This is a genomic window from Klebsiella sp. H-Nf2, assembly GCF_002806645.1.
Classification (GTDB): Bacteria; Pseudomonadota; Gammaproteobacteria; order Enterobacterales; family Enterobacteriaceae; genus Klebsiella; species Klebsiella variicola.
In genome coordinates, this window is the sequence record NZ_PIBL01000001.1 from 1,022,791 (window position 1) to 1,250,028 (window position 227,238).

Sequence of the window (227,238 nt, forward strand, 5' to 3'; positions counted from 1 at the left end):
AGCCTTTATCGTTGTAAGGCTTTTCACTGCGTGCGGCAAATGTTAACATTCTCAATACAATAACAGCCCGTGACGCGACAGCGTCGGGTGGCCAGAACACGATTCAGGCGAAAGCCTCATCTTGTCAATGTGAGCTAAAACAAAAAGTTATAAGGAGAGTAGCAATGTCGTTTGAATTACCTGCATTACCATATGCAAAAGACGCCCTGGCGCCGCACATTTCCGCAGAAACCCTGGAATATCACTACGGTAAACACCACCAGGCGTATGTCACTAACCTCAACAACCTGATCAAAGGCACTGCGTTCGAAGGCAAATCCCTCGAAGAGATCGTCCGCACTTCTGAAGGCGGCATATTCAACAACGCAGCGCAGGTCTGGAACCACACCTTCTACTGGAACTGCCTGGCGCCTAACGCCGGCGGCGAACCGGAAGGCGAGTTAGCGGCCGCGATTGCCAAATCCTTCGGCAGCTTTGCGGATTTTAAAGCCAAATTTACCGATGCCGCAGCGAAAAACTTCGGCGCGGGCTGGACCTGGCTGGTCAAAAATGCCGACGGCAGCCTGGCTATCGTCTCCACCAGCAACGCAGGAACCCCGCTGACCACCGACGCGAAGCCGCTGCTGACCGTTGACGTCTGGGAACACGCCTACTACATCGACTACCGCAACGCCCGTCCAAGCTATCTGGACCACTTCTGGGCGCTGGTTAACTGGAAGTTTGTTGCGGCTAACCTGGCGGCATAAACGACAAACCGCAGCAGGGTCTCCCCGGCTGCGGTTTTTTTTAGCCCTTCCCTACACTCGCGTTACTGGCTGGCAAAGGCCTCTTCCGGCTGTGCTCGTCCGCTAAACCAGACCAGCAGCAGCGCCAGACCGGCGATAATCGCCCCCATCACCGGCACAAACGCATAGCCCAGTCCGCCAGAGATCACCGCCCCGCCGGCGGCGGCGCCCAGCGCGTTGCCCAGGTTGAACGCCCCGATATTCACCGAAGAAGAGAGCCCCGGCGCTTCATGCGCCACGCGCATGACCCGCATCTGCAGCGGCGGAACCACCGCAAAGGTTGCTGCGCCCCAGACAATCATGCTGATGGCCGCCCCGGCCTGAGATTGCGCCAGCAGCGGGATCGCCAGCATGATTACCATCAGCAGTAACAGAAAGCCTTTCAGCGTGCCAGAGACCGACCGGTCTGCGAATTTGCCGCCCAGATAGTTGCCCAGCGAAAAGCCAACGCCAATCAGCACCAGCATCGCGGTAATAAATAGCGATGAAGCGTGGGTCAGCGTATTGAGCACTGGCGAAATATAGGTATACAGCGTAAACATTGCCCCAGCACCCAGCACGGTAGTCAGCAAGGCGGAGAGTACCTGCGGGCGTAGCAGGACTGAAAGCTCTTTTTTGACATCAGGGCGTTCACCCGCGCTGCCCTTCGGCAGAGAGAACCACAGGCTGACCATCGCCAGCAGGCCTAACCCCGCGGTGGCCAGGAAGGACATCCGCCAGCCGATGGTTTCGCCAAGCCAGGTGGCTGCCGGTACACCGCCGATGTTGGCGATGGTGAGCCCCATAAACATCGTGGCTACCGCGCTGGCCTGCTTATGCTTTGGCACGACGCTGGCCGCGACCACCGACCCCAGGCCAAAGAAAGCACCGTGGTTGAGGCTGGTAATAATGCGCGACAGCAGCAGCGTGGTGTAATCCGGCGCAATGGATGACAACAGGTTGCCAACAGTGAAGATCCCCATCAGAAAAATCAGCGCATTGCGCCGCGCGCGATGTGACAACAGCAGGGTCATCAACGGCGCGCCGACCATGACGCCGATGGCATACGCACTGATCAGCATTCCCGCCACTGGGATTGAGACGTCCACACCTTTCGCAATCACCGGCAGCAATCCCATCGGGGAAAACTCCGTGGTCCCGATGCCAAAGGCGCCGATCGCCAGCGCAAGTAAAGGAAAGTTGATTTTCATTCAATGACTCCATCAGACCGTCAGGAAGGACGGCGTAACATCAGAAGCCAAAAGCATGACATCAATCACAAAAAAACAAAAGTGAACGAAATGACAAAAGATTTTTGCAGAATTGATAATAATGGCGGGATACGGGGAGGAGGCCGCGCTCCTCCCTCACTGGAACATTAGTGCAGTATGGCGGTCAGGCTGAAAGCGACGATCACGCCGAGGGCAATAACCGTGGTGATCAGCGAAAACTTTAAATTGGTATCCATCATTTTTCCCTCTTGTTATCCCCACACCAAAAGTGAGCTTGCTCATTTTTGCACAAAAAATCGCAAAAATCTTCCGGGATTTAGGGCGATGCACATTTTTGCTCTTCCACTTTGCCCCAAGATCGGACAAAATCCCACGCTAATTTAAAAGCGTATCGGCCATTGACCCCTTCCTGTCGTTCTGTGTCGTTTTCCCGACGTGATGCAATGTTGAAAATTGTATTCAGGGTGTGTGTAGGCAAACGTTTACGTATCGATGATCAGGCGATCAGGTCAAGGCATGGAGTGAGATGTAATGGCAACTATTAAAGATGTAGCGAAGCGCGCAAACGTTTCCACTACAACTGTATCACATGTAATTAACAAAACCCGTTTCGTTGCCGAAGAGACGCGCAATGCGGTGTGGGCGGCGATCAAAGAGCTGCACTACTCGCCGAGCGCCGTGGCCCGCAGCCTGAAAGTCAATCATACAAAATCGATTGGTCTGCTGGCGACCAGTAGCGAAGCCGCCTATTTCGCTGAAATTATTGAGTCCGTTGAAAAGAGCTGCTTCCAGAAGGGCTACACCCTGATCCTCGGCAACGCATGGAATGATCCGGAAAAACAGCGCGCCTATCTGTCGATGATGGCGCAAAAACGCGTCGATGGACTGCTGGTGATGTGTTCCGAGTATCCGGACTCGGTATTGAGCATGCTGGAAGAGTATCGCCATATCCCGATGGTGGTAATGGACTGGGGCGAAGCAAAAGCCGACTTTACCGATGCGGTGATCGATAACGCCTTCCAGGGCGGCTATATCGCCGGACGCTACCTGATTGAACGCGGCCACCGCGAAATCGGCGTGATCCCGGGTCCGCTGGAGCGCAACACCGGCGCAGGCCGCCTGGCCGGCTTTATGCAGGCGATGAAAGAGGCGCATATCGCCATTCCGGAAAACTGGATTGTGCAGGGCGACTTCGAGCCTGAATCCGGCTACCGCGCTATGCAGCAGATCTTAAGCCAGCAGCACCGTCCAACCGCGGTCTTCTGCGGCGGCGATATCATGGCGATGGGCGCTATCTGCGCGGCAGATGAAATGGGGCTGCGGGTGCCGCAGGACATTTCGCTGATCGGTTATGATAATGTGCGCAACGCCCGCTATTTCAGCCCGGCGTTAACCACCATTCATCAGCCGAAAGATTCCCTGGGCGAAGCCGCATTTAACATGCTGTTGGATCGTATTGTTAATAAGCGCGAAGAGTCGCAGTCTATCGAAGTGCATCCTCGTCTGGTCGAACGCCGCTCCGTCGCGGATGGCCCGTTTGTCGATTATCGCCGCTAAGACGTTTGCGGGCGCAGATTATTCCGGCGCCCGCAGCCATTCCCGATTCAGCGTCTCGCTGTCCCCCAGATAGTCCAGCATCCAGTTCAGCGCCGGTGAGGCATCACTCTGCTGCCACGTCAGACAGCAGGCGGCATCCGGGAATGGATTCTCCAGCGCCAGCGCGGTCCACTCACCGCTATCTATCCATGGCCGGGCAAAATGGCTCGGCACCATGCCGACGCAGAGGCCCGCCGACAGACAGGTGGCCGATGATTCCCAGTCGGGAACCACCACCCTCTTCTGGTTATCCAGCAGCCAGGTTGTTCGTTTGGGCAGTGAACGCGACGTATCCTCCCGCACAAGCGACGGCCAGTTACGCAGGACATCGTCACTCAAGGGACCCTCCATCTTCGCCAGCGGGTGATCGCTCGCCACCACGCAGTCCCAGCTCAGCATCCCCATATCGCGGAACGCATAGCGGCCACCGACCGGAATAGCGCGCGTTGCGCCAATCGCCAACTCTACGCGGCCGTCGGCCAGCGCATCCCATACACCGTTGAACACTTCCTGGAAAACGATAAGCTCGACGTCGGGAAAATGGCGATAGAAATCCACGATCATCTGGCGCATGCGCGCAGGTTTCACAATATCATCCACCGCGATCGACAGCTGTCCGCGCCAGCCGTTGGCGATTTGCTGGCACTGCTGGCGGGTGATCTGCATTTTTTTGATAACAGAGCGCCCTTCCTGTAAGAACCAGACCCCGGCGGGCGTCAGCTCCACATCACGATGGCGACGCTCAAACAAGGGAACGGCCAGCCACTCTTCAAGCTGACGCACGGTATAGCTGACGGCGGAGGGCACCCGGTGCAGCTCCTGCGCGGCCGCGCTGAAGCTGCCGTTGCGGGCCACGGCATCAACCACTTCCAGAGAGTATTCAGACCACATTTTCTGACTGCAAAATTTTTGAATGCATGTGACAAATATTAGCGTTTCACAAGCCACAATGCACTCCCTACACTCTGCGGCATCGTACCTGTACTCCAAAAATGAGAACGTTATGTCACAACCTGGGAAAGGATTTTTAGTCTGGCTGGCCGGCCTGAGCGTGCTGGGCTTTCTGGCCACCGATATGTACCTGCCGGCGTTTGCCGCCATGCAGCAGGATCTCAATACCTCCGCCGCCTCCATCAGCGCCAGCCTGAGCCTGTTCCTCGCCGGCTTCGCGCTGGGGCAGTTGTTCTGGGGGCCGCTGTCGGACCGCTATGGGCGCAAACCGGTGCTGTTGAGCGGCCTGGCAATTTTCGCGGCCGGCTGTCTGGGGATGCTGTGGGTGCACAATGCCACCCTGATGCTGGCGCTGCGCTTTTTGCAGGCGATTGGCGTCTGTGCCGCGGCCGTTACCTGGCAGGCGATGGTCACCGATTACTATCCTGCCCAGCGCACGAACCGCATCTTCGCCACCATTATGCCGCTGGTGGGATTATCGCCGGCGCTGGCCCCGCTGCTGGGCAGCTGGCTGCTGGTACACTTCGAGTGGCAAGCCATCTTCGCCACCCTGTTTGCCATTACTCTGCTGCTGATGCTGCCTGCCCTGCGCCTGAAGGCAGCCGGGAAGCCGGTGGCCGTGGCACAGCAGAAGATCACCTTTCTCTCGCTGCTGCGTTCACGGGAATACAGCGGTAACGTCCTGATCTACGCCGCCTGCTCCGCCAGCTTCTTCGCCTGGCTCACCGGTTCACCTTTTATCCTGCACGAAATGGGCTATGGCCCAACCGCTATCGGCCTGAGTTATATCCCGCAGACTATCGCCTTTCTGGTGGGCGGCTATGGTTGTCGCGCGCTGCTGCAAAAATGGTCCAGACAACAGATGCTGCCGTGGCTGCTGGTGGTCTTTGCCGTCAGCGTCGCCACCACCTGGCTGGTCGGCCTGCAGACGCAGGCCTCGCTGGTGGCGGTAATGATCCCGTTCTGCATGATGGCGGTAGTCAACGGCGGGATCTACCCCATCGTGGTCGCCCAGGCGCTGAAGCCCTTCCCGCAGGCAACGGGCCGCGCGGCGGCGCTGCAGAACACACTGCAGCTGGGATTGTGCTTCCTGACCAGTCTGCTGGTGTCGGCGCTGATCGCCACGCCGCTGCTGACCACCACCAGCGTGATGCTGGTCTCGATTGGCTTAGCCGCAATAGGTTATCGCCTGCAGCAAACGCCGGAGCTGACTCCCCACTCTTCCCACGCGTAACGCTTATCGCCAGAGCCCGGACCAGTCATTAGCATGCTAAGAAATTTTTATTGAAAGCCAGTACTTAGCGTCCTATACTGGATCCGGGTTCACATAAATAGAAAATAGTTACAGATTAACGGATGCAGGATGCCTCCGTTTCACCATGGAAGGCCTTTCGGCAAGGGTTATCTCCCTTCCTCTGTTCTACGTCGGATAGCGACTTCACGGATTATCCGTGAGATTTCTCACAAAGCCAAAAAAGCGTCTACGCTGTTTTAAGGTTCTGATCACTTGGGCGTGATGGAGAAGCTATGAGTTCATCGTGTATAGAAGAAGTAAGTGTACCAAATGATGACTGGTACCGGATTGCAGCTGAATTATTGGGCCGTGCGGGAATTAACATCAATGGTTCCGCGCCGTCAGACCTGCGAATTAAAAATCCTCTTTTCTTTAAACGTGTCTTGCAGGAGGGGTCGCTGGGGTTAGGCGAAAGCTATATGGACGGCTGGTGGGACTGCGAGCGTCTGGATATTTTCTTCCATAAAGTGCTTCGCGCCGGGCTGGAAAAACAGCTCCCTCACCATTTCAAAGACACACTCCGCATCGCAGGCGCTCGCCTGTTCAATCTGCAAAGTAAAAAACGCGCCTGGATTGTTGGCAAAGAGCATTATGACCTCGGCAACGATCTCTTCAGTCGGATGCTTGACCCCTACATGCAATATTCCTGCGGTTACTGGAAAGAGGCGCAAACCCTCGAAGCGGCGCAGCAGGATAAACTGGATCTCATCTGCCGCAAGCTGGAGCTTGAGCCGGGGATGCGGGTACTGGATATCGGCTGCGGATGGGGCGGGCTCGCCGAGTATATGGCGCGACATTACCAGGTCAGCGTTGTCGGCGTGACCATCTCCGCCGAGCAGCAAAAGATGGCCCAGGCGCGCTGCGCTGACCTTGACGTGGAGATTCGGCTCCAGGACTATCGCGATCTGCACGACAGCTTTGACCGCATCGTCTCCGTCGGTATGTTCGAGCACGTGGGACCGAAAAATTACGCCACCTACTTTGAGGTCGCGGATCGTAATTTGAAACCTAATGGTCGTTTCTTACTGCACACCATCGGTTCCAAAGTCACCGACCATAACGTCGATCCGTGGATCGATAAATATATCTTCCCCAACGGCTGTCTGCCGTCGGTACGGCAGATCGCCGATGCCAGCGAGAAGCACTTTGTGATGGAAGACTGGCATAACTTCGGCGCCGATTATGACACCACCCTGATGGCCTGGTATGAGCGCTTTCTCGCCAGCTGGCCAGAAATTGCCGATAACTATTCTGAACGTTTCAAACGGATGTTCAGCTATTACCTGAACGCCTGCGCCGGCGCCTTCCGCGCCCGTGACATTCAGCTCTGGCAGGTGGTGTTCTCGCGCGGTATTGAACATGGACTGCGCATCGCCCGCTAACAAAATCTCCCCCGCACACCGGCGGGGGATTTTTTTCAGGCTTCATTCACCTTAGATGCAGCGTCTTTCGCGGCCAGCACGCGTTCAACCGTATCGACAACCGCCTGAGTCTGCGGGTCAATCTCAATATTGACGCGGTCGCCCAGCTTTTTCGCGCCCAGCGTGGTCCGCTGCAGCGTTTCCGGGATGAGATGCACGCAGAAACGGGTTGCCGTCACCTCACCCACCGTCAGGCTGATACCATCAATACCGATGAATCCTTTATAGAGGATATATTTCATCAGCGTCGGATCCTGCACTTTAAACCAGATCTGACGGTTATTTTCGGAAGTGAGGATCTTCACGATTTCCGCGGTGGTCATAATATGGCCGGACATCAGATGCCCGCCGATTTCATCACTGAATTTCGCCGCCCGCTCGACGTTCACTTCATCCCCGAGCTGAATATCGCCGAGGTTGGTAATACGCAGCGTCTCTTTCATCAAATCGAAGCTAATGTGCGCGCCGTTTATTTCGGTCACCGTCAGGCAACAGCCGTTATTGGCTACCGAGGCGCCGGTTTCCAGCCCCTCCAGCATATGTGCCGGTAGCTCCACCACGTGGGTGCGAAAATTGGGTTTATCATCAATGGAGACCACTTTCGCGGTTCCCTGAACAATACCAGTAAACATGTTAGGCTCCTGTTGAAAATCATGACGGTATCATTACCGTTTTCGCTATCGGGAACAATAACAGGAGGGCAAAGCGGTTGCCAGCGCGCTTCGTGCCTCGACTCTTTTTTCACTGGCTTAATGGCTAATCCTCGCTACAATAGACTGGAAATTCCTCATTTTTATCCCCTTGCTGCCAGTTACGGCGGCTTTTTTAGTCTCAAAATAACAACAAAACAAAGGTGTTCACGTGCAGAAGTATTTCGTTGAAGCGCGTCAGTTATTAGCTCTGGCTATACCCGTCATCCTTGCGCAGGTGGCGCAGACGGCGATGGGTTTTGTCGATACCGTGATGGCGGGTGGCTACAGCGCCACGGATATGGCCGCCGTGGCCATCGGGACCTCCATCTGGCTGCCGGCGATCCTCTTTGGCCATGGGCTGCTGCTGGCGCTGACCCCGGTGGTGGCGCAGCTTAACGGCTCCGGACGGCGGGATCGCATTGCACAGCAGGTACGTCAGGGCTTCTGGCTGGCCGGCTTTGTCTCGGTGCTGATCATGGTCGTGCTGTGGAACGCCGGCTATATCATCAGCTCCATGCATAATATCGACCCGCTGTTGGCAGAGAAGGCGGTTGGCTATCTGCGCGCGCTGCTGTGGGGCGCACCGGGCTATCTGTTCTTCCAGGTTGCCCGTAACCAGTGTGAAGGGCTGGCGAAAACCAAGCCCGGGATGGTCATGGGCTTTATCGGCTTACTGGTCAACATTCCGGTGAACTATATCTTTATCTATGGTCATTTCGGCATGCCCGAGCTGGGCGGCGTCGGCTGCGGCGTAGCGACGGCTTCGGTTTACTGGGTGATGTTCGCCAGCATGCTGTGGTGGGTGCGCCGGGCGCGTTCGATGCGGGATATCCGCTGCGCCGAGCGCTTCAGCCGTCCCGATTTCGCCGTCCTGTTACGACTGGTGCAGCTGGGGCTGCCCATTGCTCTGGCGCTGTTCTTTGAAGTCACGCTGTTTGCCGTCGTCGCGCTGCTGGTCTCCCCGCTCGGGATCATTGACGTCGCCGGTCACCAGATCGCGCTTAACTTCAGCTCATTGATGTTCGTTCTGCCGCTATCGCTGGCGGCGGCGGTCACCATTCGCGTCGGCTTCCGTCTCGGACAAGGTTCAACGATCGATGCCCAGGTTTCGGCCCGCACCGGCGTGGGCGTGGGCGTCTGCCTGGCGGTATTTACTGCTATCTTTACCGTGCTGATGCGTGAACAGATTGCCCTGCTGTATAACGATAATCCCGAGGTGGTGCTGCTGGCCTCGCACCTGATGCTGCTGGCGGCTATCTATCAGATCTCCGACTCCATCCAGGTGATCGGCAGCGGCATTCTGCGCGGCTATAAAGATACGCGGTCTATCTTTTTTATTACCTTTACCGCGTACTGGGTGCTGGGTTTGCCGAGCGGCTATCTGCTGGCGTTGACCGATATGGTTGTACCACGCATGGGGCCCGCCGGTTTCTGGTGTGGATTTATCATCGGCCTGACCTCCGCCGCCATCATGATGATGCTGCGGATGCGTTTTCTCCAGCGCCAGCCCTCCAGCATCATCTTACAGCGCGCCGCGCGCTAGTCCCTTCAAAGCCCGCCACTCCGGCGGGCTTTTTCGTTCTCCGGCATTGCGACCACGTTGTACATTCCGTTACTCCCCGACACCAAAGACTCACTGATGGCACTCCCCGAGATGCATATAGTGTTGCCAACAGCCCCGCAGTGGGGTTACTCAAGAAACCAATTCGAGGATTTCAGAATGAAAAAAGTATTAGCTCTGGTTGTTGCCGCTGCTATGGGTCTGTCATCAGTTGCTTTCGCTGCCGACGCCGCCAGCACCACCCCGGCTGCAGCTGCCAGCCACACCACCGTACACCATAAGAAACATCACAAAGCCGCTGCAAAACCGGCAGCCGAGCAGAAAGCGCAGGCCGCTAAGAAACACCACAAAGCCGCTGCGAAACCGGCTGCTGAGCAAAAAGCGCAGGCTGCGAAGAAGCACCATAAAGCCGCTGCAAAACCGGCTGCTGAGCAAAAAGCCCAGGCTGCGAAGAAACACCATAAAGCCGCTGCGAAACCGGCAGTAGCGCAGAAAGCACAGGCTGCGAAGAAACACCATAAAGCCGCTGCGAAACCGGCAGTCGCGCAGAAAGCACAGGCTGCGAAGAAACACCATAAAGCGGCGCACCACGCTGCTAAACCGGCGGTTAAACCAGCGGCATAATGGTCAGAGCGTTAAGGTGATAAACCGGCGCTGAACAGCGCCGGTTTTTTTTCAGGAGGACATCATGCTGCAACGCTATCGCTTCGAATTGCTGTTGTTACTGCTCATCGTCTGCGCGCTGTTTACCCTTCGCTTGATGTTTAAATAGCGGGCTGCTGAACCCATTTACGGGCCGGCGGCGTATAGTCGCGAAAACCGGCGATAATCTCGTCTGCCGAGGTAGCAAACGGCAGCATCTCCGCGTAGCGCGGGTGCATAAATCCTTCCCGTACCATGTTGTCGACCATCGCCTGAAGCGGATCGTAATAACCCTTGATATTCAGGAACGCGCACGGTTTCTCATGGATCCCCAACTGCGCCCAGGTCCATTGTTCGAAAATCTCTTCAAGCGTCCCCGCCCCGCCCGGCAGGGCAATAAAGCCATCCGCCAGCGCCGCCATTTTGGTTTTCCGCTCGTGCATATCCTCTACCACATGCAGCTCCGTCAAGCCGCGGTGGGCAATTTCCCGCTCCACCAGGCCGCGCGGCATCACGCCGATCACCACGCCACCGGCCTCCAGCGCCGCATCGGCGACCGCCCCCATCAGACCGACTTTGCCGCCGCCATAGACAAGCGCCAGCCCCTGCTGCGCCAGCGTACGTCCGACCAGACGGGCGGTGTCGAGATACAGCGGATGTTCGCCAGCTGAAGAACCGCAAAAAATACCAATCGATTTCATCTTCGTTATGACTCCTTCTCTTCTGGTGGCCGATAATTTAACACAACGGCAACCCTACCGCGCAGAGTTAGACGGGCAGAAAAAAGCGAGTCGTGACGCTCGCTGGCGAAGAAATATCCTTGTGGTTCAGTAAAATATATCCGGAATGGGTAAAAGTTCCGCAATCGCATGCAATGTGCAAGAAAAGTGACGTTTACCTCTTGCCACATCCTCTCCCTGCCGCTAATATGCGTCCCCGTTGTCACCACAACATTGCGTTCGTAGCTCAGTTGGTTAGAGCACCACCTTGACATGGTGGGGGTCGTTGGTTCGAGTCCAATCGAACGCACCATAATGCGTTTATAGCTCAGTTGGTTAGAGCACCACCTTGACATGGTGGGGGTCGTTGGTTCGAGTCCAATTAAACGCACCATAATGCGTCTGTAGCTCAGTTGGTTAGAGCACCACCTTGACATGGTGGGGGTCGATGGTTCGAGTCCATTCAGACGCACCAAATCGTTATTTCTCTGTAACTCCTGAATTTTATCACCTAATCCCCGATTGTATTGCTGACTTAACATGTTGTGTATTGGCAAAGATTTTTCCTTGCATATTCCACACTAGCCCAGGGGAAGCCAACCCTTTTAGGGACATTTTTGAGCACCTCGAAATGGCGCTTTAAGCCACAAACGGTGGAGAATGTGTCATTGCAACAAGGCATTTTTTATTCTTCCTGACAGGAAAACATTTCAGGCTTCAAAAATTCAGGCGTTGACGTTACAGAATACAGCAGACAAAACTAAGGTGACGATTATGCCATTAACTGACACGGCCATTCGTAATGGCTGCTACTCCCGCAAATGACTCGCTGACCGATATGGATGGTCACTTCCTGTTTGTCAGCAAATCAGGAGGCAAAAATGGCACTTTCACTACTATCATAACGGAAAACAATGCCGCATGAGTTTCGGCCTCTAACCTGAAATTTCACTCAGTGTGGCCCGAATGTTACGTCATGAAGCCCGTTCACAAATTGCACAGGGTCTCGTTCCTTAGATTCAGACAAAATTAAAGCTGGCAAAACGACACTTCAAGTATTTGAAAGGGTACCCATCAGACTCATATTTTTACTCCACAGTCATGAGCATCAAAAATCGGTCAACAGACCACGCGTTTAATTTTTTAATGATAATTGTTCCATTCATCATAAATATATGCATATGCAAATCGATATATCAGATACCCCACCAGGAATTCCACAACTGAAAGTAAACCCCAGAGAAATTTATATTCATTTACTGAGAAAAAAAAGAACCAGCCAGCCAGCGCGATACCTGAAGCACCTAATCCCATACCTGCCCCCCTGATAACACGGGAAAGTATGATGAGTAATGTTCGTTTTATATTCATAATCCACCAATGAAATATTCACATATTTTGTTAAATTCTGCTGGATTCTTGTCACCGACCATACACGCTGTTTCGAAAGGTTTTACAATATCCTCAACAAGAAAATACAGAAGATCCAGATCTCCCAGACTTTGCAGTTTATCATGCAGTACCGGATTTCTGCGCTTCAGATATCGGGACGTGTATATTGCTCTGGATGTTTCAGCGCCAATAGATAATAATAACCCGGCAAGACTTCCTGCGAAAAAAGCGGACACTCCTCTGGAGGCTATAGCTTCGCCTAATTTTACTCCGGTCATTTCAGTGAATACCATCTTCCCCGCAAATGAGCCTGAAATATTTTTCACAATAGCTGCTGGTTTTTCTATATTAATTCTGGAAATAAAACCCTCAAGTGAAACACTGATGACTTGCTCGATAATACCACGGTTGAATCCCCCCTTTTTAATCAACCGGGCCAGCCTGAATTTATCATCCAGGTTTTCTCTGCGATGTTCAGTGTCAATAAAGTCATATCCCAGGTAACCAAGACTCACCGGGAACGAGATAAATCCTTTCGCCACAGCCCCCCAGAATCCCGAACCATCAACATTAATAGCCTCCAGCATATCTCTGGCGATCTCTTTAGCACTGTCCACAATAGTTATCCTCTATTCATCAAATGCCATGACGATCCCCTCTTCCTCATCCCAGCCCAACGTCAGGTGCTGCGGCTTCTGTCCTCCCGCCATATGGGGTAACAGTTGCTGACTCAGCACCGGCAATATCTGCTGATTCAGCAGGCTGTCGATATTGTGCACCCCGGTGAACGTCCATCTAGTAGCGTGGCTGCCCCGGCAGTTGCTTTACCGAACTGGATGCATCGTTTATCAGCCTATTCCTCATCGCTTCACTCCATCTTTTCTGGCATTAACATCCATCACAAGGTCCTTCATTCGTTACCCTCCGCCGTCCCGCACCGTAGCAACCCTGTCCCCCCGCCGGTTTTACGCACGCTACCGCCCTCGCTGTCCTCCTAAAAGCACCCAAAGCGCACTGAGTAAGGCTGAACGGTGGTCTTTTATTTAACGCCCGGAATAGCAGTCACTCAGCAATAAATGCGCAAGAAAATCCCGTTCGTATCCGCGTACTGCCGGAGTACGTTCAGTTTGAATTCAGCGGCATCTCGGTTCAGATCGGGAGTGACTGCGTAATGCTGAAAAAGACGATAAGCAGAATAAAACAAATAAACTGCCAATATTTTGTCAGACGAGAGAAGGAAACCGTCTGGACGCAGGGCGGAAGCGGTGGCTTCGCAACAACAATATTCCATACTGAAAACTATTCCCTGGCGTAAAAAAACGAGCGCGCGGTACAACAGGGATGAAACCATGCCACAGTAGAATAAAGAAAGTCCAGCCCCGACCGAGACAGACTTACTTTTTAAGATTAGCGCCCGAATTACATTGAGAAATTAAATATAAAAGACCTGAGTTATTTAGCATGTAATAATATGGCGGGCGGAACGCACGCATCCAGAATAATCTGCGAAAAACGCACCATGATATACATTGCTGTCCTGATTGACATCAGTAAGCGCCGCCCGACCGTTATTTCGTATTACCCGCTAATATTATCCAGCCGATACTGACAGAGATAATATTCCCCCGGCCATAAAGCGCAGCGGCAGCTTGCGCACCTACCGCCTGACAGACAAGACCCGCATATTGCCTTCAGACACGGCTAAGACTGGCCTGCGCCATCGCCAGGGCATCTTCCCCTGCCGGCAGCCGCGAAGGGGCATCAGGATCGTGCACCATTCGCCAGACGGCCTGAGCGACATCGGTCGCCTGCGTCACGCTGGCGTTATCCTGCATGCTGTCGAAGATCTGCTGGCCGAGCGCCGCATAGCTCTCCGGGAGCTGCCCCATCGTCCGGCGGGCGTTTTCCCCGAAGCGGGTCTGGGGGGCGCGTCCCGGCAGGATCAGCCCGACACGGATACTGAAGGGCCGAAGCTCCAGCGCCAGCGACTCCGTGAAGGCATTCACCGCCGCCTTACTCGCGGTGTAGACCGCCAGCAGGGGCATCGGTTGCAGGGTGACCGCCGAGGTAATATTAACGATCGTCCCGCTTCGGCGCGCTCTGAACCGGGGGATCACCGCCTGGGTCATGGCAATCGTTCCCAGGGTATTGGTGGCAAACAGGTTGGCTATCGCCTCGCGCGACGCGCCCTCCAGGGCATTAAGCATCCCCACCCCGGCGTTGTTAACCAGCACATCAATCTCTCCGGCTTCGGCAATGGCCTCTGCGATACTCTGCGCCGAAGTGACGTCAAGACGTACCAGCCGCAGGCGGTCGCTGGCGGGCAACACACCTTCCTGCGGAGCGCGCATCGTGGCGATAACCTTCCAGCCTTGCTCGAGAAAATAACGCGCCGTCTCCAGGCCAAAACCCGATGAACAGCCGGTGATCATTATCGTTTGCATATCTCTGTCTCCGAATGGCTTCTTCCTTTTGATCATAGACAGACCATGCCGGACGATATAGGGTCAATAATCCATTATTCTTTAGCAGGAGTCCGGAAATGAGCGATCCGCTGGCGGAGGTCATTGCCATGCTAAACCTCAGAGCGGTACTGACCAAAACCGTTGAGGGGGCGGGAGACTGGCGAGTGATACGCTCGGACCAGGGGTTGTCATTTTATGGCGTCGTGCTGGAAGGAGGCTGTCGGCTGGAAATTGACCAGCATGAGCCGCAGATCCTGCGCGCCGGGGATTTTATTCTGATCCCGGCGGCGTACCGCTTCGCGCTAACCAGCCTGACCCCGCCCCCTTCACTGGCGCTGGAGACCATCCCGGTGCAACTGGCGGAGGGACACTTTCGGCTGGGAGCCCTCGACAAGCCTGCGCAGATGCAGGCGCTGATTGGCCACTGCGCTTCCGGTTCGACGAACGCCAGCCTGCTGGCCTCGCTGTTACCAGCCTTTGTGGTGGTCCGCAATCAACCGCGGCTGGCCACCTTTGTCGGGCTGCTGAAAGAGGAAGCGCAGGCGGATCGCGCGGGCAAATCTTTCGTTCTGGCGCGGATGGTTGAGCTGCTTTTTATCGAGGCCATCCGTTCCTCCGGCACGCTCGCGACCCCCGGTCTGATGCGCGGGCTGAGCGACCCGCGGGTCGCCCAGGCAATCCGCCTGCTGCATCGGGCCCCCGCCAGACGCTGGACGGTCAACGCCCTGGCCGCCGACTGCGCGCTGTCTCGCTCGACGTTATTTGAACGCTTTACCGACCTGACCGGGATGACCCCGATGGGCTATCTGTTAGGCTGGCGAATGACCCTGGCCATGCAGTGGCTGGGCGAGACGGGCATCAGCATTGCGGATATCGCCGAGCGCATCGGCTATGGCTCGGCCAGCGCGTTCAGCGTAGCCTTTACCCGCTATACCGGGATATTGCCGGGGAAATATGCCCGCCAGCGGGCGACGCAGCCTCCCCCCGGGCCAGCCCTGACTTAACAGGCTGCAATCTCCGTCTGCAGCCAGCGCTCAAACACCTGCAGCGCCGGCTCCCCCTCCCCGCCACCGGGTTTGATCAGGCAGAAGCGCTTGGCCAGCGTCGGGGAGCCCGGCCACGGGGCAACCAGCGTCCCGGCGCGCAGCTCGCTTTCCACATACATCTTCGGCACCAGCGCCACCCCCTGCTGGCTCAGTACCGCGGCGATGGCCATCTCATGCAGATCGTAGCGCGGCCCCTGCGCCGGATTATCCAGCGCCAGCCCGCATTCCCGGGCATAGTGCAGCCAGGCGTCAGGGTTTTGCCGCCGGTGAATGCGCGGTAATCGGTTCAGTTGCCCGGGGAGATCATCATTCGTCAGCAGCGCCGCATGACAGACCGGCAGCAGATACTCCTCGAACAAAAATGTCACATCCATGCCAGTCCACGCCCGGTGATCAAAATGGATGGCGGCATCAAAACCGCTGCCCGGGAGGATGAAGGGATCGCTGAGGGCGGCAATATTGACCACAATATGCGGATACTGCGCTGCAAAGCGTCCAAGCCGGGGGATTAACCAGCGGCTGGCAAAGGTAGGAAGCACGGCGATCTCCAGACTATGTCCATCGGAGGGCATCCCGCTGACGTCGTGGGTGTCCCGCTCCAGACGGGCGAGGATCTCGCGGACCTGGCGGGCATAGCGGGCGCCTGCCGGGTTGAGCCGCACCCGGCTCCCCGTCCTGTCGAAGAGTTTGCTGTCGAGGAGCGCTTCCAGACGGGCAATCTGCCGGCTGATGGCCCCTTCCGTTAACGCGAGCTCCGCCGCCGCGCGGGCAAAGTTGCCGTGACGGGCAGCGGCCTCAAAAGCCAGTAGCGCAGCGCTGCTGGGGATTTTACGACGCATAGCCAATGCTCCTTGTGCAGGCTCACCGAAAGTCAGTGACAGAATATCACTGACTATTGAATTAACATCGTTTTTCAGCGCCATTTTTAGCCGATAGGATGATGAAAACTCACTAAAGCGCTTTGCGCGCTCAATCATCTGTCCATCGAGGTCACTATGCTCTATGTCGTCGAATGCGCCTACACCGATCCCCAAAGCGAAACAGCGTGGAATACCTTTTACAATCAGGAAAAACTGCCGGCGCTGGTCTCTGTGCCCGGTTTTTACGCCTCTCAGCGCTTCCGCGCCCTCAGCGAGGGCTGCCCCCGCTACCTGGCGCTGCACGATATCCACGATGCTACCGTCATCGACAGCGACGCCTACCGCCGCAACGGTGGCGGTCATTTTGCCCGCTGGCAATCGGCGATCACCGACTGGCACCGCCACCTCTATGTTGCAGATAGCGGCGTGCGGGAGGTCCGGTCTGATGAGGTGCTACTGCTGAGCGATACGCCTCAGACGCTACCCATCCCCCCGACAATCGTCCTGCTGCCTGGCGGCCTGGCGACGCAACAAACCCGGTATGCCGCCATCGTCCCACATAACGACCTGCATCACCTGGCCACGGCTGCCACCGTCTTTATCTATCAGCCCATCACCGCCCGGTTACGTAACCCGGCGCAACGCGCGTGAGGTCACCATGACACCAGTCCCCTTTTATACGTTGACCGCAGGCGACCTGACGGTGACCGCCGTCAGTGATGGTCAGATGTCGGCGCCACTGTCCTTACTCTCGGGTATCACGCCTGAGGAGGCAGAGCACCTGCAGCGGAACGCCGGGCTCGCCTCACCGGAGGTCATTGCGATTGGCGCCTATCTTATCCGTGGACGCGGGCACACCGTACTGGTGGATACCGGCACCGGTGGAGTCAATGGCGTCGGCGGTGCGCTTATCGCCAATCTGGCGCTGCTCGGCGTACGCCCTGAGGAAATTGATACCATCCTCCTCACCCACGCGCACCCGGACCACATCGGCGGGTTGCTGACGGCAACCGGCGCCCCGGCGTATCCCAACGCCACGGTGTTCCTGCCTTCGCGGGAACGCGCTTACTGGTTGGCGGCATCCACACTGGACAACGCCAGCGATCGCGGCCGGCGCAACGTGCTGCTCGTCCGCCGCGTACTGGCGATCTGCGCGGCGCAAATTCGCGAAGTTGATGGTGAGGAGACGATCGCCGGGATCCGTCCGTGCCCTCTGCCCGGCCATACGCCCGGGCATACCGGGTATCGTCTCGAGGCGGGCGATACCTCGCTGCTCATCTGGGGGGATATTGTCCATTTCCCGACCATTCAGACCACCCGGCCGTCGGTGTCGGTCGCCTTCGACGTCGATCCTGAACAGGCCCGGCGAACCCGGGAAAGCCTGCTGCGCCAGGCCGCCAGCGAACAATGGCTGATCGCCGGCATGCATCTTGGTCTGCCCGGCTTTGCCAGGGTGGTGGAGACGCCCTCTGGTTATCTGTTGCAGTCGGTGTAAAAGTCGCAGAGGTAAGCCCTGCTTGTCCGCAGGAACAAGCAGGGCTTTATGTCAGGGGGTTGGGCAGGCCGCTAACTGCGGCTTTTCCAGGCTTTTTTGCTTTTGCAGCTGGCTTTGGTGGCGACCCACGGGTGGCGTAGCTGAGTCAACTGAAGATCCTGGGAGGCCGGGCTGGCCGACCAGCGTTTGGTACACAGAGGCTTACGAGATGCAATGACCATAAAAACGCTCCTGAAAAGTAATGAACAATTCCCTGGGTAGTTCCATAAGTTCAGAATCAGCTTATCATCGCGTAACGGAAGTTATTTCAATCTTTGTTTTAGTATGTAAATGGTGAAAGTCTCCTGAAATGAGCAAAATTGATCTAGATCAATATAAGTGCATTTAGTTTTTCCTGACACCTATATATTCAACCGCTTACCAGCGCCTGACGTTTGTTTAAGACTTTTCCTATACCATACAATCCTGCAGAGCAATACTCATTTTTCAGATTTTTATTCTACTTATGTATACGAACATGGTTATTTGTTTTGATTATTCTAACAGATAAAATTCACTTGGTCAGTCAGCAGCAGGCAGGTACTCTGCACCGGCAATAACTGGATTTGTCAGGGAGTGGTAGATGACTAAGGGCTATAAACTGCTTGGCTATAAGTTAGCAGATAATATTTTCTACTGCCTGCATCATCGGGAAATTATCGCGCTGCGAGGGACGCGAACGCAAGTTCAGCTACGCAGTACCATGGCCTGTTTACTGGAATATCTGTTGGCGCATGGCAGAGAACGGGTGGTCAGCGATGAAGAGTTGATGATTAACGTCTGGGAAAAAAATAACCTTCGCCCGTCTGCGCAGCGATTATGGCAGGTTATTCAGACGTTAAAAGCTCGCCTTAGCCAGGCTGGTGTTGAAAGCGCATTAATTATTCGGGTTAAGTGCGCAGGGTATTATATTAATAATGCGGTCGTAGCCGAAATTTACTCATTCAAACCACCGGGCATGATGAATTATATTAATACCTCGCCTGCTGATATGAATAAACTTCTGGTACGCAGCTAGTCCCCTCTCCGCGCCGTTTACATCGCTTGTAACAGGGTTATCCGTTGAATATTTTAATTCACAGCAATAATGTTTTTTTTAATATCGGCCTCGCCCAGTGTTTCAGAGATATTCAGGAGACCCTGCCCGGGCTGAACATTATTCATTCGCTGCCACTTAGCCATTTTCCCGATCCGGCTGGGCTGGATGTGATTATTTTATCGCTGGAAAACTTTCACGATTATCAGGCCGCCGCTGAATTAGCCCTGCGTTATCAGAGTCTGGTGATCGGCTTTACCTCGGCCGGCAACGTGAGGCGCGGACGCGCCTTTTTCGCGGATACCCTCCTGTGGGTTAGCCAGCGGGAAAGCGTTCCAGAGGTTGGCCGCCTTTTGCGCAGGCTGGCCGATCGTCGCTGGCCTCTGGTGCCGCGTCATCAGCGTCAGAGTACCTCTTCCCGTCAACGAGCCCCCCTCAACCGCCTGGAAATGCGCATGATCGCCGCCACCATAAAGGGACAGTCGGTGAATCAACTGGCGACCACGCTGGGGATCAATCGCAAGCGAGTCTATAACGGACTGGAACGGATTAAGGTGAATTTTCATCTGGTCAGCCATACCCATTTTCACCATTTTATGACCACCGGGCCAACGTTTAACCCTCTCTCACCCGACCTTGCCAGTTATACGCCAGGGGCAAAACCTGCCCGACAGCGGCAGGCCGCGTTGCACGCGGCGGAAAATCATTCATATTATTTGAACAAGATTCGCAAATTGTTTTGATTTTAACCGGCAGGAGTCAAGCGTATTCTTTATCACATCAGGGCGACAAGCCCTTTATCAGACACCAGATTAAGGAATACGACCATGAAATCCATCAAAACTTTCGTTGCTGTTGCTGCACTGTCTCTGCTCTCTTCTGTCAGCTTCGCCCAGAGCGTCAGCGCTACCGCGTCTACCCTGGACCGTGCTGAAGCAAAAATCGCCGCCCAGGCCGAGGAACAGGGTGCATCCTATAAAATCACCAGCGCCCAGTTTAACAATCGTGTCCATATGACGGCTGAGCTGAGCAAATAATCCTTTTAGCCGTTAGCAATAAATAAAGCGCCGTTTTTAACGGCGCTTTATTTTTTCCCCTTTTCCCTTTCAGTGATGTCCCGACAGACAGGCTGTGGCGCTCTCCCCATTCCGGACCAATACTGACTGTATCCTCCAGAAAAGAGAGCCTGATGATGAAAGCCTGGACAGTCAAAAAACCCGGTTCGCTTGAGAACCTGCAGCTTGTCGATCTTGCTGACCCCGGCGCGCCCGCCGCAGGCGAGATCCGGGTGGCGCTGCACGCCACCTCGCTGAACTACCATGATTTGCTGGTCGCAACGGGGGTAATTCCCACCGCCGATCGGCGGATCCTGATGGCGGATGGCGCCGGCGTGGTGGAAGCGGTTGGCGCCGGGGTGAACGAATTTCAGCCGGGTGACCGGGTGGTCGCTGGCTTTTTCCCGCAGTGGCTGGATGGCCGCCCCGGTCCACAGGTGAGCGACTTCAGTCAGACCCCGGGCGATGGCGCGGAGGGGTTCGCCTGCCAGTATGTCGTCAGGCCGGCCAGCCATTTTACCCATGCACCTGAGGGGTGGAGTTTCAGGGAAGCGGCAACCATCACCACTTCCGGTCTTACCGCCTGGCGCGCGCTGGTCGTCGAAGGACGGTTAAAAGCGGGCGATACGGTGCTGACGCTTGGCACCGGCGGCGTGTCGATAACCGCCCTGCAGCTGGCGAAAAGTATGGGCGCGCAGGTGATCGTCACCTCGTCATCAGATGAAAAGCTCGCTCGTGCTCGCACGCTGGGGGCCGATCATCTCATCAATTACCGAACCACCCCGGAATGGGGCGCCGCGGTGCAGGATATCACCGGCCATCGCGGGGCCGATCTCATTCTGGAGCTGGGGGGGCCGGGCACCCTGGGGCAGTCGTTCGAGGCGGTCAGTGTCGGCGGACACATTGCGTTGATCGGCGTCCTGACCGGCTTCGAAGGTCATGTGCCCACCCATCTGCTGATGAGTAAACAGGCCCGGCTGCAGGGATTGGTGGTGGGTAATAGACGGCAACAGCAGGACTACGTCAATGCCCTGAACCTGCAGGCGTCGCGGCCGGTTATCGATAAAGTGTTTGATTTTACAGCCTTGCCGGATGCCTTCCGCTATCTGCAAAGCGGCGCCCATTTCGGCAAAATTTGCGTGGAGTGGTGAGGAGATGAACAGGGCCTCCGTGCCCTGGGAACGGCTTTATTCGAAAAAGACGTCTGGATTTTCCGACAGGGAAACAAAGGATTTCGTGTTTTTATCCAGCGCCTGAATGTCGCCGCTTTCAATGTCGTAGAACCAGCCGTGCAGGCGTAGGGTATGGTCGCGCAGACCGACCGCCACCGACGGATGGGTTTTGATGTTGTTCAGCTGAGCGATGACGTTTTCCTGCACCATGCCGTTGACCTTATCGGTTTCGCTGGCCCAGGTTTTCTTTTCCACCACCGCTTTCGCGGCATCAGCATAGCGCAGCCAGTGGGACACCGCCGGCATCGGCTCAAGGCACTGGCAGGTGGCGATCGCTTTCATCGCGCCGCAGTTGGAGTGGCCGCAGATCACGATATCCGTCACGCCCAGCGCAACGACGGCATATTCGATGGTAGCAGAAACGCCACCTGGCTCCGGCCCGAAAGATGGCACGATATTCCCGGCGTTACGAATGACAAAGAGCTGTCCCGGCTCCTGCTGGGTTACCAGTTCAGGCACCAGACGGCTGTCTGAACAGGAGATGAAAAGCGCTTTGGGATTCTGGCTGGAGGCCAGGCTACGGAAGAGCTCTTTACGCTGGGGGAAGATCTCTTTCTGGAAGTTGAGGAAGCCCTCAATGATATGTTGCATAGCAGTGTCTCTTCTCTGTAGTTATTACGGTATGACAAAGATCACAGTTATTCAGTTTACCATTGATGACAAGAATGGGAATCGTTATTCAAACAGTTGCGCAGAAAACGCGTGCCGCCACCGCCCGCTCCGCCTCGCCTTACCTACACCTTTTTGACGTGCTTTCCTGAACCAGTTTGCTACTCTGTTTAGCCCAACCGTCCACACGGTACCGACCGCCTGCCGGCGGCGGACATCACAGGAGTCGCTATGTTCTTATCCAGCCTGATGGCCATTGCCGCGGTGCTGATCATGGGCGTGATCAGTCCCGGCCCAAGCTTTATCTTTGTCGCGCGCAATGCCGTCGCTCGCTCGCGCGTGCACGGTCTGGTGACCGCCCTCGGTACTGGCGCCGGCGCCGCCATTTTTTCCATTATGGCAATGCTGGGCCTGCAGAAGGTACTCACCGCGGTGCCGGAGCTGTTTATTGGGCTGAAGGTGGCGGGCGGGATCTATCTGCTGTGGCTTGGTTATAAAATTTTCCGCGGGTCGGCGCAGCCGATGGACTTTTCCGCCAGCGGCATGGCTGGCAACCATTCGCTGCTGAAGACCTTCCGCGATGGGCTGTATACCCAGCTGAGCAATCCCAAAACCGCGCTGGTGTTCGCCTCAATTTTTACCGCCCTGCTGCCAGCGCAGATCCCCACCGCCTTTTACTACATCGTGCCGCTGATGAGCTTTCTGATTGACGTCAGTTGGTATTCGCTGGTGGCGCTGGTGCTGTCTGCCGATCGCCCGCGGCGCGTCTACCTGCGGCTGAAGCGGCGGATCGACATCACCACCGCGACGGTGCTGGGGGCGCTGGGCCTGCGGCTTATCGCCACCTCCCTCACCCGCTAGCGGGCTACACGGTATGGATGCGAATATCGTGCTGCTGAAAGGCAACGCGATATTCGCGACTGATATTCTCCTCTACCACCAGCACATCGATATCGCTGCTCGCGGCGACCACAAACCGCGCCACCGCCGGAATTTTATCCGAGGTCAGGCCGATGATTATTTCGCTGCACTGCTTAATCACCGCTTTCTTGAACTCGCAGTCGGCATAGTCAAAACCGGTCAGGCCCGACTCTGGCGCCATCGCGCAGCCGCCGATAAACCCCTGGTCGAATAACATGCCCTGCACCTGAGCCACCGCCGCGGCGCCGACGCAGCCGCCGCTCGCCCGCTGCACCTGCCCCCCCAGGATCACCACGTCATACAACGGTTTTTTCACCAGTACCGCGGCGATCTCCGGGGAGTTCGTTACTACCGTCAGCGCCAGCTCGGCGGGTAGCGCCTCGGCCATCGCCAGATTGGTGGTCCCGGTATCAATGAAAAGGGTACCGCCGGGCTTCACCAGCCTGGCACACTGTTGCGCGATCCTGAGTTTTGTTGCTCGATTTTTATCTTTCCGTTCACTGTAGTCCCCGGCCTCCGGCAGGCTCAGCACCGCCCCGCCATACACCTTTTTACAGAACCCCTCGCGACTGAGCTCATGCAGATCGCGGCGGATGGTGTGCTCCGACACCTGAAGCCGCGCCGCCAGCTCCGCGCACACCACTCTGCCGTTTTCCTGCAGGATCTGGCAAATCAACGCTTGTCGCTGTTGGGGAAAAGCAGCATAATCGAGCACGATAACTCCTTAAATTATCAAAAACGAGCAACAGCAAGCATGATCGTCTGCGCTGCTTTGATTGTCAATGTTCCTGCCCGGAGGTTTACCATGAAAATTGCCCATTTCGCCCTGTGGACCCAACAGCTCGACGTCCAGGCCCGCTTCTGGGTCGAGTTCTTTGCCGCCAGCATCAATGAAAAATACCTTAGCCAGACCAACCCCGGCTTTGCCTCCTATTTTGTCACCATCGACGACGAGGTGGTGATCGAGCTGATGACCAAGCCTGGCCTGCAGCCGGCCAGCGCGGATAACAACCATACCGGCTGGGTACATCTGGCCCTCTCGGTGGGCGGGGCGGAACAGGTCGATGCCCTCGCCCAACGCGCCGAGACCGCCGGAATTCTGGTTTCACCGCCGCGCACCACCGGCGACGGCTATTATGAGGCAGTGATCGCCGATCCCGATGGCAACCTGATTGAAATCGTCGCATAGTCAGCAGACCGCCAGTATTCAGGAGGCATTCATGGCACATTACCGAATTATCGACACCGCGACCTGGCCCCGCCGGGACCATTTCACCTTTTACCGACAATTTGCCAACCCCAGCTTTAACCTCTGTGTCCCGATAGCGGCGCAGCGCCTGTACGAATGTGCGAAGGACCGTCGGGTCTCGTTTTTTCAGCTTGCGCTCTATGCGCTGCTGCGCGCGGCCAACGGAGTACCGCAGCTACGGCAACGCGTGCGCAATGACGAGGTGATTGAATATGACAGCCTGGCGGTAATGACGCCGGTGATGACCGTCGAGGAAGGATTCCGCCAGGTATGGTGCGACAACGCCCCCGAGTTCACTGCCTTCAGCGATGCGGCAACGCCGAAGATCGTCGCGGCAAGAGAGACAACGCCGGCGCCGCTCATCGTCGATGGCGAGCATTTTATCTGCGCCAGTTGTCTGCCGTGGCTCCACTTCACCTCGATGACCCATGCGGAATATGCCGTAGGCGCGGCGGTGCCCGCGCTTACCTGGGGGAAACTGCAGAACGGCGTGATCCCGGTGGCCGGGCGGTTTAACCATGCCTTCGTCGACGGTCTCCACGCCAGCCGCTTTTTTGCTCTCGTGGAAGAGGGATTTAGCAATCCCGAGCAGCTCTGGTAACCGTTAACCGAGACCGCACCCTCACTGCTCGCCCTTGCGACGACGCACCGCTGACGTCCGCTCTGAACTGACCGCCTTGTTCCTTCCTTCACGCCCGGCGGTCGTTCACCCTCCTGTTGCCTTTGCAACAGCCGGCGCAAAACGGCGCTGCATTTGCAGCAGTCCGCTCCATCAGCTGACATAGCCAACCCGCTTCCTATCACGACTGCGCCTTCCTCTCTCGCTGGCACGTGTTTTGCTTACCCATACATATAACCCACAGGCATTATGAATTATTTATTTATCTAATTTGTGCATAAGCTATTCACTGAATAAGAGAGAAGATGATGTCAGCCAGTTCACCCGCACAGCCTTACACCCAGTCCACGCCGCAGGCGCATATTATTGCCAGCGATGCGGAAGCCCTCGCCATCGCCCATGAGATCGCCGCCGTGCTCAAACCCGGCGCCGCCGAGCGCGACCGCACGGGCATTGTCCCGGCGGAGATCGTCAACACCTATTCCAACAGCGGACTGTGGGGCATCACGGTGCCGCGCCGCTTTGGCGGCGCCGAGGTCTCGGCCGCGACCCTCGCGCAGGTTATCGCCATTCTCTCTGCGGCGGATCCATCGTTAGGCCAGATCCCTCAGAACCACTACTGCCTGCTGGAGGATATTCGTCTGCAGGGCAGCGACGACCAACAGGCGTTCTTTTTCGCCCAGGTATTACAGGGCTATCGCTTCGCCAATGCCCTGTCGGAAACCGGGGGGAAAACGGTCCTTGATATTCGTACCCGCATCGAGGAAGGCGCAGACGGTCTGCGGATCAATGGCCGTAAAGGCTACTGCACTGGCTCGCTGTACGCCCACTGGATTGGCATTCTGGCGCTGGACGCCGACGACCGCGCCCAGCTCGCCTTTGTGCCGCAGAACAGTCCGGGGCTGACGGTAGTTAATGACTGGGCGTGCCTCGGTCAGCGCACCACCGCCAGCGGCACTGTGCTGGCCGATAATCTTCCGGTTAATCCTTTCCACCTTTTTCCAACGTGGAAGTCTTACGCCAGCCCGACCCTTGCCGGCCCGTTCGCCCAGCTGACCACCGCGGCGATAGATGTCGGGATCGCCCGCGCGGCGCTGGACGATACCGTGGCGTTCGTGCGCCACAGCGCCCGGCCGTGGATCGACGCCGGTGTGGAGCGGGCGAGCGACGATCCGCTGACTATCTACCATATCGGTCAACTGGACAGCCGCCTTGCCGCAGCCGACGCGCTGCTGGAGCGGGCGGGACGGGTGCTCGACCGCTATAAAAATGACCTCAGCGAAGAGCATGTCGCCGAGGCGTCGCTGGCCGTCGCCCGCGCCAAAATATGGACCACTGAAGTAGCGCTGGAGGCCGCCAGCCGCCTGTTCGAGCTGGGAGGTACTCGCGCCACCGGTGAGTCGCTCAACCTCGACCGCCACTGGCGCAATGCCCGGGTGCACACCCTGCACGACCCGGTTCGCTGGAAGTATCAGCTGCTTGGCAACTGGGTGCTGAACGGCATTCGCCCGCAACGACATGACTGGAACTGATATGACGAGTCTGCTGGCGTTTTTCGCGGAAATCGACTGGAACGATGTGGCCCAGGCCGCCCTCGATACCCTTACCATGCTGGCCTGGTCGCTGGGATGGACGGTACTGCTGGGGCTTCCGCTGGGGATCGTGCTCTATCTTACCGGCGAGCCGCGTTTGCTGTACGCCCCGCGCCTTTACCGCCTGCTGTCATTGTGCGTCAACGTGCTGCGATCCCTGCCGTTCATCATTTTACTCATCGTGATGATCCCGGTGACCACGTTGCTGACCGGCACCTCGCTGGGGGTGGAAGGAACCATTCCGCCACTGGTCGCCGGCTGCGCCCCGTTCTTCGCCCGGCTGGTGGAAACCGCCCTGCGCGAAGTGGAGCACGGCCTGGTGGAGGCCAGCTGGTCGATGGGCGGCAGCACCTGGCAGCTTATCTGGCACACGCTGCTGCCGGAGTCGCGGGCCGGGCTGATCGCCGCCGTGACCGTGACGGCCATTTTGCTGGTCGACTACACCTCGATGGCAGGGGTGATCGGCGGCGGCGGGCTGGGCGATCTGGCCATTCGTTTTGGTTATCAGCGCTTTCAGACCGACGTGATGGTGGTCACCGTCCTGATGCTGATCGCGCTGGTACAGCTTCTGCAAATGAGCGGCGACCGCCTGGTGCGCTACGTCAGCCGCAAATAACTTACCCTTCTCTGCTCAGGAAACCCTTATCATGAAAAAATCCATTATTGCCGCCGGACTGCTGGCTCTCTTCTCCACCGCAGCGCTGGCTAACGAGACGCTGATCGTCGGCGCCACGCCGGTGCCGCATGCGGAAATCCTTGAATTTGTGAAGCCGGTGCTGGCAAAGGAGGGCGTCGATTTACAGGTCAAAGTGTTTAACGATTTTATTCAGCCTAACCAGCAGCTGGCGGAGAAACACCTCGACGCCAACTACTACCAGTACCGGCCATTTCTCGATAACTACAACCAGACCCGCCACACTAACCTTGTACCGGTGGTCGGGGTGCATATCGAGCCCTTCGGCGCCTACTCCAGCAAATACAAGACCCTCGCCGCGGTGCCTGACGGCGCCACGATCGCCATCCCTAACGATCCGGTGAACACCGGCCGCGCGCTGGTGATGTTAAGCAACGCCGGGCTGATTACCCTCAAGGATCCGCACAATCCGCAATCGGCAACGAAGGACATTACCAGCAACCCGCATCACTTTAAGATCCGCGAACTGGAGGGCGCCATGCTGGCGCGCGCGGTGAAGCAGGTCGACCTGGCCTTTATCTTTGCCAACTATGCGCTGGAGGCCGGTATCGACACCGATAAAGCGTTGCTGGTGGAAAAAGGCAGCGATCTGTACGTCGAATATCTGGTGGCGCGCCCGGACAACATTCAGGACCCGGGCATTCAGAAGCTGGCGCAAGCGCTGCATTCGGACGCAGTTCGTCAGTTCATTCTGACGCGTTATCAGGGCAAAATTTTACCTGGATTCTAATCACCGCGGGCAGCGGCGTCAGCCGCTGCCCGGGCTAACGGAGCGCATCATCGTGACGCATATCCCTGCCCCACCGACCCATATTGAGTTTGCTGGTATCAGCAAAGCCTATCCTAACGGCGTGCAGGCGCTACAGGACATTAACCTGACCATCCGTCAGAGCGAAATTTTCGGCATCATCGGCCGCAGCGGCGCCGGAAAATCCACCCTGCTGCGCCTGTTTAATCGTCTGGAAAATGCCGACAGCGGCGAGATGTTCATCCACGGCGAGTCAACCGTGCGCTACTCCACGCGCCAGCTGCGCGATCTGCGTCGGCGGGTGGCGATGATTTTTCAGCACTTTAACCTGATGGCCACCAAAACCGTGGCGCAGAACATCGCCTTGCCGCTGAAGATGGCTGGCGTCCCGGCCGGCGAACGCCAGCGTCGGGTCAGCGAGATGCTTGAGCTGGTGGGCCTCAGCGCGCTGCGCGACAGCTACCCGGCCCGCCTCTCCGGTGGCCAGAAACAGCGGACCGGCATCGCCCGGGCGCTGGTCACTCAGCCGGAAATTCTGCTGTGCGATGAGGCAACCTCGGCGCTGGATCCGGAAAACACCCTGTCGGTGCTAACCCTGCTCAAGGAGATTAACCAGCGCCTGGGCCTGACAATCGTGCTGATCACCCACGAAATGGAGGTCATTCGCACCCTCTGCGATCGGGTCAGCGTGCTCGAGGGCGGGCGCATTGTCGAGCAGGGCGATGTCTGGCGCGTGTTTGGCAACCCGCAGCACCCGGTGACGCGCGCCATGCTCGGCCTGCAGCACCCCGATCGCCCGGAGGCCGGGCCAGCGCTGCGCGACGGCGAGCAGATCGTGACCTTACGTTTTGACGGTAGCAGTGGTCGCGAACCCAATCTGCAGCATATCGCCAGTCTGCTGGGAGGCGACGCCCGACTGCTGTACAGCAACTGCGAGCGCATTCAGGGCCGGGTGATCGGCCAACTGCTGGTCCGGCTGAGCGGGCCGCTGGCCGCCAGCGCGTTGGCGCAGGATGGCTGGGTCGCAGACAGCATTCTGACCCACCATCATCAGACAGCGGAAACCACTGCTTCTTAGCCATCGAATGGGATTATATTCCCGATCCTTTGCTAAGGATAATTAGTTATAAATCATAGCGTTTCAGTGTTAGACAGGGGGAAGTGCGCCTCTTATCTTTCGTCATGAATTGTAAATAACCACGCAATTATTTGATGAGGTAGCACTTTTGTCCAGATTACAACAAGGATTAAAAACCCGAAAAACCCGCTTCGCCCTGGCGCTAAAAGTGGCCCTGCTCGGCGGCGTAGTAGCATTTTCTTCTGTTGCCCATGCGGAAGGGACCCTGAAAGAAGGTATCACCCCGGCCACCGACGCCAGCCAGATCCCGGCCAGCGCCAAACTGCGGAAAGATACGGTGGTGGCCGGGATCTCCGAGCCGCAGGGGATCTTTAACCCCTACTTTTTCGTCAACGGCTGGGATGAGAACGTGACTAACGTGATTTTTTCACGCCTGATCGACTGGGACAGTCAGGGTAAGCTGGTCCCGGGACTGGCGGAGAGCTGGACGGTCAGCCCGGATAACAAAGTCTACACCATCAAATTGCGCCCTGGCCTGACCTTCAGCGACGGTTCACCGCTGACGGCGGAAGATGTCGCCTTTACCCTGACGGTCCTGCTCGACCCCAAATATGATGGCGATACCGACATCACCCTGGCCAATATCGCCGGCGGCGCGGACTACAAAGCCGGCAAAGCTGACAGCGTCAGCGGCCTGAAGGTCATCGACCCGCTCACCCTGCAGGTGACCACCACGCAGCCAGGCGCCACCACGCTGGCCAAAATTGGCGGGCCGGTGCTGTCGAAAGCCTGGTACGGCAAAGGATATCAGCGGGGAAATCTCGACTATCTGCGTTCACTGCACGGCAAGCCACTGGGCAACGGCCCTTACGTGTACGACAAATACATTCCCGGTCAGGAAATACGCTTCCATGCCAATAGCCATTTTTACCGCGGAACGCCGCCAACACCGCGCTTTATCTACCGCGTGACTAATCCGTCGACCAACTTCCAACTGTTCCAGACCGGGGAGACCGACTATGACGCCTTTACCTCACGCCCCGACGATATTGAGCAACTGAAAATGCTCGGCTTCGCCAACATTAATCTTTACGGCTCCAGCGACTACAGCCAGGTGGAGTTCAACGTGCATCGCCCGGCGCTGCAGGACAAGCGCGTGCGCCAGGCGCTGATTTACGGTCTGGATCGGCAGAAGCTGATCGACGTGGTCTATCAGGGGTACGGCAAAGTCGCCATCGAGCCGATCGCCCCGATCTCCTGGGCCTTTAACGCTGAAGGCGTCAACCCTTACCCTTACGATCCGGCACAGGCCAAAAAGCTGCTGGATGAGGCCGGCTGGAAGCCTGGCGCCGACGGTATCCGCACCAAAGACGGCCAGCGCCTGGAGCTGACCCTGCTGGTGAGCAAGAAGGTGCTCAACGACGCTCTGATCCCCATCGCCAAGGAGAACTGGCGGCAGATTGGCGTGCTGCTGAAGCCGCAGGTGGTGGATTTCAACGCCCTGATGGCGCAGCGCAAAGCCGGAAATTACGATCTGGCCTCCTTTAGCACCAGCACCCTCAACGACCCGCACGACGGGGTATGGGATTTTTACAGCAGCGAAGCTAAAGAGTCCGGCTACCATAACGCGGAAGTCGATAAGCTGATTAACGCCGGCAACGCGGTGCTCGACATTGAACAGCGCAAGCCGATCTACCACCAGCTGTATAAAGTGCTGGCCGACGATCCGCCGGTGATCTTGCTCGGCTATCGCGACATTCTTTCCGCCAGCAGCGCCCGCGTCAGCGGCTTTCAGCCGGATATCTACAACGGCCTGACCGGCAGCCTGCCGGATGTAAAAATCGTCAAGTAAATCCCCCTGGCCGCCGGGTTAACCGGCGGCTGATGTGAGACCGTCATGAAAAATTTCATCCTGAGGCGCTTGCTGCAAACGCTGCCGATGCTGCTGCTGGCCTCCTTCATTATTTTTATGCTGTTTGCCAAAACCCCCGGCGACTTTATCGATGGCAATATCACCCTCACCGCCGCCCGCACCGCGGAGCTGAAGGCGATCTACGGCCTCGACCAGCCGCTGTTCACCCGCTACCTCCACTGGCTGGGACAGCTGCTGCGCGGTGATTTAGGCTTTTCACTGCAGTATCAGATCCCGGTCAGCCAGTTGCTCAACCAGTACATCTGGAACTCTTTTCTGCTGGCCAGCGTCGCGCTGGTCTTTTACTGGGGCATTGGCCTGGCGGTCGGCGTGGTTTCTGCCCTGCGACCCGGCTCCTGGTTTGATCATCTGGTGAGCGTCGCGGTGTTTGCCGCCATGTCGTTCCCCACCTTTTTCCTCTGCCTGCTGCTGATTAAATGGTTTGCCGTCGATCTCCACTGGCTACCGGTAGGCGGGATGACCAATACCGGCAGCGACGAGAGCGGCTGGCAGTATGTGCTGCAAGTGGCCGCCCACCTGGCGCTGCCGGTGCTGGCGCTGGTGATGCTGCAGGCGGGCAGCCTGACGCGCTATGTGCGCGCCAGTATGCTCGACGTGGTGAAAATGGATTTTATCCGTACCGCCCGCGCCAAGGGATTGCAGGAGCGCACGGTGATCCTCAAACATGCCCTGCGCAACGCCCTGCTGCCGATTATCACCCTGCTGGGCTTCGAGCTGCCGGGGTTGTTCTCCGGGGCGATCATTACCGAGAAGGTGTTCAACTGGCCGGGGGCAGGCCACATCCATATCGACTCGCTGGCCGCCCGCGACTATCCGGTGCTGATGGGTTTTACCCTGTTTCTGGCGGTGCTGACGATCGTTGGTAATTTGCTCGCCGACGTGCTGTACGCCTGGGCCGATCCGCGTATTCGGGTGAGGTCATGATGATCCTGTCTTACTTTGCTTCCCGTCGCCGCCAGCGGCAGGCGGCTATCCCGGCGCTGGCGCATATTCCCCCCTCTCCCTGGCGCCAGGGGTGGCGACAGCTGCGCCGTAACCGGCTGGCCATGTTCTGCCTGATCCTGCTGGCGGTGATGGCGGTGTGGTGCGTGCTGGGGCCCGTCTGGTCGCCGTGGAGAGATGATGCCACCGATGCCCTGAGCATCAACCAACCGCCCGGGGCGGAACACTGGCTGGGGACCGATTTCCTCGGTCGCGATGTCTACACCCGCCTGTTGCTGGCCGGGCGCATCTCGCTGATTATCGGCCTGCTGACCATGGTGATGTCGGTGTGCCTCGGCTACCTGCTCGGCGCCCTCTCGGGTTATGTCGGCGGGTTAACCGACAAACTGATCATGCGGGTGGCCGACCTGGTGATGACTATCCCCGGGTTACCGCTGTTGATCGTCGCCGGGGCAATGCTTTCCGAGCTCGATTTTTCACCGGACTCGCGCATTTATATGGTGGTGGTGATGCTCAGCCTGCTGGAGTGGCCCCGACTGGCGCGGCTGGTGCGCGGACAATGTCTCTCCCTGCGCGAACGCGATTTTATGCTGGCCACCCAGGTGCTGGGCCTGTCGGCGCATCGCCGGCTGTTTGGCCACCTGCTGCCGAATACCATTCCGATTCTGGTGGTGATGGCGACCATGGCCGTCGCCAACGCCATTCTCAGTGAATCCGCGCTGAGCTATCTCGGCCTCGGCGTGGTACCGCCGACGCCGTCGTGGGGCAATATGATGGATGCTGCCAATAGCCTGATCGATTTCCAGCGCCGCCCCTGGCTATGGATGCCGCCGGGCATCGCCATCTTTATCACCGTGATCGCCATCAACGTGCTGGGCGATGGCCTGCGCGATGCCATGGATCCTAATATGAAACCGAGGCTGAAATGACCACGCCGTTAGTCGCCTTTAATCATCTCTCCGTCTCTTTCGCCGGCGAACGCACTCGCGTGCGCGCGGTGCAGGAGGTCTCTTTCACCATTCAGGCCGGGCAAACCGTTGGCGTGGTGGGCGAATCCGGCTGCGGCAAAAGCGTCACCGCCATGGCGCTGATGGGTCTCCTGCCACCGCAGGCGGCGCGCATCGACGGCGGCGAGATCCGCTTCGCGGACCGCGATCTGCTGCGGCTGAAAGCCAGACAGATGGCCGACCTGCGCGGCCACCAGCTGGCCATGATCTTTCAGGAACCGATGTCGGCCCTGAACCCGGTGTTGACCATCGGTGAACAGCTGTGCGAACCGCTGATCCGCCACCTCGGCGCCACGCCGAAAGCCGCCTGGCAGCAGGCCATCCAGCTGTTAAGCGAGGTCGGCCTGGCGCGCGGCGACAGCCTGATGACCCGCTATCCTCACCAGCTTTCCGGCGGCATGCTGCAGCGGGTGATGATCGCCATGGCGCTGAGCTGTCAGCCCAAACTGCTGATTGCCGACGAACCCACCACCGCGCTCGATGTAACCGTGCAGGCGCAAATCCTGCGCCTGCTGCGTGACCGGGCGCGGGCCAGCCAGATGGCGATGATGCTGATTACCCACGATCTGGGAGTGATCGCGCAGATGGCCGAGCAGGTAGTGGTGATGTATGCCGGACGGATCGTGGAACAAGGTGCCACCGCAGAGGTGCTACGGCATCCGCAACATCCTTACACGCGTGGGCTGATCGCCTCCCGCCCGGTGCCGGGTGAGCGGCGTCGGCGGCTGTACTCTATTCCCGGCCAGGTGCCGGATCTGGCCGCTCTGCCGGCGGGTTGCGCCTTTGCCGGGCGCTGCGAGCGGGCGACGGCGCGCTGCCGGGAGGCGATTCCGCCACTGCTCGGTGAGCGCCAGCGGGCCGCCTGCTTTTACAGCGAATTTGCGGAGGCGACAGCATGAGCGAACGCTATGTTATTGAAGTGGATGGATTGAAAAAATATTTTCCGCTGCGCGACGGCCTGTTTGGCCAGCAGACTGGCGAGCTTCGCGCGGTGGACGGCGTCAGCTTTAACATCCGTCCGGGCACCATTTTTGGCCTGGTGGGCGAGTCCGGCAGTGGTAAAACCACCGTCGGCCGGACCCTGCTTGGCCTGTATGAGAAGAGTGCTGGCAGCGTGAAATTTCACGGTCAGGAGCTGGCCGACCTGACCGCGCCTGCCCTGCGCGCCATCCGGCCCAGAATGCAGCTGGTGTTTCAGGACCCCTATAGCTCGCTGAACCCGCGGCTGCGTATTGGCGACGCGATTGGCGAAGCCATGCTACAGCACAAGCTGTGCACCCGCGATGAGCTGTATGACCGGGTGATCGCCGTGATGAAGATCTGCGGCCTGGCACCGGAGCACTATGCCCGCTTCCCGCATCAGTTCTCTGGCGGCCAGCGACAGCGGATCGGTATTGCCCGGGCGCTGATCCTCAACCCGGATTTTATCGTCGCCGATGAGCCCATCTCGGCCCTCGATGTGTCGATTCAGGCGCAGATCATCAATTTGTTTTCCGACCTGCGCGACGACCGCGGTGTCACGTTCCTGTTTATCTCCCACGACCTCGGGGTGGTGGAGCATTTATGTGACGATGTGGCGGTAATGTATCTGGGACAGCTGGTGGAAAGCGCCAGCCGCGATGCGCTGTTCAGCCGCCCCCTCCATCCCTATACCCGCGCCCTGCTGGCCGCGGTGCCCACCCTCGATCCGCACAGTGAACCGCAGGCGCTGGTGCAAGGCGAGATCCCGGATCCGGCCAATCCGCCCGCCGGCTGCCGCTTTTCATCCCGCTGCCCGCAGGTCAGCGAACATTGCCGGAGAGAGGCTCCGGCGCTGCGCGAGGTGGCCCCTGGCCATCGGGTCGCCTGCCATTGGGTCGCGTCCTGAGCACAGTCGATGGGGTTATTTATTTCTAAACAACCGTCCGATTGTGCACGGCAGCGCCAGGATTTACTATCCGCCCCGTCTTGTGAGACGCGTTATGAATGAAGCGTAATATTTTTGTTCATTTTTGCCCGATGGCTTCGGGCATTTTTTTCTCTACGCCCGGGAGCGATCCTGTCGGCAACACATTTAGCGGGGCGCGGTCGCCCGTCTGTCAAAACGCAGCAATGGAATTGCTTATCCGCGTCCCGCTATCCCTTTCCCTTTATCTTCCCCGCCGGTGATTAAAAACCGGCAAAAAATAAGAAATGATGAGATTGCCAGGGGTATAGCTTTCTCTTATGTTTTAAGCGTGTACTCCCCATTCAGGAAACAACATCATGCTTAAGCGTCGCACTCTCAAAACAGCACTGGCGGCGGTTATTTCTCTTGCCGTGCTGGCCGCGCCAGTCTATGCCAACCCGGGTAACGGCAACGGTAATGGCGGTGGTAATCACGGGAACAGTGGTAACCATGGCAATAACGGCAATCATGGCAATAATGGCGACCATGGTAATAAAGGCCAGAATAAAGGTCAGTCCACTGACGATCATGGCAACCGTAAAAACTACGGTAAACCCGACCATGTCGACAGCGATATCAGCTTTTCACGGGCGCGCTCCCTTGCCGTGAACTACGGTCTGGTCGGCTATCAGGCGCTGCCGCCGGGGATCGCCAAAAATGTCGCCCGCGGCAAACCGCTGCCTCCGGGCATCGCGAAAAAGACCCTGCCGGCTTCCATGATTAACGACCTGCCCTATTATCCTGGCTATGAATGGCGCGCGGTCGGCGATGACCTGGTGCTGGTCGCCCTGAGCACCGCCATCGTTACCGCCGTGATTAACGGTGTGTTTGACTAAATCACCTGCTTATTGAAAAGCCTCGCCCCGGCGAGGCTTTTTTGTGTCTGGCGGTGGATAATGACAACTCACTGGCATAATCGCTAAGATAATGGCTCAACCAACCCGGGACGGACTATGGACAAAGACACAGTAGTGACGCTGTTGAAATACAAGCGCTGGATTGACCTTGCCACCTTACAGGCGATCCGCGCAATTGACGGTACGATATATGGCGAAAAACGTCATCTGACCATCAGGCTGATGAACCATATCCATGTCGTTGACATGATTTTCCGGGCGAACCTGCGCGGCAGGCCGCACGGTTATACCGCGCTGAATACCCCCGAGACGCCAACCGTTGATGAGCTGGAAACGGCCATGACCGCCTGTACGGATGAGTACATTCAGTACGTCAGCGCCATGACCCCCGCCGATTTCCACGAACGTATCGCCTTTAAATTTGTCGACGGCGGTGACGGCAATATGACCGCGATGGAGATGCTGAACCACATGCTCTTTCACGGCGCCTATCACCGCGGGGCGGTGGGCTGGATGATTGGCGAATGCGGCGGCGTGCCGCCGAAAGAGGTGCTGACGGTTTTCCTGCGCGACCACCATTCCTGAGTCTCGTCACGTGATGTCCCTCTGCGCAAGTGGCGCAGGGGAACGGCCTCATGGCGAATGACGCAGTCCTGCCCGTCGCCATGACGTCTTGCTAATCACTCCCAAAGGATGCTTCCGCGGCTAATTCGAATCGTGCCGGGTATGATAAAGGCTGCAGAGGTAATGCGTCAGACTCGTCCAGTCTCCCCAGAGGAATGAGCCCGTCAACGTAACCATGAGCCTGATAGAAAATGGCCAGCGAGGGATCAGCCGGGTCCGTTAGCGCGGCTGTCCGCCCCGGGATAGTCCCTCAGGATGTCGATAATCGCTCGCAGCGCACTGGACACATTGCGGTGCGGATAATAGATATGAAACCCCGGGAAGGTATGACTGTAATTCTCCAGAACCGGTATCAGCCGACCGCTTGCCAGTTCGTCCTGCATCAGATCCGCCGCTTCATAGGCCAGCCCCACGCCCAGCGTCGCGGCTTTAATGACGGTGCCGGCATCGCTGAATACCCACCCTCCGGCGGGATTATGTCGGTACAACCGATCGCCATCATGCAGCTCCCATCCCCACGGTGAACCATCCGACATGCGATAGCCAATGCAGGGATACTTTTCGAGTTCGCGGGGATGCGTGGGGGTCCCATGCTGGCGGAGGAAATCGGGGCTACCGACAACCCGCATCGGCACATCGGCGCCAATACGCACGGAGACCATATCCTCGTTGACCATACTGCCGTAGCGGACCCCGGCATCGTATCGCTCCTTCACAATGTCCACAAAGGTATTATTTTCAATGAGTTCCAGTGCAATATCCGGGTAAGCATCGCGCAACGACTGCAATCGCGGTAGCAACAGCTGTTCGATAGCCTGCCTGCTGCCGTTAATGCGCACGGTTCCGGCAGGTTTCTCCCTGAGCTGATTCAGTAGTATCCAGCCATTCTCCAGCTGACCGAAACCCTGATCGAGCGAACGCAGCAGTTTTTCCCCGGCCGGGGTGAGCGCGACCTTACGGGTACTTCTTACCAGTAACTGCAGATTAATACTTTTCTCCAGCATGGTGATGCTGCGGCTGATGCTCGACTGTGCGAGGCCCAGTCTGGCCGCGGCGCGGGTAAATCCCCCCTCTTTCGCCACATGATAAAAAAGATAGAGATGGTGCAGATCCTCACGACGAAAAATATCCACCCTGGCTCCTGTGTCTGGTCGGTCTCAATGGTTTTATTTATAACATAGATGCATTAATGAAGTGCGGTTTTACCCGCTAATCAGAACGGCTTTAGTTCTCTACTATAAGCGCCATCAACACTCACACAGAGCGGGACATCCTGGTCTGCACTTCACACCCTTCAGGAGTATTTATGGCTGCTTTTTCTCATCGAACGCGACATACGGGATTGATCATAGGGATGGCGATGCTGTTTGGCTCAAATGCCGCCTTTGCAGACCTGACGCTGCCCATGAAAGGCGACGCGGATGTTAAGCTCATTCAGACCTGGGATAAAACCTTCCCACTGAGCCGCGCCGTCGACCATCAAAAAGTCACGTTTAAAAACCGCTACGGCATTACCCTTGTCGCCGACGTCTATGTGCCGAAAAATCACCCGGCCGGTAAGCTTCCTGCCCTGGCGGTCAGTGGGGCATTCGGTGCCGTTAAGGAGCAGTCATCCGGTCTCTATGCTCAGGAAATGGCCCAGCGTGGTTTTGTCACCCTGGCTTTTGACCCTTCCTATACCGGCGAGAGCAGCGGCGAACCGCGTAATATCGCCTCTCCCGATATCAACACGGAAGATATCATGGCGGCCGTCGACTATCTGGGTCTGCTGGATATCGTTGATCGGAATCGCATTGGCCTGCTGGGCGTCTGCGGCTACGGCGGGCTGAACCTCAGCGCGGCAGCCATGGATAAACGTATCAAGGCCGTCGCCACCTCGGTGATGTATGATATGTCGCGCCTGTGGGGTAAAGGCTTCCAGGACAGCTATACCCCGGAACAGCGTAGCAAAGTACTGGAAAACATGAGCTTGCAGCGCTGGAAAGACGCCGAGAATGGCGTGCCTGCTTATGAGAGCCACAATGTCAGCTTTGATAAAGCGGGTAACGTAGTCCGGGATAAAACTATCCTGCCAGCAACGCTGAAAGCAGATGCCGATCCCATTACTCGTGAGTTCTTCGATTATTATCGCACCCAGCGTGGGTATAACCCGCGGTCGGTTAACTCCGCCGGGTCATGGTCAGTGACAACCCCGATGCCGTTTATGAATTTCGCGCAGCTGGATCATATTAAGGAAATCTCGCCACGGCCAGTGCTGATTATTACCGGTGAGAAAGCGCATTCGCGTTACTTTGCGGAAACCGCCTACCAGGAAGCGGCTCAACCCAAAGAACTGGTCATTGTTCCGGGTGCTAACCACGTGGACTTATATGACAATCAAAGCGGGAAAATTCCGTTTGATAAACTGGACCGCTTCTTTAAAGCCAGCCTGAAATAATTTTAAATTGACCTCCATTTTAATCTCTGCGCCGGGACTAACCCGGCGCACAGGAGTCAATATGCCTAATTTTGGTTTTTATAATCCAACCCGTATTGAATTCGCTGCCGATAAAGAAGGTAGCGACGCCTGTCGTAAACGTTAAGGTGTAATAAACCCCATTATGAATCTCAGAAATCATTCAGCTTATGCTGATGAAAAACGCCCTTCCTCCAACTGGACGGGAGTATTTGCTATCACACTCTGCGTATTTACGCTAATCGCTTCAGAATTTATGCCAGTGAGTCTGCTCTCCCCCATCGCTCTGGATTTGGGGATCACCGAAGGCACCGCGGGTCAGGGAATGACGATCTCGGGAATATTTGCGGTCTTAACCAGCCTGCTTATTCGCAAGCTGGCTGGAAAAATGAACCGCAAATATCTGCTGTTACTGCTGACCGCGTTGATGGGGATTTCTGCTTTAATCGTGGCAATGGCGCCGAATTTTAGTATCTACATGCTGGGGCGCGCACTGATTGGGGTGGTCATTGGCGGCTTCTGGTCAATGTCTGTCGCCACGGCGGTCAGGCTGGTCCATATTAGTCAGGTTCCGCGCGCTCTGGCCGTTTTTAATGGCGGCAATGCGCTTGCCACCGTCGTGGCTGCACCGCTTGGCAGCTATCTGGCGTCAGTCACCAGCTGGCGCGGTGCCTTTCTGAGCCTGGTGCCCATCGCGATAGTGACCTTCATCTGGCAGTGGATAAGCCTTCCCTCAATGAAAGCGGGATCGCATCAGGCCGCCAGCGGTTCAGGTCTGGGAAGACTGCTGGGCGATCGTTCCGTGGCGATCGGCATGGGCGCGGCCGGTATTTTTTTCATGGGGCAGTTTACCTTATTCACTTATATTCGGCCGTACCTCGAACTGATCGCTCAGGTCGATGCCAGGACCATCTCGCTAATATTATTAGTGATCGGTATTTCCGGACTGGCGGGGACCACGGCTATAGGGCTGATGATTAAAAACCAGCTCTATAAAACGTTAATGATTATTCCACTACTGATGGCCCTGATTGCGTTGCTGCTGATCCCGCTGGCGACAAACGTTGTCGCGGTATCGATTCTGCTGGCCCTGTGGGGCGTACTCTCCACGGCGGCACCGGTAGGTTGGTGGAGTTGGGTCGCCCATGCCACCAAAGCGGATACCGAATCAGGCGGGGGGCTGATGGTCGCGACAGTGCAGTTTTCCATTGCCATTGGCTCAACGGTCGGCGGTATTTTATTTGATCATCTGGGCTATGAGAGCACCTTTTGCCTGAGCGCCGGGATGCTGGTCGTGGCCGCGCTGATGGCGATCCAGACGGCGCGATGCTCTGCTGGCTGAGTCATGCTGTTGATAGTGAGCGACGTGAGCAGGCGCTGCTCCTGCTAATGTTGACGCCCGCTCGGCAGAGACTGGAAGCGCGACTGGATAGCCAGGCCAGGATGTCTCTGGCCTGGCTATCCACGGTTCAGGAAGTACATTGATGATACCCTTCATTGGCCCATTGATGAATGCCATCGGGTCCTTTTGGTGTAGAAGGTTTAGGACAAGCCACTGAAGTATAAGCGCTTCCCGCCCTTCCTTTTGTTATTGTCTGGCGTGAATTCGCCCCTACGCCATCCATACACCCTGTACGGCAATCACTCGCATCAAACCACATCACGGTAACGGCAAAGCCACAATGATTAATCCAGAAGTCAGCCAATGAATTCGACGTCGAGTCACGGGTAAGGCAATTATCGGCCGGAGGATAGGATTTAACTGATGAAGAAACCGATGGCTGCCCTTGCGAAGACGCCGTTCTCAGGGCGGCGTTTTGGGGCGTGGCGACGGTCGAGACTGAACCGCCAGCCGCGCTTTGAGTTGTGGTTTGAGATCGCGAACCTGATGAACTGTGGGATAATTGAGTCACCGGTTGTTTATTCGCGACGCTGGCGACCGTATTATATCCCGTTTGCGGATCGCTGGTACCGCCGAGAGTAAATACGTCATAAAGCATGACAATCGGCAAGGTCGCGACATACCATGTCGCGACACCATAATGGCCTTTATCAATCTCCTTCCCGGTTTCGTTTAGTGCTTTTTGCGTTGTGCAGGATATTAACGCGGGGAATAAAATCACGATGGCTATCACACGAAAGAAAAACATATTAACCACTCCCATCCAGCAGGAATTAGATATACGGACTGACCGCTCAGGGAGCGATTAAATCCTTCATTCGTTTTATGAGGATTATAATGGCGGCAATAACAGACTCACTCATTCATATGAATGAGTGGATGAAATAAATCAGCCGTGAATCGCGCGGAGGATCAGCAGAAGTTCAGCCTGATGACGAGTATGGGTTTTCCGGTACAGGGCGCTGAGGTGGGTTCTGATCGTGGCGATGGATACGCCCAGATGTAAGGCGCATTCATCCGGCGTCATGCCCCGCACCAGCAGCTCCGCCACCGCATTCTCGGCAGGCTTAACGTTAAACAGCTCCATCAAGGCGCTGCCGGTGAGAAACGGCTCGGGAATAATCACACAGGCGACCCCGGCAAGGCAGGCCGCCGGGATCACGAGGATCGGTTTCGGCTGACGCCCGGCGGTATAGCACAGCCCTGCCTTCGGCGGCTCTGCCGTCCGGGTGGCCTGCTCGATGGCGCGTTTGAGTTTTTTACTGTCGGTATTGAGGCACAGCGTATCGCCCCCGCTATACCAGGAGAGGCGGGCGTTGGCGCGCAGGTAGCGTTCGGCATGCGCGCTGGCGTAGAGAATTTTACCGCCATGATCCACCAGCCATACCGGGTAGATCCCGTTGTCCATCACCGCGCTCTGGTATTTAATGGTGTCCCGCAGCTGTTCAAACCGGGCGTGAAGCTGGCAGGCGGTTTTTAACGCCGGGATCAGGCGCCTGAACAGCTCAAACTGCACCGGCTGCGGATAAGCCGCCGTATTGGCCGTCATCAGTGACAGATAGGTGGCATAGCCATTGATGGTACACAGCTTGACGCTGGTGAGATTATTCAGGTCGTTGGGGTGATGAAATTCATTGTAATAGACGCTGCCGGCAATAAACTTATCGCCCAAATACTCGCGGTCCCGATATATTTGCCCGACCGGTAACGCGGTCAATATTTTTTCGGCGGGATCGATAGCCAGAAATACATCGCGATAGGCGGTAAAGACCTTCTCCTCGAGCAGGAATGAATCGGTCAACAGATGGGCATTGCCTTTGTCGTAAAACAGAAATGCCGCGTACTGATGGCCGGTCAGTAACGCCAGTTTCTGCAACGCCGATTTCCACAAATCAGGATCCAGGGTGGCCATCAGCACCGTTTCCAGGATCTCGATGTAAATCAGTTCCGGATCAATCGCCATAACGACACCTGTGAGTCACTGTTTCCGCGGCCGGAGCGGCGCATGCGCCGCCCTAATCAGCATAGTTCCGCCAGCGAAACAATGACAGTCCCGGTTCGCTAAGCAGACCGGGAAGCATGACGCCAATGCGTTATCAAGGGGGTTCAGGATTCGCTGTTGCGGGTTTGGAAAGCGCTCCCCTTCCGGCATAGCGTCCGCCAGACCATCAGGGCGCACAGCAGGGTGACGATCGCCAGCGCGCTAAACAGCAACGTATAGGCAAAGTCATAACTCTCACGTAGTAGCCGGAGGGAAAGGTCAGGCAAAAGCGCAGCCGCCTGCGGCATATTGCCGGCCCCCAGCCAGCCTGCGGCGCGGTCAATCACCTCGGGCGCATACCCGTGAACGCGACTCTGCAGCGTCAGGGTATTGCTTGCCGTTAATACCGCCGAAACGACCGCCAGGGCGATCCCCTCGCCGGCAACACGAACGGTGTTGAACAGGCCTGCCGCCATACCGGCTTTCGCCACCGGCACAGCGGAAATCGCCAGGCCGTCCATCAGCCCCCAGGGAAGCGCTGCCCCCGTCCCACAGAGGATCAGCGCCAGCACCAGCCGCGGGAGATGCTGGCTGTGAAAAGCCTCTCCCAGCAACAGCAACCCGACGGAGGCCATCATCAGTCCTCCCGTGGACACCATCCCGGGGGAAAACCAGCGGGTGAGCAGGGCTGCAACGGAAGGAAAAACCAGCATCGGCGTGGTTAACGCCATCAGATACAGCGCGCTCTGCGACTCACTCATCCCCTCTCCGCCCATAAAATGCAGTGGAACAATAATCAGCAGGACAACGTAGCAACAGCAGGTGGCGACAGGCAGTAACAGCACGCCGACAAAACGCGGATGGCGTAGCAGGGAGATGTCCAGCACCGGGTTGTTCACCCTCTGGCAGCGCGCGACAAACGCCACGAACAGCCCCGCCGACGCGATGAACAAGGTCAACGTCGGCAGCGATAAAAAACCGCAGGCCGGAATGACCATGAGCGATGAGGTAAACAACATCAGGGCCAGCGTAAACAGGGTTAAACCGAGGTTGTCGGGTTTCCGCGGCTCGCTTTTTTCTGCCGCGGGCAGATACGCCAGTCCGATAAGCAGCACCCCTGCCGAAAGCAGCGCAAACAGGGCGTATACGCCGCGCCAGCCCACCGCGTCGGTCATGAAGCCGATCATCAGCGGGCCAAACGCCAGGCCGGCGCCGAACACCGTGCCCAGGATACTGAATGCCCGGGTCCGCTGAGCGCCGTCATACAGCTGGGCCAGCGCCGCACTGCCGCTGGCTAAAATCATCGCCGCGGCCAGGCCTTGCAGTGACCTCAGCATGCCTGACAGCAAGAGATCGTGTGTCAGGCAAAACAGCGCAGCGCCGGCAATGAAGATGCGTTTTCTGTCGATGGCATCCGCCGTCACCCCTGCGGCCAGCAAAAAGCTGCCGAAGGTCAACATAAAGCCATTGGTCAGCCACGACAGCGCAGCGGGAGAGCCGCCCAGCGACTGCTGTATCGCGGGGGTGGTCATGACGCCGCCGGTAAAACTTAACGGCAGCAGCAAGGCCGCCATAAAGACAGAAAGCGCGGCCAGGGCGCTGGCGTATCGGGAAGGTGTTCTGGCGGTACGTGACATCTGGCGGCCCTCATAAGGTGGCAAGGAAGGAATAAATAAACTGCCGCCATCCTATTGCGGATGTTATTGCCGATAAATAGACTGAAAATATCTTCTTAAGAGACATAAGGTTTATAATCGATGGACAGCCTCACCTCGCTGACGTCCTTTGTCCGCACCGCCGAAACGCTAAGCTTTGTTCAGGCCGCCAGGTTGCTGGGCATATCTGCCTCGGCGGTGGGTAAGAATGTCGCCCGGCTTGAGCATAAACTGGGGGTCCGGCTGTTCAACCGCAACACCAGAAATGTCAGCCTGACGGCGGAGGGGGCCGCGTTTCTGTCCCGCTGCCAGAGTATCCTGGAGCAGATCCAGGAGGCCGAGTCAGAGCTGACGAGCAGTCTCTCACAGCCCACCGGCAAACTGAGGATTTCACTGCCCGTCATCGGCTACCGCCTGCTGCTCCCCGCCCTCACCGCCTTTACCCGTCTTTATCCGCAGGTTGAACTGGATCTCGACTTTAGTGACCGGCTGGTCAATCTGATCGATGAAGGATTTGATGTCGCTATCCGCAGCGGTGAATTAGCGGACTCCCGCTTGATCGCCAGAAAGCTGGGTGGCTTTCGTTTTGTGCTCTGCGCCAGTCCGGCCTATCTGGCGGAATACGGCGTCCCCGGCTCGCCAGCGGAATTAGCGGCGCACAAGTGCATTTTTTTCCGCTTCCCCTCGACGGGGCTGATCCAGCCCTGGGAACTGCGCGATATGCGGCTGACGGGAGATTTCAGGGCCACGGCCGTGATGACGGTCAATAACATTGAGGCCGCCATTCGCTTAAGCGCGGCGGGGATGGGCATCGCTTATGTGCCTGATTTTGTCGTGCGCGAGGCCATCAATGAGGGACAACTGCAGGAGATGTTGCCCGGCTGTTGCGTCAAGGATGGGCATTTCTCGGTCCTGTGGCCAGCCAGCCGCTACCTGTCACCGAGAATACGCTGTTTCATCGATTTTATGGCTGCGGCAGAGATCCCCTTGTCACCCGCATCGGCGACCCCTATCCCTTGTGTCTAACAATTTGTGGTGATTAGCACCCCCCACTGAAGCAGAGTGTGCCGCCCGCTTCCCCTAAGGTCAGAAAAGTCTGCACCGCTGAATCTTGATTTGCAGCACATGGCCCTCAGCTTCACCTTTCACACCAGCACATCAGGTTGAACGGTTACCTGAGTTGAAGGTCCGCTGCGAGCGAGGAGCGGACCTTGCTAATAGTGGTCTATGTGAAACGCGGAGATCAGGTTAGTTTTAGCGTTAAACACAATAAGAGCACGATGAAGTATCAAAAAGAAAGCATTGCATAAATAATTTAAACCAAACGGGGCTTTAATTACATATCATTCGCTATCAATTCAGTTGAGAGAACCCTAGGAATCAAGCTACTTTTTGAACCATACTTTTCATGCAGAAAGACCATCATCTTTTCAACATCACTTTCATGTTTTACAATGACATATTTAATATCCTTATGAGAAAATGGCAACCTGTCATTATCATAAAACTCGTTATATTTTCTCTTGCCATCTTGAGTTGATATATTTTTCGGAGCAGCGATCACTGGCTTTCCAGTTGAGTTTTCTATATCTGGAACAAATCGCCACTCCCTCTCATCTGCAAAAATATAGTTAGGTATCTCCGGGCCATTGCGCCGTTTCAAAGTTGCTTGGTAATTCTTCATGTATCGCAAAGGATCTACAATTTTCTTGTAACTTAGAAGCGCTGAGTTACATTTCCGCTTTGCATTAGTTAATTGAGGTTTTGTACCTGAAGATTTCATTTCTTCAAAGTGCTTTAATAACTTATCAAGTTCTGATTTTAAACTCCTAATCTCTAGATTATAATTATCGAAAACAGAAGAGTGCTTGGACATGTAAATTACTGGATTAAGCCCATTTTCGTTTGCCCAATCTTTAGATAATCCGATGCCATAATGTCCATAACTTTCAGTATGCTGGGTAAGCTGTGTTAGTCTGATATCACAAAATGAAACCATCGGTATACCGAAATTTCTATTCGTGCTCTGGCCTTGTATAAATTCTCTAGCAAAAGAAATTCGAAAATCACTTGAGTCAAGTATCTCAAATAAGGTATCTAACTTTTCAGTAAAATGAAACAAGGTAGTTGGGTATAAACTATGTGACATAATGATCATCCATAATGTTTGATGTATGAATTAAGTACCAAAAATAAAGGTTATCAGTATTTTGCATACATCAGCAAGCAGAATTAGCGATAGTGGCCTGCACTTCGTTAATGAAAACTAAGTGCTGTTAGCTACTTCCGTTTTTGGCACAGGACTGCTGTTGCAGCCCTGGCAACCTTAGACTTCAATCGATTCAGAGATCTCTAACGCATCATCGACTTCAATGCCCAGATAACGGACTGTGCTTTCCAGTTTCTTATGACCCAACAGAAGTTGGATCACCCGGAGATTCTTGGTTTTCTTGTAGATCAGGTAAGGTTTTGTTCTTCTCATGGAATGTGTGCTGTAAAGCGAATCTTCGAGACCAAGCTTTTCTACCCACCCATGAAAGATTCGGTTGTATTGCCGGGTTGAAATGTGCCGGTTAGTTCCGACCCGAGACCGAAACAAGAAGTCTTTACTGTGCAAATTGCCAAGCTTTATCAATGCAGCAACAGCTTCTCTTGTCCCTTTAGTTATCTCAAATTGCGCAGGGCTACCGGTTTTCTGTTGCAACACCATTGCTCTGCTTGAAACGGAGCTACCATATGCAACATCAGAAACTTTTAGCTTAACCAGATCACAACCCCGAAGTTTACTGTCTAGGGCCATATTGAACAGGGCTAAATCGCGCGTTTTACCTTCCAGTTCAAGTCGGATTCGGATACCCCAGATATGAGATATCTGAAGTGGTCTTTTTTGGGCATTGATACGGTCTTTGTTCCACGGTGACATGTTCATACTCAAATCTCCTGCAATGTGGGAGATTTGAGTATGGTTGTCCCTCATGAGCGAAGAGCGGGCATTTCCTTAAAAGAAAATTTAAATCTAATGTAAAGTAAAACTTAACATTAAATAGACCGGTCAATCTGAATGACTATAATTATTTTAATTTATAAAGTGGCCTGACTAAATATTTTTTTCAAAGCTTCCCTAACAATATACACCTTGGTTGCATCAGAAATTCTACCACCATGTGCTCCTGCCTTTTTGAACAACTCACTGAAAATTTCTTTGATAAGAATTTCATTAACTGCCATTTGAGTTTCTTTATTATATTTATCCATTTCCTGTTGGATTAGTCTTAACATGCTTTCCATTTCAGTAGGTTGCTCATTCATCCATTCAATAAGCGCAGATTCATTAGCAATATCTGGGCTTTCTCTATGGCATTTATTGCATAGCAGAATATAATTTGAGACATCATTACTTCCGCCTAGTGAGTGAGGGATAATATGCGCCCTCTCCAATTTTGAGGATTCGCGGCCACAGCAGACACATACATTGAAATCACACGCATTATCATAGCGCGTATCATCCAAACCTCTTTGAATTCCATTGTCAATCCAGTACTGCCAGATCTTTTTTTTACTTGGTGCGTTTTGTCTAGGAACTACTGCCATATTACTGCTCCTCAAGAATTCAAACAGTTGATTAGAGATCAGCTGACCTGCGCCCTATAGATTAACACACTACGCTGTTAGCAACGTCCGCTCCTGGCACAAAGCGGGCAAGTTACCTAAGCTGAAGGTCTGCTGTGAGCGAGGAGCAGACATTCGCAACTGTAATCGCCATTGATAATGCTCTACTCACCTTCCCGTGTGTTAACCGACAGGGAGCAGGTCAAGACCTCGGGAGGGAGAGGTGGAATTTTATTGTTTGGTTGGTCGTTGATAGCCTACACTGCGACCCGGATTATCAACGACCCGCCGAAAGATATGCTCGAAAACAGATGTAAAAAGCCTCCTGCTGGCTGCTTTTATTAAACTGTTTTTTCGATTCCCAGCATGCGCACCTCATGTTCCGACATCCAGTTATCCGTAGCCTCCGTATGCCCGTCTGATTCAGTAAACACGATAATTTCATGAACGGGGTTGAGGCTCGCCTGATATTCAACAGATTTCAGCAGTTCAGGGCTTGGGAACATCAATAAATACACTGCTTCCGTCAGATAACTCTTATTCAGGGTCAGGGGCGAATATAAGCTCAATTTCCGTCCGTTAACGGAGATAACCTGATTTGACTTAAGTTTATTAACAACTTTTTTTTCAAAGATGCGTTCTAGTATTTGATCGCAGTGTGTTTTATTGTTCACGCACAGATAAACCTCACACTGATGGTGTTCGGCTCGGTCAATAGCATATTTTAAGATGCTTCCGTGCAGCCCGTTCATAAGCTCAGAAAACTCACGCTGCAATATCACCCGGTCAGTCATTTTAGTTCCTTATGATGAATGAATTTCGCCATTTATTATATCGGTAACGCCTGGGTCAGCACAGTGCGGCTGGGCGTCAGAGTGCATGGTTCATGCATAATAGGCGTTTTACCTAATACTCGCAAAAAGGGAGCAAAAAACTGCCTCGCAGTGGTATTAATGCAAAGTACAATCGCTAGTGTCCGCTCTTGGCACAAAGCAGACGTTAAAACCTACAGCATCGGGAAGCTTCTGAATACCGCGTCAGCGGCATGAGGGTGCCAGATGAGGTTACATGTGTCTGTGGAGTCAAATGGCGCCTAAAGCCCGGCGTAGGCGGTTACCGAACTATAAATTCTGCCTCCCTGCCCTGGTTAGCCTTAACCCACTAACAGCTATAAAGAAATTAAGGTAATCCCTTTAACCCCGGTGAGCTGGCTTTACGGCGTTTACGACGTAAAGGGCGTGATTTCCAGGGCCTTAGCCGAGGCAGTTTGCTGCTGACGCTTAGCGGGATGTTCTTCAGTTATTTCAACGACACCAGGGAACTTAACACGGTAGCTGAAAAGCCGAGCGCCAGATATCCTGCCGCCGCGTCAGCGAAAGCCGGCGGCAGGTATACCTCTCAAGGGAGCATCCTACCCTTTGGCGAAATTGGCCTGGATCCGCTGCTGCAGATAATCCTCGGCGCTGATGGGCGGGTACTTTCTCTGCGGCCCGAGGATCTCGACATCTTTATTGGCCTGGCAGAAAAACGCCAGGCTGTAGCGCGGCCCCTGATATTCGTGCGGCAGCGGGTTTCTCACCCGGTGGAAGTTAGACGGCAGCTGGTCGTCGCTCCAGCGCATCAGCATATCGCCGATATTGCAGGTGATCACCTCCTCGCGCGGCTCAATGCTGGTCCACTGCTGGCTTTCGCGGTCTTTACCGGGACAAACCTGCAGGCCGCCCTGGCCGGGGCGCTGGAACAGCAGCGTCAGGCAGTCAAAATCGGTGTGCGCGCCGGCCCGCCACATCCCCTGCTGCGACTGCCCGGTTGCATAGTAATGCAGCATGCGCAAGGTGCTCTGATAGGTGTCACGCTGCGGATCGTGCGCGGTGGTGAAAAACGATTCCGGAAAACCGAGCTTCAAAGCAAAGCAGGAGAGGATCTTCATCCCCAGCTGCCAGCACTGCGATTCAAACCCGAGCATCGTCTGTTGAAATGCTGGCAACTCCCGATCGCTGGGCCAGCGCCCGGCCATCAGCGGCCGGGTGATCTGATACGACTCTTTTTGATCCGGCGTGCGGGTCGATGGCCGAACCTGCGCTTTGCTCTCCCAGCCGGCGTTGCCGGCCAGCGGATACTGGCGCTTCACCTCGTCGGGCAGGTCGAAAAACGCCTCGGTCATGCTGAACGCCTGACGGATATCCGCCAGCGGAATACCGTGGTGGCTGACCTGGAAGAAGCCAATCTCCACCGCCGCCTCCCACAGTTGTTCGGCAATGTCATTTTTTCTTTCGGCAAAGTTCGACAGGTCGATACAGCGCACTTCGCGGGCGAAGGTCTCTTCGCCCTGGGCGCCCATCAGCGCCTCTTTTTCCAGTTCCTGTAAGGCATAGCGTTGATTCTGGGTGGTTGAGGTCATCGTCATTATCCTGTTATCAGTTAAACAGCGGCGCGCTGTTGGAGGGTACGGACGGCCGCCAGCGCGTCATGGCGCATCGCGTCAAGATCGAGACCGGGAATGGCGTCATCTTCCACGATGGGCCGGCCATTAAGCAGCAGCGCCTTCAGCGCGGCGCGCCCACCGCAGGCCACCGGCCCAATGGCCATATCGTGCAGGCCGAAGTAGCGCGGATCGTCCAGCCGGTAAATGGCGAGGTCCGCCTGCATGCCGACCTGCAGGGTGCCGGTCTGCGCTAAGCCAAGGATCTGCGCGCCGCCGGCGCTGCCCCAGCGCACCACATCCTCCACCGTGGCCGCATCGGCCCCGCCCTCGAAGGTGCCCCCGGCGTAGCGCGGCTGCGCCAGCATCCCCTTGCGCGCGCGCTGAAGCAGCCATGCGGCATGGGCTTCGCTTTGCATATCCGCCGCTTCATTGGAGGCGGCGCCGTCCACCCCCAGCGAGACCGGGACCCCGGCCTGCTCCAGCGCCAGCAGATCGGCGATGCCGCTGCCCAGCCGGCCGTTGCTTTGCGGGCAGTGGGCAATGCCGGTTCCGGTGCGGCCCAGCAGGGCAATCTCCTCCGGCAGCAGCTTCACCAGATGGGCAAACCACACGTCATTTCCCAGCCAGTCGTGCTCCGCGCAGAACTGCACCGGCGTCATGGCGAATTTCTGCCGCGCGGCGTCGAGATAATCGACGGTTTCCGATAAATGGCTGTGCAGCCGGATCCCCAGCTGGCGGGCCAGCTTCGCCATCTCCCGCAGCTGGGCGCCCGGCGCGGAGTGCAGGACGGTAGTGGGCGCCATCACCACCCGACGCAGAGAATCGGGCCGGGGGTCGTGATAGCGACTGACCAGCCGTTCGACATCCGCCATATAGCCGTCGAAGGTTTCCGGACGCAGCGCCACCGGCAGATCCTGCTCTACCGCCCGGCCCTGGGTCGCCCCACCCCGGCACAGGACGATACGCATCCCCAGCGCCTTCCCTTCGCTGAAGACAATCTCCGAGGTATCGAAGGGCATATCCGGCCAGTACAGGTAGTTGTGATCCGCCACGCTGGCGCAGCCCGAGCGCAGAAGCTCCACCAGACCAATGCGCACCGCCAGACGAAAGGTATGTTCATCGAAAGCCGCGCGAAAGCGGTACGGCGTGGCGCTCAGCCAGGCCGTCAGGCTCTGGTTCAGCCCCTGCGGCTCGCCCTTTAGCAGCGACTGAAAAAGATGGTGGTGCGTGTTCACCCACGCCGGATAGATCACGCAGTCGCGGGCATCAATCAGTCGCTCTTCCGGCAGCGGCGTCAGGCTGCCGATGGCCGCAATCTTGCCGTCGCGGATGCGAATATCCGGCCCGGCCAGCCGCGCCGCCTCTCCGGGCAGGCCGCTGAGGATGGCATGGGCATTTTTAATGATTAATGACATGTCGTCGCTCCTCAGGGTTTAACCTGCATGGTCTGGACAAATTCGGTGGTGTAGGCCTGTTTCCAGTCGGTGGCCGCCGCCAGCAGACCGGTGCTGACCATAAAATCGCGGGTCTTCTGCCAGCGCGCGTCGGTCATCGTCCCCCAGCCCTGGCTGGCGGCATCCCCGCCGTCGATCAGGTGATGCTCACGGATCTGGGTCACGCCCCAGGCGAGCAGATCGTCGGTCATTTTCGGATTGTCCTGCTTAATCAGCGCATTTCCCGGCGCCGGATTGTTGAGGTAGCTCACCCAGCCCTCCATCGAGGCGCGCACAAACTTCGCCATCGCCGCTTTACGCTCGGCGATGGTATCCGGGCGGACGATAAGGATGCCGCCGTACGGGGGATAGCCGTGTTCGGAAAAGAGGAAGAAGTTCGCCTTCACCCCGGCCTTCTGCACCTGGAACACCTCGGAGCTGACATAGGCCTGCTGGGCGACAGCGTCATCGACGACAAAGGGTTGAATATTGAAGGTATAGGGGCGAACCTGCGCGTCGCTCAGCTGGTATTGCGCCTTCAGCCACGGCCACCACGTCGCCTGACCGGAGCTGGAGACCAGAAGAGTTTTGTCTTTCAGCCCCTGCAGGGAGGTGACATCGGCGTGGGTCAGCAGCCCCTGGGGATCGTACTGAAAGGGCGCGGCAATGGCTTTCGCCTCGAAGCCGCGCTGAATGCCTTCCAGCAGCTGCAGATCGTAGCCGATGATCACATCGGCCCGCTTCGACAACAGCAACTGCATGCCGTTGACCTGCGGTCCGCCGGAGCGGATCTCGACGTCGAGACCATATTTTTTGTACAGCCCAGTGGCCTGAGCCTGATAATAACCCCCCTGCTCCGCCTGAGCGTACCAGGAGGTCAGCAGAACGATTTTCTCCTCGGCCTGAACGGCCAGCGAGACACCGCCGAGAGCCATCAGGCCCAGCCAGCGAAAGCCCCGGGGAAGGCGTGCACGACTTTTCATTATCCCTCTCCTCTTCATGCCGGGAGAGGGGCGAGCAAACCACGGCTCAGCCTCCCATCCCGGTCAACATTGAACCGCGACATGGTGACTGAGCAATGTCCCGTATGGATAACCCGTACTGACCGCTTCTACTCACACTCAGCTATACAAAAACAATGCCAGATTTGATTGCCCCGCGAGCGGCCGCGAGAAATCGCCTGCACCGCCGCCCTTGGGCATGCAACCTTTGATTCATGCACACAAAGAACGCACCATCATGGTGCGTTAATGAATGATTTTAGTGCCTGCCCGGTCTCTCACAGCTGACTGAAGAGCATCTCCAGCTGGTTCAACATCATCGAGGCGGCGAGGGAAAGCTGGCGGGCGGGCGAGACGCACAGCGCCAGCGTGAAAGGCTTAAGCTGCGGATCGGTTAGCGGTACAAACGCCAGCTGGCCGGACTCGATCTCATCGAGAATATCCAGCCGGCACAGGATGCCGATGCCCATCTGCTCTTTGATCAGGGTGCGGATCATGTGAATGTTGTTCGACACCGCCACCTCCTTCACCTCGTTGCCGCTGATGTTCACCAGCGCCTCCACCGGCTCGCTGATCATCAACGGGGCGGACGGCAGGATAAACGGGTAGTCGATGCACTGACTAAAGCGCACGGCACTGCGGCTGGCCAGCGGATGGCCGGTCGGCACCACGATCCCCATATTCATCTCGGCAAACGCCCGCACCTGCAGTTCGCGGGAGGTCTGGGGATTGAGCATGATGCCGAAATCCGCCTCGCCAGAGATCAGCGCCTGCTGAATGTGGATATTGTTCATGGTGGTCAATGTAAAAGAGATGTTGGGATAATGTTTATGCACCTCTTTGAGCATCGTCGAAAAAAAATGCCGGTTAATGGCATCGATGGTAGCGATACGCACATGCCCCCGCCGCAACCCGCGCAGGTCATCCAGCTGTTCGCAGACCCGGGTAAAGTCCTTTTTCCAGTTATTGGCCGCGTGCAGGAGCAGCTCCCCGGCGGCGGTCAGCCGCAGCCCGGTGGGATGGCGCTCGAAGAGCGGCATCGCCAGCTCCTGTTCCACGCGCAAAATCTGACGGTCGATGGAAGACGCCGACACATGCAACGCCTCTGACGCTTTACGAAACGATCCCTGACGGGCCACTTCGGTGAAATAGAGCAGAAATCGGGAGAAGGCAAACATGGTTTGGGTGCTCTCTTTTTTGCAACGGGTTGTGCGAATCAAAGCTCTGGACGCAACAGTTTTATCACAATACCGTAGCATTCATAGCGGAGAAACGATCGTTTCACCCATTTTCTTGCACGCCGGACAGTTTACCGCGAAGGGGGAGTTATCTCTTCGCCGACCCTGGCCGCCCTGCAGACAGCGGAATGAGGGAGAGTAAACGGTAATGCACAGCCACGATCTTATTTCGGTCTCGGTCGGGGAAATACGCCCCAACGGACAGGGAAATCTATCCGTAATATTGCAGGCGGCGGCCGGGGAAATATTACCGGCCTACTCTGCCGGGGCGCATATCGATATTTTTATTCCCGGCATTGGCCCCCGTCAGTATTCCCTGTGCGGCATGCCTGACCGCGGCAAAGACTATGAAGTTTGCGTCAGGCTGGCTGAGACCTCCACCGGCGGCTCACGCTATATGCACCAGCAGCTCAAAGCCGGCGATCGGCTCTCCATTTCGCCGCCGCGCAACCATTTTCCCCTGCCGCAGGCCGGGCGCTACCTGCTGTTTGCCGGCGGTATCGGCATCACGCCTTTGCTGGCGATGGCTGAAGCGATTGCCGCCAGAAAGGGGGCGCTGGAGCTGCATTATTATGTCGCCAGCTCGCGCCAGACGGCCTTCTCCCCGCGCCTGACCCAGCTGGCTGCGGGCGGCACGGTGGCGATCCACTGTAGCGAGGAAGGCGCGTCGTTTCGCCAGCGGATCCCCGCCTGCTTAACCACGCCCGATCCTGATACCACAGTGGTCGCCTGCGGCCCGGAGGGTTTTATTCAGCGACTGCAGTCGGTCATGGAGGAATTTCGCTGGTCACCCTCGCAATTCGTATTCGAGCGTTTTACTCCCGCGGCGGAAAATAATACTGCGGCGAAAAATGCGTTTTATATTGAGCTGGCCTCCAGTGGGCAGCGCCTGCAGGTCGCCGCGGATCAAACCATTGCTCAGGTATTACAGCACGCCGGCGTGGAGGTGATGCTCTCCTGCGAACAGGGAATGTGCGGCTCCTGTATTACCGGGGTCCTCGACGGGATCCCCGAACACCGGGACAGCGTGCTGACGGCGGAAGAGAAAGCTGGCAACGACCAGATCACGCTCTGCTGTTCGCGGGCGAAATCGCCGGTTCTGGTTTTGGATCTGTGAGGAGACTGACGATGACGCTCCTCTCCTCTTCCGCGCCGCTCGTCGGGATCAGCCGCGCCCGACTCCCGGCCTGGGCGCTGCCCGACGGCTGGCCGACGCAGGCCAACGGTGAACCGCTGCTGGCGGACCTGGCCTTTCGCGACGGCCGGATTGACGCATTGACCCCGACCGACCAGCCGACTCCCGGCCTGTGGGACCTGGCGGGGGCCCTGACGCTCCCCGGCCTGGTGGAACCTCATGCCCATCTGGACAAGACCTTTACCATTGAACGCTGCCGTCCGGCGCAAGCCGGGCTGCTGGCGGCGATCCACGCCATGCACGAGGATCGCCAGCACTGGACCAGGGCGGATATTCAACGTCGAGCGTCCGCCGCGCTGGCCCGGGCGGCTGCAAATGGTGTGACCCATTTGCGTAGCCATATCGACTGGTTTACCGCCGACGCACCGGACGCCTGGCAGGAGCTCGCCCGCCTCGACACCGTCGGTATCACCCTGGAGCGGGTGGCGCTGGTCCCGCTGACCCTGTTTCGCGATCCGGCGGACGCCGGGGCCATTGCCCGAACGGTCGCCACCAGCGGGGAGGGCTGCCTGCTGGGCGGCTTCATCCACTCCTCCAACTGGGACGCTGCCGCCATGGCAAACCTGTTGCGTTGCGCGGCCCGCTGGGAGCTGGATCTGGATTTGCATATTGATGAGGAGCTCAGCGAAGTGTCTCAGGGGCTGACCTGGCTGGCGGACCATCTCTCCCGCCACCCTTTTCCCGGGCATATCTGCTGCAGCCACGGCTGCGCGCTGGCCGCTGGCAGCGACGAACAGGCGGCGCCGATCCTGCGCCAGCTGGCGGCGCACGGCGTCACCCTTATCGCTCTGCCGATGACCAACCTGCTGCTGCAGGATGCGACGTTCGGTCGCACGCCGCGCCAGCGGGGGATCACCCTGCTGCACGAGGCGCAGGCCGCCGGCGTGGCCACCCTGCTCGGCTGCGACAACGTACAGGATGCCTTCTGCCCGGCGGGGAGCTATGACCCGCTGGACACCCTGGCCTGCGGCCTGTTCAGCGCCCAGCTCAGCGACCTGTTCGACCGGCAGTCGCGGCTGATCTGCGATCGCGCGGCGTTAACCGGTTCGCCGGCAGACGCGGCGCCCTTTGCCATCGGCGCGGCGGCCAGCGTGGTGATTTTCCCGGGTAGCGACCGTTTTACCTGGCCTTTAAACAGCGCCGCCCGTCTGGTGGTTAACCACGGCAGGTTAACCCACCGGCGCGTGTGGCAAGAGGAGATGGCACATGAGTCTTGAAACAGGCGCGGGGGCGCCGCTGGCGCGGTATGCCGCCTGGCGCAGAGCCGGTGATTTTATTTTTCTCTCCGGCATTATTCCGGTCAATCCCCTGACCGGCACCATCGTCAACGGCTTTCAGGATGTGCCTGAGTCGGTGCGAGAGCTGCTGGGGGCGACCGGCGAATTTTCGACCGATGCGAAACAGGGCCCGATCCTCGCCCAGAGCTGGTACGTACTGGAAAGCATCCGCCGCACCGTGGAGTCCGCCGGAGGGCAGATGAGCGACGTTATCAAGCTGGTGCAGTACTTTCGCAACCTTGACCATTTTCCCTATTACAGCCGGGTCAGGAAGCTGTTTTATCCCGACCAACCGCCCGTTTCCACCGTGGTCCAGGTCAGCGAAATGCTGCCCGACGCCACGGTATTGATTGAAGTCGAAGCAACCGTCTGGTTACCCCCGTCATTTAACTCCGAGGCTCCGCGATGATTAACGGTTACATTCCTGCAGCGCGCTTTCTCCCTTTTCTGAGCTGGACGGACGTTGCCGCCCTGCCGGATAAAAGCAACACGGTTATCGTCCTCCCCACCGGGGCGATCGAACAGCACGGCCCGCATCTGCCCTGCTCGGTGGACAGCGTGATATCTTCCGGCGTGGCGGGCCATGCCCTTGCCCGGCTGCCGGCAGCGATCCCGGCCTACGCCATCCCGCCGATCACCTACGGTAAGTCCGAGGAACATCTGCATTTTCCCGGCACCCTGACCCTCAGCGGCGATACGCTGCTGCATACCGTGCTGGAGATCGCCGAATCCCTCTATCGGGCCGGTTTTCGCAAGCTGCTGATGATCAACGGCCACGGCGGCCAGCCGCAGATCCTGCAGATAGCCAGCCGGGAAATGCGCCTGCGCCACGGGGATTTCATCGCCATCTCCCACGACGTGTTCAACGTGCCCAACTGCGAAAAACAGTTTCTCAGCCCGCATGAACAACGGATGGCGATGCACGCCGGGCATAGCGAAACGGCGCTGATGCTGGCGTTGGCGCCGGAGTGCGTCCATATGGAACGTGCCGTCGCTAATTTCCCCCCCGAATTCCCCTGCCCGACCCTGTCGAAAGGCCGTCCGGCGGCCGCGTGGGCGTCCTATGACTTTGGCCCCAGCGGGGTGATTGGCGACCCGACCCCGGCGACGCGGGAGCAAGGCGAAGGGCTTCTCGACTCCCTCGCCGCCAGCTGGGCGCAAGCGATCATCGAGATCCACCGCATGGCCTGGGTCGAACGTCGCGAACCGACCTGGGGCAAACAGCACTGGCACGGCTTTGTTCAGTCCCTCCCCCCCTCTTTCGCTGCTGAATCCAAGGAGCCATGATGAATACCAGATCGACGCCCGTTTTTACCCTGCTGACCGTGGCCGCCCTCGCCACCTCAGCCTCCGGCTTCGCGGCGGAGAAGTTTACGTTTCTCACCAACTGGTATGCCCAGGCCGAGCACGGCGGGTTTTACCAGGCCCAGGCCACCGGGCTGTATCAGCACGCCGGTCTCGACGTCGAGATTAAAATGGGCGGCCCGCAGATCAACGTCATGCAGTTGATGGCGGCCGGTCAGGCGGATTGTACCCTTGGCGACAATGGTCAGGCGCTGGAGACCTGGCAGGCCGGGGTGCATGCGGTGACCGTCGCTACCGTGTTCCAGCACTCGCCGACGGTGTTTATCACCCATGACAAAGTGGAGAACCCGGCGGAGCTTAAAGACAAAACCTTCCTGCTCGCCACCGAGGCCTATACCTCTTTCTGGCCGTGGGCGAAGAGCGAGCTGGGTCTGGCTGGCAGCAAAGTGCGCCCCTATACCTTTAACGTCCAGCCGTTCCTCGCCGATAAAAATCTGGTGCAGCAGGGCTACGTGACCTCCGAGCCGTTCTCCGTCGCCAAAGGCGGGCAGCCGTTCTATGTCTATCCGCTCAGCGACTGGGGCTACCCGCCCTACGGCAACTCGATTATCTGTATGGCGGACACCATCCGCAAACGTCCGGCTGCGGTGGCGGCCTTCGTCAAAGCCTCAATGGAGGGCTGGAAAAGCTACCTGCAGGATCCCGCCCCCGGCAACAGCCTGATCGGTAAAGCAAATCCGCAAATGGGCGCCGAGCAGATCGCCTTTGGTATTGCCCAGATGAAGCAGTACCAGCTGGTGACCGGCGGCGATGCTAAGACCGGCGGCATCGGCATCATCACCGAGCCGCGGCTGAAGAAAACCTGGGACATGCTGGTGAAAAACAAACTGATCGACGCCAGCAAGGTGCCGTTTGAGCAGACTTACACCCTGGAGATGGTCAAAGACGCCGGAGTGATGCCATGAATACCGCCCCGAAACTGACCGTGATGAGCGACACCCGCTTTACGCCCGCCTCTGCCACCCCGGCCATCGAGGTGCTGTCGGCGGAGAAGATCTACAGCAACGGTACCCGGGCGCTGCTGCCCGTTAACCTGACCATCAATCAGGGGGAGTTTATTACCCTGCTCGGCCCGTCCGGCTGCGGGAAGAGTACGCTGCTGAAGATGGTCGCCGGCCTGGTGGAGCCCAGCGACGGCAAGCTGATGCTGTGGCGGCGCGATAGCCGGGAGAAAGCCCAGCATCCGCTCTCGTTCGTCTTCCAGGAAGCCACCCTGATGCCGTGGAGCAGCGTGCGCAATAACGTCAGGTTGCCGCTGGATCTGGCCGGCGTGCCGCGCGCGGAAGGTAATACCCGGGTGAGTGAAGTCCTTGAGCTGGTGGGGCTGGGCAAATTCGCCGACGTCCTGCCGCGCGAACTCTCCGGCGGCATGCAAATGCGCGTCTCCATCGCCCGCGGCCTGGTCACCCGGCCAAAGCTGCTGCTGATGGATGAACCCTTCGGCGCGCTCGATGAAATTACGCGTAACAAACTCGACAGCGACCTGTTGCGTCTCTGGCAGGAGCAAAACCTGACGGTGGTGTTCGTCACCCACTCGATCCACGAAGCGGTGTTTCTCTCACAGCGGGTGATCATGATGGCGGCCCGCCCCGGACGGGTGGTCGAAGATATCGCCATCCGGGAGCCGTTCCCGCGCAGCGAGGCGTTCCGCGTCAGTCCGGCCTTTTCCCTGTATGCCCGTCAGCTGCAGGACAGTCTGTTGCAGGCCAGCCAGTCCGGCATGGAGTCATAATATGAAAAACACAACCTCAACGCCGTGGGTCCAGCATCCGCGTTTTCTCAAAATTCTCTATCCGACCCTCGTCGCGGTGGCGGTGGTGCTCCTGTGGCAGGGCGCGGTGAGCTATTTCCGCATCCCGGCCTTTCTGGTGCCGTCGCCGCTGGTGATGCTGGAAAGCCTGTGGACGCATCTCACGCCGCTGCTGCTGGCGCTGCTGTTCACCCTCAAGATCACCCTGATCTCGTTTCTGCTGTCGATTGTCATTGGCGCCGCGGTGGCGTTTATCCTGGTGCAGAACCGCTTTGTGGAAACCGCCCTGTTTCCGTATATCGTGTTTTTGCAGGTGACGCCGATTGTCGCCATCGCCCCGCTGATCATCATCTGGGTGAAGGATGCCACGCTCTCGCTGGTGGTGTGCGCCACCCTGATGGCGGTGTTTCCCATCATCTCCAATACCACTCAGGGCCTGCGCAGCGTCTCCCCCGGCTTGCTGAGCTATTTTCGCCTCAATCACGCCAGCCGCTGGCAAACGCTGGTGCGGCTGCGGATCCCCTCGGCGCTGCCCTATTTCTTCGGCGCGCTGCGTATTTCCAGTGGGCTGTCGCTGATTGGCGCAGTGGTGGCGGAGTTTGTCGCCGGGACCGGCGGGACCAATACCGGTCTGGCCTATCAGATCCTGCAGGCTGGCTACCAGCTGGATATTCCGCTGATGTTTGCCGCGCTGCTGCTGATCTCTCTCGCCGGGATCGCGCTGTTTGGCGTGATGTCCTGGGTTTCGCGCCGGGCGCTCAGCGCCTGGCATGAAAGCGAAGCCGTGCAATCTCATTAATGTTTTGCTGACGAACAGGAAGAAAAATGATGACTGATGAGCAGCGTCAACACGCGGTCGCGGCGATCCAGCAGGCACTCCCGACGCTGGAGTGGACCTTACAGCCGGCGAAGATCAAACGGCTTTCCCGCGATTTTCACTGGTTCAGTCCGGTACTCACTGAGCAACTGGCGGGGAAACAGGCGGACGCGGTGGTTCGCCCACGCGACGAAGAGGAGCTGCGGCAGCTGGTCGCCGCCTGCGCGCAGCACCAGCTGCCGCTGACCCTGCGCGGCAGCGCCACCGGCAACTATGGCCAACTGGTCCCCCTCGAAGGCGGGCTGCTGGTCGATATGACCGGACTCAACCAGATCGTCGCCCTCGGCAACGGCACGGTACGCGCCCAGGCCGGCATTCGTCTGGCAGACATCGAAACCGCCGCCCGCCCAACGGGATGGGAGCTGCGCTGCATGCCGTCGACCTACCGCCTGGCGAGCCTGGGCGGCCTCTACGGTGGCGGGTTCGGCGGCATCGGCTCCATCAACTATGGGCCGCTGGCGGCGCCCGGCAATGTGCTCAGCGTCAAAGTGATGACCGTCGAGCCGGTCCCCCGCGTACTGACCATCCCGGCTCCCGAAGCGCTGCTGCTGCATCACGCCTACGGCACCAACGGCATCATTCTGGAGGTTGAGCTGGCGCTGGCGCCCGTGCACCAGTGGATTGAACGCCTGGACGTGTTTGACGATTTCGCCGATGCGCTGAACTATGCCAACGCCTGCGTCCGCTCGCCGGGGCTGGTAAAACGTCAGGTCGCGCTGTTGGCCACGCCGATCGCCGACTATTTTAGCCACCTCAACGATCGTTACCGCACCGGGCAGCATGCGGTTATCAGCCTGATCGCCGAGGAGAGCGAAGGACTCTGCGCCAGCCTGTTACAGCGCCATCGCGGGAGCAACGCCATCCGTCAGGCCAGCGACGAGGCCCGGACGCAAAATGCCTCGTTAATGGAATACTGCTGGAACCACACCACCCTGCATGCGCTCAAGGTGGACAATACGCTGACTTATCTCCAGACGGCGTTTGATCCGCTGCGCTATCCGCAGCAAATTTTACAGATGGAGCAGCACTTCGCCGGGGAGGTGATTTCCCATATTGAATTCCTGCGGGATATCGAGGGCAACGTCACCGCCAGCGGTCTGCAGCTGGTGCGCTATACCACGCCCGCGCGGCTCAACGCCATCATGCAGATATTTCGCGACAATGACGTCAAGATTAACAACCCCCACGTGCTGCAGGTTGAGGACGGCAAACAGGGCGTGATTCGCCCCGACGTCGTGGCGGTGAAACAGTCTCTCGACCCGGCGGGATTGCTTAATCCCGGCAAGCTGCGCGGCTGGGCGCTGCGCGACCAGCTGGAACTGGACAGCAACCCGCTGGCACTGACCACCCGCGAAACCCCCACGACCTGAGCGTCCCATTCCGGGGCGCGCTAACCGGTCGCTGGCCCGCTTCTCTTCCTCCTGCCCGCGCGGCGAGTTTTTTTACGCCACTCATTCATATGAATGAGTGGCGTCTCTGTTTCCTCCGTTATACTCATCAAAAAAGCGACGATAAATTTATTATCGTGGGTTAATTCCGCGGATAGATATGCTTGTTCTGACCATTATTTTTATCGGACTCACTAAAAATCACTGGTGAATATGATGAAGAAAATCACACGCAGCGCAGTCATTTTTTTATTTGGATTACTTCCACCACTATTTTTATTGGTGGAAAATGCTTTCATCACAATTAATAAAAAAAATAAACATGAAAAACTTATAAATTACAGCGCAGTCATGACGTATTCAAAGGCATTATGTCTTTTGCACATAATGAACTTTTATAGTCATTAATAGTGTTTATATTTGGCGGTTAGAGAATACAGGAAACATGTAGCCACCACCGTTATTTTTTACTCATATTGATCTCGCGACAACAAGCATTGGCATCCCGCCTATCAATTAATCTGGTTTGCGATAACGGAGGCGAATGATAACTAAAACCTATAGCATTGAAAAACATAATCATTATTTGCGTTAATTCAGGATGCCTCATTATGACGTCCTGCCAATAACGGCCCCACATCGATGAGGTGACTATGACTGACCAATCAAAAATAAACTGGGCAAGGATTTGTAAACTCCCACTGCAAATTTTGATGATAGGTATATCGATATTTATCGTTGCCAAGCTTTTTACTTATCTCGGTTTACACCCCATTTCCTGGCCCTCGAAAGAGACTGGCAGCGGGTTCAAGGCCTTTATTGCCCTCATCGTTTTCTTAGTCGGCACAGGGATGGTGTCTTTTCTCTGGTGGCTATCTTCTCGCTATTTTAGGCTGCTGGGTTTCGCCGGGGAAAATATCGATAAGGTGGCGCAACTCAAAGACCTGCCCATGGGGCTGCCTGAAGGCACAGTTCGGGCCATTTTAGCGCTGATCGTGGCCGTTGTAGGCCTGCCTCTGTTGCTATTCAGTTCTCAACTGAGCGCCTCCCCGGAGATTGCCGGGTATCTCAATGGCATTATTACCGGCGTTTTTGGCTATTACTTTGGCACCCGGGCGGCAGCTTCAACGGCTACGACAAATAATAATATCGTCGCCAATGCACAGCAAGCGGCGCAAGAGCAAACCAGGCAAGCGGAGAGAGCGCAAAATGATGCCGACCAGAAAATGCAGCTTGCCGAAAAAATACAAGGTACGGCAGATGTCGATCCCCTGATCGATAAGGCGCAACGGCAGTTGGCCTTAGCGAAGGCATTACTGGCAATGCTCCCACAGACTAACTCACTGCCTGCAGGACTGGGGGATGTTCTACCCGGAGACCTGGACAATACTATTACCCGCGCAGAGAGCATTATTAATGCCTTGCGTAATCTCAGTAAGAAAGATGTCACCTCCGATCAACTAGACGAACTCAATCAAGTCGTCAATATCCTGACCGGCGCCACTTCACCATTGAGTGTCCTTTTAAGCAAAGCGGCACCCTTAGTGGCACCGGCCATGCCGGCATTAGGCCCCATCGCGGGGATCGTGATGCTGCTGGGTGTCGGCGCTAAACTGGGTTCCGATCAGTTCAAGCGCTGGCGCGCTCGCGTACTGGCAGCCCCGCTGGCCCAAGGGCTGGTTGAAAGCGGGACACTCACCCTCCCCCTGACCCGTGCCGCCCTGGAGAACGCCCCAGCAGCCATCCCCTTTTTTGCCGCACGGCCACCGGCAGAGGTGGATAGCGTCCTGGCGAATGTGCTGGCAGCCGACGATCCTGTGTCTGTGCTCAATGAGACCTATGGGCCCAACGGAAACGTCGCTGCTGACATCGTCCATGACGGCGAGGAAGCCACATCTATCGTTACCGCACTGCAGCAATCTCTCCTCGCACTCTATGGCAAGGGTGACATTACGGAAGAGATCGCCAGCAAAGTGCGCGCAAGCCTGACATCACCGGCGTCTCAAGCCTTGGGCGCAGCCAGCGCAGCGTTGAACAATTTGAGTGCTACGGACATCAATCAACTTATCAATCTGGTCTCTGGTGTTTCAAGCATGGTCGCCAATCCCGCAGACAGCAGGGCTGCATTCGACCTGCTGATCATGCTTGTCGATGCTGCACGCCGGGCGAACGTCGACTTTGTCCAGGCCATTGCGGATCTCAAGTTATGAAGCTGATGCAACGTTACATCAACCTGGCCAGCTTGCTATGCCTGCTGACTGCCTGTGCCACCATGCAACTGGCCCACATGAAACAGTTGCAAAACAACGGGCAGTACGACGCAATCATTGCGGAAACACCAGCGACGTCCTGCAACGATCCCTCTCAGAGTAGTGAAGTCTGTCGGCAGTTCTACGCAATTCGGGGCCATGCCTACCTCAAACTCGCGATGAATGAGTCTCAGGCGGGGGCTCGCTGTCCAATGCCGACCCCATCGGCCCGGGCCAATATGGACAATGCGGTAAACGATTATGCGCTTGCATCTTCTGCCGCCGCCAGAGGCAGCGAAGATGAGACACATCTGATAGAAAACCAGGTCCTTGCTTTGACCTGCTCAGCCCCCTTTAAGCAACCCGCTGAGGCGGTGGCAATGACACGTGAAGCCGTGGCAAAACTGGACCAGTTACCGCCGAATCCATCCCGCGCGCTTACCACCAGTAATGCATTCCTCAGTCTGGCTCAGCGTACCGACCTGCCTCAGGCCGAGCGCTGTCAGGCCGCCCGTGATGCCCGAATACGCGCCCTGGGCGGTCTGAAGGGGCAACCGCCAGCCACGGGCGAGATAGCAATACGTCTCCAGCAGACCGTCAATGCCGCTGCCATCGGTGGCCCAGGTCTTCCCTCCACCTGTGTATAAGGTTGATACCATGAGCGAACCACGTGACCTGTTTTATTGTTTTCCGCTGATGCGGGGTGAAGATGTACGTGCCGTACAAAAGGCGCTGACCACGCTCGGAGTGCAACCCCCTTGTGGAACTTCGGACGGTATTTTTGGCAATGCCACTCGGCTTTCAGTGGAAGCCTTCCAGCGTAGCGTACGCGATTTAATTGTCGATGGCGTCGTGGGCAGGTTGACCCACGATGCGTTATTCGGCAAGGCAATAGCGGCGTTTCCTGAGCCGAAAACCGGGATAGCACCGGCTCAGTGGTCCCCCCCGGACGTCTCTTCGTTGATACGCTCAACGGCTTCAAAACCGCCTCTCCGTCGTGACCAGGCCCTTCAGTGCCGTGACTGGTTAATGCAACACTTTGGTTCCGAGATAGAGAAGGCCGTATCTGGCACCCCTTTCGATGCTTTGCTGATTTGCGCTATCGCCGACAAGGAAACCGCCCCGATATGGCTCAACTGGATAAATCAGATGAGTGCCGACGAAATTGTTGCCCGCTGTGTTTTTGATGCCAGCGGTGATGCCCCAGGCACCAGCCGTAACGCGTTTCCTGCAAATACCGCCATTTTTCGTAAGAAGTATGGCGATCAGGTCACCGCTGAGTTTATCGATGAGGCAAACCGTACCAGAGCGCTCAGAAAGATGGGACCTAAGGATTGGGTCTATAAAGGTTACGGAATATTCCAGTACGACTTGCAGCACATTTTGACAGACCCCAGCTTTTTCCTGAACAAGCAATGGCGAGATTTCCCAAGTTGTCTGGCGCGGGTGATGAGTGAATTAAAACTCAAAAACCAGTCCTCCAGTGGGGATTTACGCGAGACGATCCGCCTCTATAACGGCAAGGGCGAACGGGCACAAATCTATGCAGACCATGTCCTTATTATGTACGACTGGATGAAGAAAAACTCGTAGCAGCTATCTCTATATTCACGATTACACCAACCAATATGATGAGGATAAGACCATGCCTAATGGTAACGACTTGATAGAAAAAGCAAGAAGTCAGCTTAATGTCAAAGAGCAGCCGCTTAACAGCAATTCTGGCACGATGGTAGATACCTATCTCAAAGCGGCGGGCAGCGCACCCGGCTCGCCATGGTGTATGGCTTTTGTCTACTGGTGTAGCTGGCAGGCTGGCATTCCCGGCCTGCCTAAAACTGCCAGCGTAGACGCATTTTTTCAGAAGTCATTAGCGCTCGGAAAAATAATAGCTATTTCTGACATTGCCGTTGGCGATATTGTTTTAAGAGTTGATTATCCCATCCAGGCTAATGGTCAAAAGCCAGGAGATCATGCCGGCATTTACACAGGTATAATTAATGGGGTGCCACAATATATCTCGGGGAATACGGTCTCCGGCAAGGATTCAAAAAATGATGGAACCAGCTCCTATGTCGACGAACATCAAATGAAGCATTTTAATTACGCCGCCCGATTTTGGTGATGAGGTTATTCAGTGGGAGATATTTAGCACGCTTTGAAAAATAAAGACATTGCCACCCATCCGGCCAGGGCCTGCTCAGGCACTGGCCTCCCTCCCCAATCCCCCATCTGGCCACGTTTCTCTCAGCCCAACGCCGACCTTATCCTGCGCCGGACAGTCCCGCCATATGGACGATAAGCCCTACTGCGGCGGCGGCGGCCAGTACCCAGGTCAGCTTCCACTTATAGCGAAACAGCAGCCCGGCGGCGCCTAGGGCAATGGCTGCGGACCACGGGTCGAAACCGGACGGTCCCCAGACGCTATGCCAGATAAAAAACAGCGCCAGATTCAGGATAACGCCCACCACCGCGGCGGTGATGGCGGTCAACGGCGCGGTAAATCCCACCTTATTATGGGTCGTTTCAATAAACGGCCCGCCGGCGAGAATAAAGATGAACGAGGGCAAAAAGGTAAACCATGTCACCAGGCACGCCGCCGCGATGCCCCCCAGCAACACATCATCGACACCCAACACCGCTTTGGTGTAGCCGCCGACAAACCCGACAAAGGTCACCACCATGATCAACGGTCCGGGGGTCGATTCCCCAAGGGCGAGGCCGTCCATCATCTGCCCTGCCGTCAGCCAGCCATAGTGGGTCACCGCCCCCTGGTAAACATAAGGTAAGACGGCATATGCCCCGCCAAAGGTCATCAGCGCGGCTTTGGTAAAGAACCAGCTCATCTGGGTCAGCGGATGCGCCCAGCCCAGCATTAGCGTCAGGGCGGCCATCGGCACCAGCCACAGCAGCATCCCGGCGATCAGCACCTGAGAGGTACGCCGCCAGCTGAAAATGGCATGGGCCGGGATCGGCGTCGTGTCATCAATGATGGCGGCTCCGCCAGGGTGACTCTGCGCACGGTGGGCGTCCGCTTTGCCGAATATCGCCGGCGCCAACCGTCCGCCGATAAAACCCACTATCGCCGCGGCGAGGACGATCAGCGGAAAAGGAACGTTCAGCGCAAAAATAGCGACAAAGGCAGCGGCGGCGATAGCCCAGTAGGCACCATTTTTCAGCGCCCGCGAGCCGATGCGGTGCGCCGCCTGCAATACTATCGCCGCCACGGCGGGTTTGATGCCATAAAAAATCCCCGCCACCACCGCGACATCTCCCCAGACGAGGTAGATCCACGCCAGCGCGATGAGTAACACCAGCGAGGGCAAAATAAACAGCACCCCGGCGATGACGCCTCCCCAGGTTTTATGCATCAGCCAGCCGATATAGGTCGCCAGCTGCTGGGCCTCCGGGCCGGGCAGTACCATACAAAAATTGAGCGCATGCAGGAATCGCCCTTCCGATATCCAGCGTCGGTTATCCACCAGCTCCTGGTGCATCATGGCGATCTGCCCGGCAGGCCCGCCGAAGCTGATGAAGCCAAGCTTGAGCCAAAAGCGAAATGCCTGCCAGAAGGAGACGGAAGCGACGATGGAAGGACTGTCAGTCTGCGGAAGAACGACCGTTTTGCTCATGATTGCCAGACCTCATTTCACAGGACCTCAGTAAGCCGTCGAACAGCGAGCAAGCTGTCGCCAGCAGTTGGTCATCGTCCGTAATGGTTTCCCGCAGCCCTGCAAGAACACTCTCCACGCCCGCCGCCTCCGGGGTCGGTACCCCACCGACGTCCAGAAAGTGGATCAACCGCCCCAGACTGTCGGGGATCACCGCCTCCAGCGCAAAGCGCCGGACCAGCACTTCGAAGGTCACCAGCGTGCCAACATGGCTGAATGGCGCGCCGTCAAAATCAAAACCGACCGCCGTCGCCGGACAGGTCTCGGGCGCGGCCAGCCACAGGAACCGCGCCTCGTCGTCAATAAAGCGCCGGATAAGCCAGGCGCTGGCCAGACGATCGACCCACGGGCGTCGGCGGGTGGCCCACAGCCGGCCGCGAAAGGCGCCTCTGTCCAGCAGGCTCAGTTCGCCCGCCACCGACTGCGGCTCGTTCGGCGATAGCCGCTGATTAATGACCTGCTCGATAGTGGCCAGTCGCTCAGCGGCTTGCTCCCGGGCGGCCCCCGGAAAGAAATCAATGGCCTCGATCCGTCGATAGTCACGCTGAATTTTACGCAGCTGTTTGAGCTGAGCCGCCAGTTCGTCGGCGGATAACGTCCCCTGCAGCGCCTGCAGATCCTGCAACAGCGCGTCGTACTGTTCGCGGCGATCGAATAGCGGCCTGAGCGCCTCTTCTTCCGCCGCCTCAATCGTGAAAACATACCCGGTCCCCCCTTCCGCGCGGATCGCCTGGCAGGTGCTGAGGAAAGTGTCATAGCCCTGGCGCACGTCGGGCAGCAGATAGACCCCGTCACGCAGGACCGCCGCCCCGCTCTGCTTCAGGGTTCGCCAGACACGCATGCGCAGCGTGGCTTGAGACGTCGTCAGGTTAAGGATCAAGAGATGCATTGTCATGTTGTAGAGATTACTACAGCATGTAGCGTCTGTGACGTTTTTACGCGCGCGGGGTTAGATGAATTTCAGCAATGCATAGCTGAAAAAAGCAAAAGACGGCCTACGTAGCGGCAGGCCAGGCGCTAAGCGCGGGGTGGGGATAGGGGGCGCAGCAGCAGGGTCAACAACGCCACCCCAACCGGTACCAGGGAGCCCCACAGCACGGCGTTCCAGCCGAAGGCGTTGAGCAGAACCCCGGACGAAAACGACCCCACAATCATCACGCCGAAGACCAGAAAATCGTTGAGCGACTGAACCTGGGTCTTCTCTTCCGGGCGGTGGAAATCGATGATTTTCGCCGAAGCCCCGGTGAAGCCAAAGTTCCAGCCGATGCCGAGCAAAATCAGCGACAGCCAGTAATGATACACGCCGAGACCGCTCAGGCCGACCGCCACCGACGCGGCGGTGATCAGCAATCCCGCCGCCGCCATTCGCACTGCGCCGAAGCGCTGGATCAGCCGGCCGGTGAAAAATCCCGGGCCGTACATCGCCATCACATGCCACTGGATCCCGAGGTTAGCGGCCTGCTGGGAAAGGCCGTGCATATGCATGGAGAGCGGCGCGGCGGTCATCAGAAAATTCATCACCATATAGGCCACCGCGCCGCTGAATACCGTGGTGGCAAAACCCGGCTGGCGGACAATCTCGCGCAGCGGCCGCCCTCCGCGCACGCTGGCCGCGGTGGGCTCTGCCGGCGTCACCCCTCTCAACAGAAAGGCGGCCAGCACTGCAACCAGCGCCTGAGCGAGGAAGGTGACGGCGAAGGTATGTGCCGGCCAGAGGTGCATGGTGCCGGTGACCAGCATCGGGCCAATGATCCCGGCGGCCACACCGCCGCCCATCACCAGCGACAGCGCGCGAGCCCGGCGCGCTGGGGCGACGCCGTCGGTGGCGGCAAAACGAAAACTGAGCGCCACGGCGGCATAGGCGCCGCCGAGCATCGCGGCGAGACAAAACAGCAGAAAAGAATTCAGCACTACCGCCAGCGCGGCCGCCAGTCCGGTCACCATCCCGGCGCCGGTGCCGAGCCTGAACGCCGCTTTGCGGCCCCGCGTTCGCGCCAGCGCGCCGAAAGGCAGAATGGAGGCCGCCATCCCCAGCACAAATAGGGTGATCGGCAGCGTGGCCAGCGACGGGCTGGGGGCAATCGCGTTACCCACTATCGCGCCGGTGGCGTAGAAGACCACCGAGTTGGCGCCGGCCAGCGCCTGAGCGGCAGCCAGGCGAAAGATATTTTTGTTCTGCACCGCCAGCGGCAGCATGTGTTCTGTAGACATCCGTTGTTTTCACCGGTTTGAGGGTGGCGCCAGGCTGGCCGTCTGGCATCGCGCCCTGTTTGTTGGGTTCCCTGACCGTTACCTTAGCCGCAAAATACGCTTTTGCACCATAGCGAATCGCAATATTACCCGGCGATCTGGCCCCTCTTCTGCGTCAGATCGCCGGGCCGGGCTTCGCCGCCCGTTTTATTCCGGGGATCCGTCGCGCCGCGCCGCGGCAAATTTCGCCGCGATCATCGCGGCCGTCGGCTGGACGCCCCCCAGACTCCACTGCTCCGGGTCATGTTCGTCAATGCGGATCCAGACGGACTGACGGAACTGCGGATCGCCCTGCCCCTCAATCTCCACCAGCAGATCGGTCATCCGTCGCAGCAGCTCACTTTTCTGTTCCGCGGTCATGATCCCTTTAATGGTTTGCACGTTAACAAATGGCACGCTATCCTCCTTAGCATCTAAGTCTAAAATTCAAACTCAGAGTAGAAGGTCATTCTCGCGATGTCAAAAAATAAATCACTGCCCTACCTCGACCCGGCGCTGTGCGGCCTGGCGGAAGGGGCGAAAATCCTCGGCGACCGTTGGGTGCTGTTGATCCTCCGCGAAGCGTTTTACGGCGTGACGCGCTTTGAAACGATGCTGTCGCACACCCATATCACCCGCCAGACGCTCACCACCCGGTTAAAAACCATGACCGAAACGGGATTGCTCAGCAAAGTGCCTTACCGGGAAGCCGGCTCCCGCGAACGGTATGAATATGTTCTGACCGATAAAAGCCGTAGCCTGGCGCTGGTGCTGTTCGCCCTGATGGAATGGGGCCACCAGCACGTGCTGCACAGCGCGCCGCATATTGCATTGGTGGACAGCGCCAGCGGCGAGGCCGTCCATCCGGGGTTTATTACTGCCAGCGGCACCGTGGCGAGCCCCGCCGCCCTGCAGATCGTCAAAGCCGGGGAGGTTGATCCTCCTGAGGCGTGACCCTGACAAGGTCGCGGTTGCGCCGCTACAGAACTTTCGTACGCCTCTGGCGAAAGCCGCCGCAAGCGGGTATGTTGCATAGCCACGGTACCCGACGAGCGCGGGACACTTTTGTTTCATCGAACTGTGCGATAAAGGATGAAGGCATCCGGTAACCCCGACCCGGCCATTCCGACGCGCAGATCGCGCATGCTAAAGGTAGAAAATGTCGCTTCGTTCTCTGCGGGCTTTATGTCTGACCAGCTTTTTTATTGCCGACGTGCGCGACGGCCTCGGCCCGTTTCTGGGGATCTTTCTCACCCAGCGTCACTGGCAGGCGGAGGACATTGGCCTGCTGATGTCCGTCGGCGGTATCGCTGGCCTGCTGGCGACCCTGCCCGCCGGCTTCATCACCGACAGCTCGCGGCATAAGCGCTTGCTGCTGGCCGGGGTCTGCCTGGTGATCACCCTCACCACCCTGCTGCTCTGGTTTAGTCAGAAGACCAGCGTGGTGGCCCTCTCGCAAGTCGCCAGCGGCATCTGCGCGGCCTTTGTCGGACCGCTGATCGCCGGGATTACCCTGGGTCTTGCCAGACAGCGCGGCTTTAGCGCCCAGATGGGGAAAAACGAAGCCTTCAACCATGCGGGGAATTTTTTCACCGCGCTAATGGCCGGGGCTATCGCCTGGTACTGGGGCATCGGCGGCATTTTCATTCTGATGGCCTGTACCACGCTGCTTACCCTGGTCGCCCTGCTGGCGATCCGCGGCGGCGATATCGACGATGACGCCGCCCGCGGCATCGAAGCGGCATCCACGCCCTCCCTGCCGGGGTTTGCCATCCTGTTCCGCCATACGCCGCTGCTGATCGCCGGCGTAACCCTGATGCTGTTCCATCTCGCCAATGCCGCGCTGTTGCCGATGCTGAGCATGCGGATCGCCACCGCGCCCGGACACCTCAATCCCGGATTGTTTGCCGCCGCCACGGTGATTATTTCGCAGGTGGTGATGATCCCGGTGGCCATCCGGGTCGCCGGCAGCATCGACAAATACGGTTACTGGCGATGCATCCTGCTGGCGCTGCTGATCATGCCCATCCGGGCGGCGCTGGCGGCGTCCAGCGACGCCCCGGCGATGATGGTCCCGGTGCAAATTCTTGATGGCCTGGCGGCAGGGATTTTGGGGGTGGCGGTGCCCAGCTTTATCGTCTCGCTGCTGCGCGGCAGCGGGCACGTTAACGCTGGACAGAGCGTGGTGATGCTGATGCAGGGCGCCGGGGCGGCAATGAGTCCGGCGTTAACCGGGTCTATCGCCGGGCACTACTCCTATGCCACCGCCTTCGGCGTGCTGAGCGTTATCGCGATTGTCGCCCTGATGGTATGGTGGCGCAGCGCTCCGCTGCTCACCGCCTCTGCGTCACCGCCAATCGGCGAGAGCGGGCAGTAACCTACGGCACAGCCACCTGGGGAGAGAGGAAATCGCCAGCCGGACAGCAGCCCCCTGCAGCCCGGCTAGCGTATGAGAGGCGTTAATTCACCCGTGCTCGCAACGTAATGTGCTGCAGGGCGTTCGCCATATCGAGCTGAATCAACTCTTTGACACCTTCGCGCTTAATAAACTGGCTGCGGTGCTTACTTTTCACCTCTTCAATACTTTTTTTGATCTCTTGCGCCGGTAATTTATACCAGCCGCGAGCCTGTTTCTCACCGCCCATTTCCAGCCACAGCGATGAATAACTGGCTTTCACCAGATCGCTTTTCACGTGGTAATCGGAATCGATCGCGTAGACGGTGGTGATGCTGAAATAACGCAGGAAACCATACAGCACGCTCATGATGATATTTTTCGGCCGCGTGCCATGCAGCTCTTTAGTCAGCACCTTCACTTCGTCATTGGTGATATCTTTCCCGCCCTGGATGCCGCCAATATAGGCGCGGCCATCGTCGGTACAGGAAAAACAGACGCTATAGACGCGCCGGTCACCGAGAAACAGCTGCAGCATCAGCTCCCCCTCCTCCTGAAACGGCGACGCCAACAGCTTAACGTCAAGATTATCGCCATTTTTCAAAGGAATAGAGAACATCGTGCGACCAAAATCCGCCACATTGTACAGCTGCGGCAGGACATCAGGGTGAAACGTTTTCTCAATAAAATTCAGTGAACCGTGGGCAATATCCAGCTTGCGTCGTTTTGACAGCCGTTTATTGAGATACGCTTTAAACGGTTTATCCTCGAAAGGCACCAGCCCTTTGGTCACGGCGGTCAACCGCGCGCACTGATATTTTGCACAAAGTTCTTGATATTCTCTGTATTTACCTCCTGCGAGCGAGAGCTCTCTGCATTTTCGTAAAATTTTTTTATAGTTTATTTTGACCTGACCGATCACTTTATTATGTTTACGCCATTCTTTGATGGCGCCTGCAACAGTATGTTCCATTGATTAAGATCCATAGATTCATCCATAATCGCGGGCATATTAACATAAAAGCTTTTCGTCAACGCTTAATTACTCCTTCGTTGTCCTTTCATTTAATATATACACAGGAAATCATTCTGCCTGGTGATTAATAAAGCCAACGCCAGTCTGTCAACGGTTATTTATGGTAGGGGAAGCCTGGCGCTCAGCGACTTAACGCTCTGTGCGTTCGGCGCGGAGAGCGGCTACATCCGCTGGCGGTTTTGCCCTATACTTGACGCTGATTAAAAACCAGCAACGATAGGTAACTTATGGAAATTGATCTCGACAACCTGGTCTTCAGCGGCCTGGATGAAGCAGAAGAACGCAACGCGGAGCGTCTGGAAGAAGCGGACAAAAAAGCGCAGGCGATCGTTGCCGATGACGATTGCGGCGACGCCTGCAAAATCTGATTGTCAAACCGGCCAGCAGGCCGGTTTTTTTTGCCCTTCCCGCCTGCTCAGGTCGGCAAGAACCCTTTCAGCGTATCCAGCAGCGCCTGCGCCGCCTTTGACAGAGGCATATGCCCGGCATGGATCGCGCCGACGCACTTCTCAATCGGCGGATCGCTGAGCGGGATGCAGACGGCCCCCAGGGAGGTCATCTGCGTTTTACACAGCGCCGGTACCGCGCTGCCCCCCAGGCCGCTGGCCACCATTCTTCCCACCGTCACCAACTGGTGACTCTCCAGCGCCACGTCCAGCTGGCGACCGCTGCGCGCCAGCGCCTCCTCCAGCATCAAGCGTACCGCCGAGGGACGCTGCAGGGTAATAAAATCGAGGGTCAACAGCTCCTGCCAGGTGAGCTGCTTTTTCTTCGCCAGCGGGGATTGTCGGGGAACGATCGCCACGAAGCGGTCCACCGCCAGCGGAGTAAACAGCAGGTTGTGGGTGGGCGATGGCTCGAAGGCAATGCCCATCTCCACTCGCCCCTCGCGCACCATCTCGATCACCTGCTCATTAATCACGTCATGCACCGTGACGTTCACGCCGGCATAGCGGTCGCGAAAGGCCTTCAGCGCCTCCGGCAGGACGTTGGCGGCAAACGACGGCATCGCGGCCACCGAAATTTTACCCCGCTGCAGGGTAAAGCTCTGACGCATGGCCTCCTCGACGTTATCCCAGTCGGCCAGCAACTGACGGGCCATCGGCAGAAAGAGTTCCCCCTCCTGGGTAAGGGTCACTTTGCGGGTGCTGCGCTGCAGCAGCGCGCCGCCCAGCGCCTCCTCCAACCCTTTGATGGTCAAACTGAGGGCTGGCTGCGACAAATTGAGCCTTTCGCTGGCGTGGGCGAAATTCAGAGTGTGAGCTACCGCTAAAAACGCGCGTAACTGTTTGACACTCATTCTCATTTTTCTTCCTGTTAACTAATTGAAAAAAATTAGTTAACAGGAAATTAATTAAAATTCCAAATGAGTGGGTCACAAATTCAAAATTATCAAATCAGTCTCCAGCGCCAATGATAAGGCTATCGCAAGGCAGGAGAGACAAGATGGCAGGACTGGATAAACGCGTCGCCAGCTATGAAGCGGCGCTGGAAGGGTTAACGGACGGCATGACGCTGCTCGCCGGCGGTTTCGGCCTGTGCGGCATTCCCGAGAACTTGATCGCCGAGGTGCAGCGTCGCCAGGTGCAGGGGCTGACGGTGGTCTCCAATAACTGCGGCGTCGACGGCTTCGGTCTCGGTATGCTGCTGGCGTCACGCCAGATCAGCAAGGTGGTGGCCTCTTACGTCGGGGAGAACGCGCTGTTTGAACAGCTGGTGCTGAGCGGCGAGCTGGCGGTTGAGCTCACTCCTCAGGGAACGCTGGCCGAAAAAATTCGCGCCGGCGGCGCCGGGATCCCCGGTTTTTACACCGCCACCGGCTATGGCACCCCGGTCGCCGAAGGCAAAGAGGTGCGCCAGTTCGACGGCAGGCACTACATCCTTGAAGAGGCGATCCGCGGCGATTTCGCGCTGGTCAAAGGCTGGAAAGCCGACTGGTACGGCAATGTGGTTTATCGCCATACCGCGCAGAATTTCAACCCGCTGATGGCCACCGCCGGACGCATTACGGTGGTGGAGGTGGAAGAGATTGTACCGCCGGGCGAACTGCCGCCCTCCGCCATCCACACCCCGGGGATCTATGTCGACCGGCTGATCGTCGGGCAATTCGAAAAACGTATTGAACAGCGCACCCTGCGCGCCGGAGGGCACTGAGATGCTGACCCGTGAACAAATGGCGATGCGCGTCGCCCAGGAGCTGCGCGACGGCGACTACGTCAACCTCGGGATCGGTATCCCGACGCTGGTGGCCAATTACATTCCCGCCGGCATTGAGGTGATGCTCCAGTCGGAGAACGGCCTGCTGGGGATGGGCGAATTTCCCGACGAAGCCACGATCGACGCCGACATGATTAACGCCGGCAAGCAGACCGTCACCGCGCAAACCGGGGCGGCCATCTTCGACTCCGCCCAGTCGTTCGCCATGATCCGCGGCGGTCACGTCGACCTGACCGTTCTTGGCGCCTTTGAGGTCGACGTCGCGGGCAACATCGCCTCATGGATGATCCCTGGAAAAATGGTCAAGGGGATGGGCGGCGCCATGGACCTGGTAGCCGGCGCGCAGAACATCATCGTGGTGATGACCCACGCCTCAAAAAACGGCGAATCCAAACTGCTGCCGCAGTGCACCCTGCCGCTCACCGGCGTGGGCTGTATTCGCCGGGTGCTCACCGATCTGGCCCTGCTGGACATTGTCGACGGCACGTTTGTCCTGCGCGAAGTGGCCCCGGGAGTGAGCCCCGACGAGGTGATGCGTAAAACGGCGGGACGACTGATCGTGGCCGACGATGTGCGCGAAATGCGCTTCAGCTAAGGAGAGACCATGACCGATATTGCCATTGTTGCTGCAGTACGCACTCCGGTCGGCAGCTTTCGCGGCGCCTTCGCCCCTCTTTCCGCCGTCGACCTCGGCGCGGCGGTGGTGCGCAGCCTGCTTGAACGCGGCCAGCTGCCCGCCGCGGCGGTCGACGAACTGATTTTCGGCCAGGTGCTCACCGCCGGCTGCGGGCAGAACCCGGCGCGCCAGACCGCGCTGCGGGCTGGCTTGCCGATCGACACCCCGGCGGTCACCGTCAATCTGGTGTGCGGCTCCGGGCTGAAAGCGGTTCAGCAGGCGGTGCAGGCGATCCGCTGCGGCGACGCCGAGATCGTCATCGCCGGCGGCCAGGAGAGCATGAGCAATGCCCCCTATCTGATGCACGGCGCCCGCGATGGCCTGCGTTTCGGCCACGCCAGCCTGCAGGACAGCATGATTCTGGACGGCCTGTGGGACGCCTTTAACGACTACCACATGGGCATTACCGCCGAGAATCTGGCCGATGCCTTCGACATCAGCCGCGAGCGCCAGGATGCCTTTGCCGCCGGGTCCCAGCGCAAAGCGGCGGCCGCCATCGCCGCCGGGCGTTTTCGCGAGGAGATCGTCCCGGTCAGCGTCCCGCAGGGCAAAAAGCCGCCGCGAATGGTGACTGACGATGAGCAACCACGCCCGGAGACCAGCGAGCAGCAGCTGGCCCAGCTGCGCCCGGCGTTTCGTCCCGCTGACGGCAGCGTCACTGCCGGGAATGCCTCGTCGCTGAACGACGGCGCCGCGGCGGTCCTGCTGATGCGCGTCGATAAAGCGCACGCGCTCGGGCTACCGGTGCTGGCGCGCATCGTCAGCTCAGCGGTCGCCGGGGTCGACCCATCGGTGATGGGCATCGGGCCGGTGAGCGCCTGCCGCAAAGCGCTGCAGCGCGCCGGCTGGACGCTGGACGAGGTGGATCTTATCGAAGCTAACGAGGCTTTTGCCGTCCAGGCGCTGGCCGTCGGTCAGTTGCTTGAGTGGGATAGCGAGAAGGTCAACGTCAACGGCGGCGCCATCGCCCTTGGCCATCCCATCGGCGCCTCCGGCTGCCGGATCCTCGTCAGCCTGGTGCATGAGATGCAGCGCCGGGGCGCCAGCAAAGGGCTGGCAACCCTGTGCGTCGGCGGCGGCCAGGGTATCGCCATGACTCTACAACGTTAACAGGAGCCACTATGTTTACACCACGCCTGGCGGTACTCGGCGCGGGACTGATGGGCGTCGGCATCGCCTGTCATTTCGCTCGTCACGGTCACGCCGTCCGCCTGTATGACACCGATCCGCAGCGTCTCGCCGAAGTTCCGGCGGTGGCCAGCGCCATCCTGCGCGAGCTGGAGGCCAGCGGTCAGCAGGATCCCGCCGACCGCGACGCCGTGCTGGCCCGTCTGACCCCCACCCCGGCGCTGAATACCCTGGCCGACACCACGCTGCTGATAGAAGCGATCCCCGAGCGGCTACCACTGAAGCACGCCCTGTATGCCGAACTGGAAACGCTGATCGCCGACGAGGCGATTATCGCCAGCAACACCAGCGGCCTGCCGCCGGACTCGCTGGCGCAGGGCATGCGCCACCCTGAACGGCTGCTGATCGCCCACTTCTGGCATCCGCCGCACCTGATCCCGTTGGTGGAAGTGGTGCCCGGGAGCGCCACACTGCCCCATCTGGCGCGCCAGGTGAGCGACTTTTGCACCGCCTGCGCGCTGGAAGCGGTGGTGCTCAATCGCGCCGCGCCGGGCTTTGTCGGCAACCGGCTGCAGTTCGCCCTGCTGCGCGAAGCACTGCATATCGTCCACAGCGGCATTGCCTCAGCCGAGGTAGTGGACCAGGTGATGCGCGCCTCGCTGGGCCGCCGTTATGCGATGGTCGGCCCGCTGGAGGCAGCGGACATGACCGGGCTGGCGACGGTCCAGGATATCTGCCAGCACCTGCTGCCGGAGCTGGCCAGCGGGACGGAGATGATGTCGCTGGTGGCGGAGAAGGTGGCGCAAGGCAACACCGGCGCCCGCAGTGGGCAAGGCTTTTACCGCTGGGATGAGGCGCGGCAACAGCGCATCCAGTCGCGCCGGGAACATCAGCTTCGCTATGCCCTGAAGCCCTAGTATCGCGTTCTGTACCCCTACAATAACAATGAGAGTGAGACGTCGTGATGAGTGTGATAATTGCCCTGGCCGCGCTGGCGTTACTGATGCTGGCGGCCTACCGTGGATACAGCGTGATCCTCTTTGCGCCGATCGCCGCCCTCGGCGCGGTGCTGGTCACCGACCCGGGCGCGGTCGGCCCGGCCTTTACCGGCCTGTTTATGGAAAAAATGGTCGGCTTCGTGAAGCTCTATTTCCCGGTGTTTCTGCTGGGCGCCGTGTTCGGCAAGCTGATTGAGCTGTCAGGATTCTCGCGGTCGATTGTCGCCGCCGCCATCCGCATCCTCGGACGCCGCCACGCGATCCCGGTGATCGTGCTGGTGTGCGCCCTGCTAACCTACGGCGGGGTGTCGCTGTTTGTGGTGGCTTTTGCCGTCTACCCCTTCGCCGCCGAACTGTTTCGCCAGAGCGGGATCCCCAAACGGCTGATCCCGGCCACCGTCGCCCTCGGGGCATTCTCGTTTACCATGGACGCCCTGCCCGGTACGCCGCAGATCCAGAATATTATTCCCACCAGCTTCTTCGGCACCAACGCCTGGGCGGCCCCCTGGCTGGGGCTTATCGGCTCGCTGTTCATTATCATCTTCGGTTTGCTGTGGCTGGAGCGTCAGCGCCGCAAAGCGCAGGCTAGCGGCGAAGGCTATGGGACCGACCTGCAAAATGAGCCGGAGACCCCGGATGACATCGATCTGCCGCATCCGCTGATCGCTATCGCCCCGTTGCTGTTAGTGGGGGTACTGAACCTGCTGTTTACCCACTGGATCCCGCAGTGGTACGGCGCCAGCCATGAGCTCACCCTGCCGGGTCTGGCGAAGCCTGTCGTCACCGAAGTGGGGAAAATCACCGCCATCTGGGCGGTACAGGCGGCGCTGCTCTCCGGCATTGTGCTGGTGCTGGTCTGCGGCTATCGCAATATCCGCGGCCGGCTGGCGGAGGGGAGCCGAACGGCGGTCGGCGGCGCTATTCTCGCGGCGATGAACACCGCCTCTGAGTACGGATTCGGCGCGGTTATCGCCGCCCTGCCGGGTTTCCTGGTGCTGTCGAAAGCCCTCGCGGCCATTCCCAATCCGCTGTTAAACGAGGCGATCAGCGTTACGGTGCTGGCCGGGATCACCGGCTCGGCCTCCGGGGGGATGAGCATCGCGCTGGCGGCGATGTCCGAGACCTTTGTCGCCGCCGCCCACGCCGCCAATATTCCGCTCGAGGTCCTGCACCGTGTCGCCGCCATGGCCAGCGGCGGCATGGACACCCTGCCGCATAACGGGGCGGTGATCACCCTGTTGGCGATCACCGGCCTGAGCCATCGCCAGGCCTACGGCGGCATTTTCGCCATCACGGTGATCAAAAGCCTCGCGGTACTGTTTGTCATTGCCACGTTCTATGTGACCGGCATTGTCTGATATCCGATTGAAGGAGTAATAAAATGAATTTGCACGGTAAAACGGCGCTAGTCACCGGCTCCACCAGCGGGATCGGTTTAGGGATCGCCAAAGTGCTGGCTCAGGCGGGCGCGCAGGTGGTACTCAATGGCTTCGGCGACAGCAGCCACGCCCGCGCTGAAGTCGCCGCGCTGGGCAAGATCCCCGGCTATCACGACGCCGACCTGCGCGACGTCGGGCAGATCGAGGCGATGATGCACTATGCCGAAAGCACCTTCGGTGGCGTCGATATCGTGATCAATAACGCCGGCATCCAGCACGTCGCCCCGGTGGATCAGTTCCCGGTGGACAAATGGAACGATATTATCGCGATTAACCTCTCCAGCGTCTTCCACACCACTCGCCTGGCGCTGCCGGGTATGCGCCAGCGCAACTGGGGGCGCATCATCAACATTGCCTCAGTGCATGGCCTGGTGGCGTCGAAAGAGAAATCGGCCTACGTCGCCGCCAAGCACGCGGTGGTCGGGCTGACCAAAACCGTGGCCCTGGAAACCGCGCGCAGCGGCATTACCTGCAACGCCATCTGCCCGGGCTGGGTGCTGACCCCGCTGGTGCAGCAGCAGATCGATAAGCGCATCGCCGAGGGGGTCGATCCGGAGCAGGCCAGCGCCCAGCTGCTGGCGGAAAAACAGCCCTCCGGGGAGTTTGTCACCCCGCAGCAGCTGGGCGAAATGGCGCTGTTTCTGTGCAGCGACGCCGCCGCCCAGGTGCGCGGCGCCGCGTGGAACATGGATGGCGGCTGGGTGGCGCAGTAAGCCGCTGGCGCCGCGAAGATCAGAACATCGCCAGAAAACGTTTCACCGTGCGCGAGCGCTCGAAGCGGCGCCAGGCGATGGCGATATCGGTCTTCAGCGGCGCCCCGCTGAGCGGGTGATAGCTGACGTTCGGCTGCTGAATGCAGGTCATCGACTGCGGAACCAGCGCGAAGCCGAACCCGGCATTGACCATGCTCAGCGACGACGAAATCTGCGACGACTGCCAGGCACGATCCATGTCGATTCCGGCGCGCAGGCAGCTGTTGTACACCAGCTCATACAGCCCGGGGGCCACCTCCCGCGGGAAGAGGATCGGCGCCACGTCGCGCAGCTGCTCCAGAGCCAGGGTCGGCTGCGTCGCCAGAGGGTTATCGCGCGGCAACGCGATGACCATCGGCTCCTCATCAATAATCCGCAGATTAAAGGCTTTACTGCTCTCGCACGGCAGACGGACGAAGGCGATATCCAGCTCGGCCTCGCTCAGGGCGGTCATCAGATTGGCCATATTGTCTTCCATCTGGTGCAGGGTCACCCCGGGGTGGTCGAGCTGAAAACGATGCAGCAACGTGAAGATTTGCGGATGGAAAGCATCAGAACTGGTAATGCCTAGCGACAGGCTGCCGTTCATCCCGCGCGCAATGCCCTTGGCCTTCTCCAGCGCCGCATCGCTCATGGCGAGGATCTGGCGGGCATCCTCATAGAACGACTCTCCCGCTTCCGTCAGCTCCACCCCGCGGGTTAAACGCCGAAACAGCGGGGTCCCCACCTCTCGTTCAAGTCGCTGAATTTGCTGACTTAACGGAGGTTGTGAAATACCCAGTTCCTTGGCGGCCTGGGTGAAGTGCCGCGTCCTGGCGACGGCGACAAAATAACGAAGATAACGAAGTTCCATATCGAAAACGTCTCAAACCAGCATGGTTTCTATATTGGAACTGTGAGCTGAATCGGGTCAACATTTATTTAACCTTTCTTATATTTGTTGAACGAGGAAGTGGTATATGAATCACTCTGCTGAATGCACCTGCGAAGAGAGTCTGTGCGAAACCCTACGGGCGTTTTCCGCGCAGCATCCCGAGAGCGTGCTCTATCAGACATCGCTAATGAGCGCCCTGCTGAGCGGGGTTTACGAAGGCAGCACCACCATCGCGGACCTGCTGAAACACGGCGATTTCGGCCTCGGCACCTTTAATGAACTGGACGGGGAGCTGATCGCCTTCAGCAGTCAGGTCTATCAGCTGCGCGCCGACGGTAGCGCGCGCAAAGCCCAGCCGGAGCAGAAAACGCCGTTCGCGGTGATGACCTGGTTCCAGCCGCAGTACCGGAAAACCTTTGACCATCCGGTGAGCCGCCAGCAACTGCACGACGTTATTGACCAGCAAATTCCCTCTGACAACCTGTTCTGCGCCCTGCGCATCGACGGCCATTTCCGCCATGCCCATACCCGCACTGTGCCGCGCCAGACGCCGCCGTACCGGGCGATGACCGACGTCCTCGACGATCAGCCGGTGTTCCGCTTTAACCAGCGCGAAGGGGTGCTGGTTGGCTTCCGTACCCCGCAGCATATGCAGGGGATCAACGTCGCCGGGTATCACGAGCACTTTATTACCGATGACCGCAAAGGCGGCGGTCACCTGCTGGATTACCAGCTCGATCACGGGGTGTTAACCTTCGGCGAAATTCACAAGCTGATGATCGACCTGCCCGCCGACAGCGCGTTCCTGCAGGCCAATCTGCATCCCGATAATCTCGATGCCGCCATCCGTTCCGTAGAAAGTTAAGGGGTTCACATGGACAAACAGTATCCGGTACGCCAGTGGGCGCACGGCGCCGATCTCGTCGTCAGCCAGCTGGAAGCGCAAGGCGTACGTCAGATCTTCGGTATCCCCGGCGCCAAAATCGACAAGGTGTTCGACTCACTGCTGGATTCCTCGATTCGCATTATTCCGGTACGTCACGAAGCCAACGCCGCGTTTATGGCCGCCGCGGTCGGACGCATTACCGGCAAAGCGGGTGTGGCGCTGGTCACCTCCGGTCCGGGTTGTTCCAACCTGATCACCGGCATGGCCACCGCGAACAGCGAAGGCGACCCGGTGGTGGCCCTGGGCGGCGCGGTGAAACGCGCCGATAAGGCGAAGCAGGTCCATCAGAGTATGGATACGGTGGCGATGTTCAGCCCGGTCACCAAATACGCCGTCGAGGTGACGGCGCCGGATGCGCTGGCGGAAGTGGTCTCCAACGCCTTCCGTGCCGCCGAGCAGGGCCGCCCGGGCAGCGCGTTCGTCAGCCTGCCGCAGGATGTGGTCGATGGCCCGGTCAGCGGTAAAGTACTGCCGGCCAGCCGGGCTCCGCAGATGGGCGCCGCGCCGGATGACGCCATCGACCAGGTGGCGAAGCTTATCGCTCAGGCGAAGAACCCGATCTTCCTGCTCGGCCTGATGGCCAGCCAGCCGGAAAACAGCGCGGCGCTGCGCCGTTTGCTGGAGGCCAGCCATATTCCGGTCACCAGCACCTATCAGGCCGCCGGGGCGGTGAATCAGGATAACTTCTCTCGCTTCGCCGGTCGGGTCGGGCTGTTTAACAACCAGGCCGGGGACCGTCTGCTGCAGCTCGCCGACCTGGTGATCTGCATCGGCTATAGCCCGGTGGAATATGAACCGGCGATGTGGAACAGCGGCAACGCGACGCTGGTGCATATCGACGTGCTGCCCGCCTATGAAGAGCGCAACTACACCCCGAATGTCGAGCTGGTGGGCGATATCGCCGGCACCCTCAACAAGCTGGCGCAAAATATCGATCACCGGCTGGTGCTCTCCCCGCAGGCGGCGGAGATCCTCCGCGACCGCCAGCACCAGCGCGAGCTGCTGGACCGCCGCGGCGCGCAGCTGAATCAGTTTGCCCTGCATCCGCTGCGCATCGTTCGCGCCATGCAGGATATCGTCAACAGCGACGTCACGCTGACCGTGGACATGGGCAGCTTCCATATCTGGATCGCCCGCTACCTGTACAGCTTCCGCGCCCGTCAGGTGATGATCTCCAACGGCCAGCAGACCATGGGCGTCGCCCTGCCCTGGGCCATCGGCGCCTGGCTGGTCAATCCTGAGCGCAAAGTGGTCTCCGTCTCCGGCGACGGCGGCTTCCTGCAGTCGAGCATGGAGCTGGAGACCGCCGTCCGCCTGAAAGCCAACGTGCTGCATCTCATCTGGGTCGATAACGGCTACAACATGGTGGCTATTCAGGAAGAGAAAAAATACCAGCGCCTGTCCGGCGTCGAGTTCGGGCCGATGGATTTTAAAGCCTATGCCGAGTCCTTCGGCGCCAAAGGGTTTGCCGTGGAAAGCGCCGAGGCGCTGGAGCCGACGCTGCGCTCCGCGATGGACGTCGACGGCCCGGCGGTGGTGGCCATCCCGGTGGATTATCGCGATAACCCGCTGCTGATGGGTCAGCTGCATCTGAGTCAGATTCTGTAAGTCATCACAATAAGGAAAGGAAAATGAAAAAAGTCGCACTTGTTACCGGCGCCGGCCAGGGGATTGGTAAAGCTATCGCGCTTCGTCTGGTGAAGGATGGATTTGCCGTGGCCATTGCCGATTATAACGATGCCACCGCCAAAGCGGTCGCCTCCGAAATTAACCAGGCCGGCGGACACGCCGTGGCGGTGAAAGTGGATGTTTCTGACCGCGACCAGGTGTTTGCCGCCGTCGAACAGGCACGCAAAACGCTGGGCGGCTTCGACGTCATCGTCAATAACGCCGGTGTGGCGCCGTCTACGCCGATCGAGTCCATCACCCCGGAGATTGTCGACAAAGTCTACAACATCAACGTTAAAGGGGTGATCTGGGGCATCCAGGCGGCGGTCGAAGCCTTTAAGAAAGAGGGGCACGGCGGGAAAATCATCAACGCCTGTTCCCAGGCCGGCCACGTCGGCAACCCGGAGCTGGCGGTGTATAGCTCCAGTAAATTCGCGGTACGCGGCTTAACCCAGACCGCCGCTCGCGACCTCGCGCCGCTGGGCATCACGGTCAACGGCTACTGCCCGGGGATTGTCAAAACGCCAATGTGGGCCGAAATTGACCGCCAGGTGTCCGAAGCCGCCGGTAAACCGCTGGGCTACGGTACCGCCGAGTTCGCCAAACGCATCACTCTCGGTCGGCTGTCCGAGCCGGAAGATGTCGCCGCCTGCGTCTCCTATCTTGCCAGCCCGGATTCTGATTACATGACCGGTCAGTCATTGCTGATCGACGGCGGGATGGTATTTAACTAATAAAAAATAAGCTCTGACATGGCTTGCCCCTGCTTTCGCGCAGGGGCTTTTTTTTGGTTTGGGTGTAAGTGTAAGCATCCCGGCGAAACGAAGCATCAATATTTGCGGGCTTCTGGCGTTCTTACTTACGCTTCTGGCACGACGTGGGCAATCTGACTGGGATGAAGGTCTGATTTGAGCGAGGAGCGGAAGTTCGGGAACGGGATAGCTCCATTGATGACTTTATGCTACGTGTTAAACCACAGGTAATGGAGTTGCTGCCGGAGAAAGTAGTATTCTTTAGACTGAGATCTTTTGAAAGGAACTGTAGTTGCTATAAAATTGAGGAACCAAATTTTTTAGCTTTTAAAAAATAAAATATTATCTCTTTTAGAAATTAGATAAGCAGGAGAAAAGCTATGATATCGGTAATAAAGGACCTATTTAGTAACCAAGTGGTTTCCGCAGTCATTCTTACTATCATTGGAGCGATTACAAAAAAGTATATTCAGTTTCATCGCAGAGACTTTTTTTCACGCTCATCCTCCGAGCAGATAAAAGCAGTCGAATGGCTTAGAACCTCTTCTGTACCCATCTCCGATCCGTTAGCAAAGGCGGAACAGCAGTTCCGCCTACAGTCGTTCGGACTGCATAGAGATTGGCATTTATCTTATAAAATCATATGCTTGAGTTCCGATTATGCACAGTCATTGATTCCGTCCTTGAAGGCAGTCTTGCGTTATCAGGGCATGTACACAATTACTAACGGGAATATATACCCTCATAAATTCCATAAGTGGATAATACCTTTTGTGTTAATATCGTTGCTATTATATATCGGTGCTGAGATATACAGAAGTTCTTCACAGAGTGATGGTATAGAGATTTTGAAATCTCTATACGTCGTTATTGTGGCTTTTATAGTATGGTGTTGGGTCGCTGCTTGTGCTCTGAGAGTATCAAGCATCAGTAAAAAGCTCAATGCCTATATCCCACCCGCAAACGATTTTAAATCCAAGACATACGATTTCAGTTCAATACTCAATAATAGATATCCCTAGCCTGGCTGATCTGCTTCCCGTAAATACTGATACCTGGCAGTAAGCGAGATCCGCTTCTGGCACGGCGCGAACTGTTAACTGAGCCAAAGGTCCGCCATGAGCGAGGAGCGGACATTTTTCTTCGTCCTCTACTTCGTCCATTCTTTATGCAGTAACGCATAGATGTATGTGTCGTCATACCTTGCCTTACCCTCCTCGTTTTCAAAGGAGACAAATTCTTTAAAACATCCTTCACGTCGCATAAGTAGTCGTTCGCATAGTTTTTGAGAGGAGTAATTATAATCTTCCACCCAGGCATACAAACGTCTGGCGCCTTTTACTTTAAATAAATAATCAAACAGTGCAGCAACTGACTCGCTTGCATATCCCTGATGTTCGTAACGTTGATTAAAATGCCAGCCTACTGACCAGGTATTGCTGTCTGGCTCGTTGCTATTGTCCGCAAAAAGATGTCCGATTAACGTATCGGTTTCATTTAGACAAACGGCAAACTGTGTTGGGTCAGAGGCTCGTTTAGCCACGTCGACCTCTGCCTCAGCGAGTGAATGTAACTTTTCATCCTTAAAGCAAGGAGTACGTGGTGAAGAGAGGTAATCGAAAAGAGCTGCCGCATCCTCTTCCTTAAAATGGCGAATGATTAACCTTTGAGTGGTAATGATGTTCATAATGTCCTTGATAATGTAATGCCAGCCAGTTCAGCAAGAAGTCTGCTTTAAACTGGCCGGAACACAGGGCAGAGATTAGCCGTTCCGGCTATTCCCCAGTCTGTATTTTCGCATGCCTGTAAATCGTGTGATCGTCACGAAAAATACCGGAACAAAGAAAATGGCCAGTAGCGTTCCGCTAATCATCCCGCCGAATACACCGGTACCAATCGCATGCTGCGTGCTGTCGCTGGCTCCACTGGCAAGCATCAGCGGAACAACACCTAATGTGAAAGCCAGAGAAGTCATCAGAATTGGCCGTAAGCGTAACTTTGCAGCCGTCAATGTCGCGTCAATAAGGCTCTTTCCTTCTTTCATCAATTGTCTCGCGAACTCGATAATCAGAATCGCATTCTTGGCGGAAAGTCCAATCAGGGTTATCAGACCCACTTTGAAAAAGACGTCATTCGTCATATTCGTAACGGATACGGCCAGCACAGCGCCGAGCAGCCCCAGAGGAACAACGAGCATGACCGAGAAGGGAATGGACCAGCTTTCGTATAGAGCAGCCAGCACCATGAATACCACCAGTACCGAGAGCACAATAAGACCCGGAAGCTGTGATGCAGACTCTTTTTCCTGTAACGAACTTCCCGCCCACTCCCCGGCGAACCCCGGTGGTAAGTGCTTAGCCAGATTGTCCATTGCCTCCATTGCGGTACCTGACGATTTCCCCTGTGCGGCACTGCCGGTTATGCGTATGGCAGGATATCCCTGATAGCGTATCAGTTGCTGCGGTGCAACATTCCACGAAAGCGTCACAAAAGTGGATAACGGAAGCATCTGCCCCAGACGGTTTTTGACAGACAAAGCCAAAAGTTGTTCGGGCTGCATCCGGTATGGCGCGTCCGCCTGGACGATAACCTGTTGAACCCGACCATTATTGGTATAGTCATTAACATAATTGGAACCTGCTGCAACGGAAATGGTTTGATTTATTTCATCAAACGACACCCCCATGGCCTCCGCTTTTTCCCTGTCGATATGCAGGGAAAGGCTTGTTCCCTCACCAAGTCCATCAATATAGACATCGGCAAGGTGAGGATTATGATTTGCCTGTACAATAAGCTCATCGGCCGCCTTTTTGAGTGCCTGATAGCCTTTCCCCCCTCTGTCCTGTAAATAATAAGTGAACCCGGATGAGGTTCCCATATCAGAAATGGCCGGAGGCAGCAGACTCATTGTTACGGCGTCCGGCACGTTTGCCATTTGGGACTGAATATGGTCAGCTTCTTCCTGTGCCGTGGTTCCTTTGCGTTGTTTCCAGTCCTTGAGGGTGGTGAATGCCATGGCCGAATTTTGGCCTGACCCTGAGAAACCAAATCCCAGGATCATAATGTTACTTTCTACCGCCTGCCGATGGGCGATCTCCTCTTCAAATGTATCGACGACCTTAAGCGTCCGCTGCATCGTGGCATCAGAAGGAAGCTGGATTGAGGACATAAAATAACCCTGATCTTCATCGGGTAAAAATGATGATGGTAAGGTGGACAGCCCGGCAAACAATGCCAAACATAATGCAGCGTAGATCATCATCATACGGCCAGTACGCTTCAGTACAATTCCCAGACCAGTGGCGTAAAACGAAGTCAGGCGATGAAAGTAAGCGTTAAACCACGCTGAAAATGCGCTGCTTTTACCCTGATGAATACCATGTGGTTTGAGCAGGGTTGCACAAAGCGCAGGCGTTAACGTCAGCGCCAGGAATGCCGACAGTAAAATGGATATCGCCATCGAAATGCTGAACTGTCGATAAATAATACCCACAGAACCGCTGGCAAAGGCCATTGGTATAAACACCGCAGTGAGCACCAGCGTAATACCAATGATTGCCGGCGTAATTTCACGCATCGCTTCTCGCGTTGCATCCTGTGGAGACATTTTTTTGTCTTCCATCAGTCGTTCGACGTTCTCCACCAAAACAATAGCATCGTCAACAATAATCCCGATGGCCAGTATCATTCCAAACATGGTTAAAATATTGATGGAATAACCGCTTAATAGCATTACGGTAAATGTGCCGAGCAGCGCCACGGGTGCCACAATCGCAGGAATAAGCGTACAGCGTATCTTGTGAAGGAAAAGCAGCATCACGAAAAAGACCAGAACCATGGCTTCAACAAATGTCTCAACTACCTTCAATATCGATAGCTTTACAAATGGAGCCGTATCGAAAGGCACGGTGAATGTCATTCCCTCGGGAAGCACACCGGACAGTTCTGTTAACCGCGCGCGGATACCCGACGCAGTACTAATCGCATTTGCGCCAGGAGACAACTGAATGGCGGCTGCCGTTGCAGGCACGCCATTTTCACGGATGCCAAATGCGTAACTTTGCAACCCGGATTCCACGCGGGCAACGTCTGCCAGTGTCACCCGGGCGGCTGAGACCTGTGATTTAATCGTGATATTGCGAAATTCTTCAACCGAAGAGAGCTGCCCTTTTACCGTTATTGGATAGGTCACCTCTTGGCTGCTCGTCGCGGGTTCATCTCCGGTTCTGCCCGGTGAAACAATCACGTTTTGTTGACTGATGGCGCTTAATACATCCGTAACAGAGAGCCCATAGCTGTGTAATTTCATCGGATCCAGCCATATGCGGAGTGCCTTTTCTCCGCCAAAAAGCTGGACTTTACCTACACCGGGTACGCGACGGAGTTCATCAGTAACATTCCTTGCAAAATAATCGCTTAAGTCAGCTTCCTGATAGTCTCCGTTTGGCGATTTTAACCCCACCATCATTAAAAAACCGGAATTAGCTGCCTCAACATTTATCCCATTCTGTCTTACCGACTGCGGCAGGCGAGATTCCACAATTTTAATTTTGTTTTGCAGATCCATCTGGGCGAGTTTGATGTCGGTGCCGGGTTTGAAAGTTACCGTAATTGACGCCATCCCTGTCGTGTCACTGGAAGATTCAAAATAGAGTAAATTGTCAACACTCGCAATTTCACGCTCGATCAGAGACACGACGGATGTGTTCATCACTTCCGGGCTGGCTCCAGGGTAACTCACTGAAATGATAATACCGGGTGGCGCAACTTCAGGGTATTGCGCAACCGGTAAACGAGGTATGGACAACAGTCCCGTCAGAACAATAAACAGGGCAATAACCCATGCGAAGATGGGGCGCTCAATGAAAAAGTGCGGCATCAGGTGTACTTCCAGTCAACATACAAAGGGTAAAAGTTCAGCATGGTTTTCCTGATAAAGAGGTCTCATCGTCAGTCGAAACCCGTTTACCGATATCCCTGAGCTGGGAAAATTTCTCAAGAAGTTGTGGTGCGTCATCCAGGCTTGTTGCAAACATCCACATATAGGTCATGACGGAATAAATATGTCCGGCATTAATTCCGGATTCCATGCTCATCCTGATAATGGTCATGGAAAAGAGAGCAGAAACCAGAAGGCCTATTGATAAATATCCCCATGCCTCTCTGTCGGATAACACCACGCGCAGACGGGCAAGTGTGTCATAATGTCGCTTAAGAGCACCAAAAGACGCCTTATTAACATAATCGACCTCTTTCTCAAGGCGATTATTCAGCCGTCTGTAGAATGACTCATTTTTGCTGGCATAGCTTGAGACAAAACACATCAGTATTGCCACGATGATCAAACAGACTATACCTGTCCAGAATTCAATCCATAACAGCATAATTGCTGCGCCGAAAAGGGAAATGATCGAGGTGATCAATACGGGCAGGTGCAACTCGAAGAAATCTACAAATTCACGGGACAGAGTGACTCTCGCAGCAATAGTCGAGTGATTAAGTGAATATTTTCGCTGGGATAATACTACAGTCACAGCAAGACTTGCGTAGATACGTGCAAACGTTCGCGTATCGACACTACGTCTGGCGGCTCCCATGCACCACATGAACAGAACCATCAGGCCATAAAGGGCCGCATGTGACGTCTGTCCGCCCAGGATGGCATTTATCGCCATGCCCGCCAGAACGGGGTAGAGCAGGAATGCAACGTTTTCAGCAATAACCAGCATGAAAGTAATGCACAATTTCTTTCTGTGCCGCCAGGCAAGTCTCTTAAGTGAGATAGCAACCCCGGGGGCCATAGGTTTGTCGTTGCCTTTATAAATCATGATAAATTATATTAAACATCTGTGTGTAAAGGGTTCTGCAGTTGGTTTATTATGTCAGCTAAGTGAAACGAGACAGCAGAACAGAGCAGTCATAAATCCATGTGCTAAGTGTAACGTGATGATGTCAATCGTGAATGGATGTTTTATGGAGGATATGTGTACTCACTCCTGAGGTTATGTATCATATTGACATTGCATAATATCAAACCATTCTTATACATAAACATAAAGGTAGTCCGCAAAAGAAAAGCATTAAAAAAAATTCATAATAAAAAACAAAATCATAGATATCTGGAAAAGTATTCAAAAGCAGATGTAATACAATGATGGTGTGTATAAACAGTAAAACCAGACCGAATGTTATTGCAATGAAGTTTTTAAAAACTCCAGGTTTTTTCTGAATAATAAATGATAATGCTGTAATGATTATCAAAACACGAATCAGTAAAGATGAGGGTAATGTGGATTCTACTTTTTCATTAATTGAATGCACAAGGTAAAGCCAGGTAGATAGCAACCCATATGAAACGATGCAAAATAAAAGTGAGGCCATCAAATTCTCGCGCCGGAAAAAACATTTAGTCAGCACCATAAAACTCCTTAGACAAAGTACATATTGCATGCACCACTTAACCTGGTTGTAGATTATCACTTAGCGATGTTGATTAATTATTTATAAAATGTGTAGTGAATATGGAGAGTGAGTCTGGTAAAATTTTAAGAAAATTTCTTGATGAACTTTTCCAAAAAGTACCTGTCAAAAGACATCAAATTGAAAATTAATGTTTGTAATTGAGTTAAAGAGCTTTAAGCATGACGATAAAAGTGCTTTCAGGGTAAAATGCATGTTGTCATCAGCACTGTGGAAGAAAATATGAACAACAACAATCTGATTATCGTCGCAGAAGACGATGATGACATCGCTGCCATACTGACAGGCTATTTACGTAAGGCAGGTATGAAAACCTTAAGAGCCGAAGACGGTGAGCAGGCAATCAATCTTACCCGTCTGAACAAGCCTGATCTCCTGCTATTGGACATCCACCTGCCCGTGTACGATGGCTGGAATGTTCTCACCACGTTAAGAAAGGAAACGAATGTACCGGTCATCATGGTGACAGCACTGGATCAAGACGTTGATAAACTGATGGGGCTACGGCTCGGGGCTGACGACTATGTGATAAAACCCTTCAATCCATCTGAGGTTATTGCCAGGGTTGAAGCAGTGCTTCGCAGAACCAGACCGGTTGCAGAGTCTACACATTCACGGCCTTTAAGAACGCCTTTTTTAACGATTTATCCTGATGAGTTTTACGTTGAAATCACTGCACAAGGTGAGGTTTCCACGCCAGTACTAACCACCACTGAGTTTAAACTTTTAACCTATCTGGCGAGAAACCCGAGAAAAGTCTGTTCACGTGAAGAGTTACTCGATGCGTGTTTACCTGAGGGAGACACGCTGGATCGTACTGTAGACAGTCATATGAGTAAACTTCGGAAAAAGCTTGAACATGCCGGATTGAGGGGCATTCCGGAAAGCATCCGAGGATTAGGCTACCGGTTGGGTGACAAAAAATGAACAAAGAAACAATTCTGAGCCGTCAGATTTTGACATATATGTTGTTGTTAACGTTTGTTATTATTGCCATTGCAATACTCGGTTCCTACTTATTTTATAGTTTCCTGATTTATTACCTGCCGGGTGGAATGAACGAAGGTAGTGAAGATGCTATGACATTCCTTGACTGGATGTGGATTCTGATGGCGTCCATTACCAGTCTGGTCGTTGCACTTTTCTTTACCGTAAAGCTGTCTGCAAGAATATTCAACCCACTGAATGACGTCGCATACAGCCTGAAACAAATCTCTCAGGGAAACCTTAGTGCCAGAGCATTTAACAGCAGTTCTAAGTTGGGAGAGATGAATAGGCTCGTCAATGACTTTAATGAGATGGCTGAAAAGTTACAGACGCTGGATACGCAGCGAAATTTATGGAATGCTGCAATTGCTCATGAACTCCGGACGCCGGTGACTATCTTACGTGGGAGGCTTCAGGGACTGGTTGACGGCGTTTTCGAACCAGAACCGTCGTTATTCAGAAACCTTCTTAAACAAACTGAAGGTCTGACCAACTTAATTGAGGATCTCCGCGTCGTGAGTTCGTCAGGAGGAGCAGGATACTCCTTGATGCTGAGTGAAGTCGATCTCAAGGCCACGATTTCAAATGCGCTTGATACCTTTTGGCCGGACTTTGATAAAAAGCATTTCAAAATTGTCACTGAGATTAACCATCAGTATTGCGTTTGCGATCCCTTACGCATTATTCAGTGCCTCACCGTTCTTTTTGATAATGCCTTGAAATATTCCACATCACAAACGCTTTTAATAAAAAATGGTATTACAGGAAACGATAATTTTATTATCGTTCAGGACAAAGGACCTGGAATTCCTGAAGAACTCCAGAAGTCCTTATTCCAGCCTTTTCAACGAGGAGAATACGCCAAAAATATTAATCCAGAGGGCTGTGGTTTAGGGTTGTCGGTAGTTAAAGCCATTATGTGCGCCCACGGCGGAGACGTTAGCTATAGTTTAACACCAGAAAATGGCTCACTTTTCAAACTCTCATGGCCTGTTTAAGGGCATGAATACACAGGCTCGATCGAACCTGTTTTAGCAACAGACAGATCCCACATACTGCCGAGTTTTGCGTCCCAAATTGATGGGGTGATTTTAAGTTTGCCTCTTTTGGGACTTAATGTTATTTCGCTGAAATAGATATCATCTCCTTTTAGCATAAGATCGACGCGGCAGTAGTCTATTTCTTTTGCTAAGTCCTGGGCGGCAATAACGGATTTATGAAATGATTCTGGTTCATCAACCGGCAATGGCGTGTTTGGGTATTCCATCTGAAAGGGTTGTAAATTCCACGCTCTGTCATAAACGTTAATGAATTCGTTTCCATCGCTGTCAGTAAAGTCGGCCTCGATAAAACATGCCACACCGTGAAAGCAATGTATTCTTATCATTTCCGGAGTTATATTCCGGTGTTTACTGGAAAATAGATCCAGATACATTTCGCATAGGATCACGGGGGGTATGTTTTTATACTGCCATTCTCGGGTCGTATAATACATATTCTTTTTAAGAGATAGTTTTAATTTGCTTTTAATCTTAGCGGGATCAATATTCGTTTTGTCCGTGCATATGACCGCGCTACCACTATCATGATTGCATTTCAAAACAAATTTTGAGGGCAGTTTGTCGAAATCAATATCATCAACTCTGTTATAAACACCTACTAAAGGAATAAGCTTAATTAAGTTAGTCCGTTTCTCAACATACTCCCTGACCAGAAGTTTATCAGCAAGCAATGTATAAAATGGGTTGTGGATAAATAAAATGCGATGGCAAATTTTCTCATTAAGCGTTACAGGGTTGAGTAAATCCGGATATGTGCCAGATATTTCTCTTAACCTGTCTGCATGAAATGAAATGTCATTAGTCAAAATTGTTCTGCATTTTCTCAATAAATATTCAATGTATTTGATTTGATAGTTTATTTTGTTCATAACACCTCCTGTTCAGAAAGGAAATTCTGACAGAGGTTTGTTGATTTATTTTTTGCAAATTATGGAGAGTATATGGACCGACTTGCTTCTTTATTAACAGAAATTAATCCGGACCATTGTCCGCGCCTTGCACGAATCGGAAAAGTTAACTGCACTGAAGATCCGCTCTGAACTAAGAGCGGATCTTCAGTGCAAAAGAACAGCAAGGCCCGCCTTTGTGATTAATACTGCCTTATCTACAACTGCTGAGTTACCCAGCTACCATTTTCAGCGAAAAATACCGTCGCATCGGCTCCATTGACCAGGGATATTTGAGGAGGTATGTGGCCAATATCAACATCATACAGTACGGGCACGGCAATATTCTCAAAAGCGGCTTTAAGGGCATCCAGATAATTATGTTTAGTCGGGTCGCTTACGTCGGGTGCAGCACTTCTGCCGATAAGAACACCATTTAAGTTATCAAACCAACTCTGTAATCGTAAGCTAAATAATGCGCGTGTAAATTCACAGGGAGCCATTTCCACATTTTCAAAATAGAGGATTATTCCTTGAGGGCTATTGCTCGCCTTGAACAAGGGCACATTCCCGAATGGTGTACCTGCTAACCTGGATATTATTTCGAGGCAGCCGCCGATCAGTTTCCCGCTAAATGTCAGAGAAGATGTAACACCATCAAGGCGTTTCCACTGTGTTTTTTGGGTCAGATTGAAACCTCCGTCTGACGCTGTTCCCCATTGATTTTCATCCGCTTGAAATGCTGTTGAAGAGTACTGTTTGATTACAGTTCCCCGATTCGATTCCAGAATTTCCCATACGGCCTGAGTGGTGGCATCTAACTTTTGAGCGCCAAGATCCATGAGGTTCGGCCCATGCAAAGTAGCCCAGCCCGATATCGTCGTCAGTGGGAAATGAAGTGTACTAAGATCTGAAAAGCCCACAAACCATTTTGGTTTAGACCGGGACAACAGATCAAAATCAATCAAATCAAGTAATTCCATCGCCAGATCACCGCCCCAAGGTGGCATAACAGCTTTTATATCTGGGTCAGTAAGATAAGACATTAATTCTTCAACGCGAGAAAATTTAGTGGCGCTTTTATTTTTGTGCTGCGAGCGTAAGCAGCGTCCTTCGCGGACCTGGTAACCTCTTTTCTTTAGGTTTTTTATGGCGAGTTCCAGTCTGGGATGCAGATGTTCAGGTACGCCAGAAGAGGGAGCGGTTACACCAATAACATCTCCTGGAGCCAGCCTGGGTGGAAAGAGGACACTCATGGATAAATCCTTTTCAGAACATATAGAATTCCATAATCCATAATTAAAGCCAGGATGTAAAATTAACAGGCGAACACTCCGCTTGTTTTTTCTATGAGCCTTTAAAAGGTCTGCTCATGGCACCCAAGGGACTTTACCGGCGTAGATGATGCGTCAGGCAACTAATCCTCAAAAGTGCTTACTGCTTATTCGCGGGACCGCCGGCTGATTTGGGTTGGATCATGACGACTACTCTTTTAGCTATTCCCGGTTTCCCCTTTTCAAAGCGCCATTTACTCATCATTTTCTCGATGATTTTATGTTCAAACTCCGGAGTCGTTGTCGATTCCAGTATCTTAACATTCTGAACTCTGCCATCTGAATCAACATCATACTGAATCCGCAGAGCATTCGGCAGGAGGTTTCCGTTCTTATCATGAGTGGTAATTGCTGCATTTGCAGAGGAAATGCTGCCTGAAGGTGTGCTGGCGCTGGCCGGTATACCGGCGCAGAGTGCCAGGAACAATGGCAGAATCAGGGTGAATAGTCTGATAGCTTGCATAAATCGTCCGAACTCCAAAATTAACCATGAATCTTCACGTTACCAACGGTGCGAGTGACAGGCTACCAGATGAAATGATCAGTGAATACCGCGTCTTCAGCGGCAATCCCTTTGACCTTCTTACCAGGCGCTTCGTACCACATCCTTTCCCAAGGTCGTTTCACTATCAGGACTAGTGGGAGCTGAGCGAGTGTATCAATGATTCCTTTACCAGCTGTCAGCTCGTCAGGGAACATGACCGATCTAACATCCTTAAGTGATGAGAGACGACCATGGAGTTCGTCCGTAAAGGTAAAATGCGTCGTGCCCGGATTTTCAGAGATACACACTGGTACAGACAGGTGCCGGGTAACGGTCTCGAAGCGTGAGAAGACTTCGTCGTCACGGAGTGACTGGTAGCTGACCGCCGGGAGTAACAGGACATTCGCGCCAGCTGCCTGGGCATCATCAGCCAGATGTAGAATGGCGTCGATACGGACCGATCCCACACAGACCATAACCGGGATGTCCCCGGCATGCTGTTTTGCCAGAGTGGCTACGCGCTTGCGCTGCTCCCGGGTCAGATAGGCGTAGCGTGCGGTTGACCCCAGGATGCCCATAGAATCAACCCGAGCATCTGTACGGCGGGAAAGCATATGGCTGAACCCCTTTTCATCCACGCCGCTGGCGGTTATTGGGGTTAATGTAAACGCCGATAACCGCTAAACATACCTGTTTCTCCTGAAGGATATTACTGCTGTTGTTCTTCGATGAGAGCAACGTCAAACCACAGGCCGGGCATCATTTTTTGCAGGCCGTCGGTCAGCATCTTCCCGGCTTCGTGCAGTTTCTCCAGCGGCATCTGCGGCAGGCTTTCCAGAATGAACCACATTTGCTGAGCGTCCACGCCCAGACGGGTTCTGATCCCCTGTCGCCAGTTCCAGCGGCGGCAGGTCGCGCCGGTGTCATCACACCAGATAACTTCTCCTTGTGAAGGATATTCAACGGCCGTTTCACCCTCTTTGACGGTATCAAAAGGCTCTGTTCCGTTTGCCACAGCCAGACGTGGTGAACCCTGATAGGCAGAGATATTCTCCCCACCAACCGGTACGGCGTAGCGGAGACTCACGGCGTTATAAAGATCAACGATGGGATCGAGCGCGGGCATCGTTCCGTCACGTAATACGCGCTTACGTAACGCATCAGCTGAGCAAGGGGTGCGTTTAGGTTTAGCACCAAACTTTTGAAAAACGTCGGCCCAGGCTGCCAGATGAGATCCCGCCCATTCCGGTTCGCCGGCCAGAACGCCTTCACAGGCTTCCCGCAGCGCGATTTCTCCAGCGTCGGGATGGAGCACTGGCGCAGCTTTTACGCAGATACTGAGTGCCCGAAAACCTGGGGCAATACGATAAATTTCAGGGGCAATTGACGGAGATACTGTTAACACGTGATAATCCTGTAATGACTAATTTATTCCATGATAATGACCGATGACCAAAAAAGTCAATTTAATGACCGATGCAAATTCTATCGTCAACACGGTGAATGAAGCCGTATCTCAGCGAATTAAACAGTATCGTAAGCAAAAGAAAATCTCCCTCGATGAACTCTCCCGTCGGGCAGGCGTCAGTAAGGGAGCGCTGGTTGAGATAGAGGGATGCCGGGCCAATCCCAGCATTGCCCTGTTATGCCGCCTGGCTGCCGCGATGGGAGTTTCGGTGGCTGATTTTGTGGATGTCAGTTCCAAACCGACTGTGCATCTCATCGCTGAAGATGAGATCCCAGAATTGTGGGAAGGTGAAAAAGGCGGGAGAGCAAGACTGCTCGCAGGGTCGGGTGGCCCTGATATGACCGAGCTCTGGATGTGGGAAATGCAGCCGGGGGAAAAGTTTGCTTCACCGGGCCACACGGAAGGAACGCTTGAACTGTTTTATGTTCAGTCGGGCACGCTCACATTGGGGGTAAAGGACCATTTGTATCGGGTAAAAACCGGCTGTTCGGCAACGGCCAGAACGGACGTTCCTCATTTCTACGAAAACCAGGGGGAGAGCCCGCTGGTATTTATCATGACAGTACATGAGAAAGCATCCTGAGTGGTTGCCCGGTATGCCTGTAGGGCTTGTCTCATCAAAGCAAGTTTGCAAGGAGTCGTTTAGTGGATAATCAGCATCTGCGTTTTACCCAAGGCCAGTTTACTGTCACAACCGATCCCGCCTTTTTTCAGCTGGAAGCCATTCACGATTACCTCTCGCAATCGTCATGGGCGGCAGGCATTGATGCTGAAACGGTCAGGATATCAATCCAGAACAGCCTTTGTTTTGCGCTTCTGGATGGAACAAGACAAATCGGCTTCGCCCGTCTGGTCACCGACTATGCCACTTTTGGTTATTTGTGCGACGTCTACGTGCTGAACGAGTATCAGAAAAGTGGTCTTGGTCGTTGGCTGATTGAATGCTGTCACGCCCATCCTGTGATGTCACGCCTGCGACGGATAATGCTGGTAACCTCTAGCGCGCCCTGGCTCTACCAGAAGCTTGGGTATAACCCATTGAACCAACCAGATTTTGTCTGGCAAATCAATCGACCCGATATTTATCGTCAACCCGGGCAAAAGTAAGACTATTTTTTGAGAGTAATGATAAATGTTAATCCGTAGGGCCCGTCCCTCTGATGCAGAAGAGCTTGCCATTTTAGCCGAACGCACCTTTAGAAAAACGTTTGAAGCGGGTAATACTCAGAAGGATATGGAGCTTCACTGCCAGGCAAGTTATTCAACAGATATTCAGTTGCAAGAAATCCTCAGAGAAGACTGGATTACATTAGTCTGCGAATACGAAAGCAAACTGATAGGGTATGCCCAACTGAGGTGGGAAGCATTTCCTCCCTGTGTAAATAGCATTCACGCCGGGGAAATCCTGTGTCTGTATATCGATGAACCTTATCATGGCAAAGGTTTTGCAAAAGCGCTGATACACAAGTGCTTTGCTGAATTTGCGGCACAGGGATCGGATATTGTCTGGTTAGGTGTCTGGGAACATAACCCAAGGGCAATCTCTTTTTACCGTAAGCTTGGGTTTACCGAGGTGGGTGAACATATCTTCCAGGTTGGGACAGATCCCCAGAGAGATATCATTATGAAACGCTCAACGGGTGTTAGCTGAACAAACATGACGACGTCCGCTCTGGCACACAGCAGGCGTGATCGGCACCAGGGGACGTCACGCGCTAGCGGCTAAGCGTAGCGCCGGCTCGGAAAATCCCGGATGGCGGCGCGTGGCGCCTTATCCGGGCTACGCTGTTGCGCCCCTCTTGTGCCATAATTTTGCCGGGTGGCGGCTGCGCCTGACCCGGCCTACCAAACTATTCGCGCCCTTCGTCGGCCCGCGCCTGCGCAGCGCCGCCGGACAGTTACTGCGCCTGCTGCTGCGCTTGCGCCAGCTGGCGGACGATCGCCTCGCGCCGCGCATCCCCTTCCGGCAGCCGGGCCAGTAACGCCTGCAAGGCTGCCACGGCTTCGGGGTAATCTTCATTACGCACCGCGCTCAGGGCCAGCATCTCCAGCACCGGCAGGCTGTTCGGCTGCCGCTGATGCAGGTCACGCAGCAGCAACTCGCCCATCCGAACCTGACCGTTATCCCCCGCCCGCACCAGCGCGCTGCCGTAATCGAAAGCCGCCGCAGGGTCATCCGCCGCCAGATAATGCGCCCGGCCAAAGGCGCCGATCGCTGTCTCGCCATCGTTCAACAACAGGCCAAGACGCCCAAGCAGCTGCCAGCCGGCGAGGTCGTTCGGCGTAGTCTGCAGATGGCTGCGCAGGCCAAGCCGCAGCTCCGCCAGCTCATCCATACGCAGCGGCGGCGCCGTCGGGTCCTTAACCTGCTGCAATAGCGCAGGATAATGCCGTTCAGCCTGCTGCCAGAGCAGCACCTGGCCAATATCGCTGGTTTTCAGATACAGGCCCAGACTCAGAACCACCAGCAGCAGCGCGCCCGGAAGCAGCGCCCAGCGGCTTAGCGGCCGTTCGCCAGGCTGTGCCTGGGGCGGAATATCCGTCAGCAGCGTGCGCTGCAGCTCGACGACCAGCGCCGGGTTGTCCTCGCCGCGCTCCTGCGCCAGCTCCTGCAGGCGCGACTGGTACAGGACGCGGTTGAGGGCATCGCGGTCCACCGCCCCTTTGCCCGGCCACGGGAAGTACAGCAGCCCCAGCGCGCCAGCCAGCAGCAGCGCGACGATAACCACCAACAGGCTCATCGTTCTTTTCCTTCTTTCAATAATGCCGCCAGCCGCTGGCGCTCTTCGGCGCTGAGCGCCGCGTCAGGGATGTCGCGACGACGCGCGCGGGCGATAATCACCCCCGCGCCCGCCAGCACGAACAGCCCTGGCCCCAGCCACAGCAGCACCGTGCCAGCGGTCAGCGGCGGCTCGTAGCTGACAAAATTGCCGTAGCGGGCCACCATATAGTCAACGATCTGCCCTTTCGTTTTCCCCTGCTGCATCAGCTCGTACACCTTCTGCCGCATATCAGCGGCAATCATCGCGTTTGAGTCGGCGATGCTGTTGTTCTGGCATTTCGGGCAGCGCAGCTGGGAGGTGATTTCGCGAAAGGCCTGCTCCTGGGCCTCATCCTTAAACTGCCAGGTGTCGATGGCGGCCCACGCCTGGCCGGTCAGCATCAGCGCCAGCAGGATGACCATTACACATCTCATCAGCCCGCCCTCCGGTTATATTGATCCCACAGCGGCTGGAGCTCCTCGCGCCACACCCGTTCGTTCAGGTCGCCGGCGTGCCGCCAGCGGATGATCCCCTGACCGTCGATGAGAAACGTCTCCGGCGCGCCATAAACGCCCAGGTCCAGGCCAAGCATGCCGTTGCCGTCGTACAGGCTCAGCATGTACGGGTTCCCCAGGCGCTGCAGCCAGCTCATCGCCTTCTGCCGATCATCTTTATAGTTCATCCCCACCACCCGCACGCCCTGCTGCGCCAGGCCGTTGAGAAACTGATGCTCGGCGCGACAGGTTGGACACCAGGTGGCCCAGACGTTAAGCAGCAGCGGCTTGCCGTCAATCAGCGTGCGCCGGTCCAGCGTCTGACCGGGGGTATTCAGCGCTTCAAGGCGAAATTCCGGCAGCGGTTTGCCAATCAGCGCCGACTCGAGGGTCGTCGGGTCATCGCCATCGGCGTTGCGCATCAGCTGCCAGAACAACGCGGCGGCCAGCGCCAGAAACAGCACCAGCGGGATAAACAGTAGCTTCCGGTTCATGAGGCCTCCTGCAGCTTCTTACGCATCCGGTAGCGCGGGTCGAGCATGCAGCACAGACCGCCGAGGGCCATCAGCACCCCGCCGTACCAGATCCAGCGAACGAACGGTTTATAGTACAGACGCACCGCCCAGCTGCCGTCGCTCAGCTCTTCCCCCAGCGCGGCGTACAGATCGCGGGTCAGCCCGCCGCTGATCGCCGCCTCGGTCATCATCATCCGGCTGGCGGTGTAAAAGCGCTTCTCGGCATACAGCGTCGCTTCCGGGCGGCCGTTGCGGGTCACGGCAATAATGCCTTCGCCGCCGGTCCAGTTGGGGCCGACGATATTGCGCACGCCGTTAAACACAAAGTGATAGTGATGGATATCGATGCTGTCGCCGGGGCGCATCCGTACATCGCGCTCCACGCTGTAGTTCTGGCTAAAGGTGATGCCGATAACGGTCACCGCCACGCCAACGTGACCGAGCACCATCCCCCACTGGCTGCGGGTCAGAGTGCGCAGGCCGCGCCAGAAGCCGTGGCGATGGGTGGCCCGTTCGTGAACCTCCATCAGGGCGAAGATCAGCACCCACAGGGCCATCATCAGACCTATGACCGCCATGGCGGTGATACGGTCCTGCAGCAGCCACGGCAGCGCCAGGGAAAGTGACAACGTCACCACCAGGGCGATAATCAGGCGCTTAATCTGCCTGGCGACGTCATCGCGCCGCCAGCGGATCAGCGGTCCCAGCCCCAGCAGCAGCGCAAACGGCGCCATCAGGGCGGTGAACATGGTATTGAAGAACGGCTCGCCGATGGAGATGCTGCCGAGGCCCAGCTCTTTATGCACCAGCGGCAGCAGCGTCCCGAGGAGCACCACCAGCATCGCGGCCATCAGCAAGATATTGTTGCCGAGCAGGAACGACTCGCGCGACCACAGCGTATGTTCCACTCGCGCGCGCACCCGGCCGCCCTTCAGGGCGTACAGCAGCAGCGATCCGCCGATGGCGACAATCAGCAGTACCAGAATAAACAGCCCGCGTGACGGATCCGAGGCGAAGGCATGCACCGAGACCAGCACCCCGGAGCGCACCAGGAAGGTGCCCAGCAGGCACAGAGAGAAGGCGGCGATGGCCAGCAGCACCGTCCAGGCGCGGAAGCTGCCGCGCTTCTCGGTCACCGCCAGGGAGTGCAGCAGCGCGGTTCCCACCAGCCACGGCATAAACGAGGCGTTTTCCACCGGGTCCCAGAACCACCAGCCGCCCCAGCCCAGTTCGTAATAGGCCCACGCCGAGCCCAGCACGATGCCGAGGGTGAGGAACATCCATGCCGCCTGAGTCCAGGGACGCGACCAGCGCGCCCACGCGGTGTCCAGCCGCCCCGCCAGCAGCGAGGCGATGGCAAAGGCGAAAGCCACCGAGAAGCCGACGTAACCCATATAGAGGATCGGCGGATGGAAAATCATGCCGATATCCTGCAACAGGGGATTGAGGTCGCGGCCATCAATGGGGTACTGCGGCAGGCCGCGGCTGAACGGGTTGGAGGTAAAGAGGATAAACAGCAGGAACCCAAAGGCGATCATCCCCATCACCGCCAGCACCCGGGCGACGGCGTCGAGCGGCATTCGGCGGCTGAATAAGGCGACGGCGAAGGTCCAGACGCTGAGCAGCAGGACCCACAGCAGCAGCGAGCCCTCGTGCGCCCCCCAGGTCGCCGCCACCCGATACCACACCGGCAGCGCGCTGTTAGAGTTTTCCGCCACGTAGCGGACGGTAAAGTCATTGACCACGAAGGCGTGCACCAGCAGCAGGAAGGCGCCGCCGATACAGGCGAACAGCCCACAGGCCAGCGGCCGGGCCAGGGCCATCAGCCGCCGGTCCTGCCGCGCCGCGCCCCACAGGGGATAGACGCTCAGGAGCAGCGCCAGCCCCGCCGCCAGACACAATAAAAAGTTGCCCAGCTCCGGCATCATGGCTGCGCCCCCGTTTTCTCCGGCGTCATGGCGTTTTTCACCTCCGGCGGCGTGTAATTTTCATCATGCTTGGCCAGTACCTGCTGGGCGGTGATATGCCGCTCGCCGTCCAGCACGCCCTGGGCCACCACGCCCTGACCTTCACGAAACAGGTCCGGCAGAATGCCCTTATAGCTGACGTCCACCACCCCGCGGGCGTCATACAGCTTAAAGCGCACGTCGAGGGTTTGCGGGTCGCGCTGCAGGGAGCCCGGCTGAACGTAGCCCCCCACCCGCAGCCGCTGACCGGTATGGGGTAGCGCCCGGGTTTCCGTTTTGCCGTAGATAATTTCCCCCGGGGTGTAGAACAGATCGATATTGCTGCTCAGGGCGTACAGCGTCAGGCTGACGGTCAGCCCGAGGCCGGCGAGCACCGCCAGCACGATATACAGCCGGGTTTTACGACGCGCTTGCATCCGCGGCCTCCTTGTCATGTTCGCGGGCGGCAGCGATCCGCCGCTCGCGCGCCTGCTGGCGTCGCACCTCATGGAATAGTGCCCGCCGCGCCCACAGAGTGTGCACCGTCAGCAAGCCAAAGGCGGCGACGGCCACAGCCACCGCCAGCCAGACGTACAAGGCATAGCCGCCCATATTCAGGAAGGCGGCGAAAGACGAAAAGGCGGGGCTCATCGGGCAGCTCCTTTATTCACCAGCGCTACCACCCACGGTCGACGGCGCTCCAGCTGCAGGATCAGGTTACGCAGGCGCATCAGGGTCAGTGTGACCGACAGCGTGAGGAAGGCAAAGATGCAGATCCGCAGCGGCAGACGCATGCTTGGGTCAATGGTTTGCTGCAGGTTGGTCGAGCCCTGGTGCAGGGTGTTCCACCAGTAGACCGAGTAATGAATGATGGGCAGATTGACCACCCCGACCAGGACGAGGATCCCCGCCGCGCGCCCGGCCAGCCGCCGGTCGTCAAAGGCGTGCCACAGGGCGATGACCCCGGCGTAAAGAAACAGCAGCACCAGCTCTGAGGTCAGGCGGGCGTCCCAGATCCACCAGGTTCCCCACATTGGCTTGCCCCACGCCGCGCCGCTGACCAGCGCCACCAGGGTGCAGACCGCCCCCACCGGCGCCAGGGCGGCGATCGCCAGGTCGGCAATTTTGATCTGCCAGACCACCCCGACGAAGGCCGCAACGGCCATCGCCAGGTACAGCCCCATCGACCACATCGCCGCCGGGACGTGAAGGTACATGATCCGGTAGCTTTCCCCCTGCTGATAGTCCGCGGGGGCGAAGCCAAAGCCCCACCCCAGCCCAATGACCAGCAACAGCGCGCTCAACGCCGCCAGCCAGGGGATCCAGCACCCGCACAGGCGGTACAGCCGCTCGGGGATCGCCAGTTGATGTAACGCTTTCCACATAGACGCTTACTCACACGGTTATGATGGCCGCGCCCGCAGGCGCAGCGAATTATTGCACGGTCAGCCGCAGCGCGGCGGCGGTGGCGAACGGACACAGGGTGGCGCTGGCGGTTAAAAACGCCGCCAGCATCGCCAGATAGCCGCTGACCGGGAGCCCGGCGGCCGCCGCCTGGCAGGCTGCGGTGGCGAAAATCAGCAGCGGCACCGCCAGCGGCAGCACCAGCAGGCTCAGCAGGACGCCGCCGCGCTTCAGACCGACCGTCAGGCCAACCCCCACCGCGCCGAGAAAACTGAGCGTCGGGGTGCCGAGCAGCAAGGTCAGCGCCAGCACGCCGGCATCGTGCAGACTCATCCCCAGCAGCAGCGCCGCCAGCGGCGAGACGATCAGCAGCGGCAGGCCGCTCATCATCCAGTGGGCGACCACCTTGACCAGCACCACCGCCGCCAGCGGCGTCGGCAGGAGCAACAGCTGCTCCAGAGAACCGTCCTGCCAGTCGTCGCGAAACAGCCGATCCATCACCAGCAGCGCCGCCAGCAGCGCGGCGACCCACACCACGCCCGGCGCAATCTGCGCCAGCAGCTGCGGCGCAGCGCCGACGCCGAACGGAAACAGGGTGATGACGATCAGAAAGAACCAGAGCGGATTGAGGATCTCCGCCCCGCTGCGCCACGCCAGGCGCAGTTCCCGGGCCAATAGCGCCCGCATCATTGCACGCCTCCCGCGTCGCCGCCGAGGCGCAAGGTGCGCAACGGGCAGCCCAGCGGCCGCAGCGGCTGATGGGTGGTGAGGATCGCGCTTCCCCCCTGCCGGGCGTGCTGCTCCAGGCGGCGGGTCAGGGTTTCCATCGCCGTGGCGTCGAGCGCGGTGAACGGCTCATCGAGGATCCACAGCGGCGCGTCGGTTAACCACAGGCGGGTCAGCGCCACCCGGCGCTGCTGCCCGGCGGAGAGCTGGCTCAAGGGGAGATCTTCATAGCCCGCCAGGCCGACGGCGGCGAGGGCGCTTTCCCGCTGCTGAAGGCGGCTGGCCGGAAAGAAGAAACGCAGGTTTTCATCGGCGGTCAGCGCCGCGTTGACGCCGGGTTTATGGCCCAGCCACAGCAGCTGACGGTGAAATGACTCCCGGACCTTCGCCAGCGGCTGGCCCTGCCAGCTCACCACCCCGCTTTCCGGGCGCGCCAGGCCGCAAAGGATCCGCAGCAGCGAGGTTTTCCCCGCGCCGTTATCACCGGCGACCTGCAGCAGCTCGCCGGCAGCGAGGGACAGCGTCAGCGCCGCAAACAGCGGTCGATCGTCAACGATGCAGGTCAGTCGCTCTGCATGCAGCATGAAGGCAAACTCCTTGATTCAGACAGTATTTTACGTCTTCGCTAAGTATGGGTTGCGCCGCGCGGGCGACGCAACCCTGACGGTTACTGTCCGGCCCCCGGCAGCTTCGAGATATCGGCGTTGCCTAACGCCTTCTCATCGTGCGCCGCGGTCTCCTTACGCACCTTCGCCACATCGCTGGCGCTGACCGCCGGCGCATTGTTGCCCCAGCTGGTGCGGATGAAATTGACCACATCTGCCACCTGCTGGTCGTCCAGACGCCAGCCAAACGACGGCATGGTCAGGTTGGAGACCGCATTTTTCACCGCCGGCGTGGTGCTCCCGGTCAGAACGATATGGATAAGCGAAGTGGCATCTTCCGTCTGCACTACCGGGTTGCCCTTCAGCGACGGGAAGGCGCGTTGGTAGCCCACGCCGTCGGTGCGATGGCAGGCGGCACAGTTATCAACGTACAGCGCGGCGCCGGTTTTGCTGTCGTTACCCTTCCACAGATCTTTCGCCACGCTGTCTTCCACCGGGGCTGGGGTCTGTTTGCCGCCGCGCGGCGGGAGCGACTTCAGATAGCGGGCGATGGCGGTGATGTCGTCATCAGAGAGATACTGCAGACTGTGCTCCACCACATCGCTCATGCCGCCGAAGACCACCGATTTATCGTTGCGTCCGGTTTTCAGGAACTCGGCCAGTTCGGCTTCGCTCCAGGTTCCCAGACCGTCACGGTTTTCACCGCGCAGGCTGGAGGCAACCCAGCCGTCAATCGGCGCATTGCTGCCCGCCAGGTAATCATCGCCTTCGCTTTCGCTCAGCGCTTTTTCCTGCATCGTCAGACTGCGCGGAGTATGGCAGGCGCCGCAGTGGCCCAGGCCTTCCACCAGATAGCGGCCGCGCTCCAGCACCGGGTCAACCTGCGGGTTGGCGACAAAGTCGCTCGGCGTCGGGGCGAAGATGCCGCGCCAGAACGCCAGCGGCCAGCGCATCGACAGCGGCCACGGGATGTCGGTGTCCTTGTTGGCGGCATTCACCGGTTCCACGCCATGCATAAAGTAGGCGTACATGGCGCGCATGTCCGCTTCACTGATCCGCGCGAACGAAGGATACGGCATCGCCGGATAGAGCGTGGAACCGTCTTTCCGCACGCCCTTGCGCACCGCGTCGTCGAACTCTTCGAAGGTATACCCGCCGATGCCGTGTTCTTTATCCGGCGTGATATTGGTGGAGTAGATGGTGCCGATCGGCGTCTCCATCGGCAGACCACCGGCGAAAGGTTTCCCCGTTTTGCCGTTGGTGTGGCAGGCGACACAGTCCCCCGCCCGCGCCAGATACTCCCCCTGCTTAATCAGATTGCTGTCCACAGGCGCCTCTTCGGCAAAAGCCGCGCAGCTCAATGCCCCAAGCACCAGGGCCGATAACCATTGCATTTTCATCATCTGCCTTCCTTTATGCCTGCACCAGGGGGCCCGGATTTTTCAGATACTGCTCGCGGATCGCCTTCGCTGACCAGTAGGCCAGCGCGGCCACCGTGCCGGTTGGGTTGTAGCCCAGCCCCTGCGGGAACGCGGAGGCGCCGATGACGAAGACGTTATGCACGTCCCAGCTTTGCAGATAACGGTTCACGGCGCTGGTTTTCGGATCTTCCCCCATCACCGCCCCACCGTTCATATGGGTGGTCTGGTAGCTGGTGGTATCAAAGTGGCTGTTGGCGTTTTTCGGGCTGCCGAGGATATATTTCGGCTTCATCGCTTTGGCGATCGGCGCCATCTTATCGAACATAAACTGCGCCATCTTGATGTCGTTTTCCTGCCAGTCGAAGGTCATGCGCAGCAGCGGCTGGCCAAAGACGTTTTTGTAGTTCGGATCAAGATCGAGGTAGTTCTGCCGATAGGACTGGTGCGCGCCGTGGGCATCCATCGACAGGTGATGGGTGTAGGTATCGGCTACCGCCGCTTTCCATTTGCTGCCCCACGCCGGGGTGCCCGGCGGTACCGGGAAACCGGAGATAGGCTTGGTCCCGGCCTGGTTGACCCAGAATGGCGAACCGCCGACAAAGCCGGCCGTGCCGTGGTCGAAGTTGTCGGCGTTGAAGTCGTCGACGCCGACGCCGTTGCCGCCCGCGCCGATAAACGGGTTGGTATAGGTGTCTTTGTCGAAAATGGCCTTGATGGTGGTCATGTTCTGGTAGGCGAAGTTACGCCCCACCACCCCTTCGCCGGTCTCCGGATTGTAGGGTTTGCCGATCCCGGAGAGCAGCATCAGGTGCACATTGTGGAACTGGAAGGCGCCGATAATCACCAGGTCCGCCGGCTGTTCCATTTCGCGCCCCTGGCCGTCGACGTAGGTCACGCCGGTGGCGCGGGATTTGTCGTCGGTCAGGTTGACCTTCAGCACGTTGGCGTTGGTCCGCAGTTCAAAGCGTTTTTCCTGGCGCAGCGCCGGCAGGATGTTCACGTTCGGCGAGGCTTTGGAGTACATGTAGCAGGCGTAGCCGCTGCAGAAACCGCAGAAGTTGCACGGGCCCATCTGCGCGCCGTAGGGGTTGGTATAGGAGTCGGAAGTGTTGGCCGACGGCAGGTTATAGGGGTGATACCCCACTTCCAGCGCCGCTTTTTCAAACAGCTGCGCCGACCAGGTGTTTTTCTGCGCCGGCAGCGGGAAGTCGTCTGAGCGGTCCGGGGCGAAGGCGTTGCCGCCGCGGCCTTTGCCGACGACCTTGCCTTTGATCGACCAGGCGGTCCCGGAGGTGCCGAACACTTTTTCCGCTTTATCGAAGAAGGGTTCCAGCTCGTCGTAGGTGACGCCGAAATCCTGAATGATCATATCCTGGGGGATGAAGTTTTTGCCGTAGCGTTCTTCATAGTGGCTGCGCATCCGCAGTTCGATGGGATCGACGCGAAAATGCACGCCGGACCAGTGTAGCCCGGCGCCGCCCACGCCGGTACCCGGCAGGAAGGCCGCCAGTTGGCGATACGGCACCGCCTGCTGGCTGGTGTTATGCCGGATGGTAACGGTGCTTTTCGACAGATCCTGGAATAGCTTGCGGCGGATGTTGTAGGTCAGCTCGTCAATCACCTGCGGATAGGCGCCGTCCGGCCAGGTGTCTCGCATCGGGCCGCGCTCCAGCGCGACGACGTTGAGCCCGGCTTCGGTCAGCTCTTTGGCCATGATCGCCCCAACCCAGCCGAAGCCGACGATCGCGACATCGGTTTTTTTCAATACGGTGGCCATGATTACGCCCTCTCCCCATTAATTGATACCGGTGGGAAGGGATAGCGTTCGCTTCGTTCAACCCAGTCCATAAAGTCGGCGCGCGCGCCGGGAAAATTAATCAGCGTCCAGCCGACCATGCCTTTATTGCCGCCATGGATCGGGTCGCTGAAGAAGCCTTCGCGGGTGTTCTGCAGCAGATAGGTGAAGAACAGCGAGGCCGGCAGCTGTTTGAACTCGGCTTTGCCGGATTCCCACAGGCCGAGTGCCTCGTCCTGCTGCTCGCTGCTCAGTTCAGCGAAGGTTTTATGATATTTGTCCTGACACCAGGCCTCGGCGTCGGCGATCCCGAGGTTATAGATCTGTTTAGGCACCAGCGGCAGCTGATAGCCCATCTCTTTCGGTACGTCGGGGTTGAAGGGACCCTGCATGTACCAGATGGAGCCGGTGGCGTAGGGGGTATTGAGCTGGCGGTCAATAAACTCCGGCACCCCGGCCTCTTTGGCGCCAGGACCGAGTTCATCCGCCGGGATTAAGCGAGCAACGGCGGCGTTGATAAACACCCACTCACGATCGTTGAAGAACTGCGGCTTCCAGTCGCTGGCCGCCGCGGTGTTCCCGGAAGCGGGCTCAGACGTGGGGGCCGCCTGCGCGGTCGCGCTGCTGGCCACGCCAATGGCCCCTGCTCCCGCGCCGCCGATCACCACCGTCGGGATCAGCGCCATCGATTTCACCAGGAAATCACGCCTGGAATTATTGGTTTTCTCGCTCGACATCATCACATTCCTGTCATTGAAAATTACTGTTTTTGTCGCAGACAAACCCAGTGAATGTCGTGCTGGAACCGATACCATTGCGCTTTCAAACCGCTTAGCGTCTGGCCCGGCCCGGCAAGTCGGATAAAACATCGCCAGAGGCGATATCATTTATAGGGTTATCGTTTGGATAGTAGACGATTCTCAACGAAACGCGGGAAATCGGAGAGAAATTCACCGGAATGTCATCGTGAGAAGGGTGCTGCCATAAACCTTGAGGCGGCATACCGGCGGCGTAGACACCGCACTGAGCTTACCCATGCGCCAAAAAGAGTGACTTGTATCACAAATGTTATTTTTTGTTTATGGTACATGGCAGATTAAACGTCTGTAAATACTCGTTTTAGGAATAATTAAACAATTTGAGCTGTTAAAAAAGTTACTAACCGTTGTTAATTATTTCCCATCTATTTCCTGGCTGAACCGTTCAGCTGGCCATATCCCGTCCACAGGAGAAGAGAAGATATGTTCGATCATGTGAAATTCGGCGTTAGCGACTATGCCGCGAGCAAAGCGTTCTTTTTACAGGCCCTGGCCCCGCTTGGCGTGACGCTGGTCGGCGAAGGCGAGCCGACCTATGGTGCAGAGCTGGCCGGCAGCGGTGATGCCTCTTTATGTCTCTACCAAAGTGCGGAAAAACCGGCACCGCTGCATATCGCCTTTCGCGCCGACAGCCGCGAGCAGGTCGATGCCTTCTGGCAGGCGGCGCTGGCCGCCGGAGGAAAGGACAACGGCGCGCCGGGGTTACGGCCAAACTACCACGCCAGTTACTACGCCGCCTTTGTGATTGCGCCAGACGGGCACAATATTGAAGCCGTGTGCCATCTGGCGGGGTAACGGGCGGTTACCGCTGCGGAAAAATCCACACATCCTCCGCCGGGAGCGTCAGATGGCAGTGTTCGGCATCGCGCAGCGCCGTTCCGTAGGCGCGCAGCGGAAAGTCGTCGCCTTCGGTACGGAACAGGTACTCCCAGCGGTCGCCGAGGTACATGCTGGTCAGCAGCGGGAGCTGGAGGCTATTATCCTGCGCTGCGCCGTCGAGACGCAGGCGCTCGACGCGGATCACCGCCGTCGCCGGCTGGCCAACGCTGACCCCCTCGCCCGCTCGACCCCACAGCGTCCAGCTGGCGCCTTCAACCCTCGCACGACCGTTTTCCAGCGCCGTCACCTTACCGTGCAGACGGTTATTGCTGCCCATAAACTCGGCGGCGAACAGCGTCGCCGGGCTGCCGTACATCTCCTGAGGCGTCCCCTGCTGTTCAATGACGCCATTGTTCAGCAGCAGAATACGATCGGAGATGGCCATTGCTTCATTCTGATCGTGGGTGACCATCAGCGCCGACAGGCCCAGCTTGATGATCAGCTCGCGCAGAAACACCCGCGCCTCTTCGCGCAGCTTGGCGTCAAGGTTGGAGAGCGGTTCATCCAGCAGGATCACCGGCGGGTTGTAGACCAGCGCCCGGCCGATGGCCACCCGCTGCTGCTGGCCGCCGGAGAGCTGGTGCGGATGGCGGTTGCCGAGGTGCCCCAACCCCAGTTGATCCAGCACGCGCTGCACCCGCTCTTTTATCTCCCCGGCGGCGACTTTACGCAGCTTCAGCGGATAGGCCACGTTGTCGAACACCGTTTTGTGCGGCCACAGGGCATAGGACTGAAAGACCAGGCCCAGGTTACGCTCTTCGGCCGGGATTTCGCTGCGCGGCGTGCCGTCGTACACCGTACGGTTGCCGATGGCGATCCGTCCGCTCGTCGGTTTTTCCAGCCCGGCCACCGCCCGCAGTAGCGTGGTTTTGCCGCTTCCCGAAGGCCCCAGCAGCGATACTACCTCCCCCCGGCCAAGCGTCATGGACACCCCCTTCAGCACCGGGTTGTCGCCATAGGTGAGATGCAGATTTTCTACCGATAACTCAATCATGTAATTTCACTCCAAAGCGCAGGGCGATGCCAAGGCCAATCACCACCAACAGAATATTGATAAAGGAGAGCGCCGCGACGATATCAATGGCACCCGCCGCCCACAGCGACACCAGCATCGAGCCGATGGTTTCGGTACCCGGCGACAGCAGATAGACGCCGGTGGAATACTCGCGCTCAAAGATAAGGAACATCAGCAGCCAGGAGCCAATCAGCCCATAGCGCGACAGCGGGACGGTCACGTGGCGGGTGATCTGCCCCCGTGAAGCGCCGGTGCTGCGCGCCGCCTCCTCCAGCTCCGGGCCCACCTGCAGCAGCGTCGAAGAGATGAGCCGCAGGCCGTAGGCCATCCACACCACGGTGTAGGCCAGCCAGACGCTGAAGATGGTGTTGCGCAGGGCGCGCAGCTGCACGATAACGTGTTCGCGCAGCCAGTCGGCCACCGGCAGCGCTGAGAGCCAGCCATGCTTCAGCGACTGATCGAGCCACATCGGCACAAACAGGAACACCCACAGGAAGGCCAGACCGGCCAGCAGCCCCGGCACCGCGCGCGGGACCAGCACGCTGTAGTCGAGAAAGCGGGTGACGTTGTCCGCTTTGCGGTGCATGGCGATGCCGACAAACAGATAGCAGACTACCGCCAGCGCGCCGCCGACGATGCCGATAGCCATCGAGTTGACGATCGCCCGCAGCAGGTTGGGCTGCTGCCAGATATTGTGGAACGTCGCCAGCGACAGCTCATCCCACAGCGACACGCCGACGCCCCAGTTGGAGATAAAGGCGCGCAGCGCCACGCCGAGCAGCGGTACGCCGATGGTCACCGTCAGCCAGGCCACTACCACCGCCCCGGCCACCCAGCGCCATTTGCCCAGCGGCAGCGCCCGCGCCTGCGACGCCTTGCCCTTCATGGTGACAAAACGGTTGGCGGTGCGCATCAGCCGGCGCTGAAGCATCACCAGCGGGATGGTGATGCAGATCAGCACTACCGCCACCGCCGCCATCAGATGGTAGGAGGGGGTGCCGAGCTTGTTGGTCAGCTTATAGAGATAGGTCGCCAGCACCATGTTGCCCTCAGGGTCGCCCAGCACCAGCATCAGACCGAAAACCTCCAGACCGAGGAAGAAGAGCAGCACGCAGGCGTAAAGAATGGATGGCCGCACCATCGGCAGACTCACCGAGGTCATCACCTGCAGCGGCGTGGCGCCGACGGTGCGCGCCGCCTCTTCCACGTCCGAACCGACGCTGCGCAACGCCGAGGAGATATAGAGATAGGCGTGCGGAACGTGGGTTAACCCGGCGATAACCACAATGCTGAACATCGAGTAGATATTCCACGGCACAAAGCCGATCAGCTGCTGCGCCCACTGGGAAAAGAAGCCTACCGGCCCGGCGGCCACCACGTAGCCAAAGCCCAGCACCATCGGCGAGACGAAGATCGGCACCAGGATCAGTGGCTCAATGATCCGCCGGCCGGGTAAATCGGTGCGCACCATCAGAAACGCCAAAATACCGCCCAGCGGAATGGCAATAATCACCAGGCCAAAGGCCAGAATAAACCCTGACCTTAACGCCAGATAAAAATCCGGGTCGGTAAAAATAAAGGCGAACGCTTCCAGACTCCACGATTTGGAGCGGGAAAAGAATGGCGCGGAGAGAAAACTCTGCACCACAATAAATAACAGCGGGACGTAAATCACCAGCGCCGTGATGCACACCACCACGCCGCGCGGCAGCCCCTGCCACTTTCTGCGTAATACATTCATGGTTCATCCCTTTGGTCAGGAGAAAAAACCCGCCGGGTGTGAATAAAGGGCATCGGCGATGCCCCGAAGGAGGATTATTTCGCGGCGGCGCTGCGCCATTGTTTAATAAACTGCAGACGTTTTTGCGGCTGTAAATAATCGAGCAGCGTTTCGTTGACCGGGATCGGTTTTAACGCTTTGCCCAACAGCGCGGTCATACCATCGATATCATTTTTACCTTCAATATCGCGACGAATAGAGGGAATATCCGCCTGGCTGGCGAGGATCTGCTGGCCTTTTTCCGACAAGACATAGTCGAGCCACAATTTCGCCGCATTGGGATGTTCGCTCTCCTGGCTAATAAACGAAACGCGGGAGAGCACCAGCACGTAATCTTTCGGATAGGCGATGCCTAAAGAGGGATCGTTTTTCGCCCGTGCTTCGGCATAGGAGCCAAGGATGTTATAGCCGATCAGGTTTTCGCCAGAGGAGACGCGCTCCATCATCGTGCCGGTGGAAGACTGCACCGTCAGACCGCCTTTAGCGATATTCGCCAGGTCGGCAAAATAGTTCGCGTCGGCCTGGCTGTCCTGCACCGCCAGCATAAAGCCGAGGCCCGATTTTTCGATATCGTAGGTGGTGACTTTGCCTTTAAATTTATCGGCCTGGCTGGCGATCAGTTTTGCCAGCGCGGTATGCGAATCCGGAACCTCATTCTGCGGGATCAGCCGTTTGTTATAGATAAACACCACCGGCTCGTAGGTGGTGCCATAAGCTTTCTGCTGCCAGACCGCCCAGTCGGGTAATTGCTTCACCTCCGGCGAGGCATATTGTTCCGCGTATTCGGTAGCTAATTTCAGCGCGGTATCCATCGACGAGCTCCACACCACGTCCCCGCTGCCGCCCCCGGCGGCCTGCTCGCTGATATAACGGTTATACAGCTCGGTGCTGTTCATGTCGTTATATTCGACTTTTACGCCCGGATATTGCGCTTCAAATCCTTTAATTAACGGCCCGGCCGCTTTGGTATCGGTGGTGGAATAGATAACCACCTTGCCCTCTTTTACGGCGGCATCAACCGTTTTTTGATAATCCGCCGGATAGCCCGCAGGCACCTCCGCCCAGGCGGCACAGGCGAAAACGGCCGTCAGTGAAACCACTAAACCACTTATTTTCTTATACATGATACCAACCTTTAATCATCAATTAATAAACACAAATTTAACATATAGTGGTATCAGCTCCCCTTGCAACGCCGGGGATGGCTTTTTTCTGGCTTTTGTGACACTGGCAGAATTTAAAAATGTGGTGTTTATGGCGTTAATTAAAACGCGATCCCGGCCCCGTTTTTTATCGCCTGTCGCCTGTCGCCTGACGCAGACGCAGTGACATTCCGCCGGGAGATGCCGCCCTTGACCTTCTGCGCCGGGCGGCGCAGCATAAAACGGCAAACATAACAAAATAACAACAGACTACAGGAGAGAATCAGTGCCAACAGGACACCGCTTTCTGGCGACGGATCTGCATCAGTTTGTCGTCTCACTGTTTACCCATCTCGGCAGTACCTCAGGAGAAGCCACCCTCGTCGCGGACCACCTGATCGCCGCCAATCTTGCCGGGCATGACTCCCACGGCGTCGGGATGATCCCAAGCTACGTGAAATCCCACGCTGGTGGTTTTCTGCAGCTCAACCGCCACGCCACGGTGACCAAAGACGCCGGCGCCGTGGTCACCCTCGACGGCAACGCCGGCTTCGGCCAGGTGGTCGCCCACGAAGCGATGCAGTTAGGCATTGAAAAGGCGAAGCAGCACGGTATGGCGGCAATCGCCCTGCGCAATGCGCATCACGTCGGTCGCATCGGCTACTGGGCCGAGCAGTGCGCCGCCGCCGGGCTGATCTCCATTCACTTCGTCAGCGTGATCGGCGACCCGATGGTCGCCCCGTTCCGCGGGAAGGACAGCCGCTTCGGCACTAACCCGCTGTGCGTGGTGTTTCCCCGCGAGGGCCATCCGCCGCTGCTGCTGGACTACGCCACCAGCGCCATCGCCTTTGGTAAAACCCGCGTCGCCTGGCATAAAGGCGAAGCCGTGGCCCCTGGCTGCCTGATCGACGCCAAAGGGCTCCCCACCACCGACCCGGCGGTGATGCAGACCTCGCCGCTGGGCGCCCTGCTCACCTTCGCCCAGCACAAAGGCTATGCCCTGGCGACGCTGTGCGAAGTGCTCGGCGGCGCGCTCTCCGGGGGGCAAACCACCCATCAGGAAAGCCTGCAGACCAGCGTCGACGCCATCTTTAACTGCATGACCACGGTGATCCTGCGCCCGGACGCGTTTGATGCCCCGGACAGCCAGGCGCAGACGGAGGCCTTTATCGCATGGTGTAAGCAGTCACCGCACGATCCCGATGCCCCGGTGCTGGCGCCCGGCGAATGGGAGGCCGCCAACCGCGAAGCCCGGCTGGCGCAGGGGATCCCGCTGGATGCAGGCAGCTGGCAGGCTATCTGCGCCGCCGCGCGCGACGTCGGCCTGAGCGAATCGCACTTCGACCGCTGCCGCCCTCTCGCCTAGCCACGTTTACCCCCGCAGAGCGTCTGACGTCGGCGCTCTGCGTCATCGTCATTAGTGACGAGGTCACGCTCCCGTCAGTAATCACCTTTCACTTTCCATTATAAATCAAGAAATTAAATTCTGGCACAAGACCTGCATAGCGCAGCAGGCCTGCGTCTGCATCACGACCAGGCGTTACCGCGATCGTTGCCCGTCGGGCCCGGCGCGACAGCGATCCTCTGTTCACTGTTAACAGGTCTGTTACTGATGAAAAAAATCACGAGCGTGTGCCCCTACTGCGGGGCGGGTTGCAAACTTAAACTGGTTGTCGACAACAATAAAATCATTCGCGCGGAAGCCGCCGACGGCGTCACCAACCAGAACCAGCTGTGTCTGAAAGGCTACTACGGCTGGGATTTTCTTAACGACACGCAGCTCCTGACGCCCCGTCTCAAACAACCGATGATCCGCTACCAGAAAGGCGGCGCCTTCACGCCGGTCAGCTGGCAGGAGGCGATTCGCTATACCGCCAGTAAGCTCAGGGAGATCAAAGAGAAGCATGGCCCGCGCGCCATCATGACCACCGGATCCTCGCGCGGCACCGGCAACGAAACCAACTATGTGATGCAAAAGTTCGCCCGTGCGGTGCTGAACACCAATAACGTCGACTGCTGCGCCCGCGTCTGCCACGGCCCCTCCGTCGCCGGACTGCAGCAGGCGCTGGGCAATGGGGCGATGAGCAACTCGATCAGCGATATCGAAAACTCGAAATGCCTGTTGGTCTTTGGCTACAACTGCGCCGATTCCCATCCGATCGTCGCCCGCCGGGTGATCAAAGCCCGGGAAAATGGCGCCAAAATCATCGTCTGCGATCCGCGGCGCATTGAAACCGCGCGCATTGCCGACCGTCATCTGCAGCTCAACAACGGCAGCAACATGGCGCTGGTGAATGCCTTCGGCTATGTACTGCTGGAGGAGGAGCTGTACAACAAAGCCTATGTCGAACGCTATACCGAAGGGCTGGATGCTTACCGCGAAGCGGTGAAGGATTATGCCCCGGAAGCGGTGGAAGGGATTGTCGGGGTCAGCGCGCAGGCGATCCGTGAGGCGATGCGCATCTTCGCCGCGGCCCCTTCCGCCACTATTATGTGGGGCATGGGCGTCACCCAGTTTGGCCAGGCGGTGGACGTGGTGCACGGTCTGGCAAGCCTGGCGCTGCTCACCGGCAATCTGGGGCGGGCGAACGTCGGCGTGGGGCCGGTCCGCGGGCAAAACAACGTGCAGGGCGCCTGCGATATGGGCGTGCTGCCGAACCTGTTCCCTGGTTATCAGGAGGTCACCAACCCCGCCGTGCGGGAGAAATTCGCCGCCGCCTGGGGAGTCGACCCGGCGCTGATGGATGACCAGGTCGGCACCCGCATCACCGAGGTGCCGCATAAAGCGCTGACCGGCGAGATCAAAGCCTACTACATCATGGGCGAAGATCCGCTGCAGACCGAAGCCGACCTCGGCCTGGTGCGCAAAGGCATCGAGGCGCTGGACTTTGTGGTGGTGCAGGACATCTTCATGACCAAAACGGCGGAAATTGCCGATGTCCTGCTGCCGGCCACCTCCTGGGGCGAGCACGGCGGCGTATTCACCTGCGCCGACCGCGGGTTCCAGCGGTTTGAACAGGCGATCCCTCCGGCGGGGAATGTGAAGCGCGACTGGGAGATCATTAGCCTGCTGGCCAGCGAAATGGGTTATCCGATGCACTATGAGAGCAACCAGCAGATCTGGGACGAGATGCGCGAACTCTGCCCGCTGTTCTACGGCGTGACCTGGGAGAAAATGGGCGATATGGGCCATGTCCAGTGGCCGTGCCCGACCCTCGCCCACCCCGGCACGCCGTGGCTGTATAAAGACAACCGCTTCGATACCCCATCGGGTAAAGGGCAACTGTTCGCCACCGCCTGGCGCGCGCCGGCGGAGCGCCCGGATGACGAGTGGCCGCTGGTGCTCTGCACCGTGCGGGAGGTGGGGCATTACTCCTGCCGCTCAATGACCGGCAACTGTGCCGCGCTGCAGTCGCTGGCCGACGAGCCGGGACGGGTGCAGATGAATCCGGTGGATGCGCAACGACTGGGGATCGCTGACAAACAGCTGGTGTGGGTCAGCTCCCGGCGCGGGAAGGTGATCACCCGCGCCGACCTCAGCGATCGCATCAATCCGGGGGCGGTCTATATGACCTATCAGTGGTGGGTGGGCGCCTGCAATGAGCTGACCCAGGATAACCTCGATCCGATCTCCAAAACGCCGGAAACCAAATACTGTGCGGTAAAAGTGGAAGCGATTGCCGACCAGCAGTGGGCGGAGCGCTACGCCTGGACGGCCTACAGCGATATGAAGGCGCGACTGAAAGCCGCCGCCAACGTCTGACCTCAGGGAGCGCGCGCGCTCCCTCTGCCGCTGCCGGTGGGTTACGCCGCCGGCAGCTGTTTCTCCACCAGCGCCACCCACATGGCCACCCCGGGACTAATCAGCGCATCGTTAAAGTCATAGCTGGCGTTATGTAGCGGCTTCGACGGGGTTTCGCCGTCGGTGCCTATCCAGAAATAGGCTCCCGGACAGGCCTCCAGCATGCAGGCAAAATCTTCGGAGGCCATCGACGGCGCCTGGTTCCAGCGCACCGCTTCCGCGCCGAGGGTGGCGACGGCCACCTCGCGCACCTGCTGCGCCTGCAGCGCATGGTTTTTGGTCACTGGATAGCCCGGGAACCAGCTAATCTCACCCTGCACATCGGACACCTGCGGCTGGGTCGCCACATAGCTTTCGATAAGCTCGCGCACGCGGGCGCGAACGCGATTGCTCAGACAGCGGAAGGTACCGCGCAGCACCACGGTGTCCGGCAGGACGTTGATCGCCTCGCCGCCGTTTATCTGGGTGATACTGACCACCGCGGAATCCTGCGGCGACAGGCGGCGGGAAGGAATGGTCTGCAGCGCCATAATCAGCTGCGCCGCAGCGACGATCGGATCGGCCCCGCTCTCCGGCATCGCCGCATGACAGCTCTTTCCGCGCAGGGTGATCTCGAAGGCGTCCAGCGAGGCCATCATCGCACCATCGCTGAGCGCCACTTCGCCAAGGGGGATCCCCGGCCAGTTATGCAGCGCGTAGATGGCGTCCATCGGGAAGCGCTCGAACAACCCCTCTTCCACCATTTTGCGCGCGCCGCCGAGGTTCTCTTCCGCCGGCTGGAAGACAAAGTGGACGGTGCCGCTGAACTGGCGGGTCTGCGCCAGATGGGCGGCGGCCGCCAGCAGCATCGCGGTGTGACCATCGTGGCCGCAGGCGTGCATCACCCCGGGACGGCGTGAGCGATAGCTGACGCTCCCCAGCTCGGTGATCGGCAGGGCGTCCATATCGGCGCGCAGGCCGATGACCGGCCCGGGGCCGTTTTCCAGCGTCGCCACGACGCCGGTGCCGGCCAGCCCGCGGTGTACCTGCAGCCCAAACGAGGCCAGCAGCTCCGCAACGCGGCGCGAGGTTTCCTGCTCCTGATATCCGAGCTCAGGCGCGGCGTGAAATTCACGTCGCCAGCCTGTGGCTTCGGCGATCAGTGACGGCGATACGGCCATGTATTACTCCTTTCCTGCATAGCGTAATGCTGAATAATCGGTCATGCGTCGCGTTTTTTCCCCGTCGCTCACCGGCGTCGGGTCGCTGCCGCTCCCTCCGTTATATCCTGTCGTTAACACGCTGACAACGTCACGAAATGCGGCGGCGGCGCGGCGTACAGCCCTGTCGCCGCCCTGCGGTCCTTTTTTGGTAGTGATTTCAACGGTGACAACGGCCAGGCGATTAATTATTATGCAGCTCAGGACGGCAATTTGCCGAAGGATCCACTACTGACCTCTCCGTCATCGGAAATAAAATGTTTAACCCAGACCAGAATCGTCTTGCCCCCACGCTGGCGATGATCATGGCCGCGTCGCTCGTGGGATTTATCACCGGCTATACGGTGCCGTTAATCAGTCTTGAGCTGGCGCAGCAGCAGATCGCGCCGCTGTACGTCGGCCTGCTGGCCGCCCTGCCGCCCGCCGGCATGATGATCTCCTCTTTCCTCTCTCCTGCGCTGTGCCGGCGCGTTGAAATGGGCGTGCTGCTGAGCGGCAGTCTGATCCTGCTGGCGCTGGCGACCATCGCCTCATGCATGACCACCGATATGACGCTGCTTCTGCTGCCTCGCCTGCTGACCGGCCTGGCCTCCGGAGTCATTATCGTGCTGGGCGAAAGCTGGATCACCGGCGGCGCGGCGGGCAGCCAGCGCGCCACCCTCACCGGCATCTACGCCTCGGCCTTTACCGGCTGCCAGCTGGCCGGGCCGCTGCTGATCTCCGTCGGCCCCGCCTGGCAAGCCTCGGCGCTGATGGCGATCGTCGCGGTCACCGCCGTCTGCCTGCTGATGCTGCGCCATCTGCCCACCGGCACCCGCGAAAGCCTTGGGGAGCGCGCCAGCTGGCGCAGCCTCGGCGCCTTCCTGCCGGTACTCGCCTCCGGGGTGTTCTGCTTCGCCTTCTTCGACGCCAGCATCCTCGCCCTGCTGCCGCTGTACGGCATGGACAAAGGACTCAATGAAGGGATGGCGGTGCTGCTGGTCACCGTGGTGCTCACCGGGGATGCGATGTTCCAGACCCCGCTCGGCTGGCTGGCCGACCGGGTCGGCATTCGCCGCGTGCATCTGACCTGCGCGGTAGTCTTCAGCCTGTCGCTGCTGGCCCTGCCGCTGATGCTCGGCTCGCGCATTCAGCTGATGGCCATTTGCCTGTTGCTGGGCGCCGCGGCGGGCGCGCTTTATACCCTGTCGCTGGTGCGGGCGGGGAAAACCTTCAATGGGCAGAAGCTGATTATGATTAACGCCCTGTTCGGCTTTTTCTGGTCCGCCGGCAGCGTCGCCGGGCCGGTGGTCAGCGGCATGCTGATCGGCATCACCGGTTACGATGGCCTGATCGTCACCCTGGTGGCCAGCGGCGTGCTGTTCCTGTTGATTCAGTGTCTGTGCAAAAACGAGAAAACCCTGCTTGCCAGTGAGCAGGAAGACGAAATGGACGAGGCAACGGAGTCCGCACGGTAGTTTTGCGTGGGGCTGGCCTGGCGCCAGCCCGCTCGCCAGCAACCAGGTTTAAGGCGCTTGCGGGCTGCTGGCAGGAGAGGAAATTTGACAATCTCACTTCCTACCAGTAGGTTGTCCCGGCTGAATAGAACCCGCTGTAGATAGCGCACTTTTTCACCGCAATGATTGCTGGAGCGTGAAATGATCGAACGTTCGCCGAAAGCGCGAGAAATTATGGCCAATACGAGACAGCTGCTCACCGTCGGAGGGTATAAAAGTTTTAGCTATGCCGATCTTGCTGAGCGCGTGGGAATTCGTAAAGCCAGTATCCATCATCATTTTCCCAGCAAAGAAGATTTAGTTCATGCTGTTGTACAGGAGTACCGTGCAGAAGCCCGGGCGGGCATGGAGGCCATGGATCAGCAAATACACGATCCGCTGATCAAAGTGAAAGGGTATGCCGATTTCTGGTCAGCATGTATCAAGGATGGTACTTCGTCATTTTGCATCTGTGTCATGCTTGCTGTTGAGCTTCCGACATTACCTGCCGATATTGCCGCTGAGGTCACTGGCCATTTCAGCGATCTTTCTGACTGGCTGGCATCGTTACTTAGGGCGGGTGAAACCCAGGGCGTTTTCAAACTCAATGAAACGGCGGAAGTAGAAGCCAGAGCCCTGATGGCTGGTATACATGGTGCCATGCTGGCAGCACGGGCATTCAATAATCCGCTGGTGTTTGATCAGATTGCCTGGCCTCTGATAAACAAAATCATAAAAGTCGCCTGACGGTTGCCCGGTGACTTACCGGGCAATACTTGTTGCAAAACGGCCCCTTACCTCTCACACCTCGATAACGCTCTTATGACCTCACCTGGATTGCATCAAAACATGTTGATCTTTTACCTACCTACTAGTAGGTTTACTAACAGAAAGAAGCTCACGCCGATGCTTCGCTTGTCCAACATGCCAGCTTGAGAGGGTTAAAATGACCGACAGTATTCTTCAGGGGAATCAGCAGAACTGGCTCAGACAGTATTATTTTTCCCGCACCATCTTCTCGATTTTATGGGCTGTTTCCACATTTATCGCTGCCCGGCATTCTTATTTTTGGGCGTCATTTTTGTTAATTCTTTATCCCGCCTGGGATGCGATAGCGAATTACATTGATGCTATTAGAAACGGCGGATTCGGCCGTAACCGGATGCAGACCGTCAATATTATCGTAAGCGCCGTCACAACGCTGGCGGTGATATTGGCTATTAACAGCAGCATGAATGATGTGATTCGGATATTCGGTTGCTGGGCAATATTATCAGGCCTACTACAGTTGGGCACAGCGGTTCAGCGCTGGAAAAACTATCGTGCGCAATGGAGCATGATATTAAGTGGCGCCCAGTCTACGTTAGCAGGTGCTTTTTTTCTCTTTCAGTCCCGAACAACAGAACCACCGTCTATAGACAACATTGTAGGTTATGCGGCGTTTGGCGCCTTCTATTTTTGTATTTCAACCGTGTCGCTAACCGTTCGACAAAAAAGAGAAGCACAACAACCAGGCTGAATGCACTTCTCGTTTAGCAAAAATCGTGGACAGAATGAGTTAACACTATGAATATCAAAGTTCAGGTAAACAAACAGACGTTAGTGCGTCTGGCGCTGGTCGGCATTATTCCACTGTTCCTTATTTTATTATTCCTGTGGGCTGGTGGATGGCTTACGCCTGAAAGGCTGACGTCGGATAAGCTTGTCACGGTATTACAACAGTCGGGTGGCGTTCATCAAGGCTATCGGCGGAATCATGCTAAAGGCATGTGCGTGCTGGGGAGTTTTATCTCAAACGGGAATGCCAGCACGCTATCGCGCGCCTTAGTATTCAGCAAAGGCGAAACCGCGGTAACAGGACGATTGGCTATTGCGGGAGGTAACCCGGCAGCTCCGGATTATACCGTGCCTGTCAGGAGTATGGCGCTGTCCTTTACACAGGCCAATGGTGAACAGTGGCGAACCGGGATGAACGCCATGCCATTTTTCCCCGTCAGTTCCGTCGAAAGTTTCTATGAGCTTCAAACCGCGACGCTGCCGGACGCCAAAACCGGCAAGCCGAATCCGGAAAAAGTAAATGCTTTTGTCATGAGCCATCCGGAAATCAAGCCTTTTTTTGCCTGGGCAAAGCAATACATCCCCTCTTCAAGCTGGGCCAGCGATCGCTTTAACAGCCTGAATGCTTTTCGCCTGATCGATCAGACGGGCAATGAACATCTGGTACGCTGGAGTATGGTGCCACACACCAGGTTTGTCCCCATAAGCGATATCGATAAACAGAACAAAGATTTTCTGCAACAGGATCTTCAGCAACGTCTGGAACAGGGCACGCTGGAGTGGGATTTAGTTTTCACGCTGGCTCAGGCGGAGGACAAAGGTAACGATTCCACCAAAGCCTGGCCCGCAGACCGGAAAACGATTAATGCCGGAACGTTAGTCTTAAACAAGGCTATCCCTCAACAGCAAGGACCCTGTAATGACATTAACTACGATCCCTTGATCTTGCCTGGTGGCATTGCCGCGTCTGATGACCCGATACTTAACGCACGCTCATCGGCTTATGCCAAATCCTACAATCTGCGTACTCATGAACAGGCACAACAAGCAGGAGAGCATTTATGAAACAGGTTGCGTACTTTCATCCGGCTCTGCGCGTCCTTCACTGGCTGATGGCCGCTGCGATCCTCAGTATGTTATTTATCGGAGTGGCGATGGTCTCGACCGTATCCTCCTTGCACAGCCTGTTGGTGTCGATCCACAAGCCTCTGGGGGTGATGATATTGCTCCTGGTTATCGTTCGCTTGTGGGTGCGATTCACCACGCCTACTCCCTCTTTGCCCGCCACCATCCCTGCCTGGCAGCGTGGCATTGCCCACCTTTCGCACTGGGTACTTTATCTGATGATGTTGGCCCAACCACTAATAGGTTGGGCCATGCTTTCAGCTGCAGGATATCCCGTCACTCTTGGCTACGGGATCGTCCTGCCCCCCATCCTGGGAGTCAATAATGACTGGTATGCGGAACTACGGCCTCTTCACACCTGGGTGGCTCTGGCATTATTCGCGACAGTGATGCTTCACCTGGCGGCTGCGTTGCTGCATGCTTTCGTGCTACGTGACGGCGTGTTCAACAGCATGACTGGCATCCGTAAACCGTAAGCTCATGTTGCGGCCGTCCCGGGATCCGCAAGCAACACATCGGCAATATCCAGCATGACACGCAGGCGGTCCATATGCCGGAGGTCAGAGTGATAACCCACCCATATATTTTTGGATGGCGGTGGCTCTGGCATGCTGATGGATTGCAAACCGGTGATGGCATCGCCAAGCGGCCGCGGCAGCACGGCAATCCCCATCCCCCGCTGGCACATCTGCGCCTGTACGGCCCGGCTGGTACTGGTAAACACACGCCGTGACTGAGGGAACCTGTCGAGCAGCCAGGCGACGTCAGAGAAATGGGATTGTGCCGTATTCATCAGAATAAGCCCCACTGCAGCCGGGTCGTCTTGCGCGATCCCGGCCATATCCGGCGTTCCATACAGCGCATAGGGAATGGTCATCAGGCGGCGCTGGACAATATCCGGTTCGGTAAAGGGCACGATGCGAAACGCGATGTCGGCATCACGGCGCGACAGATTAAGCAAGCGGTAACTCGCGATTATCTCCGGTACAATCGCTGGATGGCGGTGCGTCAACTCGCTCAGAACCGGCGCCAGAACATAGTTAGCAAACCACTCAGCGCAAGATATCCGCAGTATCCCTTCGAGACGTTCGTGATTCCCTGCCAGGCGTCGCTCCATCGCCAGTGCGGAGTTTTCGACCGCCTCTGCCAGCTTCAACACTCTGTCACCAGCATCCGTCAGCACCAGCCCTTCCTTTGTCCGGCGAAACAGTGCCTGCTGCGCCTCAGCCTCAAGCGCCTTTATCCGCCGACCCACCGTCGGATGGCTTACGCCAAGGCTACGGGCCGCCTCCCCGAAAGACCCCTTACGCATGACAGCAAGAAACACCCGGACGTCGCCCCATTCCATGCCATTGCCTCGCCGTTCAAAAATGAACATCGAATATACAAAATCGTCAGTTCTAAAACAACTTTGTCGATATCACTATAGCCTCCTCAACCATACCGCTCAGGGCGGCAATTCCAGGAGGCTTAGATATGAACAAATTAAAAGACAAAGTGGCTATTGTGACCGGTGGATCCAGTGGGATCGGAGCAGGTATTGCCCGTCAGCTGGCGGCTGACGGCGCGAGGGTCATCGTCAACTACGCGTCAAACAGAAGCAGTGCAGATAAGGTTGTTGCTGATATTGAAGCTGCCGGTGGACGGGCCGTGGCGGTAGCGGCAGATGTCACCAATCCATCAGAGGTCGAGGCGCTGGTTAACTCAGCCATTGGCAACTTCGGGCGCCTCGATATTGTAGTGAACAACGCCGGTATCTATCAGTTCGCCAGGATTGAAGATAGTACGGAAGTACTCTATCGCAGGCAGTTTGACATCAATGTTCTCGGCCCGCTGCTGTTGGTTGGCGCCGCCACCCCGCATCTGGGTAAGGGCAGCAGCATAATCAACATCAGTTCGTTCGTCACTCGCGTCGCTATCCCCGAGAGCGCCATCTACAGCGGCACCAAAGGCGCAATTGACGCCATCACCAGCGTACTCTCACGAGAACTCGGCCCACGCGGAATCCGCGTCAATGCGGTCAACCCAGGACTTATCGAAACGGAAGGTAGCCATATTTCGGGCGCGATGAACTCGGATTTTCAGATATGGAATGAAAAGCAGACGCCGCTTGGACGCATCGGCCAGGTGCAGGATGTTGCTCCAATTGTCTCATTTCTTGCATCAGACGACGCGGGGTGGGTCACCGGCGAGGTGATTCTGGCCTCTGGCGGCATGCGCTGACCCCATCCTCACGACAGCCGTTTCTTACCGAGGACGGCGGCCATTCACTATGGAGTGTACAATGTCGACACCTACCATCATGCAAGCCGAGCCGCGTCGCTGGGCAATGTTTGTCATCCTGCTGGTCGGCACGTTTTTGCCGCCGCTCGATTTTTTTATAGTCAATGTTGCGCTGCCTGCCATTCAGGGTGAGCTGGGTGCCTCATCCTCCGCTGAACAACTGGTCATTTCATCCTATGCTGCCGTGTACGCGGTCACATTAATTACCGGCGGCCGCCTGGGTGATATATATGGTCGTGGAAAGATGTTCTTTCTTGGGCTGGTCGGTTTTGCTGCCGCATCGCTGCTGTGCGGTTTAGCCTGGTCACCATGGGTACTGATTACCGGACGGGTGTTACAGGGAGCCACGGCCGCGATTATGGCACCCCAGGCGCTGGCTTCCGTACAGGCTATTTTCCCGGAGGCGGAAAAACCGCTAGCACTGAGCATCTATGGCGCAGTATTTGGCCTGGCGTCGGTTATCGGGCAGGTGTTGGGCGGCATTCTCATTTCAGTGAACCTGTTTCACCTGGGATGGCGAGCTATTTTTCTCGTTAACCTGCCGGTGGCGCTGCTGGTCATTCTCTGTGGTCTGCCGCTGGTAAAAGAGACACGGGCGCAATCTGCTCAGAAACTCGACCCTGTCGGTATGCTGCTGGCAACCGTCATGCTGAGCACGCTGATTGTGCCACTGATTGAAGGCCGTGAGGCGGGATGGCCCTGGTGGACATGGCTGTCATTTTTGGCCTTCCCGTTACTGGTCTCATTGTTATGGCGTTATGAACGTCGCCTTAGCCAGCATGGCGGTTCTCCGCTGCTTGATCCGACGGTGTTACGTGCCCCAGGCCTGGGCCAGGGACTGGCGATCGTTTTGCTGTTTTATTCCATCGGCGCCTTTTTTCTGTTGTTTTCTGTCTATCTCCAGGACGCGCTACATTTAAACGCCCTGAACGCGGGCCTGATTTTTCTGCCTTTTGGCGTCGGCTTTCTTATCGGTCCGTTGCTGACCCCTTTCCTGAGACGTTTTGCCGGAAATTATCTGAGTACAATAGGGATGGGATGCGAGACTTCCGGGCTAGCAGGCCTTGCAGGGTTGATTGCCACCACGATGACGGGCACGCCTCCGCCCATGCTGCCTCTCGCGCTACTGCTCTTTGTCACCGGACTTGGCCAGGGACTGGCGATGCCTACGCTGGTGCGGATGGTGACAGGCCGCGTTGCGCCAGAGTTTTCAGGGATGATAGCCGGCGTGACCAGTTCGACGCTCCAGATCAGCACGGCGCTAAGCGTCGCCATCGTCGGCGGCATTTTTTACAGCATGTTGGAAAACGGGCGAAGTGGCGCACACATCACGCATGCCTTTATCGTCGCCCTGCTAACGATGGCGGTATGTCTCGCCACGGGCGCCGGGCTAAGTATCCGGCTTATCAGGCGCTCCACTGGTTTATTTTCAACTGAGGCCCGTCTTCCTGGCAGCAAAAGCAACAGGCATGTGGCTGATTGAATACGCGATGCTCAAACAGCCCCCTGACCGCAGAGATAGTTTAAGCTTGTGTAACAGTATTTTTGGACATCACCGCTGCTTCGAGCACGCTGTCATTTTTAAATCATCCATTTGAGAAAAATCATGAAAAAGTCGATAGTTCCTGAAGAGTTTCAACATTATTTTAATGACTGGCACTTCTCCCCCATCATCGAGTCAGATGGCACAGTGTACCTTTCAGGTGTTACCGCCGCGCGTAAAGACAAACCGATTAGTCAACATCCTGAAGAACAATTCCATGATGCTTTTTATAAGCTGGGGGTTTATTTAGAAGCTGCCGGATTAACTTATGAAAACATACTTGAAATGACGACTTTTCATATTGATCTAAAAAAACATATAGACCTTTTTTCTAAAGTGAAAGATAGGTATATAAAAGCTCCATACCCGGCATGGACCGCCATCGGTGTATCAGAGTTCATTCCCGAAAATGCCCTTGTGGAAATGCGGATTGTGGCAAAAATGGAGGTTGTGTAATCCGATAATGGTGATGCATTTCTGATCAGATCTCAGCGGGCTGGCCTGGCGCCAGCCCGCTCGGTTTACAGCACCTTGCTGAGGAACGCGGCGGTGCGTGGGTTGGTCGGCGCGCTAAAGATCTGCCCCGGCTTGCCCTCTTCCTGAATCACGCCCTGGTCGATGAAGATCACCCGGTCGGCCACTTCGCGGGCAAAGCCCATTTCGTGGGTCACGATCACCATGGTCATCCCCTCGCTGGCGAGGTTTTTCATCACCTCCAGCACGTCGCCCACCAGCTCCGGATCCAGCGCCGAAGTGGGCTCATCGAACAGCATAATCGACGGCTTCATCGCCAGCGCGCGGGCGATGGCTACCCGCTGCTGCTGGCCGCCGGACAGGCTCGAGGGCCAGGCGTCGCGCTTATCGCTTAAGCCCACCTTCGCCAGCAAGGCGTCCGCCAGGTCGACCGCCTGCTGGCGCGGCATATTGCGCAGATTCATCGGCGCCATAATCAGGTTTTCCAGCACCGTCATATGCGGGAACAGGTTAAAGCGCTGGAACACCATGCCGACGCTTTCGCGCATCTTGTTGAGGTCGGTGGTCCGGTCGTGGGCGGCAAAGCCGTTAACCACCACCTCGCCTTCGCTGACCGTTTCCAGGGCATTCATGCAGCGCAGGAAGGTACTTTTTCCCGAGCCGGACGGGCCGATGATGCACACCACTTCCTGCGGTTTAATATCGCAGCTAATGCCGCGCAGCACGTGGCTGTCGCCGAAGCGCTTATGTAAGTTATTAATGTGAATCACTTTTGCCAAACCTCTTTTCCAGACGGTTAACCAGCTGCGCCAGCAGGAAGGTGATCACCCAGTAGACCAGAGAGATGGTCAGGTAGGGTTCCCAGTAGGTGGCGTAGGCGCCGGAGACGGTGCGCGCGGCGTAGGCCAGATCGGCCAGGCCAATCGCCGAGGCCAGCGACGAGTCTTTGACAATGGCGATGGCGTTGTTGCCCAGCGGCGGCAGAATGCGGCGAAACGCCTGCGGCAGGATCACCTTGCGCATGGTTTTCCACCACGGCATGCCCAGCGCGCGGGAGGCCTCCATCTGCCCTTTGTCGATCGACTGGATGCCGGCGCGGAAAATCTCCGACACATAGGCTCCGGCGTTAAGGGTGATCGCCACGATGCAGGAGAGGAACGCCCCGTAGCTGGCGCGCAGCTCGCGGGCAAAGTCAGCGCTCATCAGGCCGCTGGTCACCAGCAGGCCGTCGCGCGGGTTGATAAACAGCGGCACCAGCGCAAAGTGCACCACCATAATCTGCACGAACAGCGGCGTACCGCGGAAGGCGCTAACGTAAAAACGCACCGGAAACTGCACCAGGTAGCGGAGAATATATTTCCACGGCCCGTGCTCGGCCTTCGCCATCCGCCCGAGACCGAGAGTTAACCCCCACAGCGTCCCGAGGATCACGCAGATAATGGTACATTTAATCGTCATCAGGGCGCCGTCCACAAACAGCGGGCCGTACTCCTCGATGATCTCCCAACGGAATCCCGTCATAGTCCTTCCCTAAAAAATACGGCTATCGCCTGGGCGATAGCCGTGGTCACTGAAAATGGTGGATTATTGCGCTGGCAGCGTCGGCACGTTGTCGTCGAACCAGGTTTTATAGATTTTGGCGTAAGTCCCGTCAGCAACGATCTTTTGCAGCCCGGCGTTGATTTTGCCCAGCAGTTCGCTGTTGCCTTTCGCTACCGCAATACCGAAATACTGACGCTCAAATTTGGCATCCGGCACCAGCTTGAACTGCTTCTCCGGGTGCTGTTTGATGTAGTACTTCACCACCCCGACGTCGCCCACCGCGGCGCTGACGCCGTCCTCAAACAGCTCCTGGAGCATCAGCGGGGTATTGTCGAAACGCTTGATCGCGGTGCTGTTTTTGCCCAGCACCTCAGAAACCACGATATCGCCGGTGCTGGAGTTCACCACCCCGACCTTCTCGTTTTTCAGGGCCGCCAGCGAATCCACCTTCGAGTCCTGGGCGACGACGATAGACTGCTCGGCCGGGAAGTACGGCGCGGAGAAATCGACCATCTGTTTGCGTTTATCGGTGATGGTGATCCCGGAGATGATGATGTCGCGGTCGCCGGTGTTCAGCGTGGCGAAGATGCCTTCCCAGGGGGTATTGACCAGCTTGACGTCAAAGCCTTCGGCTTTGGCGATGGCCTTGATGATGTCGATGTCGAAACCTTCCAGCTGTTTCTGGCTGTTTTCAAATTCAAACGGCCGGTAGGTGCCGCCGGAACCGACGGTATAGGTTTCCGCAGCCGCCTGTCCGGCTGCCGTCAGCGCGGCCATCATGAAACACGCTTTGAGCAAGTTCTTGATCATGAGATTTCCTTTTTATGCATTTATTTTGCATAAAAATACACACACTGACTTTTATATGCAACCGGAAACCTTCCCGCTGGTGAATTATCTCTTCAACTGCCCCGTTTACCGCCGGATTTACCGATGGCCCGGTGCAGGTCGTTGATTCGTTTCAGGGATTTCACCGTTTTTTGTGGCGTGGTGGAGGCCACCGACAGGACAATCATCTCCAGACAGACCAGCACCGTGCCGTGCAGCGGCATTCTGGTGCTGTCCCCGCCGCGTGGGACGTCGATCACCACCTGCGCCTCCTGGCTGAAGCGCGAGTCCACCGCCTGGGTCAGCAGGATCGTCGGGATACCCAGCCGCTTCGCCTCGCGCAGGGTGGTCATCCCTTCGCGATGGGGGGATTTTTGCCCCATCATGATCAGCACATCGCCGCGCTGCAGGCCGATAAGCTGCTCGGCGAGGCTAAAGCCCGTGCGGTTCATCACGTACGCCGGCAGGCCAATGCGGCTGAACAGCCGGGCGGTGTACTCGGCAAGGATCCCCGAGGCGCCGATGCCGAAGATCCCTACCTGTCGCGCGTCGCTGAGCAATGCCACCGCCTGGGCCACCGCCGCGCGGTTGTCGGCGCGCGACAGGACCTCGCAGACCCGCTGATGGCCTTCAAGCACAAAATCAATACTGGAGTTGACGTCGCTGGAGAGCGCCGTGACCGTCGACCGCATCTTTTCCGCCGAGGTGACCGAGGTGCCGAACCAGCGCTCCATGGTCTGCTTAAGCTCGCGCAGCCCGGCGAAGCCCAACGCCTGGATGGCGCGCACCACCGTGGCGTCGGAGGTCTGGGTCGCCGTGGCGATCTCCATCGCCGTATGCTCCAGCACCACCTCGCGGTTGTCGTTGATATAGCTGACCACGGCCCGCAGCCGGGGGGAAAGCTGGTGCGCCCGGGCGCGATAGCGTTCGCCGAACAAGTCGACTTTGCCCTTCTCTTTTTTTACCGCGCTTTTCATTTGGCCTCCGCCGGGATCGGCCTGCCGGCAATATGCGACTGCACCTGGGCCACCATCAGAGACAGCGCGGCGTAGGAGTTAGAGATCACCTCTTCCCGCGGCAGCAAAATGTAATGCCCGGTGCGGCAGGCACGCAAAAAGTCGCACCAGCCGGGCATCACGCCTTCCATCGCCTGCAGCTCATCCTGCGGCTTACCGCCGGTATCCGACCGCCAGGTGGCGAAGACAAAATCGGCATCCAGCTCCGGCAACTGTTCAGCGCTGACATCAATTCGCTGGCCATCGGGGATCCGCTCAATCAGCGGCGGAAAGCGGAACCCGGCATCGCGCAGCACCCGGCCCAGCGCATGATACGAATGATGCACGGTGACCTTGCCGTTGTTCGCCTGGATCACGGAGACGCTGTACTGGGGTGGGTTGACCATCGCTTTCAGCTGTTTGATTTGTTCCTGATAGCGGCGCTCAAGGATCGCCAGCCGCGGCTGGGTGCCGGTCAGCTGCGCCAGCTTGCGGTAAATCTCTGGGGCACTACCCTGCAGATGGTCGATGCTCACCGTCGGGGCAATCTTCTCCAGCTGCTCTACCGACACGTGGCGGCTGGGCTCGGTGATAATCAGATCCGGCTTTGCGGCGGCTACCGCTTCCAGATCGATATCGGCGGTGCCAATAAAGCGGATATCGCTGTTGTCGAAATCGACACCGGTAAGCTGGGCGCTGGCGCGCAGATAGTGGCTGCCGTCCGGGCGCGTCCGGCCGTGGCTGGCGATCGGCGGCACCCCGAGCTCAATCAGCGGAATGGTAATATCGAGATCGTGCATCGAAACAATGCGTTGCGGATGCAGCGGCACGGTGACCGCGCGGCCTAAATCATCGGTGAAAGTTTGAGTTTGTGGGGCGGCGGCGCTGACGGCCCCCGTCAGCAACAGCAGCAATGAGACGAACCAACGCATACTACCTTCCTGGTTAAAGGGCATCACGGCGACGCCAGAGCAAGACAACAAAGAACGGGCAGCCCACCAGGGCAATAACAATCCCCGCCGGGATCTGCAGCGGCGCAAACGCCAGCCGGCCAAAGGTGTCGGTCACCAGCACCAGCAAGGCGCCAATCAGCGCGCTGCCGCACAGCAGCGAGACCTGGCCGCCGCGCAGCACGAAACGCGCCATATGCGGCGCCATCAGGCCCACAAATCCAAGGCTGCCGACGCAGGAGACGCTGGCCGAGGTCAGCAGTACCGGCGCGAAAAAGCGCAGCACCGTCAGCTGCTGCAGACGTACGCCGAGGCCGATGGCGGTCCGGTCGCCCAGCAGCGCCACGTCCGCCGCCCGGGCGGTACAGAACAGGATAATGGCCCCGGGCAGCGCCCAGCAAAAGGCCACCGCCAGCAGCGGCCAGGTGGCGGCCTGCAGGCTGCCCGCCAGCCAGATCATCGCCGTCTGCACGTCGCGAACGTCGGCGGTGGTCATAAAGATGCCGACCGCTGCCGCCAGGGTCCAGGAGACGCCGATACCAATTAAAATAAAGCGCGGCCGCGAGCAGTCGCGCGCCAGCGTCAGGACCAACAGGGCCACCGCCACGCCGCCGACCATCCCCGCCAGCGGCCGCCAGACCAGGCCTACCGCCGGGAAAAACAGCACCAGCGCCAGCACCACGATGCTGGCCCCCTCTTTGACGCCAATCAGCCCCGGGTCGGCCAGCCCGTTACGGGTGATGCTCTGCATCGCCGCGCCGGCCAGCCCCAGCATGGCCCCGCACAGCAGCGCCATCAGGATCCGCGGCAGGCGGATATCAAACAGAATAAAGCGCGGCTGCTCGCCCAACCGCTGCGGCGTCAGCAGCGTCGACGCGGGCAACGGATAGCTGCCGCGGCTGAGGCTGTACAGCCCGAGCGCCAGCAGCATCAGCATCATGATGGCGGCAACTTTTAGCGCCGCCGGGCGCAGCAGCAGCTGGCGGGAGGCGATAACCAGCGGCCGAAAACCGGCCCGGTGAACGGCGCGCTTCATTTAAAAAACCTCGCGGCGATAAAGATAAACAGCGGCGCACCCACCAGGGCGGTCATCGCTCCGGTCGCCAGCTCCTGCGGCGCGACCAGCGTCCGGGCGGCGATGTCAGCCAGCACCAGCACCAGCGCCCCCACCGGCGCCGCCAGGGGCAGCGCCAGACGGATATCTTCCGTCACCAGACGGCGTACCACGTGCGGCACCACCAGCCCGACAAAGCCGATCGGCCCGGCCACCGCCACCGCCGCGCCGCACAGCAGCGCAATCGCCAGCAGGCCCAGCAGCCGCGTCTGGACGAGATTAACGCCAAGGCCCAGCGCCACCTTATCTCCCAGCGCCAGCACATTGAGCCGTGAGGCAATAAGCAGCGCGACGCCAAGGCCGCACAGCGCCGGGACCAGCGCCGTCTGCAGCGTGCTCCAGTTCAGTCCGGCCAGGTCGCCGGCCAGCCAGGTGCGCATCGCCAGCAGCGTCTGTTCATCGAGAATCAATATCGCCGACGTCACCGCCGACGCAAACGCTGACAGCGCTACCCCGCACAACGTGATGCGCAGCGGTGTCGCCCCGCCGCGCCCGGCAGAGGCCAGCGCCATCACGCCGCCGAACAGCAGCGCTGCGCCGCAGGCGGCGGTCAGCGGACGCGCGGCGGGGAAAGCGCTGAAAGACAGGCCCAGCGCAGAGGTCGCCACCACCGCCAGCGAAGCGCCGGCGTTAAGGCCGAGAATATGCGGCTCGCCAAGCGGGTTGCGGATCACCGTCTGCAGCAGCAGCCCGGCGACGCCGAGCGCCGCGCCGGTCAGCAGCGCTGCCGCCAGCCGCACCAGGCGCAGATCGACGATAATCCGCTGGTCGAAGTTGCGCGGATTGTACTCCAGCAGCGCCTGCAGCACCGTCTGTGGGGCTATCCAGCGGGCGCCTAAGCCAAGATGCACCAGCGAGGCGGCGATAAGCAGCAGCGTTAGCAGCAAGAGCGCCAGTCGGGGGCGGGCATGACGCCGCGCGGCGTACAGAACGGCGGCGCTCATGCGTCAACGGCCTGGCGGGCGCGAAACGGCATAAAGAACGGTTTGCCGGTTTGCGGGTTAATCGACATCTGCACGTCAACGTCAAACACGCGTTTAATCAGCTCGGGGCTACAGACGTCGTTGTCGCTAATCGTGCCGGCGATGCGCCCCTGTTTGAGGAACACCAGCAGATCGGCGTAGTTCACGGCAAAGTTGAGGTCATGGAGCACCGTCACCACCGTGCGGCCATGTTCGCGGGTGAGGGTCTGGAGCAGCTCGAGGATATCGACCTGATAGCGCAGATCGAGCCAGGTGGTCGGCTCATCGAGCAGAATGGTGGCCGTTTGCTGGGCCAGCGCCATGGCGATCCAGCAGCGCTGACGCTGGCCGCCGGAGAGGCTGTCCACCGGCAGATGGGCGAATTCGGCAGTACCGGTTAAGCGCAGCGCCTCTTCCACCGCCAGCTCATCGGCCTCAGACCACTGGCGCATCAGCCCCTGCCACGGGTAGCGCCCGCGCGAGACCAGCTCGAAAACCGTTAACCCTTCCGGGGTCAGCGGCGATTGCGGGAGAATGCCCAGCTGGCGCGAGACGGCCTTCGTCGGCATCTGGTGAATGGCTTGCCCGTCCAGACGCACGCAACCGCCGAGCGGTTTCAGCATTCTGGCGATGGTCGAGAGCAGCGTGGATTTGCCGGAGCCGTTCGCCCCGGCCAGCACCGTCATTTTGCCGGTAGGGATGGTCAGGTTGATGTCGTTAACGATCAGGGTCTGGCCGTATCCGGCCGACAGGGCATCCAGTACGATCCCCTGCTCTGCAGGTTTCACCCGCTGTGGCATAACTCGCTCCTGCGCCGCAGCGTTCCAGGTCATCGCTGGACATTCTGCAGTCAAACAAAAATAAATCTCATTCTCTTTTGATCATGACGGGGATAGATGTAGTAGTCAATACTCGCCACTGTCTTCAGTTTGTCACGATAACTACAGCGAGGCCGCGCTAAATAAAAACCAATAAAATCATCTAATATCAATAAAATAACAACAAAACCCCATATCAAGAAAACGTGATAACCCCGCCATTGACCATCGCCAATTTTTTATCTTACATAACGTTTACTACTACATCTCTTCATGATTGAATGATTCTCAATTACACATCTGAAGGCGCATTCAGACGCTAAACAGAGTGCTTTTATTATTCAGGGCAATGATTTTATTGGCTTAATCTGACCGCAAAGGCAGATTCGTTCACGAGAAACAGATAATGACTCAACCCCATGTCGCCTGCAGAGCGTTGCAAGGGCGCGCGCTTTTTTCGCTTCTTTTTTTAGCCTCACCGGGATTAATGGCCGCCGACAATAGCGCGGCGAAAAGTAATAACGACGCGGAAGAGACCATCACCGTGGTGGCCGACAGCGCGCAGCAGAGCGCCACCAGCGGCTATCAGCCTCTCAGTTCCGCCACCGCGACGCTGACCTCGATGCCGCTGCTGGATATTCCGCAGGTGGTTAATACCGTCAGCGATCGGGTTCTCGAAGATCAGCACGCCACCTCACTCGACGAGGCGCTGTATAACGTCGCTAACGTGGTGCAGACCAACACCCTCGGCGGTACCCAGGACGCCTTTACCCGCCGCGGCTTCGGCGCCAACCGCGACGGCTCGATCATGACCAACGGCCTGCGCACCGTGCTGCCACGCAGTTTTAACGCCGCCACCGAACGGGTGGAAGTCCTGAAGGGGCCAGCCTCGACGCTGTACGGTATCCTCGACCCCGGCGGGCTGATCAACGTCATCACCAAACGGCCGGAGCGGCAGTTCTCTGGTTCGGTTTCCGCGACGTCCACCAGCTTTGGCGGCGGTACCGGCAGCTTCGACGTCACCGGCCCCATCGAAGGCACAAATCTGGCGTACCGGCTGATTGGGGAATACCAGAATGAGGATTACTGGCGCAATTTTGGTAAAAACAAAAGCAGCTTTATCGCCCCTTCCCTGACCTGGTTTGGTGAACGAGCGACAGTGACCGCGTCCTATTCGCACCGCGACTACAGCGCGCCCTTTGACCGCGGCACTATTTTCGATCTGAATACCGGCCATGCGGTGAACGTCGATCGCAAAACCCGCTTCGATGAAGCGTTTAATATTACCGATGGCTATTCCGATCTCGCTCAGCTCAACGCCGAGTATCGCCTTAACGACGCCTGGACCGCGCGCTTCGACTACAGCTACAGCCAGGACAATTACAACGACAACCAGGCGCGGGTGATGGCCTATGATTCGGCGACCGGCAATCTCACCCGCCGGGTTGACGGTACCCACGGTTCAACGCAGAAGATGCACTCCACCCGCGCTGACCTGCAGGGCAACGTGGTGGTAGGCGGCTTTTATAACGAACTGCTGACCGGCGTCGCCTATGAGAATTACGATCTGCTGCGCACCGATATGCTGCGCTGCAAGAACGTTAAAGGCTTTAACATCTATCATCCGGTCTACGGCACCCTCGACACCTGTAATACCGTCTCCGCATCCGACAGCGATCAGCGTATCCAGCAGGAGAGCTATGCCGCTTACGTGCAGGACGCGCTGTACCTGACTGACAACTGGATCGCCGTCGCCGGCGTGCGCTACCAGTACTACACCCAGTACGCCGGTAAAGGCCGACCGTTTAACGTCAATACCGACAGCCGCGATGAGAAATGGACGCCGAAAGCCGGCCTGGTCTACAAAGTGACGCCGAACGTCTCCCTGTTCGCCAACGTCGCCCAGTCGTTTATGCCGCAGTCGTCAATCGCCAGCTATATCGGCGAGCTGCCGCCGGAAGAGTCCACCTCCTACGAAGTCGGCGCCAAATTCGACCTGTTAAACGGCATTACCGCCAATATCGCGCTGTTTGATATTCATAAGCGTAACGTGCTGTACACCGAGAGCATTGGCGATGAGACGGTGGCCAAAACGGCGGGCAAAGTGCGTTCCCAGGGCGTGGAAGTGGATCTGGCGGGTTCCATCACCGATAACCTCAGCGTGATCGCCAGCTACGGCTACACCGACGCCAAAGTGCTGGAAGATCCAGATTACGCGGGGAAACCGCTGCCAAACGTGCCGAAACATACCGGCTCGCTATTCCTGACCTATGACATTCATAACGTCTATAACAGCAACACCCTGACCGTCGGCGGCGGCGGCCATGCGGTCAGCAAGCGCTCCGGCACCAACGGCGCGGATTATTATCTGCAGGGCTATGCGGTGGCGGATGTGTTCGCCGCCTATAAGATGAAGCTGCAGTATCCGGTGACGCTGCAGGTGAATGTGAAGAACCTGTTTGATAAGACCTATTACACTTCCTCGATCGGCACCAATAACCTCGGCAACCAGATTGGCGACCCGCGCGAAGTGCAGTTCACGGTGAAGATGGATTTTTAAGCCGGACCATGGCGTCGCGCCGGATATTCATTGCCGGGCGGCGCTGCGCTTGCACCGGCCTACAACTGCATGGCCTGCAGTCCTTCTCCTTCCTGTCGAGTTCGTAGGCCCGGTAAGGCGCAGCCGCCACCGGGCAAAACAGGCGTCTCGCGCCGGATGCCCATTGCCGGGCGGCGCTGCGCTTGCACCGTCCTGCAACTGCATGACCTGCGGTCCTTCCCCTTCCTGTCGAGTTCGTAGGCCCGGTAAGGCGCAGCCGCCACCGGGCAAAAACGTGGCGCCTGGCGCCGGATGTTCATTGCCGGGCGGCGCTGCGCTTGCACCGGCCTACGTTTCCGTGACATTTGTCGCAGCCGCCACCGGGCAATGCGTTCAGCTTACCAGTCCTCCTCCTGGCCGAGGATGCGCAATATATCCTGACGATGCTGCAGCAGCTGCGGGTTATCGCGATGACGGGGAAAATCCAGCGGCAGCGCGAACTCGGCGATAATCCGCCCTGGACGCGGCGACATCACCAGCACCCGCTCGCACAGCAGCAGCGCCTCTTCGATATCGTGGGTCACCAGCAGGCTGGTATACCCCTGCTGCTGCCAGAGGGCGATCAGCTCCCGCTGCATGCTAATGCGGGTCAGTGAATCGAGTTTGCCCAACGGCTCGTCGAGTAGCAGCAGACGCGGTTCGTTCAACAAGGCGCGCGCCAGCGCCGCACGCTGCGCCATCCCCCCGGACAGCTGCCGCGGCCACGCCTCGCTGAAGGCCTGCAGCCCGATGCGGTCAATCAGCGCATCGGCCTTCGCCTCCTGCCCCTTTTTGCCCTGCGCCTGCGGGCCCAGCAGCACGTTCTGCCGTACCGTCAGCCATGGGTAGAGCGTCGGATCCTGAAACACAAGGATCCGCTCCGGCCCCGGGGCGCCGAGCGCTGCGCCGTCGATCTGCATCTGTCCGCTCTGCGGCGCTTCCAGCCCCGCCAGCAGCCGCAGCAGGGTTGATTTGCCGCAGCCAGAAGGGCCCAGCAGCGCCACGCTTTCCCCCGGCCGCAGCTGCAGACTGATATTCTCCAGCACCGGTACCGTCTGTTTGCCAAGCGTAAACGCATGATGAAGATGGCTGATGGATACCGCCGCGCCGCGCGCTATCGCCGGCGATTCTGGCGTCGCTGTTACCATTGCATTCCTCCTCGCTGCCAGCTCAGCAGCCGGTCACGCAGCATAAATAATCCGCTTATCAGGCCGGAGCATAACAACGCCATCACCAGCAGCGCGGCGTACATATTCGGATAGGCCGCCCAGCCCTGGGCCCACTGGAGGTAAAAGCCGATCCCTGACTTCACCCCGACCATTTCGGCGACAATCAGCACCGAAAACGACGCGCCGAGCCCCATAAACAGGCCGACAAAGACGTTCGGCAGCGCGGCGGGGATCGCCACCCGCAGGATCAGGAAACGCTGGCTGGCGCCGAGGGTCCGCGCCACGTCGTACCACGCCTTATCAATGCCCATCACTCCGGACCAGGTCAGCACCGTGACCGGGAACCAGGTGCTCAGCGCGATCAAAAACACGCTGGCGCCGAAGCTCGAGGGAAAAATAAACAGGCACAGCGGCAGCAGCGCGGTGGACGGCACCGGCCCCAGCAGACGTAACACCGGATGAACCCAGTAGCCAATCCGTTGCGACCAGCCAATGGCCAGACCGGTGATGAACCCGCTGCTGGTGCCCAGCAGCACGCCGAGCCCCAGCAGCCCCAGCGAGTGCAGCAGGCTGTCGAGCAGGCGCGGCCAGTCATCGTGCAGCACTTCGATCAGCGCCTGCGGCGGCGCGAAAAACGGCACCGGCAGCACGGCACTCTTGGCGGTCAGCCCTTCCCAGACAGCAAACAGCACCGGCAACAGCGCCAGCCACTTGCCGGCATGCAGCACACGCGCGCCGCGCGCTCGCCAGTAGCGATAGCTCAGCGCCAGCAGCAGTAATCCGCCGCCGAGGGTGAATTGCGCCAGCGCCCACCCTTCGCTAAACGGCCAGCGCCGCCCGACATCGGGCCAGGCCAGGGTAAACAGACCGCCCAGCAGCCACAGCGCGGCGGCCAGCAGCCCTTCTCCCCACAGCGGCGCGCGGCCGGTGGGGCGCGCCAGAGCCTGCTCAGGCGAATACGTTGGCATAGATACTCTCCGCGAACTGATGGGGATCGGTACCCGGTTTGATCACCTGCACTCGCTGCAGGTCAACCGCGTACTGCGTCAGCTCTTTCACGAATGCTTCGCCCACCGCGTGATGGCCGTGGCCCTGCCCGTGCAGGATGCCGCTCACCTCAGCTTCACTGGTGTTCAGAGCATGGGCGAGGAAGGATTGCGCCACGCTTTCCGGATGCGCTGCGGCATAGCTGTGCGCCTCAAGGATCGCCTGGGTGAGCGCGGCGGCCGCCGGTTTATGGTCCCGCGCCAGGCTCCCGCTCACCCCCAGCACGCAGCAGCTGAGGTTGGCATAATCCCCGGTCATATTGCTGGCGATCAGCTGATACTTGCCGGTCTCCAGCAGACGATAGCTGAACGGCTCGCTGCCGCTGATGGCGGCGATTTCGCGCTTGTCCAGCGCCACGCTGAGCAGATCCGCCGGGTAGACTTTCCACTGCACGTCGCTGATCGGGTCGATACCGTGGCGCTTAAGCAGAATGGCGAAGAAGTTTTTATCCGGCCCGGCCATGTCGGTGACGCCGATGGTTTGTCCCTTCAGGCTCTCGAGGCCGCCGAACGGCGAGTCTTTGGCCGTCAGCAGGTTCAGACAGCCGCCGTGGGTCCCGGCGGTGAGCTTGACGTCAAAGCCCTGCTCCAGCGCCTTCAGCCAGCGCAGCGCCATCCCCACCCCGGCGTCGGCCTTACCGGTGGCGATCGCCTCCAGCAGCACATCGGTGGAGTTGCCGAAGTTAACAAACTCAACGTCGAGGTTATATTTACTGAAAATCTTCTGCTGCTCGGCGACGGCGACCGGCGCGAGGCATACCGCGCTTTTATTGATCGCCAGCTTGATCTTGTAGGGCTGTGGCAGGCGCAGCGCCGGATGGGCATCGCCGCTGGCCATGTCCGCCATATCGTGAGCCCACAGCGGCAGAGCGACCCCGGCCAGCGCCAGGCCGCCGCTGAGCTGTAAAAAACGGCGGCGGGAAAAAGTGTTTCTGGTCATGGTGTCACCTCGGCGGCGGGCACGCTAAAACGGCGGTCAAAGGTCGGCTTCACGTCCAGCCGGGTGCGGATCAGTCCGTTGGCGAGATAAAAGTCCGCCGTTGCCTGCTGCTGGGTCACCGTTTCCTCTGCCAGCGGCTGCCACTGCGACTGGCGGTTGGCAAACTGCGCGCGGGCGATCTCCGCCGGGAAGCGGATGATCTCCCCCAGCGTTTTGCCGTAGCTGTCGAGATTGGCGTAGGCCCAGCGCTCGGCGCCGGCCAGGCGCTGGAGATAATCCTGCAGCGCGGCGCGTTTTTGCGGATCGTTCAGCGCGGAATCCGTTGCCGCGAGGAAGGTATTCCCCGGCAGCAGCCCTTTGCCGCTCACCAGAATCTGCCCCTCATTGGTCTTCACCATTTGGGTGGTGTAGGGCTCCCAGGTCGCCCAGGCGTCCACCGAACCGTTAAGCAGCGCCACTTTGGCGTCCACCGGGCCGAGGAACACCCACTGCACCTCCTTCGGTGAAATCCCCGCCTGCTCCAGCGCTTTCAGCGCCACGAAATGACCAATCGACCCTTTACCGGTGGCGATGCGTTTGCCTTTTAAATCGGCGCCGCTTTTTAACGTGCTGCCGGGGGAAACCAGCACCGCGGTCCCCGCCGGGTTGCTTTTATCCACGGCAATGGCCTTGACCGGCGCACCGTTGGCCAGAGCAAAGAGCAACGGCGCATCGCCGATGATCCCCGCGTCCACGGCGCCCGCATTGAGGGCTTCCGCCAGCGGCGCGGCGGCCGGGAACTCGGCCCACTTAATGTCATAAGGGAGATTTTGCAGGGCGTTGGCCGCCTCCAGCTGCGAACGCATGCCGCCTTTTTGATCGGCGATACGCAGGGTGATCCGCTCCTGCGCTGTCGCGTAGCCGCCCAGCGCCAGCAGCATCAGCGCTGCCGCCACCCGGCCTGAAAATGATAGACGCATCGTGATTATCCTTGTGATTGAAAGACGAAGTTGCCGGCTGCCAGCCAGGCGCTGTCGCTCTGTGGGGTATGTACCCGTCCGCAGAGCACATTGCGGTAGTGGCGTTCCAGCGGGTTCTGTCGGCTCAGGCCATGATTGCCGGTCAGCTCGAGCGCAATATTCACCGCCTGAATGGCGTTGTCGGTGATGGTGACTTTCGCCAGATTGGCCTCGATGGCGGAAAAGCGCAGCGCGGCGGCCTGCTCCAGCAGGCTGCGGTTGACCAGCAACAGCCCGGCGATCTGCCCGACTTTCTCCTGCACCCGTGGCAGACGAGAGAGGGGATGCCCGAGACCGGCGGGTACCCGCCCCGCCAGCCACCTCACCAGCCAGTCGTGAGCGGCGTGGGCAATGCTGTCATAGATCGCCGCCAGTAGCGCCGTCTGCCGGTTGGCGAACAGGCGAAACGGTTCGGCCTCCGCGGCGGGTGGCGCATCGGCCGGCCAGACATCCACCGCGTGCTCTGCCGCCACCCGCACGTGGTTAAAAATGACTTCATGGCTGCCGGTGGCCCGCATCCCGGCGTGATCCCAGCTTTTCACCACGCTGATACCCGGGCTGTCGCCAGGCACCAGCCAGGTGCCCACCAGCGGCGGGTTATCATCGCTTCTGGCCCACACCGCCAGCCAGCGCAACCCTTCAATGCCGGTGGTATAAATTTTATGGCCGCTGATGTCCCAGCCCTCCGCGCGACGGGTCGCCACGGTGTCCGGCAAGCCGCCCCGCGCCGGGGAGCCCAGCTCCGGCTCGACGCGCAGGCTGTTGATCAGGCCACCGTGTTCGACAGCATCGTGAAAAACCTGCTGGCGCAGCGGCGCGTGCCAGGCGTCGTTTTCCGCCAGCCGCAAATGGTGCAGATACTGCATGCAGACGATCAGCGCTGTCGCCGGCTCTCCCCAGGCGATGGCAGCGATGGCCTGCTGAAGCTGGGCCAGAGTGGCGCCCGCGCCGCCGCAGGATGGCGGCACGGCGAGACTTAACCAGCCTCCCGCGCGCAGAAGGTCGATATTACGCTGGGGAAACTCGCCGCTGGCATCAAGGCTGGCCGCCTGCTCCGCCATCTGCTGGCGGAGTGCCGTCAGCTGCCGGGCCCAGCCGTCGCGCTCAGGATGGATCACGATGCGCGCTCCGCCACCGCACGCCGCGCGGCTTTTTCCCCGGCGATCGGCAGCAGCGCCCGGCCATAGTCGGCCGCGTCGTTCAGCGGATCGAATCCGCGGATCAGGAAGTTACGCACGCCGAGGTCGTAGTAATCGAGCAGCGCATCCGCCACCTGCTCCGGGGTGCCCACCAGGGCGGTGGAGTTATGTCCGCCGCCCACCAGTTGGGCGATGCCGGTCCACAGACGTTTGTCCACCACCCTGCCCTGCGCCGCGGTGGCCCGCAGCCGCTGGGCGCCGATGCTGTCCGGTTTGGCTTTGAAACCCCCTCCGCGCTGTGCCGCCTGCTCGGTGGCGACGTGCAGGATATGCTCGGCTTTCTCCCAGGCTTCGGCTTCGCTGTCGGCGACAATCGGCCGGAACGAGACGCTGAAGCCGATATCACGCTGGTGTTTCGCCGCTTCGGCGCGCACGCGCTGGATGGTCTCGCCGGTTTGTGCCAGCGACTCGCCCCACAGGGCGAAGACGTCGGCATGTTTGCCGGCGACGGCGATGGCCGCTTCCGACGAGCCGCCGAAGTAGATGGGAAGATGCGGTTTTTGCAGCGGGCGAATGGCGGACCAGGCCTGCTCGGCCTGATAAAAATCGTTGTGAATATCCACCGGCTGCTCGCTGGTCCACACCTGGCGCACGGTGTCGAGGAAGGCGTCGGTGCGGGCGTAGCGCTGGTCGTGGTCGAGATAATCGCCATCCCGGCGCTGCTCGGCATCGTTGCCGCCGCTGATGATATGCACCGCCAGCCGGCCCCCCAACAGGTGCTCAAGGGTGGCGAATTTGCGCGCGGCGAGGGTTGGCGAAACAAAACCGGGGCGATGAGCCAGCAGGTAATGGATTTTCTGCGTCGACAGCCCGGCCAGGGCCGTCACTAGAAAGCCGTCGGGTTGATCGGACCAGTGGCCGACCAGCAGACGATCAAACCCAGCGGCTTCATGGGTTTGCGCAAAGCGAACGATATAGTCGCGGTCAAAGATCGGCCCCACCGGGGCAATCGTTTCGGAAGAGAGGCGGTGGCCAATCATGCCGAGAAACTGAATGCTCATGAACAACTCCTTGCGTCAGGGTAATGGAGTGGCCGCGACAGCGGCGCTGGTCATTACCCTATACAGAGTGTGTTAATGAGCAAAATGCATTTTTATCATATCTTAATATGCTGAATTAGCATTAAACAAAAATGCATAGTGCTTTCAGTCGGATACTGTCAGCTGCTGTACCACTTTGCTGGCGAAAAAGGTCAGCGGCGGCTGCAGGTTTGCCAGATACTGGGCGTGGATCAGCCACAGTGAGACCGCAGGCTGAAAATCGCTGAGGTTGAGGACCGCGATCTCGTCCCGCCACGGGCTGCTGGCCAGCGCCGCCCGCGGCACCAGACCCAGCCCCTGTCCCTGCGCCACCAGCGCTATCTGCAGCTGCGCGCCCGCGCTCTCGACATTAAGCTTCAACCTCAATCCCTGACTCTGCAGCTCGCGAATGAGCCCGGCGCGCAGACCACAGCCGTCGGGGTTAAGGATCCAGCCCTGTTCGGCGCACTCCCGCAGGGATGACGCGCGCAAATTCAAACGCCGGCCGACGATCGGCACCACCTCCAGGGGACACAGCAGCCGTCCGCTGTAGCCCTCGGCGAAGCTTTGCTGGGCCGGCCCCATCGCCAGCATGCCGTCCAGCTCGCCGTTTTCCAGCCGACGCTGCAGCTGTCCGCTCCAGCCGCAGGTGATCTGCGGCGACAGTCCGGGAAACTGCTGGCTCAGCGCTGACAGCGCCGCCGGCAGGGCAATCTCGCTGAGACTCTGCGGCACGCCGAGACGCAGCGCGCCGCGCGGCTCGCCTTCCGGATCCAACAGGCTGTAGAGTTTTTTCGTCTCACGCTTAATGCTCAGACACTGCTCGTACACCCGGTGTCCGGCGGCAGTCAGGGTCAGCGGGCGGGTCTGGCGCTCCAACAGTGTCACGTTCAGCTCCTGCTCCAGGCGCTGCAGGCGCCGGGTGATGGCCGACTGGGTGATCCCCAGATATTCCGCGGCCTGATTGAGGGACGAAAACTGCACCGTGGCCAGCAAAGCGTCAATATCGTCAATGCGCATAGGATCCTTATGTGAAATTTGCATATTAATATATGCATAAATTGCATTTTAATAATATTAACGCCTCTGTTAGCGTTTTGACCAGTCCCTCTGACAGGAACCGCACATGACTGCACCACGACTGGAAAAATTACGCCATTTCATTCATGAGGTAGACCGCCTGCACCGTGAACACCACCAGACCGCCCCGCTGCTTGACGCCGTGGCGCAGCGACTGGCGGCGCTGGTGCGTTACGACGACTGGCTGCCGGAAGAGTACACCCTGCCGCATCCGCACCATTACCAGCAGTATCTGCTGCATGCCGACTCCGGGGAGCGCTTCTCGATTGTCAGCTTCGTCTGGGGACCGGGGCAAGCGACGCCGATCCATGACCACCGGGTGTGGGGGGCCATTGGTATGCTGCGCGGCGCGGAAGAGAATCAACGCTACCAACTGGATGCCGATGGTATACCGCGCGCGCTGGGCGCCGCCACGCTTCTGGAAGCAGGCCAGGTGGAGAAAGTCTCCGCTGACGATGGCGATATTCATCGCGTCAGCAATGCGCTGGCGGATCGCGTCTCCATCAGCATTCACATCTACGGCGGCAATATCGGCGCGGTGAAGCGCGCCGTGTATACCCCGGAAGGACAGCAGAAACCGTTTATCTCCGGCTACTCCAACCGCCATTTACCCAATATCTGGGATTCCTCCCGCGAACATCAAGGATAACCACTATGTCCACCTACGCTTATCGCCAGGCCGCCGAGATCCGCCAGGCACTGCTCGATCGTCGTGAACTGGCGCTGATCGACGTCCGGGAAGAGGCCGATTTCGCCACCGATCATCCGCTGTTTGCCGTCAATCTGCCGCTCAGCAAACTGGAGCTGGAGGTCCGCCGGCGGATACCGCGCTTCACCACCCCGCTCACCATCTACGACAACGGCGAAGGTCTGGCGGAGATCGCCGTCGAACGGCTGCGGGCCTGGGGCTATCAGGATGTGGCCCTGCTGACAGAGGGGCTCGCCGGCTGGCGCCGCAGCGGCGGCGAGCTGTTTCAGGACGTCAACTCCGCCAGTAAAGCCTTTGGTGAACTGGTGGAAAGCGTGCGTCACACGCCGTCGCTCAGCGCCCAGGAGGTTCAGGCGCTCATCGACAGCCAGCAGGAGGTGGTGATCGTCGACGCCCGGCGCTTCGATGAGTACCAGACCATGAGCATCCCCGGCAGCATCAGCGTGCCCGGCGGCGAGCTGGCCCTGCGGGTAGAGAGCCTGACGCCCTCCCCGCAGACGCCGGTTATCGTCAACTGTGCCGGACGCACCCGCAGCATCATCGGCACCCAGTCGCTGATCAACGCCGGCGTGCCAAACCCGGTCCATGCCCTGCGCAATGGCACTATCGGCTGGACGCTGGCCGGCCAGACGCTGGCGCACCAGCAACAGCGGCAATACGATCCCTCCGCCCGCGCCTCCGGCGCCCGGGCCGCTGAGGTGGCGCATCTTGCCGAACGGGCCGGGGTGGCAGTCATCGATGAGGCCACGCTGCAACGCTGGCTGCAGCAGAACGACCGCACTACCTTCCTGTTTGATGTCCGCAGCCCCGAGGAGTACGCGGCGGGTCACTATCCCGGCAGCCTGAGCGCGCCAGGCGGCCAGCTGGTGCAGGAGACCGATCACTTCGCCAGCGTACGAGGGGCGCGAATTGTGCTGCTGGATGACGATGGCATCCGGGCGGCGATAACCGGCTCGTGGCTGGCGCAGATGGGCTGGGAGACGGCGCGGCTGAGCGCGCTGTCGGCCAGCCAGCTGAGCGAACGCGGGGTGCCGGCCGCCGAGGTGCCGCCCGGCCCGCAGGCGGAGGAGATAAGCCCGGCGCAGCTGGCGCAACAGCTGGACGAACCCGGTACGGTGGTGCTCGATTTCACCACCAGCGCCAACTTTGTCGCTCGCCATATCCCCGGCGCGTGGTGGCTAACGCGCTCGCAGCTGCGCCAGGCCCTGGACGTGATCCCTCCCGCCCAACGTTACGTGGTGACCTGCGGCAGCAGTCTGCTGGCCCGCTACGCGGTGCCGGAGGTGGCGGCCTTGACCGGTAAACCGGTGCAGTTGCTCACCGGCGGGACGCTGGCGTGGATCGCCGCCGGTCTGCCGCTGGCGCATGGCGACAGTGGCCTCGCCGTCGAGCGCCGTGACCGCTATCGTCGTCCGTACGAAGGAACCGATAATTCCGCCGAGGCCATGCAGGCCTATCTGGAGTGGGAGTATGGCCTGGTGGATCAGCTGGCCCGCGACGGCACCCACGGTTTTCGGGTGCTCTAGCGCGAGCGCGCCTCAGGCCTCGCGCAGGATCCACGAATACTGAAAGCTCTTCGGCGCCGGAAAATGGGTCCGGCGCCGGTAGGAGCCCAGCGACTGCGGGGTGCAGTAGGTGCAACTCCCCAGCCATTCAACGCTCGCCGGCGACACTCCCGCCTCTGCGAAGATCGCTTCGGCAAAGGCGCGCAGATCAAACCACAGGTTATCGCTGCCGCGTGCGGCGGCTTTGAGCGGATCGCTGACCGGGCCCGAACGGGAATGAAACAGCCGCTGGCGATGGCGGGCCACCCGATCACCGCCGGGCTGGTCCAGCAGTTGCTGATAAAATGCGGCGGAGACTTCGTAACAGCAAGGGTGAATATGCGGCCCCACGGCGATGACCAGATCGGCCAACGCCACCCCCTGCTGGCGAAAACAGGCCAGACTATTGTCGACAATACCGCTGGCCAGCCCCTGCCAGCCGGCATGCACGCTACAGACGAAGCGACCGTCGCGCGAGGCGATCAGCAGCGGCAGACAGTCGGCGGTCACCACCCCCACTTTTTGCCCGGCCACCGCGGTAAACACCGCGTCGGCGTGCGGGCGCGTCGGCAGCGGCTGCTGATAATGATGAACCTCATTACCATGCACCAGCTTCACCGGAGCCAGCTCGGCATAGGGAAAGGCGGCGGTTTCATGGACATCGAGAAAAGCGTGGCGGATGCCAGGGATAGCATTGAGCAAACGGGAGGTGTAAGCCATAGGGACGATAAGCGACAGGGAATGATGTCTTACCATAGGCCAGGTGACGCGGACAGGCAAGGCGGCGGCCCGGCATTTTTTTGCCAGACCGCCGGATGCGTCTCAGACAATCGCGGCGCGCTGCTGGCGATGCATCAGCCAGAACACCGCCACCCCAGCCAGCACAATGCCCGGCGCCGAGGCCGCCATCACCCCGACGGTGCCGGTGCCGAGAGCCAGCATCTTGCCGGCCAGCAGCGGGCCGCTCATCGCCCCAAGACGGCCCACCGCCACGGCGGTGCCGACCCCGGTGGCGCGGATCGCTGCGGGGTAAAAAAGCGGCGCCAGGGCATAGAGTACGCTCTGGCCGCCGGTGGCAAACAGCCCGGCGACAAACCCCGCCAGCAGCATTCCGTTCAGCGACGACGCGCTGCCCAGCGCCAGCAGGGAAGCCAGAATCCCGCTGTAGATCAGGAGCGACATCCGCAGCGGGGTGAGCTTATCCATTAGCACTCCCAGCAGCAGCGTGCCGCAGGCGGCGCCGATCTGCAGAGAGAACATCACCCCCGCCGCCTGGCTGGCGCGGAATCCCTGGCCCACCAGCAGCATCGGCAGCCAGTTGATCAGCATATAGACCACCAGCAGGGTGAAAAAATAACCCAGCCACAGCAGCAGGGTGGCGGCGGCCTGGCCCGGGGCAAACAGAGTGCGCAGCGGCACGCTGGCCTCCGCGCGCTGAAACGCCTGCGACTCCGGTAGCCAGCGCATCAGCAGCGGGATCAGCAGTAACGGGACCACGCCGCCAATCCAGAAAATAGTCTGCCAGGCCGCGGCGAGACCGGAAAAGCCCAGCGCCGCCGCCAGCGCGGCGCCAATGGGCACGCCGCAGTACATCAGGCTTACCGCCCGGCCGCGGAAGCGTGAGCCAGCGGCTTCCGAGGTTAAGGCAATCAGGTTCGGCAATGCCGCCCCGAGCCCGACGCCGGTGAGCAGGCGCGCCAGCAGCAGCGTCGGGAAGCTCCATGCCACCGCGGTGGCCAGCGAGAACAGGCCAAACAGCAGCACCGACCCCAGCAGAATGCGCTTGCGTCCGTGGCGATCCGCCAGCATGCCGCCCACCAGCGCGCCGGGTAGCAGGCCGAGGATCCCGGCGCTGAAGATCCAGCCCATCTGCATTTTATCCAGCGCAAAGGCCTGCGCCATGCCGACGGCGGCAATCCCCGCCGCCTGCAGATCCAGCCCTTCCATCAGGGCCACCATAAAACAGAGCCCGATGGTGAGCACCAGGCGCGAGGGGTTTGCAGTCGTTATCTTGGTCATAGGGTACCTTGGCGATAGCCGAACAAACGGAGCAGGTGACTGGCGGCTGATGCTTTGTCAGCCGCGCGTTTTTCGTTATTTATTGCGGTTAAGCAGATCCAGCGCGACGTCGACGATCATATCCTCCTGACCGCCAACCATCCGCCGCTTACCCAGCTCGACGAGAATATCCACCGCGCTGAGGCCATAGCGCTCGGCCGCCGCTTCGCTGTGGCGCAGGAAGCTGGAGTAGACCCCGGCGTAGCCCAGCGCCAGCGTTTCGCGGTCGACACGCACCGGCCGGTCCTGCAGCGGCCGCACCAGATCATCGGCCGCGTTCATCAGGGCGTAGAGATCGGTGCCATGCTGCCAGCCGAGCTTGTCGGCGGCGGCAATAAACACCTCCAGCGGCGCATTGCCCGCCCCCGCGCCCATCCCGGCCAGGCTGGCGTCAATGCGATCGCACCCCTCTTCCACCGCGGCGATAGAGTTCGCCACCCCGAGGCTCAGGTTATGGTGGGCATGCATCCCGGTGGCGGTCTCCGGCTTCAGCACCGCCTTCAGGGCACGGAAACGGTCGCGAATGTCGTTCATGTTCATCGCCCCGCCGGAATCCACCACATAGATACAGGTCGCGCCATAAGATTCCATCTTCAGCGCCTGCTGCGCCAGTGCCTGCGGGGAGATCATATGGCTCATCATCAGAAAACCGACGGTGTCCATTCCCAGCTCGCGGGCAAAGGCAATATGTTGCGCCGCGACGTCCGCTTCGCTGCAGTGGGTGGCGACCCGCACCACCCGCGCTCCGGCCTGATACGCCGCTTTCAGATCGTGCAGCGTGCCGATGCCCGGCAGCAGTAAGGTGGCGATTTTCGCCTGGCTGACCACCTCCGCCGCCGCTTCAATCCACGCGATGTCGCTGTGAGCGCCAAAGCCGTAGTTGAAGCTGGATCCCTGCAGGCCATCGCCATGGGCCACTTCGATGGAGTCGACCCCAGCCTTATCCAGCGCGCCGGCGATCTGCTGCACCTGCGCCAGGGAATACTGGTGACGAATGGCGTGCATGCCATCGCGCAGCGTCACGTCCGAGATATAAAGTTTTTTACCGTTCATGCTGTCGCTCCCGCCGCACTGTGCATTGCCCCGGCCATTTGCTCCGCCGTCGCCAGCGCCGCCGAGGTCATAATATCGAGGTTGCCCGCGTACGCTGGCAGATAGTGCGCCGCCCCTTCCACTTCGAGGTAAACCGCGGTTTTCAGGCCGGAAAAACAGCCGACGCCGGGCAGGTTTACCGGCTTATCCTCGGGGATAACCTCAAACTGCACCTGCTGCTTCAGCCGGTAGCCTGGGACGTAAGCCTGCACTGCCGCCGCCATTTCGGCGATCGAGGCGGCAATGGCCTCCTGCGACGCCAGCTCGCTCAGGACGTAGACGGTATCGCGCATCATCAGCGGCGGCTCCGCCGGGTTCAGCACGATAATCGCTTTGCCCTTGCCCGCGCCGCCGACTTTTTCAATCGCCTGCGAGGTGGTTTCGGTGAATTCGTCAATATTGGCCCGCGTGCCCGGCCCGGCGGATTGGCTGGCGATCGAGGCCACAATCTCCGCGTAATGCACCTTCGCCACTCGCGAGACCGCGGCGACCATCGGGATGGTCGCCTGCCCGCCGCAGGTCACCATATTGACGTTGCCCTGATGGAGATTGGCCGCGAGGTTGACCACCGGTACGCAGTACGGGCCAATCGCCGCCGGCGTCAGGTCGATGACGCGGATCCCCGGCTTCGCTTCGCGCAGCGCGGCATCGTTTTTGATGTGCGCCCCAGCGCTGGTGGCGTCAAAAACAAAATCGATGTCGGCAAATTCCGCCATCTGCATCAGGCCGCCCACCCCTTCATGGGTGGTCGCGACGCCCATGCGCCGGGCGCGGGCCAGGCCATCCGACTGCGGGTCGATGCCGACCATCACCGCCATCTCCAGATGTTGGCCGTGGCGCAGGATTTTAATCATTAAATCGGTGCCGATATTCCCGGAGCCGATAATGGCGACTTTACGTTTACGCATCATGATGTCCTTCTCCGGCGGCGACGAAACGTGCCGCGACTGAGCCAATACCTTCGATATGGGCGACAAAGCTGTCCCCTTCGTTAATCGCCACCATCGGGCCTAACGCCCCGGTCAGCACGATATCTCCCGCCCGCAGCGGTTCGCCAAGGCTGGCCAGCTTGCGCGCCAGCCAGACTGCGGCGTTCAGCGGATGTCCCAGGCACTCGCTGCCGCGACCGCTGGAGACCAGCTCCTGGTTGCGGGTCATGTGCATGGCGCACTGCTTCAGATCCAGTCCCGCCGGGCGCTGCGCCGGGCCGCCAATGACGTACAGGCCGCAGGAGGCGTTATCGGCGACGGTGTCGACAAAGCCGATTGACCAGTCGCGAATGCGGCTGCCCACCACCTCCAGCGCTGGCAGCACCCATTCGATGGCGTTATACAGTTCATCAAAAGTGGTATCGGCATGCGGCAGATCCTGCTTCAGCACCAGGGCGATCTCGGCCTCCACTTTGGGCTGCAGCACGCGACCAAACGGCACCTCGGCGTTGTCGCCGTAGCACATGTCGGCAAACAGAGTGCCGAAGTCCGGCTGATTGACGCCCAGCTGCTGCTGCACTTTGGGATGGGTCAGGCCCACCTTGCGGCCCACCACCCGCCGGCCATGGGCCACGTGATGCTGAACGTTCAGACGCTGGATGGCGTAGGCAGCGTCGGCGTTGTCGACGCCGAGGATATCGCGCAGCGGGGCGATCGCCTGGCCGGTCTGTTCGGCATCGCGCAACTGCCGGGCCAGCGCGTCAAGAGAAAAAGTCATCATTAACTCCTTAAGCCCGTGCGAGGAAATTGAGCACCAGCTGATTAAAACTGTCGGCATGTTCCCACTGCGCCCAGTGGCCGCAGTCGCGGTAAATATGCAGTTCCGAACCGGCGATCCCGGCGAGCAGGCGCAGCCCGGCGTCCATCGGCACGAAGCGGTCGTTGCGTCCCCAGACGATCAGGGTTGGCGCGCTGATTTCGCCCAGCCGCGGGCCAAAGTCAGGAAACTGCTTCGGGTTGGCTTCGAGGCTTTTGACGAAGTTGTCCAGATGATCGCGGCGCGACAGCATATTGTTGAGACGCGCCTCGAACAGCGCCTCGGTGAGGTCGCGGGTGTCGAAGACGAAGATGCTCATCATCTTCTTCAGGTTTTCTATGGTCGGCTCGCGGTACAGGGCGTTCAGCAGCTTGATGCCCTCCGTCGGCATCGGCGTGAACAGGCTCATGCCGCCGGTCCCCCCGCCCATCAGCACCAGCTTAGCCACCCGCTCCGGCCAGCTCAGAGTGAAGGCCACCGCGCTATGGCCGCCCATCGAGTTGCCCAGCAGATGGACTTTATCGATCCCCAGCTGATCGACCACGCTTTTCAGAATGCGGGCGTTGAGATCCGAACGCGAGCCGCTGTTAACGATCGAATCGCTCTTTCCCCACCCCGGACAGTCGAGGAGCAGCACGCGATAGCCCGCCTCGACCAGCGGGTCAATATTGCGGCTGAAGTTGGCCCAGCCGGTGGCTCCCGGCCCGGATCCGTGCAGCATGACCACAGTCTCTTTCCCGTCGCCGCAGTCATTGATATGGATGCGCAGCGCGCGGTCCCCCTCGTCGACATTGAGGAATCGGCTGGTGGCGGCTTCGGTTTGCGGTTGATAGCTCATGTTAGTCTCCCGGTTAATCAAATCTCGGTGGTGGCGCTCAGCGAGCCGAACCCGGCGATCCACTCGGGGATCGGTCGGTAATAGCGGCCTTCACTGCGCCAGCGGCCAAAAGCGGATAGCGCGGCAAAGGCGGCCACCCAGGTCTTAATTTCGTGCGTCGATTTGCCGGCCATCGCCGACAGCTCGTCGTTGCCGATCGCATCCAGTTCCGCCAGCCGCCCCTGCTCCAGCAGACTCATAAAGCGGTTGTCCCAGACCGGGTTGAGGGGATGGAGCGAGTGCGGGTCTTCAGTAAACCGCCTGGCGGCGTTGATCACCCGCTGCTGGCGCAGTTCGCGTTCGTCCGGCGGCAGCTGTTTGCCGCCGCCGAGCAGGCGATCGCGGAGATGGGCGTCGGCTTTCGCCAGCTCCGGCACCGGCGGCTGGTGCGAGAGTCCGCCCGAGCCGAGGATCAGCACCCGCTTATTGAGGGTGTTGAGGAAGCGGCCCATCGCCTCGCCCAGCAGCCGGGTACGTTGAAAACCCGGCAGCGGCGTGGCGACGCCGTTAATAAACACCGGCAGCACCGGCAGGCGATCCAGGCCGCCCAGCAGAAATTCCAGCGGCTGGGCGAAGCCATGGTCCACCTGCATGTTGTACGACACCGCCAGATCGATACCGCTGTTGATCACGGCGTGGGCGCAGGCTTCCGCCAGCTCGGTCGGCACCGGCAGGTCGCCGGCGGCGCTGGCGAAGTCGCCGATGGCGGTGGCGCCGACGCCGAGGCAGAACGGCGGCATCACGTCATAGAAAAAACCGTTGTAGTGATCGGGGGCGAAGAGCACCACCAGCTCGGGATCGAAGGCGGCGATCCGCCGCCGGGCGTCAGCAATCACCCCGTTCACTTCATCAAGGACCGCCTGCTCCGGGTCGACGAATCCCACCAGCGGAGTGTGGGAGAGACAGTGCAAATAGGCATGCATATCAGGCCACCTTCTCTTCAGCGTGGGCGGTGTCTCCGACCGCGAGAGTGATTTTTTCCGCCAGCGCGGTCAGCTGCGCGCCGAGGGTCTGCGGGATGGCGAGAGCGGCGACAAAGCGGTCCGGTCTGACCACGGCAATGGCGGTGTTATGCTGAGCAAACCAGCTCTTCAGGCGATTTTGCGTATCGCCCACCCGCAACGTACCGGGGGCGTTATCCTGCTCGCGATGGATCTGCACCTCCGGCACCACCTGGATAAAGCGCACCCCGGCCGCGCGCCAGCGGGCGATCTGCCCGGCGTCGAGCCCCCACTGCGGGTTGCAGCCCCAGCCGATAATGGCGAAATTCGCGCCGATGACGTCGTCGAGCAGCACGCTCTCGCCGCTCTCCAGCGTCACCTGCGGTTGAATAAACATTTTGCCCACCGGCGAGGTTTTGCTGGCGCCGTCGGTCAGCAGCGCCCCCTCGCGGTACTGCGGCATCGGCTTAAAGCGCATTTCGAGGAAGTAGCGCTTCACCGGCGGCAGGTAGTTCAGCAGCCAGGAGAGACCGTCGCGCACGGCCCCCTGCCAGCGCTTCGGCGGCGCCAGCACGTGGCCGGCGGTGACCGACAGATCAATCATCGCTTTCGCGTGGTCGCGGCGCTCCTGCTGGTAGCTGTCGAGCAGCGCCTCTCCCGCTTTACCGTTGACCACCAGCGCCAGCTTCCACGCCAGGTTGAAGGCGTCGCGCATGCCGCTGTTGTACCCCTGGCCCTGCCAGACCGGCATGATGTGCGCCGCATCGCCGGCCAGCAGCACCCGGTCAATGCGAAAGCGTTCGGCAAGGCGGGCGTTATGGGTATACACCCGCTGGCGGATCAGCTCGACGCGATCCGGGTCCGGCAGTACTTTGCTCAGCAGACGACGCATATTGTGCGGCTCGCTGAGCTGGGCTTCGGTTTCTCCGGGCATCACCATAAATTCAAAGCGGCGCACGCCATGGGGCAGCGCGGCGGAAACGTAGGGTCGCACCGGGTCGCAGCACAGGTAAACGTGCGGGGTGGCCAGCGGGTCGTTGGCGATATCGATGACGATCCACTGATTCGGCGCGGTCTTGCCTTCGAAAGGCACGTTCAGCGTGCGGCGAATAAAGCTGGCGCCGCCGTCGCAGGCCACCAGCCAGTCAGCGCGCACCGTCTCCCGCTCGCCATCGGGCCCTTTGATATTTAACGTGACACCGTCACCGTTCTGGCTAAAGGCTTCCACTTCGCGGGAGAAGAGGCAGCGGACCTGCGGGAAACGCTGCAGACCGTGATACATCACCGCATCGACCTGCGGCTGAATGAAGGCGTTGCGCCGCGACCAGCCAAACTCATCGGTCATCGGCTGGATATCGGCAAAGCAGCGCCCCTTCGGGGTCAGAAAGCGCATGGCGTGCCACGGCGTGGTGTGCGGCAGCACGTCATTCACCAGTCCCACCGCCTGCATCGCCCGCAGGGATTCATCGTCAATGCCGATGGCCCGCGGGTAATCGATCAGTGTGTCGAGCTTTTCCACCAGCAGCACGCTGATGCCCATCTGGCCAAGGTAGTTGGCCATCATCAGGCCAACCGGACCGGCGCCGGCGATGGCGACCTGAGCGGTATGCTGCACGGCGGGTTGAATATCGGGTGTAGATGTTGTCATTCTCAGCGACCTCACGACTCGGAAACTGCCCGGCTGACAGGCAATTTGTTAATCATGTGTAAACGTATTTTTATAATGGGCTGAGTATAGGGCGGGGGTTTTCGGCTACAATCAAAATATCGCCGAATGTGCACCAGGTGCACAACGCTGTTTATAAAGCATTTTAAGGAAGGATTTATGCGTGACGATGGGTCCACTGAGTACAAAACGGTGCGCGGGTTAAGCCGGGGTTTATTGTTATTAAAATTGTTAAATAAATTCGACGGCGGCGCGACGCCGGGCCTGCTGGCGGAGTTTAGCGGCCTGCATCGCACCACCGTGCGCCGGCTGCTGGAGACGCTGCAGGAGGAGGGTTTTGTCCGCCGCAGCCGCTCCGATGACAGCTTCCGGTTGACCATTAACGTCCGCCAGCTGAGCGATGGATTTCGTGACGAACATTGGATTTCTGCCCTTGCCACACCGCTGCTCGGCGAGCTACTACGCGAGGTGCAATGGCCGACAGACATCACCACCCTCGACGTCGACGCCATGGTGGTGCGCGAGACCACCCACCGCTTCAGCCGGTTGTCGTTTCACCGCGCGATGGTCGGACGGCGGCTGCCGCTGCTGCTCACCGCCTCCGGGCTGACGTGGCTGGCCTTTGCCCCCGACGCGGAGCGCGACGCCATCGTCAGCATGCTGGCCGCCCGTCCGGAGGCTGAGTATCAGCTGGCCCGCGAACCGGAACGGCTGGCGGCGATCCTCGCCCGCACCCGCCAGAACGGCTACGGTGAAAACTTCCGCGGCTGGCAGCAGGAGGAGAAAATCGCCTCCATCGCCGTGCCGGTCTGCAGCCAGCAGCGGGTTATCGGCTGCCTGAACCTGGTCTATATCGCCAGCGCGATGACCATTGGGCAGGCGGCGCAGAAGCATCTTTCCGCCCTGCAGAGGGTGGCGAGCCAGATAGAGGCCCGCATGGAAGAGGAAGAAGTGTGGTACGAAATGCCTTGATCGTGATGAGGGTAAATGCGATCACCCATTGCGCCCGGCGTCGTTATATAATTTAATGCATAACGAATTTTTCACGTCATTCGGGCCACACCATGTCAAAACACCCCTTACTGCTGGGCCTGACGCTGCTCAGCGCCAGCCTGTTCACCGGCCAGGCCTTTGCCAACCGCACCGTCACCGACCAGCTGGGTCGCCAGGTCACCCTCCCCGACCACGTCACCCGCGTCGTGGTTCTGCAGCATCAGACGCTCAACCTGCTGGTGCAACTGCATGCCGCCGAGGATATCGTCGGCGTCTTAAGCAGCTGGAAAAAACAGCTCGGGCCGCAGTTCGCCCGCTTTATGCCCGAGATCGGGCAACTGGCGACGCCGGGCGATCTCACCCAGGTCAATATTGAAAGCCTGCTGGCGCTGCGTCCGCAGGTGGTTTTTGTCGCCAACTATGCGCCGCCGGCGATGATCGCGCAGATCCAACAGGCCGGGATCCCGGTGGTGGCCATCTCGCTGCGCCAGGACGCCGCGGGTGAAAAAAATAAAATGAACCCCGCCATGGCAGACGAAGAGCAGGCCTATAACGCCGGGCTGGTGGAGGGGATCCGCCTTATCGGCGAGGTCGTCGAACGCCAGCCCGAGGCCGAGGCGCTGATTCACTACACCTTCGAGGCGCGCAAACAAGCCAATGCGCCGGTGGCCGATATTCCACCGAACCAGCGGGTGCGGGTGTATATGGCCAACCCCGATCTGAATACCTACGGCGCCGGTAAATACACCGGGCTGATGATGGCGCACGCCGGGGCGCTGAACGTGGCGGCCGCCAGCGTAAAAGGCGCCCGTCAGGTGTCGCTGGAGCAGGTGCTGGAGTGGAACCCGCAGGTGATCTTCGTCCAGGACCGTTATCCGCAGGTGGTCAAACAGATAGAGAACGATCCGCAGTGGCAGGCGATCGATGCGGTGAAACACCACCGCGTGTGGCTGATGCCGGAGTACGCCAAAGCCTGGGGTTACCCGATGCCGGAGGCCCTGGCGCTGGGCGAGCTGTGGATGGCGAAAAAACTCTATCCTTCGCGCTATCAGAACATCGATGTGGACCGTAAAGCCAGGGAATACTATCAGCGTTTTTACCGCGTGGCGTGGACGCCAGATGCGCGCTAACCTCCATCCCTGGCGGTTGCAGGGTAGCCTGGCGCTGGCGACGCTGGCGATCGCGGTCGCCTCGCTCTGTTTCGGCCAGTACCCGTTAAGCCTGCGCGTCGTTGGGCACACCCTGGTCCATCTGCCGCCAGGTGAAGGGGTGATCGGGCAGATCGTCTGGTCGGTTCGCCTGCCGCGCGTGGTCATGGCCCTGCTGGCCGGGGGCGCGCTGGGGCTGTGCGGCGCCACCTTGCAGGGCGTGTTCCAGAACCCGCTGGTGGACCCACACATCATCGGGGTGACCGCCGGCTCCGCCTTCGGCGGTACGCTGGCGATCCTGTTGGGCGTCGGCAGTCTGCTGATGATGGCCTCGACCTTTTTCTTCGGCCTCATCGCGCTGGGGCTGATTTACGCCCTCGCCGCCCTGCAGGGGCGGGACAGCACGCTGGGGCTGATTCTGTCCGGGATCATTCTCAGCGGCTTCTTCGCCGCGCTGGTCAGCCTGATGCAGTACCTCGCCGATAGCGAAGAGACGTTACCGAACATTGTTTTCTGGCTGCTCGGCAGCTTCGCGACCGCCAGCTGGCATAAGGTACTGCTTATGTTCCTGCCCATGGCGGTGGCCGCCGGAGTGCTGTGGAAGCTGCGCTGGCGAATCAACCTGCTGGCCCTGGAGGAACGCGATGCCCGCAGTCTTGGCGTACCGGTGGCCGCGCTGCGTCGCGGCGTGCTGGTGTGCTGTGCGGTGCTGGTGGCAGCCCAGGTGGCGGTCAGCGGCAGCATCGCCTGGATGGGTCTGGTGGTCCCGCACCTCGCCCGCCTGCTGGTGGGCGCTGACCATCGTCGCCTGCTGCCTACCGCCTTCTGGCTTGGCGCCGCCCTGATGCTGGTGGTGGACGATCTGGCGCGCACGCTGACCCAGGCGGAAATCCCGATCGGGATCATAACTGCCCTGCTCGGGGCGCCGCTGTTTACCGTGTTGCTGGTGCAATCCCGACGCCGGAGTACCGCCCGATGAACAGCTCATTATCGCTGGAAGCGCTACGCTACGGCCACCGTCAGCCGCTCTTCGCCCCGCTCACGCTGGCCTGCCGGCCCGGTGAGATCTGGGCGGTGCTGGGCGCCAATGGCCGGGGAAAAAGTACCCTGCTGGACACCCTGACCGGCGTGTTGCCGCCGCTGGGCGGCCAGGTGCAGTGTGAGGGCGGCGTCGCCCTGGTCCCGCAGTCGTTTCGTCCCGCTTTTCGCTGGCGCGTGAGCGATGTGGTGCTGATGGGCCGCGCCCGTCATGTGGATCTCTTTGCCCAGCCGGGCGAGGAGGATGCCCGGCGGGTTGAGAACGCGCTGGCGCAGCTGGGGATTGCCGCCCTGGCCGGGGATGACTTCGGCGCCCTCTCCGGCGGCCAGCAGCAGCTGGTGCTGATTGCCCGCGCGCTGGTCAGCGCCAGCCAGAATATCCTGCTGGATGAGCCCTGCTCGGCGCTGGACCTCAGTAACCAGCAGGTGGTATTGCAGCTGATCGGCGACCTCGCTCACCGCCAGGCACGCACCGTCCTGTTCACCACCCATGATCCAAACCATTCGCTGCAGGTGGCCAGCCATACGCTGCTGCTTCTGCCGGAGGGCCAGTGGCTGGCAGGCGAGACCGCCGACGTGCTGAGCGAAACGCACCTCCGGCAAGCGTACGGCCTGCCGGTACGTCTGATCTACCATCCAGCGTCCGCGTCCCCTCTGCTGGCGCCGGGGTTTACTCTGCGTCGCTGAACGGCATAAAACCCGCCTGCCGGAGATACCTCTGGCCAACGTCGCCGAGGATAAAGCGATACAGGGCCAGCGCGGCGGGATCCGCCCTGAGGCGCGCCAGCTGGTAATCGCAGCGAATATTCCACGGCGCCGGGATGGTCAGGGTACGCAGATCGTCGCAGGCGGCCAGCGCGGGGCCATAGTGCGCGTAGCCGATAAACAGATCCGCCAGATTCTGGCGAATAAGCCACGCGCCGGCTATCTCGCCCGGCGGCACGCTCAGTGAGTCTCTACCGCCGACCCGCGGCTGCGCCCGCCCGGCTATCGCGTTGCCCAACCCAGGATAGTGCGCCTCAATTCGGGCAAACAGTTGCCAGGTATAATCTCCCGACGGATCGCATCCCGGCGTGGAGGTCGCCAGCCGCAGGCGGGGCGTGCTGAGCAGCGCCAGCCAGTCCAGGCCATCGTTGTCCGGCGACCGCCGGGCGGTCAGCATCAGCTGGTTGCCGGCAAATCCCTGGCATTCCTGCGCCAGACCGGCCTGCAGCAGCGCCTGCGGGTGCGCCGCGTTGGCGGACGCAAAAACCGCGCACGGCGCCCCGGCCTCGATCCGCTCGCGCAGCAGGCCGGCAGGGCCAAACTGCGCATCGACCGCCAGGCCAGTGTGCTGCTGAAAATGCGCCACCAGCGGCAGGAAAGCGCTTCTCAGGCTTCCCGCCGCCAGCAGCGTGAGAGGAGTGGACATCATAGATAGTCGCTATAAACCGGATAATATAACGCTATATTAACCGGTTTGCCGTCGCGTCAGTAGCGAATTTCTGCCAGCGCACGCAGCTGCTCGGGGGTGGCTACCGGCAGGTCGAAAAAGCGCAGATAGGCGGGGATCATTTCAAACAACATGTCAGTCCCGCGCTGGATATGGCACTGTCGCGCCTGAGCGGCCCTCAGCAGCGGGGTGTACTCCTGGGTCATGACGACCTCCCCCACCCAGGTGCCTGGCGCCAGACGGTCAACGTCCAGCGGCAGCGGATCGCTGGCCTTCATCCCCAGCGGGGTGGCGTTGACCACCAGCTCGTGTCCGGCAGGATCGGGCTGCATCAGGGTGATATCGAGCTGCGGATAGTGCTGATGCAGCCGTCCGGCGAGGGCGTGCGCCACCTCGGGCCGGGTATCGTACAGGGTCAGGGCGCTGACTCCCGCCGCCGCGAGGGAGGCGGCGATAGCCGATCCCACCCCGCCGCTGCCGACCACCAGCGCCCGCGTCCCCTGCGGGTTAAACCCTTTACGGCGCAGGCCCAGCACAAAGCCGTCGCCATCGAACATATCCCCGCTCAGGCTGCCGTCGGCCTCGCGACGGATGGCGTTGCAGGCGCCGGCGATAGCCGCCGTCGGGCTCAGGCGCTGCACCAGATCGCAGGTGGCGATTTTATGCGGCATCGTCACCAGCGCGCCGATGATGTTGGTCATCGTAAACAGCGGCGGAATAAACGCGGCGTAGTCCTCCGGCCTGACCCCCATCGGCACCACCTTTACGTCCACCTGCTGGTCGACGAACCACGGGTTATAGATCATCGGCGCCTTAAAACTGGCGGTCGGATAGCCAAGGTGCGCTATCAGCCGCGTATTTCCACTAATCACCATGCCTTGCTCCTTTGCTTACTGCGATAACTCGATACGTTTGACGTCGCCGAGGATAAACAGATAGGCCACCACGCCCAGCAGCGCGGCACCGCCGATGTAGATCAACGCGTAGAAGAAATTGCCGAACCCGGCAACGATAAAACCGATCACCAGCGGAGTGAGGATCCCCGCGAGGTTGGCGCAGAAGTTAAACAGGCCGCCGGTCAGGCCGCCCAGCCCCTTCGGGGCAATATCGGAGATCAGTGTCCAGCCAAGCCCCACCATTCCCTGACCAAAAAAGGCAAACGACATCACCAGGATTACCGCCACGTCGCTCTGCAGCCAGTTGGCGGTGATAATGCAGCTGGCCATCAGCAGACCGGCGACGATCGGCAGCTTACGACCAAGGTTGGCCGATCCGGTGGCCTTGAGCAGTTTGTCGGAGATCCAGCCGCCAAACATCACCCCACCGGCGGCGGCGACAAACGGCAGGATGGAGAAGAAGCCGACCTTCAGCCAGGGCATATGCCGCTCGGTGGCCAGCCAGGTCGGGAACCAGGTGAGAAAGAATACCAGCACGGTATTGCCGGCAAACTGGCCGATACTGGCGCCGATGATCTGCCGTTTGCTCAGCAGCTGGCGGACCAGCGGCCAGCTGAACGCCACCTGCTGGTCCGTCGGGGCGCTCAGGCCGCCGCCGTTTTCGATATGCTCGCGCTCCTGCTGGCTGAGGCGCGGATCTTCATGCGGTTCGCGGTAGCAGCGCCACCACACCAGGGCAAACAGAATACCGACCGCGCCGACGCTGACGAATAGCACCCGCCAGCCGAAGCCGTCCATGATCCAGAACAGCAGCGGCGCAAAGCAGGCCAGCCCGAGGTATTCCCCTACGGTGTACACCGCTGTGGCTTTCGCTCGCTCATGCTGCGGGAACCAGGCGCTGACCACCCGGCTGTTGACCGGAAAGCACGGCGCTTCGCTAATGCCGAGTCCGAAGCGACACAGCAACAGTGTTTTCAGCCCCACCGCCATGCCGTGGAACAGGGTAAACAGCGACCACAGGGTCAGCGACAGAAAATAGGTCACTTTGTTGCCAAAGCGGTCAAGAAACAGCCCGCCGGGGATCTGCGCCAGGGCATAGGTCCAGGCGAAGGCGGAAAAAAGGATACCCATGATCGCCGGGTCAATCCCCAGCTCACCGGTGAGCTTTGGGGCGGCGATCCCCAGCACGGTGCGATCGAGGTAGTTGATCATGGTACCAACGGCCAACAGCGCAAGGATGCCGATGCGCCGCCGGGAGCGGCGCACGGTGACGGCAGGCTGGGCGGCAGCCGTCGGGTTAGGGCTATATGAGCTCATAGTCAGTTCCTGTCTCGGGTACAGAGGATGTTGTTATTGTGTTTAAGGCATAATGAACCATTTGATTCGGGCTAACAATACTGCATCGCCGCCAGACGGACGGCCGCATTCGCCGCGCCATAGAGCACGTAGCCGCCCCGTCGTTCGGTTAACTCAAAGAAAAAGCGCCCGGCGGTAAAGGGGCGGGTATAAAGATGCAGGAAGGCCCCGTCCTGCGGATCGCGGTCGTAGAGGAGCTGCCGCCGCTGCAGTTGCCCAACGTCCAGCTCGCCGCCGAAGCGCGCCAGCAGATCGTCATAATAGTTGGCCGGGATCGGCAGCGCATGGCGGGCAACCTCGGCAAGCTGGTCGCAGGTGGCAGGCAGATCGCGGCAGGCAAAGGCCGCATGCTGCAGCCCCGCCCCTTGGTAGCAGGCGACCGAGCGGGCGATCTGCGTCGCCCGGCTCTGCGAAATATTCAGCGCCAGACGAATCTCGCCCTGCGGGCTGCGCACCGCCAGACTGCGCACCAGTCCATACGGGTCCGGCAGCGTCTGCTCATGCTCAAGGGTAAAACCAAACACGGTGCGGAAGAACATCACCCAGTTGTCGCGGCTGTCGGCCTCCATCCCCAGCGCCAGATGGTCGATACCGAGATAATCCTCGCGCACCGTCAGCCCGTCGCGCAGATGAAAATCGCGCTCATAGATCGCCTCCCCGGCGTCGATGAGATAGATAAGGCTACCGTCCGGGGCGCAGATCGCCGGGATCGGCGTTTCGTTCGGCCCGGCATCGCCCTGCCAGGTGGCATACCCCAGCGCGCGGGCGCGGGCAACAATCGGCGCACTGCGATCGACCCGCAGCGCCATGGCGCAGAGCGAAACGCCGTGGCGTTGATAGAAATGATCGGCCCAGCTGTGGGGCTGATGGTTGATGACGATCCGCGCCCCACCGTTGCGCCACAGCGTCACCTGTTTGGAGCGGTGGCTTCCCTCGTGCTGAAATCCCAGCGCCTGCAGATGCTGCCCCAGGCGCTGCGCCTCGGCGGCGCTGGCGGCAAACTCGATAAACTCCAGCCCGTGATAGACCGGCAGCGGCGGCGGTGAAAACAGATCGGCATCGCACGTCGGGAGCCGACGGCGGGTTTGCTCCTCCAGCCACAGCAGCGAACGATAACCATCTTTGGCCGTCGCGCCGTTCGGCGAGGCGCGAAAACCGTCATTGAAGATCTCCAGCGACCAGGGGCCGCGATAGCCGCAGCGGGTGATCTGCTCGGCAAACGCCTCCAGCGGCAGCTCGCCCTGCCCGGGGAAGCAGCGGAAGTGGCGACTCCACTCCAGGAGATCCATTTTCATGTACGGCGCATCGGCGAGCTGAACAAAGGTGATTTTCTCCACCGGTACTGACGACAGCGCATCCAGGGTGTCGCCGCGGGCCAGAATATGGAAGCTGTCGAGCACCAGGCCCAGCGCCGGGCTGTCCACCCGCCGCACCCGCTCCCAGGCCTGCTGCCAGCGGTTCACATGGGTTCCCCAGGCCAGCGCCTCATAGCCGATGGTGATCCCCTCTTCTTCCGCCAGCGTGGCCAGCGCCCGCAGGTCCGCTACCTGCAATTCGCTATCCGCCGAGCAGTCCGGCTGCACATTACTGCACAGCAGCAGCGTGTCGCAGCCCAGCTCGTGCATCAGGGTAAACTTGCGCCGAGCGCGGGCCATATTCGCCGCAAACTGCGCCCGGCTGGCGCCTTCAAAATCGCGAAAGGGTTGAAAAAGCGTGATTTTCAACCCTAAATCGGCGGCAAGCTGGCGGATTTCCGCCGGCGTCCCCGTATAATAGAGCAGATCGTTCTCGAAAATTTCCACACCCTGATAGCCCGCCGCCGCAATAGCGTGCAGCTTCTCAGGCAGGGTGCCGGAAATCGAAACGGTGGCGATAGAGCGCAGCATAAGGTCCTCGGGTCAACAACTGACGTGAGCCTTGAATATGTATCATTTGGTTCATTTGCGCCATACTAGGTTGCTAAATTGTGATCATTATGTGTATTTTTTGTCACCCAAGAAAAAGGAGTTGCCATGACCGTCGTTGCTCATGATGAAGCACAATCCCTGAAGGCGCGGATTTTCAGCGCCGCTATCGCTGTCTTTGCTGAACACGGGCTGTCAGGCGCCCGCATGGAGCAGATCGCCACCGAGGCGCAGACCACCAAGCGCATGGTGGTTTACTACTTCAAAAGCAAAGAGCAGCTCTATCAGGAGGTGCTGCAGTATGTGTATGCGCGGATCCGCGAAACCGAGCAGCAGCTGGGGCTGGAGAATGTGCCGCCAGTGGAGGCGCTGGTGCGGCTGGTGCGCTGGAGCGTGCGTTATCACGCCACCCACGCGGACTATATGCGGGTGATTTGCATGGAGAATATGCAGCGCGGCAAGTGGTTACAAACCTCGGGTGAACTGAAACCGCTGAATCGTACCGCCCTGTCGATTCTGGAAGACATTTTACAGCGCGGCCAGCAGCAAGGCGTCTTTCAGGCGGGACTCGAAGCGCGCGATGTGCACCGGTTAATCAGCAGCTTCAGCTTTTATCAGGTGTCGAATTTCTACACCTTCAGCAGCCTGTACCTTGACGATCCGCTGCCCGCCATCGACGACGAAGCGATGGTGGCCCACCACTGTGACATTGCCGTCCGGGCGGTGATCCGCTTCGTGATTTCCTGACCCGCCGGCGAAAGACGTTAATGCCCGGAAAGGGCGTGAATGACTTTCGCCATGGCCTCTTCGGTGAGGGGCGAACGCTGAATTTTGGGATTCGCCAGCGAGGTGCGCAGTACGCCGGCAATGACAATGTGTTTCGGCTCCTGACCCAGGTCACGCATTTCCAGCACCACTTTACCCACCACGCGGCACATTTCCTGGTACAGCTCGTCGTCTTTCGCTTTATTTCCCATCCGGTTTTGCTCACACTTTATTATTATCAATCAATTCATTATTGATAGATTTTTTCCGCAACGCAAATCATCCCCGACAGAAAGGGTCAATGGCGCGTTTTACTGGCTCATAATGCGAGAAAAAGCGCGTTCTGCTGCCCCTTTGCCTGCCTGGTGATGAAAAAATGTGTTGCGTACTTTTATGCATAACGTGCCGGTTTTGTTACGCGTTTTGTCCATAATTTGAAACGAGGTTTTTATTTTCCTTTTTGATTTCGGCAGCGTATAATGCGCTTCGATTCTTTCTTGAATGGTTTCAGCGCATTGGACTGCATGATAAAACGCATAACACCTTGCCACATTTCATGGGCTGAACCGCCAGCACACATTCTTCTGCACGCTCCGGGGTTGTCACCTATCCTTAGGGCGTGGCTTAGCAACTTTCGTAATACAGGTTTGGCTCCCCGGCAGTGCGCCCGCGGAGCGAGAATTCCATATCCTTCACAACTTAAAGACTAAAACTGTCATGAAAAAGACCAAAATTGTTTGCACCATCGGTCCGAAAACCGAATCTGAAGAGATGCTGACCAAAATGCTGGAAGCCGGCATGAACGTGATGCGTCTGAACTTCTCCCACGGTGACTATGCGGAACACGGTCAGCGCATCCAGAACCTGCGCAATGTGATGAGCAAAACCGGTAAGAAAGCCGCTATTCTGCTGGACACCAAAGGCCCGGAAATTCGTACCATCAAGCTGGAAGGCGGCAACGACGTCTCACTGAAAGCAGGCCAGACCTTCACCTTCACCACCGATAAATCCGTCGTCGGCAACAACGAAATCGTTGCAGTGACCTACGAAGGCTTCACGTCTGACCTCACCGTCGGCAACACCGTTCTGGTGGACGATGGCCTGATCGGCATGGAAGTGACGGCTATCGAAGGCAACAAAGTTATCTGTAAAGTGCTGAACAACGGCGACCTTGGCGAGAACAAAGGCGTAAACCTGCCGGGCGTCTCCATCGCCCTGCCGGCGCTGGCTGAGAAAGACAAACAGGACCTGATCTTCGGTTGCGAACAGGGCGTGGACTTTGTCGCGGCCTCCTTCATCCGTAAACGTTCCGACGTCGTCGAGATCCGCGAGCACCTGAAAGCCCACGGCGGCGAAAACATCCAGATCATCTCCAAAATCGAAAACCAGGAAGGCCTGAACAACTTCGACGAAATCCTCGAAGCCTCTGACGGCATCATGGTTGCTCGTGGCGACATGGGCGTTGAGATCCCGGTTGAAGAAGTTATCTTCGCCCAGAAAATGATCATCGAAAAATGTATCCGCGCGCGCAAAGTGGTTATCACCGCGACTCAGATGCTGGACTCCATGATCAAGAACCCGCGTCCGACCCGCGCTGAAGCCGGCGACGTGGCCAACGCCATCCTCGACGGTACCGATGCAGTGATGCTGTCCGGCGAATCCGCGAAAGGTAAATACCCGCTGGAAGCCGTCACCATCATGGCCACCATCTGCGAACGTACTGACCGCGTAATGACCAGCCGTCTGGACTTCAACAACGACAACCGTAAACTGCGCATCACCGAAGCGGTGTGCCGCGGCGCGGTAGAAACTGCTGAGAAACTGGAAGCGCCGCTGATCGTTGTCGCCACCCAGGGCGGTAAATCCGCGCGCGCTGTACGCAAATACTTCCCGGACGCCACCATCCTGGCCCTGACCACCAACGAAACCACCGCTCGCCAGCTGGTGCTGAGCAAAGGCGTTGTGCCGCAGCTGGTGGAAGAGATTGCCTCTACCGATGACTTCTATCATCTGGGCAAAGATCTGGCGCTGAAAAGCGGCCTCGCGCGCAAAGGCGACGTGGTGGTGATGGTTTCCGGCGCATTAGTGCCGAGTGGTACCACTAATACGGCTTCCGTACACGTGCTGTAATAATTTACAGGTTAATTGGTTTTTTTTAATAAAGCGCCTCTCGGGGCGCTTTTTTTTATTCATTGATTAGCTCTTCCTATTAAAAATGCAAATCGGAATTTACTATTTAATAAGAGATTATCTAAGATGAATCCGATGGAAGCGCGCTGTTTTCACTCGCCTTTTTCAGCGATTTTGTCCAATTCGATGCTTCTTTGAGCGAACGATCAAAAATAAGTGCGTTCAGGTAAAAAAAATATTCTCATCCCAAAAAACTTTGTGTAATACTTGTAACGCTACATGGAGATTAACTCAATCTAGAGGGTATTAATAATGAATCGTACTAAACTGGTACTGGGCGCGGTAATCCTGGGTTCTACTCTGCTGGCTGGTTGCTCCAGCAATGCTAAAATCGATCAGCTGTCTTCTGACGTTCAGACTCTGAACGCTAAAGTTGACCAGCTGAGCAACGACGTGAACGCAATGCGTTCCGACGTTCAGGCTGCTAAAGACGACGCAGCTCGCGCTAACCAGCGTCTGGACAACCAGGCTCACTCTTACCGTAAGTAAGAGTTCTGGTAATAAAAATGGCGCACTCTGTGCGCCATTTTTTTTGCCCTCAGTATGAGGGCTACTGGGTAAGCAGGCTGTTGTCAGACGGCGTGTTCTGCGCCGACAGCGTTGCTGCCGCACTCCCCGTCCCCGTGGATACCACCACCGGATATCCCGCCCTTCTCGACATCGCTTTTTTCAGCTGTACATCATCGACCGCCTTATCCTCTGCGAAGGCGTGAAACGCTGCAGGCAGCGTGTAGGCGATGGTCCGGGTGTTTTCCTCTTCCGTCTGCGAAAGCGGCCTGTGGACCTCGACATAGCGTTTACCATCCGGTTCGACGGCAAACTTCACCGGCTGATTGATAATCCGTACCGGCGTCCCGGTTTTCACCTGGTTGAACAGCGCTTTGATGTCATCAGCGTTCATTCGCATACAGCCTGAGCTGACGCGCAAACCGACGCTGTCCGGCGCGTTGGTGCCATGAATCAGATACTCGCCGTTACCGTAGGCCAGGCGCAGCGCATAGCGCCCCAGCGGATTGTACGGCCCGGCCGGGACCACCGCCGGTAGCGTCACCCCTTTCTCCAGCGAACGCGCCCGAATGCCCGCGGTGGGCGTCCAGGTCGGGTTGGGGATCTTCTGCCCGACGCGGGTGGTCATCTCAGGCGTTTCCAGCCCTAACTGGCCGATACCCAACGGATAGACCTGCACCTGATTCTCTCCCGGTGGGAAGTAATACAGCCGCAGTTCTGCAAGGTTGACGACGATGCCCTCTCGCGGCACGTCGGGGAGCAGCATTTGGGAAGGGATCAGGACCTGAGTACCGGGCTTCGGCTGCACCGGCGCAATGGTATCGTTGGCTTCGAGGATCAGCATCGCCGCGGTATCAAAATGGCGGGCGATCGCCTGCAGGTTGCGGTCTCCCTCCTGTACGGTCCAGTACTGGTTCTGGCCAATCAGCCGGCTGTTGGCGGGAGGAAGCGGGTAGTCGACGGCCCAGGCGGCCGAGGAGGCGCCAAGCGCGCTGAGAAGGGCTAAGGTGATCATCGTTTTGCGTTTCATACTGAGATTCCTTCTTTCGCTGATAAAACGCCAGGAGACTGAACGGCGGCAGGAGCAGAACCCCTGCCGGACGTAACAGAATGAAATCTACCTGTTTATTCTAGCTAATATTTGCGGCTTTCGCGCGGATCGCACGGATCATGGCTTCAAGCCCTTGCGAGCGGGAGGGAGTCAGGTGTTGGGTGAGCGCCATTTTTTCAAACCACGGGCGCACGTCGAACTCGGTGATGTCCTGGGCGGTCATCCGGTCATAAAGGATAAACACCACCGCAATCAGCCCTTTGACGATCGCCGCATCGCTGTCACCGCGCAGGGTGATAACGCCGGAGGGGTCCTGCGCCATCACGATCCACACCTGGCTTTGACACCCCTGAATAATGTTCTGCACGCTGTGTTCTTCCGGGCTTAGCGGCGCCAGCCGCTGGCCCAGCTCAATGATATAGAGATACTTCTCTTCCCAGTTGGCGCAACGGCTAAAATTGCGCAACAGCTTGTCTTTGTCCGGTAGTGCCGCCATCGTCACGTCCTTTACCCTAATAATTTGTGGATCCGCTGCAGGCCAGCCACCAGGCGGTCCACCTCTTCCGTGGTATTGTACATCGCCAGCGACGCCCGACACATGGCCGGTACCTGATACCAGGCCATCAGCGGCATCGCGCAGTGGTGCCCGGTCCGCACGGCGATACCGTAGTTGTCGAGGAAGCTACCGACGTCATAGGCGTGATGCTGGCCGAGGTTAAAGGCGATCACCCCTTTACGCTGCGCTGGCCCGTAGAGGATCAGATCCGGCACGGCGCGCAGGGCCTCCAGCGCATAGCGCATCAGGGTCTGCTCGTACTCGGCGATCTGCGTCAGCCCCAGCTGGCTGACGTAGGTCAGCGCCGCGCCGAGGCCAATGATCCCCCCGGTATTCGGCGTACCGGCCTCAAAGCGCCACGGCGCCCGGTTCCAGGTAGTGCCTTCCGTCAGGCTGACGGTGGCGATCATCGACCCGCCGCCTTCCCACGGCGCCATCGCCTGCAGCAGCTCGGACCGACCATAGAGCACGCCGATCCCGGTCGGGCCATACAGTTTGTGTCCGGAGAAGACGTAGAAATCGCACCCCAGCGCCTGCACATCTACCGGGTGGTGCATCACCGCCTGGGCGCCATCCACCAGCACTTTCGCGCCATGCTGATGTGCAAGGGCAATCAGCGCCGCCAGCGGGTTTTCCGTCCCCAGCACGTTGGAGACCTCGGTTATCGCCAGCAGGCGAGTGCGCGGGTCAAACAGTCGCGGAATAACGTCCAGCTGCAGGGTGCCGTCCGGGTTCAGGGGGATCACCCGCAGCTCAGCCCCGACCCGGGCGCAGAGCATCTGCCACGGTACAATGTTGGCGTGGTGCTCCATTTCGCTGATGATGATGTTATCCCCGGCGCCGACGTTGGCATTCCCCCAACTGTTGGCCACCAGGTTGATGCCCTCGGTGGTACCGCGGACAAATACCAGCTCCTCCGCCGACCCGGCGTTGATGAAGGCGGCCGCCTGCTGGCGCACCGCTTCCATCCGCGCGGTAGCTTCCGCGCTGAGGGTGTGGATCCCGCGGTGCACCGCCGCGTAGCCATGGCGATAGAATTCCGCTTCGGCGCCGATCACCGCCTCCGGTTTCTGGGCGCTGGCGGCGCTGTCAAGATAGACCAGCGGCTGGCCGTTAACCTCCCGGCTCAGTACCGGAAAATCGGCGCGAACCCGTTCAACTGAAAATGTCATACCGTGCCTCCCGGCAAACGCTGTCCAATCCGCGCCAGCACCTGTTCTCTGAGCGCGTCGCTGCGGATAGCCTCGGTGAGCTCGGCGGCGAAGGCGTAGAGGATCATCTGCTGCGCCGCCTGCTGTTCGATACCGCGCGAGCGCAGATAGAACAGCTGTTCTTCATCAATGCGCCCGACGGTCGCCCCGTGGCTGCATTTCACGTCATCGGCGTAAATCTCCAGCTGCGGTTTGGTATCGACCTCCGCCAGCCGCCCAAGCAGCAGATTGTTGTTGGTCATCTGGCCGTCGGTTTTCAGCGCGTGCGGCGCGACGTTGATCAGCCCGTTAAACACCGCCCGGCCCTTATCGCTGACGATGGTTTTGTGCAGCTGACGGCTGTTGCAGTAGCCGAGCTGATGGTCGAGCCAGGTGCGGCTGTCGCAGACCTCATTTTTCACCGGCATCGCCAGCGAATTGAGGCGCAGGTTGCTGTTTTCACCGCCCAGGCGCGTGCTGGTGTGGTGACGCAGCACCTGACTACCAAGCAGGAAACTGCTGCTGAAGGCCGAGGCGTCGCGGCCCAGCAGCAGGTCGTTATGGGCGAAGTGGTAGCTGAGCGCGTTCTCAAACGCCAGCTTGATATGCTGGAGGTGCGCGTTATCGGCCACCGTCATGGTCAGTCGCCCGCCGGTGAAGTGCGGCTGCTCATTAAAGCTGAGGTAATGCTCGACCAGGGTCGCCTCCGCCCCGCTCTCCAGCGCCAGATGATGGCGATAGTGGGCGGTATTCAGCGCATCGCCGGCCAGGCCGCGGGTGATATGCATCAGCAGCAGCGGCTTATCCAGGCGGCGGTTGCGCGGTACGCGAAGGCGGGTCACCGTCTGCGCCAGGCTTTCGGTCAGATGGAGAAACACCTCCGGCTGCAAAGCATCCGGCAGATGCTGGCGTTGGTTATCGACGCTGACCTCCACGCCGCTGGCGGCGAGATCGTCGCTCAGCTCAGGATGATAGCGTCCATCGATAAACACCAGCCGCCAGGCGTCCAGCGGTAGCGCCAGCGCATCACGCTGTTCAGCACTAAGAGATGCCCCCTCATCGGCGACAAAGTGGCCGTTCAGTAGCGCGTCCAGCGGGGTGTATTTCCAGTCCTCCTGCTTGCGCGTCGGCAGCCCCAGGCGCAGCATCTGCTGCAGATGCTGGGTGGCCTCCGCCGTACGCTGGCCGCCCTGCGCTTCAAACAGGTGGTGCCACTGCTGCAGCGCGTTACTGCTGTTCGGTAAGCCAGCCATAGCCCTGCTCCTCCAGCTGTTTGACGAGGGTGAAATCCCCCGACTTCACAATCCGCCCCTGATACAGCACATGGACGTAATCCGGCTTGATATAGTCAAGAATGCGCTGGTAGTGGGTAACAATGATGAAAGCGCGTTTACCGTCGCGCAGAGCATTTACCCCCTGGGAGACGATTTTCAGGGCATCGATATCCAGCCCCGAATCCGATTCATCGAGAATGCACAGCTCAGGCTCCAGCACCGCCATCTGCAGAATATCGTTACGCTTTTTCTCACCGCCGGAGAAGCCGACGTTCACCGAGCGGGTCAGCAGATCTTCCGGCATCTGCAGCAGCCTGATTTTCTCTTCCATCAGATCCTGGAAGTCGAAGCGATCCAGCGGCTCCTGGCCGCGATAGTTGCGCACGGCATTCAGCGCGGTCTGCAGGAAGAACTGGTTGCTGACGCCGGGAATTTCCACCGGATACTGGAAGGCCATAAAGATGCCTTCCCCGGCGCGATCTTCCGGGGCGAGTTCCAGCAGGTCTTTACCCTTAAATTCGACGTGGCCGCCGGTCACCTCGTAATCCTCACGCCCGGCCAGGGTGGCCGAAAGCGTACTTTTCCCCGAGCCGTTTGGCCCCATAATGGCGTGGACCTCCCCCGGGCGCACCTCAAGGTTCAGCCCGCGCAGGATCGCTTTATCTTCGACGGCGACATGTAAATCTTGAATACTTAACATCTTTTTTCCTTAATTATCAGCCGACGCTATGTTCAAGGCTAATGGCCAGCAATTTTTGCGCTTCGACGGCGAACTCCAGCGGCAGTTCGGAGAAGACGTCTTTACAGAAGCCGTTGACGATCATCGAGATGGCATCGTCTTCACTGATCCCACGCTGCAAACAGTAGAACAGTTGATCTTCGCCAATCCGCGAGGTGGTCGCCTCGTGCTCCAGCTGGGCGCTGTTGTTGCGGCATTCCACATACGGGAAGGTATGGGCCCCGCAGTCCGGGCCGATCAGCATCGAATCGCACTGGGTGTAGTTGCGGGCGTTAGTGGCGGTCGGCATGATTTTGACCAGCCCGCGATAGCTGTTCTGGCTGTGCCCGGCGGAGATCCCTTTCGAGATGATGGTCGAGCGGGTATTTTTGCCGATATGGATCATTTTGGTCCCGGTGTCCGCCTGCTGGTGACCGCTGGTCAGCGCTACCGAGAAAAATTCGCCGATCGAGTTATCGCCGCGCAGAATGCAGCTGGGGTATTTCCAGGTGATGGCCGAGCCGGTTTCCGACTGGGTCCATGACATCTTGCTGTTCTCCCCTTCGCACAGCGCACGCTTGGTGACGAAGTTGAGAATGCCGCCGGTGTTGTTATCGCCGGGGAACCAGTTCTGCACCGTGGAGTATTTCACTTCCGCATCTTTATGGATGATGACTTCAACGACCGCCGCATGCAGCTGATAGCTGTCGCGCACGGGCGCCGAGCAGCCCTCAATATAGCTGACGTAGCTGCCTTCATCGGCCACCAGAATGGTGCGTTCAAACTGCCCGGTTTTTTCGGCGTTGATACGGAAATAGGTCGACAGCTCCATCGGGCAGCGGACGCCCTTCGGCACATAGATAAAGGTGCCATCCGAAGCCACTGCGGCGTTCAGCGCGGCGAAGAAGTTGTCATTGCCTGGCACCACGGTACCCAGATATTTTTTCACCAGTTCCGGGTGGTCGTGGATCGCCTCGCCGAAAGAACAGAAGATGATCCCCTGCTCCGCCAGCTTTTCGCGGTAGGTGGTCGCCACCGACACCGAGTCGAATATGGCGTCCACCGCCACCTCGCGCCCTTCACGTACCGGCACGCCCAGCTGGTTAAAGGCTTCTTCCACCTCGCTGGTCAGGAAGGTGTTGGCCCCGGTCTGCTGCACCGCGCCCGGCTCTGAAGCGCAGGTCTCATCGCAGTTGCCGCAGGAGGGCGCAGAATAGTAGCTGTAATCCTGATAATTCAGCTTATCGTAATGCGCCTTCAGCCAGTGCGGCTCCTCCATCTCCAGCCATGCCCGGAAAGCATTAAGCCGAAACTCCAGCATCCACTGCGGCTCATTGCGACGGGCGGAAATGGCCCGGACCACCTCTTCATTAATCCCTTTGGCCAGCTCATCGGTCTGCAGCCGGGTGAAAAAGCCCTCTTTATAGTTGAGCGGGCCGCCGGTCCAGGTTTTGACATCGTCAGTTGCTTCAGTATTACGCGACATAGTTACTCCGCCTGCACCCCAAAACTTTCACCACAGCCGCACTCGTGCTGCGCTTTCGGGTTATGAAATTTAAAGATTTCATTTAAACCTTCACGGACGTAATCGAGCTCCGTGCCGTCAATGAACGGCATCGCCTGCAGCGGCGCCCACAGTTTCGCCCCGTCATGTTCAAAGAGCAGATCGTCGGTGGCCGGCTCGGCAATCATTTCGAGCACATAGCCAAAACCGGCGCAGCCGCTGGTTTTGATCCCCAGCCGCAGCCCTTTTTTGTCCGGCTGCTTGCGCATCAGATCGCGAATATGCGCGGCAGCGGCCGGCGTCATGGTCAGTCCCTGCCAGCTAAAATCGGCGGGATTAAAGGTTCCTGCTTGTACTTCCATCGATAGACCTCCAGGTTGGCGCCATCAAGGCATACCGCCATGTTAGTGATAATGATTATCACTTCAACCCATCTGCAGCAGGGGTATTGCCCCATTTAGCGCTTTTTATAAGCATAGACCCTCGCCCGGGGAATATCAGGGTGCGCAAGGTGAAGTTAATCTTTTGATTTTTAATATGTTATTCTGAAATCGTTCTATATCCGCACGCAATGGTAAAGATGTATCGAAAATACCGATTTATGCAATAGCAGATGACCCGATTCCTGTTTATCGCGTGAGCCGGGAGGAATAAGTGACATTGTCACACATCTGGGCAGCAAGGCCGGAGAAGGCGCAGGTTCTGTGGTTCAGGATGAGAAAGCGCCAGCCCGTGACGCTTTCGGAAAGGAACAATCGCCGCTCGCCAGGCCGCGATCAGGGGAATGAAAACCGTGATGACACGGGTAAAGGGATTGCCAGGCAGGGTCGCGGCTGGCTAGGTGCCTTTTCTGACCAGGCGGGCGGCCTGAACAAATACCTCATCTTCCACCCCGTCCCCCTTCTGTCTGCCCAGCCTCACCAGTTCATCCACGATACTCCCCTGATTAATCTGCTTCTGCGTAGCCACTAAGCTAATGACCGCCGCGCCGATGGCCATGCCAATCAATGCCGTTTGTTCATCTTTATCTTTCATGCTATCGCTCCGTCTGTCCTCCAGAGAAAGGCTAGCAAAAGATACCATCAGCTCAATTTCAAATTCATCTTCTTTACACCTCCCGGAAAAGCAGGCGCCGCGCTGACCTCTCCTTCCCCCTGGTGGCGATGGCGCAAAGCGCTGTCGCCTCATACCGGGTCTTTATTTTGCCGAATTCACGTTGCGCGGAAATAAATAAAAATAATGCGCGCGCCGAAGAGTAAAAAAAGGAAATAACAACCTCAGCGATAAATCCAGATTATTCCATCAGGGAATGGCTGGGATGCTAATATTTCATTTCCCCACCGGTTTTTAGAAGCCTATAGTTTTTTTGCCTGCAGAACATCCACTTAGGTTAAAAGACATAAGGACATAATAATGATTGTTTCAGCCCCCAGCGATTATCGCGAAGCCGCTCGTCGCCGTCTGCCCCGCTTCCTTTTTGATTATATTGACGGTGGCGCGGTGGCGGAAAATACCATGAACGCCAACGCCAGCGAGCTTGCCTCGGTAGCCCTTCGCCAGCGCGTGCTGTGCGGGGCGGGCGAACCGACGCTGGCCACGACGATCCTTGATGCCTCATGGGCGATGCCCGTGGCGCTGGGGCCCGTCGGCGCCACCGGGATGTACGCCCGCCGCGGCGAAGTTCAGGCGGCCCGTGCCGCCTCCCGCGCCGGGATCCCGTACACCCTGTCCACGGTGTCGGTCTGCTCGATTGAAGAGGTGGCGAGCCAGGCCAGCGGCGCGCTCTGGTCCCAGCTGTACGTGCTGAAAGATCGCGGCTACATGCGTAATGCGCTGGAGCGCGCGTGGGCCGCCGGCATGAAAACCCTGGTATTCACCGTCGATATGCCGATCCCCGGCTCGCGGTATCGGGATAATCGCTCAGGCATGTCCGGGCCGCACGCCACCCTGCGACAATACCTCCAGGCCTGCACCCATCCGCGCTGGGCAATGAACGTCGGGCTGGCGGGCAGACCCCTGTCGTTCGGTAATATCGAAGCCTACACCGGACACAAAATGACCATGGACGACTATATGGGGTTCATCAGCAACAATTTCGACCCTTCCATCGCCTGGCACGATCTGGAGTGGATCCGCGACAGCTGGCAAGGGAAATTAATCATCAAAGGGATCCTCGATGCCGACGATGCGCGCAATGCCGTGCGCCTCGGCGCCGATGGCATTGTGGTGTCGAATCATGGCGGCAGACAGCTCGATGGCGCCATCCCCACTGCCCGGGCGCTACCAAGGGTGGTGGATGCGGTCGGCGACGATCTGACGGTGCTTGCTGATTCCGGGGTGCGCTCCGGCGTGGATGTCATTCGCCTGCTCGCCCTCGGCGCGAAGGGCGTGCTGCTCGGTCGGGCTTATATTTATGCCCTGGCCGCGGCGGGCGAAGCGGGCGTGGCGCATCTGCTGCGCTTATTTGCCGAGGATATGAAGGTCACCATGACCCTCACCGGCGCGACCTCGCCATCGGCCATCAGCCTCGATTGCCTTGACCGCCTCGAACAGGATCAACATCGCACTCATGCGGTGCCGGTATCCTTACCCGCCTGACGCTGCCCGGGGCCGGGCCTGACCGCGTTTATCGGCCAGGTCCGGCAAGGGGGAATTACCCCTGCGGGTGCAGCGCCGGCTGTTGCACTGCGTCAGCCTGGTGCTGAGGTCGGATGCGGAACCAGATCGCGTACATGGCCGGCAGGAAAATAAGGGTCATGATGGTTCCCCCCAGCGTCCCGCCAATCAGCGTATAGGCGAGCGTTCCCCAGAAGACCGAATGGGTGAGCGGAATAAACGCCAGGATCGCCGCCAGTGCCGTCAGCAGAACCGGGCGGGCTCGCTGCACCGTCGCCTCCACCACCGCATGGAACGGATCGAGCCCTGCCTGTTCGTTATGATGGATTTGGCCAATCAGGATCAGCGTATTCCGCATCAGGATCCCCGACAGGGCGATCAGGCCCACAAGGGCATTGATGCCAAACGGCTGATTGAACAGCAGCAGCGTCGGCACCACGCCAATCAGCCCCAGCGGCGCAGTCAGGAAAACCATGACCATCGCCGACAGCGAACGCACCTGCAGGATAATGATCAGCAGCGTGAGGGCGATCATGATCGGAAATAACGGCATCATCGCCCGGGTGGCTTTGCCTGACTCCTCGATCGACCCCGCCGTCTCAATGCGATACCCCGGCGGCAGCGAGTCGATAATGGGTTGCAGCGGTTTCATCAGCGCGCTGGAGACATCCGGCGGCTGCAGGTTATCCGCGACATCTCCCCGGACGGTGATAGTCGGCGTGCGATCGCGACGGCGAAGCAGCGGGTCCTCCATTCTGATCGACACGTCGCCAATCTGTGATAAGGGAACCCGCTGCCCGCCGCTGCCCACCAGGGTGAAGTCGGCGATTTTCGCCGGATCCAGACGGATATCGCCCGCCGCGCGGCCAATGACCTGCACGGCGCGGATATCTTCCCGAACGGTGGTGATGGGGATCCCTGACAGCAGGAACTGCAGCTGCTGGGCGACGGACTGGGAGCTGAGTCCGCTCGCCTGCAGCCGATCCTGATTGAGGCTGAAATGCATCACCGGCACCCGCGAACCCCAGTCGGTATTGACGGTACGCATCAGCGGACTGGCCTGCAGCACCGATTTAACCCGTTCGGCGATGTCGAGCAAGGTGTGCGGATCGGGTCCCATCACCCGCCAGGCAACCGGATAGGGCGAATAAGGGCCAAAGACCAGCTGAGTGACACGCACCCGCGCTTCCGGCGCCAGGCCATTGGCCACCGCCTCCCGCAGCCTCAGCTTGAGCGCCTCGCGGGCGTCCTGACCGTCGGTCAATACCACCAGCTTGGCAAAGGAGGGGTCGGGCAACTCCGGGGCCATCGCCAGGTAAAAGCGCGGCGCGCCCTGGCCGATATAGCTGGTGACAATCTTCGCCTCCGGCTGCTGCTGCAGCCAGTGCTCAATTTTCGCCGTCGCGGCGCTGGTCTGGATAATCGACGACCCGTAGGGCATCTGCACTTCAACCAGCACTTCCGGGCGATCGGAGGTGGGGAAAAACTGCTTTTTCACCGCGCTCATTCCCAGTATCGCCACGATAAACAGCACCACCACGCTGGCGGCCACGCGCCATTTGCGGGCGATAACCCGGGTCAGCAGCCGACGGAAGCGCTGATAGCGCGGGGTGTCATACAGCGCGGCGTGGCCTGCCGCCGCGGGCTTTCTGTCCGGCAACAGGTGCACCCCCAGCCAGGGGGTAAAAATCACCGCCACAATCCAGGAGGCAATCAGCGCGATACCGACGATCCAGAACACGTTGCTGGCGTACTCCCCGGCGGTGGACTGCGCAAATCCATTGGGCATAAAGCCTACGGCCGTTACCAGGGTACCGGCCAGCATGGGCGCCGCGGTATGGCTCCAGGCATAGGCGGAGGCTTTGAGGCGGTCGTACCCCTCCTCCATTTTGACCACCATCATTTCGATGGCAATGATGGCATCATCCACCAGCAGCCCCAGGGCGAGGATCAGCGAACCGAGAGTGATGCGGTCGAAGTTTTTGCCGGTCGCCTCCATCACCACAAACACCACGGCCAGGGTTAGAGGCACCGCCGCCGCGACCACCACGCCCACGCGCCACCCCATGCTGACAAAGCACACCGCCATGACCACCAGCAGGGCGACAAAGAATTTGATCATGAACTCATCGACCGCGGCGCTGATATTCACCGACTGATCGGTCACTTTGGTCAACGACATGCCGAGCGGCAGGCTCTGATTGATACTGGCCGTTTCGGCGTCCAGCGCTTTCCCCAGCGCCAGACCATTCCAGCCCTCGCGCATCACCACTCCCAACAGCAGCGCCGGTTCGCCCTGATTGCGGATCAGGAAGGTCGCGGGATCTTCATATCCCCGCTCAACCGTGGCGACATCGGCCAGTTTCAGCGTTTTGCCCCCGGCAATAATCGGCGTGTCGCGGATCTGCTGCAGGCGGTCGAACGCCCCGTCGAGGCGGATAAAGATCTGCCCGCCCCGGGTCTCGATAGCCCCGGCGGCGGTCAGCACATTCTGGCTGTTCAGCGCGGCAAAAATCGCCTCTGGCGAAAGGCCCAGGGTGGCGAGACGATCATGAGAAAACGAGAGATAAATGCGCTCCGCCTGTTCGCCGAGGATATTCACTTTTTTCACCCCGGGAACATGCAGCAGCTGCTGGCGCAGGGCTTCGGCGTCACGCACCAGCTGCCGCGGCGGCTCTCCCCGCGCTTTCAGAGCAAAGAGGGCAAAGGTGACATCGGCGAATTCGTCATTCATCATCGGGCCGGAGACGCCGGCAGGCAGGTTTTTCGCCTCATCCCCGAGCTTTTTGCGCGCCTGATAAAACTGCTCCGGCACCTCGGACGGCGGAGTCTGATCCTGCAGCGATAACGTGATCAACGCCATACCAGGGCGGGTATAGGTCTCAGTGCGATCGTACCACTTCAGCTCCTGGAGCCGTTTTTCCAGCGGCTCGGCGACCTGATCCTGCATCTCCTGCGCGGTGGCGCCGGGCCAGACGGTAATGACCGTCATTTGCTTGACCGTGAAGGGCGGATCTTCCGCCCGCCCGAGTCCGAAGAACGCCACCAGCCCGGCGACGGAGATAAGGATAATTAAAAACAGGGTCACCGACCGCTCGCGGACGGCCAGCGCGGAGAGATTAAAACGCCCGGCGCTCATGGCTGGCTCCCGGCGGCATTCTGCTCGCGTCGTTCCGCCAGACGCACCGCCTCGCCCTGGTGCAGAAGATGGGCGCCCAGGGCGACGATGGGCTCGCCGGGCTTCAGCGGGCCGGTCACCCGCGCCGTTTCATCATTCAGGCCAAGCACGGTCACCGGTTGCCACGAGACGGTGGCCGGACGGGAGGCAATGCGCCAGACGCCAGGGCCGTTGCCCGGATCGTAGAGCGACGCCAGGGGCACCTCCAGCACCTGGCCTGGCGCCTGGTCGCTGCCGATTCGCAGGGTCACGGTAGACCCCAGCGGCGCATTCGCCAGTGCGCCGTTCAGCACATAGCGCGCTTCATAGGTGCGGGTGGTGGCGTCAGCCGCGTCCGAAAGCAGTCGCAGGGTCGCCGTGACCGGCTGAGATTCGCTGCCATAGCGTGTCGCCAGCGCCTCGCTGCCGACCGCCGGGCGCAGCGTCTCCGAAAGCTGCACCAGCGCTTCGCGCTGCCCCGCCCGCGCCAGGCGGATCACTACCTGCCCGGCGCTGACCACCTGCCCCGGTTCGGCAAGCGTTTCCACCACCACGCCGTCAGCGTCCGCCAATAGCCCGGCATAGCCGGTGGCGTTTTGCGCCACATTGGCCTGCGCCTGGGCCGCGCTGAGGTCGGCTCTCGCCGCCTCTGCCGCTGCGTTAACCTGGTCGAATTCCGCGGCCGAGACGGCGCCACTCGCCACCAGGCCGCGATAGCGGGCCAGATCGTTGGTCGCTTTTTTGGCTCGCGCCCGCGCGGCATCCACAGCCCGCTGTTGAGACTGCGCCTGCAAGGTTAAATCAGCCGGATCCAGACTCAGCAGCAGTTGACCGCGCTTGACGCTCTGCCCGGTCTCCACCAGCCGGGCAAGGATTTTTCCCGACACCCTGAAGCCGAGATCGCTTTGGGTACGAGCGACCACCACGCCGGTAAAGGCCCGCGAGCTGGCCTCCGCGCGCTCGACGGTCGCCACCCTGACCAGCGGCGGCCGGGTGCGGGGATCGTCATGATCGGCAGGTTCGCCGCAGCCCGCGAGGGCCAGCGGCAGGAGGCAAACGGCAAAATGGACGGCGTTGAGCCTGAGCATGGGTAACCTTAATGAAAAGACCGGACAGTGACCGCATTCTCAGACGAGTGACCAATAAAGTCAATAGTCACTAATCAGGGGGAGAGGCTTCTCAGGATCAGGGAGGCAAGCAGCACCGCCGCGGTGGGCGCAGTGTCGAGATTGTATTGCAGTTGCACCGGGTTGATGAAAGGACACATCACCATATAGACCGCCAGGGTTGCCTCATCCAGCGGGGTTTTGCGCTCGAACTCACCCGCCTGGCGGCCTTCGACAAGGATTTGACCAATCAGTTGCTGCAGATGACCGGCATACTGTTCCGTTGAGGGCCATTTATCGCGCGCCGCGACGGCGGCGATGTCGTACAGTTTGCGATCCTCGAAAAACAGTTCACTGCCGGCCTCGGTCAGTGCCCGGAACAGGCGGCGCAGTTTCTCGCTGGCGGACGGCGCATCGGCGATAGCCGCGCTGACGGCTACCATGATCTTCTCCAGCCGGCTGGCGCAAATCGCCTCGCCAATCGCCTGCTTGGAGTCGAAAAACTTGTAGATATAGGCTTTAGAAAAGCCTATCGCTTTGGCGAGATCGGTGACCGTCGTTTTCTCATAGCCATAGCGACTAAAGTGCGCCATGGCCGCGTCAAGAATCTGGTCCCGAACGCTGTGGTCATGGGGACCACGGCTTGCAGGGGTGGGGGTATTTTTCGTCATCCGTTTAGCTTAATGCGATCGTTGTCGTTTGACAACGAGTGACGTTATTATGATTTAGTCACAATAACGCCCGTTCTGTGATCCTCTCGCCGCGTCACGCCTCGCGCACCTCGGTGTTTATCGCGCCGGTGGGCAGACAACCCAGGCCTTGCAGCGTCTGAAGCACCGCGCTATCGAGTGGGGTATGCGGCTCCGCGCCTAAAAAATCAACCAGTTTATCGTTGCGCAGGCGTACCGGCAGACGCCAGAGATAGTGCATCTCGACCATTTCCCGCAGGGTGGCGTTAAAGGGCGCGGCCAGCTTTACCAGCCACCAGGGAAAAGACTTCACTGCCGCTCGGCCGCCATAGCGGGCGACCACCCGCTGGATCGCCTGACTCATTTCGCTGCCGTCCGGGTCCCAGTGGCCCTGCATATGAAAGCGAGCAAACGGCTCAAGCTCATGCCTGCGGGCCAGCAGCGCGGCGATGGTGTCGGCGACGTCGGGCAGATAAGCCCACTGATGCCCGACGCCGATCGCCCCCGGGCGGCTAATGACGCGGGGAAGCTGACCAGGCTTGACCAGCCCCTGAGAGAACCAGTTATTTCCAGCGCGCGGACCAAAAAAATCGCCCGCCCGAACAATCAATGCCCGGCCACCACGCTGCACGTAATCCTCCAGCGCCTGCTCCATCTCCACCCGAATAGCGCCTTTACGGGTCACCGGTTGCTGAGGGGACGCTTCATCAATCAGCGGAAACGCATCCGGTCCATAGTTGTAGACCGTGCCGGGCAGAACAACTAACGCTTGCTGCTGTTCGGCGGCCTGCAGGGTGTTGTGCAGCATGGGCAGTACCTGTTGCCGCCAGTGCCGGTAGCCCGGAGGATTAACCGCATGGACGATAACGTCGCAACCGACAGCTGCCGCCGCGACCTGTCCGGCATCCAGCGCGTCGCCGGCTATCCACTGCATGCCATCTGCGGGACCGCGAATCTGAGCGTCGCGCTTCAACGCCCGAACCTGCCAGTTGTCCGCCACCAGCCGGCGCGCCACTTCCCCGCCAATGCCCCCGCTTGCTCCCAGAATAAGTACCTTGCCGCTGCTGTTCATTGTCTTTCCCCGTTCGCTAATGGATGCTTGACAGCCTACCTGCCGCTCATATCAAATGAAATTGCATACCATCATCGAGCAGCTATACATTTTTGTATGAATACCTCTATTCCCTGGGAGTGGTACCGAACCTTTCTCGCCGTCCTGCAGGAAGGCTCCTTATCGGGCGCATCGCGCAGCCTGAACATCACCCAGCCGACGGCGGGGCGCCATATTGCCGGGCTGGAGGCCGCGCTCGGCCAGGCCTTATTTACCCGCTCGCAGACCGGCCTGCTGGCGACCGACGCGGCGCTGGCGCTGCGGGTGCACGCCGAGGCGATGGACAATACCGCCCGGGCGCTGGAACGCACGGCGGCCAACTTCAGTCGCGACAAAACCGATCTGCGTGGCGTGGTGCGGGTGGCCGCCAGCGAGGTGGTCGGCGCCGAGGTGCTGCCGCCGCTGGTTGCCCGGCTCAGACAAGCGTGCCCGAATATCGTCATCGAACTGATGCTCTCCAATCGGTTTCAGGATCTGCTTCACCGGGAGGCGGATATCGCGGTGCGGATGGTCGCCCCGCAGCAGGAGCAACTAATCGCCCGCCGTCTCGGCAGGATCGAGCTTGGGTTACATGCCACCGCCGCCTACCTGACACGCCAGGGGCGGCCCGCTACCCTCGACGATCTGGCCGGCCACGCGCTGATTGGTTTCGATAGCGCCACCCCACTCGTTCGCCGGGCCCTGCAGGCTTACCCCCGTTTTCAGCGCGAAGCCTTCGCGATGCGGACCGATAGCGACCTCGCCCAGTTGAGCCTGATCCGCGCCGGAGCGGGGATCGGCATCTGCCAGGTGCCTCTTGCTAATGGCATCATTCCCCTGCAGCGAGTACTGGCGGCCGACTTTTCCCTGAATCTCGATACCTGGCTGGTAATGCATGAGGACCTGCGCCACAGCCCTGCCTGTAAGCGGGTATTTGATTTTCTCGCCCAGGGGTTGCAGGCATACATTCGCGGCCCACTGGCGAGCTAATCCATCGCGCCGTTTATTCCACGCGCTGCACGCCGGGATAGCGTGCGGTCGCCGCCTCATGAAAAAGATCGTCCAGCCAGCCCGGGATCGCCTCCTCGGGCATTTCATCGGGGATGATGATGTCATACAGCCGGGAAAATTTGCGCTCCGTCAGATCGACACGGAATACCAGCCAGCGCGCCCCCTCACGCTTCACCCCGAGATATCGGCCAAACACGTTATAGATAAGCATCGGCACCTCCCCGACAGGATCCCGCGGTCCGCACAGGCAATGTTCTGGTTTCATTCCGTGCCGAAATAGTCCCACATTGACACTGAATATATTGCATTGTATAAAACCCCGCCCCAATAATGAGTTTCATTTGCATTACTCCCATTTGCTGGTCATCCACTCGCCTGTTTACAAGGATAGCGTTTAATGAAGAAGGTCCTCTGCGCGTTAGGCTTGATGTTCACCGCCGTCAGTTCCGCGCTGGCAACAACCTACCCCCTGACGATTGAAAACTGCGGCTATCAGGAGACCTTCACCCGGCCGCCGGAGCGCGTGGTCGCGCTGGGGCAAAATACGGTCGAAATTCTGCTGCTGCTCGGGCTGCAAAAGCAGGTGGTCGCCAGCGCCTTCTGGCCGACCAGCGTTTTACCGCAGCTGGCTGAGCAAAACGCGAAGATTAAAACCCTGACGGTGGAAATTCCGAGCCTGGAATCCGTGCTGGCGCAAAATCCCGATTTCGTTCCCGCCCAGTTACCTCTGCTACTGGGGCCGGAAAGCAAAGTCGCTAAGCGTGAAGATCTCGCTACCGTCGGCGTAAACAGCTACGTCTCACCGGGGATGTGCGCCACCAAAAAGGCCACCGGCGATATGTATGGCAGCCGGCAAAAGCTGTGGGATATGACCTGGCTGTATCAGGAAATTAGCGATTTTGCCCGCATTTTCAACGTCGAAGATCGTGGTCAGGCGCTGATTGCCGATTTCAAAAAACGTGAAGCCGACCTGCGCCAGGAGTTTGGTAAAAGCAAAAAGGATCTCTCCTTCGTCTTCTGGTTCTCCAGCGCCTCACCTTCGGCCGATGCCTATGTTGGCGGCAAAAACAGCGCCTCCGGATTTATCGCCAGCGTGCTGGGCGGACATAATGCGATTACCTCCGAAACCGAGTGGCCCACGGTGAGCTGGGAGAGCATTATTGCCGCCAACCCGGATGTGATCGTGGTCTCCAGCCTGGATCGTAACCGCTGGGCGCTGGATAAGGCCGAGGAGAAGATCAAATTCCTCAAAAGCGATCCCGCCGTCAGCCAGCTGGAGGCCGTGAAAAAAGGCCATATCGTGGTCATGGACGGTCAGGCGATGAACCCGACCATCCGCACGCTTTATGGCGCGGAACAGGTGGGCGAGCAGCTGAGAAAAATGGGGCTGAACTGATGAGCGTCGCCGTGCTTCAGACGCGCCGCAGCATGCTGCTCACCGGCTGGTGTTTACTGGCCGTGATCGTGCTGGCGCTGGTGATAGCGGTGGGCGTCAGCGTCGGCGAGCTGGCCATCCCGCTGCAGAATGTCTTTTACGCTATCAGCAACAGAACCGGCTTAACCGCTGAGCCTCTCAACCGTATCTATGAGAGCGTGATCTGGGATTTCCGCCTCAGCCGCGCGCTGGTCGCCGCCTGCTGCGGCGCAGGCCTCGCTATCTGCGGCGTCGTGCTGCAAAGCCTGCTGAAAAATGCCCTCGCGGAACCCTACGTCCTCGGCGTCTCCGCCGGGGCCTCCACCGGCGCGGTGTCGATCGTGGTGTTGGGCCTTGGCGCTGGCGCGATTTCCCTCTCGGCAGGCGCCTTTGCCGGGGCCTTCGCTGCCTTCGCCTTTGTCGCCTTGCTAACTAACGGAGCGCGCGGCGGCAATGAGCGTACGATTCTGGCGGGCGTTGCCGCGTCACAGTTATTTAACGCCATCACGGCTTACACCATCAGCACCTCCGCCAGCGCGCAGCAGGCGCGCGATGTGATGTTCTGGCTGCTGGGCAGCTTCAGCGGCGTCCGCTGGCCCGAATTCCAGCTGGTCATCGTGGTGGTGCTCGCGGGCCTGGCGATCTGCCTGTGGTATGCGCGGGCGCTGGATGCGTTCACCTTCGGCGATGATGCCGCCGCCTCGCTGGGGATTGCCGTGCCACAGGTACGCCTGATCCTCTTCACCACTGCGGCGCTGATCACCGCCACCATCGTCAGTATGGCCGGCTCGATCGGCTTTGTCGGCCTGGTGGTGCCGCACGTGATGCGCTTCTTCTTTGGCCCGCTACACCGGACGTTGCTGATTGCCAGCGCGCTGGCAGGGGCGATCCTGATGGTGCTGGCGGACATTGCGTCGCGCCTGCTGATTGCCCCGCAGAGTCTGCCCGTTGGGGTGGTAACCGCCCTGGTTGGGGTGCCTTTCTTTGCCGTGATTATCTACCGCTCAAGGAATAAGTGATGAGCATTTGCGCTGAAAATATCACCTGGAAGGCAGGCAAAAAGGTCATCGTCAATAATGTCTCGCTGCGGGTGTCGCGCGGCGAAACGGTCGGACTGCTGGGGCCCAACGGCTGCGGCAAATCCTCGCTGCTGCGCGTTCTGGCGGGCCTGCGCCGCCCGGATGCGGGTCGCGTCACCCTCGACGGCCAGGACATCACCCGGATGGCGAAAAAGCAGCTCGCCCGCCGCGTGGCTTTCGTCGAGCAACACGGCATGACCGAGGCCAATATGCGGGTGCGCGACGTCGTACGCCTGGGGCGCATTCCCCACCACTCTCCGTTCTCAAACTGGAGCGCTCAGGATGACGAGGCGATCACCGCCGCGCTGCAGCGGGTAGCGATGCTGGAGAAAAGCGAGCAGGGATGGTTAAGCCTCTCCGGCGGCGAGCGGCAGCGGGTGCATATCGCCCGCGCGCTGGCGCAGAGCCCGAGCGAAATTCTGCTGGATGAGCCCACCAACCATCTGGATATACACCATCAGATGCAGTTAATGCAGTTGATCAGCGAGCTGCCGGTGACCAGCATTGTGGCCATTCACGATCTTAACCATGCCGCGATGTTCTGCGATTCGCTGATCGTGATGCAGCAGGGGCAGATCCTCGCCAGCGGGACGCCGGAGGAGATTTTGTCCGAAGCGCTGCTGTGGGACGTTTTCCGGGTGAAAACCAAAATCGAGATCTCCCCTTACCACGGTAAAAAACACATTCATTTCATCGTTTAGGTTGGGCGGATATGCCTCTCTTCTCCCTGCGCCCTGCGGCAACCCTCTGGCCTCCCGTGTTACTGGGAAGCCAGTTCGTTTTTAATATTGGCTTTTACGCGGTCGTTCCTTTCCTCGCCCTCTTCCTGCGCGACGACATGCTGCTCTCGGGGGGTCTTATCGGCCTGATCCTCGGGCTACGCACCTTCTCTCAGCAGGGCATGTTTATCATCGGCGGGACGTTGGCCGACCGCTATGGCGCTAAGGCCATCATCCTCGCCGGCTGCGTCGTTCGCGTCGCCGGTTATCTGCTGCTGGCGTGCGCTACGTCGCTGTGGCCCATTATCCTCGGTGCCTGCCTGACCGGCGTCGGCGGCGCTCTGTTTTCCCCGTCGATCGAGGCCCTGCTGGCGCGGACCGGTACCCACAGCCAGGCCAACGGGAAACGCAGCCGCGCCGAGTGGTTTGCGCTGTTTGCGGTGTGCGGTGAGCTGGGGGCGGTTATCGGACCCGTAGCGGGTGGGCTGATGAGCGGGATCGGTTTTCGGCATATCGCCCTCGCCGGCGCGGGAATATTTCTCCTGGCGCTGCTGGTGCTCTTTTTCTGTCTGCCCGCCGACGGGCACACGACAACAACGCGCAGACGAGTCCCATGGTGGACGCCTTTGCGCCAGCCGCGCTTTGTCGCGTTTATTCTCGCCTACAGCTCATGGCTGTTGAGCTACAACCAGCTGTATCTCGCCCTGCCGGTGGAGATCCAACGTTCCGGCGGTCGTGAGCAGGATCTGGCGCCGCTCTTTATGCTGGCCTCGCTGTTGATTATCACCCTGCAGCTCCCTCTCGCCCACTTCGCCCGACGAATTGGCGCCGTGCGCATCCTGCCAGTGGGCTTTCTGCTGCTGTCGGCATCTTTTGCCAGCGTGGCGTTATTCGCCGCCACCCCGCCCGCCGAAGGCTGGCTGCGATTATTGCCGTCGGCCTGCTTTGTCACGCTGCTCACCCTCGGCCAGATGCTACTGGTGCCCTCAGCCAAGGATCTCATCCCGCTGTTCGCCGAGGAGTCGACGCTGGGCGCCCACTACGGGGCACTCGCCACCGCGGGGGGTTGCGCGGTGTTAGCCGGGAATTTGCTGCTCGGTCATTTGCTTGACCAGGCGCTCACCCCCTCGTCGCAGGCGGTTTATCCCTGGCTCCTGCTGGCGCTGTTTCCACTGTGCAGTGCCGTCGCCCTGCGGGCGATCTGCCGCCCGCTGGCGGCAACATGACGCTGAGCGGGCAACAGCCCGCTCAGGAGGTGAACCGGCGATGAGTGACACCGCCAGGGGAAGATAACGGGAACGCGCCCCGCCTTACTTTGCCGCCAGCTCGCGGCGAACGATCTCGGCGCCGGCGCTCAGGGCATGCAGTTTGCCGGTCGCAACATGGCGCGGCAGCGGCGCCATACCGCAGTTGGTGGACGGGTAGAGTTTGTCGGCATCGACGAACGCCAGGGCCTTGCGCAGGGTTCCAGCCACCTCTTCTGGCGTTTCGATAGCATGACTGGCGACATCGATCGCCCCGACCATCACCTTTTTACCGCGGATCAGTTCCAGCAGATCCATCGGCACCCGCGAGTTGTGGCACTCGAGAGAGATAATATCGAGGGAGGATTTCTGCAGCTGCGGGAAGGCCTCTTCATACTGGCGCCACTCGGAGCCCAGCGTTTTTTTCCAGTCGGTATTGGCCTTGATGCCATAGCCGTAGCAGATATGGACCGCCGTTTCACACTTCAGCCCTTCGGTCGCTCTTTCTAAGGCGGCGATCCCCCAGTCGTTGACTTCATCAAAGAAGACGTTGAAGGCCGGCTCATCGAACTGAATAATATCGACCCCGGCGGCCTCTAACTCTCTCGCTTCCTGATTGAGGATTTTGGCAAACTCCCAGGCCAGCTTTTCCCGGCTTTTATAGTGGTTGTCATACAGCGTGTCGATCATCGTCATTGGGCCCGGCAGCGCCCATTTGATCGGCTGACTGGTGAGCTGACGCAGATAGCGCGCGTCCTCCACGAAGACCGGTTTCTGGCGCTCCACGGCGCCCACCACGGTTGGAACACTGGCCTCATAGCGGTTACGAATTTTCACGATCTCACGTTTGGCAAAATCAACGCCGCTGAGGTGCTCAATAAAGGTGGTGACAAAGTGCTGCCGCGTTTGCTCGCCGTCGCTGACAATATCGATCCCGGCACGCAGCTGGTCGTCGAGGGACAAACGCAGGGCGTCGCGCTTGCCGGCCAGTAATTCTTCGCTGGACAGTTTCCAGGGCGACCACAGGGTCTCTGGCTGCGCCAGCCAGGACGGTTTCGGTAAACTGCCGGCGGTCGATGTCGGAAGCCATGTTTTCATAATAAGTAGCCTTTTATTTTGGTTTAGCAAAGCGCGAAGTTAGCAGACCATTGCTCAAGCAACGTCTTGTGCGGGTTGATAAAATGTTGTTGTGTAAACTTACCCTGCTCTATCGCCAACAGGCTGCGCTCTTCCCGGTCATAAACAATTTTTGTTAATGAATGATCCAGGTGACTGAGATTGGGCTGATAGTATTGCCCCGCCGCGGAATTGGCATTGTAGATCTCCGGGCGGTATATTTTCTGAAACGTCTCCATCGTGCTGATGGTCGCGATCAGCTCCAGGCTGGTGTAATCGCTGAGCAGATCGCCGGTAAAATAAAAGGCTAACGGCGCGACGCTGTGCTTCGGCATGAAATAACGCACCTGCAAGCCCATTTTGCTGAAATAACGCTCCGTCAGCGACACGCCATCCTGAGCATATTCAATGCCGAGGACCGGATGTTCATTGCCGGTACGCCGGTAAACATCTTTACTGGAGACGCTCAGGCAAATCACCGGCGCCTTGCTGAAGCTGGCCTTATAGGCGCTGGATTGCACGAAATCCTTAAAGATATTGCCATGCAGCTCGCCAAAGTTATCGGGCACGCTAAAGCTACCCCGATTTTTATTATGCTCCAACAGCAGCACGCTAAAATCATAATCCCGCACATAGGAAGAGAAGTTATTACCGGCGATACCGGCATGACGCTCACCGCTCTTTTTATCGACAATATGCGTTTGCAGGATCTCTATCACCGGGAAGCTGGCACCATCCTGAGCAATATTCATCTCGACAGAAATAATATCCAGTTCCACCGCATAGCGATCGTTGTGGGGATTATCCCAATGCGCCAGAGTATTAAACCGGTTATTCATCATGATTAACGTATTGTGCAGATTTTCCTGACGGTTCTCCCCTCTGGCTAAATTGGCAAAGTTGGTGGTAATACGCGTATTTTCCGCGGGGTTATAGTTTTCATCAAAACGACTGCGCTTAATCGTATAGGTAAATTCGTTAGTCATGGCGATTGTCCATTCTGGTGTTGGGTATGAAGCTGAATGAGCAGATTGCCATTCCACAAGCAACGCGGGGTCAGGCCTGGCGCGCTTCAACCGGTAAATGTTGTTGATTCGTTAATGAGTCTATTTTTGCCAGAGTCGGCGCTGGAGGGAAAGCGACTTAAATTCATTGCAACATGAGCCATCCTCATGTTGCTCCGCTGAGCGCTGGTTGCAAGGTGTGGAACCGGTCGTGGTCATGGTGCTATGTTCAGGCGCGGGCAACTCAGGCAACGTCTGGCGAATAATCATTTGTCCAGTGAATGTATGCCAGGGTACAATCTTTAACCACTATAATACGTGCTTTGACGTCGCCGCCGTGCCGTACCCGTTTGCTGGAGCTTTTGTCGTAAAGAATGATTGTTGATATCAGTATTATGTCGATGTGCATGGCTGTGCTGCTGATTATGAGCGTACTGCTGAACTAAAATGCTTCCCCAATGACACAAGCTCTCATCTGACCTTCACATTCGCGAAGAAAAAAGGAGATTCAGAGGATTCGCGTCGCATGGGATTGTCCCGCCTGCCGCCGCCCTCTACTCTTTTGGTACTTGCTAATCGAGGAATACCAGATGAAAAAAGCTTTGACTGCCCTGTTCGCTATCGCCGCGGTTGCCGCCGCCAGCGCCTTTGCGGCCGATAAAACCGACGGCCCGGCACCCGCCGTTGATAACGGAGCCCGCCCCCCGCTGGAGATGGGCCGTGGCCCCCTGCCGCCGTTCCCGCCGCAGCTTCCGCCGCACAGACCGGTGCTCTTTTCGGCCACGGTAGCGACCGATACGCCGGCAGAAACCATTAACAAACTGACCGCGCTGATCCCGGCCAGCCCGGCGAAGCACTACGAAGTTCATGTTGAGGTGGTGCCCGTTACCGGGGATACCGACGGGCAATAGCCCTTGCGCGGGTCGCCTGACCTGGGGCCTGCAATAAAAAAAGCTGCCGCTTATCGCGGCAGCTTTGTTAACTTGAATGAAACAGAATGGCAGAGAATTAGCTGCGCACTTTCCGGTAGATAAACAGCACGACCAGCGCACCGATAACCGCGACCACGAAGCTGCCGAAATTAAACCCGTCGACCTTGCCAAAACCAAAAAGGGTACTGATCCAGCCGCCGACCACGGCGCCGATGATCCCCAGAATAACGGTGACAATAAACCCGCCGCCGTCTTTCCCCGGCATAATCCACTTGGCTAAAATACCGGCAATAAGTCCAAAAATGATCCAGGAAAGAATACCCATGGTTAACCGTCCTCTTGTTACCTTTAAGCATTTAGTATTGAAAAGAGTAGCATATATAACGAGAGTGGATCGGCAATAATATATTTATTAGATAATTCCTTGCCGCTGCAGGGTGGTCTTTGTGACAAAATCTCTGGTTCTGACAAACCCGTTTCCGCTTATTACCCTGAAAAAAGGGAGGCTATTCGCCTCCCGGTCACTGCTTATATTACTGCGGTGGTTAGCCGCGATGAACAGCACAATCGCGACTGTTCGTCGAAGATTTCGATTTGCCAGACCTGATGGCGAGTACCGACGTGCAGCGCTTTACAGACACCCCGCACCCGGCCCCCGCGCGCCGAACGAATGTGGTTGGCGTTAACCTCCAGGCCCACCACCTTCTGTTCGCCTTCGCTGCACAGATAACCCGCTACGGACCCCAGGGTCTCCGCCAGCACCACCGACGCCCCACCGTGCAGCAGGCCAAACGGCTGCTGCGTACGGCCATCCACCGGCATCGTGGCCTCCAGCGTATCGTCGGTAAAGGTCTCAAAGCGAATATCGAGCAGCCCTACCATATTTCCCTCACCGAGCCGGTTAAGCTGCTCCAGCGTAGCCTGACGTTTCCAAATCATCCTATTATCTCCAGTAACGCCTGCAGCGGGTGGCGAACGCCGCTGCCTTCAATGCGCTTCACCTGACTGCGGCAGGAGTAGCCCGTCACCAGACAGCGGTTACGCGGCAGCCGCTGCATCGCCTGCTGCCAGGAGAGCGCGTAAATGGCCAGCGAGTTGGCATGGTTTTTCACTTCATGACCATAGGTCCCTGCCATCCCGCAACACCCGACGCTGACGTTTTCCAGCTTCGCGCCAAAGTGGGCAAAAATATCTGCCCATTGCTTTGTCGCCGCCGGCAGCGCGGTCACTTCCGTACAGTGGCCGAACAGGTACCAGGGCTCGCCTCCCTGATCGGGACGGGCGGCGGTCGTCAGCGCCTTCGGCAACCACTCATGCACTAACAGCACCTGGAAATCGCCGCGCTTATCGCCGAGTGTTTGCTTATATTCATCGCGGTAGCAGAGCACCAGCGCCGGATCGACGCCGACCAGCGGCATGCCAAGCTGCGCCACGCGATTGAGGAAGTCCGCCGTCTTCTGCGCGGTGCGCGCGAAGCGGGTGAGGAATCCTTTAATATGCTGCGCCTTGCCGTTTGGAGAGAACGGCAGCAGCACCGGCTGATAGCCTAACGCTTCGACGAGGCGAATAAAGTCGGCCACCACCTGGGCGTCGTAGTAGCTGGTGAAGGGATCCTGTACCACCAGCACCATCTTCGCTTTCTGCTCGTCGCTCAGCGTTTCGAGCTGCTCAAGCGTCATGTTGGCGGAGCGGTGGCCGGCCATCTGCTGCTTCAGCGACGGCGCCGAGAGCAGCGGCAGATCGACCATCCCAATGTGCTTCTCCGACAGCTTTTTCAGCCACGGCTGGTTAATAAAAAAGTTAAAGGTCTTCGGCGCCTGCGCCATCAGCGGCGCATAGGATTCGACCGACGCCACCAGATGATCGCGTACCGGGCGCAGATAGCGGCTGTGGTACAGCTGCAGGAAGCGCGAACGGAACTCAGGCACATCGATTTTAATCGGGCACTGGGTCGAACAGGCTTTACAGGCCAGACAGCCGGACATCGCCTCTTTGACCTCGTGCGAGAAGTCATATTCCCCTTTACGCGCATGCCAGCTGTTCCGCGTGCGCGCCACCAGCGAACGCAGGCTGACGCCCTGCTCCGGCAGCGCCTTCTCCAGCTGGTTGGGATCGACGCCGCGGTCGGCCAGCAGGCGCAGCCATTCACGCACCAGCGTCGCGCGCCCTTTCGGCGAGTGGATGCGCTGGTTGCTGACTTTCATCGACGGACACATCGGGCTCTTGACGTCAAAGTTGAAGCACAACCCGTTACCATTACACTCCATCGCCCCGCGCCAGCTGCTGCGCACCGCGATGGGGATCTGCCGATCCCAGGTGCCGCGCTTCACCGCATCGACTTTCATCATCGGCGCATCGACGCCTTCCGGAGGACAGATTTTCCCTGGGTTCAGGCGGTTATCGGGATCGAAGACCGCTTTGATCTTCCGCAGCTCGGCATACAGCGTCTCGCCAAAGAAGGCCGGACTGTACTCCGCGCGGAAGCCTTTGCCGTGTTCGCCCCACAGCAGGCCGCCATACTTCGCCGTCAGCGCCACCACGTCGTCAGAGATCTGCTTCATCAGCACCTCCTGCTGCGGATCGCACATGTCCAGCGCCGGACGCACGTGCAGCACCCCGGCATCAACGTGGCCAAACATGCCGTAGCTCAGCCCGTGGCTGTCGAGCAGCGCGCGGAACTCGACGATGTAATCCGCCAGATGCTCAGGCGGTACGCAAGTGTCTTCAGCGAAAGGAATAGGCTTGGCGGCGCCTTTGGCATTGCCCAACAGGCCGACGGCCTTCTTGCGCATGGCGTAGATACGCTCTACGCCATCGAGATCGTGACAGACCTGCCAGCCGATGACGCCCGCCTCGCTGCCGGCCATCAGCTCATCCAGCCGCTGGCACAGGGCGGTGACCTGCTGGTCAATCAGCGTAGCGTCATCCCCGGCAAACTCGACGATATTGAGCCCGAGCATCTCTTTATCCGGCACGTCGGTGATCAGTTCGCTTACCGAGTGCCAGACGATATCCTCGCGCGCCAGATTCAGAACCTTGGAGTCGACAGTCTCCACCGACAGCGCTTTCGCCTGCACCATAAAGGGCGCGTTACGCAGCGCAGAGTCAAAGGAGTCATATTTGACGTTGACCAGGCGGCGCACCTTCGGCAGGCGGGTGATATCCAGCCGCGCTTCGGTAATAAACGCCAGCGTGCCTTCCGAACCGGTTAAAATACGGGTCAGATCGAACTCGCTCATCTCATCGTTAAAGACATGACGCAGATCGTACCCGGTGAGGAAGCGGTTAAGTTTAGGAAACTTATCAATGATCAGTTCACGCTGCGTCTTGCAGCGCTGGTAGACCGTGTTATAGATCCGGCCAATCGTCGATGGGGTGTTGCCCAGCGTCTCCGCCAGCGCCACCGGCACCGCCTGGGTATCGAGGATATCGCCGCCCATCAGCACCGCTCGCAGACCGAGCACGTGATCCGACGTTTTACCGTACACCAGCGATCCCTGTCCGGACGCGTCGGTGTTTATCATCCCGCCCAGCGTGGCGCGGTTGCTGGTGGAAAGCTCAGGTGCAAAGAAGTAACCATAGGGTTTAAGAAACTGGTTCAGCTGATCTTTGATGACCCCGGCTTCAACGCGCACCCAGCCCTCTTCGGGGTTAATCTCAATGATGCGATTCATATAGCGGGACATATCGACAATAATCCCGCCGTTCAGCGCCTGGCCGTTGGTGCCGGTGCCACCGCCGCGCGGCGTGAAGACCAGCGATGTAAAGCGCGGTTCGGCGGCGACGCGCGCCAGCAAGGCCACGTCCGCCGTAGAACGCGGAAAAAGCACCGCATCCGGCAGCAGCTGATAGACGCTGTTGTCGGTGGCCATCGTCAGCCTGTCGGCATAGCTGGTGGCGGTATCGCCGGTAAAACCCTGTTGCTCCAGTACCTGCAAAAAATTCAGCACCAGCTGAACTACCCCTGGTGCCTGAGAAATTTGTGGGATCATCACACTTGACCCTGCCTGACTATGTTGTGTTTGAAAATATTGTGTTGGTGCTAACTAAACGTTTGCGTAGCGCATTCAACTTTTTATCACATTTTTTTCATATGCGCCCACGTGTTTTCTGTGCAAAATCAGCCCGGCAATATTATTGATATTATTATCAGTACAAGGATTTACGCGGCGCCAGCTTTTTGGCGCGACTGGAAAGGTAAAATTTCTCTATGATAAACCCCCATCAGCCTCGGGACATTCCGCAAATACTGCTGTCGGTGCTGTTCCTGGCCCTGATTATCATATCCTGCCTGTGGGTTGTGCAGCCGTTTATTCTGTCCTTCGCCTGGGCCGGTACGGTGGTGATCGCCACCTGGCCGGTGCTACTGCGTCTGCAGCGCGTGCTGTTCGGCAAACGGATGCTGGCGGTGCTGGCGATGACCCTGCTGCTGTTTTTGCTATTCGTTATTCCTATCGCTCTGCTGGTCAACAGCCTGGTGGATAACAGCGTCCCGCTGATCAAACTTATCAGCAGTGGAAATGTGACGCTGCCGGATTTCGCCTGGCTGAACAGCGTGCCGCTGGTCGGCGATAAGCTGTACTCCGCCTGGCATGGTCTGCTGGATATGGGCGGCTCGGCGATTATGGCCAAGGTTCGCCCCTATATTGGCACTACCACCAGCTGGTTTGTCGGGCAAGCGGCGCACATCGGCAAGCTGCTGGTCTACTGCGGTCTGATGCTGTTGTTCAGCGCGCTGCTCTACTGGCGCGGCGAGCAGGTGGCCTATGGTTTCCGCTACTTCGCTACACGCCTCGCAGCCAAACGCGGCGATGCGGCGGTGCTGCTGGCCGGCCAGGCCGTGCGCGCCGTGGCGCTGGGCGTGGTGGTGACGGCCCTTACTCAGGCGGTGCTGGGCGGGATCGGCCTTGCCATCTCTGGCGTGCCCTACGCCGCTCTGCTGACCGTGGTGATGATCTTTACCTGTCTGGTCCAGCTCGGCCCTTTGCTGGTTCTGGTGCCGTCGATTATCTGGCTTTACTGGAGCGGGGACACCACCTGGGGCACCGTGCTGCTGGTGTGGAGCTGCGTGGTTGGCACCATGGACAACGTCATTCGTCCGGTGCTTATCCGCATGGGCGCCGACCTGCCGATGATCCTCATTCTTACCGGCGTCATTGGCGGACTGATCGCCTTCGGCATGATCGGTCTGTTTATCGGTCCAGTGCTGCTGGCCGTCTCCTGGCGTCTGTATGACGCCTGGGTACACGAAGTGCCGCCGCCGCCGAAAGACCCCGATGTCGTCCTCGAAGAGCTTAGCGAGCTGGAGGCTGGGCGCAAGTAATGCCCTGGCAGGCGGGGAGACCCGCCTGTTTCCTTGCCCGCCTATTGTTAAGCAAAATTTATTGATCGCCGGCAACGCGCTGGCCCTGAGCGCCATTCCCCTCGCTTTCCTCCCCCAGTCCTTCACAACAATTTAACTATTGAGAGGAATCTGATCGACGGCAAAGGCCCCGCTGCCTACTATTAGCTCACGGTTATAAATCAACACCTTGATTTATAAGCATGGAAATCCCCTGAGTGAAACAACGAATTGCTGTGTGTAGTCTTTGCCCATCTCCCACGATGGGCTTTTTTTTGTCCTGCGCATCGCCACAGCGGACAGCCTGCAACAGGCAAAAAAAATCCCCGGCATCGCTGCCGGGGATCGGTGCTGTTAGGGCGAACTTATTTTTTCAGTTCCGCCAGACCTAACCAGGTTTGCACCACGGTATCCGGGTTCAGGGACAGGCTATCAATCCCCTCCTCCATCAGCCAGGCGGCAAAATCTTCATGGTCAGACGGCCCCTGGCCGCAGATGCCGACGTATTTGCCCTGTTTTTTCGCTGCGCGGATCGCCATCGACAGCAGGGCTTTCACCGCGTCGTTGCGCTCATCAAACAGCTCAGAGACCACGCCGGAGTCGCGATCCAGACCGAGCGCCAGCTGGGTCATGTCGTTCGAACCGATGGAGAAGCCGTCGAAGTACTCGAGGAACTGCTCGGCCAGCAAGGCGTTCGATGGGATCTCACACATCATAATGATCTTCAGCCCGTTCTCGCCGCGCTTCAGCCCCTGACGCTCCAGCTCTTCGACCACCGCTTTCGCCTGGGCGACGGTACGCACAAACGGCACCATCACTTCGACGTTGGTCAGCCCCATGTCGTTACGCACGCGCTTCATCGCTTCACACTCCAGCGCGAAGCAGTCGCGGAAGCTTTCGGAAACGTAGCGTCCGGCGCCGCGGAAGCCGAGCATCGGGTTCTCTTCTTCCGGCTCATAACGCTCGCCGCCCACCAGGTTGGCGTATTCGTTAGATTTAAAGTCCGAAAGACGCACAATCACCCGTTTCGGGTAGAAGGCGGCGCCAAGGGTAGCGATCCCTTCAGTCAGACGGCCGACGTAGAACTCTCTCGGCGAATCGTAGCCTTTCATCAGCTCGCGGATTTCGTTCTGCAGGCCCGGCTCCTGGTCGTCAAACTCCAGCAGCGCGCGCGGGTGAACGCCAATCATACGGTTGATGATAAATTCCAGCCGCGCCAGCCCCACGCCTTCGTTCGGCAGGCAGGCGAAGTCGAAGGCGCGATCCGGGTTGCCGACGTTCATCATCACCTTCAGCGGCAGATCAGGCATCTCGCCGACGCTGGAGCTCTTGACGCTGAAGTCCAGCAGCTCGGCGTAAACATAGCCGGTGTCGCCTTCGGCGCAGGAGACGGTCACGTTCTGGTTTTCCTGAATGCGATCGGTGGCATCGCCGCAGCCGACCACCGCCGGGATCCCCAGCTCACGGGCGATAATTGCCGCGTGGCAGGTACGTCCGCCGCGGTTGGTGACGATCGCCGAGGCTTTCTTCATGATCGGTTCCCAGTCCGGGTCGGTCATGTCGGTAACCAGCACGTCGCCTGGCTCAATGCGGTTCATCTCACTAATATCGTGGATCACCTTCACCGGGCCGGCGCCGATACGGTGGCCGATGGCGCGCCCTTCGGCGATGATCTGCCCCTGAGCGTGCAGGGTATACCGCTCCATCACCAGGCCGCGGGAACGCACAGTTTCCGGACGCGCCTGGACGATAAACAGCTTACCGGTGTGGCCATCTTTCGCCCATTCGATATCCATCGGACGGCCGTAGTGCTTCTCGATCTGCACCGCCTGCTTCGCCAGCTCTTCGACTTCCTCGTTGGTTAACGAGAAAACATCACGCTGCGCCTGCGGCACATCTTCGATACGCACCTGCTTGCCGTGCTCCTGGGTCGGTGCGTAAACCATGCGGATCTTTTTCGACCCCATGGTACGGCGCACGATAGCCGGGCGGCCAGCGGCCAGCGTCGGCTTGTGGACGTAGAATTCGTCCGGGTTCACCGCGCCCTGCACTACCATCTCGCCGAGGCCCCACGCCGAGGTGATAAACACCACCTGGTCGAAGCCGGACTCGGTATCGATAGAGAACATGACGCCGGAGGAGGCCAGATCGGAGCGGACCATCCTCTGTACCCCGGCAGAAAGCGCCACGCCGCGGTGATCGTAACCCTGATGCACGCGATAGGAGATCGCGCGATCGTTAAACAGTGAGGCAAACACGTGCTTCACGGCAACGAGCACGGCGTCAAAGCCCTGCACGTTGAGGAATGTCTCTTGCTGCCCGGCGAAGGAGGCGTCCGGCATATCTTCCGCAGTGGCGGAAGAACGCACGGCAAATGAGGCCTCGGCGTCATCGGCGGACAGCAGGTCATAAGCATCGCGAATCGCGTTTTCCAGTTCGCTCTGGAAAGGGGTGTCGATGATCCACTGACGGATCTGCGCGCCCGCTTTCGCTAATGCGGAAACGTCGTCAATGTCGGTTTCATCCAGCAGTGCATAAATGCGCTGGTTAACACCGCTTTGGTTCAGGAACTGATCAAAAGCATCAGCGGTGGTGGCAAACCCGTTAGGCACGGAGACACCCATACCGGACAGGTTTGTAATCATTTCACCAAGGGAGGCATTTTTGCCCCCAACTCTGTCTACATCATTCATGCCGAGTTGGTTATACCAAAGCACCAGCGGTGACGAGCCATTGTTGGACATCGAGACAATCCTTTTGTGATTTAATACCAGTGAAAAAAATTTCACGATCGACTGCAGGATTATCCTGACATATTTATGGGGCTGAAAAAAACGGTGAATCGTTCAAGCAAATTATTTTTTCAATTTTCGGACTGTTCCCGCGATATAGTTAACTTAATGATTTTTAGGAATTATGACGAAAAACGCTGGAAATAACGGCAAAAAAAAGAAAATGAACCACCCTTTTCATAAAAAACAAAAATAGCGTTTCAATTTTAACAAGAGACAAATCAAACAGGGATATGCTTAAATTTAATATCCGTATTCAGGCAATTAAACTCATTATACCGGATGGTCAAAATGGAAAGTGCTGTAGATCGCCACGTATTTTATATTTCTGACGGTACCGCCATTACGGCAGAAGTGCTGGGGCATGCCGTGATGTCGCAATTCCCGGTCGCCATCAGCAGCGTGACTCTGCCGTTTGTCGAAAACGTCAGCCGCGCGCGGGCGGTGAAGGAGCAGATCGACGCCATCTATCAGCAAACGGGCATTCGTCCGCTGGTGTTCTATTCCATCGTCATCCCGGAAATCCGCGACATTATCCTGCAAAGCGAAGGTTTTTGTCAGGACATCGTGCAGGCGCTGGTGGCCCCGCTGCAGCAGGAGCTCAACCTCGACCCGACGCCAGTGGCGCACCGCACCCACGGGCTCAACCCCGGCAACCTGATTAAATATGATGCGCGTATCGCCGCCATCGATTACACCCTCGCCCACGACGATGGCATCTCCCTGCGTAACCTCGATCAGGCCCAGGTGATCCTTCTCGGCGTGTCGCGCTGCGGCAAGACGCCCACCAGTCTGTACCTCGCCATGCAGTACGGCATTCGCGCCGCCAACTATCCGTTTATCGCCGACGATATGGACAATCTGGTGCTGCCGGCGTCGCTGAAACCCCTGCAGCATAAGATGTTCGGCCTGACCATCAACCCCGAACGGTTGGCGGCGATCCGCGAAGAGCGTCGGGAAAACAGCCGCTACGCCTCTCTGCGTCAGTGTCGAATGGAGGTGACCGAAGTGGAGGCCCTGTATCGCAAAAATAAAATCCCGTGCCTGAACAGTACCAATTATTCTGTTGAGGAAATTGCGACAAAAATCATGGACATCATGGGGCTGAATCGCAGAATGTACTAACACACTAGTACATTATTAAAAATTTGTTTATGCTATCACCCGTGGCCTATACAGGATCATGCCCTGCTCTTGCAATAAGCAGGGATTGGTTTATCGTGATGCGCATCACTTCCCGGCATTTTCGCCGCGGAAGAAACAGATTTTTGAGACCCCAATGAATAAAACAGACGAATTGCGTACCGCGCGCATTGAGAGCCTGGTAACGCCCGCGGAACTGGCCCAGCGCCATCCCGTCACGGCCGACGTGGCCGCCCACGTCTCGGCCTCCCGCCGCCGAATTGAAAAAATTCTCAACGGCGAAGACCGCCGCCTGCTGGTGATTATCGGCCCCTGCTCCATTCACGATACCGACGCGGCGATGGAATATGCCCGCCGCCTGCAGGGCATGCGCGAGCGCTACCAGCCGCAGCTGGAGATCGTGATGCGCACCTATTTTGAAAAACCCCGTACCGTGGTGGGCTGGAAAGGCTTAATCTCCGATCCGGATCTCAACGGCAGCTACCGGGTCAACCACGGGATCGAGCTGGCGCGGCGCCTGCTGCTGCAGGTTAATGAGCTGGGGGTACCGACGGCCACCGAGTTTCTCGATATGGTGACCGGTCAATTTATCGCCGATCTCATCAGCTGGGGTGCCATCGGGGCGCGCACCACCGAAAGCCAGATCCACCGTGAGATGGCCTCAGCGCTCTCCTGCCCGGTCGGGTTTAAAAACGGCACCGATGGCAATACGCGCATCGCGGTGGACGCCATCCGCGCCTCCCGCGCCAGCCATATGTTCCTCTCCCCGGACAAGCAGGGGCAAATGACGATTTACCAGACCAGCGGCAACCCGTACGGGCATATCATTATGCGCGGCGGCAAACAGCCAAACTATCATGCCGAGGATATTGCTGCCGCTGGCGAGGCGCTGCGTGAATTCGATCTGCCGGAACAGCTGGTCGTCGACTTCAGCCATGGTAACTGCCAGAAGCAGCACCGTCGTCAGCTGGAGGTGTGCGCCGATATCTGTCAGCAAATTCGCGCGGGCTCCACCGCCATCGCCGGGATTATGGCGGAGAGCTTCCTGCAGGAAGGTACCCAGAAAGTGGTCCCCGGCCAGCCGCTGACCTGGGGCCAGTCGATCACCGACCCCTGCCTGAGCTGGGATGACAGCGAAAGGTTATTGAGCGAGCTGGCCGCCGCCACCGCCACCCGTCTGTAACCGCTCCGCCCGTCGCGCCTGCGGCGGGCAATTTCCTTCGGTGACTCCCCTACCAAATCCGGTAACACGACAAATAACGCTTGCCGTCAAAAACAACATTATTGATAATGATTATCATTGTTGCTTTGATTTTTATTTTGAGAGCTATGACGCGTATGGATAACACTGCCACAGCTGAAAAACCAAAAGACAATGCCCCCTATCCCGTGGCGACGGACAGGCAGATCAGCAGTCGGGTTCTGTTAGGTAGCGAAGGACGGGTAGTCATTGAACATGGCGGCCAGCGCTATCTGCTGCGCCAGACCCATGCCGGGAAGTTAATTCTGACCAAATAAGCGCCCCACTGAGCGCGGGGCGAGGCGAGTTAGCTCGAGCAGCTGACTTCCAGACGTTTCCCCCAGTCCGGTGGGCGGCGGACGTAGTCGTCCTCGCGATCGGTAAAGGGGTCAGCCAGCGCGGCATGCAGGCGCTCCAGCTCGCCCATATCGCCCGCCTCGGCCTGCTCTATCGCCCGCTGCGCCAGCCAGTTGCGTAACACCAGCGCCGGATTTACGCCCTGCATCCGCTGCTGGCGCTGCGCGTCATCCACCTGTTCATCACGCAGGCGCGCACGATACTCGGCAAACCAGCTGTCGAAAGCCGCCCGATCGATAAACTCGTCGCGCAGCGGCGAGGCGGCGCTGAGCTGTTCGCTGTGGCTCAGCTGGCGGAACGTTCGGGTATAGTCACTCTTCTCACGGATCATCAGGGCAAACAGCCCGTCCAGCAGGTCGTTATCCCCTTTCTGCTGGCTGAACAGGCCGAGTTTATCGCGCATCCGCTGGCCATAAGTGGTCAGCAAGGCGTGCTGATAATCATCCAGCGCCGCGTTCAGCGCTTCGGCGCTGATAAACGGCGACAGCGACTGGGCCAGACGCTGCAGATTCCACAGCCCTACCGCCGGCTGGTTTTCAAAACTGTAGCGCCCTTGGTAATCCGAGTGGTTGCAGATGAAGTCCGGCTGAAAATCGTCAAGGAAGCCATACGGGCCGTAGTCGATGGTCAGACCGAGAATTGACATATTGTCGGTATTCATCACCCCATGGGCAAAGCCCACGGTTTGCCAGCTGGCGATGGTCTGTGCGGTACGCGTGACAACGTCACGGAACCATAACAGATACTTGTCTGCCTCATCCTGCAGCTGCGGCCAGTGGTGGCGAATGACATAGTCGGCCAATTGCTGGACCTTTTGCGGCTCACGGCGATAGTAAAAGTGTTCGAAATGGCCGAAGCGGACATGGCTCTCGGCCACCCGCATCAACATCGCGCCAGCCTCCACGCGCTCGCGGTAGACCGGCGTATCGCTGGTCACCATCGCCAGGGCGCGCGTCGTCGGGATCCCCAGCGCGTGCATCGCCTCTGACGCCAGACTTTCCCGGATCGTCGAGCGCAGTACAGCGCGGCCGTCCCCCATCCGCGAATAGGGGGTCAGGCCAGCGCCTTTCAGATGCCAGTCGTAACGGCGGCCATCCGCCAGCTGCTGCTCGCCGAGCAGGATCCCGCGTCCGTCGCCCAGCTGGCCGGCCCAGGCGCCAAACTGATGGCCGCTGTAAACCTGCGCCAGCGGCGACATGCCAGGAAGCAGCGCTTCGCCGCCCCAGACGCCGGCCCCACTTTCAGGCGCAAACAGGGCGTCGGGCACCCCCAGCTGTTGCGCCAGCGGGGCGTTGCGCCAGATGAGTCGGGCGTTATCCAGCGGCGTCGGTGACAGGGAAGTGTAAAAATCCGGCAGTTCATCCCGCCAGTGGGTGGTAAAAGAAAGGGTCATGGTTCCTCCTTCCTTCAGTGTAGTGCCTCGAACAGCGGATTAACACGGGCGGAGTGCAGGGTTATCGGCAGAAAAAAGGGAAGCGCTCACTTCCCTCTTGCTTCTGAATGACGTCAGATGCGCCGCGCCTGCCAGAACTTTTTGTTCCAGTAGACGTTATCCAGCGAGGAACGGGTGACGCCCTGGCTGGTGGAGGCATGGATAAACTGGTTGTCGGTATCGTAGATGCCAACGTGCAAACCGCTCTCCCCTGAGCCGGTTTTGAAGAACACCAGATCGCCGGGCAGCAGATCGCGCTTATCGATACGGGTGCCGATTTCCGCCTGCTCGCGGGTTTCACGCGGCAGCTGGAGGGCAAATTTATCGCGAAACGTGCGCACCACGAAGCCGGAGCAGTCAACGCCGCGCGGCGTCATGCCGCCGTAGCGATACGGCGCGCCACGCCAGCTGCGCAGCTGCTCGTTCAGATTCGCCACCACGGTAATGGAGTCAGCCAGCCGAGGATTCGGCGGCGGTGCCCGATGGCTGCTGCAGCCGGCTAAAATTAACGCCGCCGCCAACATGAACCAGAAGCGCATTTCAGATGATCCCTCTGTCCCTAGTCTCTTTATCGCAATAATTTAGCTTGTTTATCAATACACTGACAAGGTGACTGCGTGCTACTGTGACGCGATGAGCATAATATGACCGGCCACCTCCACGCGCTGGAACGGGATCGCATAGGCAGCGGTTAAATTTTCCGCATTCAGCACCTCGGCGGTCTCTCCGCAGGCGATGGCTTCGCCCTGGCAGAGCAGCCAGCTTTGTCCGGCATGGCGCAGGGTATGGTTGAGATCGTGGCTGCTCATCACCACCGCAATACCCGCCGCGCTCAGCTCACGTAACAGCCGATCCAGCGCCGCCTGCTGAGCCACATCCAGACTGTTCATCGGCTCATCCAGCAGCAGCAGTTGACCCGCGGGATGACTCAAGGGATCGATCTGCAGGATCACTGCCGCCAGTCGCACGCGCTGCCACTCACCGCCCGAAAGCTGGTTGACCTGACGGCCCAGCTTATTGTCCAGACCAAGCCTGGCCGCGATATCGCTCAGACGGGCGCTATCGCCCTGCTGCTGCATATGCAGCGCCAGGTAGTGCCACACCGGCATGGCGAATGGCGGAGTCTGGTGTTGACACAGATATCCGCGACGGCGCGCCAGCTCCGTCGCCGGCCACTCGTCAAGCCGCCGGCCGTTAAAATGAACCGTGCCGGGGCCGTCGGACAGCCCCGCCATGCGGGTCAGCAGCGTGCTCTTCCCTGCGCCGTTCGGCCCCACCAGGTGGACAATCTCCCCGGCGCGAAAAGCCGCAGAAAACGGGGCCAGGCGCCCCGCCGTCTCTACATCCTGTAGCTGCATCAGAAACGCCATTATTTCGCCAGCGCTCCTTTAATCGCCGCCACCAGCTGCGGATCGTCCGGCGTCATATCCGGAGAGAAGCGCTGAATGACGTTGCCCTGGCGATCGACGAGGAATTTTTCGAAATTCCACAGAATGTCGTCCACATACAGCGGCGCCCGGCCTTTGCTGGCCATCCGCTCATAAAAACCGCTGCCTTCCGGGGCCACCGCTTTCGGCGCGGCGGCAATCAGTTTTTGATACAACGGCGCGCGATGTTCACCGTTGACGTCAATTTTGCTGAACAGCGGGAAGGTGACGCCGTAGGTGGTGCTGCAGAAGGTCTTAATCTCTTCTTCACTGCCCGGCTCCTGGCCGAGGAACTGGTTGCAGGGGAACCCCAGCACGCTAAAGCCCTCGCCGGCAAACTGCTTTTGCAGATCCTCGAGTTGCTCATACTGCGGCGTCAGGCCGCATTTCGAGGCCACATTGACGATCAACAGCACCTTGCCGGCAAAGGATGCCAGGGTGGTTTTCTCGCCATCAATGGTCGTCACTTCGGTATTCAGAATGTCATGTTGCATAGCCTGTCCTCAATGGATAAACCGGTTTCCGGTGAAGGTGATCCCTATCTACTGTAGCGGATTCAGCGGCCGCCATTCTACTGCCAATCCCCCCGAGTTGTCGCATGATGTAACAGCGCTTCGCTGGCCGCCGGCAACATGAAATCCTCTCAATTGGGCCGTCGACCATTTCCGTGTACAGTATCCCGGTAATGTAATATGGTTTCGTTACTTGTTAATTTAAGAGAGTTTTATTGATGAAGAAGTTGTTTAGCCTGGCGTTAATCGCCACCTCTGTCGCTCTGCTGAGCGCTTGCTCTCCGGATGAAGATAATAAAGTGAAAGTCGCTATCAATACCGGGCCGGACGAAGCCATCTGGAAAGTGGTGGAGCAGGTGGCGAAGGATAAATATCATCTCGACGTCGAAGTGGTCTCCTTCAATGATTATGTGCTGCCCAACGAAGCGCTGAACAACAAAGATGTGGATGCCAACGCCTTCCAGACCCTGCCGTACCTTGAGGCGCAGTCGAAAGAGCGCGGCTATAAATTTGCGGTGGTCGGTAAAACCTTTGTCTTCCCTATCGCCGCCTATTCTCACCGGATCAAAAACATCAGCGAACTGCCCGATGGGGCGACGGTGACCATTTCTAATGAAACCACTACCCTGGGCCGCAGCCTGCTGCTGCTCCAGGCGCAGGGGTTACTCAAGCTGAAACCGGGCGTCGGCTATTTACCCACTACGCTGGATATCATCGACAACCCGAAACAGCTGAAAATTGTTGAAGTGGATACCCCGCAGCTGACCCGTACCCTTGATGATCCGAACGTCAGCCTGTCAATTATTAACACCAACTTCTCCGCTCAGGCGGGCCTGTCGGCCGCCCGCGACGGTCTGTTTATGGAGGGGCCGGATTCCCCGTACGTGAATGCGATTGTCGCCCGCGAGGATAATAAGGACAGCAAGAAAATTCAGGAGCTGAAAGCCGCCTTCCAGACCAGCGAAGTCGCGGAAAAAGCGAAGGAAGTCTACAAAGGCGACGCGATTAAAGGCTGGTAAGCCTGAACCGGCGCCGTCCCTGCCGACGGCGCCGCGCTATCCCCGCACCCGCGAACGCAGCAGCAACCAGATAAATACAGGCGCGCCCAGCGTCGCCGTCACCACGCCAATTGGCAGCTCTGCGGCGGAAAGCGCCAGTCGGGCAATGATATCCGCCCCCAGCAAGGCGCTCGCCCCCGCCAGCATGCAGGCCGGGAGCAACACCCGGTGATCGCTTAAGCCGCATAATCGCAGAATGTGCGGGATCACCAGGCCGATAAAGCCAATTGCCCCCGCCAGCGCCACGCTAACGCCGACCAACCATCCGGTCGCCACCACCAGCAGCTTGCGCCATAGCCACAGCGGCAGCCCGAGCTGACGAGCGGAGACCTCGCCCAGCGCCAGTAAATTCAGGGGTTGCGACTGCAGACAGACCCAGCAGAGAACCGGCAGGAGGGCTATCATCAACCACAACTGCTGCCAGTCGACGCCGCCAAACCCGCCCATCATCCAGTACATCAGCTGACGCAGGTCAAAAGAGGTGGAGAAGTAGACCGCCCAGGTCATCAGGGCGCTGCAGATGATCCCCAGCGCCACCCCCGCCAGCAGGAGACGACTGGTAGACAGATGGCGGCGGGCAAAACGCAGCAGAATAAAGGTGATCAGCAGCGCGCCGAGGATCGCGCACAGGCCGAGCGCCCAGCCGGGCAAGACCCCTTTCCCCAGCAGGACGGCGGCAATCAGCCCGACGCCCGCCCCGTTGGAGACGCCCAGCAGACCCGGCTCCGCCAGCGGATTTTCAAACAGTGCCTGCATAATCGCCCCGGAGAGCGCCAGCGCCGCCCCCACCAGCACCACCGCCAGGGTTCGCGGCAGGCGGATCTGCCAGATGAACAACTGGCCTTTCGCGCTCAGCCATTCTCCAGGCGGGATCCATTGATCGCCCGCGCACAGGCTGATCAGTAGCGTGACCAGGAGCAACAGCGTTAATCCAAAGAGCCAACGCCGGCTGCGGCGCTGTTGAAGATGGGCGAGAGTCAGCATAGATTCCATTACGCAGTGGGAACAAGAGACTGATTTTACGGTGGGTGTCCCGGTGAGAAAAGGAAAACCTCGCGCCCGTTCGTCGACGCGGAGGAAGACCTCCCCCGCGTCGGCGGTCGTTCGTCACACCAGGATCTGAAACAGCAGCGCAAAGAGAATGATATTCGCCACCACGATTGCCCAGCCGTTATAGAGCATATATTTCAGATGCGTTGACTGCGCCAGCCCCATCTGGCCGAACATGTCCGATGAGGGAAACGGACCGAACCAGTCCACCTGAGACGAGGCCAGCAGCACCGCGGTGGTCCCCTGCGGCGGCACGCCGGCGGCCATCAGCATCGGGCCAAAGATTTTATGGGTAAACGTCATCTGTGCCACCGCCGCACCGGGCACATGGCCGATAATATTGAACGCGAAGATGCTAAAGCACAGCCAGGCCGGGGAGATCCCCTCAAGCAGCGGTTGGGTATACTCCAGCAGCCCCTGATAGGCATGCAGACCATCCATCAGTTCAAGGATTGGGTTATACAGCCAGTAGAGGATAAACATCCACACCAGACGGCCGCAACCGTGATATAGCGCCTGCAGGATCTGCGTCGGCCTCAGGCCGCCTACCAGCCCGGTCATCAGCGCCACCAGCAGCATCACGATAATCGCAAAGCTGAATCCGGCTTTGATCACCACGCCAACCACCGCCATCACAATGATCGTCGCGGCGAAGGCCAGCGCGCTTAATTTACGCCGACGCTGCTGCGCGGCGCTGAGATCCTCTTTCGGCTTTTCCGAGAGATCGACGTCATAGCGCAGTTTGCCTTCGGTCATCTTCTGGATCCGCCCCGCCATGACCCAGCCGGCCAGCAGCGTCACCGCACTCATCGGCAGACCGACGTACAGCAGATAATCCGGATAGCTCAACCCGCCGAGGCTGAGGATCGTCACGGTGCTGGGGGTGAAGGGCCCGGTAAATAGCCCAACGGAGCCGGCGGTCATCATCAGCGCGGCGACCGTCGGCGGCGTTAAGCGTACCGCTGCCGCCACCGGAATGATCACGGCCACGATAATGGCGTTACCACCGGCCATGGTGCCCAGCGAACCACAAATTAAAATTGATGACACCACAATGCCGAACTTAACCCGCGTCTGGCTCGACAGCCCAATACGATGGACCACGAATTTCACCAGCTCAACCGCTGCGCCGGTGCGGGTGGCCACTTCCCCCACGCCGGCGCCGAGCATAATGATAAGCCCTACGGTGGCGATAAATGACCCGGTGGATTTCGCCAGCATCGTGCCCATTTCCGGCAGGCCGGTCGAGGTCATTATCATGGCGATAATAATCGAGGAGATCACCGCCAGCACAATATCAACGCCGATGAGCGATAATATCGCTAGCGCCACCAGCGGCGTAAATCCCAGCAGGCCAAGCTCGCTGCCCGGACGACCGTGGCACCATAGCGCGATCAACACGAACAGCAGCAATAACAGACCAATAATAACGTTTTTCCGCGTGATATTTCGTCTGACAGGCGCATTGCCTGTGAGCGTTGAGTCACTCATAACACTCCTTAATGCCAATCAATCCGACCGTAAAGGTCAGGTGGTGTATTGGGGCCTGCTCAGAAAACATCCGCCCTCTTTTTCATTATTGGCCGCGAGCCTGAGGGTGCGTTTGGGTACAAAGGAATAGATTCTGAGAGCGTAATATTCCGCCATCAGGCGGGGTCTACAGCACAATATGTAACCGGAGCGCTGATTGGAGATTAAATTTATGTTAACTTGGTGTTAGTGGAAAATGACTTTTTATCGGTAGGCTATAACCCTGAGTTAACTGTTCATGAAACTGCGTCATCTGGAAATCTTTCATGCCGTAATGACCTGCGGCTCGCTGTCACGGGCGGCGGAAGCGCTCAATATCTCCCAGCCAGCGGCCAGCAAAGCGTTAAAAAGCGCCGAGATGAAGCTGGGCTTTACCCTCTTTCAGCGGGTGCGCGGCAAGCTGCTGCCGACCAGCGAGGCGATCACACTTTTCGAAAAAGCGCAGAGCATCTATCAGGACCTCGATAATCTGCGTCTGCTGGCCGAAAACCTGGCCCGCGATCCGCGCGCCAAAATCACCTTAGGCTGCCTGCCGAGTCTGGGATTAAGCCTGGTGCCAGAGCTGGTGACCGACTTTTATCAGCAAAACAGCAACCTGGTGATGACGCTCACCACCGAGCACACCGAGACGCTGGTCAGGAAACTGGATTTACGTGAGATAGATTTAGCGCTGACGCTGCAGCCGGTGCAGCAGGGAGAGATCCTCACTACCCTGATTGCCGAAGTGCCACTGGTGTACATCGACCGTCATTATCGTCAGGGGGCGGTGGACATCAGCCAGATCGACCAGCAGCGCTGGATCTCGCCAGGGCCGCACTCGCTCTCAGCCGCCATCGCCACCCGTCGCGACTTTTCCACCACCCGGCTTAACGTCCAGACCTACTATATGGCCACCGAGTTCGTGAAGCGCGGCATGGGCTGCAGCATCACTGATATCTTTTCTGCCCAGCACAACCTGGATCCCGAGATGATCCACCCCATTACGCCGCCGATTGCCATCAACCTCTGCCTGCTGCGCCGGGCCGATGTTTCGCTGAGTCCAATGGCGCAAAAGTTCGTCGATTTTCTCTGCCAGCGTCTGCGCCAGCAACTCAAGGAGATTAACCTGCGGTTATACCCTGACCATAAAAAGTCAATTGCGCCGCTGGGGTAAATGCTTTGACATAACCCGATAAATTGATCAGCGGTGGATATATCGGGTTATGAACAAACGCATTGTCATTATCGGCGGCGGCGTGGTCGGTCTGGCCACGGCCTGGGAACTGATTAAGCGCGGCCATCAGGTGCAATTACTGGAGCGCAATGCCGAACCGGGCAGTGCCACCAGTTTTGCTAACGGCGGACAATTAAGTTATCGCTACGTTGCCCCCCTTGCCGATAGCGGCGTTCCCCTGCAGGGGATTAAATGGATGGGCAAAGCCGATTCGCCGCTGAATATGCGTCTTAAGATGTCTTTCCAGCAGTGGCGCTGGCTGCTGCAGTTCCTGCGTGCCTGTAATAGCCAGACCAATAAAATGAACGGCGATCATATTCTGCGCCTGTCGTTGCTCAGCCGTCAGGTCATGCAGTCGTGGCTGGATGAGGATAATCTTGCCGATTTTCACTGGCGGCGCAGCGGTAAATTAATTATCCATCGCCGCGAATATGATTTTAATAAAGCGGCAAAAGGAATAGATCCTCAGTATCAGCAAGCGCTGAATGCTGAAGCCTGTCTGCAGCTGGAGCCGGCACTCAGACATATCAGCCCTTCGCTGCAGGGCGGAATTTATTCGCCGGGCGATGAAACGGCAGATTGCCATCAGTTCTGCCTTGCCCTGCTCGACAAGCTCAATGCCAGCAACGAATTTAGCCTGCTGACCCACTGTGAGGTGCAGCGGCTCAATAAGCGCGGCGGACGCATCAGTTCGCTGGAGACCAGCCGGGGAACCATCACCGGTGATGATTATGTCGTCGCCGCCGGTAACGGTAGCGGTCCTCTGCTTGGGCATCTGGGCGTTCACGTGCCGCTGTGCGCCCTGAAGGGGTACAGCCTGACCCTGCCCTATCCTGAGAAAGCAGGAATTGCCCCGAACATCAGCGTCACCGATTACGGGCACAAAATCGTGTATGCCCGCCTTGGCCAACAACTGCGCATCGCGGCGATGGTGGACATCGGCTACGACGGCGACGAACTGCGCGAGAGCCGCATTCAGGCGCTGAAAAACATCGTTGCCCGCAGCTTTCCCGAACTCGAAGGGCTGGACAAGGCCGAAGCCTGGACCGGCATGCGTCCGTCAACACCAGCAGGCCCGCCGATGCTGGGGCGCGCCGGATACCCCAATCTGTGGATGAACCTCGGCCAGGGTAGTCTCGGCTTTACCCTCGCCGCCGGCAGCGCGGTGGTGCTGGGCGCGTTAATCGACAATCAGGCACCCACTATTTCTTTAGAAGGTCTCACATGGAAACAAACCGCATGACCATTATTCGCAATAATCCACAACCTCGCCTTTCCGCCAGCGTTGAGTATGGCAATCTGCTGTTCCTCTCCGGACAGACGCCAAAAAGCAGCGAAGACGATATCGTTTTACAAACCCGCGAAGTGCTGGAGAAGATCGACGCCCTGCTGGCGGCTGCCGGGAGCGATAAGCGACAAATTCTCTCCGCGCAGATCTGGCTGAAAGATATCGAACGTGATTTTGTCGCATTCAATGACGTGTGGGTACAGTGGATGCCGGAAGGCCAGAGCCCGGCGCGAGCAACCGTTCAGGCAGAGATGGCGCGACCGGATATCCTGGTGGAGATCATGCTCACCGCCGTCAAAGCGTAAGGACGTATAGAAAAGAAAAAGGCCGCAATGCGGCCTTTTTAATTAGTTCAGATTATTTGTCTTTCGGTGACGCGTTTTCGACACGGCTTTTCAGCTTCTGACCGGGTCTGAAGGTCACCACGCGCCGGGCTGTAATGGGAATATCCTCCCCCGTCTTCGGGTTACGTCCCGGGCGTTGGTTTTTATCCCGCAAATCGAAGTTGCCGAACCCGGAGAGTTTGACCTGTTCTCCGTTTTCCAGAGCACGACGGATCTCTTCGAAAAACAACTCGACCAGTTCTTTGGCATCCCGCTTGCTAAGCCCAAGCTTATCAAACAGATATTCTGACATTTCAGCTTTTGTAAGCGCCATAGGTTCAATCCCTCAATGATGCCTGGAATCGCTCTTTTAATGCCTCTACACATCTGGCAACGGTAGCGGCAATCTCCTCTTCTTCGAGTGTACGGCTGGTATCCTGCAGGATCAGGCTAATCGCAAGGCTCTTATACCCTTCCGCCACACCTTTACCACGGTACACGTCAAATAAGTTTACGCCAACTACCTGATTTACGCCAACTTTCTTACATTCGGCTAAAACATCGGCAGCAGCCACGTTTTCAGCGACCAGTACCGCGATGTCGCGACGGTTCGCCGGGAAGCGGGAAATATCGCGCGCCTGAGGCACCACGCGGTCTGCGAGCTTGTTCCACTCCAGTTCGAACACCAGAGTGCGACCGTTCAGATCCAGTTTACGTTCCAGCTCCGGATGAACAACCCCAATGAAACCAATGCGTTCACCTTTAAGATAAATCGCTGCGGATTGGCCTGGATGCAGCGCTGTTATCGCTTCGCCACGGAACTCGATGTCGGCCAATTTACCGGTTAAATCCAGAACGGATTCCAGATCGCCCTTCAGATCATAGAAATCGACCGTCTCTTTCGCCAGCGTCCAGTGCTCTTCGTAACGGTTGCCGCAGATCGCCCCGGCCAGCATCACATCCTGACGAATGCCCAGCGGTGCCTGAGTATCTGGCACGAAGCGCAGGCCGCTCTCAAAGATGCGCACACGGCTCTGCTGACGGTTCTGGTTGTAGACCACGGTCCCCAGCAGGCCAGTCCACAGCGACAGACGCATCGCCGACATTTCACTGGAGATCGGGCTTGGCAGGATCAGCGCCTCTTCCCCGGCGTGGATCAGCTGCTGGACTTTCGGGTCAACAAAGCTGTAGGTGATCACTTCCTGATAGCCTTTGTCGTTCAGCAGCGTTTTCACGCGCTTCAGCGACAGGTCAGCTTCACGGTGGGTACCCATGATCAGACCCGCCTGTACTGGCTCATCAGGAATGTTGTTGTAGCCATAAACGCGAGCCACTTCTTCGACCAGATCTTCTTCGATCTCCATGTCGAAACGCCAGCTCGGGGCGACTGCCTGCCACTCGCCCTGACCCACCGTCACTTCACAGCCGAGGCGCTGCAGAATGTCGGTGACCTGCGCGTCATCGATATGGTGGCCAATCAGGCGATCCAGTTTGCTACGACGCAGGGTAATGGTGGCGCGTTTTGGCAGGGTCTCTTCGTGGGTCACGTCGATCACCGGGCCAGCTTCACCGCCACAGAGGTCGATCAGCAGACGCGTGGCACGCTCCAGCGCTTTATACTGCAGCGCCGGATCGACGCCGCGCTCATAGCGATGAGAGGCATCGGTGTGCAGGCCGTGACGGCGCGCGCGGCCGGTAATGGACAGCGGGCTGAAGAAGGCACACTCCAGCAGCACGTTCTGGGTTTCGTCGTTAACACCGGAGTGTTCCCCGCCGAAGATCCCGCCCATCGCCAGCGCTTTGTTATGGTCAGCAATGACCAGGGTGTCGCTGTCGAGCTTCGCTTCAGAGCCATCGAGCAGCACCAGGGTTTCACCCTCTTTCGCCATGCGCACCACGATCCCGCCTTCGATACGGTCGCGGTCAAAGGCGTGCATCGGCTGGCCCAGCTCAAGCAGCACATAGTTGGTCACGTCAACCACTGCATCGATAGAGCGGATCCCGCAGCGACGCAGCTTCTCTTTCATCCACAGCGGGGTCGGCGCTTTGACGTTGATGCCTTTCACCACGCGGCCCAGATAGCGCGGGCACGCCTGCGGCGCGTCAACCTGAATCGGCAGCACGTCGTCAATGGTCGCGGCAACCGGAGTGATTTCCGGCGCGTTCAGCGGCGCTTTGTTCAGCACAGCGACATCGCGCGCCACACCGATGATACCCAGGCAGTCGGCACGGTTTGGCGTGACGCTGATTTCGATAGTGTTATCGTCAAGCTTGAGGTATTCACGAATATCAGTGCCGATCGGCGCATCCGCCGGCAGTTCGATGATACCGCTATGGTCGTCGGAAATACCCAGCTCGGAGAAGGAGCACAGCATCCCTTCTGACGGTTCACCGCGCAGCTTCGCCGCTTTAATTTTAAAATCGCCCGGCAGCACGGCGCCGATGGTGGCAACCGCAACCTTCAGCCCCTGACGGCAGTTTGGCGCGCCGCAGACGATATCCAGCAGGCGTTCGCCGCCCACGTTGACTTTGGTGACGCGCAGTTTGTCAGCATTTGGATGCTGGCCGCACTCCACCACTTCACCGACCACTACGCCGTTGAAGCTGCCGGCAACCGGCTCAACGCCGTCGACTTCGAGGCCCGCCATGGTGATCTGATCGGAAAGCGCTTCGCTGTCGATCGCCGGGTTAACCCACTCGCGTAACCACAGTTCACTGAATTTCATTGTTCTGTCCTGCCCTTATTTAAACTGTTTGAGGAAACGCAGATCGTTTTCGAAGAACGCGCGCAGATCGGTCACGCCATAACGCAGCATGGTCAGACGCTCCATCCCCATACCGAAAGCGAAGCCGGAGTAGACTTCCGGATCGATACCCACGTTACGCAGCACGTTCGGGTGTACCATCCCGCAGCCCAGCACTTCCAGCCATTTGCCGTTTTTCCCCATGACGTCAACTTCTGCGGACGGCTCGGTGAACGGGAAGTAGGACGGACGGAAGCGCACCTGCAGATCTTCTTCAAAGAAGTTGTTCAGGAAGTCGTGCAAAGTCCCTTTCAGGTTGGTGAAGCTGATGTTTTTATCAACAATCAGACCTTCCATCTGGTGGAACATCGGGGTATGGGTCTGGTCGTAGTCGTTACGATAGACGCGGCCCGGCGCGATAATGCGGATGGGCGGCTGCTGGTTTTCCATGGTGCGGATCTGCACGCCAGAGGTCTGAGTACGCAGCAGGCGAGTGGCATCGAACCAGAAAGTGTCGTGGTCAGCGCGCGCCGGATGGTGACCCGGAATATTCAGCGCATCGAAGTTGTGGTAATCATCTTCGATTTCCGGGCCAGTCGCCACGGTAAAGCCGAGCTCACCGAAGAAACTTTCAATACGGTCGATGGTGCGGGTAACCGGATGCAGGCCGCCATTTTCCATACGGCGACCCGGCAGCGAGACATCAATGGTCTCTGCGGCCAGACGCGCATTCAGCGCTGCGCCTTCCAGTTCAGCTTTACGCGCGTTCAGCGCCTGCTGCACCTGCTCTTTCGCTTCGTTGATGACCGCGCCGGCTGCCGGACGCTCTTCCGGCGGTAACTCGCGCAGGGTGGTCATTTGCAGGGTCAGATGCCCTTTTTTACCCAGGTATTCCACGCGGACGTTGTCCAGCGCAGCAACATCTGATGCCTCGTTAATGGCTGCCTTGGCACTGGCAACCAGCTCTGCGAGATGTGACATGGTTTTCCTCATTATGTCGGTGCAGACACCGGTTATAGTGAAATTAATATCCCGAATCCATATACGAAAAAAGCCTCCACAGGGGAGGCTTTCTGGCGCTGTTTTCCGTTTCTTCTTTCACGCGCTAGCCTCCTGAGTTCAGGTGCTAAAGTAAAAAAAGAAGCGGAAAATAGCAGCATTCATGCTTGCATTACCTTGTCTGGTAAGAAACGTCAGACCTGTATTGAAAAGCCTGCGCCGATAAAAGTCAATGTATTGATGGTGTTGAAACGAAAAGAGGGAGACAAGCTCCCTCTTTCAACTGGCTTATGCCAGAGCTGCTTTCGCTTTTTCGACCAGAGCGGTGAACGCTACTTTGTCGAATACGGCGATGTCAGCCAGGATCTTACGGTCGATTTCAACAGAGGCTTTTTTCAGGCCATTGATGAATTTGCTGTAAGAAATACCGTTCTGACGTGCTGCTGCGTTGATACGCGCAATCCACAGTTGACGGAACTGACGTTTACGTTGACGACGGTCACGGTAAGCGTACTGACCAGCTTTGATAACAGCCTGGAAGGCAACGCGGTATACGCGAGAACGCGCACCGTAGTAGCCTTTAGCTTGTTTCAAAATTTTCTTGTGACGTGCACGTGCAATTACACCACGTTTTACGCGAGCCATATGTGCTCTCCTGTATCTATTCTAAGTTAAAAAAGTTAAACGTTAACGACTTATGCGTACGGCAGGCACGCGATGACCAGGCCCAGATCGCCTTTAGAAACCATGGCTTTCGGACGCAGGTGACGTTTACGCTTGGTAGCTTTTTTAGTCAGAATGTGACGCAGGTTAGCGTGCTTGTGCTTAAAACCACCTTTACCGGTTTTTTTGAAGCGCTTAGCAGCACCGCGTACGGTCTTAATTTTTGGCATCTTAATAACTTCCACTTCGCATTGTTAATAAACGAAACATAGGCGAACAACATCAGTGAAGCCCTAAGGCTCCACTAACATCGCTACTTGAAGGCCTTACTGTTTCTTCTTAGGAGCGAGCACCATGATCATCTGGCGGCCTTCGATCTTCGTAGGGAAGGATTCGACTACTGCCAGTTCACTCAGATCGTCACGGACGCGCGTAAGCACTTCCATACCGATCTGCTGGTGGGCCATCTCACGACCGCGGAAACGCAGTGTGATCTTAGCCTTATCGCCATCTTCGAGAAAGCGAACCAGGCTGCGGAGTTTTACCTGGTAATCACCATCATCGGTCCCAGGACGGAATTTAATTTCCTTAACCTGGATAACTTTTTGCTTTTTCTTCTGTTCCTTAGAAGACTTACTCTTTTCATAAAGGAACTTGCCGTAGTCCATGATACGACAAACTGGCGGTTCGGCGTTAGGGCTGATTTCAACTAAATCTACTCCGGCCTCTTCAGCCTTTTCGAGAGCTTCTCTCAGACTCACAATACCCAAAGCTTCGCCTTCCAGACCTGTCAAGCGAACTTCCAGGGCGCGAATCTCGCCATTGATACGATTCGGACGTGCCGTTTGAACTCGTTTTCCGCCTTTAATACCTTATTCCTCCAGTTGTTGAAGACTGCGGCTGCGAATCTCTTGTTGCAGCTTCTCAATCACTTCACTTACGTCCATGCTGCCGAGGTCTTTCCCGCGACGGGTGCGCACGGCCACTTTGCCGGCTTCGACTTCTTTGTCGCCACAGACCAACATATACGGGACACGACGTAAAGTGTGCTCGCGGATTTTAAAGCCAATCTTCTCATTTCTCAAGTCTGCTTTTACACGAATGCCCGCATTTTGTAGTTTACGCGTCAATTCGTTAACGTATTCAGCCTGAGAATCCGTAATATTCATGACCACTACCTGCACTGGCGCAAGCCAGGTTGGGAAGAAGCCAGCGAACTCTTCGGTCAGGATGCCAATGAAGCGCTCCAGGGAACCGAGAATCGCACGGTGAATCATGACCGGTACCTGACGCTCGTTGTTTTCGCCCACATAAGAGGCGCTTAAACGCTGCGGCAGAGAGAAGTCCAGCTGTACCGTACCGCACTGCCATGCGCGATCGAGGCAGTCATACAGGGTAAATTCAATTTTCGGGCCGTAGAACGCCCCTTCGCCCAGTTGATACTCAAATGGGATGTTATTTTCTTCCAGCGCCACCGCCAGATCCGCTTCCGCGCGATCCCAGGTCTCATCGCTACCGATACGTTTTTCCGGGCGAGTCGACAGTTTGACGACGATCTTCTCGAAGCCAAAGGTGCTGTACATATCGTAGACCATACGAATACAGGCGTTCACTTCATCGCGAACCTGATCTTCAGTACAGAAGATATGCGCATCATCCTGGGTAAAGCCGCGAACGCGCATCAGGCCGTGCAGCGCGCCAGACGGTTCGTTACGGTGACAGCTGCCGAATTCCGCCATACGCAGCGGCAGATCGCGGTAGGATTTCAGCCCCTGGTTGAAGATCTGCACGTGGCCCGGGCAGTTCATCGGCTTAATGCAGTATTCACGGTTCTCAGAAGAGGTGGTGAACATCGCATCTTTGTAGTTGTCCCAGTGGCCGGTTTTCTCCCACAGCACACGGTCCATCATGAACGGACCTTTGACTTCCTGATACTGGTACTCTTTCAGTTTAGAACGAACGAATGTTTCCAGTTCACGGAAGATGGTCCAGCCATCGTTATGCCAGAACACCATACCCGGCGCCTCTTCCTGCATATGATACAGGTCGAGCTGCTTGCCAATTTTACGGTGGTCACGCTTGGCGGCTTCTTCAAGACGCTGCAGATAGGCATTCAGCGCTTTTTTATCCGCCCACGCGGTGCCGTAGATACGCTGCAACATTTTATTGTTGCTGTCGCCGCGCCAGTAGGCACCCGCGGTTTTCATCAGCTTGAAGTGATGACAGAAGCGCATATTCGGTACGTGCGGGCCGCGGCACATATCGATATATTCTTCATGATGATACAAACCCGGCTTATCATCATGAGCAATGTTTTCGTCAAGAATTGAAACTTTATAGGTTTCCCCGCGCTTCACGAAGGTTTCACGCGCTTCGTGCCAGCTGACTTTCTTCTTGATGACATCGTAGTTTTTCTCGGCGAGCTCATGCATACGTTTTTCGAGCGCGTCGATATCTTCCTGAGTCAGGGTGTGGTCGAGGTCTACGTCATAGTAGAAGCCATTATCGACAACCGGACCGATAGCCATTTTGGTGTTGGGCCACAGCTGTTTAATGGCATGGCCTAACAGGTGCGCACAGGAGTGACGAATGATCTCCAGCCCTTCTTCATCTTTCGCAGTGATAATAGAGAGAGTGGAATCCGTTTCGATCGGGTCGCAGGCGTCTACCAGTTCACCGTTTACCCGCCCGGCAATGGTGGCTTTCGCCAGGCCTGGACCGATATCCAGCGCAACATCCATGGGGCTAACAGCGTGGTCAAAATGGCGTTGACTGCCATCAGGAAGCGTAATTACAGGCATTTTATGTCCTTATTTGCAGTGGTGCCCCACACGAAAGAGCACATACAAAACTATATAATCATAATTATCATCAGGTTAAGGCGCAGTTCCCGCTTCACTCTGCGAAAAAAGGAGGACGACCGGATGGACCGTTCCCGCCTGCCACCGCCTGCTGATAACACCGGGGAGTAGTTTACACATCATTGGTACGTGATTAAAGCCGCAAGCGTATAAATGATGGCGGAATGTGGAGAAAACAAGAGAGATTGAGATAAAAAGACGAATATCCTGCTACTGCAGGCGAGAATAATCCCCGGCAAAGCCGGATAATATTATTCGGACGTGATAGAAGAGACGCAATGATATTGCATGCTTAATCTTTAATGCAGATCGTTAAACCGGTACCGCTTCACCCGGCTTAATTGACGTACGACGAAATAAAGGTCTGGTATATTACGACCACTCGCCGGCCACCAGCGTATGCACATTAAAGGCATCGCTCATGGATTGTCCGGTGGTCCGGGAACCGGGGGCGATATTCGAGCCAGCCTCAACGTCAGTCGCTTTGGCGATGCCTATCTGAGTATGGTCCTGGTTGCCCGACGGCGGGACTGGCGTGGCAGCCGATGCGCCAAAAGAAAGCACGCACAGCGCCAGGGCTGCGATGGTAAATTGAGTGTTTTTCATAATGTTCATTCTCTTATTACGGAAGACAGACCGCGCGATCTCTCCGCCCGGTCAGTGCAACTCAGTATAGATCCAGATCACATATTTGTCCGTCAAATATTTAGCTTTTCGTGTCAAATAGAATGAATATTTGTCAGCAAATCGGGAATAATGGAGAAAAGATGGAGGGCTATTTTTTTTTATAAAAACTAAAACGAAAGGCCAGAAAAAATAATGTCACTAATTGCTAAATTTAAAACGAACAGGCCGGGAAAACCCGGCCTGAAAATATTACATTTTATACCCAAGGGACAGCGACGTCCGGCGATCGGTATGCTCCGGCGCAGAGGAAGGCGGCGCCGAGTTCCAGGTCACGTTGTAAGCGACTTTCAGCGCGAAATGGGCGTTAATCGCCACGTTTAACGCGCTCTCAGAGTTGACGGTGGTGTCCTCAGCGCCAAACACCGATACCCCTTGCGTAAATTTGGCGTTATCGGTCATCTGCCAGGCCCAGGTGCCGGAGGCGTAACCCAGCGGCTGAGTATCGGTTTCTCCATCGGTAAACTCGTCATAGCGGACGCCAGGACCGAATTCAAACCGCAGGCTGTGCACGGGACCGTTGAGGATCTGACGACCATAACCCGCCGTCAGGACATCACGCTGCTGATAGCCATTATAGCGGTCGGTCAGCCAGCTTCCCTGACCAAAGAGATAGTTCATATCGGTCAGGTTATAGCGGCTACGCCCACCGACAGCATATTTTTCTGAAGATCGCTCATCGTTGGAAGAGGTGTTGCTGGCGTTCCCCCACAGCGACCATGCAGTGGTATTACCATACCAGGTCAAGGTGGAATCTGCCGTCATCGAGGAGTTCTTGGTGTTGCCGGACTGCGCCAGGTAGCCTGCGTTAACCACACCTTCGAAAGGTTTTTTAGCAGCGGAAGGGTCATCCATGACGGTAAATACAGAATCATCGGCCATTGCGCCAACAGACGCAAAAAGCCCCCCCGCCAGCATAACCGCTGCGGGTACTGTCTTTAAAAGCTTCATTATAACTCTCTAAAATACATTTTTTAGGACAGTACAAATGATGAACAGACACAACCTGCCCGCTCATTGAATTTAGCGTCCGTACAACATAAAAGAGACCTGAGGGTCCCGGAAACTTTCGCGAGGATCGCGGTGTGCAGGTCCTAAGAAAGGTAGCAAATTATAAAAAAGCACGAATAACATAGCAATCACTTACTCTTTCGTTTTTTGAATAAGACAGCTCCGGAAACAATCTTTATTTCATAATGAAAATACAAGCTTCTTTGCAAATCTCTCAGGAACATCACTTTCCCTCCCGGAGTCATCGTGCCATGCTTAAATAAAATACAGTCGCCGTATTAAGGAGGAGAAGGAATGACCAAAATTTATACGTTAACGCTGGCCCCCTCGCTGGATAGCGCCACGCAGACCCCACAGATTTACCCCGAAGGTAAACTCCGCTGCAGCGCACCGGTATTTGAGCCCGGCGGCGGCGGGATCAACGTTGCCCGTGCCGTGACCTTTCTTGGTGGTAAAGCCACCGCCATTTTCCCGGTTGGCGGCGCCACCGGCGAGCACTTAGCAGCCCTGCTGGCCGATGAGCAGGTGCCGGTCGAGACCGTCGAAACCCGAGACTGGACGCGGCAAAACCTGCACGTTCACGTGGCCGCCAGCGGCGAACAGTATCGCTTTGTCATGCCCGGCGCAGCGCTGACGGATGATGAGTTCCGCCGCCTGGAAGAGAAAGTCCTGACGATCGAACCCGGCTCACTGCTGGTGGTAAGCGGCAGCCTGCCGCCAGGTATCAGCGTCGAAAACCTGATGCAACTGGTGAAAAACGCGCAACAGCAGGGGCTGCGCTGCATTATCGACAGCTCCGGCGACGCGCTGGCTGCGGCGCTGAACGTCGGCAATATTGAGCTGGTGAAGCCGAACCAGAAAGAGCTCAGCGCCCTCGTACAGCGCGATCTGAGCCAACCCGATGACGTACGCCTTGCCGCCCAGTCGTTGATCCAGTCCGGTAAAGTACGCCGGGTGGTGGTTTCGCTCGGGCCGCAGGGGGCGCTAGGCGTTGACGCCAGCGGCAGCGTTCAGGTGGTGCCGCCGCCGATGAAAAGCCAGAGCACCGTCGGCGCCGGCGACAGCATGGTGGGCGCCATGACCCTGCGTCTGGCGGAAAACGCCGGGCTGGAGGATATGGTTCGCTTTGGCGTCGCCGCCGGTAGCGCCGCGACGATCAATCAGGGCACCCGTCTCTGCTCGCAGGCCAATACGCAAAAAATCTACGATTATCTCTGCGGTCGCTGATCTTCCCTGCCCCTCCGCGTCGGCGGAGGGAGTCACGATATTGGCTGGATGGTCTATGCTGGAAAGGCTATGGATAACAATGGGGTGTAGAGATGAGCAATGAGATAACCGCCTGGGTCGTCAGCGTCGCCTTTCACGAACAGGCGCTGACGGAGATCAACGAGGTCAGCAACCACTTTACCCGCGCCGGGTTCGTACTGACGCTCAATGATGAAGACGGCAATCCCCATGAGCTGGGGACCAACACCTTTGGCCTGCTCAGCGCCCAGGATGCTGATGAAGTTAAGGCCCTCAGCGCAGGACTGGCGGAATTGGCCCTGGGCCGCCCGGCAGAGATTACGGTCAGCACATTCGCCGAGTGGTTAAAAGCTCAATAAGTGCGTTTAACGCAACGGAAAGCGTCAGTTGTGCGTCAGTTCCAGGTTTACCCGGTAGCAGTGCGCTAACCTTATGATATGGTGGAAAACATGGGGAGAGACAGCATGTGGCAAGCAATCAGTACACTTTTACGCGATTGGCATTCCGAAAACGCTGAAATCGAACTGAAAACCGAGCTGCCCGGTGGGGAAATCCATTCGGCCTGGCATTTACGCTTCGGCGGGAAAGATTACTTCGTGAAATGCGACGAACGTGAGCTTCTGCCCATCTTCACCGCCGAGGCCGATCAGCTGGAACTGCTGTCGCGAAGCAAAACCGTTCGCGTGCCGCAGGTCTTTGCGGTCGGCAGCGACCGTGACTACAGCTTTGTGGTCATGGAATACCTCCCTCCCCGTCCGCTGGATGCGCACAATGCTTTCCTGCTCGGCCAGCAGTTAGCCCATCTGCACCAGTGGAGCGATCAGCCGCAGTTTGGCCTGGATTTCGACAACGATCTTTCCACCACGCCGCAGCCCAACGCCTGGCAACGTCGCTGGTCGGTGTTCTTTGCCGAGCAGCGTATCGGCTGGCAGCTGGAGCTGGCGGCGGAGAAAGGGCTGCACTTTGGCGATATCGATACCTTAGTCGATGTGGTTCAGCAGCGGCTGGCCAACCATCAGCCGCAACCTTCGCTGCTCCATGGTGACCTGTGGTCCGGTAACTGTGCCTTAGGACCAGATGGCCCCTACATCTTCGATCCAGCCTGCTACTGGGGCGATCGCGAGTGTGATTTAGCCATGCTGCCGATGCACCCGGAACAGCCGCCGCAGATCTATGACGGCTACCAGTCCGTTTCACCGCTGCCAGCAGGTTTTCTCGATCGTCAGCCAGTCTATCAGCTGTATACCCTACTGAACCGGGCGATTTTGTTCGGTGGCCAGCACCTGGTGACCGCCCAGCAGGCGCTGGACGATGTGCTGATGGAAAAAGCACGTTAGAAAAGGCCCCCGGCGGACCTCTCCGATCCGCCGGGCTCCGTTATCAGTTAATTTCGACCCCGTTCAGACGGAATTTGATAGTCATCGTCACGCCGGTTCCCGGTCTTGCCTGTTCGTAACGCCATCTGCGCATCGCGCTTTTCACTTCGCGCTCAAACATATTCGCCGGCTGGGCAGAGAGGATCTGCAGGTTGTCGATTCGGCCATCAGGCGTCACGTCAAACTTCACCCGTACCGTCCCCTCGATGCGCAGCGCCTGGGCGCGGGCCGGATAGGTCGGCTGGACACGGCTGATCGCACGCGGGCCGCTCGGGGCAGTAACGGTGGGTTTGGCGGCCGCGGTCGAGGTGCTCGGCGCGGTGCGCGCTGGCGCCGTATTGTTGTTTTCAAACGGCGAGGCTGGACGCGGCTCTGCTGCCGGTTTCACGTCCCGCTTGGGCTGCTCAACCTTTTTCTCCGGCTTGGGTTTCGGTTTGGGTTTAGGCTTCGGCTTCGGTTCCGGTTTATGGATAACCACCGGCGCTTCTTTCGGCGGTTCAGGCACCGCCTCGGGTTCCGGCTCAGGATCAGGTTCGACAACGGGCTCCACGACTGGCTGTGCCGCCGGGGGCGGCTCAAGATCGGCCGGCGCGACCATCGTAATCTCTATCGGCTGCGTCGGAGAAGGCTGTTCAATAACCTGATGTACCGAGGTATAAAGCAGCCCCGCCACAACGGCACCGTGGATAGCCACGGACAGCAGCGTTGGCCACGGGAAGCGGCGAGGTAAATCAAGGGTCATTGCGCTCATAGTCGTTTCTGTTGAAAAATGATGCTCCGATTTTAAATGCAAATAGCAATCATATTCAATAAGGCGTCTTAACCTGAGTCAATTTTTGCCACCATTTGCAGAAAAAAGCCGCGTCGGCAGCGCATTCGACACCGGTATGCATCTTTGCATTGCAGTCCATCGCCGTTTAACTTAACGTAATTCGCCTGATTATTGATAAGGAGCTTTGCCGTGCTTTACGTTATCTACGCTGAAGATATCGCCGATTCTCTGGAAAAGCGGCTGTCGGTTCGCCCTGCGCATCTCGCGCGTCTACAACTCTTACACGATGAAGGCCGGCTGCTTACCGCCGGGCCAATGCCGGCCGTTGACAGCAACGAACCCGGCGCAGCAGGGTTCAGCGGCTCAACGGTGATTGCCGAGTTTGAGTCGCTGGAAGCGGCTCAGTCCTGGGCCAATGATGATCCGTACATTGCGGCTGGCGTCTACCGCCAGGTCTCTGTTAAGCCTTATAAGAAAGTGTTTTGAAAAAAATCCCCTGCTATTTTTCTGGTTAGCCACAAAAACACACCAGGCCATCAGATTAAAGGGCGCATTTTGGTGCACAACATTAAAATGCCGCCCTTTTCAATCATGCGAAAAGTTTGGCTGTTCTCTCAATGACCTGTCCTGTGCAGGGTCAGATCCCCTCTCCTGCCACCACATCGTCGCCTACCGTCTCGCCATCCATGCATTAATATAAAAGGCCCCCGCTGTCCGGCGGGGGCCTTTGATCGTTATCGCTGATCCAACTACCTGTTACTTATCCAGCGCATAGGCAATCACGTAGTCACCGCGATCCGGCGACTGGCGGGCACCACCGGCGGAAATCAGGATGTATTGTTTGCCGGTCTTCGGCGAGACATAGCTGATGGGTCCCCCCTGGCTTCCTACCGGAAGACGGGCTTTCCAGACTTCTTCACCCGTCGATGAATCGAAGGCGCGCAGGTAGTAGTCCTGGGTTCCGGCAATGAAGACCAGACCGCCCTGAGTGGCCAGGGTTCCGCCCAGCGTTGGCATACCGATCGGCATCTGAGCACGCATTTTTACGCCAAACGGACCGGTATCCTGGACGGTACCGACCGGCACCTGCCAGACGATTTTCTGCGTTTTCAGGTCAATCGCGGACAGCGTACCAAACGGTGGTTTCTGACACGGGATCCCCAGTGGCGACATGAAACGGTTTTTATTGACCGAGTACGGCGTTCCTTTCATCGGGACTGCCCCCATCCCGGCGTTCACCGCCTCGCCACCGGTGTTGGCCACCGCGCTTTGCGGGTCCTGCTTAATCAACTGAACCCACAGACCCAGACGCATATCATTGACGAAGATATAGTGGTTGTTCGGATCGGTGGACAGGCTGCCCCAGTTCATTCCTCCCAGAGAGCCCGGGAAGCTGAGGGAAACATCGGTCCCCGGCATGGTGTACAGCCCGTCATAACGCATCGATTTGAAGCTGATACGACAGACCAGTTGATCAAACGGCGTTGCCCCCCACATATCAGATTCTTTCAGGGTTTCCGCCCCAATCTGCGGCATCCCAACAGAGCGCGGCTGCGTCGCCGGATACTGTTCATTTGGGATATCAGCCGGTTTCACCGGGACCTCTTTCACTTCGGTAAGCGGTTGACCTGTCAGGCGATCAAGTACATAGATTTGACCCGCTTTGGTCCCCACCACCACGGCGGGTTTATTGCCCTCTTTGGTCGGGAAATCGACCAGGCTTGGCTGCATCGGGACATCGAAGTCCCACAGATCGTTACGCACGGTCTTGTACACCCACTTCTCTTTCCCGGTGGTCGCATCCAGCGCCAGGATTGAAGTGGCATATTTGTGATCGCCCTGAATACGGTCTGCGCCCCACAGGTCAACAGAGGAGCTCCCCATTGGAATAAAGAGGGTATTCATCGACGCATCCCAGGACATGGGCGCCCAGGAGTTAGCGGAACTGCGTTTGTAATGTTCCCCCGGTTGCAGAACATGATTGGGATCCGGATTACGCGGATCAAATGCCCAGCGCTGCTGGCCAGTGATCACGTCATAACCGCGCACCACGCCGCCCGGCATGTCAGTACTGACGTTATCCGCCACGCGGCCACCAACCACCACCGTGGTGCCAGCCAGCGTCGGGGCTGAAGTCAACACATAGCTTGGATCTGCCGCGGCCCCCATCCCTTCTCGCAGATTCACGCTGCCGTTCGTCCCGAAATCCGGGCAGAATTTGCCGTTATCGGCGTCCAGGGCGATCAATCTGTCATCAATCGTATTCATCAGGATGCGACGCTGGCATGCTGCTCCCGGCGCGACCTGTGCCGGCAGAACCGGTGTGGAACCAGCCACAGTGGGCTGCGTCAGTGGCTTCGTGGCATCAAAATACGCCAGGCCTCGGCAGCGCATCCAGATTGCGGATTTCGCATTAATTTCCGCTCTCCAGATCTCTTTTCCGCTATCGGCATCCACGGCGATCACATTGTTATGTGGGGTACACAGGAAAACGCGATCACCTACCTGCAGCGGCGTTTGCTGATCTTCTGCGCCATTGCCATCCGGGCTTAACGGTGTGTCGCCAGTATGGAAGGTCCAGACGGGTTTCAGGTTTTTTACGTTGTCACGCGTGATCTGGTCCAGCGCCACAAAACGGCTACCGCCGGCAGTATTGCCGTAGTGGTCCCAGTTTTGCTGTTTAGCGTCTTCTTTTACCGGCACCAGCGGTAATTTCTCGCCGCTGAAAGCCACTGTGGGATGGGGCTGAAACATCTGAACAAAGGTGACGCCC

Annotated in this window: 218 protein-coding genes, 3 tRNA genes, 1 other RNA gene, 8 pseudogenes and 1 other annotated feature (1 of these 231 only partly in view); of the genes and pseudogenes, 106 read left to right on the forward strand and 124 right to left on the reverse strand. The window is 58.2% G+C overall.

Annotated elements, in window-relative coordinates; genetic code table 11:
* Positions 1-164 precede the first annotated feature (164 nt).
* Complete coding sequence (gene sodB / locus CWM58_RS05065) at positions 165-746, forward strand: superoxide dismutase [Fe] (RefSeq protein ID WP_069334633.1); 582 nt, start codon at positions 165-167, stop codon at positions 744-746.
* 62 nt (positions 747-808) lie between these two features.
* Here the strand turns inward: sodB and CWM58_RS05070 are convergent, their stop codons facing one another.
* Both CWM58_RS05070 and CWM58_RS05075 read right to left on the reverse strand, forming a co-directional pair.
* On the reverse strand, positions 809-1,975 hold the full coding sequence (locus CWM58_RS05070) for an MFS transporter (RefSeq protein WP_100680414.1): 1,167 nt from the start codon (positions 1,973-1,975) through the stop codon (positions 809-811).
* A 167-nt stretch (positions 1,976-2,142) separates the two neighbouring features.
* Complete coding sequence (locus tag CWM58_RS05075) at positions 2,143-2,235, reverse strand: YnhF family membrane protein (RefSeq protein ID WP_012968036.1); 93 nt, start codon at positions 2,233-2,235, stop codon at positions 2,143-2,145.
* A gap of 292 nt (positions 2,236-2,527) precedes the next feature.
* Here CWM58_RS05075 and purR point away from each other — a divergent pair, with 292 nt between their 5' ends.
* A complete protein-coding gene (gene purR, locus CWM58_RS05080) occupies positions 2,528-3,553 on the forward strand; it encodes an HTH-type transcriptional repressor PurR (RefSeq protein WP_061154370.1) in 1,026 nt (341 codons plus the stop codon).
* A gap of 18 nt (positions 3,554-3,571) precedes the next feature.
* On the opposite strand, the gene punR is transcribed toward purR, so the two are convergent.
* Positions 3,572-4,483, reverse strand: coding sequence for a DNA-binding transcriptional activator PunR (punR, locus tag CWM58_RS05085; protein WP_100680416.1), 912 nt, complete (start codon positions 4,481-4,483; stop codon positions 3,572-3,574).
* Positions 4,484-4,595: 112 nt separating this feature from the next.
* On the opposite strand from punR, the gene punC reads away from it, so the two are divergent.
* Positions 4,596-5,777: a purine nucleoside transporter PunC gene (punC, locus tag CWM58_RS05090; protein ID WP_100680418.1), complete on the forward strand. Its 1,182-nt coding sequence runs from the start codon at positions 4,596-4,598 to the stop codon at positions 5,775-5,777.
* A 293-nt stretch (positions 5,778-6,070) separates the two neighbouring features.
* Positions 6,071-7,219, forward strand: coding sequence for a cyclopropane fatty acyl phospholipid synthase (gene cfa, locus CWM58_RS05095; RefSeq protein ID WP_100680419.1), 1,149 nt, complete (start codon positions 6,071-6,073; stop codon positions 7,217-7,219).
* 35 nt (positions 7,220-7,254) lie between these two features.
* Here the strand turns inward: cfa and CWM58_RS05100 are convergent, their stop codons facing one another.
* Positions 7,255-7,890, reverse strand: coding sequence for a riboflavin synthase (locus CWM58_RS05100; RefSeq protein ID WP_061154366.1), 636 nt, complete (start codon positions 7,888-7,890; stop codon positions 7,255-7,257).
* A 229-nt stretch (positions 7,891-8,119) separates the two neighbouring features.
* On the opposite strand from CWM58_RS05100, the gene mdtK reads away from it, so the two are divergent.
* Together mdtK and asr are read left to right on the forward strand one after the other, a co-directional pair.
* Entirely contained in the window at positions 8,120-9,493 is a 1,374-nt protein-coding gene (gene mdtK / locus CWM58_RS05105) for an MdtK family multidrug efflux MATE transporter (protein WP_032730541.1), read from the forward strand.
* 177 nt (positions 9,494-9,670) lie between these two features.
* Entirely contained in the window at positions 9,671-10,135 is a 465-nt protein-coding gene (asr, locus tag CWM58_RS05110; RefSeq protein ID WP_077268383.1) for an acid resistance repetitive basic protein Asr, read from the forward strand.
* A gap of 140 nt (positions 10,136-10,275) precedes the next feature.
* Here the strand turns inward: asr and CWM58_RS05115 are convergent, their stop codons facing one another.
* Positions 10,276-10,854, reverse strand: a complete 579-nt coding sequence (locus CWM58_RS05115) for a TIGR00730 family Rossman fold protein (RefSeq protein ID WP_008804612.1) — start codon at positions 10,852-10,854, stop codon at positions 10,276-10,278.
* Positions 10,855-11,108: 254 nt separating this feature from the next.
* On the opposite strand from CWM58_RS05115, the gene CWM58_RS05120 reads away from it, so the two are divergent.
* The 3 genes from CWM58_RS05120 (at position 11,109) to CWM58_RS05130 (ending at position 11,347) form a co-directional block, all read left to right on the forward strand.
* Positions 11,109-11,185 (forward strand) — tRNA-Val (locus tag CWM58_RS05120).
* A 4-nt stretch (positions 11,186-11,189) separates the two neighbouring features.
* Positions 11,190-11,266: transfer RNA gene (locus CWM58_RS05125), tRNA-Val, on the forward strand.
* A 4-nt stretch (positions 11,267-11,270) separates the two neighbouring features.
* Positions 11,271-11,347 (forward strand) — tRNA-Val (locus CWM58_RS05130).
* Positions 11,348-12,239: 892 nt separating this feature from the next.
* Here the strand turns inward: CWM58_RS05130 and CWM58_RS29005 are convergent.
* From CWM58_RS29005 to CWM58_RS05150, 3 genes and pseudogenes are all read right to left on the reverse strand, one after another.
* Positions 12,240-12,881: a hypothetical protein gene (locus tag CWM58_RS29005; RefSeq protein ID WP_100680421.1), complete on the reverse strand. Its 642-nt coding sequence runs from the start codon at positions 12,879-12,881 to the stop codon at positions 12,240-12,242.
* 12 nt (positions 12,882-12,893) lie between these two features.
* Positions 12,894-13,049 (reverse strand): annotated as a pseudogene (locus CWM58_RS28375) (hypothetical protein); the annotation flags it as partial.
* 906 nt (positions 13,050-13,955) lie between these two features.
* A complete protein-coding gene (locus tag CWM58_RS05150) occupies positions 13,956-14,708 on the reverse strand; it encodes an SDR family oxidoreductase (protein ID WP_100680423.1) in 753 nt (250 codons plus the stop codon).
* Between the two features lie 98 nt (positions 14,709-14,806).
* Between CWM58_RS05150 and CWM58_RS05155 the strand changes: the two genes are divergently transcribed.
* The gene (locus CWM58_RS05155; protein WP_100680425.1) at positions 14,807-15,733 is read left to right on the forward strand and encodes an AraC family transcriptional regulator; all 927 of its coding nucleotides are present in this window, start codon (positions 14,807-14,809) and stop codon (positions 15,731-15,733) included.
* Here CWM58_RS05155 and CWM58_RS05160 read toward each other — a convergent pair.
* A complete protein-coding gene (locus CWM58_RS05160; protein ID WP_100680427.1) occupies positions 15,730-16,614 on the reverse strand; it encodes a LysR substrate-binding domain-containing protein in 885 nt (294 codons plus the stop codon). The two genes, CWM58_RS05155 and CWM58_RS05160, sit on opposite strands and share 4 nt — an antisense overlap.
* Positions 16,615-16,770: 156 nt before the next feature.
* On the opposite strand from CWM58_RS05160, the gene CWM58_RS05165 reads away from it, so the two are divergent.
* Complete coding sequence (locus tag CWM58_RS05165; RefSeq protein WP_100680429.1) at positions 16,771-17,286, forward strand: DUF4286 family protein; 516 nt, start codon at positions 16,771-16,773, stop codon at positions 17,284-17,286.
* Between the two features lie 7 nt (positions 17,287-17,293).
* A complete protein-coding gene (locus CWM58_RS05170; protein ID WP_100680431.1) occupies positions 17,294-18,130 on the forward strand; it encodes an MBL fold metallo-hydrolase in 837 nt (278 codons plus the stop codon).
* A 71-nt stretch (positions 18,131-18,201) separates the two neighbouring features.
* Here the strand turns inward: CWM58_RS05170 and CWM58_RS28380 are convergent, their stop codons facing one another.
* Positions 18,202-18,351 carry a hypothetical protein gene (locus tag CWM58_RS28380; RefSeq protein WP_165785684.1) on the reverse strand — a complete coding sequence of 50 codons (150 nt, stop codon included), beginning with the start codon at positions 18,349-18,351 and terminating at the stop codon, positions 18,202-18,204.
* Positions 18,352-18,752: 401 nt separating this feature from the next.
* Here CWM58_RS28380 and CWM58_RS05175 point away from each other — a divergent pair, with 401 nt between their 5' ends.
* The 4 genes from CWM58_RS05175 to CWM58_RS05190 all read left to right on the forward strand — a co-directional run bounded on the left by CWM58_RS05175 (position 18,753) and on the right by CWM58_RS05190 (position 21,411).
* The gene (locus CWM58_RS05175; RefSeq protein ID WP_074385653.1) at positions 18,753-19,187 is read left to right on the forward strand and encodes a winged helix-turn-helix domain-containing protein; all 435 of its coding nucleotides are present in this window, start codon (positions 18,753-18,755) and stop codon (positions 19,185-19,187) included.
* A 44-nt stretch (positions 19,188-19,231) separates the two neighbouring features.
* Positions 19,232-19,948, forward strand: a complete 717-nt coding sequence (locus CWM58_RS05180) for a hypothetical protein (RefSeq protein WP_100680433.1) — start codon at positions 19,232-19,234, stop codon at positions 19,946-19,948.
* Positions 19,949-20,032: 84 nt separating this feature from the next.
* Positions 20,033-20,242, forward strand: coding sequence for a DUF1471 domain-containing protein (locus tag CWM58_RS05185; protein WP_100680434.1), 210 nt, complete (start codon positions 20,033-20,035; stop codon positions 20,240-20,242).
* Between the two features lie 152 nt (positions 20,243-20,394).
* Positions 20,395-21,411: a zinc-dependent alcohol dehydrogenase family protein gene (locus tag CWM58_RS05190; protein WP_206056627.1), complete on the forward strand. Its 1,017-nt coding sequence runs from the start codon at positions 20,395-20,397 to the stop codon at positions 21,409-21,411.
* Between the two features lie 36 nt (positions 21,412-21,447).
* Here the strand turns inward: CWM58_RS05190 and CWM58_RS05195 are convergent, their stop codons facing one another.
* Positions 21,448-22,083, reverse strand: a complete 636-nt coding sequence (locus CWM58_RS05195; protein ID WP_008804599.1) for a carbonic anhydrase — start codon at positions 22,081-22,083, stop codon at positions 21,448-21,450.
* A gap of 249 nt (positions 22,084-22,332) precedes the next feature.
* Here CWM58_RS05195 and CWM58_RS05200 point away from each other — a divergent pair, with 249 nt between their 5' ends.
* Positions 22,333-22,962 carry a LysE family translocator gene (locus CWM58_RS05200; RefSeq protein ID WP_061154355.1) on the forward strand — a complete coding sequence of 210 codons (630 nt, stop codon included), beginning with the start codon at positions 22,333-22,335 and terminating at the stop codon, positions 22,960-22,962.
* A 4-nt stretch (positions 22,963-22,966) separates the two neighbouring features.
* Here the strand turns inward: CWM58_RS05200 and CWM58_RS05205 are convergent, their stop codons facing one another.
* Entirely contained in the window at positions 22,967-23,737 is a 771-nt protein-coding gene (locus CWM58_RS05205) for a DeoR/GlpR family DNA-binding transcription regulator (protein ID WP_061154354.1), read from the reverse strand.
* A 90-nt stretch (positions 23,738-23,827) separates the two neighbouring features.
* On the opposite strand from CWM58_RS05205, the gene CWM58_RS05210 reads away from it, so the two are divergent.
* The 13 genes from CWM58_RS05210 (at position 23,828) to CWM58_RS05270 (ending at position 36,253) form a co-directional block, all read left to right on the forward strand.
* Complete coding sequence (locus tag CWM58_RS05210) at positions 23,828-24,211, forward strand: VOC family protein (protein WP_061154353.1); 384 nt, start codon at positions 23,828-23,830, stop codon at positions 24,209-24,211.
* Between the two features lie 31 nt (positions 24,212-24,242).
* Positions 24,243-24,872, forward strand: coding sequence for a CatA-like O-acetyltransferase, family 1 (locus tag CWM58_RS05215; protein ID WP_165785685.1), 630 nt, complete (start codon positions 24,243-24,245; stop codon positions 24,870-24,872).
* Between the two features lie 323 nt (positions 24,873-25,195).
* The gene (locus tag CWM58_RS05220; protein WP_100680435.1) at positions 25,196-26,422 is read left to right on the forward strand and encodes an SfnB family sulfur acquisition oxidoreductase; all 1,227 of its coding nucleotides are present in this window, start codon (positions 25,196-25,198) and stop codon (positions 26,420-26,422) included.
* A 1-nt stretch (position 26,423) separates the two neighbouring features.
* Positions 26,424-27,098: a methionine ABC transporter permease gene (locus CWM58_RS05225; protein ID WP_008804593.1), complete on the forward strand. Its 675-nt coding sequence runs from the start codon at positions 26,424-26,426 to the stop codon at positions 27,096-27,098.
* A gap of 31 nt (positions 27,099-27,129) precedes the next feature.
* The gene (locus CWM58_RS05230) at positions 27,130-27,906 is read left to right on the forward strand and encodes a MetQ/NlpA family ABC transporter substrate-binding protein (protein ID WP_074385651.1); all 777 of its coding nucleotides are present in this window, start codon (positions 27,130-27,132) and stop codon (positions 27,904-27,906) included.
* Positions 27,907-27,958: 52 nt separating this feature from the next.
* Positions 27,959-29,002, forward strand: coding sequence for a methionine ABC transporter ATP-binding protein (locus tag CWM58_RS05235; protein WP_100680436.1), 1,044 nt, complete (start codon positions 27,959-27,961; stop codon positions 29,000-29,002).
* A 148-nt stretch (positions 29,003-29,150) separates the two neighbouring features.
* A complete protein-coding gene (locus CWM58_RS05240) occupies positions 29,151-30,854 on the forward strand; it encodes an ABC transporter substrate-binding protein (RefSeq protein WP_100680437.1) in 1,704 nt (567 codons plus the stop codon).
* A 45-nt stretch (positions 30,855-30,899) separates the two neighbouring features.
* The gene (locus tag CWM58_RS05245) at positions 30,900-31,859 is read left to right on the forward strand and encodes an ABC transporter permease (protein ID WP_100680438.1); all 960 of its coding nucleotides are present in this window, start codon (positions 30,900-30,902) and stop codon (positions 31,857-31,859) included.
* Positions 31,856-32,806: an oligopeptide ABC transporter permease gene (opp4C, locus tag CWM58_RS05250; RefSeq protein ID WP_100680439.1), complete on the forward strand. Its 951-nt coding sequence runs from the start codon at positions 31,856-31,858 to the stop codon at positions 32,804-32,806. Before CWM58_RS05245 ends, opp4C begins: the two co-directional genes overlap by 4 nt.
* Positions 32,803-33,783 carry an ABC transporter ATP-binding protein gene (locus CWM58_RS05255; RefSeq protein WP_100680440.1) on the forward strand — a complete coding sequence of 327 codons (981 nt, stop codon included), beginning with the start codon at positions 32,803-32,805 and terminating at the stop codon, positions 33,781-33,783. The genes opp4C and CWM58_RS05255 overlap by 4 nt, the downstream gene beginning before the upstream one ends.
* Positions 33,780-34,751, forward strand: a complete 972-nt coding sequence (locus CWM58_RS05260) for an ABC transporter ATP-binding protein (protein ID WP_100630600.1) — start codon at positions 33,780-33,782, stop codon at positions 34,749-34,751. Before CWM58_RS05255 ends, CWM58_RS05260 begins: the two co-directional genes overlap by 4 nt.
* Before the next feature lie 377 nt (positions 34,752-35,128).
* The gene (locus CWM58_RS05265; RefSeq protein ID WP_100680441.1) at positions 35,129-35,647 is read left to right on the forward strand and encodes an anti-virulence regulator CigR family protein; all 519 of its coding nucleotides are present in this window, start codon (positions 35,129-35,131) and stop codon (positions 35,645-35,647) included.
* 117 nt (positions 35,648-35,764) lie between these two features.
* Positions 35,765-36,253 carry a DinB family protein gene (locus CWM58_RS05270; protein ID WP_100680442.1) on the forward strand — a complete coding sequence of 163 codons (489 nt, stop codon included), beginning with the start codon at positions 35,765-35,767 and terminating at the stop codon, positions 36,251-36,253.
* Between the two features lie 245 nt (positions 36,254-36,498).
* Here the strand turns inward: CWM58_RS05270 and CWM58_RS05275 are convergent, their stop codons facing one another.
* Entirely contained in the window at positions 36,499-37,425 is a 927-nt protein-coding gene (locus CWM58_RS05275) for a LysR family transcriptional regulator (RefSeq protein ID WP_100680443.1), read from the reverse strand.
* 173 nt (positions 37,426-37,598) lie between these two features.
* Here CWM58_RS05275 and CWM58_RS05280 point away from each other — a divergent pair, with 173 nt between their 5' ends.
* On the forward strand, positions 37,599-38,729 hold the full coding sequence (locus CWM58_RS05280) for an alpha/beta hydrolase (protein ID WP_100680444.1): 1,131 nt from the start codon (positions 37,599-37,601) through the stop codon (positions 38,727-38,729).
* Positions 38,730-38,892: 163 nt separating this feature from the next.
* Positions 38,893-40,089 carry an MFS transporter gene (locus CWM58_RS05285; protein ID WP_061154344.1) on the forward strand — a complete coding sequence of 399 codons (1,197 nt, stop codon included), beginning with the start codon at positions 38,893-38,895 and terminating at the stop codon, positions 40,087-40,089.
* Between the two features lie 127 nt (positions 40,090-40,216).
* Here CWM58_RS05285 and CWM58_RS28085 read toward each other — a convergent pair whose 3' ends face one another.
* From CWM58_RS28085 to CWM58_RS05295, 4 genes and pseudogenes are all read right to left on the reverse strand, one after another.
* Positions 40,217-40,897, reverse strand: a complete 681-nt coding sequence (locus tag CWM58_RS28085) for a hypothetical protein (RefSeq protein ID WP_133122411.1) — start codon at positions 40,895-40,897, stop codon at positions 40,217-40,219.
* Between the two features lie 164 nt (positions 40,898-41,061).
* Positions 41,062-41,317, reverse strand: a pseudogene (locus tag CWM58_RS29200) (transcriptional regulator).
* 681 nt (positions 41,318-41,998) lie between these two features.
* A pseudogene (locus CWM58_RS29205) lies at positions 41,999-42,112 on the reverse strand (LuxR family transcriptional regulator); the annotation flags it as partial.
* Positions 42,113-42,255: 143 nt separating this feature from the next.
* Positions 42,256-43,767: an MFS transporter gene (locus tag CWM58_RS05295; RefSeq protein WP_100680445.1), complete on the reverse strand. Its 1,512-nt coding sequence runs from the start codon at positions 43,765-43,767 to the stop codon at positions 42,256-42,258.
* A gap of 120 nt (positions 43,768-43,887) precedes the next feature.
* On the opposite strand from CWM58_RS05295, the pseudogene CWM58_RS05300 reads away from it, so the two are divergent.
* Positions 43,888-44,824: pseudogene (locus CWM58_RS05300) on the forward strand (LysR family transcriptional regulator).
* Positions 44,825-45,121: 297 nt separating this feature from the next.
* Here the strand turns inward: CWM58_RS05300 and CWM58_RS05305 are convergent.
* The 8 genes from CWM58_RS05305 to CWM58_RS05345 form a co-directional block, all read right to left on the reverse strand.
* Complete coding sequence (locus tag CWM58_RS05305; protein ID WP_100680447.1) at positions 45,122-45,934, reverse strand: abortive infection system antitoxin AbiGi family protein; 813 nt, start codon at positions 45,932-45,934, stop codon at positions 45,122-45,124.
* A 177-nt stretch (positions 45,935-46,111) separates the two neighbouring features.
* A complete protein-coding gene (locus tag CWM58_RS05310) occupies positions 46,112-46,714 on the reverse strand; it encodes a site-specific integrase (RefSeq protein ID WP_100680448.1) in 603 nt (200 codons plus the stop codon).
* A gap of 152 nt (positions 46,715-46,866) precedes the next feature.
* On the reverse strand, positions 46,867-47,376 hold the full coding sequence (locus CWM58_RS05315; RefSeq protein ID WP_052134161.1) for an HNH endonuclease: 510 nt from the start codon (positions 47,374-47,376) through the stop codon (positions 46,867-46,869).
* Between the two features lie 359 nt (positions 47,377-47,735).
* Positions 47,736-48,188, reverse strand: a complete 453-nt coding sequence (locus CWM58_RS05325) for a hypothetical protein (protein WP_100680450.1) — start codon at positions 48,186-48,188, stop codon at positions 47,736-47,738.
* A gap of 617 nt (positions 48,189-48,805) precedes the next feature.
* Positions 48,806-49,795, reverse strand: a complete 990-nt coding sequence (locus CWM58_RS05330; protein ID WP_100680451.1) for an isopenicillin N synthase family dioxygenase — start codon at positions 49,793-49,795, stop codon at positions 48,806-48,808.
* Positions 49,796-49,815: 20 nt separating this feature from the next.
* Positions 49,816-51,234 (reverse strand): amidohydrolase family protein, encoded by a 1,419-nt coding sequence (locus CWM58_RS05335; RefSeq protein ID WP_100680452.1) that lies wholly within the window; start codon positions 51,232-51,234, stop codon positions 49,816-49,818.
* A gap of 11 nt (positions 51,235-51,245) precedes the next feature.
* Positions 51,246-52,235: an ABC transporter substrate-binding protein gene (locus tag CWM58_RS05340; protein ID WP_100680453.1), complete on the reverse strand. Its 990-nt coding sequence runs from the start codon at positions 52,233-52,235 to the stop codon at positions 51,246-51,248.
* A 296-nt stretch (positions 52,236-52,531) separates the two neighbouring features.
* Complete coding sequence (locus CWM58_RS05345) at positions 52,532-53,431, reverse strand: LysR family transcriptional regulator (protein ID WP_061154336.1); 900 nt, start codon at positions 53,429-53,431, stop codon at positions 52,532-52,534.
* Positions 53,432-53,639: 208 nt separating this feature from the next.
* Here CWM58_RS05345 and CWM58_RS05355 point away from each other — a divergent pair, with 208 nt between their 5' ends.
* From CWM58_RS05355 to CWM58_RS05410, 12 genes are all read left to right on the forward strand, one after another.
* Positions 53,640-54,608, forward strand: a complete 969-nt coding sequence (locus tag CWM58_RS05355; protein WP_100680454.1) for a PDR/VanB family oxidoreductase — start codon at positions 53,640-53,642, stop codon at positions 54,606-54,608.
* Between the two features lie 11 nt (positions 54,609-54,619).
* Positions 54,620-55,903 carry an amidohydrolase family protein gene (locus CWM58_RS05360; RefSeq protein WP_100680455.1) on the forward strand — a complete coding sequence of 428 codons (1,284 nt, stop codon included), beginning with the start codon at positions 54,620-54,622 and terminating at the stop codon, positions 55,901-55,903.
* Positions 55,893-56,372: a RidA family protein gene (locus tag CWM58_RS05365; RefSeq protein ID WP_061154333.1), complete on the forward strand. Its 480-nt coding sequence runs from the start codon at positions 55,893-55,895 to the stop codon at positions 56,370-56,372. Before CWM58_RS05360 ends, CWM58_RS05365 begins: the two co-directional genes overlap by 11 nt.
* Positions 56,369-57,250 carry a creatininase family protein gene (locus CWM58_RS05370; RefSeq protein WP_100680456.1) on the forward strand — a complete coding sequence of 294 codons (882 nt, stop codon included), beginning with the start codon at positions 56,369-56,371 and terminating at the stop codon, positions 57,248-57,250. Before CWM58_RS05365 ends, CWM58_RS05370 begins: the two co-directional genes overlap by 4 nt.
* The gene (locus CWM58_RS05375) at positions 57,250-58,233 is read left to right on the forward strand and encodes an ABC transporter substrate-binding protein (RefSeq protein WP_100680457.1); all 984 of its coding nucleotides are present in this window, start codon (positions 57,250-57,252) and stop codon (positions 58,231-58,233) included. Before CWM58_RS05370 ends, CWM58_RS05375 begins: the two co-directional genes overlap by 1 nt.
* Positions 58,230-59,060, forward strand: a complete 831-nt coding sequence (locus CWM58_RS05380; protein ID WP_004175785.1) for an ABC transporter ATP-binding protein — start codon at positions 58,230-58,232, stop codon at positions 59,058-59,060. Before CWM58_RS05375 ends, CWM58_RS05380 begins: the two co-directional genes overlap by 4 nt.
* A 1-nt stretch (position 59,061) precedes the next feature.
* Positions 59,062-59,877, forward strand: coding sequence for an ABC transporter permease (locus CWM58_RS05385; RefSeq protein WP_004175779.1), 816 nt, complete (start codon positions 59,062-59,064; stop codon positions 59,875-59,877).
* Positions 59,878-59,903: 26 nt separating this feature from the next.
* A complete protein-coding gene (locus CWM58_RS05390; protein ID WP_100680458.1) occupies positions 59,904-61,325 on the forward strand; it encodes an FAD-binding oxidoreductase in 1,422 nt (473 codons plus the stop codon).
* Between the two features lie 671 nt (positions 61,326-61,996).
* Complete coding sequence (locus CWM58_RS05395) at positions 61,997-63,553, forward strand: hypothetical protein (protein ID WP_100680459.1); 1,557 nt, start codon at positions 61,997-61,999, stop codon at positions 63,551-63,553.
* A complete protein-coding gene (locus CWM58_RS05400) occupies positions 63,550-64,239 on the forward strand; it encodes a hypothetical protein (RefSeq protein ID WP_074385627.1) in 690 nt (229 codons plus the stop codon). Before CWM58_RS05395 ends, CWM58_RS05400 begins: the two co-directional genes overlap by 4 nt.
* 10 nt (positions 64,240-64,249) lie before the next feature.
* Entirely contained in the window at positions 64,250-65,185 is a 936-nt protein-coding gene (locus CWM58_RS05405; protein WP_165785687.1) for a peptidoglycan-binding domain-containing protein, read from the forward strand.
* Between the two features lie 52 nt (positions 65,186-65,237).
* A complete protein-coding gene (locus CWM58_RS05410; protein WP_100680461.1) occupies positions 65,238-65,717 on the forward strand; it encodes a hypothetical protein in 480 nt (159 codons plus the stop codon).
* A 139-nt stretch (positions 65,718-65,856) separates the two neighbouring features.
* Here the strand turns inward: CWM58_RS05410 and chrA are convergent, their stop codons facing one another.
* The 4 genes from chrA to CWM58_RS05430 form a co-directional block, all read right to left on the reverse strand.
* Entirely contained in the window at positions 65,857-67,224 is a 1,368-nt protein-coding gene (gene chrA / locus CWM58_RS05415) for a chromate efflux transporter (protein ID WP_100680462.1), read from the reverse strand.
* Complete coding sequence (locus CWM58_RS05420; RefSeq protein ID WP_100680463.1) at positions 67,193-68,152, reverse strand: chromate resistance protein ChrB domain-containing protein; 960 nt, start codon at positions 68,150-68,152, stop codon at positions 67,193-67,195. Before CWM58_RS05420 ends, chrA begins: the two co-directional genes overlap by 32 nt.
* Positions 68,153-68,280: 128 nt before the next feature.
* Entirely contained in the window at positions 68,281-69,474 is a 1,194-nt protein-coding gene (locus CWM58_RS05425; RefSeq protein WP_224226179.1) for an MFS transporter, read from the reverse strand.
* A 186-nt stretch (positions 69,475-69,660) separates the two neighbouring features.
* The gene (locus CWM58_RS05430; RefSeq protein ID WP_004175772.1) at positions 69,661-69,909 is read right to left on the reverse strand and encodes a tautomerase family protein; all 249 of its coding nucleotides are present in this window, start codon (positions 69,907-69,909) and stop codon (positions 69,661-69,663) included.
* A gap of 60 nt (positions 69,910-69,969) precedes the next feature.
* Between CWM58_RS05430 and CWM58_RS05435 the strand changes: the two genes are divergently transcribed.
* Both CWM58_RS05435 and CWM58_RS05440 read left to right on the forward strand, forming a co-directional pair.
* Positions 69,970-70,446, forward strand: coding sequence for a winged helix-turn-helix transcriptional regulator (locus tag CWM58_RS05435; RefSeq protein WP_061154321.1), 477 nt, complete (start codon positions 69,970-69,972; stop codon positions 70,444-70,446).
* A gap of 205 nt (positions 70,447-70,651) precedes the next feature.
* The gene (locus CWM58_RS05440) at positions 70,652-71,869 is read left to right on the forward strand and encodes an MFS transporter (RefSeq protein ID WP_100680464.1); all 1,218 of its coding nucleotides are present in this window, start codon (positions 70,652-70,654) and stop codon (positions 71,867-71,869) included.
* 82 nt (positions 71,870-71,951) lie between these two features.
* Here the strand turns inward: CWM58_RS05440 and CWM58_RS05445 are convergent, their stop codons facing one another.
* Positions 71,952-72,860 (reverse strand): DUF535 family protein, encoded by a 909-nt coding sequence (locus CWM58_RS05445; protein WP_100680465.1) that lies wholly within the window; start codon positions 72,858-72,860, stop codon positions 71,952-71,954.
* A gap of 290 nt (positions 72,861-73,150) precedes the next feature.
* Between CWM58_RS05445 and CWM58_RS05450 the strand changes: the two genes are divergently transcribed.
* Entirely contained in the window at positions 73,151-73,291 is a 141-nt protein-coding gene (locus tag CWM58_RS05450) for a hypothetical protein (protein ID WP_002908189.1), read from the forward strand.
* 47 nt (positions 73,292-73,338) lie between these two features.
* Here the strand turns inward: CWM58_RS05450 and CWM58_RS05455 are convergent, their stop codons facing one another.
* The gene (locus CWM58_RS05455; RefSeq protein ID WP_012541468.1) at positions 73,339-74,229 is read right to left on the reverse strand and encodes a LysR family transcriptional regulator; all 891 of its coding nucleotides are present in this window, start codon (positions 74,227-74,229) and stop codon (positions 73,339-73,341) included.
* A gap of 140 nt (positions 74,230-74,369) precedes the next feature.
* Between CWM58_RS05455 and CWM58_RS05460 the strand changes: the two genes are divergently transcribed.
* Genes CWM58_RS05460 through CWM58_RS05485 form a run of 6 tightly spaced genes read left to right on the forward strand, consistent with a single transcriptional unit; the run spans position 74,370 to position 80,094 of the window.
* Entirely contained in the window at positions 74,370-75,077 is a 708-nt protein-coding gene (locus CWM58_RS05460) for a CoA transferase subunit A (protein ID WP_100680466.1), read from the forward strand.
* A gap of 1 nt (position 75,078) precedes the next feature.
* Entirely contained in the window at positions 75,079-75,735 is a 657-nt protein-coding gene (locus CWM58_RS05465; RefSeq protein WP_008804553.1) for a CoA transferase subunit B, read from the forward strand.
* Between the two features lie 9 nt (positions 75,736-75,744).
* The gene (locus CWM58_RS05470; RefSeq protein ID WP_100680467.1) at positions 75,745-76,926 is read left to right on the forward strand and encodes an acetyl-CoA C-acetyltransferase; all 1,182 of its coding nucleotides are present in this window, start codon (positions 75,745-75,747) and stop codon (positions 76,924-76,926) included.
* 11 nt (positions 76,927-76,937) lie between these two features.
* Positions 76,938-77,861, forward strand: coding sequence for a 3-hydroxyacyl-CoA dehydrogenase family protein (locus CWM58_RS05475; RefSeq protein ID WP_100680468.1), 924 nt, complete (start codon positions 76,938-76,940; stop codon positions 77,859-77,861).
* A gap of 44 nt (positions 77,862-77,905) precedes the next feature.
* Positions 77,906-79,300 (forward strand): GntP family permease, encoded by a 1,395-nt coding sequence (locus CWM58_RS05480; protein ID WP_197667060.1) that lies wholly within the window; start codon positions 77,906-77,908, stop codon positions 79,298-79,300.
* A gap of 23 nt (positions 79,301-79,323) precedes the next feature.
* Positions 79,324-80,094 (forward strand): 3-hydroxybutyrate dehydrogenase, encoded by a 771-nt coding sequence (locus CWM58_RS05485; RefSeq protein ID WP_074385615.1) that lies wholly within the window; start codon positions 79,324-79,326, stop codon positions 80,092-80,094.
* A 19-nt stretch (positions 80,095-80,113) separates the two neighbouring features.
* Here the strand turns inward: CWM58_RS05485 and CWM58_RS05490 are convergent, their stop codons facing one another.
* Positions 80,114-80,986 carry a LysR family transcriptional regulator gene (locus CWM58_RS05490; RefSeq protein ID WP_100680469.1) on the reverse strand — a complete coding sequence of 291 codons (873 nt, stop codon included), beginning with the start codon at positions 80,984-80,986 and terminating at the stop codon, positions 80,114-80,116.
* A gap of 106 nt (positions 80,987-81,092) precedes the next feature.
* On the opposite strand from CWM58_RS05490, the gene budA reads away from it, so the two are divergent.
* The 4 genes from budA (at position 81,093) to CWM58_RS29210 (ending at position 85,395) form a co-directional block, all read left to right on the forward strand.
* Positions 81,093-81,872, forward strand: a complete 780-nt coding sequence (gene budA / locus CWM58_RS05495) for an acetolactate decarboxylase (RefSeq protein WP_008804548.1) — start codon at positions 81,093-81,095, stop codon at positions 81,870-81,872.
* 9 nt (positions 81,873-81,881) lie between these two features.
* Positions 81,882-83,561, forward strand: a complete 1,680-nt coding sequence (gene alsS, locus CWM58_RS05500) for an acetolactate synthase AlsS (RefSeq protein ID WP_100680470.1) — start codon at positions 81,882-81,884, stop codon at positions 83,559-83,561.
* Positions 83,562-83,584: 23 nt separating this feature from the next.
* A complete protein-coding gene (locus CWM58_RS05505) occupies positions 83,585-84,355 on the forward strand; it encodes a (S)-acetoin forming diacetyl reductase (protein WP_008804546.1) in 771 nt (256 codons plus the stop codon).
* 398 nt (positions 84,356-84,753) lie between these two features.
* Positions 84,754-85,395 (forward strand): hypothetical protein, encoded by a 642-nt coding sequence (locus CWM58_RS29210; protein WP_061154312.1) that lies wholly within the window; start codon positions 84,754-84,756, stop codon positions 85,393-85,395.
* Positions 85,396-85,523: 128 nt separating this feature from the next.
* Here CWM58_RS29210 and CWM58_RS05515 read toward each other — a convergent pair whose 3' ends face one another.
* The 4 genes from CWM58_RS05515 to CWM58_RS05535 all read right to left on the reverse strand — a co-directional run bounded on the left by CWM58_RS05515 (position 85,524) and on the right by CWM58_RS05535 (position 90,793).
* Positions 85,524-86,060: a GNAT family N-acetyltransferase gene (locus CWM58_RS05515; protein WP_100680471.1), complete on the reverse strand. Its 537-nt coding sequence runs from the start codon at positions 86,058-86,060 to the stop codon at positions 85,524-85,526.
* A gap of 75 nt (positions 86,061-86,135) precedes the next feature.
* Positions 86,136-89,252, reverse strand: a complete 3,117-nt coding sequence (kexD, locus tag CWM58_RS05520; protein WP_100680472.1) for a multidrug efflux RND transporter permease subunit KexD — start codon at positions 89,250-89,252, stop codon at positions 86,136-86,138.
* A 37-nt stretch (positions 89,253-89,289) separates the two neighbouring features.
* Positions 89,290-90,174 carry an ABC transporter six-transmembrane domain-containing protein gene (locus CWM58_RS05525; RefSeq protein ID WP_100680580.1) on the reverse strand — a complete coding sequence of 295 codons (885 nt, stop codon included), beginning with the start codon at positions 90,172-90,174 and terminating at the stop codon, positions 89,290-89,292.
* A 229-nt stretch (positions 90,175-90,403) separates the two neighbouring features.
* Positions 90,404-90,793 (reverse strand): transporter, encoded by a 390-nt coding sequence (locus CWM58_RS05535; RefSeq protein WP_100680473.1) that lies wholly within the window; start codon positions 90,791-90,793, stop codon positions 90,404-90,406.
* Positions 90,794-91,075: 282 nt separating this feature from the next.
* Between CWM58_RS05535 and CWM58_RS05540 the strand changes: the two genes are divergently transcribed.
* Positions 91,076-91,780 (forward strand): response regulator, encoded by a 705-nt coding sequence (locus tag CWM58_RS05540; protein WP_100680474.1) that lies wholly within the window; start codon positions 91,076-91,078, stop codon positions 91,778-91,780.
* Positions 91,777-92,838 carry a HAMP domain-containing histidine kinase CrrB gene (gene ccrB / locus CWM58_RS05545; protein WP_100680475.1) on the forward strand — a complete coding sequence of 354 codons (1,062 nt, stop codon included), beginning with the start codon at positions 91,777-91,779 and terminating at the stop codon, positions 92,836-92,838. Before CWM58_RS05540 ends, ccrB begins: the two co-directional genes overlap by 4 nt.
* Here ccrB and CWM58_RS05550 read toward each other — a convergent pair.
* The 5 genes and pseudogenes from CWM58_RS05550 to CWM58_RS05570 all read right to left on the reverse strand — a co-directional run bounded on the left by CWM58_RS05550 (position 92,835) and on the right by CWM58_RS05570 (position 97,011).
* Positions 92,835-93,770 (reverse strand): ATP-grasp fold amidoligase family protein, encoded by a 936-nt coding sequence (locus CWM58_RS05550; protein WP_100680476.1) that lies wholly within the window; start codon positions 93,768-93,770, stop codon positions 92,835-92,837. The two genes, ccrB and CWM58_RS05550, sit on opposite strands and share 4 nt — an antisense overlap.
* Before the next feature lie 236 nt (positions 93,771-94,006).
* Complete coding sequence (locus CWM58_RS05555) at positions 94,007-95,044, reverse strand: S66 peptidase family protein (protein ID WP_100680477.1); 1,038 nt, start codon at positions 95,042-95,044, stop codon at positions 94,007-94,009.
* 178 nt (positions 95,045-95,222) lie between these two features.
* On the reverse strand, positions 95,223-95,585 hold the full coding sequence (locus CWM58_RS05560) for a TonB family protein (protein ID WP_038422683.1): 363 nt from the start codon (positions 95,583-95,585) through the stop codon (positions 95,223-95,225).
* A 227-nt stretch (positions 95,586-95,812) separates the two neighbouring features.
* Positions 95,813-96,283: pseudogene (locus tag CWM58_RS05565) on the reverse strand (dihydrodipicolinate synthase family protein); the annotation flags it as partial.
* A gap of 32 nt (positions 96,284-96,315) precedes the next feature.
* A complete protein-coding gene (locus tag CWM58_RS05570; protein ID WP_100680478.1) occupies positions 96,316-97,011 on the reverse strand; it encodes a B3/4 domain-containing protein in 696 nt (231 codons plus the stop codon).
* Positions 97,012-97,054: 43 nt separating this feature from the next.
* Between CWM58_RS05570 and CWM58_RS05575 the strand changes: the two genes are divergently transcribed.
* From CWM58_RS05575 to CWM58_RS05585, 3 genes are all read left to right on the forward strand, one after another.
* Positions 97,055-97,657 carry a helix-turn-helix domain-containing protein gene (locus CWM58_RS05575; protein WP_100680479.1) on the forward strand — a complete coding sequence of 201 codons (603 nt, stop codon included), beginning with the start codon at positions 97,055-97,057 and terminating at the stop codon, positions 97,655-97,657.
* Between the two features lie 62 nt (positions 97,658-97,719).
* Complete coding sequence (locus CWM58_RS05580) at positions 97,720-98,181, forward strand: GNAT family N-acetyltransferase (RefSeq protein ID WP_100680480.1); 462 nt, start codon at positions 97,720-97,722, stop codon at positions 98,179-98,181.
* A gap of 25 nt (positions 98,182-98,206) precedes the next feature.
* Positions 98,207-98,725 carry a GNAT family N-acetyltransferase gene (locus CWM58_RS05585; RefSeq protein ID WP_046620139.1) on the forward strand — a complete coding sequence of 173 codons (519 nt, stop codon included), beginning with the start codon at positions 98,207-98,209 and terminating at the stop codon, positions 98,723-98,725.
* Positions 98,726-98,972: 247 nt separating this feature from the next.
* Here CWM58_RS05585 and ccmI read toward each other — a convergent pair whose 3' ends face one another.
* The 12 genes from ccmI to CWM58_RS05645 all read right to left on the reverse strand — a co-directional run bounded on the left by ccmI (position 98,973) and on the right by CWM58_RS05645 (position 109,482).
* A complete protein-coding gene (gene ccmI, locus CWM58_RS29010; RefSeq protein WP_100680481.1) occupies positions 98,973-99,815 on the reverse strand; it encodes a c-type cytochrome biogenesis protein CcmI in 843 nt (280 codons plus the stop codon).
* Positions 99,812-100,258, reverse strand: coding sequence for a cytochrome c-type biogenesis protein (locus CWM58_RS05595; RefSeq protein ID WP_162493314.1), 447 nt, complete (start codon positions 100,256-100,258; stop codon positions 99,812-99,814). The genes ccmI and CWM58_RS05595 overlap by 4 nt, the downstream gene beginning before the upstream one ends.
* 11 nt (positions 100,259-100,269) lie before the next feature.
* Positions 100,270-100,824, reverse strand: a complete 555-nt coding sequence (locus CWM58_RS05600) for a DsbE family thiol:disulfide interchange protein (RefSeq protein ID WP_008804532.1) — start codon at positions 100,822-100,824, stop codon at positions 100,270-100,272.
* A complete protein-coding gene (locus CWM58_RS05605) occupies positions 100,821-102,773 on the reverse strand; it encodes a heme lyase CcmF/NrfE family subunit (RefSeq protein ID WP_023297787.1) in 1,953 nt (650 codons plus the stop codon). The genes CWM58_RS05600 and CWM58_RS05605 overlap by 4 nt, the downstream gene beginning before the upstream one ends.
* The gene (gene ccmE / locus CWM58_RS05610; RefSeq protein WP_004143391.1) at positions 102,770-103,228 is read right to left on the reverse strand and encodes a cytochrome c maturation protein CcmE; all 459 of its coding nucleotides are present in this window, start codon (positions 103,226-103,228) and stop codon (positions 102,770-102,772) included. Before ccmE ends, CWM58_RS05605 begins: the two co-directional genes overlap by 4 nt.
* Positions 103,212-103,442 carry a heme exporter protein CcmD gene (ccmD, locus tag CWM58_RS05615; RefSeq protein ID WP_004203001.1) on the reverse strand — a complete coding sequence of 77 codons (231 nt, stop codon included), beginning with the start codon at positions 103,440-103,442 and terminating at the stop codon, positions 103,212-103,214. Before ccmD ends, ccmE begins: the two co-directional genes overlap by 17 nt.
* Complete coding sequence (locus tag CWM58_RS05620; RefSeq protein ID WP_100680483.1) at positions 103,439-104,176, reverse strand: heme ABC transporter permease; 738 nt, start codon at positions 104,174-104,176, stop codon at positions 103,439-103,441. The genes ccmD and CWM58_RS05620 overlap by 4 nt, the downstream gene beginning before the upstream one ends.
* Positions 104,177-104,225: 49 nt before the next feature.
* The gene (ccmB, locus tag CWM58_RS05625) at positions 104,226-104,885 is read right to left on the reverse strand and encodes a heme exporter protein CcmB (RefSeq protein WP_012541449.1); all 660 of its coding nucleotides are present in this window, start codon (positions 104,883-104,885) and stop codon (positions 104,226-104,228) included.
* Entirely contained in the window at positions 104,882-105,505 is a 624-nt protein-coding gene (ccmA, locus tag CWM58_RS05630; protein WP_100680484.1) for a cytochrome c biogenesis heme-transporting ATPase CcmA, read from the reverse strand. The genes ccmB and ccmA overlap by 4 nt, the downstream gene beginning before the upstream one ends.
* Before the next feature lie 83 nt (positions 105,506-105,588).
* On the reverse strand, positions 105,589-106,929 hold the full coding sequence (locus CWM58_RS05635) for a c-type cytochrome (protein ID WP_165785693.1): 1,341 nt from the start codon (positions 106,927-106,929) through the stop codon (positions 105,589-105,591).
* Positions 106,930-106,939: 10 nt separating this feature from the next.
* Positions 106,940-108,724 (reverse strand): GMC family oxidoreductase, encoded by a 1,785-nt coding sequence (locus CWM58_RS05640; RefSeq protein WP_100680485.1) that lies wholly within the window; start codon positions 108,722-108,724, stop codon positions 106,940-106,942.
* 2 nt (positions 108,725-108,726) lie between these two features.
* The gene (locus tag CWM58_RS05645) at positions 108,727-109,482 is read right to left on the reverse strand and encodes a gluconate 2-dehydrogenase subunit 3 family protein (protein ID WP_165785695.1); all 756 of its coding nucleotides are present in this window, start codon (positions 109,480-109,482) and stop codon (positions 108,727-108,729) included.
* A gap of 501 nt (positions 109,483-109,983) precedes the next feature.
* Here CWM58_RS05645 and CWM58_RS05650 point away from each other — a divergent pair.
* Positions 109,984-110,355 (forward strand): VOC family protein, encoded by a 372-nt coding sequence (locus tag CWM58_RS05650; RefSeq protein ID WP_061154292.1) that lies wholly within the window; start codon positions 109,984-109,986, stop codon positions 110,353-110,355.
* A 7-nt stretch (positions 110,356-110,362) separates the two neighbouring features.
* Here the strand turns inward: CWM58_RS05650 and CWM58_RS05655 are convergent, their stop codons facing one another.
* The 3 genes from CWM58_RS05655 to CWM58_RS05665 form a co-directional block, all read right to left on the reverse strand.
* A complete protein-coding gene (locus CWM58_RS05655) occupies positions 110,363-111,433 on the reverse strand; it encodes an ABC transporter ATP-binding protein (protein ID WP_008804521.1) in 1,071 nt (356 codons plus the stop codon).
* A complete protein-coding gene (locus tag CWM58_RS05660; RefSeq protein ID WP_061154291.1) occupies positions 111,426-113,195 on the reverse strand; it encodes an ABC transporter permease in 1,770 nt (589 codons plus the stop codon). The genes CWM58_RS05655 and CWM58_RS05660 overlap by 8 nt, the downstream gene beginning before the upstream one ends.
* Before the next feature lie 74 nt (positions 113,196-113,269).
* A complete protein-coding gene (locus tag CWM58_RS05665) occupies positions 113,270-114,358 on the reverse strand; it encodes an ABC transporter substrate-binding protein (protein WP_012541442.1) in 1,089 nt (362 codons plus the stop codon).
* 304 nt (positions 114,359-114,662) lie between these two features.
* On the opposite strand from CWM58_RS05665, the gene CWM58_RS05675 reads away from it, so the two are divergent.
* Both CWM58_RS05675 and fdhF read left to right on the forward strand, forming a co-directional pair.
* A complete protein-coding gene (locus tag CWM58_RS05675; protein ID WP_100680487.1) occupies positions 114,663-115,742 on the forward strand; it encodes a malate/lactate/ureidoglycolate dehydrogenase in 1,080 nt (359 codons plus the stop codon).
* Between the two features lie 246 nt (positions 115,743-115,988).
* Positions 115,989-118,139 (forward strand): formate dehydrogenase subunit alpha, encoded by a 2,151-nt coding sequence (gene fdhF, locus CWM58_RS05680; RefSeq protein ID WP_100680488.1) that lies wholly within the window; start codon positions 115,989-115,991, stop codon positions 118,137-118,139.
* Between the two features lie 41 nt (positions 118,140-118,180).
* Here fdhF and CWM58_RS05685 read toward each other — a convergent pair whose 3' ends face one another.
* Positions 118,181-119,338, reverse strand: a complete 1,158-nt coding sequence (locus tag CWM58_RS05685; RefSeq protein WP_074385594.1) for a M20 aminoacylase family protein — start codon at positions 119,336-119,338, stop codon at positions 118,181-118,183.
* 296 nt (positions 119,339-119,634) lie between these two features.
* Between CWM58_RS05685 and CWM58_RS05690 the strand changes: the two genes are divergently transcribed.
* The 5 genes from CWM58_RS05690 (at position 119,635) to CWM58_RS05710 (ending at position 124,010) form a co-directional block, all read left to right on the forward strand.
* On the forward strand, positions 119,635-120,834 hold the full coding sequence (locus CWM58_RS05690; protein WP_061154286.1) for an MFS transporter: 1,200 nt from the start codon (positions 119,635-119,637) through the stop codon (positions 120,832-120,834).
* 180 nt (positions 120,835-121,014) lie between these two features.
* The gene (locus tag CWM58_RS05695) at positions 121,015-121,599 is read left to right on the forward strand and encodes a TetR/AcrR family transcriptional regulator (RefSeq protein ID WP_061154285.1); all 585 of its coding nucleotides are present in this window, start codon (positions 121,015-121,017) and stop codon (positions 121,597-121,599) included.
* A gap of 199 nt (positions 121,600-121,798) precedes the next feature.
* The gene (locus CWM58_RS05700; RefSeq protein WP_100680489.1) at positions 121,799-122,371 is read left to right on the forward strand and encodes a DUF308 domain-containing protein; all 573 of its coding nucleotides are present in this window, start codon (positions 121,799-121,801) and stop codon (positions 122,369-122,371) included.
* 47 nt (positions 122,372-122,418) lie between these two features.
* Positions 122,419-123,474 carry a catalase family peroxidase gene (locus tag CWM58_RS05705; protein WP_100680490.1) on the forward strand — a complete coding sequence of 352 codons (1,056 nt, stop codon included), beginning with the start codon at positions 122,419-122,421 and terminating at the stop codon, positions 123,472-123,474.
* The gene (locus tag CWM58_RS05710; RefSeq protein ID WP_008804511.1) at positions 123,471-124,010 is read left to right on the forward strand and encodes a cytochrome b; all 540 of its coding nucleotides are present in this window, start codon (positions 123,471-123,473) and stop codon (positions 124,008-124,010) included. Before CWM58_RS05705 ends, CWM58_RS05710 begins: the two co-directional genes overlap by 4 nt.
* Before the next feature lie 2 nt (positions 124,011-124,012).
* Here CWM58_RS05710 and CWM58_RS05715 read toward each other — a convergent pair whose 3' ends face one another.
* Positions 124,013-124,882 carry a LysR family transcriptional regulator gene (locus CWM58_RS05715; protein ID WP_100680491.1) on the reverse strand — a complete coding sequence of 290 codons (870 nt, stop codon included), beginning with the start codon at positions 124,880-124,882 and terminating at the stop codon, positions 124,013-124,015.
* Between the two features lie 128 nt (positions 124,883-125,010).
* On the opposite strand from CWM58_RS05715, the gene CWM58_RS05720 reads away from it, so the two are divergent.
* The 3 genes from CWM58_RS05720 to CWM58_RS05730 all read left to right on the forward strand — a co-directional run bounded on the left by CWM58_RS05720 (position 125,011) and on the right by CWM58_RS05730 (position 127,816).
* The gene (locus tag CWM58_RS05720; RefSeq protein WP_008804509.1) at positions 125,011-125,757 is read left to right on the forward strand and encodes a glucose 1-dehydrogenase; all 747 of its coding nucleotides are present in this window, start codon (positions 125,011-125,013) and stop codon (positions 125,755-125,757) included.
* A 61-nt stretch (positions 125,758-125,818) separates the two neighbouring features.
* Entirely contained in the window at positions 125,819-127,300 is a 1,482-nt protein-coding gene (locus tag CWM58_RS05725) for an MFS transporter (RefSeq protein ID WP_100680492.1), read from the forward strand.
* A gap of 123 nt (positions 127,301-127,423) precedes the next feature.
* Positions 127,424-127,816, forward strand: a complete 393-nt coding sequence (locus tag CWM58_RS05730; RefSeq protein WP_012541429.1) for a RidA family protein — start codon at positions 127,424-127,426, stop codon at positions 127,814-127,816.
* Between the two features lie 65 nt (positions 127,817-127,881).
* Here the strand turns inward: CWM58_RS05730 and CWM58_RS05735 are convergent, their stop codons facing one another.
* The 8 genes and pseudogenes from CWM58_RS05735 to CWM58_RS05770 form a co-directional block, all read right to left on the reverse strand.
* Positions 127,882-128,604 carry an amino acid ABC transporter ATP-binding protein gene (locus tag CWM58_RS05735; protein ID WP_012541428.1) on the reverse strand — a complete coding sequence of 241 codons (723 nt, stop codon included), beginning with the start codon at positions 128,602-128,604 and terminating at the stop codon, positions 127,882-127,884.
* Entirely contained in the window at positions 128,591-129,355 is a 765-nt protein-coding gene (locus CWM58_RS05740; protein WP_004151161.1) for an amino acid ABC transporter permease, read from the reverse strand. The genes CWM58_RS05735 and CWM58_RS05740 overlap by 14 nt, the downstream gene beginning before the upstream one ends.
* A gap of 63 nt (positions 129,356-129,418) precedes the next feature.
* Positions 129,419-130,186 carry a basic amino acid ABC transporter substrate-binding protein gene (locus CWM58_RS05745; RefSeq protein WP_061154280.1) on the reverse strand — a complete coding sequence of 256 codons (768 nt, stop codon included), beginning with the start codon at positions 130,184-130,186 and terminating at the stop codon, positions 129,419-129,421.
* Positions 130,187-130,278: 92 nt separating this feature from the next.
* Positions 130,279-131,212 (reverse strand): annotated as a pseudogene (locus CWM58_RS05750) (MurR/RpiR family transcriptional regulator).
* On the reverse strand, positions 131,178-132,155 hold the full coding sequence (locus CWM58_RS05755; RefSeq protein WP_165785721.1) for an ABC transporter substrate-binding protein: 978 nt from the start codon (positions 132,153-132,155) through the stop codon (positions 131,178-131,180). The pseudogene CWM58_RS05750 and the gene CWM58_RS05755 overlap by 35 nt, the downstream one beginning before the upstream one ends.
* Positions 132,145-133,185: a FecCD family ABC transporter permease gene (locus CWM58_RS05760; protein WP_100680494.1), complete on the reverse strand. Its 1,041-nt coding sequence runs from the start codon at positions 133,183-133,185 to the stop codon at positions 132,145-132,147. Before CWM58_RS05760 ends, CWM58_RS05755 begins: the two co-directional genes overlap by 11 nt.
* Positions 133,182-134,207: a FecCD family ABC transporter permease gene (locus tag CWM58_RS05765; RefSeq protein ID WP_100680495.1), complete on the reverse strand. Its 1,026-nt coding sequence runs from the start codon at positions 134,205-134,207 to the stop codon at positions 133,182-133,184. Before CWM58_RS05765 ends, CWM58_RS05760 begins: the two co-directional genes overlap by 4 nt.
* Entirely contained in the window at positions 134,204-135,025 is an 822-nt protein-coding gene (locus tag CWM58_RS05770; RefSeq protein ID WP_061154275.1) for an ABC transporter ATP-binding protein, read from the reverse strand. The genes CWM58_RS05765 and CWM58_RS05770 overlap by 4 nt, the downstream gene beginning before the upstream one ends.
* 505 nt (positions 135,026-135,530) lie before the next feature.
* Here CWM58_RS05770 and CWM58_RS05775 point away from each other — a divergent pair.
* A complete protein-coding gene (locus tag CWM58_RS05775) occupies positions 135,531-137,603 on the forward strand; it encodes a TonB-dependent siderophore receptor (protein WP_087653252.1) in 2,073 nt (690 codons plus the stop codon).
* A 377-nt stretch (positions 137,604-137,980) separates the two neighbouring features.
* Here CWM58_RS05775 and CWM58_RS05780 read toward each other — a convergent pair whose 3' ends face one another.
* From CWM58_RS05780 to CWM58_RS05810, 7 genes and pseudogenes are all read right to left on the reverse strand, one after another.
* Positions 137,981-138,769 (reverse strand): ABC transporter ATP-binding protein, encoded by a 789-nt coding sequence (locus tag CWM58_RS05780; RefSeq protein ID WP_100680496.1) that lies wholly within the window; start codon positions 138,767-138,769, stop codon positions 137,981-137,983.
* Complete coding sequence (locus tag CWM58_RS05785; RefSeq protein ID WP_100680497.1) at positions 138,763-139,758, reverse strand: ABC transporter permease; 996 nt, start codon at positions 139,756-139,758, stop codon at positions 138,763-138,765. The genes CWM58_RS05780 and CWM58_RS05785 overlap by 7 nt, the downstream gene beginning before the upstream one ends.
* A complete protein-coding gene (locus CWM58_RS05790) occupies positions 139,739-140,776 on the reverse strand; it encodes an ABC transporter substrate-binding protein (RefSeq protein WP_100680498.1) in 1,038 nt (345 codons plus the stop codon). The genes CWM58_RS05785 and CWM58_RS05790 overlap by 20 nt, the downstream gene beginning before the upstream one ends.
* Positions 140,773-141,735 carry an ABC transporter substrate-binding protein gene (locus tag CWM58_RS05795; RefSeq protein WP_023340331.1) on the reverse strand — a complete coding sequence of 321 codons (963 nt, stop codon included), beginning with the start codon at positions 141,733-141,735 and terminating at the stop codon, positions 140,773-140,775. Before CWM58_RS05795 ends, CWM58_RS05790 begins: the two co-directional genes overlap by 4 nt.
* 5 nt (positions 141,736-141,740) lie before the next feature.
* Entirely contained in the window at positions 141,741-142,892 is a 1,152-nt protein-coding gene (locus tag CWM58_RS05800; protein WP_165785697.1) for an acyl-CoA dehydrogenase family protein, read from the reverse strand.
* Positions 142,879-143,974 (reverse strand): annotated as a pseudogene (locus CWM58_RS05805) (LLM class flavin-dependent oxidoreductase). Before CWM58_RS05805 ends, CWM58_RS05800 begins: the two are co-directional and overlap by 14 nt.
* Before the next feature lie 144 nt (positions 143,975-144,118).
* The gene (locus CWM58_RS05810; protein ID WP_100630651.1) at positions 144,119-145,012 is read right to left on the reverse strand and encodes a LysR family transcriptional regulator; all 894 of its coding nucleotides are present in this window, start codon (positions 145,010-145,012) and stop codon (positions 144,119-144,121) included.
* 106 nt (positions 145,013-145,118) lie between these two features.
* On the opposite strand from CWM58_RS05810, the gene CWM58_RS05815 reads away from it, so the two are divergent.
* Together CWM58_RS05815 and CWM58_RS05820 are read left to right on the forward strand one after the other, a co-directional pair.
* Positions 145,119-145,721 carry a cysteine dioxygenase gene (locus CWM58_RS05815; protein WP_012541416.1) on the forward strand — a complete coding sequence of 201 codons (603 nt, stop codon included), beginning with the start codon at positions 145,119-145,121 and terminating at the stop codon, positions 145,719-145,721.
* Positions 145,722-145,726: 5 nt separating this feature from the next.
* Positions 145,727-147,307, forward strand: coding sequence for a rhodanese homology domain-containing protein (locus tag CWM58_RS05820; RefSeq protein WP_100680500.1), 1,581 nt, complete (start codon positions 145,727-145,729; stop codon positions 147,305-147,307).
* A 12-nt stretch (positions 147,308-147,319) separates the two neighbouring features.
* On the opposite strand, the gene CWM58_RS05825 is transcribed toward CWM58_RS05820, so the two are convergent.
* The 8 genes from CWM58_RS05825 to CWM58_RS05860 form a co-directional block, all read right to left on the reverse strand.
* Positions 147,320-148,045: a polyphenol oxidase family protein gene (locus tag CWM58_RS05825; RefSeq protein WP_032733197.1), complete on the reverse strand. Its 726-nt coding sequence runs from the start codon at positions 148,043-148,045 to the stop codon at positions 147,320-147,322.
* Positions 148,046-148,147: 102 nt separating this feature from the next.
* Positions 148,148-149,344: a 3-(3-hydroxy-phenyl)propionate transporter MhpT gene (mhpT, locus tag CWM58_RS05830; protein WP_100680501.1), complete on the reverse strand. Its 1,197-nt coding sequence runs from the start codon at positions 149,342-149,344 to the stop codon at positions 148,148-148,150.
* A gap of 75 nt (positions 149,345-149,419) precedes the next feature.
* Positions 149,420-150,436: a 4-hydroxy-2-oxovalerate aldolase gene (mhpE, locus tag CWM58_RS05835; protein ID WP_100680502.1), complete on the reverse strand. Its 1,017-nt coding sequence runs from the start codon at positions 150,434-150,436 to the stop codon at positions 149,420-149,422.
* Positions 150,433-151,383, reverse strand: coding sequence for an acetaldehyde dehydrogenase (gene mhpF / locus CWM58_RS05840; protein ID WP_023297812.1), 951 nt, complete (start codon positions 151,381-151,383; stop codon positions 150,433-150,435). The genes mhpE and mhpF overlap by 4 nt, the downstream gene beginning before the upstream one ends.
* Positions 151,376-152,182 carry a 2-keto-4-pentenoate hydratase gene (gene mhpD / locus CWM58_RS05845; RefSeq protein ID WP_100680503.1) on the reverse strand — a complete coding sequence of 269 codons (807 nt, stop codon included), beginning with the start codon at positions 152,180-152,182 and terminating at the stop codon, positions 151,376-151,378. The genes mhpF and mhpD overlap by 8 nt, the downstream gene beginning before the upstream one ends.
* A gap of 10 nt (positions 152,183-152,192) precedes the next feature.
* Positions 152,193-153,059 carry a 2-hydroxy-6-oxonona-2,4-dienedioate hydrolase gene (mhpC, locus tag CWM58_RS05850; protein ID WP_100680504.1) on the reverse strand — a complete coding sequence of 289 codons (867 nt, stop codon included), beginning with the start codon at positions 153,057-153,059 and terminating at the stop codon, positions 152,193-152,195.
* Positions 153,060-153,076: 17 nt separating this feature from the next.
* On the reverse strand, positions 153,077-154,021 hold the full coding sequence (gene mhpB, locus CWM58_RS05855; RefSeq protein WP_100680505.1) for a 2,3-dihydroxyphenylpropionate/2,3-dihydroxicinnamic acid 1,2-dioxygenase: 945 nt from the start codon (positions 154,019-154,021) through the stop codon (positions 153,077-153,079).
* 1 nt (position 154,022) lies between these two features.
* A complete protein-coding gene (locus CWM58_RS05860; protein WP_100680506.1) occupies positions 154,023-155,687 on the reverse strand; it encodes a bifunctional 3-(3-hydroxy-phenyl)propionate/3-hydroxycinnamic acid hydroxylase in 1,665 nt (554 codons plus the stop codon).
* A 177-nt stretch (positions 155,688-155,864) separates the two neighbouring features.
* On the opposite strand from CWM58_RS05860, the gene CWM58_RS05865 reads away from it, so the two are divergent.
* From CWM58_RS05865 to CWM58_RS05880, 4 genes are all read left to right on the forward strand, one after another.
* Positions 155,865-156,677 carry a DNA-binding transcriptional regulator gene (locus CWM58_RS05865; protein WP_100680507.1) on the forward strand — a complete coding sequence of 271 codons (813 nt, stop codon included), beginning with the start codon at positions 155,865-155,867 and terminating at the stop codon, positions 156,675-156,677.
* Positions 156,678-156,769: 92 nt separating this feature from the next.
* Positions 156,770-157,828 (forward strand): ABC transporter substrate-binding protein, encoded by a 1,059-nt coding sequence (locus CWM58_RS05870; protein WP_100680508.1) that lies wholly within the window; start codon positions 156,770-156,772, stop codon positions 157,826-157,828.
* Positions 157,818-158,825, forward strand: a complete 1,008-nt coding sequence (locus CWM58_RS05875) for a FecCD family ABC transporter permease (RefSeq protein WP_100680509.1) — start codon at positions 157,818-157,820, stop codon at positions 158,823-158,825. Before CWM58_RS05870 ends, CWM58_RS05875 begins: the two co-directional genes overlap by 11 nt.
* Positions 158,822-159,571, forward strand: coding sequence for an ABC transporter ATP-binding protein (locus CWM58_RS05880; RefSeq protein ID WP_100680510.1), 750 nt, complete (start codon positions 158,822-158,824; stop codon positions 159,569-159,571). The genes CWM58_RS05875 and CWM58_RS05880 overlap by 4 nt, the downstream gene beginning before the upstream one ends.
* Here CWM58_RS05880 and CWM58_RS05885 read toward each other — a convergent pair.
* The 4 genes from CWM58_RS05885 to CWM58_RS05900 all read right to left on the reverse strand — a co-directional run bounded on the left by CWM58_RS05885 (position 159,555) and on the right by CWM58_RS05900 (position 164,454).
* Complete coding sequence (locus CWM58_RS05885; RefSeq protein WP_023340342.1) at positions 159,555-160,298, reverse strand: substrate-binding domain-containing protein; 744 nt, start codon at positions 160,296-160,298, stop codon at positions 159,555-159,557. The genes CWM58_RS05880 and CWM58_RS05885 overlap by 17 nt on opposite strands.
* A gap of 56 nt (positions 160,299-160,354) precedes the next feature.
* A complete protein-coding gene (locus CWM58_RS05890; RefSeq protein WP_100680511.1) occupies positions 160,355-161,191 on the reverse strand; it encodes a shikimate dehydrogenase family protein in 837 nt (278 codons plus the stop codon).
* A 15-nt stretch (positions 161,192-161,206) separates the two neighbouring features.
* Complete coding sequence (locus tag CWM58_RS05895; RefSeq protein ID WP_061154254.1) at positions 161,207-162,529, reverse strand: MFS transporter; 1,323 nt, start codon at positions 162,527-162,529, stop codon at positions 161,207-161,209.
* A 71-nt stretch (positions 162,530-162,600) separates the two neighbouring features.
* Positions 162,601-164,454, reverse strand: a complete 1,854-nt coding sequence (locus CWM58_RS05900; protein WP_100680512.1) for a bifunctional sugar phosphate isomerase/epimerase/4-hydroxyphenylpyruvate dioxygenase family protein — start codon at positions 164,452-164,454, stop codon at positions 162,601-162,603.
* 126 nt (positions 164,455-164,580) lie between these two features.
* On the opposite strand from CWM58_RS05900, the gene CWM58_RS05905 reads away from it, so the two are divergent.
* Positions 164,581-165,219 carry a TetR/AcrR family transcriptional regulator gene (locus CWM58_RS05905; RefSeq protein WP_008804472.1) on the forward strand — a complete coding sequence of 213 codons (639 nt, stop codon included), beginning with the start codon at positions 164,581-164,583 and terminating at the stop codon, positions 165,217-165,219.
* Positions 165,220-165,236: 17 nt separating this feature from the next.
* On the opposite strand, the gene fumD is transcribed toward CWM58_RS05905, so the two are convergent.
* A complete protein-coding gene (gene fumD / locus CWM58_RS05910) occupies positions 165,237-165,449 on the reverse strand; it encodes a fumarate hydratase FumD (protein ID WP_061154252.1) in 213 nt (70 codons plus the stop codon).
* Between the two features lie 236 nt (positions 165,450-165,685).
* The gene (locus CWM58_RS28400; RefSeq protein ID WP_004217210.1) at positions 165,686-165,817 is read right to left on the reverse strand and encodes a hypothetical protein; all 132 of its coding nucleotides are present in this window, start codon (positions 165,815-165,817) and stop codon (positions 165,686-165,688) included.
* 137 nt (positions 165,818-165,954) lie between these two features.
* On the opposite strand from CWM58_RS28400, the gene pykF reads away from it, so the two are divergent.
* Both pykF and CWM58_RS05920 read left to right on the forward strand, forming a co-directional pair.
* Positions 165,955-167,367, forward strand: a complete 1,413-nt coding sequence (gene pykF / locus CWM58_RS05915; protein ID WP_012541397.1) for a pyruvate kinase PykF — start codon at positions 165,955-165,957, stop codon at positions 167,365-167,367.
* A gap of 312 nt (positions 167,368-167,679) precedes the next feature.
* Positions 167,680-167,916, forward strand: a complete 237-nt coding sequence (locus CWM58_RS05920) for a major outer membrane lipoprotein (RefSeq protein ID WP_002908860.1) — start codon at positions 167,680-167,682, stop codon at positions 167,914-167,916.
* A gap of 61 nt (positions 167,917-167,977) precedes the next feature.
* Here the strand turns inward: CWM58_RS05920 and ldtE are convergent, their stop codons facing one another.
* From ldtE to CWM58_RS05960, 8 genes are all read right to left on the reverse strand, one after another.
* Positions 167,978-168,964, reverse strand: coding sequence for a L,D-transpeptidase LdtE (ldtE, locus tag CWM58_RS05925; protein WP_100680513.1), 987 nt, complete (start codon positions 168,962-168,964; stop codon positions 167,978-167,980).
* A gap of 100 nt (positions 168,965-169,064) precedes the next feature.
* Positions 169,065-169,481 carry a cysteine desulfuration protein SufE gene (sufE, locus tag CWM58_RS05930; RefSeq protein ID WP_039103818.1) on the reverse strand — a complete coding sequence of 139 codons (417 nt, stop codon included), beginning with the start codon at positions 169,479-169,481 and terminating at the stop codon, positions 169,065-169,067.
* Between the two features lie 11 nt (positions 169,482-169,492).
* Positions 169,493-170,713 carry a cysteine desulfurase SufS gene (gene sufS / locus CWM58_RS05935; RefSeq protein WP_100680514.1) on the reverse strand — a complete coding sequence of 407 codons (1,221 nt, stop codon included), beginning with the start codon at positions 170,711-170,713 and terminating at the stop codon, positions 169,493-169,495.
* Positions 170,710-171,984, reverse strand: coding sequence for a Fe-S cluster assembly protein SufD (gene sufD, locus CWM58_RS05940; RefSeq protein WP_100680515.1), 1,275 nt, complete (start codon positions 171,982-171,984; stop codon positions 170,710-170,712). The genes sufS and sufD overlap by 4 nt, the downstream gene beginning before the upstream one ends.
* A complete protein-coding gene (gene sufC, locus CWM58_RS05945) occupies positions 171,959-172,705 on the reverse strand; it encodes a Fe-S cluster assembly ATPase SufC (protein WP_100680516.1) in 747 nt (248 codons plus the stop codon). The genes sufD and sufC overlap by 26 nt, the downstream gene beginning before the upstream one ends.
* A 16-nt stretch (positions 172,706-172,721) precedes the next feature.
* Complete coding sequence (gene sufB, locus CWM58_RS05950) at positions 172,722-174,209, reverse strand: Fe-S cluster assembly protein SufB (protein ID WP_016161296.1); 1,488 nt, start codon at positions 174,207-174,209, stop codon at positions 172,722-172,724.
* A gap of 2 nt (positions 174,210-174,211) precedes the next feature.
* A complete protein-coding gene (sufA, locus tag CWM58_RS05955; protein WP_061154246.1) occupies positions 174,212-174,589 on the reverse strand; it encodes a Fe-S cluster assembly scaffold SufA in 378 nt (125 codons plus the stop codon).
* Between the two features lie 475 nt (positions 174,590-175,064).
* Positions 175,065-175,262 carry a hypothetical protein gene (locus CWM58_RS05960; protein WP_004203090.1) on the reverse strand — a complete coding sequence of 66 codons (198 nt, stop codon included), beginning with the start codon at positions 175,260-175,262 and terminating at the stop codon, positions 175,065-175,067.
* On the opposite strand from CWM58_RS05960, the pseudogene CWM58_RS29215 reads away from it, so the two are divergent.
* Positions 175,261-175,350: pseudogene (locus tag CWM58_RS29215) on the forward strand (hypothetical protein); the annotation flags it as partial. The gene CWM58_RS05960 and the pseudogene CWM58_RS29215 overlap by 2 nt on opposite strands.
* Before the next feature lie 290 nt (positions 175,351-175,640).
* A complete protein-coding gene (lldD, locus tag CWM58_RS05965) occupies positions 175,641-176,825 on the forward strand; it encodes an FMN-dependent L-lactate dehydrogenase LldD (protein ID WP_061154245.1) in 1,185 nt (394 codons plus the stop codon).
* Between the two features lie 55 nt (positions 176,826-176,880).
* Here lldD and CWM58_RS05970 read toward each other — a convergent pair whose 3' ends face one another.
* The 4 genes from CWM58_RS05970 to CWM58_RS05985 form a co-directional block, all read right to left on the reverse strand.
* The gene (locus CWM58_RS05970; protein WP_100680517.1) at positions 176,881-179,982 is read right to left on the reverse strand and encodes an efflux RND transporter permease subunit; all 3,102 of its coding nucleotides are present in this window, start codon (positions 179,980-179,982) and stop codon (positions 176,881-176,883) included.
* Entirely contained in the window at positions 179,979-181,088 is a 1,110-nt protein-coding gene (locus tag CWM58_RS05975; protein WP_100680518.1) for an efflux RND transporter periplasmic adaptor subunit, read from the reverse strand. Before CWM58_RS05975 ends, CWM58_RS05970 begins: the two co-directional genes overlap by 4 nt.
* A gap of 74 nt (positions 181,089-181,162) precedes the next feature.
* Complete coding sequence (locus tag CWM58_RS05980) at positions 181,163-181,777, reverse strand: TetR/AcrR family transcriptional regulator (protein WP_004143215.1); 615 nt, start codon at positions 181,775-181,777, stop codon at positions 181,163-181,165.
* Between the two features lie 94 nt (positions 181,778-181,871).
* Positions 181,872-182,867, reverse strand: coding sequence for an NAD-dependent epimerase/dehydratase family protein (locus CWM58_RS05985; protein ID WP_100680519.1), 996 nt, complete (start codon positions 182,865-182,867; stop codon positions 181,872-181,874).
* A 96-nt stretch (positions 182,868-182,963) separates the two neighbouring features.
* On the opposite strand from CWM58_RS05985, the gene CWM58_RS05990 reads away from it, so the two are divergent.
* Positions 182,964-183,875: a LysR family transcriptional regulator gene (locus CWM58_RS05990; protein ID WP_100680520.1), complete on the forward strand. Its 912-nt coding sequence runs from the start codon at positions 182,964-182,966 to the stop codon at positions 183,873-183,875.
* A 13-nt stretch (positions 183,876-183,888) separates the two neighbouring features.
* Here the strand turns inward: CWM58_RS05990 and CWM58_RS05995 are convergent, their stop codons facing one another.
* Positions 183,889-184,107, reverse strand: a complete 219-nt coding sequence (locus tag CWM58_RS05995) for a hypothetical protein (protein WP_074385558.1) — start codon at positions 184,105-184,107, stop codon at positions 183,889-183,891.
* A gap of 186 nt (positions 184,108-184,293) precedes the next feature.
* On the opposite strand from CWM58_RS05995, the gene CWM58_RS06000 reads away from it, so the two are divergent.
* The 4 genes from CWM58_RS06000 to CWM58_RS06015 are packed head-to-tail and all read left to right on the forward strand — an operon-like array spanning position 184,294 to position 188,334.
* Entirely contained in the window at positions 184,294-185,292 is a 999-nt protein-coding gene (locus CWM58_RS06000; protein ID WP_012967850.1) for an ABC transporter substrate-binding protein, read from the forward strand.
* Positions 185,292-186,329, forward strand: coding sequence for a FecCD family ABC transporter permease (locus tag CWM58_RS06005; protein ID WP_061154238.1), 1,038 nt, complete (start codon positions 185,292-185,294; stop codon positions 186,327-186,329). The genes CWM58_RS06000 and CWM58_RS06005 overlap by 1 nt, the downstream gene beginning before the upstream one ends.
* On the forward strand, positions 186,329-187,090 hold the full coding sequence (locus CWM58_RS06010) for an ABC transporter ATP-binding protein (protein WP_008804455.1): 762 nt from the start codon (positions 186,329-186,331) through the stop codon (positions 187,088-187,090). Before CWM58_RS06005 ends, CWM58_RS06010 begins: the two co-directional genes overlap by 1 nt.
* Before the next feature lie 56 nt (positions 187,091-187,146).
* A complete protein-coding gene (locus CWM58_RS06015; RefSeq protein ID WP_165785723.1) occupies positions 187,147-188,334 on the forward strand; it encodes an MDR family MFS transporter in 1,188 nt (395 codons plus the stop codon).
* Positions 188,335-188,418: 84 nt separating this feature from the next.
* Here the strand turns inward: CWM58_RS06015 and CWM58_RS06020 are convergent, their stop codons facing one another.
* Together CWM58_RS06020 and CWM58_RS06025 are read right to left on the reverse strand one after the other, a co-directional pair.
* Positions 188,419-189,450 (reverse strand): methionine synthase, encoded by a 1,032-nt coding sequence (locus tag CWM58_RS06020; RefSeq protein WP_061154236.1) that lies wholly within the window; start codon positions 189,448-189,450, stop codon positions 188,419-188,421.
* A gap of 23 nt (positions 189,451-189,473) precedes the next feature.
* Positions 189,474-190,454 carry a DUF1852 domain-containing protein gene (locus CWM58_RS06025; RefSeq protein WP_100680522.1) on the reverse strand — a complete coding sequence of 327 codons (981 nt, stop codon included), beginning with the start codon at positions 190,452-190,454 and terminating at the stop codon, positions 189,474-189,476.
* A 608-nt stretch (positions 190,455-191,062) separates the two neighbouring features.
* On the opposite strand from CWM58_RS06025, the gene CWM58_RS06035 reads away from it, so the two are divergent.
* Complete coding sequence (locus CWM58_RS06035; protein WP_100680523.1) at positions 191,063-191,383, forward strand: hypothetical protein; 321 nt, start codon at positions 191,063-191,065, stop codon at positions 191,381-191,383.
* A 97-nt stretch (positions 191,384-191,480) separates the two neighbouring features.
* Here the strand turns inward: CWM58_RS06035 and CWM58_RS06040 are convergent, their stop codons facing one another.
* The 3 genes from CWM58_RS06040 to CWM58_RS06050 all read right to left on the reverse strand — a co-directional run bounded on the left by CWM58_RS06040 (position 191,481) and on the right by CWM58_RS06050 (position 195,396).
* Positions 191,481-191,729, reverse strand: coding sequence for a GlsB/YeaQ/YmgE family stress response membrane protein (locus CWM58_RS06040; RefSeq protein WP_002909014.1), 249 nt, complete (start codon positions 191,727-191,729; stop codon positions 191,481-191,483).
* Positions 191,730-191,932: 203 nt separating this feature from the next.
* A complete protein-coding gene (gene menI, locus CWM58_RS06045; protein WP_023290099.1) occupies positions 191,933-192,343 on the reverse strand; it encodes a 1,4-dihydroxy-2-naphthoyl-CoA hydrolase in 411 nt (136 codons plus the stop codon).
* Positions 192,340-195,396 (reverse strand): FAD-binding and (Fe-S)-binding domain-containing protein, encoded by a 3,057-nt coding sequence (locus tag CWM58_RS06050; protein WP_100680524.1) that lies wholly within the window; start codon positions 195,394-195,396, stop codon positions 192,340-192,342. Before CWM58_RS06050 ends, menI begins: the two co-directional genes overlap by 4 nt.
* A gap of 218 nt (positions 195,397-195,614) precedes the next feature.
* On the opposite strand from CWM58_RS06050, the gene ydiK reads away from it, so the two are divergent.
* Together ydiK and rprA are read left to right on the forward strand one after the other, a co-directional pair.
* Complete coding sequence (gene ydiK, locus CWM58_RS06055; protein ID WP_004203114.1) at positions 195,615-196,727, forward strand: AI-2E family transporter YdiK; 1,113 nt, start codon at positions 195,615-195,617, stop codon at positions 196,725-196,727.
* Between the two features lie 189 nt (positions 196,728-196,916).
* Positions 196,917-197,024: antisense sRNA RprA (rprA, locus tag CWM58_RS06060), an RNA gene on the forward strand.
* 86 nt (positions 197,025-197,110) lie between these two features.
* Here rprA and ppsA read toward each other — a convergent pair.
* A complete protein-coding gene (gene ppsA, locus CWM58_RS06065) occupies positions 197,111-199,489 on the reverse strand; it encodes a phosphoenolpyruvate synthase (protein ID WP_100680525.1) in 2,379 nt (792 codons plus the stop codon).
* Positions 199,490-199,564: 75 nt separating this feature from the next.
* On the opposite strand from ppsA, the gene CWM58_RS28405 reads away from it, so the two are divergent.
* From CWM58_RS28405 to hemP, 4 genes are all read left to right on the forward strand, one after another.
* Positions 199,565-199,684, forward strand: coding sequence for a hypothetical protein (locus tag CWM58_RS28405; protein WP_165785699.1), 120 nt, complete (start codon positions 199,565-199,567; stop codon positions 199,682-199,684).
* Between the two features lie 144 nt (positions 199,685-199,828).
* A complete protein-coding gene (locus CWM58_RS06070; RefSeq protein WP_044612763.1) occupies positions 199,829-200,662 on the forward strand; it encodes a pyruvate, water dikinase regulatory protein in 834 nt (277 codons plus the stop codon).
* 154 nt (positions 200,663-200,816) lie between these two features.
* Positions 200,817-201,863 carry a 3-deoxy-7-phosphoheptulonate synthase AroH gene (aroH, locus tag CWM58_RS06075; protein ID WP_061156355.1) on the forward strand — a complete coding sequence of 349 codons (1,047 nt, stop codon included), beginning with the start codon at positions 200,817-200,819 and terminating at the stop codon, positions 201,861-201,863.
* A gap of 155 nt (positions 201,864-202,018) precedes the next feature.
* The gene (gene hemP, locus CWM58_RS06080) at positions 202,019-202,198 is read left to right on the forward strand and encodes a hemin uptake protein HemP (RefSeq protein WP_023290103.1); all 180 of its coding nucleotides are present in this window, start codon (positions 202,019-202,021) and stop codon (positions 202,196-202,198) included.
* 29 nt (positions 202,199-202,227) lie between these two features.
* Here hemP and selO read toward each other — a convergent pair whose 3' ends face one another.
* The 4 genes from selO to CWM58_RS06100 all read right to left on the reverse strand — a co-directional run bounded on the left by selO (position 202,228) and on the right by CWM58_RS06100 (position 205,630).
* The gene (gene selO / locus CWM58_RS06085) at positions 202,228-203,670 is read right to left on the reverse strand and encodes a protein adenylyltransferase SelO (protein WP_100680526.1); all 1,443 of its coding nucleotides are present in this window, start codon (positions 203,668-203,670) and stop codon (positions 202,228-202,230) included.
* A gap of 113 nt (positions 203,671-203,783) precedes the next feature.
* Positions 203,784-204,248, reverse strand: a complete 465-nt coding sequence (locus CWM58_RS06090) for an NlpC/P60 family protein (RefSeq protein WP_002909082.1) — start codon at positions 204,246-204,248, stop codon at positions 203,784-203,786.
* An 81-nt stretch (positions 204,249-204,329) separates the two neighbouring features.
* A complete protein-coding gene (gene btuD, locus CWM58_RS06095; RefSeq protein ID WP_100680527.1) occupies positions 204,330-205,079 on the reverse strand; it encodes a vitamin B12 ABC transporter ATP-binding protein BtuD in 750 nt (249 codons plus the stop codon).
* The gene (locus CWM58_RS06100; RefSeq protein WP_074385548.1) at positions 205,079-205,630 is read right to left on the reverse strand and encodes a glutathione peroxidase; all 552 of its coding nucleotides are present in this window, start codon (positions 205,628-205,630) and stop codon (positions 205,079-205,081) included. The genes btuD and CWM58_RS06100 overlap by 1 nt, the downstream gene beginning before the upstream one ends.
* A gap of 236 nt (positions 205,631-205,866) precedes the next feature.
* Here CWM58_RS06100 and CWM58_RS06105 point away from each other — a divergent pair, with 236 nt between their 5' ends.
* Complete coding sequence (locus CWM58_RS06105; protein ID WP_061154230.1) at positions 205,867-206,667, forward strand: MetQ/NlpA family ABC transporter substrate-binding protein; 801 nt, start codon at positions 205,867-205,869, stop codon at positions 206,665-206,667.
* Positions 206,668-206,703: 36 nt separating this feature from the next.
* On the opposite strand, the gene btuC is transcribed toward CWM58_RS06105, so the two are convergent.
* Together btuC and CWM58_RS06115 are read right to left on the reverse strand one after the other, a co-directional pair.
* Positions 206,704-207,690 (reverse strand): vitamin B12 ABC transporter permease BtuC, encoded by a 987-nt coding sequence (gene btuC, locus CWM58_RS06110; protein ID WP_100675432.1) that lies wholly within the window; start codon positions 207,688-207,690, stop codon positions 206,704-206,706.
* Between the two features lie 123 nt (positions 207,691-207,813).
* A complete protein-coding gene (locus tag CWM58_RS06115) occupies positions 207,814-209,247 on the reverse strand; it encodes a gluconate:proton symporter (protein WP_061154228.1) in 1,434 nt (477 codons plus the stop codon).
* Between the two features lie 277 nt (positions 209,248-209,524).
* On the opposite strand from CWM58_RS06115, the gene CWM58_RS06120 reads away from it, so the two are divergent.
* Genes CWM58_RS06120 through CWM58_RS06130 form a run of 3 tightly spaced genes read left to right on the forward strand, consistent with a single transcriptional unit; the run spans position 209,525 to position 212,092 of the window.
* Positions 209,525-210,439, forward strand: a complete 915-nt coding sequence (locus CWM58_RS06120) for a LysR family transcriptional regulator (RefSeq protein ID WP_061154227.1) — start codon at positions 209,525-209,527, stop codon at positions 210,437-210,439.
* 37 nt (positions 210,440-210,476) lie between these two features.
* Positions 210,477-211,742, forward strand: a complete 1,266-nt coding sequence (locus CWM58_RS06125) for a D-amino acid dehydrogenase (RefSeq protein WP_342211444.1) — start codon at positions 210,477-210,479, stop codon at positions 211,740-211,742.
* Entirely contained in the window at positions 211,739-212,092 is a 354-nt protein-coding gene (locus tag CWM58_RS06130; protein WP_100680529.1) for a RidA family protein, read from the forward strand. The genes CWM58_RS06125 and CWM58_RS06130 overlap by 4 nt, the downstream gene beginning before the upstream one ends.
* Positions 212,093-212,144: 52 nt before the next feature.
* On the opposite strand, the gene ihfA is transcribed toward CWM58_RS06130, so the two are convergent.
* The 10 genes from ihfA to CWM58_RS06175 form a co-directional block, all read right to left on the reverse strand.
* The gene (gene ihfA / locus CWM58_RS06135) at positions 212,145-212,444 is read right to left on the reverse strand and encodes an integration host factor subunit alpha (RefSeq protein ID WP_002909098.1); all 300 of its coding nucleotides are present in this window, start codon (positions 212,442-212,444) and stop codon (positions 212,145-212,147) included.
* A 4-nt stretch (positions 212,445-212,448) separates the two neighbouring features.
* On the reverse strand, positions 212,449-214,836 hold the full coding sequence (gene pheT / locus CWM58_RS06140) for a phenylalanine--tRNA ligase subunit beta (protein WP_100680530.1): 2,388 nt from the start codon (positions 214,834-214,836) through the stop codon (positions 212,449-212,451).
* Positions 214,837-214,851: 15 nt separating this feature from the next.
* Complete coding sequence (pheS, locus tag CWM58_RS06145) at positions 214,852-215,835, reverse strand: phenylalanine--tRNA ligase subunit alpha (RefSeq protein WP_061154223.1); 984 nt, start codon at positions 215,833-215,835, stop codon at positions 214,852-214,854.
* A gap of 63 nt (positions 215,836-215,898) precedes the next feature.
* Positions 215,899-216,023 (reverse strand) — a sequence feature (Phe leader region).
* Entirely contained in the window at positions 215,974-216,018 is a 45-nt protein-coding gene (pheM, locus tag CWM58_RS28410; RefSeq protein WP_001386830.1) for a pheST operon leader peptide PheM, read from the reverse strand. Its footprint overlaps the feature before it by 45 nt.
* A 118-nt stretch (positions 216,024-216,141) precedes the next feature.
* Positions 216,142-216,498 carry a 50S ribosomal protein L20 gene (rplT, locus tag CWM58_RS06150; RefSeq protein ID WP_000124850.1) on the reverse strand — a complete coding sequence of 119 codons (357 nt, stop codon included), beginning with the start codon at positions 216,496-216,498 and terminating at the stop codon, positions 216,142-216,144.
* Between the two features lie 50 nt (positions 216,499-216,548).
* Complete coding sequence (gene rpmI, locus CWM58_RS06155) at positions 216,549-216,746, reverse strand: 50S ribosomal protein L35 (RefSeq protein WP_001124225.1); 198 nt, start codon at positions 216,744-216,746, stop codon at positions 216,549-216,551.
* Between the two features lie 96 nt (positions 216,747-216,842).
* Positions 216,843-217,385, reverse strand: a complete 543-nt coding sequence (infC, locus tag CWM58_RS06160) for a translation initiation factor IF-3 (protein WP_012967832.1) — start codon at positions 217,383-217,385, stop codon at positions 216,843-216,845.
* A gap of 3 nt (positions 217,386-217,388) precedes the next feature.
* The gene (gene thrS / locus CWM58_RS06165; RefSeq protein WP_061154222.1) at positions 217,389-219,317 is read right to left on the reverse strand and encodes a threonine--tRNA ligase; all 1,929 of its coding nucleotides are present in this window, start codon (positions 219,315-219,317) and stop codon (positions 217,389-217,391) included.
* A 432-nt stretch (positions 219,318-219,749) separates the two neighbouring features.
* Positions 219,750-219,983 carry a hypothetical protein gene (locus CWM58_RS06170; protein ID WP_061154220.1) on the reverse strand — a complete coding sequence of 78 codons (234 nt, stop codon included), beginning with the start codon at positions 219,981-219,983 and terminating at the stop codon, positions 219,750-219,752.
* Positions 219,984-220,253: 270 nt separating this feature from the next.
* Entirely contained in the window at positions 220,254-221,012 is a 759-nt protein-coding gene (locus tag CWM58_RS06175) for a YdiY family protein (RefSeq protein ID WP_061154219.1), read from the reverse strand.
* Positions 221,013-221,366: 354 nt separating this feature from the next.
* Here CWM58_RS06175 and pfkB point away from each other — a divergent pair, with 354 nt between their 5' ends.
* From pfkB to CWM58_RS06190, 3 genes are all read left to right on the forward strand, one after another.
* A complete protein-coding gene (gene pfkB, locus CWM58_RS06180; protein WP_048268545.1) occupies positions 221,367-222,299 on the forward strand; it encodes a 6-phosphofructokinase II in 933 nt (310 codons plus the stop codon).
* Positions 222,300-222,391: 92 nt separating this feature from the next.
* Complete coding sequence (gene ghoS / locus CWM58_RS06185; protein WP_100680531.1) at positions 222,392-222,676, forward strand: type V toxin-antitoxin system endoribonuclease antitoxin GhoS; 285 nt, start codon at positions 222,392-222,394, stop codon at positions 222,674-222,676.
* 105 nt (positions 222,677-222,781) lie between these two features.
* A complete protein-coding gene (locus tag CWM58_RS06190) occupies positions 222,782-223,654 on the forward strand; it encodes a fructosamine kinase family protein (RefSeq protein WP_061154217.1) in 873 nt (290 codons plus the stop codon).
* 43 nt (positions 223,655-223,697) lie between these two features.
* Here CWM58_RS06190 and tonB read toward each other — a convergent pair whose 3' ends face one another.
* Positions 223,698-224,444 carry a TonB system transport protein TonB gene (gene tonB / locus CWM58_RS06195; RefSeq protein WP_100680532.1) on the reverse strand — a complete coding sequence of 249 codons (747 nt, stop codon included), beginning with the start codon at positions 224,442-224,444 and terminating at the stop codon, positions 223,698-223,700.
* A 210-nt stretch (positions 224,445-224,654) separates the two neighbouring features.
* On the opposite strand from tonB, the gene CWM58_RS06200 reads away from it, so the two are divergent.
* Positions 224,655-224,951, forward strand: coding sequence for a YciI family protein (locus tag CWM58_RS06200; protein WP_008804420.1), 297 nt, complete (start codon positions 224,655-224,657; stop codon positions 224,949-224,951).
* A gap of 270 nt (positions 224,952-225,221) precedes the next feature.
* Here the strand turns inward: CWM58_RS06200 and CWM58_RS06205 are convergent, their stop codons facing one another.
* Positions 225,222-227,238, reverse strand: partial view of a glucose/quinate/shikimate family membrane-bound PQQ-dependent dehydrogenase gene (locus CWM58_RS06205; RefSeq protein WP_061154215.1) — the 3' portion only. It continues 413 nt past the right edge of the window; 2,017 of the gene's 2,430 nt are visible here — the last part of the coding sequence; the start codon falls outside the window, past its right edge — the gene reads right to left on this strand; the stop codon is at positions 225,222-225,224.

Bases quoted from the DNA above. Each gene is read 5' to 3' on its own strand.
- sodB (WP_069334633.1), top strand. From the start codon at position 165: ATGTCGTTTGAATTACCTGCATTACCATATGCAAAAGACGCCCTGGCG.
- CWM58_RS05070 (WP_100680414.1), bottom strand. From the start codon at position 1,975: ATGAAAATCAACTTTCCTTTACTTGCGCTGGCGATCGGCGCCTTTGGC.
- CWM58_RS05075 (WP_012968036.1), bottom strand. From the start codon at position 2,235: ATGATGGATACCAATTTAAAGTTTTCGCTGATCACCACGGTTATTGCC.
- purR (WP_061154370.1), top strand. From the start codon at position 2,528: ATGGCAACTATTAAAGATGTAGCGAAGCGCGCAAACGTTTCCACTACA.
- punR (WP_100680416.1), bottom strand. From the start codon at position 4,483: ATGTGGTCTGAATACTCTCTGGAAGTGGTTGATGCCGTGGCCCGCAAC.
- punC (WP_100680418.1), top strand. From the start codon at position 4,596: ATGTCACAACCTGGGAAAGGATTTTTAGTCTGGCTGGCCGGCCTGAGC.
- cfa (WP_100680419.1), top strand. From the start codon at position 6,071: ATGAGTTCATCGTGTATAGAAGAAGTAAGTGTACCAAATGATGACTGG.
- CWM58_RS05100 (WP_061154366.1), bottom strand. From the start codon at position 7,890: ATGTTTACTGGTATTGTTCAGGGAACCGCGAAAGTGGTCTCCATTGAT.
- asr (WP_077268383.1), top strand. From the start codon at position 9,671: ATGAAAAAAGTATTAGCTCTGGTTGTTGCCGCTGCTATGGGTCTGTCA.
- CWM58_RS05115 (WP_008804612.1), bottom strand. From the start codon at position 10,854: ATGAAATCGATTGGTATTTTTTGCGGTTCTTCAGCTGGCGAACATCCG.
- CWM58_RS05150 (WP_100680423.1), bottom strand. From the start codon at position 14,708: ATGCAAACGATAATGATCACCGGCTGTTCATCGGGTTTTGGCCTGGAG.
- CWM58_RS05155 (WP_100680425.1), top strand. From the start codon at position 14,807: ATGAGCGATCCGCTGGCGGAGGTCATTGCCATGCTAAACCTCAGAGCG.
- CWM58_RS05160 (WP_100680427.1), bottom strand. From the start codon at position 16,614: ATGCGTCGTAAAATCCCCAGCAGCGCTGCGCTACTGGCTTTTGAGGCC.
- CWM58_RS05165 (WP_100680429.1), top strand. From the start codon at position 16,771: ATGCTCTATGTCGTCGAATGCGCCTACACCGATCCCCAAAGCGAAACA.
- CWM58_RS05170 (WP_100680431.1), top strand. From the start codon at position 17,294: ATGACACCAGTCCCCTTTTATACGTTGACCGCAGGCGACCTGACGGTG.
- CWM58_RS28380 (WP_165785684.1), bottom strand. From the start codon at position 18,351: ATGGTCATTGCATCTCGTAAGCCTCTGTGTACCAAACGCTGGTCGGCC.
- CWM58_RS05175 (WP_074385653.1), top strand. From the start codon at position 18,753: ATGACTAAGGGCTATAAACTGCTTGGCTATAAGTTAGCAGATAATATT.
- CWM58_RS05185 (WP_100680434.1), top strand. From the start codon at position 20,033: ATGAAATCCATCAAAACTTTCGTTGCTGTTGCTGCACTGTCTCTGCTC.
- CWM58_RS05190 (WP_206056627.1), top strand. From the start codon at position 20,395: ATGATGAAAGCCTGGACAGTCAAAAAACCCGGTTCGCTTGAGAACCTG.
- CWM58_RS05195 (WP_008804599.1), bottom strand. From the start codon at position 22,083: ATGCAACATATCATTGAGGGCTTCCTCAACTTCCAGAAAGAGATCTTC.
- CWM58_RS05200 (WP_061154355.1), top strand. From the start codon at position 22,333: ATGTTCTTATCCAGCCTGATGGCCATTGCCGCGGTGCTGATCATGGGC.
- CWM58_RS05210 (WP_061154353.1), top strand. From the start codon at position 23,828: ATGAAAATTGCCCATTTCGCCCTGTGGACCCAACAGCTCGACGTCCAG.
- CWM58_RS05215 (WP_165785685.1), top strand. From the start codon at position 24,243: ATGGCACATTACCGAATTATCGACACCGCGACCTGGCCCCGCCGGGAC.
- CWM58_RS05220 (WP_100680435.1), top strand. From the start codon at position 25,196: ATGATGTCAGCCAGTTCACCCGCACAGCCTTACACCCAGTCCACGCCG.
- CWM58_RS05225 (WP_008804593.1), top strand. From the start codon at position 26,424: ATGACGAGTCTGCTGGCGTTTTTCGCGGAAATCGACTGGAACGATGTG.
- CWM58_RS05230 (WP_074385651.1), top strand. From the start codon at position 27,130: ATGAAAAAATCCATTATTGCCGCCGGACTGCTGGCTCTCTTCTCCACC.
- CWM58_RS05245 (WP_100680438.1), top strand. From the start codon at position 30,900: ATGAAAAATTTCATCCTGAGGCGCTTGCTGCAAACGCTGCCGATGCTG.
- opp4C (WP_100680439.1), top strand. From the start codon at position 31,856: ATGATGATCCTGTCTTACTTTGCTTCCCGTCGCCGCCAGCGGCAGGCG.
- CWM58_RS05255 (WP_100680440.1), top strand. From the start codon at position 32,803: ATGACCACGCCGTTAGTCGCCTTTAATCATCTCTCCGTCTCTTTCGCC.
- CWM58_RS05260 (WP_100630600.1), top strand. From the start codon at position 33,780: ATGAGCGAACGCTATGTTATTGAAGTGGATGGATTGAAAAAATATTTT.
- CWM58_RS05265 (WP_100680441.1), top strand. From the start codon at position 35,129: ATGCTTAAGCGTCGCACTCTCAAAACAGCACTGGCGGCGGTTATTTCT.
- CWM58_RS05270 (WP_100680442.1), top strand. From the start codon at position 35,765: ATGGACAAAGACACAGTAGTGACGCTGTTGAAATACAAGCGCTGGATT.
- CWM58_RS05280 (WP_100680444.1), top strand. From the start codon at position 37,599: ATGGCTGCTTTTTCTCATCGAACGCGACATACGGGATTGATCATAGGG.
- CWM58_RS05285 (WP_061154344.1), top strand. From the start codon at position 38,893: ATGAATCTCAGAAATCATTCAGCTTATGCTGATGAAAAACGCCCTTCC.
- CWM58_RS28085 (WP_133122411.1), bottom strand. From the start codon at position 40,897: ATGTTTTTCTTTCGTGTGATAGCCATCGTGATTTTATTCCCCGCGTTA.
- CWM58_RS05295 (WP_100680445.1), bottom strand. From the start codon at position 43,767: ATGTCACGTACCGCCAGAACACCTTCCCGATACGCCAGCGCCCTGGCC.
- CWM58_RS05305 (WP_100680447.1), bottom strand. From the start codon at position 45,934: ATGTCACATAGTTTATACCCAACTACCTTGTTTCATTTTACTGAAAAG.
- CWM58_RS05310 (WP_100680448.1), bottom strand. From the start codon at position 46,714: ATGAACATGTCACCGTGGAACAAAGACCGTATCAATGCCCAAAAAAGA.
- CWM58_RS05315 (WP_052134161.1), bottom strand. From the start codon at position 47,376: ATGGCAGTAGTTCCTAGACAAAACGCACCAAGTAAAAAAAAGATCTGG.
- CWM58_RS05325 (WP_100680450.1), bottom strand. From the start codon at position 48,188: ATGACTGACCGGGTGATATTGCAGCGTGAGTTTTCTGAGCTTATGAAC.
- CWM58_RS05330 (WP_100680451.1), bottom strand. From the start codon at position 49,795: ATGACCTCAACCACCCAGAATCAACGCTATGCCTTACAGGAACTGGAA.
- CWM58_RS05335 (WP_100680452.1), bottom strand. From the start codon at position 51,234: ATGTCATTAATCATTAAAAATGCCCATGCCATCCTCAGCGGCCTGCCC.
- CWM58_RS05340 (WP_100680453.1), bottom strand. From the start codon at position 52,235: ATGAAAAGTCGTGCACGCCTTCCCCGGGGCTTTCGCTGGCTGGGCCTG.
- CWM58_RS05345 (WP_061154336.1), bottom strand. From the start codon at position 53,431: ATGTTTGCCTTCTCCCGATTTCTGCTCTATTTCACCGAAGTGGCCCGT.
- CWM58_RS05355 (WP_100680454.1), top strand. From the start codon at position 53,640: ATGCACAGCCACGATCTTATTTCGGTCTCGGTCGGGGAAATACGCCCC.
- CWM58_RS05360 (WP_100680455.1), top strand. From the start codon at position 54,620: ATGACGCTCCTCTCCTCTTCCGCGCCGCTCGTCGGGATCAGCCGCGCC.
- CWM58_RS05365 (WP_061154333.1), top strand. From the start codon at position 55,893: ATGAGTCTTGAAACAGGCGCGGGGGCGCCGCTGGCGCGGTATGCCGCC.
- CWM58_RS05370 (WP_100680456.1), top strand. From the start codon at position 56,369: ATGATTAACGGTTACATTCCTGCAGCGCGCTTTCTCCCTTTTCTGAGC.
- CWM58_RS05375 (WP_100680457.1), top strand. From the start codon at position 57,250: ATGAATACCAGATCGACGCCCGTTTTTACCCTGCTGACCGTGGCCGCC.
- CWM58_RS05380 (WP_004175785.1), top strand. From the start codon at position 58,230: ATGAATACCGCCCCGAAACTGACCGTGATGAGCGACACCCGCTTTACG.
- CWM58_RS05385 (WP_004175779.1), top strand. From the start codon at position 59,062: ATGAAAAACACAACCTCAACGCCGTGGGTCCAGCATCCGCGTTTTCTC.
- CWM58_RS05390 (WP_100680458.1), top strand. From the start codon at position 59,904: ATGATGACTGATGAGCAGCGTCAACACGCGGTCGCGGCGATCCAGCAG.
- CWM58_RS05395 (WP_100680459.1), top strand. From the start codon at position 61,997: ATGACTGACCAATCAAAAATAAACTGGGCAAGGATTTGTAAACTCCCA.
- CWM58_RS05400 (WP_074385627.1), top strand. From the start codon at position 63,550: ATGAAGCTGATGCAACGTTACATCAACCTGGCCAGCTTGCTATGCCTG.
- CWM58_RS05405 (WP_165785687.1), top strand. From the start codon at position 64,250: ATGAGCGAACCACGTGACCTGTTTTATTGTTTTCCGCTGATGCGGGGT.
- CWM58_RS05410 (WP_100680461.1), top strand. From the start codon at position 65,238: ATGCCTAATGGTAACGACTTGATAGAAAAAGCAAGAAGTCAGCTTAAT.
- chrA (WP_100680462.1), bottom strand. From the start codon at position 67,224: ATGAGCAAAACGGTCGTTCTTCCGCAGACTGACAGTCCTTCCATCGTC.
- CWM58_RS05420 (WP_100680463.1), bottom strand. From the start codon at position 68,152: ATGCATCTCTTGATCCTTAACCTGACGACGTCTCAAGCCACGCTGCGC.
- CWM58_RS05425 (WP_224226179.1), bottom strand. From the start codon at position 69,474: ATGTCTACAGAACACATGCTGCCGCTGGCGGTGCAGAACAAAAATATC.
- CWM58_RS05435 (WP_061154321.1), top strand. From the start codon at position 69,970: ATGTCAAAAAATAAATCACTGCCCTACCTCGACCCGGCGCTGTGCGGC.
- CWM58_RS05440 (WP_100680464.1), top strand. From the start codon at position 70,652: ATGTCGCTTCGTTCTCTGCGGGCTTTATGTCTGACCAGCTTTTTTATT.
- CWM58_RS05445 (WP_100680465.1), bottom strand. From the start codon at position 72,860: ATGGAACATACTGTTGCAGGCGCCATCAAAGAATGGCGTAAACATAAT.
- CWM58_RS05450 (WP_002908189.1), top strand. From the start codon at position 73,151: ATGGAAATTGATCTCGACAACCTGGTCTTCAGCGGCCTGGATGAAGCA.
- CWM58_RS05455 (WP_012541468.1), bottom strand. From the start codon at position 74,229: ATGAGAATGAGTGTCAAACAGTTACGCGCGTTTTTAGCGGTAGCTCAC.
- CWM58_RS05460 (WP_100680466.1), top strand. From the start codon at position 74,370: ATGGCAGGACTGGATAAACGCGTCGCCAGCTATGAAGCGGCGCTGGAA.
- CWM58_RS05465 (WP_008804553.1), top strand. From the start codon at position 75,079: ATGCTGACCCGTGAACAAATGGCGATGCGCGTCGCCCAGGAGCTGCGC.
- CWM58_RS05470 (WP_100680467.1), top strand. From the start codon at position 75,745: ATGACCGATATTGCCATTGTTGCTGCAGTACGCACTCCGGTCGGCAGC.
- CWM58_RS05475 (WP_100680468.1), top strand. From the start codon at position 76,938: ATGTTTACACCACGCCTGGCGGTACTCGGCGCGGGACTGATGGGCGTC.
- CWM58_RS05485 (WP_074385615.1), top strand. From the start codon at position 79,324: ATGAATTTGCACGGTAAAACGGCGCTAGTCACCGGCTCCACCAGCGGG.
- CWM58_RS05490 (WP_100680469.1), bottom strand. From the start codon at position 80,986: ATGGAACTTCGTTATCTTCGTTATTTTGTCGCCGTCGCCAGGACGCGG.
- budA (WP_008804548.1), top strand. From the start codon at position 81,093: ATGAATCACTCTGCTGAATGCACCTGCGAAGAGAGTCTGTGCGAAACC.
- alsS (WP_100680470.1), top strand. From the start codon at position 81,882: ATGGACAAACAGTATCCGGTACGCCAGTGGGCGCACGGCGCCGATCTC.
- CWM58_RS05505 (WP_008804546.1), top strand. From the start codon at position 83,585: ATGAAAAAAGTCGCACTTGTTACCGGCGCCGGCCAGGGGATTGGTAAA.
- CWM58_RS29210 (WP_061154312.1), top strand. From the start codon at position 84,754: ATGATATCGGTAATAAAGGACCTATTTAGTAACCAAGTGGTTTCCGCA.
- CWM58_RS05515 (WP_100680471.1), bottom strand. From the start codon at position 86,060: ATGAACATCATTACCACTCAAAGGTTAATCATTCGCCATTTTAAGGAA.
- kexD (WP_100680472.1), bottom strand. From the start codon at position 89,252: ATGCCGCACTTTTTCATTGAGCGCCCCATCTTCGCATGGGTTATTGCC.
- CWM58_RS05525 (WP_100680580.1), bottom strand. From the start codon at position 90,174: ATGGCCCCCGGGGTTGCTATCTCACTTAAGAGACTTGCCTGGCGGCAC.
- CWM58_RS05535 (WP_100680473.1), bottom strand. From the start codon at position 90,793: ATGGTGCTGACTAAATGTTTTTTCCGGCGCGAGAATTTGATGGCCTCA.
- CWM58_RS05540 (WP_100680474.1), top strand. From the start codon at position 91,076: ATGAACAACAACAATCTGATTATCGTCGCAGAAGACGATGATGACATC.
- ccrB (WP_100680475.1), top strand. From the start codon at position 91,777: ATGAACAAAGAAACAATTCTGAGCCGTCAGATTTTGACATATATGTTG.
- CWM58_RS05550 (WP_100680476.1), bottom strand. From the start codon at position 93,770: ATGAACAAAATAAACTATCAAATCAAATACATTGAATATTTATTGAGA.
- CWM58_RS05555 (WP_100680477.1), bottom strand. From the start codon at position 95,044: ATGAGTGTCCTCTTTCCACCCAGGCTGGCTCCAGGAGATGTTATTGGT.
- CWM58_RS05560 (WP_038422683.1), bottom strand. From the start codon at position 95,585: ATGCAAGCTATCAGACTATTCACCCTGATTCTGCCATTGTTCCTGGCA.
- CWM58_RS05575 (WP_100680479.1), top strand. From the start codon at position 97,055: ATGACCAAAAAAGTCAATTTAATGACCGATGCAAATTCTATCGTCAAC.
- CWM58_RS05585 (WP_046620139.1), top strand. From the start codon at position 98,207: ATGTTAATCCGTAGGGCCCGTCCCTCTGATGCAGAAGAGCTTGCCATT.
- ccmI (WP_100680481.1), bottom strand. From the start codon at position 99,815: ATGAGCCTGTTGGTGGTTATCGTCGCGCTGCTGCTGGCTGGCGCGCTG.
- CWM58_RS05595 (WP_162493314.1), bottom strand. From the start codon at position 100,258: ATGGTCATCCTGCTGGCGCTGATGCTGACCGGCCAGGCGTGGGCCGCC.
- CWM58_RS05600 (WP_008804532.1), bottom strand. From the start codon at position 100,824: ATGAACCGGAAGCTACTGTTTATCCCGCTGGTGCTGTTTCTGGCGCTG.
- CWM58_RS05605 (WP_023297787.1), bottom strand. From the start codon at position 102,773: ATGATGCCGGAGCTGGGCAACTTTTTATTGTGTCTGGCGGCGGGGCTG.
- ccmE (WP_004143391.1), bottom strand. From the start codon at position 103,228: ATGCAAGCGCGTCGTAAAACCCGGCTGTATATCGTGCTGGCGGTGCTC.
- ccmD (WP_004203001.1), bottom strand. From the start codon at position 103,442: ATGAGCCCCGCCTTTTCGTCTTTCGCCGCCTTCCTGAATATGGGCGGC.
- CWM58_RS05620 (WP_100680483.1), bottom strand. From the start codon at position 104,176: ATGTGGAAAGCGTTACATCAACTGGCGATCCCCGAGCGGCTGTACCGC.
- ccmB (WP_012541449.1), bottom strand. From the start codon at position 104,885: ATGATGCGGGCGCTATTGGCCCGGGAACTGCGCCTGGCGTGGCGCAGC.
- ccmA (WP_100680484.1), bottom strand. From the start codon at position 105,505: ATGCTGCATGCAGAGCGACTGACCTGCATCGTTGACGATCGACCGCTG.
- CWM58_RS05635 (WP_165785693.1), bottom strand. From the start codon at position 106,929: ATGATGAAAATGCAATGGTTATCGGCCCTGGTGCTTGGGGCATTGAGC.
- CWM58_RS05640 (WP_100680485.1), bottom strand. From the start codon at position 108,724: ATGGCCACCGTATTGAAAAAAACCGATGTCGCGATCGTCGGCTTCGGC.
- CWM58_RS05645 (WP_165785695.1), bottom strand. From the start codon at position 109,482: ATGATGTCGAGCGAGAAAACCAATAATTCCAGGCGTGATTTCCTGGTG.
- CWM58_RS05650 (WP_061154292.1), top strand. From the start codon at position 109,984: ATGTTCGATCATGTGAAATTCGGCGTTAGCGACTATGCCGCGAGCAAA.
- CWM58_RS05655 (WP_008804521.1), bottom strand. From the start codon at position 111,433: ATGATTGAGTTATCGGTAGAAAATCTGCATCTCACCTATGGCGACAAC.
- CWM58_RS05660 (WP_061154291.1), bottom strand. From the start codon at position 113,195: ATGAATGTATTACGCAGAAAGTGGCAGGGGCTGCCGCGCGGCGTGGTG.
- CWM58_RS05665 (WP_012541442.1), bottom strand. From the start codon at position 114,358: ATGTATAAGAAAATAAGTGGTTTAGTGGTTTCACTGACGGCCGTTTTC.
- fdhF (WP_100680488.1), top strand. From the start codon at position 115,989: ATGAAAAAAATCACGAGCGTGTGCCCCTACTGCGGGGCGGGTTGCAAA.
- CWM58_RS05685 (WP_074385594.1), bottom strand. From the start codon at position 119,338: ATGGCCGTATCGCCGTCACTGATCGCCGAAGCCACAGGCTGGCGACGT.
- CWM58_RS05690 (WP_061154286.1), top strand. From the start codon at position 119,635: ATGTTTAACCCAGACCAGAATCGTCTTGCCCCCACGCTGGCGATGATC.
- CWM58_RS05695 (WP_061154285.1), top strand. From the start codon at position 121,015: ATGATCGAACGTTCGCCGAAAGCGCGAGAAATTATGGCCAATACGAGA.
- CWM58_RS05700 (WP_100680489.1), top strand. From the start codon at position 121,799: ATGACCGACAGTATTCTTCAGGGGAATCAGCAGAACTGGCTCAGACAG.
- CWM58_RS05705 (WP_100680490.1), top strand. From the start codon at position 122,419: ATGAATATCAAAGTTCAGGTAAACAAACAGACGTTAGTGCGTCTGGCG.
- CWM58_RS05710 (WP_008804511.1), top strand. From the start codon at position 123,471: ATGAAACAGGTTGCGTACTTTCATCCGGCTCTGCGCGTCCTTCACTGG.
- CWM58_RS05715 (WP_100680491.1), bottom strand. From the start codon at position 124,882: ATGGAATGGGGCGACGTCCGGGTGTTTCTTGCTGTCATGCGTAAGGGG.
- CWM58_RS05720 (WP_008804509.1), top strand. From the start codon at position 125,011: ATGAACAAATTAAAAGACAAAGTGGCTATTGTGACCGGTGGATCCAGT.
- CWM58_RS05725 (WP_100680492.1), top strand. From the start codon at position 125,819: ATGTCGACACCTACCATCATGCAAGCCGAGCCGCGTCGCTGGGCAATG.
- CWM58_RS05730 (WP_012541429.1), top strand. From the start codon at position 127,424: ATGAAAAAGTCGATAGTTCCTGAAGAGTTTCAACATTATTTTAATGAC.
- CWM58_RS05740 (WP_004151161.1), bottom strand. From the start codon at position 129,355: ATGACGGGATTCCGTTGGGAGATCATCGAGGAGTACGGCCCGCTGTTT.
- CWM58_RS05745 (WP_061154280.1), bottom strand. From the start codon at position 130,186: ATGATCAAGAACTTGCTCAAAGCGTGTTTCATGATGGCCGCGCTGACG.
- CWM58_RS05755 (WP_165785721.1), bottom strand. From the start codon at position 132,155: ATGCCCTTTAACCAGGAAGGTAGTATGCGTTGGTTCGTCTCATTGCTG.
- CWM58_RS05760 (WP_100680494.1), bottom strand. From the start codon at position 133,185: ATGAAGCGCGCCGTTCACCGGGCCGGTTTTCGGCCGCTGGTTATCGCC.
- CWM58_RS05765 (WP_100680495.1), bottom strand. From the start codon at position 134,207: ATGAGCGCCGCCGTTCTGTACGCCGCGCGGCGTCATGCCCGCCCCCGA.
- CWM58_RS05770 (WP_061154275.1), bottom strand. From the start codon at position 135,025: ATGCCACAGCGGGTGAAACCTGCAGAGCAGGGGATCGTACTGGATGCC.
- CWM58_RS05775 (WP_087653252.1), top strand. From the start codon at position 135,531: ATGGCCGCCGACAATAGCGCGGCGAAAAGTAATAACGACGCGGAAGAG.
- CWM58_RS05780 (WP_100680496.1), bottom strand. From the start codon at position 138,769: ATGGTAACAGCGACGCCAGAATCGCCGGCGATAGCGCGCGGCGCGGCG.
- CWM58_RS05785 (WP_100680497.1), bottom strand. From the start codon at position 139,758: ATGCCAACGTATTCGCCTGAGCAGGCTCTGGCGCGCCCCACCGGCCGC.
- CWM58_RS05790 (WP_100680498.1), bottom strand. From the start codon at position 140,776: ATGACCAGAAACACTTTTTCCCGCCGCCGTTTTTTACAGCTCAGCGGC.
- CWM58_RS05795 (WP_023340331.1), bottom strand. From the start codon at position 141,735: ATGCGTCTATCATTTTCAGGCCGGGTGGCGGCAGCGCTGATGCTGCTG.
- CWM58_RS05810 (WP_100630651.1), bottom strand. From the start codon at position 145,012: ATGCGCATTGACGATATTGACGCTTTGCTGGCCACGGTGCAGTTTTCG.
- CWM58_RS05815 (WP_012541416.1), top strand. From the start codon at position 145,119: ATGACTGCACCACGACTGGAAAAATTACGCCATTTCATTCATGAGGTA.
- CWM58_RS05820 (WP_100680500.1), top strand. From the start codon at position 145,727: ATGTCCACCTACGCTTATCGCCAGGCCGCCGAGATCCGCCAGGCACTG.
- CWM58_RS05825 (WP_032733197.1), bottom strand. From the start codon at position 148,045: ATGGCTTACACCTCCCGTTTGCTCAATGCTATCCCTGGCATCCGCCAC.
- mhpT (WP_100680501.1), bottom strand. From the start codon at position 149,344: ATGACCAAGATAACGACTGCAAACCCCTCGCGCCTGGTGCTCACCATC.
- mhpE (WP_100680502.1), bottom strand. From the start codon at position 150,436: ATGAACGGTAAAAAACTTTATATCTCGGACGTGACGCTGCGCGATGGC.
- mhpF (WP_023297812.1), bottom strand. From the start codon at position 151,383: ATGCGTAAACGTAAAGTCGCCATTATCGGCTCCGGGAATATCGGCACC.
- mhpD (WP_100680503.1), bottom strand. From the start codon at position 152,182: ATGACTTTTTCTCTTGACGCGCTGGCCCGGCAGTTGCGCGATGCCGAA.
- mhpC (WP_100680504.1), bottom strand. From the start codon at position 153,059: ATGAGCTATCAACCGCAAACCGAAGCCGCCACCAGCCGATTCCTCAAT.
- mhpB (WP_100680505.1), bottom strand. From the start codon at position 154,021: ATGCATGCCTATTTGCACTGTCTCTCCCACACTCCGCTGGTGGGATTC.
- CWM58_RS05860 (WP_100680506.1), bottom strand. From the start codon at position 155,687: ATGACAACATCTACACCCGATATTCAACCCGCCGTGCAGCATACCGCT.
- CWM58_RS05865 (WP_100680507.1), top strand. From the start codon at position 155,865: ATGCGTGACGATGGGTCCACTGAGTACAAAACGGTGCGCGGGTTAAGC.
- CWM58_RS05870 (WP_100680508.1), top strand. From the start codon at position 156,770: ATGTCAAAACACCCCTTACTGCTGGGCCTGACGCTGCTCAGCGCCAGC.
- CWM58_RS05875 (WP_100680509.1), top strand. From the start codon at position 157,818: ATGCGCGCTAACCTCCATCCCTGGCGGTTGCAGGGTAGCCTGGCGCTG.
- CWM58_RS05880 (WP_100680510.1), top strand. From the start codon at position 158,822: ATGAACAGCTCATTATCGCTGGAAGCGCTACGCTACGGCCACCGTCAG.
- CWM58_RS05885 (WP_023340342.1), bottom strand. From the start codon at position 160,298: ATGATGTCCACTCCTCTCACGCTGCTGGCGGCGGGAAGCCTGAGAAGC.
- CWM58_RS05890 (WP_100680511.1), bottom strand. From the start codon at position 161,191: ATGGTGATTAGTGGAAATACGCGGCTGATAGCGCACCTTGGCTATCCG.
- CWM58_RS05895 (WP_061154254.1), bottom strand. From the start codon at position 162,529: ATGAGCTCATATAGCCCTAACCCGACGGCTGCCGCCCAGCCTGCCGTC.
- CWM58_RS05900 (WP_100680512.1), bottom strand. From the start codon at position 164,454: ATGCTGCGCTCTATCGCCACCGTTTCGATTTCCGGCACCCTGCCTGAG.
- CWM58_RS05905 (WP_008804472.1), top strand. From the start codon at position 164,581: ATGACCGTCGTTGCTCATGATGAAGCACAATCCCTGAAGGCGCGGATT.
- fumD (WP_061154252.1), bottom strand. From the start codon at position 165,449: ATGGGAAATAAAGCGAAAGACGACGAGCTGTACCAGGAAATGTGCCGC.
- CWM58_RS28400 (WP_004217210.1), bottom strand. From the start codon at position 165,817: ATGTGTGCTGGCGGTTCAGCCCATGAAATGTGGCAAGGTGTTATGCGT.
- pykF (WP_012541397.1), top strand. From the start codon at position 165,955: ATGAAAAAGACCAAAATTGTTTGCACCATCGGTCCGAAAACCGAATCT.
- CWM58_RS05920 (WP_002908860.1), top strand. From the start codon at position 167,680: ATGAATCGTACTAAACTGGTACTGGGCGCGGTAATCCTGGGTTCTACT.
- ldtE (WP_100680513.1), bottom strand. From the start codon at position 168,964: ATGAAACGCAAAACGATGATCACCTTAGCCCTTCTCAGCGCGCTTGGC.
- sufE (WP_039103818.1), bottom strand. From the start codon at position 169,481: ATGGCGGCACTACCGGACAAAGACAAGCTGTTGCGCAATTTTAGCCGT.
- sufS (WP_100680514.1), bottom strand. From the start codon at position 170,713: ATGACATTTTCAGTTGAACGGGTTCGCGCCGATTTTCCGGTACTGAGC.
- sufD (WP_100680515.1), bottom strand. From the start codon at position 171,984: ATGGCTGGCTTACCGAACAGCAGTAACGCGCTGCAGCAGTGGCACCAC.
- sufC (WP_100680516.1), bottom strand. From the start codon at position 172,705: ATGTTAAGTATTCAAGATTTACATGTCGCCGTCGAAGATAAAGCGATC.
- sufB (WP_016161296.1), bottom strand. From the start codon at position 174,209: ATGTCGCGTAATACTGAAGCAACTGACGATGTCAAAACCTGGACCGGC.
- sufA (WP_061154246.1), bottom strand. From the start codon at position 174,589: ATGGAAGTACAAGCAGGAACCTTTAATCCCGCCGATTTTAGCTGGCAG.
- CWM58_RS05960 (WP_004203090.1), bottom strand. From the start codon at position 175,262: ATGAAAGATAAAGATGAACAAACGGCATTGATTGGCATGGCCATCGGC.
- lldD (WP_061154245.1), top strand. From the start codon at position 175,641: ATGATTGTTTCAGCCCCCAGCGATTATCGCGAAGCCGCTCGTCGCCGT.
- CWM58_RS05970 (WP_100680517.1), bottom strand. From the start codon at position 179,982: ATGAGCGCCGGGCGTTTTAATCTCTCCGCGCTGGCCGTCCGCGAGCGG.
- CWM58_RS05975 (WP_100680518.1), bottom strand. From the start codon at position 181,088: ATGCTCAGGCTCAACGCCGTCCATTTTGCCGTTTGCCTCCTGCCGCTG.
- CWM58_RS05980 (WP_004143215.1), bottom strand. From the start codon at position 181,777: ATGACGAAAAATACCCCCACCCCTGCAAGCCGTGGTCCCCATGACCAC.
- CWM58_RS05985 (WP_100680519.1), bottom strand. From the start codon at position 182,867: ATGAACAGCAGCGGCAAGGTACTTATTCTGGGAGCAAGCGGGGGCATT.
- CWM58_RS05990 (WP_100680520.1), top strand. From the start codon at position 182,964: ATGAATACCTCTATTCCCTGGGAGTGGTACCGAACCTTTCTCGCCGTC.
- CWM58_RS05995 (WP_074385558.1), bottom strand. From the start codon at position 184,107: ATGCTTATCTATAACGTGTTTGGCCGATATCTCGGGGTGAAGCGTGAG.
- CWM58_RS06000 (WP_012967850.1), top strand. From the start codon at position 184,294: ATGAAGAAGGTCCTCTGCGCGTTAGGCTTGATGTTCACCGCCGTCAGT.
- CWM58_RS06005 (WP_061154238.1), top strand. From the start codon at position 185,292: ATGAGCGTCGCCGTGCTTCAGACGCGCCGCAGCATGCTGCTCACCGGC.
- CWM58_RS06010 (WP_008804455.1), top strand. From the start codon at position 186,329: ATGAGCATTTGCGCTGAAAATATCACCTGGAAGGCAGGCAAAAAGGTC.
- CWM58_RS06020 (WP_061154236.1), bottom strand. From the start codon at position 189,450: ATGAAAACATGGCTTCCGACATCGACCGCCGGCAGTTTACCGAAACCG.
- CWM58_RS06025 (WP_100680522.1), bottom strand. From the start codon at position 190,454: ATGACTAACGAATTTACCTATACGATTAAGCGCAGTCGTTTTGATGAA.
- CWM58_RS06035 (WP_100680523.1), top strand. From the start codon at position 191,063: ATGAAAAAAGCTTTGACTGCCCTGTTCGCTATCGCCGCGGTTGCCGCC.
- CWM58_RS06040 (WP_002909014.1), bottom strand. From the start codon at position 191,729: ATGGGTATTCTTTCCTGGATCATTTTTGGACTTATTGCCGGTATTTTA.
- menI (WP_023290099.1), bottom strand. From the start codon at position 192,343: ATGATTTGGAAACGTCAGGCTACGCTGGAGCAGCTTAACCGGCTCGGT.
- CWM58_RS06050 (WP_100680524.1), bottom strand. From the start codon at position 195,396: ATGATCCCACAAATTTCTCAGGCACCAGGGGTAGTTCAGCTGGTGCTG.
- ydiK (WP_004203114.1), top strand. From the start codon at position 195,615: ATGATAAACCCCCATCAGCCTCGGGACATTCCGCAAATACTGCTGTCG.
- ppsA (WP_100680525.1), bottom strand. From the start codon at position 199,489: ATGTCCAACAATGGCTCGTCACCGCTGGTGCTTTGGTATAACCAACTC.
- CWM58_RS28405 (WP_165785699.1), top strand. From the start codon at position 199,565: ATGGGGCTGAAAAAAACGGTGAATCGTTCAAGCAAATTATTTTTTCAA.
- CWM58_RS06070 (WP_044612763.1), top strand. From the start codon at position 199,829: ATGGAAAGTGCTGTAGATCGCCACGTATTTTATATTTCTGACGGTACC.
- aroH (WP_061156355.1), top strand. From the start codon at position 200,817: ATGAATAAAACAGACGAATTGCGTACCGCGCGCATTGAGAGCCTGGTA.
- hemP (WP_023290103.1), top strand. From the start codon at position 202,019: ATGGATAACACTGCCACAGCTGAAAAACCAAAAGACAATGCCCCCTAT.
- selO (WP_100680526.1), bottom strand. From the start codon at position 203,670: ATGACCCTTTCTTTTACCACCCACTGGCGGGATGAACTGCCGGATTTT.
- CWM58_RS06090 (WP_002909082.1), bottom strand. From the start codon at position 204,248: ATGCGCTTCTGGTTCATGTTGGCGGCGGCGTTAATTTTAGCCGGCTGC.
- btuD (WP_100680527.1), bottom strand. From the start codon at position 205,079: ATGGCGTTTCTGATGCAGCTACAGGATGTAGAGACGGCGGGGCGCCTG.
- CWM58_RS06100 (WP_074385548.1), bottom strand. From the start codon at position 205,630: ATGCAACATGACATTCTGAATACCGAAGTGACGACCATTGATGGCGAG.
- CWM58_RS06105 (WP_061154230.1), top strand. From the start codon at position 205,867: ATGAAGAAGTTGTTTAGCCTGGCGTTAATCGCCACCTCTGTCGCTCTG.
- btuC (WP_100675432.1), bottom strand. From the start codon at position 207,690: ATGCTGACTCTCGCCCATCTTCAACAGCGCCGCAGCCGGCGTTGGCTC.
- CWM58_RS06115 (WP_061154228.1), bottom strand. From the start codon at position 209,247: ATGAGTGACTCAACGCTCACAGGCAATGCGCCTGTCAGACGAAATATC.
- CWM58_RS06120 (WP_061154227.1), top strand. From the start codon at position 209,525: ATGAAACTGCGTCATCTGGAAATCTTTCATGCCGTAATGACCTGCGGC.
- CWM58_RS06130 (WP_100680529.1), top strand. From the start codon at position 211,739: ATGACCATTATTCGCAATAATCCACAACCTCGCCTTTCCGCCAGCGTT.
- ihfA (WP_002909098.1), bottom strand. From the start codon at position 212,444: ATGGCGCTTACAAAAGCTGAAATGTCAGAATATCTGTTTGATAAGCTT.
- pheT (WP_100680530.1), bottom strand. From the start codon at position 214,836: ATGAAATTCAGTGAACTGTGGTTACGCGAGTGGGTTAACCCGGCGATC.
- pheS (WP_061154223.1), bottom strand. From the start codon at position 215,835: ATGTCACATCTCGCAGAGCTGGTTGCCAGTGCCAAGGCAGCCATTAAC.
- rplT (WP_000124850.1), bottom strand. From the start codon at position 216,498: ATGGCTCGCGTAAAACGTGGTGTAATTGCACGTGCACGTCACAAGAAA.
- rpmI (WP_001124225.1), bottom strand. From the start codon at position 216,746: ATGCCAAAAATTAAGACCGTACGCGGTGCTGCTAAGCGCTTCAAAAAA.
- thrS (WP_061154222.1), bottom strand. From the start codon at position 219,317: ATGCCTGTAATTACGCTTCCTGATGGCAGTCAACGCCATTTTGACCAC.
- CWM58_RS06170 (WP_061154220.1), bottom strand. From the start codon at position 219,983: ATGAAAAACACTCAATTTACCATCGCAGCCCTGGCGCTGTGCGTGCTT.
- CWM58_RS06175 (WP_061154219.1), bottom strand. From the start codon at position 221,012: ATGAAGCTTTTAAAGACAGTACCCGCAGCGGTTATGCTGGCGGGGGGG.
- pfkB (WP_048268545.1), top strand. From the start codon at position 221,367: ATGACCAAAATTTATACGTTAACGCTGGCCCCCTCGCTGGATAGCGCC.
- ghoS (WP_100680531.1), top strand. From the start codon at position 222,392: ATGAGCAATGAGATAACCGCCTGGGTCGTCAGCGTCGCCTTTCACGAA.
- CWM58_RS06190 (WP_061154217.1), top strand. From the start codon at position 222,782: ATGTGGCAAGCAATCAGTACACTTTTACGCGATTGGCATTCCGAAAAC.
- tonB (WP_100680532.1), bottom strand. From the start codon at position 224,444: ATGAGCGCAATGACCCTTGATTTACCTCGCCGCTTCCCGTGGCCAACG.